At 71.3% G+C, this 229,136-nt stretch carries 210 protein-coding genes, 1 tRNA gene and 1 pseudogene (1 of these 212 running past the window's edge); 131 read left to right on the forward strand and 81 right to left on the reverse strand.

Translation table 11 applies throughout. The features are described 5' to 3' along the window. Window positions 1-65: 65 nt before the first annotated feature. Window positions 66-1,172 (reverse strand): LacI family DNA-binding transcriptional regulator, encoded by a 1,107-nt coding sequence (locus tag J7E22_RS08110; protein WP_308159183.1) that lies wholly within the window; start codon window positions 1,170-1,172, stop codon window positions 66-68. A 171-nt stretch (window positions 1,173-1,343) separates the two neighbouring features. On the opposite strand from J7E22_RS08110, the gene J7E22_RS08115 reads away from it, so the two are divergent. From J7E22_RS08115 to J7E22_RS08130, 4 genes are all read left to right on the forward strand, one after another. Further along, entirely contained in the window at window positions 1,344-2,372 is a 1,029-nt protein-coding gene (locus J7E22_RS08115; protein WP_214980731.1) for a nucleoside hydrolase, read from the forward strand. A 6-nt stretch (window positions 2,373-2,378) separates the two neighbouring features. Then, window positions 2,379-3,806, forward strand: coding sequence for an MFS transporter (locus J7E22_RS08120; protein ID WP_214980733.1), 1,428 nt, complete (start codon window positions 2,379-2,381; stop codon window positions 3,804-3,806). Then, window positions 3,803-4,660: a ribokinase gene (locus J7E22_RS08125; protein WP_214980735.1), complete on the forward strand. Its 858-nt coding sequence runs from the start codon at window positions 3,803-3,805 to the stop codon at window positions 4,658-4,660. The genes J7E22_RS08120 and J7E22_RS08125 overlap by 4 nt, the downstream gene beginning before the upstream one ends. Window positions 4,661-4,780: 120 nt before the next feature. Next, window positions 4,781-5,722 carry a Ppx/GppA phosphatase family protein gene (locus J7E22_RS08130; RefSeq protein WP_214980737.1) on the forward strand — a complete coding sequence of 314 codons (942 nt, stop codon included), beginning with the start codon at window positions 4,781-4,783 and terminating at the stop codon, window positions 5,720-5,722. Between the two features lie 225 nt (window positions 5,723-5,947). Here the strand turns inward: J7E22_RS08130 and J7E22_RS08135 are convergent, their stop codons facing one another. Further along, window positions 5,948-6,550: an antibiotic biosynthesis monooxygenase gene (locus tag J7E22_RS08135; RefSeq protein WP_214980739.1), complete on the reverse strand. Its 603-nt coding sequence runs from the start codon at window positions 6,548-6,550 to the stop codon at window positions 5,948-5,950. 66 nt (window positions 6,551-6,616) lie between these two features. Between J7E22_RS08135 and J7E22_RS18410 the strand changes: the two genes are divergently transcribed. After that, a complete protein-coding gene (locus tag J7E22_RS18410) occupies window positions 6,617-7,060 on the forward strand; it encodes a DUF488 domain-containing protein (protein WP_214980740.1) in 444 nt (147 codons plus the stop codon). A gap of 1 nt (window position 7,061) precedes the next feature. Here the strand turns inward: J7E22_RS18410 and J7E22_RS08145 are convergent, their stop codons facing one another. Next, window positions 7,062-7,880, reverse strand: coding sequence for a hypothetical protein (locus tag J7E22_RS08145; RefSeq protein ID WP_214980742.1), 819 nt, complete (start codon window positions 7,878-7,880; stop codon window positions 7,062-7,064). Between the two features lie 91 nt (window positions 7,881-7,971). Here J7E22_RS08145 and J7E22_RS08150 point away from each other — a divergent pair, with 91 nt between their 5' ends. Next, the gene (locus tag J7E22_RS08150; RefSeq protein WP_214980744.1) at window positions 7,972-8,472 is read left to right on the forward strand and encodes a DUF6328 family protein; all 501 of its coding nucleotides are present in this window, start codon (window positions 7,972-7,974) and stop codon (window positions 8,470-8,472) included. On the opposite strand, the gene J7E22_RS08155 is transcribed toward J7E22_RS08150, so the two are convergent. Further along, window positions 8,469-9,488 (reverse strand): Ku protein, encoded by a 1,020-nt coding sequence (locus J7E22_RS08155; RefSeq protein ID WP_214980751.1) that lies wholly within the window; start codon window positions 9,486-9,488, stop codon window positions 8,469-8,471. The genes J7E22_RS08150 and J7E22_RS08155 overlap by 4 nt on opposite strands. 106 nt (window positions 9,489-9,594) lie before the next feature. Here J7E22_RS08155 and J7E22_RS08160 point away from each other — a divergent pair, with 106 nt between their 5' ends. From J7E22_RS08160 to J7E22_RS08170, 3 genes are all read left to right on the forward strand, one after another. Next, complete coding sequence (locus J7E22_RS08160) at window positions 9,595-10,485, forward strand: SDR family oxidoreductase (protein WP_214980753.1); 891 nt, start codon at window positions 9,595-9,597, stop codon at window positions 10,483-10,485. Beyond that, complete coding sequence (locus J7E22_RS08165; RefSeq protein WP_214980755.1) at window positions 10,482-13,025, forward strand: ATP-dependent DNA ligase; 2,544 nt, start codon at window positions 10,482-10,484, stop codon at window positions 13,023-13,025. The genes J7E22_RS08160 and J7E22_RS08165 overlap by 4 nt, the downstream gene beginning before the upstream one ends. 132 nt (window positions 13,026-13,157) lie before the next feature. Continuing rightward, on the forward strand, window positions 13,158-13,325 hold the full coding sequence (locus J7E22_RS08170) for a hypothetical protein (RefSeq protein ID WP_214980757.1): 168 nt from the start codon (window positions 13,158-13,160) through the stop codon (window positions 13,323-13,325). 120 nt (window positions 13,326-13,445) lie between these two features. On the opposite strand, the gene J7E22_RS08175 is transcribed toward J7E22_RS08170, so the two are convergent. From J7E22_RS08175 to J7E22_RS08200, 6 genes are all read right to left on the reverse strand, one after another. Beyond that, window positions 13,446-13,622 carry a hypothetical protein gene (locus J7E22_RS08175; RefSeq protein ID WP_214980759.1) on the reverse strand — a complete coding sequence of 59 codons (177 nt, stop codon included), beginning with the start codon at window positions 13,620-13,622 and terminating at the stop codon, window positions 13,446-13,448. A gap of 10 nt (window positions 13,623-13,632) precedes the next feature. After that, on the reverse strand, window positions 13,633-14,583 hold the full coding sequence (locus J7E22_RS08180) for a sugar phosphate isomerase/epimerase (RefSeq protein ID WP_214980761.1): 951 nt from the start codon (window positions 14,581-14,583) through the stop codon (window positions 13,633-13,635). A 153-nt stretch (window positions 14,584-14,736) separates the two neighbouring features. Further along, window positions 14,737-15,420, reverse strand: a complete 684-nt coding sequence (locus tag J7E22_RS08185) for a fumarylacetoacetate hydrolase family protein (RefSeq protein WP_214980763.1) — start codon at window positions 15,418-15,420, stop codon at window positions 14,737-14,739. A 33-nt stretch (window positions 15,421-15,453) separates the two neighbouring features. Beyond that, complete coding sequence (locus J7E22_RS08190) at window positions 15,454-15,669, reverse strand: hypothetical protein (RefSeq protein WP_214980765.1); 216 nt, start codon at window positions 15,667-15,669, stop codon at window positions 15,454-15,456. A gap of 162 nt (window positions 15,670-15,831) precedes the next feature. Beyond that, window positions 15,832-15,984 (reverse strand): hypothetical protein, encoded by a 153-nt coding sequence (locus tag J7E22_RS08195; RefSeq protein WP_214980767.1) that lies wholly within the window; start codon window positions 15,982-15,984, stop codon window positions 15,832-15,834. Between the two features lie 101 nt (window positions 15,985-16,085). Then, a complete protein-coding gene (locus tag J7E22_RS08200) occupies window positions 16,086-18,557 on the reverse strand; it encodes a phosphoketolase (protein ID WP_214980769.1) in 2,472 nt (823 codons plus the stop codon). A gap of 201 nt (window positions 18,558-18,758) precedes the next feature. Between J7E22_RS08200 and J7E22_RS08205 the strand changes: the two genes are divergently transcribed. Continuing rightward, the gene (locus J7E22_RS08205; RefSeq protein ID WP_214980770.1) at window positions 18,759-19,436 is read left to right on the forward strand and encodes a hypothetical protein; all 678 of its coding nucleotides are present in this window, start codon (window positions 18,759-18,761) and stop codon (window positions 19,434-19,436) included. A gap of 138 nt (window positions 19,437-19,574) precedes the next feature. On the opposite strand, the gene J7E22_RS08210 is transcribed toward J7E22_RS08205, so the two are convergent. Together J7E22_RS08210 and J7E22_RS08215 are read right to left on the reverse strand one after the other, a co-directional pair. Further along, window positions 19,575-20,180, reverse strand: coding sequence for a DUF1992 domain-containing protein (locus tag J7E22_RS08210; RefSeq protein WP_214980771.1), 606 nt, complete (start codon window positions 20,178-20,180; stop codon window positions 19,575-19,577). Window positions 20,181-20,242: 62 nt separating this feature from the next. Beyond that, window positions 20,243-22,084, reverse strand: a complete 1,842-nt coding sequence (locus tag J7E22_RS08215) for a glycoside hydrolase family 15 protein (RefSeq protein ID WP_214980772.1) — start codon at window positions 22,082-22,084, stop codon at window positions 20,243-20,245. Window positions 22,085-22,548: 464 nt separating this feature from the next. Here J7E22_RS08215 and J7E22_RS08220 point away from each other — a divergent pair, with 464 nt between their 5' ends. From J7E22_RS08220 to J7E22_RS08245, 6 genes are all read left to right on the forward strand, one after another. Beyond that, complete coding sequence (locus J7E22_RS08220; protein ID WP_214980773.1) at window positions 22,549-23,715, forward strand: RtcB family protein; 1,167 nt, start codon at window positions 22,549-22,551, stop codon at window positions 23,713-23,715. Window positions 23,716-23,831: 116 nt separating this feature from the next. After that, window positions 23,832-24,209, forward strand: a complete 378-nt coding sequence (locus J7E22_RS08225) for a hypothetical protein (protein WP_214980774.1) — start codon at window positions 23,832-23,834, stop codon at window positions 24,207-24,209. A 70-nt stretch (window positions 24,210-24,279) separates the two neighbouring features. Beyond that, entirely contained in the window at window positions 24,280-24,867 is a 588-nt protein-coding gene (locus J7E22_RS08230; RefSeq protein ID WP_214980775.1) for a cysteine hydrolase family protein, read from the forward strand. Beyond that, the gene (locus tag J7E22_RS08235) at window positions 24,864-25,694 is read left to right on the forward strand and encodes a DUF1206 domain-containing protein (RefSeq protein WP_214980778.1); all 831 of its coding nucleotides are present in this window, start codon (window positions 24,864-24,866) and stop codon (window positions 25,692-25,694) included. The genes J7E22_RS08230 and J7E22_RS08235 overlap by 4 nt, the downstream gene beginning before the upstream one ends. Before the next feature lie 249 nt (window positions 25,695-25,943). Then, on the forward strand, window positions 25,944-26,819 hold the full coding sequence (locus tag J7E22_RS08240; protein ID WP_214980780.1) for an SMP-30/gluconolactonase/LRE family protein: 876 nt from the start codon (window positions 25,944-25,946) through the stop codon (window positions 26,817-26,819). A 106-nt stretch (window positions 26,820-26,925) separates the two neighbouring features. Next, complete coding sequence (locus J7E22_RS08245; protein ID WP_214980782.1) at window positions 26,926-28,008, forward strand: alpha/beta fold hydrolase; 1,083 nt, start codon at window positions 26,926-26,928, stop codon at window positions 28,006-28,008. A 130-nt stretch (window positions 28,009-28,138) separates the two neighbouring features. Here the strand turns inward: J7E22_RS08245 and J7E22_RS08250 are convergent, their stop codons facing one another. The 5 genes from J7E22_RS08250 to J7E22_RS08270 form a co-directional block, all read right to left on the reverse strand. Next, complete coding sequence (locus J7E22_RS08250; protein WP_251008876.1) at window positions 28,139-29,359, reverse strand: NAD(P)/FAD-dependent oxidoreductase; 1,221 nt, start codon at window positions 29,357-29,359, stop codon at window positions 28,139-28,141. Between the two features lie 2 nt (window positions 29,360-29,361). Further along, on the reverse strand, window positions 29,362-30,162 hold the full coding sequence (locus J7E22_RS08255) for an SDR family NAD(P)-dependent oxidoreductase (protein ID WP_214980784.1): 801 nt from the start codon (window positions 30,160-30,162) through the stop codon (window positions 29,362-29,364). A 13-nt stretch (window positions 30,163-30,175) separates the two neighbouring features. After that, complete coding sequence (locus J7E22_RS08260) at window positions 30,176-30,682, reverse strand: Dps family protein (protein WP_214980786.1); 507 nt, start codon at window positions 30,680-30,682, stop codon at window positions 30,176-30,178. A gap of 153 nt (window positions 30,683-30,835) precedes the next feature. After that, entirely contained in the window at window positions 30,836-31,345 is a 510-nt protein-coding gene (locus tag J7E22_RS08265; protein WP_214980794.1) for a MarR family winged helix-turn-helix transcriptional regulator, read from the reverse strand. 186 nt (window positions 31,346-31,531) lie between these two features. Then, a complete protein-coding gene (locus tag J7E22_RS08270) occupies window positions 31,532-32,089 on the reverse strand; it encodes an NADPH-dependent FMN reductase (RefSeq protein WP_214980796.1) in 558 nt (185 codons plus the stop codon). 100 nt (window positions 32,090-32,189) lie between these two features. Between J7E22_RS08270 and J7E22_RS08275 the strand changes: the two genes are divergently transcribed. Further along, complete coding sequence (locus tag J7E22_RS08275; RefSeq protein ID WP_214980798.1) at window positions 32,190-33,827, forward strand: glycoside hydrolase family 13 protein; 1,638 nt, start codon at window positions 32,190-32,192, stop codon at window positions 33,825-33,827. 292 nt (window positions 33,828-34,119) lie between these two features. Here J7E22_RS08275 and J7E22_RS08280 read toward each other — a convergent pair whose 3' ends face one another. Continuing rightward, complete coding sequence (locus tag J7E22_RS08280) at window positions 34,120-34,302, reverse strand: hypothetical protein (protein WP_214980800.1); 183 nt, start codon at window positions 34,300-34,302, stop codon at window positions 34,120-34,122. A 141-nt stretch (window positions 34,303-34,443) separates the two neighbouring features. Between J7E22_RS08280 and J7E22_RS08285 the strand changes: the two genes are divergently transcribed. The 6 genes from J7E22_RS08285 to J7E22_RS08310 all read left to right on the forward strand — a co-directional run bounded on the left by J7E22_RS08285 (window position 34,444) and on the right by J7E22_RS08310 (window position 39,993). Next, complete coding sequence (locus J7E22_RS08285) at window positions 34,444-36,039, forward strand: DUF11 domain-containing protein (RefSeq protein WP_214980802.1); 1,596 nt, start codon at window positions 34,444-34,446, stop codon at window positions 36,037-36,039. A gap of 115 nt (window positions 36,040-36,154) precedes the next feature. Next, entirely contained in the window at window positions 36,155-36,796 is a 642-nt protein-coding gene (locus J7E22_RS08290; RefSeq protein WP_214980804.1) for a hypothetical protein, read from the forward strand. Then, window positions 36,793-37,056: a hypothetical protein gene (locus J7E22_RS08295; protein ID WP_214980806.1), complete on the forward strand. Its 264-nt coding sequence runs from the start codon at window positions 36,793-36,795 to the stop codon at window positions 37,054-37,056. Before J7E22_RS08290 ends, J7E22_RS08295 begins: the two co-directional genes overlap by 4 nt. After that, complete coding sequence (locus J7E22_RS08300) at window positions 37,028-38,521, forward strand: DHA2 family efflux MFS transporter permease subunit (protein ID WP_308159184.1); 1,494 nt, start codon at window positions 37,028-37,030, stop codon at window positions 38,519-38,521. The genes J7E22_RS08295 and J7E22_RS08300 overlap by 29 nt, the downstream gene beginning before the upstream one ends. 115 nt (window positions 38,522-38,636) lie before the next feature. Beyond that, the gene (locus J7E22_RS08305; protein ID WP_308159185.1) at window positions 38,637-39,179 is read left to right on the forward strand and encodes a sigma-70 family RNA polymerase sigma factor; all 543 of its coding nucleotides are present in this window, start codon (window positions 38,637-38,639) and stop codon (window positions 39,177-39,179) included. Then, the gene (locus tag J7E22_RS08310) at window positions 39,169-39,993 is read left to right on the forward strand and encodes a hypothetical protein (protein WP_214980808.1); all 825 of its coding nucleotides are present in this window, start codon (window positions 39,169-39,171) and stop codon (window positions 39,991-39,993) included. Before J7E22_RS08305 ends, J7E22_RS08310 begins: the two co-directional genes overlap by 11 nt. Window positions 39,994-40,047: 54 nt before the next feature. On the opposite strand, the gene J7E22_RS08315 is transcribed toward J7E22_RS08310, so the two are convergent. Then, entirely contained in the window at window positions 40,048-40,959 is a 912-nt protein-coding gene (locus tag J7E22_RS08315) for a LysR family transcriptional regulator (protein ID WP_214980810.1), read from the reverse strand. Between the two features lie 48 nt (window positions 40,960-41,007). On the opposite strand from J7E22_RS08315, the gene J7E22_RS08320 reads away from it, so the two are divergent. Further along, window positions 41,008-42,291 carry an MFS transporter gene (locus J7E22_RS08320; protein ID WP_251008877.1) on the forward strand — a complete coding sequence of 428 codons (1,284 nt, stop codon included), beginning with the start codon at window positions 41,008-41,010 and terminating at the stop codon, window positions 42,289-42,291. Between the two features lie 268 nt (window positions 42,292-42,559). On the opposite strand, the gene J7E22_RS08325 is transcribed toward J7E22_RS08320, so the two are convergent. Then, window positions 42,560-43,480, reverse strand: a complete 921-nt coding sequence (locus J7E22_RS08325) for a cation diffusion facilitator family transporter (RefSeq protein WP_214980812.1) — start codon at window positions 43,478-43,480, stop codon at window positions 42,560-42,562. A gap of 47 nt (window positions 43,481-43,527) precedes the next feature. Here J7E22_RS08325 and J7E22_RS08330 point away from each other — a divergent pair, with 47 nt between their 5' ends. Beyond that, entirely contained in the window at window positions 43,528-44,166 is a 639-nt protein-coding gene (locus J7E22_RS08330) for a DUF4166 domain-containing protein (protein WP_214980814.1), read from the forward strand. After that, window positions 44,166-45,140 carry an epimerase gene (locus tag J7E22_RS08335; RefSeq protein ID WP_214980816.1) on the forward strand — a complete coding sequence of 325 codons (975 nt, stop codon included), beginning with the start codon at window positions 44,166-44,168 and terminating at the stop codon, window positions 45,138-45,140. The genes J7E22_RS08330 and J7E22_RS08335 overlap by 1 nt, the downstream gene beginning before the upstream one ends. Before the next feature lie 263 nt (window positions 45,141-45,403). On the opposite strand, the gene purB is transcribed toward J7E22_RS08335, so the two are convergent. The 3 genes from purB to J7E22_RS08350 all read right to left on the reverse strand — a co-directional run bounded on the left by purB (window position 45,404) and on the right by J7E22_RS08350 (window position 47,902). Next, window positions 45,404-46,789 (reverse strand): adenylosuccinate lyase, encoded by a 1,386-nt coding sequence (gene purB, locus J7E22_RS08340; protein WP_214980818.1) that lies wholly within the window; start codon window positions 46,787-46,789, stop codon window positions 45,404-45,406. Next, the gene (locus tag J7E22_RS08345; RefSeq protein WP_214980820.1) at window positions 46,786-47,298 is read right to left on the reverse strand and encodes a low molecular weight protein-tyrosine-phosphatase; all 513 of its coding nucleotides are present in this window, start codon (window positions 47,296-47,298) and stop codon (window positions 46,786-46,788) included. Before J7E22_RS08345 ends, purB begins: the two co-directional genes overlap by 4 nt. Window positions 47,299-47,503: 205 nt before the next feature. Further along, a complete protein-coding gene (locus J7E22_RS08350; RefSeq protein WP_214980822.1) occupies window positions 47,504-47,902 on the reverse strand; it encodes a phage holin family protein in 399 nt (132 codons plus the stop codon). Window positions 47,903-47,952: 50 nt separating this feature from the next. Here J7E22_RS08350 and J7E22_RS08355 point away from each other — a divergent pair, with 50 nt between their 5' ends. From J7E22_RS08355 to J7E22_RS08375, 5 genes are all read left to right on the forward strand, one after another. Then, a complete protein-coding gene (locus tag J7E22_RS08355) occupies window positions 47,953-49,032 on the forward strand; it encodes a histidinol-phosphate transaminase (RefSeq protein ID WP_214980824.1) in 1,080 nt (359 codons plus the stop codon). Window positions 49,033-49,055: 23 nt separating this feature from the next. Next, window positions 49,056-50,189 (forward strand): thiamine pyrophosphate-dependent enzyme, encoded by a 1,134-nt coding sequence (locus tag J7E22_RS08360; RefSeq protein ID WP_214980826.1) that lies wholly within the window; start codon window positions 49,056-49,058, stop codon window positions 50,187-50,189. Window positions 50,190-50,278: 89 nt separating this feature from the next. Continuing rightward, a complete protein-coding gene (locus J7E22_RS08365; RefSeq protein WP_214981550.1) occupies window positions 50,279-51,238 on the forward strand; it encodes an alpha-ketoacid dehydrogenase subunit beta in 960 nt (319 codons plus the stop codon). Window positions 51,239-51,269: 31 nt separating this feature from the next. Further along, entirely contained in the window at window positions 51,270-52,907 is a 1,638-nt protein-coding gene (locus tag J7E22_RS08370; RefSeq protein WP_214980828.1) for a dihydrolipoamide acetyltransferase family protein, read from the forward strand. A 188-nt stretch (window positions 52,908-53,095) separates the two neighbouring features. After that, window positions 53,096-53,671, forward strand: coding sequence for a GNAT family N-acetyltransferase (locus tag J7E22_RS08375; RefSeq protein WP_214980830.1), 576 nt, complete (start codon window positions 53,096-53,098; stop codon window positions 53,669-53,671). A gap of 239 nt (window positions 53,672-53,910) precedes the next feature. On the opposite strand, the gene J7E22_RS08380 is transcribed toward J7E22_RS08375, so the two are convergent. The 6 genes from J7E22_RS08380 to J7E22_RS08405 form a co-directional block, all read right to left on the reverse strand. Continuing rightward, window positions 53,911-54,081 (reverse strand): hypothetical protein, encoded by a 171-nt coding sequence (locus tag J7E22_RS08380; RefSeq protein ID WP_214980832.1) that lies wholly within the window; start codon window positions 54,079-54,081, stop codon window positions 53,911-53,913. Next, window positions 54,078-55,421 carry an esterase family protein gene (locus J7E22_RS18180; protein ID WP_214980833.1) on the reverse strand — a complete coding sequence of 448 codons (1,344 nt, stop codon included), beginning with the start codon at window positions 55,419-55,421 and terminating at the stop codon, window positions 54,078-54,080. The genes J7E22_RS08380 and J7E22_RS18180 overlap by 4 nt, the downstream gene beginning before the upstream one ends. Before the next feature lie 117 nt (window positions 55,422-55,538). After that, a complete protein-coding gene (locus J7E22_RS18185) occupies window positions 55,539-56,822 on the reverse strand; it encodes an esterase family protein (protein WP_214980834.1) in 1,284 nt (427 codons plus the stop codon). Next, window positions 56,819-59,005, reverse strand: a complete 2,187-nt coding sequence (locus J7E22_RS08395; protein WP_214980835.1) for a bifunctional lysylphosphatidylglycerol flippase/synthetase MprF — start codon at window positions 59,003-59,005, stop codon at window positions 56,819-56,821. The genes J7E22_RS18185 and J7E22_RS08395 overlap by 4 nt, the downstream gene beginning before the upstream one ends. An 87-nt stretch (window positions 59,006-59,092) precedes the next feature. After that, complete coding sequence (locus J7E22_RS08400; protein ID WP_214980836.1) at window positions 59,093-60,295, reverse strand: sensor histidine kinase; 1,203 nt, start codon at window positions 60,293-60,295, stop codon at window positions 59,093-59,095. Continuing rightward, window positions 60,288-60,920 (reverse strand): response regulator transcription factor, encoded by a 633-nt coding sequence (locus J7E22_RS08405; RefSeq protein WP_251008878.1) that lies wholly within the window; start codon window positions 60,918-60,920, stop codon window positions 60,288-60,290. The genes J7E22_RS08400 and J7E22_RS08405 overlap by 8 nt, the downstream gene beginning before the upstream one ends. A gap of 106 nt (window positions 60,921-61,026) precedes the next feature. On the opposite strand from J7E22_RS08405, the gene J7E22_RS08410 reads away from it, so the two are divergent. Beyond that, complete coding sequence (locus J7E22_RS08410; protein WP_214980837.1) at window positions 61,027-61,761, forward strand: GntR family transcriptional regulator; 735 nt, start codon at window positions 61,027-61,029, stop codon at window positions 61,759-61,761. Window positions 61,762-61,881: 120 nt separating this feature from the next. Here J7E22_RS08410 and J7E22_RS08415 read toward each other — a convergent pair whose 3' ends face one another. Then, a complete protein-coding gene (locus J7E22_RS08415) occupies window positions 61,882-62,334 on the reverse strand; it encodes a PTS glucose transporter subunit IIA (RefSeq protein WP_214980838.1) in 453 nt (150 codons plus the stop codon). Then, window positions 62,331-62,567 carry a PTS transporter subunit EIIB gene (locus tag J7E22_RS08420; protein WP_214980839.1) on the reverse strand — a complete coding sequence of 79 codons (237 nt, stop codon included), beginning with the start codon at window positions 62,565-62,567 and terminating at the stop codon, window positions 62,331-62,333. The genes J7E22_RS08415 and J7E22_RS08420 overlap by 4 nt, the downstream gene beginning before the upstream one ends. A gap of 182 nt (window positions 62,568-62,749) precedes the next feature. On the opposite strand from J7E22_RS08420, the gene J7E22_RS08425 reads away from it, so the two are divergent. From J7E22_RS08425 to J7E22_RS08485, 13 genes are all read left to right on the forward strand, one after another. Then, the gene (locus J7E22_RS08425; protein ID WP_214980841.1) at window positions 62,750-64,015 is read left to right on the forward strand and encodes a PTS transporter subunit EIIC; all 1,266 of its coding nucleotides are present in this window, start codon (window positions 62,750-62,752) and stop codon (window positions 64,013-64,015) included. A gap of 166 nt (window positions 64,016-64,181) precedes the next feature. Beyond that, a complete protein-coding gene (locus tag J7E22_RS08430) occupies window positions 64,182-65,093 on the forward strand; it encodes a metal ABC transporter solute-binding protein, Zn/Mn family (RefSeq protein ID WP_214980849.1) in 912 nt (303 codons plus the stop codon). After that, on the forward strand, window positions 65,090-65,956 hold the full coding sequence (locus tag J7E22_RS08435) for an ABC transporter ATP-binding protein (protein WP_308159186.1): 867 nt from the start codon (window positions 65,090-65,092) through the stop codon (window positions 65,954-65,956). Before J7E22_RS08430 ends, J7E22_RS08435 begins: the two co-directional genes overlap by 4 nt. Continuing rightward, a complete protein-coding gene (locus J7E22_RS08440) occupies window positions 65,956-66,939 on the forward strand; it encodes a metal ABC transporter permease (protein WP_214980853.1) in 984 nt (327 codons plus the stop codon). Before J7E22_RS08435 ends, J7E22_RS08440 begins: the two co-directional genes overlap by 1 nt. Beyond that, window positions 66,936-67,349, forward strand: coding sequence for a Fur family transcriptional regulator (locus J7E22_RS08445; RefSeq protein WP_214980855.1), 414 nt, complete (start codon window positions 66,936-66,938; stop codon window positions 67,347-67,349). Before J7E22_RS08440 ends, J7E22_RS08445 begins: the two co-directional genes overlap by 4 nt. Before the next feature lie 10 nt (window positions 67,350-67,359). Next, window positions 67,360-68,055, forward strand: a complete 696-nt coding sequence (locus J7E22_RS08450; protein WP_214980857.1) for an alpha/beta fold hydrolase — start codon at window positions 67,360-67,362, stop codon at window positions 68,053-68,055. 79 nt (window positions 68,056-68,134) lie between these two features. Then, on the forward strand, window positions 68,135-69,592 hold the full coding sequence (locus tag J7E22_RS08455) for a lipase maturation factor family protein (protein ID WP_374193264.1): 1,458 nt from the start codon (window positions 68,135-68,137) through the stop codon (window positions 69,590-69,592). 302 nt (window positions 69,593-69,894) lie between these two features. Further along, entirely contained in the window at window positions 69,895-70,131 is a 237-nt protein-coding gene (rpmB, locus tag J7E22_RS08460; protein WP_214980861.1) for a 50S ribosomal protein L28, read from the forward strand. After that, window positions 70,131-70,301 (forward strand): 50S ribosomal protein L33, encoded by a 171-nt coding sequence (gene rpmG / locus J7E22_RS08465; RefSeq protein WP_017886456.1) that lies wholly within the window; start codon window positions 70,131-70,133, stop codon window positions 70,299-70,301. The genes rpmB and rpmG overlap by 1 nt, the downstream gene beginning before the upstream one ends. A gap of 2 nt (window positions 70,302-70,303) precedes the next feature. After that, entirely contained in the window at window positions 70,304-70,609 is a 306-nt protein-coding gene (rpsN, locus tag J7E22_RS08470; protein ID WP_214980869.1) for a 30S ribosomal protein S14, read from the forward strand. A gap of 301 nt (window positions 70,610-70,910) precedes the next feature. After that, window positions 70,911-71,198: an HU family DNA-binding protein gene (locus J7E22_RS08475; RefSeq protein ID WP_214980877.1), complete on the forward strand. Its 288-nt coding sequence runs from the start codon at window positions 70,911-70,913 to the stop codon at window positions 71,196-71,198. A gap of 130 nt (window positions 71,199-71,328) precedes the next feature. After that, window positions 71,329-73,329: a cytochrome c oxidase assembly protein gene (locus J7E22_RS08480; RefSeq protein WP_214980879.1), complete on the forward strand. Its 2,001-nt coding sequence runs from the start codon at window positions 71,329-71,331 to the stop codon at window positions 73,327-73,329. Further along, window positions 73,326-74,660 carry an ATP-dependent RecD-like DNA helicase gene (locus J7E22_RS08485; protein ID WP_214980881.1) on the forward strand — a complete coding sequence of 445 codons (1,335 nt, stop codon included), beginning with the start codon at window positions 73,326-73,328 and terminating at the stop codon, window positions 74,658-74,660. Before J7E22_RS08480 ends, J7E22_RS08485 begins: the two co-directional genes overlap by 4 nt. Before the next feature lie 110 nt (window positions 74,661-74,770). Here the strand turns inward: J7E22_RS08485 and J7E22_RS08490 are convergent, their stop codons facing one another. Next, window positions 74,771-75,223 (reverse strand): DUF4383 domain-containing protein, encoded by a 453-nt coding sequence (locus J7E22_RS08490; RefSeq protein WP_214980883.1) that lies wholly within the window; start codon window positions 75,221-75,223, stop codon window positions 74,771-74,773. A 316-nt stretch (window positions 75,224-75,539) separates the two neighbouring features. Here J7E22_RS08490 and J7E22_RS08495 point away from each other — a divergent pair, with 316 nt between their 5' ends. Both J7E22_RS08495 and J7E22_RS08500 read left to right on the forward strand, forming a co-directional pair. Then, window positions 75,540-76,400, forward strand: a complete 861-nt coding sequence (locus J7E22_RS08495; RefSeq protein ID WP_214980885.1) for a phosphatase PAP2 family protein — start codon at window positions 75,540-75,542, stop codon at window positions 76,398-76,400. A 148-nt stretch (window positions 76,401-76,548) separates the two neighbouring features. Next, window positions 76,549-77,688 (forward strand): CE1758 family FMN-dependent luciferase-like monooxygenase, encoded by a 1,140-nt coding sequence (locus J7E22_RS08500; RefSeq protein ID WP_214980886.1) that lies wholly within the window; start codon window positions 76,549-76,551, stop codon window positions 77,686-77,688. A 70-nt stretch (window positions 77,689-77,758) separates the two neighbouring features. Here the strand turns inward: J7E22_RS08500 and J7E22_RS08505 are convergent, their stop codons facing one another. The 4 genes from J7E22_RS08505 to J7E22_RS08520 form a co-directional block, all read right to left on the reverse strand. Next, a complete protein-coding gene (locus tag J7E22_RS08505; protein WP_214980888.1) occupies window positions 77,759-78,721 on the reverse strand; it encodes a helix-turn-helix transcriptional regulator in 963 nt (320 codons plus the stop codon). Between the two features lie 199 nt (window positions 78,722-78,920). Then, the gene (locus J7E22_RS08510; RefSeq protein WP_214980890.1) at window positions 78,921-79,967 is read right to left on the reverse strand and encodes an NAD(P)-dependent alcohol dehydrogenase; all 1,047 of its coding nucleotides are present in this window, start codon (window positions 79,965-79,967) and stop codon (window positions 78,921-78,923) included. Between the two features lie 150 nt (window positions 79,968-80,117). Beyond that, window positions 80,118-81,284, reverse strand: coding sequence for a glycerate kinase (locus tag J7E22_RS08515; RefSeq protein ID WP_214980892.1), 1,167 nt, complete (start codon window positions 81,282-81,284; stop codon window positions 80,118-80,120). Window positions 81,285-81,288: 4 nt separating this feature from the next. Beyond that, window positions 81,289-82,437: an FAD-dependent oxidoreductase gene (locus tag J7E22_RS08520; protein ID WP_214980899.1), complete on the reverse strand. Its 1,149-nt coding sequence runs from the start codon at window positions 82,435-82,437 to the stop codon at window positions 81,289-81,291. Window positions 82,438-82,604: 167 nt separating this feature from the next. Here J7E22_RS08520 and J7E22_RS08525 point away from each other — a divergent pair, with 167 nt between their 5' ends. After that, complete coding sequence (locus J7E22_RS08525; RefSeq protein ID WP_214980901.1) at window positions 82,605-84,182, forward strand: GH25 family lysozyme; 1,578 nt, start codon at window positions 82,605-82,607, stop codon at window positions 84,180-84,182. A 138-nt stretch (window positions 84,183-84,320) separates the two neighbouring features. Here J7E22_RS08525 and J7E22_RS08530 read toward each other — a convergent pair whose 3' ends face one another. Next, window positions 84,321-84,863: a TetR/AcrR family transcriptional regulator gene (locus J7E22_RS08530; RefSeq protein WP_214980903.1), complete on the reverse strand. Its 543-nt coding sequence runs from the start codon at window positions 84,861-84,863 to the stop codon at window positions 84,321-84,323. A 105-nt stretch (window positions 84,864-84,968) separates the two neighbouring features. Between J7E22_RS08530 and J7E22_RS08535 the strand changes: the two genes are divergently transcribed. Further along, window positions 84,969-85,331, forward strand: a complete 363-nt coding sequence (locus J7E22_RS08535; protein WP_214980905.1) for a DUF4267 domain-containing protein — start codon at window positions 84,969-84,971, stop codon at window positions 85,329-85,331. Window positions 85,332-85,441: 110 nt separating this feature from the next. After that, entirely contained in the window at window positions 85,442-85,906 is a 465-nt protein-coding gene (locus tag J7E22_RS08540) for an ester cyclase (RefSeq protein WP_214980907.1), read from the forward strand. Between the two features lie 112 nt (window positions 85,907-86,018). Here J7E22_RS08540 and J7E22_RS08545 read toward each other — a convergent pair. After that, a tRNA-Gly gene (locus J7E22_RS08545) sits at window positions 86,019-86,089 on the reverse strand. 219 nt (window positions 86,090-86,308) lie between these two features. Here J7E22_RS08545 and J7E22_RS08550 point away from each other — a divergent pair. Both J7E22_RS08550 and J7E22_RS08555 read left to right on the forward strand, forming a co-directional pair. Beyond that, window positions 86,309-87,403: a DUF6177 family protein gene (locus J7E22_RS08550; RefSeq protein WP_214980909.1), complete on the forward strand. Its 1,095-nt coding sequence runs from the start codon at window positions 86,309-86,311 to the stop codon at window positions 87,401-87,403. Next, the gene (locus J7E22_RS08555; protein WP_214980911.1) at window positions 87,360-87,740 is read left to right on the forward strand and encodes a hypothetical protein; all 381 of its coding nucleotides are present in this window, start codon (window positions 87,360-87,362) and stop codon (window positions 87,738-87,740) included. Before J7E22_RS08550 ends, J7E22_RS08555 begins: the two co-directional genes overlap by 44 nt. A gap of 45 nt (window positions 87,741-87,785) precedes the next feature. Here J7E22_RS08555 and J7E22_RS08560 read toward each other — a convergent pair whose 3' ends face one another. Continuing rightward, window positions 87,786-89,831: a cytochrome c oxidase assembly protein gene (locus J7E22_RS08560; protein ID WP_214980913.1), complete on the reverse strand. Its 2,046-nt coding sequence runs from the start codon at window positions 89,829-89,831 to the stop codon at window positions 87,786-87,788. Between the two features lie 69 nt (window positions 89,832-89,900). Further along, window positions 89,901-91,007, reverse strand: coding sequence for a GNAT family N-acetyltransferase (locus J7E22_RS08565; protein ID WP_214980915.1), 1,107 nt, complete (start codon window positions 91,005-91,007; stop codon window positions 89,901-89,903). A gap of 85 nt (window positions 91,008-91,092) precedes the next feature. Between J7E22_RS08565 and dcd the strand changes: the two genes are divergently transcribed. The 3 genes from dcd (at window position 91,093) to J7E22_RS08580 (ending at window position 92,641) form a co-directional block, all read left to right on the forward strand. Beyond that, entirely contained in the window at window positions 91,093-91,680 is a 588-nt protein-coding gene (gene dcd, locus J7E22_RS08570; RefSeq protein WP_214980917.1) for a dCTP deaminase, read from the forward strand. Window positions 91,681-91,799: 119 nt separating this feature from the next. Then, window positions 91,800-92,315: an XRE family transcriptional regulator gene (locus J7E22_RS08575; protein ID WP_214980919.1), complete on the forward strand. Its 516-nt coding sequence runs from the start codon at window positions 91,800-91,802 to the stop codon at window positions 92,313-92,315. Then, window positions 92,312-92,641: a HepT-like ribonuclease domain-containing protein gene (locus tag J7E22_RS08580; protein ID WP_214980921.1), complete on the forward strand. Its 330-nt coding sequence runs from the start codon at window positions 92,312-92,314 to the stop codon at window positions 92,639-92,641. Before J7E22_RS08575 ends, J7E22_RS08580 begins: the two co-directional genes overlap by 4 nt. 160 nt (window positions 92,642-92,801) lie before the next feature. Here the strand turns inward: J7E22_RS08580 and J7E22_RS08585 are convergent, their stop codons facing one another. From J7E22_RS08585 to J7E22_RS08600, 4 genes are all read right to left on the reverse strand, one after another. Beyond that, window positions 92,802-93,896: a sugar-binding protein gene (locus J7E22_RS08585; RefSeq protein WP_214980923.1), complete on the reverse strand. Its 1,095-nt coding sequence runs from the start codon at window positions 93,894-93,896 to the stop codon at window positions 92,802-92,804. A 60-nt stretch (window positions 93,897-93,956) separates the two neighbouring features. Further along, entirely contained in the window at window positions 93,957-95,249 is a 1,293-nt protein-coding gene (gene mmsB / locus J7E22_RS08590) for a multiple monosaccharide ABC transporter permease (RefSeq protein WP_214980925.1), read from the reverse strand. After that, window positions 95,246-96,769: a multiple monosaccharide ABC transporter ATP-binding protein gene (gene mmsA / locus J7E22_RS08595; protein ID WP_214981552.1), complete on the reverse strand. Its 1,524-nt coding sequence runs from the start codon at window positions 96,767-96,769 to the stop codon at window positions 95,246-95,248. Before mmsA ends, mmsB begins: the two co-directional genes overlap by 4 nt. Window positions 96,770-97,196: 427 nt before the next feature. Then, window positions 97,197-98,216 (reverse strand): LacI family DNA-binding transcriptional regulator, encoded by a 1,020-nt coding sequence (locus J7E22_RS08600; RefSeq protein WP_214980927.1) that lies wholly within the window; start codon window positions 98,214-98,216, stop codon window positions 97,197-97,199. A 292-nt stretch (window positions 98,217-98,508) separates the two neighbouring features. Between J7E22_RS08600 and J7E22_RS08605 the strand changes: the two genes are divergently transcribed. Then, complete coding sequence (locus J7E22_RS08605) at window positions 98,509-98,805, forward strand: hypothetical protein (RefSeq protein ID WP_214980929.1); 297 nt, start codon at window positions 98,509-98,511, stop codon at window positions 98,803-98,805. A 100-nt stretch (window positions 98,806-98,905) separates the two neighbouring features. Here the strand turns inward: J7E22_RS08605 and idi are convergent, their stop codons facing one another. Continuing rightward, window positions 98,906-99,448 (reverse strand): isopentenyl-diphosphate Delta-isomerase, encoded by a 543-nt coding sequence (idi, locus tag J7E22_RS08610; RefSeq protein ID WP_214980931.1) that lies wholly within the window; start codon window positions 99,446-99,448, stop codon window positions 98,906-98,908. 21 nt (window positions 99,449-99,469) lie between these two features. Between idi and J7E22_RS08615 the strand changes: the two genes are divergently transcribed. From J7E22_RS08615 to J7E22_RS08645, 7 genes are all read left to right on the forward strand, one after another. Next, the gene (locus J7E22_RS08615; protein ID WP_214980933.1) at window positions 99,470-100,528 is read left to right on the forward strand and encodes a polyprenyl synthetase family protein; all 1,059 of its coding nucleotides are present in this window, start codon (window positions 99,470-99,472) and stop codon (window positions 100,526-100,528) included. Further along, complete coding sequence (locus tag J7E22_RS08620) at window positions 100,525-101,463, forward strand: squalene/phytoene synthase family protein (protein WP_214980935.1); 939 nt, start codon at window positions 100,525-100,527, stop codon at window positions 101,461-101,463. The genes J7E22_RS08615 and J7E22_RS08620 overlap by 4 nt, the downstream gene beginning before the upstream one ends. Beyond that, the gene (crtI, locus tag J7E22_RS08625) at window positions 101,460-103,088 is read left to right on the forward strand and encodes a phytoene desaturase family protein (RefSeq protein WP_214980936.1); all 1,629 of its coding nucleotides are present in this window, start codon (window positions 101,460-101,462) and stop codon (window positions 103,086-103,088) included. Before J7E22_RS08620 ends, crtI begins: the two co-directional genes overlap by 4 nt. Beyond that, a complete protein-coding gene (locus tag J7E22_RS08630; protein ID WP_214980944.1) occupies window positions 103,088-103,429 on the forward strand; it encodes a lycopene cyclase domain-containing protein in 342 nt (113 codons plus the stop codon). Before crtI ends, J7E22_RS08630 begins: the two co-directional genes overlap by 1 nt. Then, window positions 103,426-103,824, forward strand: a complete 399-nt coding sequence (locus J7E22_RS08635; RefSeq protein ID WP_214980951.1) for a lycopene cyclase domain-containing protein — start codon at window positions 103,426-103,428, stop codon at window positions 103,822-103,824. Before J7E22_RS08630 ends, J7E22_RS08635 begins: the two co-directional genes overlap by 4 nt. Then, window positions 103,821-104,747, forward strand: coding sequence for a prenyltransferase (locus J7E22_RS08640; RefSeq protein WP_214980953.1), 927 nt, complete (start codon window positions 103,821-103,823; stop codon window positions 104,745-104,747). Before J7E22_RS08635 ends, J7E22_RS08640 begins: the two co-directional genes overlap by 4 nt. Before the next feature lie 131 nt (window positions 104,748-104,878). Continuing rightward, complete coding sequence (locus tag J7E22_RS08645) at window positions 104,879-105,922, forward strand: Gfo/Idh/MocA family protein (RefSeq protein WP_214980955.1); 1,044 nt, start codon at window positions 104,879-104,881, stop codon at window positions 105,920-105,922. 52 nt (window positions 105,923-105,974) lie between these two features. On the opposite strand, the gene J7E22_RS08650 is transcribed toward J7E22_RS08645, so the two are convergent. Continuing rightward, on the reverse strand, window positions 105,975-106,715 hold the full coding sequence (locus J7E22_RS08650) for an MBL fold metallo-hydrolase (protein WP_214980958.1): 741 nt from the start codon (window positions 106,713-106,715) through the stop codon (window positions 105,975-105,977). A gap of 63 nt (window positions 106,716-106,778) precedes the next feature. Between J7E22_RS08650 and J7E22_RS08655 the strand changes: the two genes are divergently transcribed. From J7E22_RS08655 to J7E22_RS18190, 4 genes are all read left to right on the forward strand, one after another. Continuing rightward, window positions 106,779-107,252 (forward strand): hypothetical protein, encoded by a 474-nt coding sequence (locus tag J7E22_RS08655; protein WP_214980960.1) that lies wholly within the window; start codon window positions 106,779-106,781, stop codon window positions 107,250-107,252. A 2-nt stretch (window positions 107,253-107,254) separates the two neighbouring features. Next, window positions 107,255-108,292 carry a YihY/virulence factor BrkB family protein gene (locus J7E22_RS08660; protein ID WP_214980962.1) on the forward strand — a complete coding sequence of 346 codons (1,038 nt, stop codon included), beginning with the start codon at window positions 107,255-107,257 and terminating at the stop codon, window positions 108,290-108,292. Between the two features lie 134 nt (window positions 108,293-108,426). Then, window positions 108,427-109,125 carry an SDR family oxidoreductase gene (locus tag J7E22_RS08665; protein ID WP_214980964.1) on the forward strand — a complete coding sequence of 233 codons (699 nt, stop codon included), beginning with the start codon at window positions 108,427-108,429 and terminating at the stop codon, window positions 109,123-109,125. A gap of 46 nt (window positions 109,126-109,171) precedes the next feature. Beyond that, a complete protein-coding gene (locus J7E22_RS18190) occupies window positions 109,172-111,241 on the forward strand; it encodes an acyltransferase family protein (RefSeq protein WP_214980966.1) in 2,070 nt (689 codons plus the stop codon). On the opposite strand, the gene J7E22_RS08675 is transcribed toward J7E22_RS18190, so the two are convergent. Then, the gene (locus tag J7E22_RS08675; RefSeq protein ID WP_214980968.1) at window positions 111,216-112,850 is read right to left on the reverse strand and encodes an ABC-F family ATP-binding cassette domain-containing protein; all 1,635 of its coding nucleotides are present in this window, start codon (window positions 112,848-112,850) and stop codon (window positions 111,216-111,218) included. The two genes, J7E22_RS18190 and J7E22_RS08675, sit on opposite strands and share 26 nt — an antisense overlap. Before the next feature lie 298 nt (window positions 112,851-113,148). On the opposite strand from J7E22_RS08675, the gene J7E22_RS08680 reads away from it, so the two are divergent. Beyond that, the gene (locus tag J7E22_RS08680) at window positions 113,149-113,571 is read left to right on the forward strand and encodes a DUF3151 domain-containing protein (RefSeq protein ID WP_214980970.1); all 423 of its coding nucleotides are present in this window, start codon (window positions 113,149-113,151) and stop codon (window positions 113,569-113,571) included. 115 nt (window positions 113,572-113,686) lie between these two features. Here the strand turns inward: J7E22_RS08680 and J7E22_RS08685 are convergent, their stop codons facing one another. Then, window positions 113,687-116,710: a glycoside hydrolase family 2 TIM barrel-domain containing protein gene (locus tag J7E22_RS08685; RefSeq protein ID WP_214980972.1), complete on the reverse strand. Its 3,024-nt coding sequence runs from the start codon at window positions 116,708-116,710 to the stop codon at window positions 113,687-113,689. Continuing rightward, window positions 116,707-116,922 (reverse strand): annotated as a pseudogene (locus J7E22_RS08690) (carbohydrate ABC transporter permease); the annotation flags it as partial. The pseudogene J7E22_RS08690 and the gene J7E22_RS08685, both read right to left, overlap by 4 nt. A 246-nt stretch (window positions 116,923-117,168) precedes the next feature. Between J7E22_RS08690 and J7E22_RS08695 the strand changes: the two are divergent. Further along, a complete protein-coding gene (locus J7E22_RS08695; protein ID WP_214980974.1) occupies window positions 117,169-118,332 on the forward strand; it encodes a hypothetical protein in 1,164 nt (387 codons plus the stop codon). A 137-nt stretch (window positions 118,333-118,469) separates the two neighbouring features. Here J7E22_RS08695 and J7E22_RS08700 read toward each other — a convergent pair whose 3' ends face one another. Continuing rightward, window positions 118,470-119,519 (reverse strand): acyltransferase, encoded by a 1,050-nt coding sequence (locus tag J7E22_RS08700; protein ID WP_214980975.1) that lies wholly within the window; start codon window positions 119,517-119,519, stop codon window positions 118,470-118,472. Window positions 119,520-119,557: 38 nt separating this feature from the next. Beyond that, complete coding sequence (locus J7E22_RS08705; RefSeq protein ID WP_214980977.1) at window positions 119,558-120,757, reverse strand: MFS transporter; 1,200 nt, start codon at window positions 120,755-120,757, stop codon at window positions 119,558-119,560. An 81-nt stretch (window positions 120,758-120,838) separates the two neighbouring features. Between J7E22_RS08705 and J7E22_RS08710 the strand changes: the two genes are divergently transcribed. Continuing rightward, the gene (locus J7E22_RS08710) at window positions 120,839-121,540 is read left to right on the forward strand and encodes a GntR family transcriptional regulator (protein ID WP_308159187.1); all 702 of its coding nucleotides are present in this window, start codon (window positions 120,839-120,841) and stop codon (window positions 121,538-121,540) included. Between the two features lie 115 nt (window positions 121,541-121,655). Here J7E22_RS08710 and J7E22_RS08715 read toward each other — a convergent pair whose 3' ends face one another. Continuing rightward, window positions 121,656-121,811, reverse strand: coding sequence for a hypothetical protein (locus tag J7E22_RS08715; protein WP_214980979.1), 156 nt, complete (start codon window positions 121,809-121,811; stop codon window positions 121,656-121,658). 205 nt (window positions 121,812-122,016) lie between these two features. Here J7E22_RS08715 and J7E22_RS08720 point away from each other — a divergent pair, with 205 nt between their 5' ends. From J7E22_RS08720 to J7E22_RS08750, 7 genes are all read left to right on the forward strand, one after another. Then, entirely contained in the window at window positions 122,017-123,120 is a 1,104-nt protein-coding gene (locus J7E22_RS08720) for a LacI family DNA-binding transcriptional regulator (RefSeq protein WP_251008880.1), read from the forward strand. 476 nt (window positions 123,121-123,596) lie between these two features. Next, window positions 123,597-125,360: an ABC transporter substrate-binding protein gene (locus J7E22_RS08725; protein ID WP_251008881.1), complete on the forward strand. Its 1,764-nt coding sequence runs from the start codon at window positions 123,597-123,599 to the stop codon at window positions 125,358-125,360. Further along, on the forward strand, window positions 125,357-126,337 hold the full coding sequence (locus J7E22_RS08730) for an ABC transporter permease (protein WP_214980987.1): 981 nt from the start codon (window positions 125,357-125,359) through the stop codon (window positions 126,335-126,337). Before J7E22_RS08725 ends, J7E22_RS08730 begins: the two co-directional genes overlap by 4 nt. Continuing rightward, on the forward strand, window positions 126,334-127,260 hold the full coding sequence (locus J7E22_RS08735) for an ABC transporter permease (RefSeq protein ID WP_214980988.1): 927 nt from the start codon (window positions 126,334-126,336) through the stop codon (window positions 127,258-127,260). Before J7E22_RS08730 ends, J7E22_RS08735 begins: the two co-directional genes overlap by 4 nt. Beyond that, window positions 127,257-129,023 (forward strand): ABC transporter ATP-binding protein, encoded by a 1,767-nt coding sequence (locus J7E22_RS08740; protein WP_214980990.1) that lies wholly within the window; start codon window positions 127,257-127,259, stop codon window positions 129,021-129,023. The genes J7E22_RS08735 and J7E22_RS08740 overlap by 4 nt, the downstream gene beginning before the upstream one ends. Further along, window positions 129,020-129,889 carry an alpha/beta fold hydrolase gene (locus J7E22_RS08745; protein WP_214980992.1) on the forward strand — a complete coding sequence of 290 codons (870 nt, stop codon included), beginning with the start codon at window positions 129,020-129,022 and terminating at the stop codon, window positions 129,887-129,889. The genes J7E22_RS08740 and J7E22_RS08745 overlap by 4 nt, the downstream gene beginning before the upstream one ends. After that, window positions 129,886-131,109 carry a family 1 glycosylhydrolase gene (locus tag J7E22_RS08750; protein ID WP_251008914.1) on the forward strand — a complete coding sequence of 408 codons (1,224 nt, stop codon included), beginning with the start codon at window positions 129,886-129,888 and terminating at the stop codon, window positions 131,107-131,109. The genes J7E22_RS08745 and J7E22_RS08750 overlap by 4 nt, the downstream gene beginning before the upstream one ends. A 48-nt stretch (window positions 131,110-131,157) precedes the next feature. Here the strand turns inward: J7E22_RS08750 and J7E22_RS08755 are convergent, their stop codons facing one another. Together J7E22_RS08755 and J7E22_RS08760 are read right to left on the reverse strand one after the other, a co-directional pair. Further along, on the reverse strand, window positions 131,158-132,129 hold the full coding sequence (locus tag J7E22_RS08755) for a hypothetical protein (RefSeq protein WP_214980993.1): 972 nt from the start codon (window positions 132,127-132,129) through the stop codon (window positions 131,158-131,160). 66 nt (window positions 132,130-132,195) lie between these two features. Continuing rightward, window positions 132,196-132,627 (reverse strand): DUF3060 domain-containing protein, encoded by a 432-nt coding sequence (locus J7E22_RS08760; RefSeq protein ID WP_214980995.1) that lies wholly within the window; start codon window positions 132,625-132,627, stop codon window positions 132,196-132,198. A gap of 89 nt (window positions 132,628-132,716) precedes the next feature. Here J7E22_RS08760 and J7E22_RS08765 point away from each other — a divergent pair, with 89 nt between their 5' ends. Genes J7E22_RS08765 through J7E22_RS08780 form a run of 4 tightly spaced genes read left to right on the forward strand, consistent with a single transcriptional unit; the run spans window position 132,717 to window position 137,578 of the window. Further along, on the forward strand, window positions 132,717-133,982 hold the full coding sequence (locus J7E22_RS08765; RefSeq protein WP_214981002.1) for a nucleotide sugar dehydrogenase: 1,266 nt from the start codon (window positions 132,717-132,719) through the stop codon (window positions 133,980-133,982). Further along, complete coding sequence (locus J7E22_RS08770; RefSeq protein ID WP_214981005.1) at window positions 133,966-135,048, forward strand: glycosyltransferase; 1,083 nt, start codon at window positions 133,966-133,968, stop codon at window positions 135,046-135,048. Before J7E22_RS08765 ends, J7E22_RS08770 begins: the two co-directional genes overlap by 17 nt. After that, a complete protein-coding gene (locus tag J7E22_RS08775; RefSeq protein ID WP_214981007.1) occupies window positions 135,045-136,277 on the forward strand; it encodes a hypothetical protein in 1,233 nt (410 codons plus the stop codon). Before J7E22_RS08770 ends, J7E22_RS08775 begins: the two co-directional genes overlap by 4 nt. Continuing rightward, window positions 136,271-137,578, forward strand: a complete 1,308-nt coding sequence (locus J7E22_RS08780; protein ID WP_214981010.1) for a hypothetical protein — start codon at window positions 136,271-136,273, stop codon at window positions 137,576-137,578. The genes J7E22_RS08775 and J7E22_RS08780 overlap by 7 nt, the downstream gene beginning before the upstream one ends. A gap of 610 nt (window positions 137,579-138,188) precedes the next feature. Here the strand turns inward: J7E22_RS08780 and J7E22_RS08785 are convergent. From J7E22_RS08785 to J7E22_RS08800, 4 genes are all read right to left on the reverse strand, one after another. Continuing rightward, entirely contained in the window at window positions 138,189-139,616 is a 1,428-nt protein-coding gene (locus tag J7E22_RS08785) for a polysaccharide biosynthesis tyrosine autokinase (protein WP_214981022.1), read from the reverse strand. Next, window positions 139,603-140,694, reverse strand: coding sequence for a glycosyltransferase (locus J7E22_RS08790; RefSeq protein ID WP_214981024.1), 1,092 nt, complete (start codon window positions 140,692-140,694; stop codon window positions 139,603-139,605). Before J7E22_RS08790 ends, J7E22_RS08785 begins: the two co-directional genes overlap by 14 nt. Further along, on the reverse strand, window positions 140,691-141,767 hold the full coding sequence (locus tag J7E22_RS08795; RefSeq protein ID WP_214981027.1) for a glycosyltransferase: 1,077 nt from the start codon (window positions 141,765-141,767) through the stop codon (window positions 140,691-140,693). The genes J7E22_RS08790 and J7E22_RS08795 overlap by 4 nt, the downstream gene beginning before the upstream one ends. 173 nt (window positions 141,768-141,940) lie before the next feature. Continuing rightward, complete coding sequence (locus J7E22_RS08800; protein ID WP_214981029.1) at window positions 141,941-144,637, reverse strand: hypothetical protein; 2,697 nt, start codon at window positions 144,635-144,637, stop codon at window positions 141,941-141,943. A 499-nt stretch (window positions 144,638-145,136) separates the two neighbouring features. On the opposite strand from J7E22_RS08800, the gene dnaK reads away from it, so the two are divergent. The 5 genes from dnaK to J7E22_RS08825 all read left to right on the forward strand — a co-directional run bounded on the left by dnaK (window position 145,137) and on the right by J7E22_RS08825 (window position 151,243). Beyond that, entirely contained in the window at window positions 145,137-147,002 is a 1,866-nt protein-coding gene (gene dnaK / locus J7E22_RS08805) for a molecular chaperone DnaK (protein ID WP_214981032.1), read from the forward strand. A gap of 2 nt (window positions 147,003-147,004) precedes the next feature. Beyond that, the gene (locus J7E22_RS08810) at window positions 147,005-147,664 is read left to right on the forward strand and encodes a nucleotide exchange factor GrpE (RefSeq protein ID WP_214981034.1); all 660 of its coding nucleotides are present in this window, start codon (window positions 147,005-147,007) and stop codon (window positions 147,662-147,664) included. A gap of 43 nt (window positions 147,665-147,707) precedes the next feature. After that, window positions 147,708-148,712, forward strand: a complete 1,005-nt coding sequence (locus tag J7E22_RS08815; protein ID WP_214981045.1) for a DnaJ C-terminal domain-containing protein — start codon at window positions 147,708-147,710, stop codon at window positions 148,710-148,712. 125 nt (window positions 148,713-148,837) lie between these two features. Then, a complete protein-coding gene (locus J7E22_RS08820) occupies window positions 148,838-149,248 on the forward strand; it encodes a heat shock protein transcriptional repressor HspR (RefSeq protein ID WP_214981557.1) in 411 nt (136 codons plus the stop codon). Between the two features lie 216 nt (window positions 149,249-149,464). Continuing rightward, on the forward strand, window positions 149,465-151,243 hold the full coding sequence (locus J7E22_RS08825) for a hypothetical protein (RefSeq protein ID WP_214981048.1): 1,779 nt from the start codon (window positions 149,465-149,467) through the stop codon (window positions 151,241-151,243). A gap of 27 nt (window positions 151,244-151,270) precedes the next feature. Here the strand turns inward: J7E22_RS08825 and J7E22_RS08830 are convergent, their stop codons facing one another. Further along, window positions 151,271-151,927, reverse strand: a complete 657-nt coding sequence (locus J7E22_RS08830) for a GntR family transcriptional regulator (protein WP_214981050.1) — start codon at window positions 151,925-151,927, stop codon at window positions 151,271-151,273. Window positions 151,928-152,065: 138 nt separating this feature from the next. Here J7E22_RS08830 and J7E22_RS18195 point away from each other — a divergent pair, with 138 nt between their 5' ends. Continuing rightward, window positions 152,066-153,214: a class I SAM-dependent methyltransferase gene (locus J7E22_RS18195; RefSeq protein WP_214981052.1), complete on the forward strand. Its 1,149-nt coding sequence runs from the start codon at window positions 152,066-152,068 to the stop codon at window positions 153,212-153,214. Window positions 153,215-153,283: 69 nt separating this feature from the next. On the opposite strand, the gene J7E22_RS08840 is transcribed toward J7E22_RS18195, so the two are convergent. Both J7E22_RS08840 and J7E22_RS08845 read right to left on the reverse strand, forming a co-directional pair. Then, window positions 153,284-154,114, reverse strand: coding sequence for an aldo/keto reductase (locus J7E22_RS08840; RefSeq protein WP_214981054.1), 831 nt, complete (start codon window positions 154,112-154,114; stop codon window positions 153,284-153,286). Between the two features lie 82 nt (window positions 154,115-154,196). Beyond that, window positions 154,197-154,616: a pilus assembly protein CpaE gene (locus J7E22_RS08845; protein WP_214981057.1), complete on the reverse strand. Its 420-nt coding sequence runs from the start codon at window positions 154,614-154,616 to the stop codon at window positions 154,197-154,199. A gap of 309 nt (window positions 154,617-154,925) precedes the next feature. On the opposite strand from J7E22_RS08845, the gene J7E22_RS08850 reads away from it, so the two are divergent. The 18 genes from J7E22_RS08850 (at window position 154,926) to J7E22_RS08935 (ending at window position 177,252) form a co-directional block, all read left to right on the forward strand. After that, entirely contained in the window at window positions 154,926-157,586 is a 2,661-nt protein-coding gene (locus J7E22_RS08850; protein ID WP_214981060.1) for a glycoside hydrolase family 2 protein, read from the forward strand. Between the two features lie 109 nt (window positions 157,587-157,695). After that, window positions 157,696-159,177 carry a sugar transferase gene (locus J7E22_RS08855; protein ID WP_214981062.1) on the forward strand — a complete coding sequence of 494 codons (1,482 nt, stop codon included), beginning with the start codon at window positions 157,696-157,698 and terminating at the stop codon, window positions 159,175-159,177. Window positions 159,178-159,407: 230 nt separating this feature from the next. Continuing rightward, window positions 159,408-159,677, forward strand: coding sequence for a twin-arginine translocase TatA/TatE family subunit (gene tatA, locus J7E22_RS08860; RefSeq protein WP_214981065.1), 270 nt, complete (start codon window positions 159,408-159,410; stop codon window positions 159,675-159,677). 149 nt (window positions 159,678-159,826) lie between these two features. After that, window positions 159,827-161,233, forward strand: a complete 1,407-nt coding sequence (locus tag J7E22_RS08865) for an MFS transporter (protein ID WP_214981069.1) — start codon at window positions 159,827-159,829, stop codon at window positions 161,231-161,233. A gap of 73 nt (window positions 161,234-161,306) precedes the next feature. Beyond that, complete coding sequence (locus tag J7E22_RS08870) at window positions 161,307-163,475, forward strand: ATP-dependent Clp protease ATP-binding subunit (protein ID WP_214981075.1); 2,169 nt, start codon at window positions 161,307-161,309, stop codon at window positions 163,473-163,475. Window positions 163,476-163,560: 85 nt separating this feature from the next. Then, entirely contained in the window at window positions 163,561-164,115 is a 555-nt protein-coding gene (locus J7E22_RS08875; protein WP_214981077.1) for a DUF2231 domain-containing protein, read from the forward strand. 63 nt (window positions 164,116-164,178) lie between these two features. Further along, window positions 164,179-164,832 carry a response regulator transcription factor gene (locus J7E22_RS08880; protein WP_214981079.1) on the forward strand — a complete coding sequence of 218 codons (654 nt, stop codon included), beginning with the start codon at window positions 164,179-164,181 and terminating at the stop codon, window positions 164,830-164,832. Further along, window positions 164,829-166,016, forward strand: coding sequence for a HAMP domain-containing sensor histidine kinase (locus tag J7E22_RS08885; protein ID WP_214981080.1), 1,188 nt, complete (start codon window positions 164,829-164,831; stop codon window positions 166,014-166,016). Before J7E22_RS08880 ends, J7E22_RS08885 begins: the two co-directional genes overlap by 4 nt. Before the next feature lie 29 nt (window positions 166,017-166,045). Further along, on the forward strand, window positions 166,046-166,591 hold the full coding sequence (locus J7E22_RS08890) for a hypothetical protein (RefSeq protein WP_214981083.1): 546 nt from the start codon (window positions 166,046-166,048) through the stop codon (window positions 166,589-166,591). Continuing rightward, on the forward strand, window positions 166,581-167,708 hold the full coding sequence (locus tag J7E22_RS18200) for a peptidoglycan-binding protein (protein ID WP_214981089.1): 1,128 nt from the start codon (window positions 166,581-166,583) through the stop codon (window positions 167,706-167,708). The genes J7E22_RS08890 and J7E22_RS18200 overlap by 11 nt, the downstream gene beginning before the upstream one ends. Continuing rightward, a complete protein-coding gene (locus J7E22_RS08900; RefSeq protein WP_308159188.1) occupies window positions 167,705-168,454 on the forward strand; it encodes an ABC transporter ATP-binding protein in 750 nt (249 codons plus the stop codon). Before J7E22_RS18200 ends, J7E22_RS08900 begins: the two co-directional genes overlap by 4 nt. Beyond that, window positions 168,451-169,653 carry an ABC transporter permease gene (locus tag J7E22_RS08905; RefSeq protein ID WP_214981091.1) on the forward strand — a complete coding sequence of 401 codons (1,203 nt, stop codon included), beginning with the start codon at window positions 168,451-168,453 and terminating at the stop codon, window positions 169,651-169,653. The genes J7E22_RS08900 and J7E22_RS08905 overlap by 4 nt, the downstream gene beginning before the upstream one ends. A 294-nt stretch (window positions 169,654-169,947) precedes the next feature. Further along, window positions 169,948-171,273 carry a sugar ABC transporter substrate-binding protein gene (locus J7E22_RS08910; RefSeq protein ID WP_214981094.1) on the forward strand — a complete coding sequence of 442 codons (1,326 nt, stop codon included), beginning with the start codon at window positions 169,948-169,950 and terminating at the stop codon, window positions 171,271-171,273. Window positions 171,274-171,276: 3 nt separating this feature from the next. Beyond that, a complete protein-coding gene (locus J7E22_RS08915) occupies window positions 171,277-172,326 on the forward strand; it encodes a carbohydrate ABC transporter permease (RefSeq protein ID WP_214981098.1) in 1,050 nt (349 codons plus the stop codon). Next, on the forward strand, window positions 172,323-173,201 hold the full coding sequence (locus J7E22_RS08920; RefSeq protein WP_308159189.1) for a carbohydrate ABC transporter permease: 879 nt from the start codon (window positions 172,323-172,325) through the stop codon (window positions 173,199-173,201). The genes J7E22_RS08915 and J7E22_RS08920 overlap by 4 nt, the downstream gene beginning before the upstream one ends. A gap of 105 nt (window positions 173,202-173,306) precedes the next feature. Next, on the forward strand, window positions 173,307-174,095 hold the full coding sequence (locus tag J7E22_RS08925) for a DeoR/GlpR family DNA-binding transcription regulator (protein ID WP_214981100.1): 789 nt from the start codon (window positions 173,307-173,309) through the stop codon (window positions 174,093-174,095). Then, a complete protein-coding gene (locus J7E22_RS08930) occupies window positions 174,092-175,090 on the forward strand; it encodes a 1-phosphofructokinase family hexose kinase (RefSeq protein WP_214981103.1) in 999 nt (332 codons plus the stop codon). The genes J7E22_RS08925 and J7E22_RS08930 overlap by 4 nt, the downstream gene beginning before the upstream one ends. 71 nt (window positions 175,091-175,161) lie before the next feature. After that, complete coding sequence (locus J7E22_RS08935) at window positions 175,162-177,252, forward strand: fructose-specific PTS transporter subunit EIIC (protein ID WP_214981104.1); 2,091 nt, start codon at window positions 175,162-175,164, stop codon at window positions 177,250-177,252. Window positions 177,253-177,517: 265 nt separating this feature from the next. Here the strand turns inward: J7E22_RS08935 and J7E22_RS08940 are convergent, their stop codons facing one another. Continuing rightward, window positions 177,518-179,209: a beta-N-acetylhexosaminidase gene (locus tag J7E22_RS08940; protein ID WP_214981107.1), complete on the reverse strand. Its 1,692-nt coding sequence runs from the start codon at window positions 179,207-179,209 to the stop codon at window positions 177,518-177,520. 51 nt (window positions 179,210-179,260) lie between these two features. Here J7E22_RS08940 and J7E22_RS08945 point away from each other — a divergent pair, with 51 nt between their 5' ends. Further along, complete coding sequence (locus J7E22_RS08945) at window positions 179,261-180,427, forward strand: ROK family transcriptional regulator (RefSeq protein ID WP_214981109.1); 1,167 nt, start codon at window positions 179,261-179,263, stop codon at window positions 180,425-180,427. A 49-nt stretch (window positions 180,428-180,476) separates the two neighbouring features. Further along, the gene (locus tag J7E22_RS08950) at window positions 180,477-181,187 is read left to right on the forward strand and encodes a DedA family protein (protein WP_214981111.1); all 711 of its coding nucleotides are present in this window, start codon (window positions 180,477-180,479) and stop codon (window positions 181,185-181,187) included. Between the two features lie 19 nt (window positions 181,188-181,206). Here the strand turns inward: J7E22_RS08950 and J7E22_RS08955 are convergent, their stop codons facing one another. Next, a complete protein-coding gene (locus tag J7E22_RS08955) occupies window positions 181,207-181,410 on the reverse strand; it encodes a DUF2945 domain-containing protein (RefSeq protein WP_214981112.1) in 204 nt (67 codons plus the stop codon). 198 nt (window positions 181,411-181,608) lie between these two features. Here J7E22_RS08955 and J7E22_RS08960 point away from each other — a divergent pair, with 198 nt between their 5' ends. Both J7E22_RS08960 and J7E22_RS08965 read left to right on the forward strand, forming a co-directional pair. Beyond that, window positions 181,609-182,661, forward strand: a complete 1,053-nt coding sequence (locus J7E22_RS08960; protein ID WP_214981114.1) for a serine/threonine-protein kinase — start codon at window positions 181,609-181,611, stop codon at window positions 182,659-182,661. 47 nt (window positions 182,662-182,708) lie between these two features. Next, window positions 182,709-183,332 carry a phosphoribosylanthranilate isomerase gene (locus J7E22_RS08965; protein WP_214981117.1) on the forward strand — a complete coding sequence of 208 codons (624 nt, stop codon included), beginning with the start codon at window positions 182,709-182,711 and terminating at the stop codon, window positions 183,330-183,332. A 62-nt stretch (window positions 183,333-183,394) separates the two neighbouring features. On the opposite strand, the gene J7E22_RS08970 is transcribed toward J7E22_RS08965, so the two are convergent. Next, on the reverse strand, window positions 183,395-184,153 hold the full coding sequence (locus tag J7E22_RS08970; RefSeq protein ID WP_214981120.1) for an HAD-IIB family hydrolase: 759 nt from the start codon (window positions 184,151-184,153) through the stop codon (window positions 183,395-183,397). Between the two features lie 200 nt (window positions 184,154-184,353). Here J7E22_RS08970 and J7E22_RS18205 point away from each other — a divergent pair, with 200 nt between their 5' ends. Further along, a complete protein-coding gene (locus J7E22_RS18205) occupies window positions 184,354-187,806 on the forward strand; it encodes an SdrD B-like domain-containing protein (RefSeq protein WP_214981122.1) in 3,453 nt (1,150 codons plus the stop codon). A gap of 66 nt (window positions 187,807-187,872) precedes the next feature. On the opposite strand, the gene J7E22_RS08980 is transcribed toward J7E22_RS18205, so the two are convergent. Beyond that, on the reverse strand, window positions 187,873-188,466 hold the full coding sequence (locus J7E22_RS08980; RefSeq protein ID WP_214981125.1) for a nitroreductase family protein: 594 nt from the start codon (window positions 188,464-188,466) through the stop codon (window positions 187,873-187,875). A 100-nt stretch (window positions 188,467-188,566) separates the two neighbouring features. Between J7E22_RS08980 and J7E22_RS08985 the strand changes: the two genes are divergently transcribed. Further along, entirely contained in the window at window positions 188,567-189,490 is a 924-nt protein-coding gene (locus tag J7E22_RS08985) for an AEC family transporter (RefSeq protein WP_214981127.1), read from the forward strand. Window positions 189,491-189,517: 27 nt separating this feature from the next. Here the strand turns inward: J7E22_RS08985 and J7E22_RS08990 are convergent, their stop codons facing one another. Next, complete coding sequence (locus J7E22_RS08990; RefSeq protein ID WP_214981129.1) at window positions 189,518-190,360, reverse strand: exodeoxyribonuclease III; 843 nt, start codon at window positions 190,358-190,360, stop codon at window positions 189,518-189,520. 79 nt (window positions 190,361-190,439) lie between these two features. On the opposite strand from J7E22_RS08990, the gene J7E22_RS08995 reads away from it, so the two are divergent. From J7E22_RS08995 to J7E22_RS18210, 6 genes are read left to right on the forward strand one after another with little or no spacing between them, the layout of a single operon-like run. Beyond that, a complete protein-coding gene (locus J7E22_RS08995; protein ID WP_214981131.1) occupies window positions 190,440-190,943 on the forward strand; it encodes an Asp23/Gls24 family envelope stress response protein in 504 nt (167 codons plus the stop codon). Next, window positions 190,940-191,131, forward strand: coding sequence for a DUF2273 domain-containing protein (locus J7E22_RS09000; RefSeq protein WP_214981135.1), 192 nt, complete (start codon window positions 190,940-190,942; stop codon window positions 191,129-191,131). Before J7E22_RS08995 ends, J7E22_RS09000 begins: the two co-directional genes overlap by 4 nt. Next, a complete protein-coding gene (locus tag J7E22_RS09005; protein WP_214981137.1) occupies window positions 191,128-191,511 on the forward strand; it encodes a hypothetical protein in 384 nt (127 codons plus the stop codon). Before J7E22_RS09000 ends, J7E22_RS09005 begins: the two co-directional genes overlap by 4 nt. Next, window positions 191,508-192,221, forward strand: coding sequence for a hypothetical protein (locus tag J7E22_RS09010; RefSeq protein ID WP_214981139.1), 714 nt, complete (start codon window positions 191,508-191,510; stop codon window positions 192,219-192,221). The genes J7E22_RS09005 and J7E22_RS09010 overlap by 4 nt, the downstream gene beginning before the upstream one ends. After that, a complete protein-coding gene (locus tag J7E22_RS09015; protein ID WP_214981142.1) occupies window positions 192,218-192,811 on the forward strand; it encodes a hypothetical protein in 594 nt (197 codons plus the stop codon). The genes J7E22_RS09010 and J7E22_RS09015 overlap by 4 nt, the downstream gene beginning before the upstream one ends. 20 nt (window positions 192,812-192,831) lie before the next feature. Then, window positions 192,832-193,650, forward strand: coding sequence for an aminoglycoside 3'-phosphotransferase (locus tag J7E22_RS18210; RefSeq protein ID WP_308159190.1), 819 nt, complete (start codon window positions 192,832-192,834; stop codon window positions 193,648-193,650). Between the two features lie 11 nt (window positions 193,651-193,661). Here the strand turns inward: J7E22_RS18210 and J7E22_RS09025 are convergent, their stop codons facing one another. Both J7E22_RS09025 and J7E22_RS09030 read right to left on the reverse strand, forming a co-directional pair. Next, window positions 193,662-195,011, reverse strand: a complete 1,350-nt coding sequence (locus tag J7E22_RS09025) for a M23 family metallopeptidase (protein WP_214981145.1) — start codon at window positions 195,009-195,011, stop codon at window positions 193,662-193,664. Window positions 195,012-195,084: 73 nt separating this feature from the next. Next, window positions 195,085-196,752 (reverse strand): hypothetical protein, encoded by a 1,668-nt coding sequence (locus J7E22_RS09030; protein WP_214981148.1) that lies wholly within the window; start codon window positions 196,750-196,752, stop codon window positions 195,085-195,087. 104 nt (window positions 196,753-196,856) lie between these two features. Here J7E22_RS09030 and pyrE point away from each other — a divergent pair, with 104 nt between their 5' ends. The 4 genes from pyrE (at window position 196,857) to J7E22_RS09050 (ending at window position 202,234) form a co-directional block, all read left to right on the forward strand. Beyond that, window positions 196,857-197,408: an orotate phosphoribosyltransferase gene (pyrE, locus tag J7E22_RS09035; RefSeq protein WP_214981151.1), complete on the forward strand. Its 552-nt coding sequence runs from the start codon at window positions 196,857-196,859 to the stop codon at window positions 197,406-197,408. Continuing rightward, complete coding sequence (locus J7E22_RS09040; RefSeq protein ID WP_214981153.1) at window positions 197,405-199,777, forward strand: hypothetical protein; 2,373 nt, start codon at window positions 197,405-197,407, stop codon at window positions 199,775-199,777. The genes pyrE and J7E22_RS09040 overlap by 4 nt, the downstream gene beginning before the upstream one ends. Before the next feature lie 178 nt (window positions 199,778-199,955). Then, window positions 199,956-200,600, forward strand: coding sequence for a HEAT repeat domain-containing protein (locus J7E22_RS09045; protein ID WP_214981156.1), 645 nt, complete (start codon window positions 199,956-199,958; stop codon window positions 200,598-200,600). A 356-nt stretch (window positions 200,601-200,956) separates the two neighbouring features. Further along, complete coding sequence (locus tag J7E22_RS09050) at window positions 200,957-202,234, forward strand: sodium:proton exchanger (RefSeq protein ID WP_308159191.1); 1,278 nt, start codon at window positions 200,957-200,959, stop codon at window positions 202,232-202,234. Between the two features lie 31 nt (window positions 202,235-202,265). On the opposite strand, the gene J7E22_RS09055 is transcribed toward J7E22_RS09050, so the two are convergent. After that, window positions 202,266-202,955, reverse strand: a complete 690-nt coding sequence (locus J7E22_RS09055) for a metal-dependent transcriptional regulator (RefSeq protein ID WP_214981159.1) — start codon at window positions 202,953-202,955, stop codon at window positions 202,266-202,268. 22 nt (window positions 202,956-202,977) lie between these two features. Between J7E22_RS09055 and J7E22_RS17930 the strand changes: the two genes are divergently transcribed. Beyond that, window positions 202,978-203,871: a CPBP family intramembrane glutamic endopeptidase gene (locus J7E22_RS17930; RefSeq protein WP_214981162.1), complete on the forward strand. Its 894-nt coding sequence runs from the start codon at window positions 202,978-202,980 to the stop codon at window positions 203,869-203,871. A gap of 229 nt (window positions 203,872-204,100) precedes the next feature. Here the strand turns inward: J7E22_RS17930 and J7E22_RS09065 are convergent, their stop codons facing one another. The 4 genes from J7E22_RS09065 to J7E22_RS09080 all read right to left on the reverse strand — a co-directional run bounded on the left by J7E22_RS09065 (window position 204,101) and on the right by J7E22_RS09080 (window position 209,782). Next, the gene (locus tag J7E22_RS09065) at window positions 204,101-206,023 is read right to left on the reverse strand and encodes a phospholipase C (RefSeq protein ID WP_214981562.1); all 1,923 of its coding nucleotides are present in this window, start codon (window positions 206,021-206,023) and stop codon (window positions 204,101-204,103) included. Between the two features lie 104 nt (window positions 206,024-206,127). Then, window positions 206,128-207,549, reverse strand: a complete 1,422-nt coding sequence (gene efeB / locus J7E22_RS09070; RefSeq protein ID WP_308159192.1) for an iron uptake transporter deferrochelatase/peroxidase subunit — start codon at window positions 207,547-207,549, stop codon at window positions 206,128-206,130. Then, window positions 207,546-208,796 (reverse strand): EfeM/EfeO family lipoprotein, encoded by a 1,251-nt coding sequence (locus tag J7E22_RS09075; protein WP_214981163.1) that lies wholly within the window; start codon window positions 208,794-208,796, stop codon window positions 207,546-207,548. The genes efeB and J7E22_RS09075 overlap by 4 nt, the downstream gene beginning before the upstream one ends. Window positions 208,797-208,984: 188 nt before the next feature. Then, window positions 208,985-209,782: an HAD-IIA family hydrolase gene (locus tag J7E22_RS09080; RefSeq protein WP_214981165.1), complete on the reverse strand. Its 798-nt coding sequence runs from the start codon at window positions 209,780-209,782 to the stop codon at window positions 208,985-208,987. Between the two features lie 47 nt (window positions 209,783-209,829). Here J7E22_RS09080 and J7E22_RS09085 point away from each other — a divergent pair, with 47 nt between their 5' ends. Continuing rightward, entirely contained in the window at window positions 209,830-210,486 is a 657-nt protein-coding gene (locus J7E22_RS09085; RefSeq protein ID WP_214981168.1) for a TrmH family RNA methyltransferase, read from the forward strand. Between the two features lie 114 nt (window positions 210,487-210,600). After that, window positions 210,601-211,389, forward strand: a complete 789-nt coding sequence (locus J7E22_RS09090) for a ZIP family metal transporter (protein WP_214981176.1) — start codon at window positions 210,601-210,603, stop codon at window positions 211,387-211,389. Window positions 211,390-211,495: 106 nt separating this feature from the next. Here the strand turns inward: J7E22_RS09090 and J7E22_RS09095 are convergent, their stop codons facing one another. The 5 genes from J7E22_RS09095 to J7E22_RS09115 form a co-directional block, all read right to left on the reverse strand. Further along, window positions 211,496-212,572: a LacI family DNA-binding transcriptional regulator gene (locus tag J7E22_RS09095; protein ID WP_214981178.1), complete on the reverse strand. Its 1,077-nt coding sequence runs from the start codon at window positions 212,570-212,572 to the stop codon at window positions 211,496-211,498. Window positions 212,573-212,707: 135 nt separating this feature from the next. Next, the gene (locus J7E22_RS09100) at window positions 212,708-213,511 is read right to left on the reverse strand and encodes an NAD(P)-dependent oxidoreductase (protein ID WP_214981181.1); all 804 of its coding nucleotides are present in this window, start codon (window positions 213,509-213,511) and stop codon (window positions 212,708-212,710) included. Between the two features lie 129 nt (window positions 213,512-213,640). Further along, window positions 213,641-215,710 (reverse strand): YhgE/Pip domain-containing protein, encoded by a 2,070-nt coding sequence (locus J7E22_RS09105; protein ID WP_214981183.1) that lies wholly within the window; start codon window positions 215,708-215,710, stop codon window positions 213,641-213,643. After that, entirely contained in the window at window positions 215,707-216,501 is a 795-nt protein-coding gene (locus tag J7E22_RS09110) for a hypothetical protein (protein WP_214981186.1), read from the reverse strand. The genes J7E22_RS09105 and J7E22_RS09110 overlap by 4 nt, the downstream gene beginning before the upstream one ends. After that, window positions 216,498-217,199, reverse strand: coding sequence for a TetR/AcrR family transcriptional regulator (locus J7E22_RS09115; RefSeq protein WP_214981189.1), 702 nt, complete (start codon window positions 217,197-217,199; stop codon window positions 216,498-216,500). Before J7E22_RS09115 ends, J7E22_RS09110 begins: the two co-directional genes overlap by 4 nt. Window positions 217,200-217,358: 159 nt before the next feature. Between J7E22_RS09115 and J7E22_RS09120 the strand changes: the two genes are divergently transcribed. Together J7E22_RS09120 and J7E22_RS09125 are read left to right on the forward strand one after the other, a co-directional pair. After that, window positions 217,359-221,036, forward strand: a complete 3,678-nt coding sequence (locus tag J7E22_RS09120) for a S8 family serine peptidase (protein ID WP_214981191.1) — start codon at window positions 217,359-217,361, stop codon at window positions 221,034-221,036. 118 nt (window positions 221,037-221,154) lie between these two features. Then, window positions 221,155-221,325 carry a hypothetical protein gene (locus tag J7E22_RS09125; protein ID WP_214981193.1) on the forward strand — a complete coding sequence of 57 codons (171 nt, stop codon included), beginning with the start codon at window positions 221,155-221,157 and terminating at the stop codon, window positions 221,323-221,325. 99 nt (window positions 221,326-221,424) lie between these two features. Here J7E22_RS09125 and J7E22_RS09130 read toward each other — a convergent pair whose 3' ends face one another. Further along, window positions 221,425-221,598 (reverse strand): Rv0909 family putative TA system antitoxin, encoded by a 174-nt coding sequence (locus J7E22_RS09130; RefSeq protein WP_214981208.1) that lies wholly within the window; start codon window positions 221,596-221,598, stop codon window positions 221,425-221,427. Between the two features lie 229 nt (window positions 221,599-221,827). Between J7E22_RS09130 and J7E22_RS09135 the strand changes: the two genes are divergently transcribed. Continuing rightward, the gene (locus J7E22_RS09135; RefSeq protein WP_214981211.1) at window positions 221,828-223,126 is read left to right on the forward strand and encodes an adenylosuccinate synthase; all 1,299 of its coding nucleotides are present in this window, start codon (window positions 221,828-221,830) and stop codon (window positions 223,124-223,126) included. After that, window positions 223,126-223,683 (forward strand): low molecular weight phosphatase family protein, encoded by a 558-nt coding sequence (locus J7E22_RS09140; RefSeq protein WP_214981223.1) that lies wholly within the window; start codon window positions 223,126-223,128, stop codon window positions 223,681-223,683. The genes J7E22_RS09135 and J7E22_RS09140 overlap by 1 nt, the downstream gene beginning before the upstream one ends. A 97-nt stretch (window positions 223,684-223,780) precedes the next feature. Here J7E22_RS09140 and J7E22_RS09145 read toward each other — a convergent pair whose 3' ends face one another. Then, the gene (locus J7E22_RS09145; RefSeq protein WP_214981235.1) at window positions 223,781-225,181 is read right to left on the reverse strand and encodes a PP2C family protein-serine/threonine phosphatase; all 1,401 of its coding nucleotides are present in this window, start codon (window positions 225,179-225,181) and stop codon (window positions 223,781-223,783) included. A 62-nt stretch (window positions 225,182-225,243) separates the two neighbouring features. Continuing rightward, window positions 225,244-225,966 (reverse strand): CPBP family intramembrane glutamic endopeptidase, encoded by a 723-nt coding sequence (locus tag J7E22_RS09150; protein WP_214981238.1) that lies wholly within the window; start codon window positions 225,964-225,966, stop codon window positions 225,244-225,246. Between the two features lie 155 nt (window positions 225,967-226,121). Here J7E22_RS09150 and J7E22_RS09155 point away from each other — a divergent pair, with 155 nt between their 5' ends. The 3 genes in view from J7E22_RS09155 to J7E22_RS09165 are tightly spaced (at most 10 nt apart) and all read left to right on the forward strand, a layout consistent with a single transcriptional unit that may run on beyond the window. Further along, entirely contained in the window at window positions 226,122-227,564 is a 1,443-nt protein-coding gene (locus J7E22_RS09155; RefSeq protein WP_214981250.1) for a polysaccharide biosynthesis tyrosine autokinase, read from the forward strand. 10 nt (window positions 227,565-227,574) lie between these two features. Then, window positions 227,575-228,564, forward strand: coding sequence for a hypothetical protein (locus tag J7E22_RS09160; protein WP_214981252.1), 990 nt, complete (start codon window positions 227,575-227,577; stop codon window positions 228,562-228,564). Continuing rightward, window positions 228,564-229,136 carry the beginning of a sugar transferase gene (locus tag J7E22_RS09165; protein ID WP_214981564.1) on the forward strand. Its footprint extends 909 nt past the window's final position, so the window shows 573 of its 1,482 coding nt (coding positions 1-573); its start codon is at window positions 228,564-228,566; its stop codon lies off the right edge, out of view. The genes J7E22_RS09160 and J7E22_RS09165 overlap by 1 nt, the downstream gene beginning before the upstream one ends.

Genomic DNA, 229,136 nt, shown 5'->3' on the forward strand with positions numbered 1-229,136 from the left:
CCCGGGCCCCGCGCAGCCCGCGACCGGGCCGCGGCCCGGTGCCCCCGACCGCGCAGACTGGGCCGTCAGGCGCCGGTACTCGCCCGCCGGACCAGCCTCGCGGGCAGGGCGACCGGCTCCGCCGCCGTCCCGTCGAGCTTCGCGAGCAGGTGCAGCGCCGCAGCCCGGCCGAGATCGGCTCCCGGCAGTGCGACGCTCGTCAGCGCCGGCGCGGTGACGGACGACGACGGCAGGTCGTCGAACCCGGCGACGGCGAGCTCCTCGGGGACCCGGATGCCGAGCGACCCGGCCACCCGCAGCACCCCGTACGCCAGGGTGTCGGCCGCGGCGACGACGGCCGTGACCTCGTCGTCCTGCCAGGCCTCGATGACGTGCTCGGTCGCGGACGCCGCCGCCTCCACGGTGAGGTCAGCGCGGGCCGTGACGTTCGAGACCGCGATCCCGGCGGAGTCGCAGGCCGCTTCGAAGAGCTCCCGGCGGACCCGGAACGTCGTCGCCCGCGAGGTGCCGTCAAGGTACCCGACCCGCCGGTGGCCCTGTTCCGCGAGGTGCGCGACGAGGTCGTCGATCCCGGGCGACAGGTCGTAGTTGACGGCGTCGGAGCCGTCCGGGCCGACGGAGCCAACGGAGTCGGCTGAGCCACCGGAGCCGGCTGAACCACCAGTGCCGTCGGGACCGCGTGTGCCGTCGGGACCATCAGGGCCGGCGGGGCTGTCCGGGGCGTCGAGCAGCACGACCGGCACGCTCGCGCTCATCGGTTCGCCGGCGGCCGGGGCATCGACGAGGATCCCGGCGGGACGCAGCCGCTCGAAGCGCCGGACGTCCGCAGCATCGGGCTGCGCTCCGCGCTCGGTGACCGACAGCACGAGTTGGAACCGGTCGCCCAACGTGTCCCGCACGCCGCGGATGACCTCGGCGAAGAAGGGGTTCGACAGGTCGGGAGCGATGAAGACGACCAGGTCGCCGCTACCGCGGGCGAGCGAGCTCGCGGCGTGGTCGACGACGTACCCGAGCTCCGCCACGGCGTCACGCACCCGTGTGGCGATCGGCACGGACACCCGACCGCGGTCCTTGCCGTTCACGACGAGGGAGACCGTGGCGATGCTGGTGCCGGCGCGCTCGGCCACCATGGCGGCGGTCACGCGGCGGCCGGGAGCAGCGGGGGAAGGCACCTGCCGATGCTATCGACCGAGCCTCCCGAACTTGACGTCAAACGCTTGACGTGGTTCCATGTCAAACGCTTGACGCGCCGCCCGGGACTGATCCTCCGTCGGTGCGGATCCCCACCGCGTCGAGCACTCACGTCCCGCAGAACGATTCCCCGAAGAAGTGGAGCGCCCCCGGTGCCCGATGCAACGAAGCACAAGATCATCCTCGACTGCGACCCCGGTCACGACGACGCCGTGGCCCTCCTGTTGGCGCACGGCAGCCCCGACATCGAACTCCTCGCCGTGACCACCGTCGTCGGTAACCAGACGCTGCCGAAGGTCACCCGGAACGCGCTCGCCGTCGCCCGGATCGCCGGGATCACCGGTGTGCCGTTCGCCGCCGGTGCCGACCGCCCGCTGCTCCGCGAGATCGAGGTGGCCCCCGACATCCACGGCGAGAGCGGCCTCGACGGCCCGATGCTCCCCGAGCCCGCGTTCGCGCTGGACGAGCGGCACGCCGTCGACCTGATCATCGACACCGTGATGGCGCACGAGCCCGGCACCGTCACCCTCGTGCCGACCGGCGGTCTGACGAACATCGCGCTGGCCGCCCGGAAGGAACCGCAGATCATCGAGCGCGTCAAGCAGGTCGTGCTGATGGGCGGTGGTGTCCACGTCGGCAACTGGAGCCCCGTCGCCGAGTTCAACATCGTGATCGACCCCGAGGCCGCCTCGATCGTCTTCAGCGCCGGTTGGGAGGTCGTGATGGTCGGCCTCGACCTCACGCACCAGGCACTCGCCACCCCCGAGGTCGCCGCGCGCATCGCCGCCGTCGGTACCGCTCCTGCTGCCTTCGTCGGCGAGCTGCTCGACTTCTTCGGCCAGACGTACAAGGACGCGCAGGGCTTCGACTCCCCGCCCGTCCACGACCCGTGCGCCGTCGCCTACGTCATCGACCCGACGATCGTGCGTGCCGTGAAGGTGCCGATCTCGATCGAGACGCAGGGCACCCTGACCCTCGGGATGACCGTCGCCGACTTCCGTGCCCCGGCCCCGGAGGACTGCAGGACGAGCGCCGCGATGGAACTCGACCACGCCCGGTTCTGGGACCTGGTCGTCGACGCCCTCGAGCGCATCGGCGAGACCCCCGACACCGGCTGGACCCCGCGTGCCGCAGCGGACGCGGTCGCCATCAACGAACACACCGTCACCCCGGAGGCCTGACCCACCATGACCACCACCTCGACGACGACGTCGACGATGTCCCGCAAGTCGATCGGCGCCCTCACCGCCGCGCTCCTGGCGGCGTGCATCGCGTTCCAGCTGAACGCGAGCATGCTCAGCCCCGCCCTCGTCACGATGGCGCGTGAACTCCACACGGACGACGCGACGATCGGCCTCTCCCAGACGCTGTTCTTCACCCTCGCAGCGCTGTTCTCCCTGTTCCTCCCGCGCCTGTCCGACATCGTCGGACGCAAGCGGGTGCTGCTCGGCATGCTCGCGGTGATGCTCGTCGGCAGCGTCGTGGCGGCCCTCGCGGTGAACGTGCCGATGCTGTTCGCCGGCCGGATCATCCAGGGCGTCACGGGCCCGGTCGTCCCGGTCTGCCTGCTCATCCTGCGCAACGAGATCGCCGACCCAAAGCGGTACGGCGCGGCCCTCGGGCTGCTCACCGCGGTCAACGGCGGCATCGCCGGTGTCGATGCGCTCGCCGGGGGCTGGATCGCGACGAACTTCGGGTTCCGCGGCATCTTCTGGGTGATCGCGCTCGTCACGGTCATCGCCGCGGTGCTCGTCGCCGTGTGGGGTGTGGAGTCGCGGCCGTCCGAGGGCACCCGGATGGACTGGCTCGGCGTCGTCCCGCTCGTCATCAGCGTCGGCGCGCTGCTCACCGCCTGCAACGAAGCCGGCAAGCTCGGCGCCGCCAACCCCGTGGTCGTGATCGGCGGCATCGTCGTCGCGCTGGCGGCCTTCGCGGTGTTCTGGGCCGTCGAGTCGCGGGTCCGAGAGCCCCTGGTCGAGACCCGGTTCCTCAAGCGCCGGGCGACGTGGGCGCTGCTCCTCGCGACGCTGCTGACGATGACCGGCGTGTTCGCGGTCGTCAACGGCCTCGTCACGAGTCTCGCGCAGAACCACGAGGTCGGCTTCGGGATGGAACCCGACCTCGCCTCGCTCGCGTTCCTGACGCCGTACGCGCTGGTCGGCTGGATCGTCGGACCGTTCGCCGGCCGACTCGCCCCGACGCTCGGCTACCGCGCCGTCCTGCGCGTCGGTCTGGTCGGCAGCATCGTCGCCACGCTCGTGATGGCGATCGTGGGTGTCCACTCGCTGCCCGTGCTCATCGCCGCGACCGTCCTGATCGGCATCACCTACGCCGGCATCGCGAACATCATCCTGAACGGCCTGGGCATCGTCCTGTCGCCGGCTTCGAACCCGGGCTTCCTGCCGGGCCTCAACGCGGGCGCGTTCAACCTCGGTGCCGGCATCAGCTTCGCGGTGCTGCCCGCGCTGCAGATCGCGCTCGGCACCGGCGGGTCCGCGGGGACCGGCGGCTACTCCGGTGGCATGCTGCTCGGTGCCGTGATCACCTGTGCGGCCCTGGCCACGTCCTTCCTCATCCCGCGCCCGGCCTCGGCCGAGACAGGAGCCGCCGCATGACCGGCATCGTCGTCGTCGGCAGCCTCAACGCGGACCTGGTGGTCCGCACCGAGCGCTTCCCGAAGCCCGGTGAGACCCTCCAGGGGTCGGACCTCGCCATCCTGCCCGGCGGCAAGTCCGCCAACCAGGCGGTGGCAGCCGGGAGGCTCGGGGGAACCGTCCGAATGATCGGTGCGGTCGGCGACGACGGGAACGGGGCGCTGCTCCGCGACTCCGTCGCGGCCGCCGGGGTCGACACCACGCACGTGGCCGTCCGGCAGGGCACCGCCACCGGCACCGCGGTCATCACGGTGGACGGGGCCGGCGAGAACACCATCGTGATCTCCGCCGGAGCGAACGGCACGCTGACGCCGGACGACGTCCCCGCGGACGCCTTCGACGGTGCCGGGGTGCTCGGGCTCTGCCTCGAGGTCTCGATCGACGTCGTGCTCGCCGCCGCCCGTGCCGCCCGTACGGCCGGCGTGACGGTGCTGACGAACCTGTCGCCGTTCGGGGCCGTGCCGTCGGAGCTGCTCGACCTGACCGACGTGCTGCTGCTGAACGAGCACGAGGCCGCCGCCCTCGGCGAGCACGGGGTGCGGCGCTCCGTCGTGACCCGGGGCGGGGACGGCTGCGTCGTCCACGACGGCGACGCCGACCCGGTGTCGATCGACGCCGTGCCCGTGCAGGCCGTGGACACCACGGGCTGCGGTGACGCGTTCATGGGAGCGGTGGCGCTCCGTCTGGCAGCCGGCGACTCCCTGGTGGAGGCCGCTCGGTTCGCCATCGGTGTCGGGGCGTACGCCGCGACGAAGCCGGGCGCGCAGGCGTCCTACCCGACCCCGTCCGAACTCGAGGCGTTCCTGCGGGCGTGAGCGCGCCTCTCCCACCGGCACGGCCCGCCCGCCGCTGGCGCGACGGTCGGGAACCGGCGGCGTGGGCTCAGGCCGTCGTCCGTTCCGAACCGGCGTGACCCGGGGCGCTAGCGTGGTGCCGTGCGCGTAGGAGTCCTCGACATCGGGTCCAACACCGGCCACCTGCTGGTGGTCGACGCCCACGGCGGCGCGGCACCGCTGCCGGCGTCCTCGTTCAAGCAGGCGCTCCGGTTGGCCGAGCACCTCGACGAGTCCGGCGCCGTGACCGACGAGGGGGTCGACGCACTCACGACGTTCGTCGCGGAGTCGGTCCGCGTCGCCGAGGAGCGCGGGTGCGAGGACATGCTCGGCTTCGCGACCTCGGCCGTCCGCGACGCGGTGAACTCGGACGCCGTCCTCGCACACGTCGAGGCCGCCACCGGGGTCGAGCTCGCCGTCCTCTCCGGCGAGGACGAGGCCCGACTCACCTTCCTGGCGGTACGACGGTGGTTCGGGTGGTCCGCGGGGCGGCTCGCGGTGTTCGACATCGGCGGAGGGTCGCTCGAGATCGCCGGTGGTGCGGACGAAGCGCCGGACGTGGCCTGGTCGATGCCGATCGGGGCGGCGCGGCTCGCCCGGACGTACTTCGCGTCCGGGACCCCGACCGAGGACGACGTCCGCCGGATCCGCCACGAGATCCGGGTCGAGATCGCGCGGGACGCCGGGCTGCTCCTGCGGTCGGGGCGTCCGGACCGTGCGGTCGCGACCTCGAAGACGTTCCGCTCGATCGCTCGGATCTGCGGATCGGCTCCCTCTGCTGCGGGGCCGCTCGTGCCGCGGTCGCTCGACGGGGCGGTGCTCCGTCGGAAGCTTCCGTCGCTGCTGACGATGTCCGTGGAGGAACTCGCCGAGCTGCCCGGGGTGTCCGCGAGCCGCGCGCACCAGGTCGTGCCGGGGGCGCTCGTCGCCGAGGCGTGCCTGGACATCTTCGACCTGCCGTCGCTCGAGATCTGCCCGTGGGCGCTGCGCGAGGGCGTGATCCTCGAGCGGCTCGACCAGTTGTCCGTACTCGGGACGCCGTAGGCAGCGGGGTCGGGCAGGGCGGGCGGGTGCCGGGTGCGAGACGCCCCCGTCTGCCCGAGACACGGCGGGGCCCGTGAGACGCCGCGAAAAGCCGCGGCGTCTCGAGCGGGACGGGGCGCTTCGCGGGCAACGGGGGCGTCTCGCCGGGACCGGGCGGCCACGAGGACGGGGGCGTCTCGTCGAGACGGGGGCGTTTCGCCGAGACGGGGGCGTTCCGGGACCGTGTCAGGGCTTACCGGGCGCGAGGAGCCAGGGGCGGATCAGCCGGGTGACGAACGGGAGCACCCAGAACGTCATGATCGGGGTGAGCACGACGGTCGTGATGAACACCCGCGGCAGCGCTGACAGGTGCCCGAACGACGGGACGAAGATCCCGACGAGGATCGTGAAGACCAGGTTCACCGGGAAGAACCCGAGCCAGATGCTCACCGCCTGCTTCCACCGCGGCGGCGCACTCGACGCGGGGGTGTCGGCCGGGGCGTCGAACCAACCCTCGATCCCCGTCCGCTTCTCGACCCGGGACTCCACGACGAGGTCCCGGCCGACGTCGAGCCACCGGAGCCGGTCGTCCGAGTTCTCCCACGTCGCGAGCGAGTCGTGGTCGGCGAACCGGTAGAGCATGTGCCACTCCCGGCTCGTGGCGTGCGAGCGGACCCACCCCGAACCGAGGAAGCCGGGGTAGCGGTTCGCCAGGTTCACGCCGGACTGCACCCAGCAGGTGGCGTCGGGGATGCGGTCGGGTTCGACCAGGCGGGTGATGGACACGGTGACGGGCGGGCCGCTGAGCGCTCGTGGCGCGGGTGCGGCTCCAGGCTCTTCTGGAGTCATGCGCCCAGTGTCGCCGACGCGTGTTACCGGCTCGTGTCGTTCCTTCGCCCGTGCTTGACTGGTCTGATGACAGCGCAAGGGCCCATCGGGATCGGCTACGAGGGATTAGACCTCCCAGGGTTGATCGACCGGCTGCGGCTCCGTGGGGTCACTCACGTCGTAGACGTCCGGCTCAATCCCATATCGCGCAAGCGAGGCCTCTCCAAGACCGCGTTGCGAGAGGGTCTCGAGGCAGCGGGGATCGACTACAGCCACCTCCGTTCGCTCGGTAACCCGAAGGCGAACAGGGATGGTTTCGCAACAGTTGTCGGACCCGAAGCTCGGTCATGTCGCGACGCGTACCGGACGCTCCTGGAGACGCGCCCCGCGCAAGATGCACTGGACCAGATCCGAGCGCTGAACGAGCACCAACGCGTTGCGCTCCTCTGCTTCGAGGCCGATGAACCCCACTGTCACCGTGAGCTCGTCCTCGAAGCTCTCCGGAGTCCGTCCCTCGCTCTCGTCGGCTGAGTCAGAAGAGTGTCGACCCCCAATCAGAACCGCGGGGGACGTGATGGATGCCGAGGGCTGAAAAGCTCTTGCGCTTCGGGGGATCGGCGATGTTGCCGACGTACAGGGATGTCCGCAGTCCCTCGTGGAACTGCTCGTCACGGAACTTCTTGAGGATCAGCGTCCTGAGCGCTTCGTCCGAAGAGAACCGCCCGCGGTGTTGAAGAGCAGCGAGTTCGAAGTCCAGCAACGTCGGCTGGTGCCCCCTGCAACTCAGCGCTGCGCAGAGGTACCTGATCTTGACGACGAACCGGGGGGCTTCGAGCGGGGCGACCGGCTGCGGTGGCTCTCCGAACAGTGCGGGCTGATGAATCGCGTCCTGGATGGCTTGCTGCTGCGCTGAAGACCATCCGGGGTGTTTCGAGACCATGAAGCCGCGGAGTTCGCGCACCGTGACGATGCCCAGCGACTGGGCGTCCATGTGGGCTCGTACTCCGTCGAGGAGGTCGCACATGGTCACCGCTGGAAGCTCGCTCAGGACGAGATCCCTGGCTGCCTTGGCTCCCACGTGTGCGACGACGTCGAGGCTCTCCCAGATTGGTCGCCTGCTCTCCGATCGTGAATCGTTCTTCGCCGGGAGCGTGTCGACCTCGATGATGTCGTACTTCGCAAACTGCTGCGCGGTCGACAGATGGCGAAAGGGCACGGGATAGAGGCGGACCCACTCGCGCACGTCCCCGTCGACCCTCACCCCGGCGACACACACGGTGTCGATGTACGACCGCGACGGCTCTGGGGCCGCTTTCACCGTGACCATCATCCTCACCCGCTGACTGACCATCGCGATGCCCCCACTCCTGTTCCAGAATCCACAATATCGGTGCCCTCGAGGAATGGAAGCGGGGTGGGGCGGCGCTCGGTAGGTTCGGCGCATGAGCGACACCGACGGCACCGAGCGAGGACGGCACGAGACAGCGACCGAGCGCTCCGACCGCAACTGGACCGACATCCAGCAGGAGCTGCGGATCGTGCAGACCGGGACGCAGATCCTGGCGGGGTTCCTGCTCACGCTGCCGTTCCAACAGCGGTTCACCACGCTCACCGGCGGTCAGAAGGCGCTCTACCTCGTGCTGGTGGTGCTCGCCGTCCTCGTGACCATCACCGCGCTGTCGGCGGTCGCGACGCACCGGCTGGTGTTCCAGCACCGACAGAAGCACGAACTGGTGCGGGTCGGGAACGTGATCCTGCTGGCGGCCCTCACGGCCAGTGCGCTGCTGTTCGCGGGCACGGTCCTGCTCGTGTTCGACGTCGTCATCGGGGACGTGGGCGGGATCGTCGGCGGGGTCGCCGTGTTCGTGGGGACGGCGGCGCTCTGGGTGTCGCTCCCGTCGACGCTCCGCCGACGCCAGCGGAACGAGGAGGAGCCCCGCTAGCTGGCGCGCTTCTTCGCCGCGGGCTTCTTGGCCGGGGCCTTCTGGGCGGGGGTCTTCTTCGCAGGCGCCTTCTTCGCAGGCGTCTTCGCCGGCGTCTCCTCGTCCGTGGTCGTGGCCGCCGCCTGAGACCGACCCGACGCCGCGTCGTCGCCAGCGGAACCCGATGACGACCGCGCGGTGGACGACGAACGCGACCCCGTGCCTCCAGACCGGGAGGAGGACCGCGAGGTCCGGTTCTTGTCCACCGACGCGCGGAGCGCAGCCATCAGGTCGATGACGTCGCCGCCCTGGTCGTCGTCCTCCGCCTCGCGGTCACCGAAGGTCTGCGACGTGTCGACGTCGTCCCCGGCCTCGAGCTTCGCGTCGATGAGCTGCTGCAGTTCCTGCTGGTACGCGTCGGTGTAGCGGTCCGGATCGAAGTCCGTCGACATGCTGTCCACGAGCGACGACGACATCTTCAACTCGGTGGCGCTCACCTTCACGGACGTGTCGAGGGCCGTGAAGTCCGCGGCACGCACCTCGTCGCCCCACAGCAGTCCCTGCAGCAGGATCACGTCGTCGTGGACGCGGAGCACACCGAGCCGTGTCTTCTGCCGGAGGGTGAACTGCACGACGGCGAGCCGGTCCGTCTTCGACAGGGTCTCCCGGAGCAGGACGTAGGCCTTGGGGGAGCGCGAGTCGGGTTCGAGGTAGTAGGTCTTCTCGAACATCATCGGGTCGACCTGCTCGACGGGGACGAACTCCAGGACCTCGATCTCGTGGGACTGCTCCTCGGGGAGCTGCTTGAAGTCGTCGGCGGTCAGGATCACCGTCTTGTCGCCGTCGTCGTACGCGCGCTGGATGTCGCCGTACTCGACCTCGTGCCCGAACTCGCACACGCGCTTGTACCGGATGCGGCCCTTGTCCTCGTCGTGGACCTGGTGCAGGGACACGTCGTGCGTCTCGGTGGCCGCGTAGACCTTGATCGGTACGTTGACCAACCCGAACGCGATGGAACCCTTCCAGATCGACCTCATGCGCTCATGATGCCCGGGTGTGCACAGGAACGTCCGGAGCCGGTGTGTTTTCCACAGATCCCGCAGACCGGGAGCGCTCTGCATCGCGCACGAGCACGATGGGCGCATGAGCCAGCTGGACAAGCAGGACCCCCGCGACCAGTTCGCACGCCCGCCCTTCCCCGCGCAGACGCAGCAGGGGTCGGGGCTGGCCAGCGCCATGGATCCGCAACCGGACCACGGCGAGACGAGCTACCTCGGCACGGGCCGGATGCCCGGGTACCGGGTCCTCGTCACCGGGGCGGACTCGGGCATCGGGCGCGCGGCGGCGATCGCGATGGCGAAGGAGGGCGCGGACGTGGCGCTCAACGCCCTGCCGGAAGAACTCGACGACCTGGAAGCCGTCCGCGACATCATCGGGGACCTCGGCCGGAACGCGGTGCTGCTGCCCGGCGACCTGACCGACGAGGGGTTCTGCGACGAACTCGTCCGCGACGCCGTGAGCAGGCTCGGGGGACTCGACTCGCTCGTCCTCGTCGCCGGCCACCAGCAGGTGCACGAGGACATCACCCAGCAGTCGACCGAGGACTTCGACCGCACGATGAAGGTCAACCTGTACTCCCTGTTCTGGCTGGTCCGGGCCGCGGTGCCGCACATGGCGCCGGGGAGCACGATCGTGACCACCAGCTCGGTGTCGGCGTACCAGCCGCAGGACCGGATGATCGACTACGCGGCGACGAAGTCGGCGATCATCACCTACACGAACGGGCTCGCCCGCCAGCTCGTTGCGAAGGGGATCCGCGCGAACACGGTCGTCCCGGGCCCGGTCTGGACCCCGCTGCAGCCGATCAGCTACCCGGGGGACGAGATCGCCCGCTACGGCCAGGACACCCCGTTCGGCCGGCCGGCCCAGCCCGTCGAACTCGGGAGCGCCTACGTGTACCTGGCCGGGCCGGAGTCGTCGTACACGTCTGGGACCACCCTGACGGTGGCGGGAGCGACCGGGGTGGCGGTGTGAGTCCCGCCGCGCGCAAGACCGTCGTGCTCGTCGGCGACCGACGTCTGGCGCTCACGAACACCGACAAGGTGCTGTACCCGGAGACCGGCACGACCAAGGGCCGGGTCATCGAGTACTACGAGCGAGTCGCGCCGTGGATGATCCCGCACGTCAAGGACCGACCGGTGACGCGGAAGCGCTGGGCGAACGGTGTCGACGGCAAGGTGTTCTTCGAGAAGAACCTGCCCGACTCCGCGCCCGACTGGGTCCGGCACCACACGATCCACCACTCCGAGCACGACAACGAGTACCCGATCGTCGACGACCTGCCGACGCTCGTCTGGATGGCGCAGCAGGCGGCGTTGGAACTGCACGTACCGCAGTGGCGGTTCGGACCACGGGGCGCGCAGCTGAACCCCGACCGGCTCGTCCTCGACCTCGACCCGGGCGACGGCGTGGGTCTGCCGGAGTGCGTCGAGGTGGCGGTGGCCGCGCGGGAGATCCTGCACGGGATGGGGCTCGAGCCGTACCCGGTCACGTCGGGGTCGAAGGGCATCCACCTCTACGCCGCGCTCGACGGGCGCGCGACGACCACCCACGTGTCCGAGGTCGCACACGAGCTCGCGAAGGCGCTCGAGCAGGACCTCCCGGACCTGGTGCTGTCCTCGATGAGCCGTGCCGAACGCACCGGCAAGGTCTTCGTCGACTGGTCGCAGAACAACGGCAACAAGACGACGATCGCGCCGTACTCACTCCGTGGCCGCGAGCGTCCGACCGTGGCAGCGCCCCGCAGCTGGGACGAGTTGCAGGAGCGCGGGCTCGCCCAGCTGACGCTGGACGAGGTGCTGGAACGCCTGGAGGCGCACGGCGACCTCCTGCACCCGGTCGCGTCCGCCTCGTTGTCGGTCGGGAGGGACGACTCCGGTCACTGGGACAGCGACCGGACCGCAGACGCGAACCGCGCCAGCGACGACCGACTGGCGACGTACCGCGCGAAGCGCGATGCCTCGAAGACCCCCGAGCCGGTCCCCGAGGGCCCGCCGAGCGTCCGGAAGGACGGGACACCGACGTTCGTGATCCAGGAGCACCACGCCACCCGGGACCACTACGACTTCCGCCTGGAGCACGAGGGCGTCCTGGTCAGCTGGGCGCTGCCGAAGGGCGAGCCGACGGACCCGGGGAAGAACCACCTGGCGGTGCAGACCGAGGACCACCCGCTCGAGTACGGCTCGTTCGAGGGGATCATCCCGCACGACGAGTACGGCGGCGGGACCGTCACGATCTGGGACGACGGCACCTACCAGCTCGAGAAGTGGCGCGAGGGCGAAGAGGTCATCGTGACCCTGCACGGCCGGACGGGCGGCGCTCGCCGGCTCGCGCTCCTGCACACCAGGGGGCGGGGACGCGGCCGCGACGGGGACGAGAAGAACTGGCTCATCCACCGCACCAAGGAGCAACCGGACCGTCTGGCCGACGGCACGGGCGCGGGCGCGGGAGCGACCAGTTCGCCCGGTTCGGATGCGCACACCGCTCCGCGGGGGACGGGCCATGTGTCGCAGGACGGCCAGCGGCGGATCGACCGAGCGGCCCCGTCCGAGACACCGCCGTCGGAGCGACGAGCGATGCTGGCGAGCCTGCCCAAGGACGATCCGCACCTGGACCCCGCCGAGTGGGCGTTCGAGATGAAGTGGGACGGGATCCGCGCGCTGGCCACGGTGCACGACGGTGCGGTCACGTTGCGCAGCCGGAACGACAACGACCTCACCGACCAGTACCCGGAGCTGCAGGAACTCGGCACGCGTGCCGGGGTCGACGGGGTCTTCGACGGTGAGATCGTGGCCCTCGACGACCGGGGGCGACCGTCCTTCCAGCTCCTGCAGAACCGGATGGGACTCACGCGGAAGCGTGAGGTGGACGCCGCGCGGGGGTCCACGCCGGTCCGTCTCGTGCTGTTCGACGTGCTCGAAGCGGACGGGCACGACCTCACCCACCTGGGCTACGACGCGCGACGTGAAGCGCTGTCGACCGTGATCGACGCCGGCGGTGTGGTCGACGTGCCCGATGCCGTCACCGGTGATCTCGATGCAGCCATGGCGGAGTCGAAGGAGCAGGGCCTCGAAGGCGTCGTCGCGAAGAAGCGGTCCTCGCACTACGTCGAGGGTCGCCGGTCCGAGAACTGGTTGAAGCGCAAGCACCACTCGACCCAGGAGGTCGTGGTCGGCGGCTGGAAGCCCGGGGCCGGTCGACGGGCCGGCGGGATCGGGTCGCTCCTGCTCGGCGTGCCCGGTCCGGACGGGCTCGAGTACGTGGGGAAGGTCGGGACCGGGTTCCGTGACCGTGACCTCGACGAGATCGCCGAGGTGCTCGGCGCGCTGGAGCGGGCGACCTCGCCCTTCGTCGACGTGCCGCGCCCGGACGCGCGCGATGCACGGTGGGTGACGCCGAAGCGTGTCGGTGAAGTGGAGTTCGCCGAGTGGACCGGCGACGGGCGTCTGCGGCAACCGTCCTGGCGTGGATGGCGGGCCGACAAGGACCCGGAGGACGTCGTCCGGGAGGGCTGACCAGACCCGTCGGGCGCCCCCGGTCCCGGCGACCGGACGTCCCCGGTGCTGCCGACGGAGAGGACGTTCACTGGGGACGGCTGCGCGGGACCCCGTGCGCCTGTTACGGTCACCGGGACGAGGGGACCCGGGATGACCGAGAGCACGTACCTGCCGCCGTTCACCGCTCGGGAACGGGCGGCGATCCGGACCAGGCGATCACCGGACGCAGCAGACGCCGCGGCCGCTGTCGCTGTCGCTTCCGTCGCCGAGCACGAGACCACGTACGCGGACTTCCTGGTCGACGCCGCCGACGAGTGACGGGAACCCATCACCGCGCCGGCGGTCCGGACGGGGCCGTCGGCCGGTGGGGCCGTGAGGCTGTCGGTCGGTCGGTCAGTCGGCCCGTCGGTCAGGGTCTCTGACGGAGTCGCTGATCGATCACGGCGCGGGTGCCGGGCCGTCCGCCGCTGCTCCACCGTCGGCCACGGGCAGGTCCTCGTCGATCAGTTCGTCCTCCTCGGGCTGTCGGACCTCGGCGGCCGCGGCCTTCGCCTCGTCGATGGACTCCTGCGACCGTCGGAGGAGCTCGTCGTCGTGTGCTGCGTTGTCGCTCATGCCGGGGACGCTACGCCGGAGCCCCTGTGCCGGCGTCGCGTCGACGTGCGCTGTGGTGCGGCTCGAAGTCGACGGCGGACGTCGGTGCCAGGGTGGTCGGCATCGCGGGCGCCGCCGGGCCGCCGTAGGCATCCGCCGCGTCCAGCACGGCACGGGTCGCGGCCGCGGCCGTCCGGAGGGCGTCGCGGATCGGCCTCGCCCGGTGTGCCGGAGTCCGGACCTCGACACCCCACGGCTCGTCGAAGCCGAGTTCGCGGACGACCCGGATCAACCCGGGCAGGTCCCAGGCTCCGGCCCCCGGCAGGTACCGGGCGGTCCGCGCTTCCTCCGCCAGGGTCATGCCGGCGGGGGTGTGCAGCAGTCCGTCGCTCAGTTCGACCGCCGCGAGCGCGGACGGAACCACACCCTGGCGGACGGACGCGAGGGTGGACCCGCTGCGCAGGACGTGCATCGCGTCGAGGAGGAGGCCGCCGTTCGGGTGGCCCGCGGCGGCGACGAACCGCGCTGCACGCTCGATCGTCGGCAGGTTCGACCACGGTTCCGGTTCGAGGACGAGCCCGGCACCCACCGACGCCGCCTGGGTGGCCAGCCGGTTCCAGTCGTCCACCATCGCCGCGGGAGAGATCCCGGGCAGCGTGCTGTCGGCCCGGACGATGACCTGCCAGGCGCTCAGGCTGGCGGCGGCCTCCAGCACCACGCCGTGATCCGCGAGGTCGTCGGTCGTGTGACTCGTGCACGTCCACCAGTGGTCGAGCGGCCCGACCTGGACCCACACGATGCCTGCGTCGTCGAGCATCCGGCGCAGGACGCTGAACCCGATCGTCGCCCGGACCTCGTGCAGGTCGTCGAGCGACATCGACAGCCCGGCGAACCCCGCGGCACCGACGGCCGCCACGCGCTCCCGGAGGGGCTCGTCGCCCGCCCAGGTCCACGACGTCGCGAGCAGATCGTGTTCCTGCACGGCGTCACCTCCGTTGTCCGGACACGCCTGGCCGTCCCGCCTGACCGACCCGCCGCGCCTGTGGTGACGCCGCAGTCCCCGCCCGACGTCGGTGTCGTTGTACTCCCGGAGTCTGCATCCGTTCACAGCGAGCCCGGATCCCGACAGCGGACCTCAGACGATCCGGGTCGTGACCGTGCCGATCCCCTCGATCGTGCCCTCGACGACGTCCCCGCGCAGGAGGACGCCCACGCCCTCGGGGGTGCCGGTCATCACGAGGTCACCGGGCGCGAGGGCCACCGACTGGGACAACGCAGCGAGGGTCTCGGCGACCGACCAGATCTGGTCCGAGAGGTCGCCCGACTGTCGGACCTGCCCGTCGACGGCGAGGCGGATTGCCCCGGCGGTCGGGTCGACGTCGGCGGCGGGGGTGATGGCGCCGACCGGCGCGGACCCGTCGAAGGCCTTCGCGCCGTCCCACGGCCGCCCGAGCCGCTTGGCCTCGGCCTGCAGGTCCCGGCGGGTGAGGTCGAGACCGACGGCGTAGCCCCACACGTGAGTGAGGGCGTCCGCGGCTGCGATGTTCGAGCCGCCCGTCCCGATGGCGACGACGAGTTCGACCTCGTGCTCGAGGCGTCCGGTCTGCGGCGGGTAGGGCGTGTCGGCGCCGTCGGTGACCACCGCGTCCGCCGGCTTCGTGAAGAAGAACGGCGGTTCGCGGTCGGGGTCGTGTCCCATCTCGCGCGCGTGCGCAGCGTAGTTCCGGCCGACGCAGAAGACGCGGCGGACGGGGAACCGGCCGCCCGTGGTCGTGGGGACGGTCGGGAGGGGCGGGGCCGGGATGACGAGGTCGGTCACCCCCTCAGCGTGGCACCGAGTGCGGCACGGCGTTCACCCCTCGGCGAAGGAGGACTCGTACCGGAGCCGGCGGGCTCGCTGACGTTCCAGTCGTTCCCGCCACTCGCGCCGCATGTCATCGAGTTCCTGGTCGGCGCCGCGAGCGCGCAGGATCGGTCCGTAATGCGGGTCGGCGAGCAGCCGCGGCAGGCAGCGTTCAGCGTCCTCGAGGTCCTGCCGGAAGGCGCGGTCACTCAGCTTCGAGATCATCCTGGGTCCCTTCGTCGTCTGTCCGGTGTGGCAGTTCGCGTCGCAGCATGGTGAACATCCAGTCGTCGTCCACCGTCGCCATGCCCGCGTCGACACTGCTCGGGCCATCAACTCGGCAGCTCGGCGTCGCTCGGCATCGTCGGACGTCGCGCGGTCCGCCACCTAGGACCAACGCTGCCACCAGGGGTCCCGGTGTCCCAAGAACTCTGTATTCCGCCGCCGAGCGCGCCCGTCGACCGCGTTCACGACGAGGGCGCCGACCGCGACGGCGGCGCTCGTCACCGACACCAGCACGCTCACGATCCCGAGGTCCATGCGTTCCACGATGGCGGCACACGACCGGCCACGCGGCGGGCGCGGCCGGTCCTGTGGAAGACGGGCCGCGCCTCCAGGCTGTGGAGGACTGCGCCCCGGCGTCAGTTGCCGGGGGCCGCGCCCTCGGTCTCGCCCTCCCCAGGGTCGCCCCCGGTCCCACCGGAGGTGGGCTCGTCCTGCGGCCACCCCACGAACTCCCACCCGGCCAGGGACGGGTGGTCCTCACCGTGGGTGTACGCGTGAGCCCGGGCGGCGTCCCGCGCGTCGGTCAGTGCGCCGAGCAGGTCGTCGTGGTCGTGGCCGCCCACGCGGGTGAGTGCGTCGTGCGCCAGCGCGAAGCGGTCCATCTCGCTCCGCATGAGCATGTCGAACGGGGTCGTCGTCGTGCCGCGCTCGAGGAACCCGTGCACGTGCAGGTCGTCGTGCCCGTGCCGGCGGTACGTCAGCTGGTGGACCAGCGAGGGGTAGCCGTGGAACGCGAACACGACCGGCGTGCCGGGCAGGAACAGCGCGTCGTAGCGGTCGTCCGACATCGGGTGCGCGTGCTTCCGCGGGTCCCCGATCGCGAGCAGGTCGACCACGTTGACCACCCGCACGCCGATGTCGGGTGCGTGCTTCCGCAGGATGTCGGCTGCTGCGACGGTCTCGACGGTCGGCACGTCCCCGGCGCTGGCGAGCACGACGTCGGTGCGCCCGACGGTCTGCTCGGTCCCGGCCCAGTCCCACACCCCAGCGCCCGCAGCGGCGTGCGCGACGGCGTCCGGCAGGGACTGGAACACCGGCTCCGGGTGCTTCCCGGCGACGATGACCTCGATCCGGTTCGTGGTCTCCAGGGCGTGCGCGGCCACGGCGAGCAGGGAGTTCGCGTCCGCCGGCAGCAGGATCCGGACCAGGTCCTGCTGCTTCGAGGCGACGACGTCCAGGAACCCGGGGTCCTGGTGGGAGAACCCGTTGTGGTCCTGGCGCCAGACGTGCGACGAGAGCAGGATCGTCAGGTTGGACACAGGCGAGCGCCAGTCGATCTCGGTCGCGGACTCCAGCCACTTCGCGTGCTGACCGACCATCGAGTCGATGATGTGCGCGAACGCCTCGTACGTGTTGATGATGCCGTGGCGGCCGGACAGCACGTACCCCTCGAGCATCCCCTCGAGCAGGTGCTCGGACAGGACCTCGGTGACCCGGCCGCGGGCACCGAGGTGCTCGTCGCCGGGCGCCCGTTGCGCGCGCCACACCCGCGACGTCACGTCGAACACCGCGTCGAGCTTGTTCGAGACCGTCTCGTCGGGGCCGAAGAGCCGGAACGTCGATCCGTTCCGACGGATGAGTTCGGCGAGCCACGGGCCGAGCGTGCCCGTGGCCGAGGCGTCCTGGCCGACCTCGGCACCGAAGGATTCGAGGTCGGGCAGGTCGAGCGCCGTCCGGAGCCTGCCGCCGTTCGCGTGCGGCGTCGCGCTCATCCGCGCCTCGCCCTTCGGTCGGATCGTGGTGAGCAGCCCGATCGGCTGGCCGTGCTCGTCGAACAGCTCGTCGGGGCGGTAGGACCGCATCCACTCCTCGAGCTGTTCGCGGTGACCGGCGTTCTCGCGGACCCCGGGCAGCGGGACCTGGTGCGCGCGGAACGTGCCCTCGACGCGCTCGCCGTCGACCTCCTTCGGCCCCGTCCAGCCCTTCGGCGTCCGGAGCACGAGCATCGGCCAGCGCGGCCGGAGGTCGGCGGCACCGGCGGGCTGGCCCGCGGCGGCTCGGGCGGCCTGGGCGCGGGCGGCTGCCTGGATGTCGTCGATCTTCGCGAGGGCGCGTCGGAGCGCCCCGTCGAAGAGCGCGTGCACGGCGTACGGGTCGTCGTCCACGCGGGCGGAGTCGACCACGATCGGTTCGTAGCCGAGGCCCCGGAAGTACGACGTCAGGTCCGACTCGGGGATGCGCGCGAGGATCGTCGGGTTCGCGATCTTCCACCCGTTCAGGTTGAGGATCGGCAGGACCGCGCCGTCCGTCACGGGGTCGAGGAACGTGTGCGCCTGCCAGGAGGCCGACAACGGCCCGGTCTCGGCTTCGCCGTCACCGATCACGCACGCGACGACCAGGTCGGGGTTGTCGAGCGCTGCCCCGTACGCGTGCGCGAGTGAGTAGCCGAGCTCGCCGCCCTCGTTGATCGAGCCGGGGGTCTCCGGTGCGGCGTGCGAGGGGATCCCTCCGGGGAACGAGAACTGGCGGAAGAACCGCTGCAGCCCGTCGACGTCCGGCGTGATCTCCGGGTAGAGCTCGCCCCACGTGCCCTCGAGCCACGCGTTCGCGTTCATGGCGGGTCCGCCGTGTCCGGGCCCGCAGATGTACAGCAGTTGCCGGTCGGTCTCGGCGATCAGCGCGTTGCAGTGCGCGTAGACCAGGTTGAGGGCGGGGGAGGTGCCCCAGTGCCCGAGGAGCCGTGGCTTGATGTCAGCGGGGTCGATGGGCCGGGTCAGCAGCGGGTTGTCGAGCAGGTAGATCTGCCCGACCGTCAGGTAGTTCGCGGCCCGCCACCAGGCGTCGATCGCCCGGATCCGGTCGGTGCTCGTGCTCTGTGCGGGGGACATGCCTCCACGGTACGAAACCGGGGGGTGAGAATTTCCAGGAACGAGTTTCCAAACCGTTTCGCGGGGGGTGCCGAATCACTGGCACAAGGGCAAACGCCCAGGGCGTTCTCCGGTCGTGTTCGGCCGGTATTCGTCGTACGTACAGATACGTACCGACCGGTCATGACCGGATCGCCCCACAGCACAAAGGACGGAAGACCAATGCGCAAGTTCACCAAGACCACGATCACCCTCGCCACCACCGGCGCGCTCGTCATCGGCGGCGCGGCGTTCGGCGTCTCGGCTGCCCAGGCCGACGGCTCGATCCACACGGTCGCCTCGACCTCCTCCAAGATCCCGGCCCCCGTCGCCTCGGTCCCCGACGTGCTCGGCGGCAACACCGCGGTCAAGCTCGACGCCGGCTTCGTCTCCGCGCTGACGTCCCTCAAGCTCACCCCGGGCGTCTCCGGCACCGCGAAGCTCGCCGACGGTTCGGTGTCCTTCCCGATCACCGACGGTTCGGTCACCTACTGGTCGCCGAGCGGCAACTACCGCCCGTACGTCCAGGGCCTGCTGGACCACAACGGCTCCGGCCTGACGCTGACCGCTGGCTCGACCACGGTCACGCTCGAGAACTTCGTCGTCAACCCGGGTTCCTCGAAGCTCTACGGTGACGTCCTCGTCAACGGCAAGCTGGCCGTCGGCAACGCCTACCTGTTCGAGCTCTGGGGTGGTTCGCTCAAGCCGCTGCAGCTGCAGGGCAGCGACGCGATCCTCACGGGCACCACCGTGCACATCTCGCCGGACGCCGCGAAGCTCCTCGACAGCACCTTCAAGACGACCGCCGTCAAGGCCGGTCTGCTCGTCGGCACCGCGACCATCACGGCGCAGATCAAGTAACACCCGCACCACTCGAACGGGCACGGCACCACGCGAACGCGTGGCGCCGTGCCCGTTCTGCGTCTGCGCCGGGACCCGTCACAGGTCGAGGAACGCGCACCCGGTGTCGGCTCCGTCGGCCGGGAGGCATGACACCCCTCACCGACGTCGGTGCCACCAACGACGGGGTCGGTCCGCGTCGGCCCGCGCTGCCGCCGCACGCTCGTCGGCGTCGCGCTGGACGGCGCGACGCTGTCGCCACCGTTCGACCTCCGTGTCGACGTCGCGCATCGGCGTGACGACGGGCGGTCCGCCGAGCAGCTGCCGACGGGCCTCCTTCACGCGGGCGTTGAAGTCGACGAGCACGGACCGGACGTCGTCCTCGACCGAGAGCGCATCGAGGTGGTCGTCGAGCTCGGCGTCCTCGGTGCGGAGCGCCAAGGCCGGTGGGGCGATGCCGGTGATCTCCTCGCGTTCGATCTTCGCCTTGATCCACCAATCCGGATCGTGGTGGCCGTCGTTCCCGGGCAGGGGCTTGCCGTGGTAGGGGTTCCCCTCGAAGACGCCACGTCGTTCGGCGTCCTCGATCAGCGCTCGCGCGTGCCGCCCGACATCGCGGGCCAGGAGCGCCGGGCGTGCTTCGCGTTCCCGACGGACCTCGTCCGGGTCGAGCGTGCCACGCTCGACCTCGCGGTCCTGCAGCTGCTCGTACCGGTACCGGGCGGCACGCCGCAGTCGGTCCATCCGTGCGTCGGCGTCGTTCATCTCACGACCATCTTGCGCGTCCGCGCCGTGAGCGGACTCGGATCCGGCGCCTCGGCTCGGCGTCACGCGGCGGCGGCGTCGTCCGAGTCCTCAGCCGCAGCGGACATCTCCTCGATGGTGAGCGCCGCCTGGATCAGCGCCAGGTGTGACAGCCCCTGCGGGAGGTTCCCCATGAACCGGCCGTCCTCCGCGATCATCTCGCTGAACAGCCCGACGTCGTTCGCCTGGTCGACCATGTCGTCCATCAGCGCCCGCGCGTCGTCGATCCGGCCCGTGCACGCCATGGCGGCCGCGAGCCAGAACGAGCACGCCACGAACGGGGATTCCTCGTCCTCGAGCCCGGAGTACCGGTACACGAGCGGACCGCGCTGCAGCTCCCGCTCGATCGCGCGGATCGTCGAGGCCATGCGCGGGCCGCGGTCGAAGGCGCTCATCGCGTGCAGCAGGATCGAGGTGTCGAGCGCGTCGGTGTCCGGGTGCATGACGTAGTGCCCGAGCTCCTCGTTCCAGGCGTGCTCCGCGACCCAGTCCTCGATCAGCTCCCGGTTCTTCACCCAGAGGTCCCGCGTGCCGTCGATCTGCCCGGCGTCGTGCAGCTCCACGGCGGCGTCGAGGGCCTGCCAGCAGCCGATCTTGCTCGTCGTGTAGTGGTGGGCGTCCTCGAGTTCCCACATGCCCGAGTCCGGCTGTTCCCAGCGACGGCAGGCATCGTCGGCGAGCCCCTCGAGCGTCTTGGCGGTCTTGCGGTCCAGGACGTTGCCGGAGCGGACGTACTGCCGCATGATCGCGAAGACGTCGCCCCACACGCCGAGCTGCAGTTGGTCGGCGGCCCGGTTGCCCTCCGTCACGGGCCCGATGCCGTCCCAGCCCGGGACGTCACGCTCCTCGACCCGCTCGGTCCGTCGGCCGTCGAGCGTGTAGAAGATCGGCATGCCGCCGTCGTCCGCGGCGATCGTGCGGATCATCCACGACACGGCCGCGTGCGTCTCCTCGCGCAACCCGAACCGGGACAGCGCGTGCACCGTGTACGCCAGGTCGCGGACCCAGGCGAACCGGTAGTCCCAGTTCTTCCCACCCCGGCGGTCCTCCGGCAGGCTCGTCGTCGGCGCGGCCGCGATCGCCCCGGTGGGGGAGTAGATCAGGAGCTTCAGGGCCAGGGCGCTCCGCTGCACGGCGTCCGCCCACGGGCCGTCGTAGGAGAACTCCTTCGACCAGGTCGCCCAGTTCTCCAGCGTCCGGTCGATGCCCGCCAGGCTCTGCTCCGGTCGGGGGAGCGAGATCGGTTCGTCGAAGGTGCCGACGATGGTCAGGATGTGCTGGGACCCCTCGGTGGTGGTGAAGCGTCCGGAGAACCGCGGGCCGTCGTCGTGGACGGGGGAGAACCCCTGCTCGACCATCGCGATCGTGATGCCGTCGATGCCGATCACCGCCCCGTTCACGGTGTCCAGCCGCTTCGGTTCGGCGGTGCCGAGCAGCGTGCCGGGGACGATCGCCCACTCGAGCTCGACGCTGCCGCGCACACCCTGCACGCACCGGCCGATCTCCGCCCACGGCAGCCGTCCGGCGACTCCGGTGACCATCGCGTCGGTCACCGTGCAGGTCCCGGAGTCGGTCGTCCACGTCGTGACGAGCACGTTCGTGCCCGGCTCGTAGCGGCGTTCGACGGACGCGTCCCCGGTCGGCCGCAGTGCGACGTGCCCCCCGTGTTCGGCATCGAGGATGCTCGCGAACACCGGCGGCGAGTCCATCGAGGGGATCGGCAACCAGTCGATCCGTCCGTCGAGCGCGATGAGCGCCACGGTCCGGCCGTCACCGATCGCTCCGTAGGACCGGAGCGGCACGTAGCCGCCGCTGCGTTCTTCGTTCTCGGTCGCGTCCGGGGTGTCCCGGGTCCGTTCGGTCATGGGTCCAGCCTGGCCCGATCTGCTTCGCGACCACACGGCGGACGTACCCCTTGTGGACAGCGCGGGTCGCGCCTCCTGGCTGTGGACAGCAGCCGACACGCCAGGCGGGTTGTGCATCCCGGGCGTGTCGCACTACTGTCGCTCTTCTGCCCGACCACGGGCAGGACCGCCCGCCCCGGGTGACCACCGGAAGGACAGCGCATGCGCTCCCAGCAGTACCGCGATCCCCGCGTCGAGCACCAGCTCGCCGCGGTCGCCGTGCTGCCCGTGCGGGAGCGCGAACAGCTGCAGTCCTCCGGCAACCCCGTGTAGGCACGATCGTCGTCCGACGCTCCGTGCCCACCCGGCCCGGGGCGTCCGACCCCCTCGTCTCGTCACGACGCGCCCAGCGCTCGTCGACCGCCGCGGGTCTCGTCCGTCCCGGACCGTCATCACCGACAGTCCCGACGGAAGCGAGACGAACCATGAAGAAGATCAACGACCGATTGCTCAGCTGGGCTTCGATGCTCGAGGACAACACCGAGCAGCAGGCCCGGACGACCGCACGGATGCCCTTCGTGTTCCCGCACCTGGCCCTGATGCCCGACGCGCACCTGGGCCTCGGCGCCACCGTGGGGTCCGTCATCCCGACCCTCGGCGCGATCATGCCCGCAGCCGTCGGCGTGGACATCGGGTGCGGCATGATCGCCGTGCGGACCCAGTTCGCGAAGGGGGACCTGCCCGAGGACCTGCAGGGGCTCCGTGAGCAGATCGAGCGCGCGATCCCGCTGTCGGCCGGCGCGTCGAACCGGAAGATCGTCGCGACGGCAGCTCCTCGGATCGCCGAGCTGGAGACGATGGCCGTAGCTGCCGGCTTCGACCCGTCGGGTGTTCACGGCGGCTGGCGGAACCAGCTCGGCACGCTCGGGTCCGGCAACCACTTCATCGAGGTCTCCCTCGACGAGGAGGACCGGGTCTGGCTGTTCCTGCACTCCGGGTCGCGCGGGGTCGGCAACAAGATCGCACAGCGGCACATCAGGGTCGCCAAGGCCCTGATGCAGCGTTGGTGGATCGAGCTGCCGGACCCCGACCTGGCCTACCTGGTCGAGGGGACCCCGGAATTCGACCGGTACATCGCCGAGCTGCGGTGGGCGCAGCACTTCGCCCTGCTCAACCGCGAGGAGATGATGGACCGCGTCGTCCGGCAGCTCAGCGAGGTCATGGACGCCCCGGTCGACGAGGTCGAGCGCATCAACTGCCACCACAACTTCACACAACGCGAGACGCACTGGGGCAAGAGCGTGTGGGTGTCCCGGAAGGGTGCGATCCAGGCGAAGGCCGGGCAGCCGGGACTGATCCCCGGCTCGATGGGCACGGCGTCCTACGTGGTCGAGGGCCTCGGGAACAAGCCGTCGCTCGAGTCATCGCCCCACGGTGCCGGCCGGCTCTTCTCGCGGTCGGCGGCGCGGCGGACCTTCACGCACGAGCAGCTCCGCGAGGCGATGGTCGGGATCGAGTACCGGGACACCGACGCGTTCCTCGACGAGATCCCCGCGGCGTACAAGCCGATCGACCAGGTGATGGCGGACGCCGCCGACCTGGTCGCGATCCGCCACACGCTGCGGCAGGTCGTCAACGTGAAGGGTGACTGACTGGAGGCGCGGGGCGGGCCCGCCCCGCGCCTCCCGTCCGCGGCGCCGCCGCCCGGCGACGCCCGTCCCGACAGACCACGACCCCGAAACGCACCACGAACCAGGAGAGAGAGCACATGACGAACACATCCGACCGCAGCGTCGTCACGCTGTGGCGCCCCACAGGGCCGGAGGAGTTGGAGCTGGTCCGTGCGTCCGGGTGGCGGGCGTGGCCACCGCGTCTGCCGGACCAGCCGATCTTCTACCCCGTCCTCAACGAGGACTACGCCACCCGGATCGCTCGCGACTGGAACGTCAAGGCGTCGGGGATCGGCCACGTCACGAGGTTCGACGTCCGTCAGGACTTCCTCGCCGAGTTCGAGGTGCAGCAGGTCGGCGGCCGCAGCATCCTCGAGTACTGGATCCCGGCCGAGCGCCTGGGCGACCTGAACGCCGCCATCGTCGGGACGATCGAGCTCGTCCGCACGTTCCGGCCCGGCGACGGCGATCAGTGACCACGCCCGCCTGGCGGGTGCGGCCAGACGGCTCCCCAGGAGCGGCGCTCGCGCGGCACATACTGGTGCCATGACGCGTGCGCTGCTCCTGGTGGACATCCAGCTCGACTACTTCCCGGGCGGGGCGTTCCCCCTCGTCGAACCGGAGGCCGCGGCTCGGGCCGCGCGGCGGGTGGTCGATGCCTTCCGCGCGTCGGGGGAGCACATCGTGCACGTGTTCCACGTCTCGACCGAGGACGACGCCACGTTCTTCCGGCCGGACACCCCCGGCCTCGCCTTCTACCCGCTCGTCGAACCCCTCGCCGGTGAGACCGTGCTCGAGAAGCACGCGCCGAACAGCTTCATCGGCACGGGTCTCGCCGAGCACCTGGCGGACGCCGGCGTGGACGAGGTGGTCCTCGTCGGGATGATGAGCAGCATGTGCATCGACTCCACCGCCCGAGCGGCTGCCGAGGCCGGGTACGACGTGACCGTCGTCGCGGATGCCTGCTCCGCGCCCGACCTGACGTTCGGCGAGACCGTCGTGCCCGGCGCGACGGTGCACGCGGCGTTCATGGCAGCGCTCGGCAGTGCGTTCGCGACGGTGCTGACCGCGGAGCGCGTCCCGGACGGCGAGCCCCGGACAGCGGCCGCGCCGTCGGGCACGCTCGATCTGTGAGTGACAAGGCGGAACAGGCAGCGCGCGAGACCGGACGGCAGGCGAAGCGCGCGGCGGACAGCAAGTGGTTCGAGACGACCGCGCGGGCGGGCTTCGTCGGCAGCGGCATCGTCCACCTGCTCATCGGTTACCTGGCGATCCTGCTCGGCGTCGGGAACGGCTCCGGCGGCGAGACCGACCAGTCCGGTGCCCTGCACCAGATCGCGGACGTGCCGGGCGGGATCGTGCTGCTCTGGCTCGTCGCGGTCGGGACTGCCGCGCTCACCATCCGACTGGTGGTCGAGGCGGTCGTCGGCGGCCGGACCGACAGCGCCAGGGCCTGGCTCGCGCGCGCCAAGAACGCCGGCAAGGCGCTCGTCTACGGCGTGATCGCCTACTCTGCGGCGTCGTTCGCGCTGGGGGCCGGCAAGAGCTCGAGCGGGTCGACGCAGAGCGCGGCGGCGAAGGCGCTCGCGACCCCGGGCGGTGTGTTCGTGCTGCTGCTGGCGGCGGCCATCGCGATCGCGATCGGCGTGGGGCTCGTCGTCATCGGATGCCGTCGGAGCTTCCGGAAGCAGATCGTCCGTCCCCCGGCGTCGGTGGACCGGACGGTAACGGTGCTCGCTGTCGTCGGCTACGTCGGGAAGGGCATCGCCGTCGTGATCGTCGGCGTGCTCATCGCGGTCGCCGCCTTCCGGAGCGACCCGCAGCAGGCGAGCGGACTCGACGGGGCCTTCAAGGCGCTCCACGGGACCCCGGGCGGCGTGTTCATGCTGATCGCGGTCGGCATCGGGTTCCTGGCCTTCGGTGTCTACAGCTTCTTCCGGGCCCGCTACGCCCGCCTCTGATATGTTGGTCCTGCTCGCCTCCTGCTGGGGGATGAGAAGTCGGAGCCGGTGCACCTGAGGCATATCAGGTCCCGGCTCTTGCGCTGTCCGAGCGGTCGGGGCGTCGAGGCCGCGGGCGCGGACACTCTCGTCGCCCCAAGCGTGCAGGGGACAGATCATCGAGCAACGCTGCCACGTGTGACGCGACGACTCCGCGTACTCCGCATGTCGCTGAGGGCGCGCGGAGGGTCGTCCGCCTAGACCGAGGGCATGAGCGACAGCGCCACGACCGGACCCGTGACCGTGTTCTGCGATGCCCGGGCGGTGCTCGCGGAGAGCATCGTGTGGGACCCGGCAACCGCACGACTCCGCTGGACCGACATCGCGCGGGGCATCCTCACCACGGCGACCGCCGACGGCACCGTCGAGACGAGCGCGCCCCTGTCACCGCCGCTCGCGTCGTTCCAGCCCCGCTCCTCCGGGGGCTTCGTCGCCGCCCTCGGCGACACCGTCGTCGTGACCGATGCATCCGGCGTCGTCGAACGGGAGATCGCGCACGTGCAGCACGCCGCCGCGGGGATGCGGTTCAACGAGGGCAAGTGCGACCCCTTCGGCCGCTTCCTCGTCGGCAGCATGGTCCTCGACACCGACGCACCCGACGCGGCGCTGTACGCGATCGAGCCGGACGGGACGGTGCGGGTCCTGCGTGGTGGCTTCGGGGTGACGAACGGCATGGAGTGGTCGGAGGACGGGTCCGTCATGTACGTGACGGACACGAGCACGTCGACGATCTACCGCGGCTCGTACGGTCCGAACGGCGAACTCGGGGAGCTCGAGCCCTTCGTCTCGGGGGCCTCCCACGACGGTCTCGTCCGCGACGACGAGGGGTGCTCCTGGACCGCGATCTACGGCGAGGGCCGCGTCGAACGGTACTCGCCCGACGGGGAGCTGCTGGAGTCGGTGGAGGTGCCGGCACCGGGGGTCACCTCGGTCGCGTTCGGGGGCGCGGACATGTCGACGCTCTTCATCGGGTCCGCCCGCGAGAACCTCACGGAGGAGCAGATCGCCGAGTACCCGCACGCCGGCGGGGTCTTCGCCGTGCCGACTCGCGTCCACGGCTTCCCCGCGAACACCTTCAGCGGCTGAGGGCCGGTTCCGGGCGCGGCTCAGCCGGGGCTCGGACGTCCGCCGGGTAACGTGGGCGGCTGCTCGGCCCGCTGACGGGGTCGTGTCGCGACGCGAGGAGACCCAGGTGCACGACGACGAGAACGCTGCCGCCGCCCCGGACCCGGCCGGAGCGCTCGCCGAGGCGCAGGACGCCGACGTCACGGTGGAGGTCGACCGGATCGCGATCGACGGGACCTACGTCCGGGTCAGCTCGATCGGCGCGCCTGGTGAGCGCGCCTTCGTGCTCGTCGCGGGTCTCGGCATCTCGGCCACGTACTACGAGCGCTTGGCGCCGCACCTCAACGAGAACGGCCCGGTGCACGCCCTCGATCTGCCCGGGTTCGCCGGCGTCCCGCGGTTCTCGGGTCCCGTGTCGATCGAGCGGTACGCGGACGCCGTGGAGCGCGTGATCGACGAACTGGGCCTGCACGACCCGGTGCTGGTCGGGCACTCGATGGGCACGCAGGTCGTGACCGAGGTCGCTGCTCGCCGCCCGGAGCTCTCCGACCTCGTACTGATCAGCCCGGTGATCGACGCGTCGGCGCGGACGATCCGGCAGTCGGCGTTCCGGTTCCTCCGCTCGACCCTGCACGAGCCCGCCGCGGTGCGGTGGCACGGCATCACCGCGTACGCGCTCTGCGGGTGGCACTGGTTCAGCAAGGTGCTGCCGAAGATGATCGCGTTCCCGATCGAGGAACGAGCGGCGTCCGTGCAGGCGAGGACGCTGATCGTGCGCGGAGAACGCGATGCCGTGGTGCCACGGGCCTGGGTCCGGAAGCTCGCACGGGTGTTCCCCTACGCCGTGCTCCGCGAGGTCGTCGACGGCGCGCACTCCGTCATGCACGCGCAGGCGGACGCGGTGGCCCAGCTCGCCGTCGCGCACGTCGCCGGACAGCTGCCGGACCGCGGGGTGTCGTCGCTGCAGCGCGTGCGGGACGACTCGACGGCGTCGGACCTGGCGCGGCTCGCACCGGCGGACGCCTGGCTCATCCTGAAGTCGCGGTTCATCGAGCTGTTCGGGATGGCGCGGAACGACGACGAGGCACTCGAGGACGCGAAGTCGGCGCACGCCCTCGCGATGGCGGACCGCGACGGACTGCCGGTGGACGCTGCGGACCGCAACGCGGTGGTCGACGAGGTCGCTCCGGAGGTCCGCAAGGCCCGTTGACGAGGCCGCGGACAGGCGACCGCCTGGAGGCCCGGTGCCGGTCCGTCGGACCGGCACCGGGCCTCCAGGCGGTTCCGTCGACGGCGGTTCCGTCGACGGCGGTGCCGCCCGCTTGGCAGCGACCGCCCGGTCAGGGGGTGATGCGGCCTCGCAGCATGTCGGGCGTGAGCGCGTGGGCCTCGGCGAGGACCTTCCGGGCCTCGTCGGTCTTGTCCCAGACGTTCCAGAGCAGCACGCCGCGCACCAGCTGGTCGTCGTCCAGGTAGTAGACGACGCCGGTGACGGTCGGTTCCTGCCAGTCCTCGACGGTGTGGAGCGAGGTCGAGAGCTGCCCGACGGCCTCGTAGCCCATGTCGAAGACGTCCGAGTAGTACATCGGCGTGTAGTCGTAGGTCTCGTCCGCGTCGGCGAGGTTGCGCCCGGCCTGGCGGCCCTGGTGCTGCGCGTTGTCGACGTGCTCGACACGGCGGCGGCCGAGGATCCGGTCCGGGTACTCAGCGACGTCGCCCGCGGCGAAGACCGAGTCGTCATCGGTCCGGAGCGTGGACGACACCACGATGCCGTCGGCGACGGTGAGCCCGGCGTCGGACGCGAGCTGCGTCGCCGGTTCGATCCCGAGCCCGACGACGACCGCGTCCGCCTCCACCACGGATCCGTCGTCGAGTGTCAGCGTCACACCGCCCTCGTGCTCGGCCCCCGAGGACACACGTCGGCCGAGCCGGAGCTCCACGTCGTGGTCGACGAACCGCTGCTGGAACGCACGCGCGAGGTCGTCCGGGAAGGTCCGGCCGCCGACGACCTCGTCCGGGTCGACGAGCGTCACCCGGGCACCGTTCAGCACGATGCCCGCGGTGATCTCGGTGCCGATGTAGCCGCCACCGACGACCACGACGTGGGCTCCGGCGTCCGCGAAGGCGCGCAGGTGGCGGTAGTCCGAGGCGCTCCGGTAGTCGAGCACCCGCTCGGAGGACGCGAGCCCCGGCAGGCCGCGCGGCTTGCCGCCGGTCGCGATGAGCAGCCGCTCGTAGCCGTACGACTGACCGTCGGCCGTCGTCACGGTCTTCGCAGCACGGTCGATGGAGGTCACCGCTGTGCCGAGGACGAAGGCCGCCCCGGTCTCCTCGGTGTGCAGGTCGACCTTCTCGTCCCAGTCGAACGCGGGGTCGGTCCAGAGCTTCTTCGACAGCGCCGGTCGGGCGTAGGGGCGGTCGACGTCCTCGCTGATGATGCCGATCGAACCGTCGGGATCGAGTTCCCGGATGCCGCGGGCGGCCGCGTCGGCGACCATCCCGCCGCCGATGATGAGGTAGCGGTGGTCGGTCATCGTGTCTCCTGCTGTCGGTACGGTCATCGTCAGATCGTCGCGACCGACCCGGAGTCCACCCGGAAGTTCGCGCCGTTGACGAAGCTCGCGAGTTCGGAGCAGAGGAACGCGACGACGTTCGCGACCTCTTCCGGCTCCCCGCGTCGGCCGAGCTCCATGTACGGACGCTCTTCGCGCAGGAAGCTCTCGATCGCCTGGTCGAAGGACTGCCCGGTCTGCTTCGCGCGCTTGTCCATCATCGCGTCGGTCATCGGCGTGTGGATGAACGCCGGGCTCACCGTGTTCACGAGCAACCCCTCGGACGCGTACGAGCGCGACAGGCCCTTCGCGAAGGACAGCACCCCGGCCTTCGCCGCGCAGTAGGGCAGCTCGTCGTCGTACGGCTGCGAGGCGTCCTCGGACACCAGGTACACGATCCGACCCCAGCCGCCGTGCCGCAGGTCGCCGATGAACTCACGCGTGATGCGCACGGGGCCCATCAGGTCGACGTCGATCGTCTCGAGCCACCCGGCCTCGTCGACCTCGTGGAACATGCCCTGCGCGCCGGTCACGCCGGAGGACTGCACGAGGATGTCGATCTCGCCGACCGCGTCCCGCACTTGGTCGTGCAGGGACGCCAGGCTCGCGGCGCTCCGGACGTCCGCGGCGAAGGCGTGCAGCTTGCCGAGCGGCGCCTCGAGCTGGTCCGCGCTGTTGTCGAGCCGGGCCTGGTCGATGTCGGTGACGACGACGGTCGCACCTTCGGCGAGGAGGATCCGCGCCGTGTTCCAGCCGATGCCCGAGTCGCCGCCGAAGACGAGGGCGGTCTTGCCCTGGATCCCGAGGTCCACGTGCTGCCCTGGCCTAGGAGTGGTCGGACGCTTCGGCGACCGCGGGGGTGGTCGCGGTGGCGAGGGGCGTCCGCGGGGCGCGGTTCTCGGCGGAGACCATCCAGGCGAGCTGTTCGAGGCGCTCGATGAAGCCGTGGAGCAGGTCGGCGGTCGTCGGGTCCTCCTCGTCGACCTCGTCGTGGACGTCGCGCATGGTGCCGGTCGCCTGGTACAGGCGGAGCGTGATGATGTCGATCGCGTCGTGCGTCAGCACCTCTCCCTCGGGGAAGGGCTCGAGGTGGCTGCCCGCGGCGACCGTGGCGGACCGTCCGTCCGGCACGGCGTAGAGCGCACGCATGCGCTCCGCCATGTCGTCGGCGAACTCACGGGCGGCGTCGACGATCTCGTCGAGCTGCAGGTGCAGGTCGCGGAAGTTGGTGCCGAGGATGTTCCAGTGCGCCTGCTTGCCCTGCAGGTGCAGGTCGATCAGGTCGACGAGGACGGCCTGGAGGTTGGCGGAGAGCTTGTCCGATGCGTGCATGATCGGTTCCTTTCGCGTCGGTGACCAGTCCGGTCTACGCGGTGGGGAGCCGGGCGTTCCCAGTGCACGTTGATCCGACGTGCCCCGCGGCGTCGCCGTGGTCCCGCGCTGCGCCCGTGCCGGGGCCGCGTCGTCAGTCCAGGGGCCGCGTCGTCAGTGCTCGGTGTGGTCGATCTCGTCGACCGCGGCGCGCATCTGCTCGAGGAAGCCCGCGATGACCCGGGCGTCGGCGGCGGACAGCCCCTCGGCGATGTGCATCATGCGTCGGTGCATGATGCCGAGGGTCGCGCGGACCTCGTCGTCGGTCTCGGTCGTCGCGGTGATGACGAGCGCTCGGCGGTCCGTCGGGTGCGGGTCGCGGCGGACGTGGTTGGACCGCACCAGGCGGTCGATGAGGATCGTCGTCGACGCAGACGAGATGTTCAGGTACGCCGCGAGGTCCTTCGGCTTCACCGTTCGGCCGGCACGTTGGGCCTGCAGCAGGAACCGGACCGCCAGCAGGTCGGTCTCGTTCATGCCCATCGCGTCGCGGGTGCGTCGGCGCATCGCGGTCTCGGCAGCGCGGTAGCGGCGCAGTGCGTTCAGCACGGTGACGCCGCGCTGGGCCGCGTCGTCGTCCGGGTACCAGTACCCGGAGGCTTCCGTGATCTCCTGCGTCGGCATGCCGATCAGGCTAGTCCCTCGTGTTGTCAGGGTTCCGAGCGGTTTCCCGCCGATGTGCTCGGTGCGGCGCCGCCCCGGCGAGCGCAGACGGACGGGAGGCGCGGTGCCAGCTGGCACCGCGCCTCCCGTCCGTCTCGTGGAGCGGCGTCTCGTGGAGCGTCGACTCGTGGAGCGTCAGCCGTCGCGCTACGCGGCGACCTGCTCGTCGGAGGCGTCCGCGAGCGCAGCGAGGGCGTCCTGGACGAGCTTCGTGACCTCGGCGTCCTCACGCGGGTGCGTCTCGGCGAAGCGGACGACCGACTGCGGGATCGCGACCTTGACGTCCTGCAGGACCTTCGCGCCGGCGATGCCGGCTGCCTTGCGCGCGTCGTCGTGGGCCCAGACGCCGCCGTACTGGCCGAAGGCCGACCCGATGACCGCGAGCGGCTTGCCGGAGATCGGCGACGCACCGAACGGACGCGACGCCCAGTCCAGCGCGTTCTTCAGGACGGCCGGGATCGTGCCGTTGTACTCGGGCGTGACGAGCAGCAGCGCGTCGGCGGCCTCGATCGCGGCTCGGAAGGCGACCGCAGCGGCCGGCGGGGTGTCCCCGTCGATGTCCTCGTTGTAGAACGGCAGGTCGACGATGCCGTCGTACGTGGTGAGCGTGGTGCCCTCGGGGGCGTGGTGCTCGGCGGCCTCGGCGAGCTTGCGGTTGATGGAGCCGGCGCGGAGGCTGCCGACGAGGACCAGGACGTTCGTCATGGAGTTCCTTCTGGTTGACGGAAAAGGTGTCAGCGACAACCAATTCGATCTGCGCGGTTCCTATTCCCGTGTACATCGCGACCGTGGGTAGGTTGACGACGTGACCACGCTTCGGACCCCGGCCAGCACCCCCCGCACGATCGACCCCGACTGGTGGCGCCAGGCTGTCGTCTACCAGGTCTACCCGCGCAGCTTCGCGGACTCGAACGCCGACGGGCTCGGGGACGTCGCGGGCATCACGAGCCGGATGCCCTACCTGGCGTCGCTCGGGATCGACGCGGTCTGGTTGTCGCCGTTCTACCCGTCGCCGCTCGCCGACGGCGGCTACGACGTCGCCGACTACCGCGACGTCGACCCGCGCCTCGGGTCCCTCGACGACCTGGACGACCTCGTGCACGCGGCGCACGACCACGACATGCGCGTGATCGTCGACATCGTGCCGAACCACACCTCCGACCAGCACGCCTGGTTCCGTGCGGCGCTCGCCGCGGCACCCGGTTCGCCGGAGCGTGCCCGCTACGTGTTCCGCGACGGTGCGGGCGAGGACGGCACGCTGCCACCGAGCGACTGGGTGTCGAACTTCGGCGGCAGCGCCTGGACGCGGGTGCCGGACGGGCAGTGGTACCTGCACCTGTTCGCCCCCGAGCAGCCGGACCTCGACTGGGAGAACCCGGAGGTCCGCGCCGACTTCGAGGACACCCTGCGCTTCTGGTCGGACCGCGGGGTGGACGGCTTCCGGGTCGACGTCGCGCACGGGCTGGCGAAGGACCTGCGCCAGCCGTACCGTCCGTCGAACGAGCAGGCGCTGCCCCTCGACGGTTCGGACCCGCTCTACGACCGCGACGAGGTCCACACGATCTTCGCCACCTGGCGGGACGTCCTGGACGAGTACGACCCGCCCCGGGCCGCGATCGCCGAGGCGTGGACGCCCGCGCCGCGCCGTGTCCTGTACGCCCGCCCGACCGAGCTCGGTCAGGCGTTCAACTTCGACCTGCTCGAGGCGCCGTTCGACCCGTCGGTGTTCCGGACCCTCATCGAGCAGAACCTCGCGATGGCCGAGCAGTCCGGGGCGTCGAGCACGTGGGTGCTCTCGAACCACGACGTCGTCCGGCACGCCTCCCGGTACGGCCTGCCGTCGGGCATCGACCTGGATGCCTGGCTGCTGTCCGAGGGCACGAACCCGCCGCTCGATCGTGCGCAAGGACTCCGCCGTGCGCGCGCCGCCACGCTGCTGCTGCTCGCGCTGCCGGGATCGACCTACGTCTACCAGGGAGAGGAACTCGGCCTGCACGAGGCCGCCGCGATCCCGCTGGACCAGCTGCAGGACCCGAAGTGGATCCGGTCGGGCCACACGGTGAAGGGACGCGACGGGTGCCGTGTGCCGATCCCGTGGACCACCTCCGGACCGTCCTTCGGGTTCGGTGAGTCTGTGCCGCAGATGGCGCAGCCGTCCGACTTCGGAGCCTGCTCCGTGGAGGCGGAGGACGGCGACCCGGCGTCGACGCTCGAGCTGTACCGGGCGGCGCTCGCAGCGCGGCGTGGGTTGCAGCACGGTGAGGAGCTCGCCTGGATCGACGCCGGCGCCGAGGTCGTCGCGTTCCGCCGGCACGACGGCTGGCGGTCGGTCACGAACTTCGGCGTCGACCCGGTGCCGCTGCCGGACGGCCGTGTGCTCGTGGCGTCGGGGCCGGTCGGGGACGGGGTGCTGCCGGGGGAGACCACGGTCTGGTTGGGCTGACGCCAGACCGCCGGGGCGGCGTTGTGGGCTCGGCATCCTCGGTCATCCCTCCACAGCCTGGAGGCCCGTCGTCGCGTTCCACAGATCGCTCCCGTGCCGGCGCGGTGACGTGATGCGGCCGCGACGATCGTGGCATGACAGATACCACCACTCCAACGCATCCACCGCGAGCGGTCCGATCACGATTCCTCCGGCGGTCGACCGCCGTCGGCGCGGTCCTCGTCGCACTCGGCGTGCTCGCCGCGCCCGCGATCGCCCCGTCGACCTCGACCGCGGCCACGCTCGACTTCCCCTACTCGAACGACTTCGCCACCGCGGCCGGCGGCACCCTGAGCGGGACCGCCCGCATCCAGGACGGACGGCTCCGCCTGACCGACGACGTGACGAGGCAGGCGGGGTCGTGGTCCACGAACGACACGTTCCCGTCCACCCTCGGGCTCGAGATCGAGTTCACGTACTCGATGTGGACCGACAAGGCCGATCCGGGCGCGGACGGACTCCTGCTCTACCTGGCCGACGGCGCCGCACAGCCGGTGTCGGCGCGATCGGTGCGGGGCTCGGGTACGCCTGCAAGCCGGAGGCCACGCAGGGTGAAGGGCCGTGCGACCTGCCCGGTGTGCCGTCCGGGTTCGCCGCGGTCGCGTTCGACCAGTACGGCAACTTCTCCCAGCCCATCAACGGCTCGGGCCCTGGTCCGCAGCCCGAGTTCGTCGTCATCCGCGGGTCGGGTGACGGCACGACCGGCTACCGGTACGTCACGGGCGCCCGGGCCCCGGGGTCCGTCGTCACCCAGGGCCGCACCCCACGGAAGGTCCGGGTCACGCTGCTGCCCGGCGACGACGGCCAGCTCGCCCTCACCGTCCGGATGGAAGCCGGGGGAGCGCTCCGCACCGTGCTCGACGCCGTCCCGCTGCACGGCGACGGACAGGCCCCGTTGCCATCCACGCTGCGGCTCGGGTTCGCGGCGGCGACCGGCAGCCACTTCGACGTGCACGAGGTCGACGACCTCCGCGTCTGGAAACCCGCGGACCTCGCCGTGGACCAGCAGCTCCCGCCCGCGGTCGTCGCGGGTGGCCCCCTGGAGTACTCCGTCACCGCTCGGAACAGCGGGATCAACGACTCCGCGCCCAGCCCGCTGACCGTCGACGTCCCCGAGGCCCTGCACGACGTCACCTGGACGTGCGTCGGCGCCGACGGTGCGAGCTGCGCGACCGACGCCGGGACCGGGGACGTCGCGACGGACCTCGGCCTGCCGCGGGGGACGCACGCGACCGTCACGGTGCACGGCACCGTCGACCCGTCGGCCACCGGGGACCTGACGAGCGTGGCGACCATCGAGCCCGAGCCGACCCTGGCGGACACGGACGAGGACGACAACCGATCCGAGGCGACGACGCTCGTGACGACCGCCGCGCAGCTCGAGACCGAGAAGTCGGTGTCGCCGGCGTCGGGGATCAGCCCGGGTGACACCGTCGAGTACCTCGTGACCGCCCGGAACCGCGGACCCGGCACGGCGCAGGACGTCGGAGCGGTCGACGACCTGCCCGCCGCCGTCCACTTCGCGGGGTCCGACGACGGGTGCACGGCCGACGGCCAGCGGGTCACCTGCCGATCGGGAGCCGCGCTCGCACCCGGAGCGTCCGTCGACTTCCACATCCGGGCCGTGCTCGATGCCGGGTACCGGGGGGACGGGTCGGACGTCGTGAACGTGGCGACCGCCACGTCGCCCACCGACCCGGACGGGGGCGATCCCTCGCCGGGGGTGTCCATCGTGGTGACGCCGGGTGACGGTGGGCCGGGCGACGGCGGGCCCGGTGACGGCGGCAACGGCGGCGGTGGCGGTGGAGACGGTGACGGCGGCGGCGGCGGCAACGGGGGCGGTCCTGGTGACGGTGGCGCCGGGAACGGCGGCGGACCCGGCGACGGCGGACCCGACACCGGCGGGCGCGGAGACGGCGGCGCGGCGGACGGTTCCGGTGGTCCGACGAGTGGCGGAGCCGCGGACCGTGACGGCTCGGCCGGCGGAGCCCCCGCCGCAGGCCACCGCGGCGGGGCACTCGCGTACACGGGCGCGGGCGGACTCGGCACCGCCGGGGCGCTCGGTGAGGTCCTCCTCGCTGCGGGCGGGACCTGCTGGTGGGTGGCACGCGCCCGAGGGCGGAGCGCAGTCGACCCCGAGCACGCCCCCGGTCGGCCCACCGCTGGCGAGTGACGTCCACCGACCGCGGGTTCGAGCATCCTCAGCGCGGGTGCCCGGGCCCGCGGTCGGGCGCCCACGTGGCCGGCGGTAGGATCGAGGAACGATCCGATCGCCCGAAAGAGGTCCCGTGTCCGACACCGTGGACGACGCCACCCAGCGCGCGCGGTACTGGCCGGTCCCCATCCTCCGGGCTGTCCCCGCCGCGGTCATCGCGCTCGTCATCACCTTCTCCAGCAACCACGCCGCCGGCTACGGGCTGCTGTTGTTCGGCGTCTTCGCGGTGGTCGAGGGGATCGTGCTGCTCCTGGCCGGCGGCCGGCTCCCGGGCGACGTGCGGTCGCGACGCACCACGACGCTGCAGGCGGTGATCGTCCTGCTCGCGGGTGTCGCCGGGATCGCGTTGAACGGGCACGGACTCCCCGCCTTCATCGCGGTGGTCGTCGCCTTCGCCGTCCTGTCGGGCGCCCTCGAGCTGACGCAGGGCCTCCGCGCTCGTGGTCGTTCACCGTTCGCCCGCGACTGGGTGACCGTCGGGGGGCTCACGCTGCTGCTCGCGGTCGCGTTCCTCGTCACGCCGCCCGACTACTCCAAGCAGCTCGGCGGCGTCGAGCGCGTCTCCGGGGTCCTCGACGCGTCGATCGTCCTCGTCGGCCTGCTCGGCGCCTACCTCGCCATCACCGCGGTCTTCCACGTGATCGCCGGCCTCTCGCACAAGTGGGGCACGGCCGCTCCGGCCGCCACCGCCCCGGACGGAGCTCCACACGCATGACCACCCCCAGTCGTCGCGACCGCCTGCGGCCGGTCGAACTCCTCGGGATCTCCGCGATCGTCGCGGTGTTCACCGGGCTCGTCGTCCTCATGTCAACGCGGGAGTTCCAGCTCGCCGTGATCTTCCTCGGGATCGCGTTCATCGTCGTCGTGGTCGTCCTGGCGATGCTCCAACTGGCATCCACCAGCGACCAGGACGACAACGACATGCTCGGCGGTCACAAGACCCCGGGTGAAGGAGACGGCGACGACTTCCACTGAGCGCAGCGTCCGCACGCTGCCGACCCGCCGACCGTTCCAGGGCGACCCGGACCTGCCGAACCGGTACCGGCACCGCTTCCTGATCCTCGCGATCTGCTGCATGAGCCTGTTCATCGTCTCGATGGACGCGACCGTGGTGAACGTCGCGCTGCCGTCGATCGGACGGGAACTCCACAGCACCATCTCCGGGCTGCAGTGGACGATCGACGCCTACACCCTGGTGCTCGCGAGCCTGCTGCTCCTGTCCGGTTCCACCGCTGACCGCATCGGCCGCCGCACGACGTTCCAGATCGGGTTGGCGCTCTTCACCGTCGGGTCGCTCCTGTGCTCGATCGCGCCGAGCGTCGGCTGGCTCGTCGTGTACCGGATGGTGCAGGCCGTCGGGGGATCGATGATGAACCCGGTCGCGATGTCGATCATCACCGCCACGTTCGACGACGCCAAGGAACGCGCCCGTGCCGTCGGCATCTGGGGGGCGGTCGTCGGTGTCTCGATGGGCCTCGGCCCGCTCGTCGGGGGCGCCCTGACCGACTCGGTGGGCTGGCGCGCGATCTTCTGGATCAACGTGCCGATCGGCCTCGCCGCGATCGTGCTCACGTTCCTGTTCGTCCCGGAGTCGAAGTCGCCCAAGCCGCGGCGCCTGGACCCCGTCGGTCAGGTGCTCGTGATCGTGCTGCTCGCCACGCTGGTGGGTGGACTCATCGAGGGACCCCGACTCGGTTGGACGTCACCGGCGACACTGGGCCTGTTCGTGGTCGCAGCGGCCGCCCTCGTCACCCTGGTGCTCGTCGAGCGTCGTCGGGCAGAGCCCCTCATCGACGTGCGGTTCTTCCGCAGCATCCCGTTCTCGTCCGCGGTCGTCACCGCGATCGCGGCGTTCGGCGCGAACGGCGCGTTCCTGTTCCTCGGTGCGCTCTACCTCCAAGAGGTCCGGGGCATGTCGCCGTTCGAGGCGGGCCTCTGGACGCTCCCCGCGGCCGTCGCGACGATGATCGTGTCGCTGATCTCCGGCCGGCTCGTCGGCTCGATCGGCACGCGCGTCCCCCTCGTGCTGGCGGGCTTCGGGGTCGCTGCAGCGGGCGCGGTCCTGACGACCATCGACGCCCACACCCCGATGTGGGTGCTCGTCATCGCCTTCACGCTGTTCGGCTTCGGGTTCGGGATGGTCAACGCGCCGATCACGAACACCGCCGTCTCGGGGATGCCCCGTGCTCAGTCGGGGTCGGCAGCTGCCGTCGCGTCCACGAGCCGCCAGACCGGGGTCTCGCTCGGCGTCGCCCTCGCCGGAACGGTCACCGGGGCGAGCGCGGTCGCGACGGTCGGTGCCGGGTTCGGTGTGGCCACCCACCCGATGTGGTGGATCGTCGTCGGGATCGGTCTGGGCATCGTGGCGGTCGGGTTCCTGTCCACGTCGAGCGCCGCACGACGCTCCGTCGACGGGATCGCGCACCTGCTGCAGGACTGATCCCGGTCGACTCCACGGCCACGACCGACACGCCCGGGATCACGAATCGGGCACGGTCCTGTCATGATCGCGCGCCCTCCGACACCTCTGGGGTGAAGGGAGGTGGGATGTGGGCGTGGAGACCGACCCCGGCACGGACGACGCAGGCCTGATCCGCCGACTCGCCATGGGCGATCGTGTTGCGTTGGCGTCGGCGTTCGATCGGTTCGCGCCGACGCTGACGCGGTACGCGTGGGCGATCGCGGGGTCGCGGCAGGACGTCGAGGAACTCGTCCAGGACACGATGCTGACCCTGTGGCAGAAAGCCGACGGCCTGCAGCTGCCGACCGGGATGCTGCTGCCGTGGCTGCTGGTCGTGTGCCGCAACCACGCCAAGAACCTCGCCCGCCGCAACACCAAGCACGCCGGCGACGAGCTCCCCGACCAGGTCCCCGCACCCGGCGACCACACCGACGCCGCGGAGCAGTTGCGGTGGGTGCGCGCCGAGATCGCGGCGCTGCCCGACACGGACCGGCGGATCTGCGAACTGTGCCTGCTGCAGGGGTACTCCTACGCGGAGGCCGCGCAGCTGCTCGGGTTGAGCGTCGGCGCGGTCACGCAGCGGGTCTCCCGGTCCCGCCGACGACTCAAGAAGGCGGTGACGCACGATGAACACTGAACCCCCCGAGGGAGACGACCTGCACCGCATGCTCGTCTCGATGAAGCAGAACGTCCTCGAGCGAGCCACCCCACGACCCAAGCGACGCACCCCGCACACCGGCATCGTCATCACGGTCGTCGGGCTCCTCGCGCTCGGCACCGCGACCGGCGCCGTCGCGTTGACGCTCGCGCACCGTGACCAGCCCGTCGCCGCTCCCGCCGTCACGCAGGAGCCGAAGACGCCGCCGTCGGCCACAACGCCGATCTCGGCGCCGATCACCGCGACACCCACCCCGCGTCCGACCCCGACCCCGTCGCCGTCGCCGACGGGAACCCCGACCGCGGCTCCTCGGGCGGACGTCCGGATCCCCGGTGAGTGCTACTTCCTCGTGCCACAACCGGACTACCTCCGGTTCTTCGGAGCGGCCGCGCTGAGCGAACAGATCCTCTCGCCCGGGCTCTCACGCCATCCCGACGGCAACGACCGCATCCAGGGGCTGCGCGGCGAGCACGAATCGCTGTTGTGCACGTGGCAGAACGAGGGCGTCCAGGCCAACCTCGTGCTCCAGGTCGGGCGCACCGCCGACCTCGCGCCCGGCATGGCCCAGGAAACGGACGGCCGCCTCGGCGGCACGTCCCAGGACCCACCTGGCGGCACGTGCCAGGACCGTCTCGGCGGCCGGGTGTGCCAGAGCACCGGCTCGGGCGCCCAGGGCCCCGCGGTCACGGCGACGACCTTCGAGCGCGACGGCGTGACCATCAAGATCTACCAGACCGACTTCCCGACGGACGGGCTCCTGGCTGCGGTCGTCGGGGAGATCTGGGGGGACTGACGGCCTGGAGGCGCGTGGCGGGGACCACCCGCGCCTCCAGTCCGTCGGTGGGACTCAGCCGACGCGAGCCGCGACGATGTCGCGAGCCAGCGCGCGGGTGGCGCGGTTCGGTTCCGGGGACGTTCGCATCGCGAGGCCGATCCGGAGCGGCTCCACCTCGTCCTGCAGCTCGAGCACCGCGCCGTCGTGCCGCACGCCGGAGTCCGGCACAACCCCGACGCCCAACCCGGCGGATGCGAACCGGATCACCGCGGGCATGTCGTTCATCTCCGCGACGATCCGCCGTCGGATGCCGAGACGCTCCAGGACGGCGTCCAGGATGATCCGGTTGCCGAAGCCGTGTGCGGTGTCGATGAACGGTTCGTCCGCGAGTTCGCGGAGCGACACCGACGAGCGTGCGGCGAGCGTGTGGTCGGCCGCGAGGAACACCCGGAACGGCATCACGCGGAGCGGTTCCACGACGATGCCCGCCGGGACCGCCGGCAGGCCAGTGTAGGCGAGGTCGAGCCGACCGCTCGCGAGGTCCTGCACGAGCCCCGTGGTCCCCGATGGCGAGGTCATCAGCTCGACCGCCACCAGCGGGTGTCGCTGCCGGAACCCCCGGAGCACCCCGGTCAGGTCGACGATGTCCATGCTCGTGAAGATCCCGAGCCGGACCCGGCCCCGCAGGTCCGCGTCGTCGGCGGTCGCGAGGTCGCGCATCCGGTCGAGTGACTCCAGGACGGCTCGGGCGTGGGGGAGCAGGTCCTCGCCGGCGGTGGTGAGGACGAGGTGGCGGCCGGTCCGGTCGAACAACCGCACGCCGAACGAGCGCTCGAGACTCGCGATGCCGGCGGACACGGTGGACTGCGCTGCCCAGAGTCGCTCGGCGGCGCGGGTGACGCTGCCCTCCGCCGCGACGGTGACGAATTGTTCCAGCAGCCGGGTCTCCATGCCACCAGTATCGACGCGATCGATGCCCGCCATCAAGAGCATCCGTTGGACTCGATGACGGATCCGAGCCACCATCGGAGCATGTCCACCGTCACCGAATCCCCCGCGGCCGCCGAGTCCGGTCAGGGCCGCGACCGCCGTACCGACCGGGTCCCCGCACCCCGTGGTCGCCGCGCGCACTCCCGCCGTCGGCACAACGCCGGCTTCTGGGCCGTCGCGTTCGCGTTCACCGCGGTGATGGCCTTCGCGACCGTCCCCGCCCCGCTCTACGTCATCTACCAGGCGCGCGACGGGTTCCCGACCTTCACGACGACCGTCATCTTCGCCGCGTACGGCGTGGGCGTCGTCGGGTCGCTGTACCTTGCCGGACACCTGAGCGACGTGCACGGTCGGAAGCCGCTCATCCTCGTGTCCATCGCGCTGGAGCTCGTCGCGGCCGTGCTCTTCCTGCTCTGGAACGACGTCTCCGGGCTGATCGTCGCGCGCCTGGTCACCGGGCTCGGCGTCGGGACCCTCACCGCCACCGCGACCGCGCACCTCGGTGAACTCCGGGTCCGCGCCACGGGTTCGGAGGCGTCGGCCAAGGGTGCCAGCGTCGCGGCCGGCGTCGTGAACCTCGGGGGGCTCTCCCTCGGAGCGCTCGTCGGTGGTGGCCTCGCCGAGTTCGTCGGGCAGCCGCTCATGGTGCCGTACGTCGTCTTCGTGGTGGCGCTGGCGGTGGCCTTCGTGGTCGTGCTCGCCGCGCCCGAGACCGTCGGCCGTCCCGAGACGCCGGTCGCCTACCGACCGCAGCGGATGCAGGCCCCGGAGGGCAAGGGTGCCGCGTTCTGGGCAGCGGGCACCGCGGCGTTCGCTGCCCTCGCCGTGCAGGGGCTCTTCACGTCGGTCGCGCCGAGCTTCCTCGGCACCACGTTCCACGTGACGGACCGACTCGCCGCCGGAGCGACGACGTTCGGTGTCTTCGCCGCGAGCGCGGTCTCGCAGGTCGTCTTCGCCCGCCTGGCTCAGCGGACCCAGATCCGACTCGGCCTGGTGCTGCTCGTCGGAGGCCTGGTGGTCCTGGCCGTCGCGGCGATCGTGCTGCAGGTCGCCGGGTTCATCGGTGGCGGTGTGATCGCCGGCGCGGGGGTCGGGCTGCTGTTCCGGGCGAGCATCGCCAGCGCCGGGGCACTCGTCGGGCCGGAGGAGCGGGGTGGCGTCCTCGCGGCGACGTTCCTGATCGCGTACGCCGGGCTCACCGTGCCGGTCGTCGCGGTCGGCGCAGCGTTGCTCGTGGTGCCGACGCTCCCCGTCCTGCTCGCCTACGTGGTGTTCGTCATCGTCCTGGCCGTCTTCGCCGGGACGCGGTTGGCGGCGCGCGCGTAGTCGCTCCGGGGTGCTGGCGCTGGCGCTGGCGAGCATGCGTGTGCATGCTCCGACAAAGCACGAGTCGTTCGACTCGTGCTTTGTCGGCTGTTGCACACGCATTTGCTGCGTGTGCATGTTCCGACCACGCGCCACGCGATCGACTCGTGTGGCGTCGGAGGATGCGCGGACATGTTGTGCGGGGGCACGCGGGGGCACGCGGGGGCGCGGCGCCACACAGCGTGCGGGGGCACCCCGGGGCACGCCGGGGTGCAGCGCTCGGGTGGCGCTAGGCGTGGACCTCGTGCTCGTGGCGCTGGTGGGACGCGGGCTCGAGCTGGAACGTCGAGTGCTCCACCGGGACGTCGAAGTGCTCCGCGACGCACTGCTGCAGCTCGTCGAGGATCCGCGGAGCGTGCGCCGTCGAGAAGCAGTGGTCGTCCACCACCACGTGCGCGGTCAGGTTCGGCACGCCGGTGGCGACCAGGGTGGCGTGCAGGTCGTGCACCGCGATGACGTGGTCGAGCTCCAGGATGTGACCACGCACCGCGTCGAGGTCGAGTCCCGGGGGCGTCGACTCGAGCAGCACGTTCGCGGTCTCGCGCAGGAGCCGGATCGCCCGCGGCAGGATGAGGAGCCCGATCAGGATCGCCGCGAGCGAGTCCGCCCGCTGCCACCCGGTCAGGTCGAGCACGATCGCAGCGGCGATGACGGCCACCGATCCCAGGGTGTCGTTGAGGACCTCGAGCCGTGCAGCGCGCGACGTGAAGGACTCGCCGGAGGCACGGAACAGCACCGCGTAGGCCACCACGTTGCCGACGAGCCCGATGGCGCCGAACACGAGCAGCGGACCGGCGTGGATCTCGGCCGGGACGAACAGGCGCTGCACGGCGGAGATGATCACGTAGACCCCGACCGCGAGCAGGATCGCCGCCTGCGCCGTCGCGCCGAGGACCTCGGCACGCTGGTAGCCCCAGGTCCGCTGCGCCGTCGGACTGCGGCGTGCGAGCCGCGTCGCGACGAGCCCGATCCCCAGGCCACCGGTGTCCACGACCATGTGTCCGGCGTCGACCAGGAGCGCGAGGGACCCGGTCACGACGGCACCGATCACCTCGGCCAGCAGGATGCCCGCCGAGATGCAGAACGCCACCAGCAGCGCGCGCTCGGACGCGTGCCCGTGCGCGTGTCCACCGCCGTGATCGTGACCCATGGGCAACATCGTAGGGACCCGCACTGACGACGTGCCAGGATCGTCACGTGACCCGGTCGCCGTACGAGCTGAGCACGTCGCCCGAGGGCCTGGCCGGTCTGCACCCGCGGCTCCGCGCCTACTTCGGGCCGATCCCTCCCGGACACGTGGGGCGCGGCGAGGGCGTCTTCGCCGTCGTGGGCACGCCCCGGCGGTGGCTGTGGCCGGTCCTCGCGTGGTTCGCCCGCGATGCCGTGATGTTCCCGGTCTGGGAGCGTGACGTGCCGTTCACGGTCGAGAACCGGCCGAGTCACACCGCCGGGAGGGTCGCGGTCCGGGCCCAGCGCACGTTCCGGTTCCGCACGGGCGACCGCACGATGGTCGACGCGATCACCGCCGAACCCGAGGGGCTCGTGGACCACCTCGGCCACCACGGGCGCGTCAGCGCCCTCCTGCGGATCGAGGTGACCGACGGCGCCCTGCGCCTGGTCTCCACGCGCTTGTGGTTCCGTGCCCTGGGTCGGGGGTGGCGCCTCCCGACTGCCCTGTCCCCGCGGGTGACGCTCGTGGAACGATTCGATGACGAAGCGGACCGGCAGCGCGTGTCACTGGTGCTCACGGCGCCGGTCATCGGCACGCTGTACCGGTACGAGGGAGCGTTCCGGTACGGCATCGTGCCGGAGACCGGTCCGGAGGGGGATCGTTGATGGACGAACAGCAGCGTGTCGTGATCGCGGGAGCGAGCGGCTTCGTCGGGAGGTACCTGCGGGACGCCTTCGCGGACGAGGGGTACCAGGTCGTCACCGTCGGCCGGGCGGGCGACGCGGTGTGGGGCAACACCCTGCGCATCCGCGAGCTCGTCGACGGCGCCGCCATGGTGGTGAACATGGCGGGGAAGAGCGTGGACTGCCGCTACGGGCGACGGAACCGGGCCGAGATCATCCGCTCCCGGGTGGACACCACGCTCGAGCTCGCCGAGGCGATCCGGTCGAGCGAGCACCCGCCGCCGCTGTGGGTGAACGCGTCGACCGCGACGATCTACCGGCACGCCGACGACCGCCCGCAGGACGAGGCGACCGGCGAGCTCGGCGAGGGGTTCTCGGTGTCGGTCGCGAAGGCGTGGGAGGACGCCCTCGACAGCGTCGAGCTGCCGGGGACCCGACGCGTCGCGCTCCGCATGGCGATCGTCTTCGGGGACGGCAGCGCGCTCGTGCCCCTGCTGCGGCTGGCGCAGGCCGGGCTCGGCGGTCCGCAGTACGACGGCCCGTGGTTCCCGACCCGCTCCCGCCTGCGCGCCGGGACCTACCACCACGACCGGCACACGCACGGGCGGCAGAAGTTCAGCTGGGTGCACATCGAGGACGTCCTCGGCTCGATCCGGTTCGTCCGCGACCACCCCGAGCTCGACGGTCCGATCAACGTCTCGAGTCCGAACCCGTCGGACAACCGGACGGTGATGGCCACCCTCCGTGACGCGGTGGGTCGTCGTTTCGGGCTGCCGACGTGGCGCTGGATGCTCGAACTCGGGTCGTTCGTGATCCGCACCGAGACCGAGCTCGTGTTGAAGAGCCGGTGGGTCGTCCCGACGCGCTTGACGGAGGCCGGGTACGAGTTCCGTCACCCGCACCTGCGTGGGGCGCTCGCGGGGATCGTGGCGGAGCGGCGGCAGCGGCGGGGCTGACGGGCCGGTTTGTGGCGCGTCTCCTCGAGACGCCCCGCTGGCCGCGAGACGCGCCGTCCCTGCGAGATGCGCGCGGTGGTGAGACGCGCGCGTCTCCTCGAGACGCCCCTCCAGCCGCGAGACGCCGTCAGAACCCGCGGCGTCTCGAGGATGCGGCGGCGTCACACGCAGACGGCGGCGTCTCGGCCGGGCGGCGCCGGAGCCGGGCGACCTGCGTCCGGGCGACCCGGCGGCCCGGCGGCCGGGCCCCCGCCCCGCCGTCCTCAGACGTCCAGGTGGTCGACCAACTCGTCCGCCAGCCCCGTGTACGTCGCCGGCGTCAGGTTCGTCAGCCGCGCCTTCGCCCCCGACGAGATGTCGAGCCCGTTCACGAAGGCGATCAGGTCCTCCTGACCGATGCGCTTGCCCCGCGTGAGCTCCTTGAGCATCGCGTACGGGTCCTCGATGTCGGACTGCCCGGCGGTGACCTCGGCCCGGATCACCGTCTGGATCGCCTCGGCCAGCACCTCCCAGTTGCGGTCGAGGTCCTCGGCCAGCCGGACCTCGTTCACGGCGATCTCGCTCAGCCCACGCCGGAGGTTGTCGAGCGCGAGCAGCGAGTGCCCGAACGCGACGCCGATGTTCCGCTGCGTGGTGGAGTCGGTGAGGTCCCGCTGCAGACGGGAGGTGACGAGCGTCTCGGACAGCGTGGAGAACAGCGCTGACGAGATCTCGAGGTTCGCCTCGGCGTTCTCGAACCGGATCGGGTTGATCTTGTGCGGCATGGTCGACGACCCGGTGGCACCGGCGACCGGGATCTGCGTGAAGTACCCCATCGAGATGTAGGTCCACACGTCGGTCGCCAGGTTGTGCAGGATCCGGTTGGCGTGCCGGACGCGGTCGTAGAGCTCCGCCTGCCAGTCGTGCGACTCGATCTGGGTGGTCAGCGGGTTCCACGTCAGGCCGAGGCCCTCGACGAACTCGCGCGACAGTGCCGGCCAGTCGGCCTCGGGGTCGGCGGCCAGGTGCGCCGAGAACGTGCCGGTCGCGCCGGAGAACTTGCCGAGGTACTCGCTGCCCTCGATCTGCGCCAGGACGCGCTCGAGCCGGTAGACGACCACGGCGAGCTCCTTGCCGAGCGTCGACGGGGTCGCGGGCTGCCCGTGGGTGTGCGACAGCATCGGCACGGCCCGCAGGTCGAGCGCGAGCTCGCGGAGGCGGGCGACGACGGCGCGGAACGCCGGCAGCCAGACCTGGTCGACGGTGTCCCGCACGGTGAGCGCGTAGGAGAGGTTGTTCACGTCCTCGCTGGTCGCGGCGAAGTGGGTCAGCTCGGCGATCGCGTCGAGTCCCAGCTCGCTCAGCCGACGGCGGACGAAGTACTCGACGGCCTTGACGTCGTGGCGGGTCGTCGCCTCGATCTCGGCGAGTTCGGCGATCTGCTCCTGGCCGAACGTCTCGACGACCCGGCGCAGTGCCGCCTTGTCGTCGACGCTCAGCGGGGAGGTGGTGAACATCGCGTGGTCGGTCAGGAAGACCAGCCACTCGACCTCGACGACGATGCGCGCGCGGTTGAGCCCGGCCTCGGAGAGGTGCTCACCCACCGTGTGCACGATCGGGTAGTAGCGCCCGTCGAGCGGGCTGATCGGCTGCGGGGGAAGGGGGGTCATGGGGCTCCCTGACGGACGGCCGGCTCGAGCTGTCGGAAGAGCGCCCGGCAGGCCCGTTCGACGGTCGAGAGCACTCGGTCGAACTCGTGCCGGTCCGCGTAGTACGGGTCCGGGACGTCGGTCTGCTGGGGCCAGGCGTCGTCGTACCGCAACAGGAGCGTCACCTTGGCGGCGTCGTCCATGGTCGGGGCCCACGAGCGCAGGATGCGTTCGTGGGAGCGGTCGAGTGCGACCACCAGATCGAGGTCCGGGAACCGGTCCGGGTCGAACTGACGGGCGCGATGCCTGCTCCCATCGTATCCGCGTGCTGCGAGGGCTGCGATCGTGCGTTCGTCGGCCGGCTCGCCGACGTGCCAGTCGCCGGTCCCGGCGGACTCGACCTGGAAGCGGTCGGCGAGGCCCGCCTCCGCAGCGATCTGCGCGAAGACGATGCCGGCCATCGGGGACCGGCAGATGTTGCCGCTGCAGACGAACGAGACGCGGAACAGGGCGTCGGCGTCCATGGGCATGTCCTCATCATGTCGCAGCGCGGTCGCGCGCGCGACGGTGGTCGCGGTGGTCTCGTCCCGCCGGGCCGGCCTGGAGGCTCGGAGCGGCGCCCGACGACGCCTCACGGCCAGCAGGTGGTCGCCCTCCAGGGCGCCCCTGCGGCTGCGGCGCGCCGCCGCCCGCGCCTCAGCGGCTCAGGCGCGCTGCCGCCCGCGCCCCAGCGGCTCAGGCGCGCTGCCGCCGCAGGACCGGGCGGGCGAACAGGCCGATCAGCCAGGCGCAGACGGCGAGCACGAAGGCACCGACGATGCCCCAGCCGAAGGAGTCGACCCGCAACCCGAAGCCGAACGCGTCCGAGATCCCGGCGACGATGAGCAGCAAGATCGCGTTGACGATGAACGAGACGAGCCCGAGCGTGAGGATGTAGATCGGGAACGCCACGATCCGGATGACCGTGCCGATCACCGCGTTCACGAGTCCGAACACGAACGCCACCAGCAGGAAGGTGAGGACGGACGCGACGGGCCCGCCATCCCCGAACGGCGTGACGTGCACGCCGCTCACGATGAGCGTGGTGAGCCAGAGCGCGAGGGCGTTGACGACGAGGCGGACGAGGAATCGCATGCCCCCATGATGCCCGTGGCGGGCCGGACCGGTGCCGGTACCCTGGGCGGGTGACTGACGAGCGTGTGCACATCCGGCCCGAGATCGCTGTCCTGCCCGCGTACAAGCAGGGGCGGCAGGCCGCCGCGGACGCCTTCAAGCTCTCCAGCAACGAGAACCCCTTCCCGCCGCTCCCCGGCGTGATCGAGGCCGTGCACGCGCAGACGGCGTTCAACCGGTACCCGGACGCCACCGCGCTGGCCGTGCGCGCCGTCCTGGCGAACCGCTTCGGCACCACCGTCGACGAGGTCCACGTCGCGCCCGGCAGCGTGGCGATCCTGCACGAGCTCGCGAAGGCCACATCCGGCCCCGGGGACGAGATCGTCTACGCCTGGCGCTCCTTCGAGGCCTACCCGGGCGTCGTGACGGTCGCCGGCGCCACGAGCGTGCAGGTGCCGAACCGCCCCGACGGCGGGCACGACCTCGACGCGATGGCCGCCGCCGTCACCGAGCGGACCCGCATGGTCATCGTCTGCACGCCGAACAACCCGACCGGTCCGATCGTCACCGGTCCGGAGTTCGAGCAGTTCATGGCCGCCGTCCCGCAGCACGTCCTGGTGGTGCTCGACGAGGCCTACGCCGAGTTCGTGACCGACCCCGCCGCGGTCCGCGGCCCGGCGCTGCTCGAGCGGTACCCGAACCTCGTCGTGCTCCGTACCTTCTCCAAGGCGTACGGGCTCGCGGGCTTGCGCGTCGGGTACGCCCTCGGTCCGGCGTACGTGCTCGACGCCGTACGTGCCTGCGCCATCCCGCTGTCGGTGACGGCGCAGGGCCAGGCGGCCGCGCTCGCGAGCCTCGAGCGCGAAGGCGAACTGCTCGCCCGCGTCGCCGAGCTCGCCGAGCAGCGCGACCACATCGTGGCCGCCCTGCGGGCACAGGGGTGGGCCGTGCCGGACGCGCAGGGCAACTTCGTGTGGCTCCCGACCGGTGACGGCACGGCGGTCGCGGCCGAGGCGTTCGAGCGTGCGGGCATCATCGTCCGGGCCTTCGCGCCGGAGGGGATCCGTATCTCGATCGGCGAGCACGAGGCTGTGGAAACGCTCCTCGAAACGGCTCGGTCGCTTGTGGGGGACCTCCAGGCGACCGCCTAGCGGCTGCCGCTACGCTGGCCCGCATGTCATTCCGCGCCGCGGCTCCCGCGACGACCACCGTCCGGATCCTCGACCCCGAGGGCCGGTTCGTGGAGACCGACGAGAACGCCGAGTTCGCCGCCGCTGCGCGAGCGATCCCGGACGAGACCCTGCTGGCGATGCACCGCCGCATGGTGCTCACCCGTCGGTTCGACCACGCCGGCCACAACCTCCAGCGCACCGGTCAGCTCGGCCTCTGGGTCCCGAGCCACGGGCAAGAGGCAGCACAGGTCGGATCGGTGTTCGCGCTCCGGGCCCAGGACCACGTGTTCCCCTCGTACCGCGAGCACGCCGTGACCACCCACCGCGGGGTCGAGCCGATGGAGATCATCGCGATGTACCGCGGGCAGACCCACGGTGGCTGGGACCCGGACGAGCGCGGCAACACCCACATCTCGACCCTCGTGATCGGCTCGCAGACGCTGCACGCCACCGGGTACGCGCTCGGCCAGAAGCTCGACGGCGACGTCGGCACGGGCGACCCGGACCGCGATGCCTGCTCGATCGTCTACTTCGGCGACGGTGCCACGAGCCAGGGCGACGTGAACGAGGCCTACGTGTTCGCGGCGTCGACCCAGGCGCCCGTCGTCTTCTTCCTGCAGAACAACCACTGGGCGATCTCGGTCCCGGTGTCGGTGCAGTCGCCGACCCCGCTCGTGGACCGGCCGCGGGGCTTCGGCATCCCGAGCGTGCTGATCGACGGCAACGACATCCTGGCCTCGTACACGGCGTCGGTCGTCGCGACCGACCACGCGCGGAGCGGCAAGGGGCCGGCCTTCATCGAGGCCGACACGTACCGGATCGGCGCGCACACGAGCTCCGACGACCCGAGCCGCTACCGCGGGGACGACGAACTCTCGTCGTGGGTCGACCGCGACCCGATCGCCCGGTCCGCGGCCTACCTGCGGTCGAAGGGCGTCACCGACGAGCAGCTCGCCGAGTTCGACCGTGAAGGCGAGGACATCGCCGCCGACGTCCGACGGCGCACCGTGGCGATGACGCCGCCGTCCATCGACCTGATGTTCGACAACGTGTACCGCGAGCCGCATCCGCTGGTCGCCGAGCAGAAGGCCTGGCTCGAGCAGTACGAGGCCGGATACGAAGGGGGCTCCCACTGATGAGCACCACCGAGCAGCTCTTCGACTACACGCTTCGCTCCCACCCCGGTGCCGGCGAGGTCCCGAGCGACCCCACCCCCACGCTGACGATGGCCAAGGCGCTCAACGCCGGACTCGCCGCGGCGATGCAGGCGGACGACAAGGTCCTGCTCATGGGCGAGGACATCGGGCAGCTCGGCGGCGTCTTCCGCATCACCGAGGGCCTGCAGGACCGCTTCGGTCCCGAGCGCGTCCGGGACACCCCACTCGCGGAGGCCGGCATCATCGGCACCGCGATCGGCCTGGCCCTCCGTGGCTACCGTCCCGTGGTCGAGATCCAGTTCGACGGCTTCGTCTGGCCCGGCTTCGACCAGATCACGTCGCAGCTCGCGAAGATGGCGAACCGTCTGCCGGCGCACATGTCGTTGCCCGTCGTGATCCGGATCCCGTACGGCGGCCACATCGGCGCCGTGGAGCACCACCAGGAGTCCCCGGAGACCTACTTCGCGCACACGCCGGGCCTCCGCGTCGTGAGCCCGAGCACCCCGAACGACGCCTACTGGATGATCCAGGAGGCCATCGCGTCCAAGGACCCGGTCGTCTTCCTCGAGCCGAAGTCCCGCTACTGGCCGAAGGGCCAGGTCGACCTGGTCGACGGCCACGTGCCGATGCACACCACGCGGGTCGCCCGCACCGGCTCCGAGGTCACCCTCGTCGGCCACGGCGCGATGGTGGCGACGCTCATGCAGGCCGCCGACCTCGCCGAGACCGAGGGCACCAGCTGCGAGGTCGTCGACCTCCGCTCGATCTCCCCGATCGACTGGGAGCCGCTGCTCGCCTCGGTGCGGAAGACGGGTCGCCTGGTCATCGCACAGGAGGCATCCGGTTTCGTGAGTGTCGGGAGCGAGATCGCCGCGACCGTGGCGGAGCGCCTGTTCTACACGCTGCAGGCACCCCCGCTCCGGGTCTCCGGGTTCGACATCCCGTTCCCGGTCGCGAAGCTCGAACACCTGCACCTACCGGACGCCGACCGCGTCCTCGAGGCCGTCGACCGCGCCCTCGCCTACTGACCCACCCGTCCAGATCGTCGAAGGAGCCTCCGTGGCCGCCGCCGAATTCCCCCTGCCCGACGTGGGCGAAGGCCTGACCGAGGCCGAGATCGTGCAGTGGCGCGTCGCGATCGGGGACGAGATCGCCGTCGACCAGGTCCTCGTCGAGATCGAGACCGCGAAGTCCCTCGTCGAGCTGCCGTCGCCGTTCTCCGGCACCGTGACCGGGCTGCTCGTGTCCGAGGGCGACACGGTCGAGGTGGGCCGCCCGATCATCCGGGTCGAGTCCGACGCGTCCGTCGCCTCGGGCGCCGCCCTGCCCGAGCCGGTCGCGGGAGGCGCGTCACCGGTCGCGGACGCCGCCCCCGTGTCGCCGGACGTCGCGACCACCGTCCCGGCCCCCGCTGCTCCTGCTGCCGCACAGGCACCGGTGCAGGCGGCACCCGTCCAGGTGGCCGCGCCGGCCGCTCCGGCGCCGGTCGTTGCCCCGACCCCGGCAGCCTCGCCCGCTCCGGTCGCTCGGGCTGCTGCTGCTCCTGCGCCAGCCCCGGCGTCGGCTGCCCCGACCCCGGTCGCCGACGGTGCGTCCGTGCAGGGCACCGACGAGACCTCTGGTGCCGTCCTCGTCGGGTACGGCTCGGCGACCTCGTCGCCGTCCCGTCGCAAGCCGGGTGCCCGCCGGGCCGCCGCGCTCGCGGCCGAGGCGAGCCGTGCCTCCAGTGCGGACACCGCCGCCCTGGCGGAGGCCTCCTCGGACCCGGGCGAGGACTCGACCGCCGACGCGGTCGCCGCGCAGGGTTCCAACATCGCGCGCAAGCACACCGCTGCCGTCACCGTGCTCGCGAAGCCGCCGATCCGGAAGCTCGCGAAGGACCTCGGGGTCGAACTCGTCGACATCGTGGCGACCGGCCTCACCGGCGAGGTCACGCGCGACGACGTCATCCGGCACGCGAAGCAGGCGAGCGTCTTCCAGAACATCGAGACGCCCGAGTGGGGCGACGTCCGCCGCGAGACGATCCCGGTCAAGGGCGTCCGCAAGGCGATCGCGACGGCGATGACCACCTCGGCGTTCACCGCACCGCACGTGTCGCTGTTCGTGGACGTCGACGCGACCCGCTCGATGGAGTTCGTGAAGCGGCTGAAGACCTCGCCGACGTTCGCCGGGGTCAAGGTCTCCCCGCTGCTCATCTTCGCGAAGGCCGTCATCTGGGCGGTCCGCCGCAACCGCTCGGTCAACTCGACGTGGACCGACCGCGAGATCATCGTGCACCACTTCGTGAACCTCGGCATCGCCGCTGCGACGCCCCGCGGGCTCATCGTGCCGAACATCAAAGACGCGCAGGACATGTCGCTGCTCGAGCTCGCGCAGGCACTCGAGGAGCTCACGCTGACGGCCCGTGACGGCAAGACGACCCCGCAGCAGATGGCGGACGGCACCGTGACGATCACGAACATCGGCGTGTTCGGGATGGACACCGGGACACCGATCCTCAACCCGGGCGAGGTCGCCATCGTCGCGATGGGCACGATCAAGCCGAAGCCGTGGGTCGTCGACGGCGAGGTCCGCTCGCGCATGGTGACCACGATCGGTGCGTCGTTCGACCACCGTGTGGTGGACGGCGACGTGGCGTCGCGGTTCGTGCACGATGTGGCCTCGGTGATCGAGGAGCCGGCGCTCCTGCTCGACTGAAGCCCGGACGGTTGCGGGGCCGCCGCTCGGCCGCTTCCCGGGCCGCTGCGGCGTCGGTCTTGTGGCGCTCGTGTGCCGTCGCAGGCGGAGGCTGCCCCGCGTGCGGGATTCCGCACGAAGTGGACACCGTCGCGCGGAAGTCGGGACGCGTTCACCCGGATGTCGGCGGTGCGGGTCAGGATCAGGCCATGGTCCACCAGTTGCTGATGCCCGCGCAGGGGATCCGGACGGATCGCCTCCGGCTCGAACCGCTCACCCCGGCGGACATCGACGCCGTGCACGCCGTGTTCTCGGACGCGCGCACCTGGGGGCACCTGCCGAGCGGACGCCACGTGTCCCGGGCCTCCACGGTCGACCTGGTGCAGCGGAAGATCGGCGGGCGTGCTCGGCACGGCCTCGGGTCGTGGGCCATCCGATCCCTGGCCGACGGGGTGTTCCTCGGGGTCGGCGGTGTCGACATGACCGCGGGCGGGGTGTGGAACCTCGGCTACCGCTTGGCGCCGGCAGCGTGGGGCAACGGCTACGCGACGGAGACCGCGCTGGCTGCCGTGCACGCGGCGCGCGACGTCGCACCCGAGGTCCCGGTCACCGGGCGGGTGCTGACGAACAACCCGGCTTCTTCGGCGGTGCTCCGGCGGGTCGGCCTGACGCTCGCGTGGCAGGGGTCGACCGGGTCTCCGCTGCCGGACGGGGTGGAGCGGCAGGTGTGGGTCGACCGGCAGGTGGCGCCGGCGCAGTTGGACTGGTTGGTCGCGAACGCCTGAGGTTCGCGGCCGCGGTCGCTCCGCGGCGAGACCACCGGCGCCTCGGCTGGCGGATTGTCGAGCGCATGCTCCGACAACGCAGCTGTCGTTCGACAGCCGTTCTGTCGCTTGATGCACGCGCACCGAATGCGCGCGCATGGAGCGACGAAGCGGTTGTCGTTCGACAACTGTTTTGTCGCTTGATGCGCGCGCAACGATGACAGTCGCACCGCCCCGAGCCTGCCGCCCGCCCGACCGGTTCAGCGGCGCCCGTCGTCCGTCCGAGCGAGGAGCAGCACGAGCAGCGCCGTGACGGTGCAGAGCCCCAGCAGCAGCCCTGCGAGCGGGGCGACGGCGGCCGGACCGACGACCAGGACGACGAGGGCAACCACGGCCACCGCGGCGACCAACAGCAGGCGGAACCGCGTCACGGGATCGCCCCGAACAAGAAGTCCGCCTCGCGGGGCAGGTCCCGGTGGAGCGACCACTGCACCGTGTTCCAGTCGTGGCCACTCCCGGGGGCGAGCGCGGACGTCGCCCGGATCCCGGCCTCCGTCGCCGCGCGGGTGATCCGCATCGCGTGGTCGGCGAAGTCGCTGTCGTTCGCCCCCGCCGTCATCCAGAGCGCGTGGTGCGTGTAGGGGCCGTGCGCGTGCATGAGCGCGATCGGTGCCGCGGCCCGCCACGCCGCGAGGGACCCGCCGAAGGCCTCGTCGGCGCTGTTCTCCGGGCCACGGTCGACCGGCTGCAGCTCGCTCGCGATCGCGAGTGCCGCCGAGAAGCCGTCGGGGTGCCCGGTGAGGAACTGCACGGAGCAGGTCGCGCCCTCGGAGAACCCGACGAGACCCCAGGCCCGACGGTCCGGGGCGACGCGGAGGTGCGTGGTGATCCAGTCCGGCACGTCCTGGGTGATGTACGTCGCGGCGTTGCCGAGCCGGGAGTCGACGCACATCGTGTTGTGCCCGGGGACGGCGAGCTGGTCCGCGGACACCACGATCGGTGCGAGCCCGTGGTGTGCCGCTGCGTACCGGTCGAGCGTGTCGCCGAGGCGTCCGACGGAGAACATGTCGCTCGGGCCGCCCGGCTGCCCGGACAGCGAGACGATGACGGGCAGGGCCGGCGGGTCCGCCGTGCGTGCGGCGGGCGGCAGGTAGACGACCGCCGGGCGGGCGGGGAACCCGGAAGCCCGGCCGGGGATCCGCACCGAGCCGATGACGCCGGTCGTCGGCATGTCCGCCGGGGGCGTCCACGTGGCGGCGCTCGGGACGTGGTGCCCCGCGACCGGTCCTTGGTCGCCGAGGTGCAGCGCGGGGTACGGGTCCGTCCGCACCAGGGTGTTCAGCGTCGGGTAGGCGGCGTAGTCCACGTTGATGCCGAGCGCCGGGACGACGAGCGCCAGCGGCACGAGCGCGACGCTCGTCCACCGTCGGGCACGTCCGCCGTGCACCAGCCCGACACCCGCGAGCGCGAGGGCCGCGAACGCGAACGCGACCCACATCCGCGTGACGGCGGTGAGCACCGTGTCGAAGGTGTTCGTGACGTCGCCGACGATCCAGCACACCGCCAGCCCGACCAGCGCGCCGACGAGCGCGACGGCAGCACGCACGGCGGTGAGGCGCCACAGGTCGTGCGTCCGACCGCCCCGCCGGAGCAGGCGCAGACTCGGGAGCAGCACGAGCAGCGCGACGACCACGAACAGCACGTCGGCGGGGACGAGCTTCGTCGGGACCTCGAGCCGGGTCCCCATCAGCCAGTGCAGCGGATCACGCACGGCCGGCCCGCCCCGCTCCGAAGCCGGTGGGCCGAGCACCGGTGAACCGCGCACCGGCGGCCCGCGCACCGGTGATCAGCACGGTGCCCACCCCGGCACCGGCACCCCCCGCGCCGCTCACCGCTGTGCCGCGGACAGGGCGTCCAACTCGGCGGGGAAGACGGTCCGGAGGGACCACTGCACGGTGTTCCAGTCGTGCCCGCTGTGGGGCGCCGATGCCACGGTCGTCCGGATGCCGGCGAGCTCGGCGGCGTGCGCCAGCCGCTCGGCGTTGCGGCTGAACTCTCGATCAGCCGATCCGGCGGTCATCCAGAGCCGGTGCCCCGGGAACGGGCCGTCCGCGCGCATCAGGGAGATCGGGGCCGCGGCCTTCCAGGCGGCGACGGACCCGCCGAACGCCTGGTCCGCGCTGTGCTGGGGACTCTGGTCGATCGGCTGCAGTTCGCTCGAGATGGCCAGGGCGGCGGAGAAGTCCTGCGGGTGACCGGTGAGGAACTGCATTGCGCAGGTCGCCCCCTGCGAGAACCCGACGAGTCCCCATGCGCGCCGGTCCGTGGTGGCCGGCAGGTGCGTGCGGATCCACGCGGGGACGTCCTGGGTGACGTAGGTGTCGGCGTTGCCCAGCTTCGAGTCGACGCACATCGTGTTCCGGCCCGGGGCGGAGAGCTGGTCGACGGACACCACGATCGGGGCACGGCCGTGGTGCGCGGCCGCGTAGGCGTCCAGCGGCTTCGCCATCTGCCCGGCCGTGAACATGTCGCCGGGTGCGCCCGGCTGCCCGGCGAACGCCAGGACCACGGGGAGCGCAGGCGGATCGGCGACGAGTGCGGCCGGGGGCAGGTACACGACCGCCGGACGCGCGTGGAAGTGGGACACCGTGCCGGGGATCACGACCTTGTTCACCCGGCCGGTCGCGGGCATCGTCTCGAGCGGGGCCGCGTGGGCGTCGAACCGCGCGTAGGGGTCGGTCTGCACCACGGTGCCGAGGGTGGGGTACTGCGCGAACTCGACGTTGATCCCGAGCGCGGGGACGAGCAGCGCCAGCGGGAGCAGCACGATCGCCGCGGTGCGACGCCAGCGCCCGCCCTGCACGATCCCGGTGACGGCGAGCGCGAGTCCGGCTCCGGCCAGGGCGATCCACATGTGGTTCACGGGGCTCAGCGCGACCCCGAAGACGTCGGTGGCGTCGATGACCCAGCAGACCACGAGCAGCACCAGGGCGGTGACCGCCGCGATGCCGGCGCGGAGCCCGACCTTCCGCCAGGCCGCCGGGGACCGCCAGCCGCTGCGGAGTGCGGGAAGCAGGACGCCGACGCAGAGCAACGCGAAGACGACGTCGGCCGCGATGAGCTTCCGCGGGTCCTGCAACTGCGTCGCGAGCAGCCACTCGGTGGGGCTCACGCGTCCACCGCCTCTCCGACTGCCGGCGCCGCTCCGACCGCCGGCGCCGCTCCGACCGCCGGCGCCGCTCCGACCGTCGGCGTCGGCGCGACCGCCGGCACCTCGGCGCGCTGCGCGCTGCGGTGTGCCTGGCGGAGCGCCCAGAGGTGCTTCGGCCGGAGCCCCGGCACGTACGCGCCAGCGAGCGCCCGGGCGACCCGCGGCACGTGCAGCGGCGTCGGCACGACGAGCCAGAGCGGCTCGTGGCGGGCGCCGAACTTCTCCTTGAACCGCTGCAGCGACCGGAAGCCGTACACGGGTTCGAGGGCGCGGGCCAGGAGCGCCGACCCGCGGGTGACCAGGATCCCGGCTCCGGCGTGCGCGGCCAACGGGGTGCCGGACAGGCTGATGGTGGTCAGCCCGGCCTCTCGTGCACGGAGTGCGGTCCGGGCGATCAGGAACTCCATGACGCCGGGCATGCCGTGCTCGCCGCGGCGCATCACGTCGAGCGTGTACCCGGTCAGGGTCCCGCGCTCGTGCACCGGCAGCCAGCTCGTGACGCCGGTCACCCGGTCCTCCGCGTCGACGGCGAGCATGAGCCGGACGTTCGGGTCGTCCAGCTCACGGAAGCCGCCGAGCGTGAAGCCCATCTCGGGCAGACGACGGTCGGCAGCCCAACGGGTGCAGATCGCCTCGACCTCGGCGCGGTGGGCAGCGCCGAGCGCGTCGAAGGTCGTCCACTCGTCACGGACCCCCTCGCGGTCGGCTCGGTTCGACGCCGTGCGGAGGTCCTGGCGCTTCTTCCCCCGCAGGTCGAACGTGGTCACGTCGAGCACCGACTCGACGCCGACGGGCAGCGCGGTCCAGCCCTCGGCCGCGAGGAGCTGCCGGACCGGCTCGTGCACGCTGGTGAACGCGGGCGCCCACCCGTTCCGCGTGCAGAAGTCGGTGAACGCCGACAGCACGGCGGCGCGGTGTCCCGCGGTGCACACCGGGTCGGAGACGGTCAGCGCGACATCCCCGCGGACCCGGTAGGCGACGGCGCCGAGGCCGTCCGGGTGCAACCAGACGGCGTTGCCGTGCCAGGTGCCCATGTGGCCGAGGGTCCCGGCGTCGCCGTCGCGGAGCATCCCGACCAGGTCGGCACGGCTCGTGGCGGTGGTGCGGAACCGGCCGCGCACCAACCGCCCGTGCAGCGCGAGGACGGCGGCGAGCACCCCGGCCGGCACGATCCACGCTCCGAGGAGGGTGACCTGCCACTCCACCTCGTCGAGCCCGAGCCCCTGCCAGTGCATGCCGCCGGTGGTCAGCGGTTCGATGAGGAACACGTCGGCGGTCACCGCGGTGAGGACGACGAGCACGCCGACGGCCAGCGCCAGGCCGATCCGGCGCCCGTGCTGCAGGAGCCACGCGGACACGAGCAGCAGGACGCCCACGAGGGCCGTCGAGCCGTCTGTCATCGCGTCGGCGAAGGGGGAGAGGACGCCGTCCGGGTCCGGCACGACCAGGGTGACGAGGGTGCCGGCACCGAGCGCGATGAGCGCCGACACGACGAGCGTCCGCGCGGACGGCGCTGCGGTCGCGCGGGTGGTCCCGGGATCCGGCCGGGAGGCGCGTCCCACGACGAACACGCCGGCGGCGGTCCCGAGCAGGGTCGCCAGGGCACGGGTCAGGTCGGATCCGTGGCCCGCGAACAGGACGAGCGTCAGCACGACCGTCCAGAGGGCGGTGCGCACGCGCCAGCGGACCTGCGGGGGCATCGCGGCCGAGGCCGCACCGAGCAGTGCCGCCGCGATGATCGACGGTGCGAACAGCGGCCGACCGACCGCGAACTCGGCGTGTGCCTCACCGAGGCTCGAGCCGATCGTGACCGCGAGGAGCGTGGTGAGCACGGCGAGCAGGGGAGCGGCGACCCCGATCACGACCGTCCGGACCGATCCGAGCGCGCGCTCGGCGAGGACGGTCGTGACCGCCACGGCGACGAGCGCGGCGCACGCCACCGGCGGGTGGTGCGGGAAGTCCGGCTCGGAGCGGGCCATGCGTGCGGAGACGACGACGACGACCGTGAGGACGGCGACGACGACCGACACGGGGAACCGCCGGAGTCGGGACAGGAGTGTTTCGGGTGGCACGATCACATCGAAGCGGATCGGGCCACCGCCGTCATCGACCCGCGGCGTGATCCCCGATGGCCGGTCGGCCATCGGAGCCGACCGTCCGGGTGAGCGGGATGCTGCCCGGTTCGTCCCGAGGGACGCAACCGGAAGGACCAGGGGGCACACGGCTGCGGGTCAGACCGAGGACGTGGATCGGACGTGCTCGACGGGCAGCCGCAGGTGCAGGGCGAAGCCGTCGTCGGGCTGCGGGCCGGACTCCATGCTGCCGCCGAGCAGCGACGCCCGCTCGGCGAGGCCGATGAGGCCGAGGCCGGACCCGGGGAGCTCCAGGCGCTCGGACCGCGCCGGACCGTTCACGACGTCGACCAGGACCGCGTCGCCGCGGATGCGCCCGCTGACCCGGACGACTGCATCGGGCGCGTGCTTCCGGACGTTCGTCAGGCCCTCCTGCACGAACCGGTACACCGCGCGCTGCAGGGGCTGCGCGAGGGTGTCCGGCAGGTCGACGGACGCGCTGGTGTCCAGGCCGCTCTCGGCGATGAGCCTGGGCAGGTCCCCGAGCACGGGCTGGGGCGCGATCTCGCGGTCGGTGCCGCCGGACGCCCGGAGCACCTGCACCATCTCGCGGAGTTCCTGCAGGGTCACGACGCACAGCTGCCGGATGGTCCGGGCGAACCCGCGCTCGGCCTCGTCCCGGCCCGCCACCTGCATCGCGCCGGCCTGCACGGCGATGAGCGTCACCTGGTGCGACACGACGTCGTGCATCTCACGTGCGAGCAGCGCCCGCTCGCGGGACAGTGCGACGGCCGCGGCCTGTCGGCGTTCGTCCTCGCGGGCACGCTGCAGTTCCGCGAGCTGGTCGGTCAGGCGCACCCGGGTCTGCACGAGCAGCCCGACGGCCAGGGGCCCCAGGGCGAAGATGAGGGCGTAGACGACCGACACGACGATCTCGTCGAGGGTCTGCGGCGGACCGACGAAGCCACCGAAGCCGACGAACTGCACCAGCGCCGCGAGCAGCATCAACCAGCGGCGTCGGGTCCGTGCTCCGAGCGTGAACAGGGCCACGCTCGCCGCCACCACCGCGGACCCGACGAACAGCCCGGGCATGATCAACGCGAACGCGAGCACCGGGAAGCGTCGGCGGATGAGGAGCGCCGCGGCCGCGACGAGCGACAACCACGTCTCGAGCGCTGTGGCCCCGGAGATGTCGAGCACGGCGTCGGCGACCGCGGCCGCGATGAACACCAGGTCCACGAGCCACCACGGGAGGCGGTGGGTGCGCACCCAGCGCAGGCCGACGTCGACCAGGTGGTCGAGCCTCCCGTCCGTCCGGCGCAGCATCTCGCGGACGCGCGCCGACCGGGACGTGTCAGCCATCGAGGAGTCCGGCCTCGGCCGCGCGCAGCGCGAGCTGGACGCGTGTCGGGACCCCGAACGCGGCGAGGAGGGCACGGACGTCCTCCTTCACCGTCCCGGTGCTGACGCCGATCCGCTGCCCGATCTCGGGGTTGCTCGCCCCGTCCGCCAGGAGTCGCAGGACGGCGTGCTCCCGCTCCGAGATCGACGGGGTCTCGACGGGCCGGCGCGCCGCGAACAGGCGGGACCGGTCGACGCCCGGTGCGAGCACGACACCCCCGCGGGCCAGGACGCGGACGTACTCCGCGAGAGCCTCCGGGTCGGTGTCCTTCAGCAGGAAGCCGGCGGCTCCGAGCTCCATGGCGCGGCCGATGTACTCCTCGGCGTCGAACGTCGTGAGCATCGCGACGACCGGGGGCGAGGGCATGTCCTGCAGCTCGCGCAGCACGTCGAGGCCGTTCACCCGGGGCATCCGGACGTCAAGCAGCACGACGTCCGGCTGGTGCTCCGCGATCACCCGGACCGCGTCGACGTCGTTCGTGGTCGCGAGGACGTCGATGTCCGCCGCGGCTCCGAGGATCAGTTCGAAGCCGTAGCGCACGAGCGTCTCGTCGTCGACGATCACCACCGAGGTCACGGGCGTCATCTTGTCATGCGCATTGGTCTTCGGAGATCGACTCGCTACTGTGAGGGGAACTGGTCATGTCCGCCCATGACCACTCGACGAACCAGCAACGGAGCACGAGGGACCGATGACGAGCCGCATCACCGAAGGCGCCGAACCGAAGCACCAGCAGCTCCGACGCATCCTCCTCGACCTCGCCACGACCCGCCTGGCCCCCGGTGCGGCGATCCCGTCGGAACGGCAGCTCATCGCCGAGTACGGGGTCTCCCGGATCACCGTGCGGGAAGCCCTCGGTCAACTCGTCAACGAGGGGTACCTCGAGCGCGTGCGCGGCAAGGGCACGTTCGTGGCGCACCGTCCCGTGCAGTCGACCCTGCACCTGGCGTCGTTCACCGAGGAGATGCGCGCGATGGGGCACGTCCCCACGACGGTCGTGCTCGTGCGCGAGGAACGCGTGCCACCGGCGGACACCGCCGCAGCGCTCCGGCTCGACCCGGACGTCGCGGCCTTCCACGTCAAGCGCCTCCGGATGGCGGACGGCGCACCGGTGTCCATCGACGACGCGTGGCTCGTCGCTGACGCCTTCCCGGGGCTGCTCGAGCACGACCTGTCCGGGTCCGTGTACTCGATCATCGCGACCGAGTACGGCACCCCGATCGACCGGGCGCAGCAGACGGTGGCGGCGAACCCGGCGGCCGACGACGTCGCGACGCTGCTCGGCACGAAGACCGGGGCGCCCGTGCTGGAGTTCGACCGCGTGTCGTACGTGGGGGAGCGCCCCGTGGAGCACACCCGGTCGTGGTACCGCTCGGACCGCTACCGGGTGCAGATGGAGGTCACGGCCTCGCAGTCGGTCGCGTAGGGCGCCGTGGTCGGGTCGGTCGCGCCCCGATGCGGACGTCGCGCCCCGAGGTGACGGGGCGCGATGCGCGGGCGGGGGTGCGGTCCGCCGGGAGGCGCGTGGCACCTCCCGGCGGGCGGCCTACGCCTCGAAGAGGGCTTCGCCGTCGAGGACGGTCGTGCCGACCGCGCCCTGCGGCACCGAGTCCGGCGCGGAGCCGAGCACGACGACCGGGCAGATCGGGGAGTACCCCGCCGCGATGATCGCAGCCGGGCTGAAGCGGACGACGGGGTCCCCGGCGTGCACGGTGTCGCCCTCGGCCGCCAGGAGCTCGAAGCCCTGACCCGCGAGCTTCACGGTGTCGATGCCGACGTGCACCAGGACGTCCGTGCCGGCGGCACCCTGCAGCGCGAAGGCGTGCGGGTGGAGCTTGATGATCGTGCCGTCGACCGGGGCCACCGCGGTGACCGTGCCCTCGAGTGCCGAGGGGTCCACCGCGACACCGGCGCCGACGAGCTGCTCGGCGAACACCGGGTCCGGGACGTCAGCGAGGGCGACGACCGGGCCGGCGAACGGCGTGCGGACCGAGGTCACAGCTCGTCCTGGATGTCCTGCGCGAGGTTGTCCGCGATCGGCCCGACGATGACCTGCCAGCCGGTGCCACCGCCGACGACCGCCTGGGCGCCCGCGGCCTTCAGCGCGTCCTTGTCGACGAGGTCGCCGTCCTCCACCTCGACGCGGAGGCGCGTGATGCAACCCTCGACCTCTTCGATGTTCTCGGGACCACCGAGGGCGGCGATGATGTCGGATGCCTTGATGTCGGCCATGAAGTTTCCTCCTCGTTACAGGGTGCGCGATCTGGTTGACATGCATGTCGTGGTCATCGAGACTACGAACTGGTCATGACCGGACAGGACCGGACCTCGCGGCACTGCCGAGAGTACCTGCGCCGGCTGCACCACTCAACCACCCCACCCGACCGCTCCACCCAACGACGAGAGGAACTCCGATGAGCACTGCTGCTGCCACGGATGTGCCGGAGAAGACCAAGAAGAAGCAGTCGCGCTTCTTCGCGAACGCCCAGCGCCTCGGCCGGAGCCTGCTCCTGCCGATCGCCGTGATGCCCGCCGCCGGCATCCTGCTCCGCCTCGGCCAGTCCGACATGCTCGGCGCGATCCCCGGCTTCGAGAAGGGCGCGACGATCGTCGCCGCCGCCGGCAACGGCGTCTTCACCTGGTTGCCGCTGCTCTTCGCGGTCGGCATCGCGATCGGCTGGGCGAAGAAGTCCGACGGCACCACGGCGCTCGCCGCGGTCGTCGGGTACATGGTGATGTACCAGGTCTTCGCCGCCATGTCGCCGATCGTGCTCGAGGGCGTGAAGGACTCCGCGGGCAACCAGGCGACCATCAACTTCGGCGTCCTCGGTGGCATCGTCATGGGGCTCGTCTCCGCCGGCCTGTGGACCAAGTTCCACCGGACGCGGATGCCCGACTTCCTCGGCTTCTTCTCGGGTCGGCGCCTGGTGCCGATCCTCGCGGCCGTCGCCGGCCTCCTCATCGCCGTCGTGATGTCGTTCGTCTACCGCTACTTCGACCAGGGACTCACCTGGATCGGCGAGCAGGTCACCGCGCAGCCGGTGATCGGTGGCGGCATCTTCGGTACGGCGAACCGTCTGCTCATCCCGGTCGGCCTGCACCAGCTGCTCAACTTCTTCCCGTGGTTCCAGCTCGGCAGCTACACGTCGGGTGGGGTCACCTACCACGGTGACATCGCCCGCTTCCTCGCGGGCGACCGGACCGCCGGCATCTTCCAGACCGGCTTCTTCCCGATCATGATGTTCGCGCTCCCCGCCGGTGCCCTCGCCATCTGGCGCAACGCCCGTCCGTCGCAGCGCAAGCTCGTCGGCGGCATCATGCTCTCCGCCGCGCTGACCTCGTTCGTCACCGGCATCACCGAGCCGCTCGAGTACTCGTTCATGTTCGTCGCATGGCCGCTCTACGTCATCCACGCGGTGCTCACCGGGACCTCGCTGGCCCTGGTCAACGCGCTCGGCATCCACGACGGCTTCTCGTTCTCGGCCGGCGCGATCGACTACGTGCTCAACTTCGGCAAGGCGCAGGGGGCGATCTGGCTCATCCCGATCGGCCTGGCGTACGCCGCGGTCTACTACTTCCTGTTCAGTTTCGTGATCAAGAAGTGGAACCTGCGGACGCCGGGTCGCGAGCCGGAGGACGAGATCGCTGCCGCCTCGGTCGACGACCTGACGAAGGCGTAGCGAGCGGGTCGCCCAGGCGACCATGCGCGGACGGGAGGCGCGGTGCCAGCTGGCACCGCGCCTCCCGTCTTGCCCCAACCCGTTTTGACAATCATTATCAACAAGCGCTAGCGTCTGGTCGTCGGGTGATCGCCCCGACGTCACGACCGACCAGAACCGGACCAGCATGCGCTCCCGTCTCCTCGCCCTCCCGCTCGTCGCCGGCGCCGCCGTCCTCGCCCTCGCCGGGTGCTCGACCGCAGCCGCGCCCGGTGGCGCGACCACCGACCGCACCGTGGACGTCGTCGCCTCGACCAACGTCTACGGCTCCCTCGTCCGCACGGTCGGTGGCGACCACGTCGCGGTCACGAGCATCCTCGAGGACCCGTCGCAGGACCCGCACTCGTTCGAGTCGAGTGCCACGACCCAGCTCGCGGTGTCGAAGGCCGACCTGCTCATCGAGAACGGCGGCGGGTACGACGACTTCATGACGTCGCTGCGGAACGCGTCCCGCACCAAGGCCGCCACGATCGACGTCGTGCGACTGTCCGGCCTCGACACCGGCGGGGACGCCTCGTTCAACGAGCACGTGTTCTACGACTACCCGACGATGGTGCGGCTCGTGTCCGAGATCGAACGACACCTGTCGACGCTCGACCGCGCGGACGCCGACGTCTTCGCCGCGAACGCCAAGTCGCTCACCGCGAAGCTGCAGGGCCTCGAGTCCCAGACCGCCGCACTCAAGCAGCAGGACGGCGGCGAGCAGGTCGCGTACACGGAGCCCGTGCCCGGCTACCTGTTCGACGCGATCGGCCTCCACAACGCGACACCGGAGGCGTTCTCGCACGCGATCGAAGAGGGCGACGACGTCCCGCCGCTGGCACTGCACGACACCCTCGCCCTGTTCACCGGTGGGAAGGTGCGGTTGCTCGCGGTGAACGACCAGGCCACGAGCCCGCAGACCGAACTCGTGCAGAAGGCCGCCGAGCGGGCCGGGGTGCCGGTCATCGGCGTCACCGAGACGCTGCCGGCCGGCAAGGACTACGTGTCGTGGCAGCAGGCGAACATCGACGCGGTCCGGACGGCGTTGGCGAAGTGACGACCGGTCCCGTCCTCGAGCTCCGCGACGCCGGACTGTCCTACGGTGCCCGCGACCTCTGGAGCCACCTCGACCTCGACCTGGCGCCGGGGGAGTTCGTCGCGGTGCTCGGGCCGAACGGGGCCGGCAAGACGTCACTGCTCCGCACGGTCCTCGGCCAGCAGCGCCTCACGAGCGGGTCGATGTCGTTCCTCGGCGAGCCGGTCCGCCGTGGACACCGCCGGATCGGCTACATCCCGCAGCAGCGACTGATGGAGGCCGGGACCCCGCTCCGCGCCCGCGACATGGTCGCCCAGGGCGTCACGGGACACCGGTGGGGCATCCGTCCACCGTCACGGGCCGAGCGTGCCCGGGTGGACCGGATCCTCGACGAGGTCGGGGCGACGGCCTTCGCGGACGCGCCCGTCGCCGAACTCTCCGGCGGCGAACAGCAGCGCACCCGGGTCGGTCAGGCGATCGCCGCCGACCCCGCACTGCTGCTCTGCGACGAACCGCTGATCTCGCTCGACCTCCGGCACCAGCGCGGGGTCACGGAACTCATCGACCGCCAGCGTCGGCAGCGAGACGCGGCGGTGCTCTTCGTCACGCACGACGTGAACCCGATCCTCGACGTCGTCGACCGCGTCCTGTACATCGCCGGGGGCCGGTTCCGCATCGGGGCACCGGACGAGGTCCTGCGCGCCGACGTCCTGTCGGACCTGTACGGCACACCCGTCGACGTCGTCCGTACCATGGGGCGGATCGTCATCGTGGGCGCGTCCGAGCTCTCCGGCGGGATCGGCGCCCACGGCCACTCCGGCGAACACCACCACCACGGCGAGGTCGACCCGCACGCCGCCGTGTCCGACGAAGGGCGGATCTGATGGACGTCTGGTCGACGGTCTTCTCGTTCCAGGACTACGGCGAGCTCCTCGTCCTGGTGCAGAACTCGATCTGGGCCGGCGCCGTGCTCGGGGTCGTCGGCGGGCTCATCGGCCCGTTCGTCGTCGCCCGGAACATGCCCTTCGCGGTGCACGGTATCTCCGAGCTGTCCTTCGCGGGGGCGAGTGCGTCCCTGCTGCTCGGCGTGAACGTCGTGACCGGCTCGCTGGTGGGGTCGGTGATCGCCGCACTGCTCATCGGGTTGCTCGGGTCCCGCGCGCGCGACCGCAACTCGATCATCGCCGTGCTCATGCCGTTCGGGCTGGGGCTCGGCATCCTCTGCCTCGCGCTCTACAAGGGTCGTGCTGCCAACAAGTTCGGCCTGCTCACCGGGCAGATCGTGTCGGTCGACAACCCGCAGCTGACGTTCCTGATCGTGATCGCCGCGATCGTGGTGGTGACGCTGCTCGTGATCTGGCGTCCCCTGATGTTCTCGTCGGTGGACCCGGACGTGGCGGCCGCTGCGGGCATCCCGGTGCGCACCCTGGCGATCGTGTTCATGCTCGTGCTGGGACTCGCGACGGCGGTGTCGGTGCAGATCGTCGGCGCGCTCCTCGTGCTCTCGCTGCTGGTCACCCCCGCGGCGGCCGCACTCCGGCTCACCGCGAACCCCGTCGTCGTGCCGGTCCTGTCCACCCTGTTCGCGGTCGTCTCCGTGGTGGGAGGCATCCTGCTCGCCCTCGGCGGCGGGTTGCCGATCAGCCCGTACGTGACGACCATCTCGTTCACGATCTGGGTCGTCTGCCGGATCATCGGGTGGCGGCGGGACCAGCGCGGACGGAACCGGGTGGCGGGCCGTGGCGGACGCGGCGGACGCGGCGGACGCGCGCCGGGCCTCCCGGCCGGTACGTCCGATACGTCCGGTCCGTCCGGTCAGTCGACTGCCGTTCCGGACACCGCCCGCACGGAAGGAGTGCGCGCGTGAACGACGTGCAGAAACCGAAGCGGAACACCTGGCAGCGCGACGCGGTCCGTGCCGCGCTCACCGGCACCGAGGGCTTCGTCAGCGCACAGGCGCTGCACCAGCACCTGCGCGAGGGGGGCTCCACGATCGGCCTGGCCACCGTGTACCGGGCGCTCGCGGACCTGGCGACGGAGGGTGACGCCGACTCCCTGCAGCAGGACGGCGAGTCCCTCTACCGTGCGTGCACCACGGACAAGCACCACCACCACCTGATCTGCCGGAACTGCGGCCGCACCGTCGAGATCGAGGCCGACCCGGTCGAGGAGTGGGCGCAGCGGGTCGCGGCCCAGCACGGGTTCACGAACGCGAGCCACGTCGTCGACATCTTCGGGGAGTGCGCGGTCTGCACGGCCGAACGGCTCGGCGAGTAGCCTCCGCGGCATGCACGTCATCCTGGTGCCGGGGTTCTGGTTGGACGCGAGTGCGTGGGACGCGGTCGTCCCGGTCCTCCGCGCCGCTGGTCACTCCGTCGAGGCGGTCACCCGCCAGGGCTCGACCCTCGACGAGCAGGTCGCGTCGCTCGTCGCTCGCCTCGATGCCGTCGCGACCCCGGACGAGCCGGTCGTGCTCGCCGGGCACTCCGGCGCAGGGCCCATCGCGTACATGGCCGCCGACCAGCGCCCGACGCTCGTCGGACACCTGCTGTACGTCGACACCTTCCCGGGACCCGAGGGCAGCTGCGTGAACGACGAACTCCCCGTGGTCGACGGCGTGGTCCCGCTGCCGTCCTGGGGCGTCTGGGAAGCGGCGACCCTGCGGGGCATGACCGACGCGATCCGTGCGGACGTCGAGCGCCGGGCGATCCCCGAGCCGGTCGCCGTCACGCGGGACCGCTTCCACTACGCCGACCCTGCGCGGCACGGCATCCCGGCGACGGTGATCTCCTGCGAGATCCCGGCGGGGGAGCTCGCGACGATGGTGGCGGACCACCACGCATGGACCACGGAGCTCGTCGCCACCGAGGAGCTCGCCATCCTCGGGCTGGAGACCGGACACTGGCCGATGTTCACGGCGCCCGACGAGCTCGGCGCGCTCATGGTGCAGGCGTTGGCGCCGCACCCGACCGTCGGGCCGTAGGCCCTGCCGGGGCGCCCGTCCGCGTGCTGCGGACCGACCGCCCGTTGCCCGACCCGCCGTCCCGCAGCCCGCGGGTACGGTGCGATCCGTGGACCTGGCACCGTGGACAACCTGGGCCGGAGCGGCGGACTACGACGTCGCCCGCTTCGTCGTGCAGCGCGGCGTCGCCGCGATCGCCCTGCTGGCGTTCGTGTCCGCGCTCGCGCAGTTCCCCGCGCTCCTCGGTGAGCGGGGCCTCCTGCCCGTCCCGCGCTTCATGCGCTCGCCGTACGCCCGGCAGCTCCCCGTGGTCTGGCGGTGGTGGGCCTACAGCGACCGACGGCTCCGGGTGCTCGCCGGCGGCGGATCGGTGGTCGCCGCCGCACTCGTGCTCGGGCTGCCGCAGGCCGGGCCGTGGTGGGTGCCGGGGGTGTGCTTCCTGCTCCTGTGGTTGGCGTACCTGTCGATCGTCGACGTCGGGCAGGCCTTCTACGCGTTCGGGTGGGAGTCCCTCCTGCTGGAGGCACTCTTCACGGTGGCGTTCCTCGGTGCGGACGACGTCGCGCCCCCGGTCGTCGTGCTCATCGCCCTGCGGTGGCTCGTGTTCCGCCTGGAGTTCGGTGCGGGGATGATCAAGATGCGCGGCGACCGGTCCTGGCGGGACCTCACCGCGCTGTACTACCACCACGAGACGCAGCCGATGCCGAACCCCGTGTCGCGGACGGCGCACCTGCTGCCGCGGCCCGTGCACCGACTCGAGACGCTCGGCAGCCACGTCGTGCAGCTCGTCGTCCCCTTCTTCCTGTTCGCCCCGCAGCCGATCGCCTCGGCCGCAGCGGCCCTGGTGCTCGTCACGCAGCTCTGGCTCGTGGTGACGGGCAACTTCGCGTGGCTCAACTGGATCACGCTCGTGCTGGCCGTCGCGGCGGTCGATGACCGGTCGATCGCGGCGGTGCTGCCGTGGCTGGAGCCCGCGGTGTCGTCCGGACCCACGGCCACACCGGTCGTGTTCGTCGCCGTGACCGTCGCGCTCGGTGTGCTGCTCGCCGTGCTGTCCTGGCCGGCGGCGAGGAACCTGGTCTCGCGGCAGCAGCTGATGAACGCGTCGTTCAACAAGTGGCGGATCGCGAACGCGTACGGGGCGTTCGGCAGCGTCACGCAGCAGCGCGACGAGGTGATCGTCGAGGGCACCACCGCCGACGTCCCCATGGAAGAGGACTGGCGTGCCTACGAGTTCCGCGGGAAGCCGGGCGACCCGCGTCGGCGGCCCGGGCAGTTCGCGCCATACCACCTGCGGCTCGACTGGCTCATGTGGTTCCTGGCGCTCGGCGCTGACGACGGCTGGTTCCGGGTGTTCGTCCTGCGGCTGCTCGAGGCCGATCGTCCGACACTCCGCCTGCTCCGGACCGACCCGTTCGACGGTGAACGGCCGCGGTGGGTGCGGGCGCGGGTGTTCCGGTACCGGTTCGCCACCCGAGCCGAGCGGCGTGAGACGGGGCTGTACTGGATCCGGCAGGAGCTGTTCCTGCTCCTCCCGCCCAGCGGGTTGCACCGCTGACAGCGGTGACGGACTGGAGGCGCGGCTTGCGACACGCCCGGTCCTCGCGTAACGTGGACGGCTGGTCCTCCGCGTCCGCGCGGAGCACCCGTTGTTCCTGCCCTCCGACCGTCGCGTACGCCGCGGTCGCGTGGTGCCGGCACCTCCTCCACGGGGGTGACCGCCCTCTTCACGAGGACGACCGGCCTGGGCGGCGCGCACACCCCCCTCGCAGATCCACTCCGGTGGTCACGCGCGTGCGCGCCAGGCAAGTGACCTTGGGTGCGGCCGTCCGGCCGCACGGTATGCATCAGGAGGAAACCATGGCAGCAGTGTGCCAGGTGACCGGCGCCGTTCCCGGCTTCGGACACAACATCTCGCACTCGCACCGCCGGACGAAGCGTCGCTTCGACCCGAACGTGCAGAAGAAGACCTACTACGTGCCGTCGCTGCGTCGTAACGTCACGCTCAACGTCAGCGCGAAGGGCATCAAGGTCATCGACGCCCGCGGCATCGAGTCCGTCATCGCGTCGATCGTCGCCCGTGGGGAGAAGATCTGATGGCGAAAAAGGGTCAGGACATCCGTCCGATCATCAAGCTCCGCTCGACGGCGGGCACCGGGTTCACCTACGTGACCAAGAAGAACCGTCGGAACAACCCCGACCGACTCGTGCTCAAGAAGTACGACCCGGTGATCCGCAAGCACGTCGACTTCCGTGAGGAGCGCTAAGCATGGCGAAGAAGAGCAAGATCGCGAAGAACAACCAGCGCGCAGTGATCATCGCGCGCTACGCCGAGCGTCGTCTCGAGCTGAAGAAGGCCCTCGTGGACCCGAACGGCACCGACGAGTCGCGTGAGGCCGCCCGCGTCGGCCTGCAGAAGCTGCCCCGCGACGCGTCGCCGGTCCGCTACCGCAAGCGTGACGCCATCGACGGTCGCCCCCGTGGCCACCTCGGTGAGTTCGGCATCAGCCGTGTCCGCTTCCGCGACATGGCCCACCGTGGCGAGCTGCCGGGCATCACGAAGAGCTCCTGGTAAGCACCAGCTTCCGCGAACGCCCCGTCACCTGTTGGTGGCGGGGCGTTCGCCGTATCCGGGGTACATGCGCGTCACTTTCGTCACATGCGCCCCGTTCCGGCCGGAACAACCCCGGAAATCCGGGCGAGTCGACCGAGAACGTCCCACCCTGCTGGTAGGTTCATCAGCGGTTCCACGGGCCCTCGGCCTGATGGTCTGACCGATCCGGTGCACCCGCGCCGGACCGTGCGGACGCTCCGGCGTCCCACACGGGCACCACGGTGTCCGACCCATACCGCAAGTCGTCCGAGGAGGACATTCAATGGCTGACAAGTCCCTGAACCGCACTGAGCTCGTCGCAGCCGTCGCCGCCGAGTCCGGCCAGAGCCAGGCCACCGTGAACGGCGTCGTCGACGCGCTCTTCAGCGTCGTCTCGAGCTCGGTCGCCGACGGCACCAAGGTCACGATCCCGGGCTGGATCGCCTTCGAGAAGACCCACCGCGCCGCGCGCACCGGTCGCAACCCGCAGACGGGTGACGCCATCCAGATCGCCGCGAGCGACTCGGTCAAGGTCAGCGCCGGCTCGAAGCTCAAGGCCGCCGTCAAGTAAGTCCCCCCAGTACCACCCGGAAGGGACGGCTTCGGCCGTCCCTTCCGTCGTTCCCGGTGCACAGCGGGTCGTCGTCCACAGGTGCGCTCGTCGATTCCGTGCCCGCCGGGGCAGCGCCTAGGCTTGACGGGTGAACCGGATCGCGCGCATCGCCGGCCCCGCCGTGCTGCTGCTCGTCGGGTTCGTCTCCCTGCTCGTGGCACTCGTCATCGGTGGCGGCGCCGACCCCGCGCTGATCGCGGACCCCGGTTCCGCCGTGCGGTTCGGGCTCCCGATCGCGCGGATGATCGTGGACCTGTCGGCTGCGGCCACGATCGGTGGTCTCGCGCTGACCACGATCGGGCTCTCCCGTGCCGAGCCGGAGTGGAACCGGGCGATCGACATCGCTGCCGGGGCCGCCGCGCTCTGGACCGTCTCCAGCGCGGTCACGACCTTCTTCACCTTCCTCAGCGTCGCCGGCTCGGGGGTGCGCCTCGACGAGCAGTTCGGCCAGTCGATGGGGGTGTTCCTGACCGGCACCGACCTCGGGCTCGCGTGGCTGGTGAGCGTCCTCGTCGCCGCCGCGGTGACGGTGATGTGCTTCGCCGTGCGGTCCCGCGGAATGGTCGCGCTGACCGCCGGGGTGTCGTTGATCGGTCTCGTCCCGCTCGCCCAGCAGGGGCACGCCGCCGGCACCGCGAGCCACGACGCCGCGGTCACCGCACTCGGGCTGCACCTGGTGGGTGCCGCCCTGTGGATCGGCGGGCTCGTCGTGCTCGTGCTCATCCGTCCGGTCCTGCCGGGCGATCGCCTCGGTGCCGTCGTCGGCCGGTACTCCAGCGTCGCCCTCGGGTGCTTCGTGCTCGTCGCCGTGTCCGGGGTGGCCTCGGCGCAGATCCGCGTCGGGAGCTTCGGCAACCTGCTGACGCCGTACGGGGTGCTCGTCCTCGTCAAGATCGCGGCCATCGTCGCGATGGGGGCCATCGGGGTCGTGCAGCGTCAGCGGACCATCCGCGCACTGACGCAGGCACCCGGGCGGCGCCGGCCCTTCTGGACGCTCGTCGTCGTGGAGCTCGCCGTGATGGGCGTGGCTTCCGGGTTCGCCGTCGCCCTCGGTCGTACCGCCACCCCGATCGGGCAGATCGCGCTGAGCAAGACGGCCGACCCGACCCCCGCCGAGATCCTGACCGACGACCCGCTGCCGCACGCCCCCGGGGCATGGGGGTGGCTGACGGCGTGGAACGTGGACCTGTTCTGGGTGATGGTCGCGGTGCTGCTCGCCGCGACGTACGCCGCGGGTGTGGTCCGGCTCCGTCGCGGTGGCGTGCGCTGGCCCGTGCAGCGCACCACCGCCGCGGTGCTCGCGATCGTCTCGCTGGTGGTGGCGACCTCCGGGGCGCTGCACACCTACGACCGGTTCCTGATCTCGGCGAACGTCGGGGCCCACGTGGTCCTCGGGCTGGTCGTCCCGGCGCTCGCGTGGGCCTCGGCGCCCGTGCAGCTCATCCGGGCGGCGGTCCACCCGCGTGCGGACGACAGCACCGGGGTACGCGAGTGGACCGGTGTCCTCGTCGACAACGGCGTGGTCCGCTACCTGGCTCAACCCTTCCCCGCGTTCGTGTTCCTGGCGGCGCTGTGGTGGGCGTTCTTCGCGACCGATGCGGTGCGGTGGTCCGTCTCCGACCCGATCGGTCGCACCGTGATCGACGCCGTGTTCCTGCTCGTCGGACTCCTGGCGCTCCCGACGCTCCTGACGCCCGTGGCCGCCGGAGCACGTCGGCCGTCGGTCGCCGCCGCACTCGTCCGTGTCGTCGGCGGCGTCGTCGTGGCCGCGGGGCTCGTCTCGCTCGGCATCGCGATGCGGGGCCCGCTCGGGCTGCTGCAGGCGTCCTGGTTCGGGGCGATGGGCCGCGAGTGGGGCGCCGACCCGTTGACCAACCAGGCGGGGGGCGGGCTCGTGCTGGTCGTCGCCGGCGTGCTCCTCGCCGTGACCGTCGTGCTCGTGGTCCTGGTGCGCCTCCGGCACGGTGCGGCGCCGGCCAGCGCCACCTCGGTCGGCGCCGACCCGCTGGCGGGCGTGAGCGACGAGGTCGGGGCGACCCGTGCCTCCCGACCGGCCGTCCGCACCGAACCCGAGGCGGACGCGCGATGAGCATCGAACTGAGCGCCGAGCAGCGCGCCGTCTTCGAGTACATCGAGCACACCCGGGACCACGTCTTCATCACGGGTCGTGCCGGGACCGGCAAGTCCACGCTCCTGAACCACCTGTCGTGGAACACCGGCAAGCAGGTCGTGATCTGTGCGCCGACGGGCGTCGCCGCGCTGAACGTCGGCGGCCAGACCATCCACTCGCTCTTCCGGTTGCCGATCGGGCTCATCGCCGACGCGGACCTGCGCCAGGGCCCGGAGACCCGGAAGCTCCTGAACACCATCGACACCCTCGTGATCGACGAGGTCTCGATGGTGAACGCCGACCTGCTCGACGCCATGGACCGCTCGTTGCGGAAGGCGCGGGGGCGGCAGTTCGAGGCGTTCGGTGGCGTCCAGGTCGTGATGTTCGGCGACCCGTACCAGTTGCCGCCGGTGCCGGGCGACGGCGACGAACGCGCGTACTTCACCGACCACTACCGGTCGATGTGGTTCTTCGACGCGAAGGTGTGGCTCGAAGCGGAGCTGCACATCATCGAGCTCGCCACCGTGCACCGGCAGCGCGACGACGCCTTCGCCGCGATGCTCACCGCCGTCCGGCACGGGCGGGTCACCGCGGACGTGGCGGAGCGGCTCAACGCGGCCGGCGCCCGACCGGCTCCGGACGACGCGATCACCCTCGCGACGCGCAACGACACCGTCGCCCGGATCAACAAGGCAGCGCTCGACCGGCTGCCCGGCACCGTGAAGACCGCCAGGGCCGACGTCAACGGCGACTTCGGCGGCCGGAACTTCCCCGCCGACGAAGCACTCGAACTGAAGCCGGGCGCGCACGTGATGTTCCTGCGCAACGACCAGGACCAACGATGGGTGAACGGGACCCTCGGCATCGTGACGAGCATCCGCGACACCGTGTGGGTCGACGTCGACGGTGAGACGTTCGAGGTCCAGCCGTCGGTGTGGGAAAAGTTCAAGTACTCCTACGACCCGGACAAGAAGGAACTCAAGAAGGACACCGTGGGGGAGTTCCAGCAGTTCCCCCTGCGCCTGGCCTGGGCGGTGACGATCCACAAGTCGCAGGGGAGCACCTACGACCGGGCGGTGGTGGACCTCGGCAACCGGGTGTTCAGCGCGGGTCAGACCTACGTCGCGCTGTCCCGGTTGACTTCGCTCGAGGGGCTGTACCTGACCCGGCCGCTGCGGCCGCAGGACATCATCGTGGACCTCGACGTGCGTCGGTTCATGTCCGAGGCACCGCGCGTCGTCGCGACCGAGCTCGAGGCGCACACGCCCGCGCCCGCCACGCATGACGCGGAGTCGGCACCGGAGGACTGAGACGGCTGGCGGGCCGGGGCCGCACGCGCCTCGACGACGACGCCCCGCCTGCCGGAGCAGACGGGGCGTCGTGGGGTTCGAGCGGGTGATCCGGGGTCAGGAGTCCGGGGTCAGGCCCGGGCGGCCTCGGCCCGCAGCGCGCGGATGTTCTCCTTGTCGGCACCGAGGCCCGTGAGGAGCAGCAGCACACCGACGATCGCGTGGAACACGTTGTCGGTGGTGTTGAGTGCCAGGATGTTCGCCGAGGTGTTCATGAACACGAACCCGTACAGCGCGAGCACGATCAGGACGACCCCGACGAGGCGGTTCATGTTCCGCGAGGCGATCGTGGTGCCGAGCGCGACGATCAGCAGTGCCGCCGCGAGCAGCGTCCAGAGCAGCGCGAGCGGCGGGTTCACCTGGAACGCGTTCCAGAGCATCCCGCCCTTGGGGCCGAAGAAGCCGTACCCGGCGTCGGCGGCGAAGAAGAAGCCGAGGATGCCCCAGAGGGCCAGGATCCCGCCCACGGTCAGCGCGAGCCCGCGGTTCGGTGAAGCGATGATGCTCGGTTCCTTGATGGCCACTTCGGTTTCCTCCTGGTACGCGACCGGCGCGACGGACGCGACGTGCACGGATGCCGGCGCGGTCGCCGACGTGGTCTGTGCCGGCACCACCCCGCTGTTCCCAGCCTTCGACCGGCTCTGCAACGGTATCGTGTCGGACCGCGACCGACCCAATCGGAGTGCCGGCACGAAACGCACGACGAGGCCGATCAGAACGACCCCGAGGAGGACGAGCCCGGTGACCCGAACACCCGAGCGCACGGCACCCGGATCACGGGGGCCGAGTGTGTCTCGTCGCGGGCCGTGGATCGCGCTGGCTGCTCTGGGGTTCGTGATCGTGCCTCTCGTCTACGCGGCCGCCGTGCTGACGCCGATGGGGCAGCGGGTGGAGGACGCCGCGCTCGGCGGTGTCCGCGATTCCGACCTGTTCGGGTCGGACACCGCCCTCAACGTCATCTCGGTGCCGGTGATCCTGTTGCTGGTGGTCGTGATCGTCGCCGTGGCCTTCGCCAGGCGACGGCTCGCGGTGGGGCTCAGTGCGGCCGTGGTGGTGCTGGCGTCGGCGGCGACGTCGACGCTCGTCAAGCGTATCGCCGTGCGCCCGGAGATCGCTCAGTCGACGACGCCGAACTCGTTCCCGTCCGGGCACGCGACCATCGCGTTGGCCGCGCTCTTCGCCGTCCTGATGGTCACGCCGCGGCGCTTCCGACCCGCGATCGCGTTGCTCGGTGCGGCCTACGCGGTCTTCGTGGCGAACCAGACCGTCGTGTACGGGTGGCATCGGGTCAGCGACATCGTCGGCGCGTGCGCGATCGCCCTGTTCTGGGTCGGGGTGGTCCGAGCCGTCGGGCCCCGGGTCGACCAAGGGGAGCGCGGGGACCGCGACGGACTCGTCGGGCCGTGGCGTGTGGTGACCGTCGTGCTCGTCGTCGCCAGTGCGATCGCGCTCGCCGTCGCGGTGGTCGCGCTCGTGGTCGGGATCGTCTCCGCGGGCGGCCACGACCACGGGGCGATGCTCGTCGCGGGCCGGATGGCGTCGAGCGCGAGCGTGCTCGTCGTGGTGGCCACCGTGTGGGTGGTCGACGGGCCGAGCCGGACCGGACGGGCCGAGGCCGACGGCGCGGGCGCGGTCGAGGACGCGTTCGAGCGTGACGCCGAGCTGGACGCCGAGCGCGACACCCAGCGCGACACGGACTGACGAGCCGTCCGCTCGCCCCCTCCGCAACAACCGTCCGGCTGCCCCCGAAGACCCGATCCCGTGGCGGGAATGCCCTGCCCTGCGCTACGTTGTACCCAGCAGTTCGATGCAAACGCATACAAACGCAGCAAGCCAGGAGGCGGGCACCATGCAGTTCGGTATCTTCACCGTCAGCGACGTCACGACGGACCCCACGACCGGCACGACGCCGGACGACACCCAGCGGGTGAAGGACATCCTCACCATCGCCGAGCACGCGGACCAGGCCGGCCTCGACGTCTTCGCGACGGGCGAGCACCACAACCCGCCGTTCGTGGCCTCGAGCCCGACGACGATGCTCGCGTACCTCGCGGCCCGCACGAAGGACATCACGCTCTCGACGAGCACGACGCTCATCACGACGAACGACCCGGTGCGCATCGCCGAGGAGTACGCGATGCTCCAGGTCATCTCGGACGGCCGCATGGACCTGATGATGGGCCGCGGCAACACCGGCCCCGTCTACCCGTGGTTCGGCAAGGACATCCGCGAGGGCGTGAACCTCGCGATCGAGAACTACGCGCTGGTCCGCCAGCTCTGGGAGAACGACGTCGTCAACTGGCAGGGCAAGTACCGCACCCCGCTGCAGGGCTTCACGTCGACCCCGCGTCCGCTCGACGGCGTCGCGCCGTTCGTCTGGCACGGCTCGATCCGCACGCCGGAGATCGCCGAGCAGGCCGCCTACTACGGTGACGGCTTCTTCCACAACAACATCTTCTGGCCGATCCAGCACACCGAGCAGATGGTCGGGCTGTACCGTCAGCGCTTCGAGCACTACGGGCACGGCCGCGCCGACCAGGCGATCGTCGGCCTCGGCGGACAGTTCTTCGCCCGGAAGAACTCGCAGGACGCGTGGAACGAGTTCCGTCCCTACTTCGACAACGCTCCGGTCTACGGTCACGGTCCCTCGATGGAGGACTTCACCGAGCAGACCCCGCTGACCGTCGGCTCCCCGCAGCAGGTGATCGACCGGTACGCCGCGATGAAGGACCACGTCGGGCACTACCAGCGCCAGCTGTTCCTCATCGACCACGCGGGTCTGCCGGTGAAGACGGTGCTCGAGCAGATCGACATCCTGGCCGAGGACATCGTGCCGCAGCTCCGCCGCATCAACGACGAGGGCCGTCCGACCGGTGTTCCGAGCAACCCGCCGTCGCACGCCGACCGTGTCGCCGCCGCGATGGCCGCGGGGACGGCGGGGAGCGACCACGTCGCGGCCGAGGACGAGTGGACGGGCGCGTCGGTCTGACGCCGGACGTGACGCCGTGACGGACGGGAGGCGCGGTGCCAGTCGCACCGTGCCTCCCGTCCATCTGCCGTCAGCGGCGCAACGTCTGCTTGGGGTACTCGCCGAAGCGGCGCAGGTACTCGCCGGAGAACCGGCCCATGTGCCCGAAGCCCCAGCGGGCGGCGACGCAGGCCACCGAGACCTCGGCGGGCGAGGACCGCTGCAGGTCGAGGTGCGCACGGCGGAGACGGACCTCGCGGAGGTACTCCATCGGCGTGCGCTCGAGCGACCGCTGGAACGACTCCTGCAGCCCGCGCACGCTCAGGTCCGCGGCCCGGGCGATCTCGGTCACCGTCAGCGGCTCGTGCGCGTGCTCGTGGATGTGCTCCACCGCCGCGCGCAGCCGGACGTTGCGTCGTTCGCCGTAGCCCTGTGGGAGCGGCTCGGCCTGGAAGCGGTAGAGCCCGAACAGGGACCGTGCGACGTCACGCTGCGCTTCGTGCCAGGCGAGCGACTCGGGGCCCTCGGACCGGAAGGACCGGAGCGCGGTCGCCACGGCCAGACGCCAGTGGTCCGTCGCCTCACGGGTCGGCGGGGTGCGCCGGTCGAACGCGAGCGAGCCGTCCACCAGGAACTGCTCAGCGGCGACGTCGAGCACCAGGTCGCGGCGGAGGTGCACCAGGCGCTGGTCCCAGTCGCGGTACTCCATCTCGAAGCGCTGCTCGACCGGGAAGAGGGTGGGGACGCCGTGCTGCATGCGCACTTCGTCGCGTCCGATGTCGACCGAGGCGCTGCCGGAGTCGATCCACTGGACGACGACCTCGCCCTCGACGGCGACGTCCCCGCGCAGGTAGCCGTGCATCTGCGAGCGTCGAACGCTCATCTGCTCGTCGCCGATGCCGACGTAGCGGTACCAGTAGTCCTCGTCGATGTGCGAGGAGTACCAGGTGCGGCCGGCGTACATGCCGGCGAGGTCGTTGATGGCGGTATCGGTGTCCGCACCCGCCACTGAGACGAGCGGGCTCACCCTGGGAGTGGTTGCCGTGATGCTCATGACCCAAGAATCTCGCCGATCCCGCCACCGCGGGTGGCCGTCGCGGGTAGCGGACGACCGCGTCGCGTTCGACGGACTGGTGCCTGTCGGTCGCGGGCCGGCAGGCCGGGAAGCCAGCAGGCCGGAAGGTCAGCAGGACCAAACGACGGGAGGCGCAGTGCCCGCTGGCACCGCGCCTCCCGTCCTGCGGACTCCCGCGTTACGCGAGCGTGGCCGCGTCGATGACGAAGCGGTAGCGCACGTCCGAGGACAGCACACGCTCGTACGCCTCGTTGATCTGCTCGGCCGAGATCAGCTCGGTCTCGGGCAGGATCCCGTGCTCGGCGCAGAAGTCGAGCATCTCCTGGGTCTCCGCGATGCCGCCGATGGCGGAACCGGCCCAGCTGAGCCGGCGCGGGATCAGCGCGAACGCCGGGACCTCGAGCGGCTCGGACGGAGCGCCGACGTTGACGAGCGTGCCGTCGACCTTGAGCAGGCCGAGGTACGACGCCATCGGGATCTTCGCCGAGACGGTGTTGATGATCAGCTCGAACGAGTTCGCGAGCTGCTCGAACGTCGCCGGGTCCTTCGTCGCGTAGTGGGCCTTCGCGCCGTAGCGGAGCGAGTCCTCCTGCTTCGACGTGGTCTGCGACAGGACGGTCACCTCGGCGCCCAGGGCGACGGCGATCTTGACGGCCATGTGGCCGAGGCCACCCATGCCGATGACCGCGACCTTCGAGCCGGGGCCGACCTTCCAGTGGTGCAGCGGCGAGTAGGTGGTGATGCCGGCGCAGAGCAGCGGCGCGACCTTCTCGATGTCGAGCGACTCCGGCACGCGGAGCACGAAGTCCTCGTTCACGACGACGGCCTGCGAGTAGCCGCCCTGCGTGATGGTGCCGTCGGCCGAGTCGACCGAGGCGTAGGTGCCGATGTTGCCCTTCAGGCAGTACTGCTCCTGGCCGGCGAGGCACTGCTCGCACTCGCCGCAGGAGTTCACCATGCAGCCGACGCCGACACGGTCGCCGACCTGGTGCTTGGTGACGTTCGCGCCGACCTCGGTGACGTGGCCGACGATCTCGTGGCCGACGACCTGCGGGTACTGGATGGGACCCCACTCGCCGCGGACGGTGTGGATGTCGGAGTGGCAGATGCCGGCGTAGGCGATGTCGATCATGACGTCGTTCGGACCGAGGTCACGACGTTCGATCGTGGTCTTGACGAGCGGTTCGGTGGCGGACGGTGCCGCGTACGCGTTGACGGTGCGCAAAGGTCTCCTCGTGGGGGTCGTGCGTGGGGTGCGGGCCGGATGCGGCCCACCCTCGATTCTCGTCCTGCCGGCCGGGGGGAGGGAGGTACAACCAGAGCACCCCTCGCCGGGAACAGCCGTCGCCTCTGGCGCCCCCCGTGCCCCTCTGGCTCAGGCCAGCCGTGCGAGCCGCTGGCCGGCGATCCGCGCGAACCGCACCGGGTCCCGCAGGGCATCGTCGGGTTCACCCGTCGTCTGGGTCGCGATGACCGTCAGCGAGGCCGCGGCGTCCCAGCCGTCGAGCGGAGCGTCGATCGCCCCGGCGACGAGCATCGTCCGCGCCGGACCCGCCAGGCCACGCACCACGGTGGGGACCTTGCCGACCGCGCTCTGCCCGTCGAACCGTCCCTCGCCCGTGACCACGACGTCGGCACCGTCGAGCATCGCCGGCAACCCGAGCACGTCGGCCACGGCCACGGCTCCGCCCGCGAGCGTCGCGCCCCAGGCCAGCAGGCCGAACCCGACCCCGCCAGCAGCCCCGGCCCCGGGTGTCGAGGGGTCGACGTCGGGGAAGCACCGGGCCCACCGGGCGAGCCGGTCGTCGAACGTCTCGATCCGTTCCGGGGTGATCCCCTTCTGCGGGCCGAAGACGGCGGCAGCGCCGGCGGGACCGAGGAGTGGTGAGGTCACGTCGGTGAGCACCACGGCACCGAGCGGTGGCAGGGCACGCAGCCCCGCGGTGTCCAGCCCGGTCACGTCGTCGAGCAACGATGCGCCACTGCGTACGTCCGGGCCGCCGGCTCCATCCGACTCACGCTCGCTCGTCTCCGCACTGAGGACGCCCGCGCCGAGGACACGGGCGCCGATGACGGGGGCGCCGAGGACGCGGGCGCCGAGCCCGGCGAACATCCCGACACCGCCGTCCGTCGAGGCGCTCCCACCGATGCCCAGCACGAGCCCGCTCGCACCGCTGTCGAGCGCTGCGCTGATCGCCTGCCCGAAGCCGAGCGACGACGCCGTGTCCGGACGGAGGTCACCCCCGAGCAACGGGAGCCCGCTCGCGGCGGCGAGCTGGACCACCGCGCGCCCGTCGGGCAGCCGCAGCCAGTGCGTCTCGACCGGAGCGCCAGCGGGACCGGTGACGGTCACCGGGACGCGCTCCGCTTCGGGGAACGCCGTCGCGAAGGCCTCGAGCGTGCCCTCACCGCCGTCGGCCATCGGCGCGAGCAGGACGTGGTCCTCCGGGCGCTCGAGCGCCCATCCCTCGGCGACGGCCGTGGCGACGGCGGCTGCCGTCGCGGTGCCCTTGAACGAGTCCGGAGCCACGACGATCTTCACGGGATCACCGTAGCGGAGCGGCTCCGACCGGACCCGGGGTCGCCGTGACGGTGTTCGGCAGTGCGAACCGGGGATGCGGCTCGCCGCCGCCCACCAGGTCCGCGATCACCTCGCCGAGGAGCGGCGCGAACTTGAAGCCGTGCCCCGAGAACCCGGTGGCGACGGTGATCGGTCCGCGGCGGTCGATCACGAAGTCCTCGTCCGGGGTGGTGTCGTACAGGCAGCTGATGAAGTCCGGGCGGCCGGCGTCGACTCCGGGGACGAACCGCTCGACGTACGCCTGCAGCCGCGCGGCCTCCGCGGGCACCGGGGTAAAGTCGCGTGCGTCCGGGTCGACGACCGGACCGGTGCCGTGGAACCCGACCTTGACGCCCTCCCCGGGCGTCAGGAGTCCGTACACGTCGTCACCGTCGGCCCAGTGCACGAAGCTCGGCCAGGCGTCGTCCGGCAGGTGGCTGGGGAAGTGGGCCGGCTGCTCCTGGGTGACGCGGATGGCCGGGAGGCCCGCCCCGCGTGCCGCGAGCAGGTCACCGACCAGCGTGGGGGCCCAGGAACCGACCGCGGCCACCACCGACGCGGTGGTGATGCGCTCACCGGTGGACAGGCTCACCGTCACCTCGTCGCCGTGGTCCTCCATCGCCGTGACCCGGGTGCCGTACCGGAGCTCGGCGTTCCCGCTCCGCTCGGCGAGGGACAGGAAGGTCTCGATCGCCCGTGCGGACCGGATCCGACCGGCGGTCGCGTGGGCGAGCACGTGCCCCTCGAACCGCAGCCCGGGCCAGCGCTCGGCGGCTGCGGCCGGCGTGAGCGACTCGTGCGGGATGCCGGCATCCGCGAGCGCCTGCGCGATCGCGTCGACGACTTCCGGCCGGCCGTGGTCGACCGCGCCGGTCCGCTCGAGCAGGCGCTCGCCGGAGGCACGTTCGAGGTCGTCCCAGAGCGCGAGCGCCCTGGCGGTCAGCGCGACGTACTCCGGGTCGGCGTAGCCCTGCCGGAAGATCCGCGTCGCCCCGTGCGACGAGCCGCGGTCGTGTCCGCGCTCGTGCTGCTCGACGAGCACGACCCGGGTGCCGCGCGTGGCGAGGGCCCACGCGGTGGCGGCGCCGACGACCCCACCGCCGATGACGACCACGGGGGAGGCTGTGGGGGACATGGAGCGAGCGTACTGGCTGTCGTTCTCCCCGCAGGGGTGGAACGGGCGTCCGGAGCCTGCGGTCAACCCTCCCGTTCGCGGGGTGCCGCCCGGAGCGATGCCGAACTACGGTCAGGTCCTGTCGCTGCCGCACGAGCACCGGCTGCGCACCTCCGGAAGGAACCCCCTTGCACCTCCCCCGTCACACCGCTCGGCTGGCCGTCATCGCGGCCGCCGCGCTGACCGCCGCGACGGTGCTCACCGCGCCGGCCGTGGCCGCGACCACCGGCTTCTCGCCCGCGCCGTCGACCGGCTCGGTCGCGGCGCCCACCGTGGCGCAGCAGAACGCCGCCCACGACCACGTCATGGGCTCGAGCATCACGGCACCCGCCGGCGGCTCCACCACGGCCGCCGCGGACGGATCCGTCCGCGTGCACGCGATGACGGCGACCGCCGGCCCCTCGTCCACCTCCATCCGCGGGTTCGACGTCAGCGCGTGGCAGCCGAACAGCAGCATCAACTGGTCGACCGCCGCCACCAAGGGCGCTCGCTTCGCCTACATCAAGGCGACCGAGGCGACGACCTACACGAGCTCGCAGTTCGCGTCCCAGTGGTCGAGCTCCGCCGCCGCCGGGATCCTGCACGGGGCGTACGTGTTCGCCACCCCGAACACCGCCTCCGGTGCCGCCACCGCCGACTACTTCCTCGCCCACGGCGGCCGGTGGACCGCCGACGGCCAGACCCTGCCGCCGCTGCTCGACATCGAGTCGAACCCGTACGGCGCCGCGTGCTACGGCCTGTCCCCGGCCGCGATGACGTCCTGGATCCAGTCCTTCACGGCCGAGATGGTCAAGCAGGCCGGCCGCGTGCCCGCCGTGTACACGAGCGTGGACTGGTGGAAGACCTGCACCGGGAACAGCGCTGCGTTCGGGAAGAACCCCTACATGCCGGCGTACTGGCCGAGCACCAACTTCTCCGGCCCGGGCACGCTCGGTGCGAGCTGGAAGAGCTGGAACGTCTGGCAGTGGGCCGACTCGGGCACGTTCCCGGGCGACCAGGATGTCTTCAACGGCACGGCAGCCGCGCTCGCCGGGTACGCCTCCAACCGCCCGGTCGTCGGTGCGCCCGTCGGTGGCCTCGACCAGACCGCGCCCGTCCTCGGCGGCGTCACCGTCCGCGGATGGGCGGCGGACACCAGCTCCACCGCGTCGACGAAGGTCACGGTCTCCGTGAACGGCAAGACGGTCGCCACGCTCAGCGCCACCGCGAGCCGCCCCGACGTTGCCATCGCGTACCCGGGCATCGGTGACGCGCACGGCTTCACGGGCACGGTGAACGCCACTCCCGGCAAGGACCGGATCTGCGTCGTCGCCTACACGCTCGACAAGAAGAAGGTGAAGACGCTGGGGTGCTCCACCGTCAGTGTCGGCAACGCGTCCCCGGACGGCTCCTACAACGGACTGTCCGCGACCGCCGGCTCGGTCACGGTCCGCGGATGGGCCTTCGACCCGGAGCAGCCGTCCGTGTCCACCGACGTCCGGGTCACCGTCGGCGGGACCACCGCGGGCACGATCCACGCGGACGGCTACCGGCCCGACGTGAACGCCGCGAAGCACATCACCGGGAACCACGGGTACAACACCGCCGTTCCCACGACGAAGACCGGCACGCAGTCCGTCTGCGTCACCGCGATCAACATCGGCCGTGGCGCTGACTGGACCACCGGCTGCCGCACGGTCACGATCCCGGCGGCCGTCCGCCGCTGAACCCAGCAGTACCGACGAAGGCGACGGGCCCACGGGGTCCGTCGCCTTCGTGCTGTCCCCGTCGTGACACGCGCGCACCTGCCACGTCGGCCGTCGACCGGCGGACGAGCACAGCGGGTCGACGAGGACCCTGGAGTCTCAGTCCGAGCGTCGGGTGAGGGCTCGGTGGGCGACGTCGAGCCGAGCGCGTGATCGTGCTGCCGGGAGGCGCCCGCCGATCTCCAGCGTCGCCAGCCCGTGGAGTGTCGCCCACGCCACCTCGGCCTCGACCGCATCGGGGCCGGGGAACGCGGCGTGGATGCCGGCGAACGCACGCTGGAGGGCGTCCGGCCCGGTGCCGGTGCCGAACTCGAGCTCCGAGGGCATGGAGAACATCGCCTCGTACACGTGCGGCTGGCTGGCGGCGAAGTCGAGGTACGCCCGCATCCTGGCCAGGGGCTCCGCGGGCACGTCCTCGAGGGCGTCAGCGATGGCCTCGAACCCGGCGACCGCGACGGCGTCGACGACCGCCTGTCGGCCGCCAGCGAAGGCAGAGTAGATGACCGGCTGCGACACCCCGAGCTCGGATGCCAGCCGGCGCATCGTGACGGCGTCCCACCCCTCGGCCCCGGCAACGGTCCGAGCCGCTCGGGTGATCTGTTCCCGCCGGTGGTCGAGGTCCGGCGCTGGTCGTGGCGACATGGACCGAGCGTAGCAAACGACGTTAGGTAACCGCGCTAGACAACATCGCCGCCGAGTGCTAGCGTTGTTACCGAACAGCGCTAGACAACCTCGAAAGGGTTCTCCATGGTCATCGCCGCCCTCGTGGTCGCCATCCTCGGCTGCCTCTTCATCCTCTTCATCGGTGCCAGGTTCCTCATCGCTCCGACGATCGCCACCGCCGGGTTCGGTGTCGCCGACGATCGTCGGAGGGCCTTCACCAGCATCAAGGGGGTCCGTGACATCACCTCCGGCATCGTGCCGTTGGTGGTCCTCCTCGTCGCCGGCCCGCACGTGTTCGGGTGGGCCCTGGTCGCCGCGGCGATCACGCCCATCGGCGACGCCGTCATCGTCATCACGAACGGCGGAACGCTCCGGCACGCGCTCAGCGTCCACGGCGCGACGGCACTCGTCCTCGTCATCGCGGGCGGCATCCTCGCCCTCGGCTAGGCGTCGCACCGCACCACAGCGCAGCCCACCGCACCAAGCGCACGCGGCCCCGCCGCCCACGACCGACTCTCCGTCCCACTCCGCTGCCACGACCTGAAAGGTCCGTCCCCATGAGCACCACGAACCAGCACGACGACGCCCACCGCACCACGACCGAGGGCATCGTCCGGGCGTTCTACGAGCCCTTCCGCACCGGCGACACCAGCACCTACGACGAGGTCTTGGCGGCCGACTGGATCGACCTGCCCCTCGCCCCCGGGCAGCAGCAGGGACCTGCCGGCATGGCCGGTCAGATCGCACTCTTCCGGCACGCGATGCCCGACTACGAGGTCGAGCACCAGGACGTCATCGTGCAGGGCGACAAGGTCGCCGTCCGCAACACCGTCTCCGGCACGCACCAGGGCGCCTTCATGGGCCACGAGCCGAGCGGCAAGCGGATCGAGATGCGCACCATGGACGTGCACCAGGTCCGCGACGGGAGGATCGTCGCCACCTGGCACCTCGAGGACTTCGCCGGCCTCATGGCGCAGCTGAACGCCCCTGCGGACGCACCCACCCCTGCGCCGTGGGGCTGAGCCAGACACGACGGGGCTGAGCCAGACACGACGGGGCTGAGCCAGACACGACGGGGCTGAACCCGATGCGACGAGCCTGAGCCCGGCACGACGAGCGGTGATGAACAATCGGAGCGAGTGACGGGAATCGAACCCGCGCTACCAGCTTGGGAAGCTGGAGTTCTACCATTGAACTACACTCGCGCACCCCGTCGGACGGGACGCCGCAAGCCTAGCGGATTCTCCGCTGGACGCCAGCCGAACGCGCCCCGTGCGTCGCCCACCGGGCGCGATCCGCGCCTCCCGTCCGGTGCATCCGCACGACCCGTGTCTGTCCTGTGAGCCCACCTGCCTGACGGACAGGTGTCGTGCTCGTGTGTACCGTCCAGGGGGATCGAGCGACCCCTACCCGAGGAGGACCGGATGGTCAGGCATCCCCTCATCGACGACGTGGTCGGCAGAGCCATCGTGGTCCAGTCGTCTTCACCCGTCGTGTGGTTGACCGACGCGCTCGCGTCGCTCCTGCGCCGTGCGTCCGCCGCCGGTCGGACCGTCGTGCTCCGCACCGGCCGGGAGGCAGCGCTCACCCCCGCCCTGCGGCACGCGTTGGGCGTGTACGGCGCGGCATGGGCCGTGGCCGACTTCGACGGCACCCTGCGGGACGGTCGGACGGGCGTCGCGGCATCGGGCATCGAGGACTTCGTGCACCGCGGACCGGAGCTCGTGGGCACCCCCTCGCCGGAGCACCCGGTGTCGGGCGACTCGGTCCGCCAGATCAGCATCGACCTGACGCTCCGCCACCACGAGGAGCGGACGACCGACATCGGCGCCGCGATCGAGGCCCTCTGCGACGTGGTCGGCACCAGCCCGACGCGCTGGGGCACCTTGGAACCCCTGACCGTGCCGTGGGACCGCTGGGTCGTCACGCAGTACGCGAAGCACGAGGCGCCCGGCGTCTCCACCTCCTACGCGGTGGGTGAGGGGTTCTCGGCGACGATGACCGCCCACCTGCTCGACGGGGTCGTCGTCGAGACGATGTCCGCCGTCCTGACCATCCCCGAAGAGGGCGCCGATCCGGCGCTCGCGGCGAAGCTCCTCGACGCGGTGCACCGTGTCGCCGACGAGGTCGTGCCGGTCTTCGGCGTCGTCATGCAGCGTCGCGGTGACGCCGACCACTTGGTCCGTGCCGTGTCGCACGGTGAGCCCTCACCGCTGGCCGTGCTCGTCGGACCGGAGGCCTCGATGTTCCTGGACCGGGACGGCGTCTGGCCGCCCCCGCGGACGACCACCTCGACGTTCGGGGGTGCCACGCGCGGTGCGCCCGACGCCCCCGGCACCGGACTGGTCGTCCGGTTCGAGGACGGCTGGGAGGCGCTCGAGGCGTTCCTGGACCGGATCGACGAGGACCGTTTCCTGCAGCTCGTCGGCGGCGCCCCGCTCGACCCCGCGCACGACGAAGGCACCCTCGACGGACATGTCAGCGACGTCCGCGTCGGCGGGGGTCCCGGTGCCGCGTGACGTGACCCTGCTCTGCCGGCAGCCCGTGGAGCCACGGGAGGTCGCCGAGGCCCTGCTGCTGCACGACGACGCCTGGGGGGTGCGCGCGCTGGACGACGGCCCGATGGTGCAGGTCTGCCGCGACGCCGACCACCCCGTGATCACCGTGCTGTCGGTCCGCCGCGTCGACTCCTTCGACGAGGTGGAGCGGATCCTGCCGGACGCCCCGACGATCCCGACGCCGCTCTGGTGGGTGGACACCGTCACGCCGAACGGCCCCGACGGGGAGTCCGGGATCTCGGCGGCGCTCGAAGCGGCGATCGACCTGGACGCCGTCTGCATCGTGCACGGCGACTGACGACCAAGCGATCGCGCGTCTGGCGCTCTCACGGGAGTGCTGCGGTCAGTCGCGCTCGTTGATCGCGGCGAGCCGGTCGTTGTACGCCTTCAGGTCGGCGTCACCGTCGCGGTCGGCCTTGCGGTCGAGGCGCTTCGCCTCGCGCTTGTCCGTCCGCATCCAGTTGCGCACCACGAGCAGCGCGACGAAGACCATCGGCAGCTCCGACGCACCCCAGGCGATGCCGCCACCGGTGTGCTGGTCGGCGAGCAGCGCGGCGTTGTTGGTCTGCCCGAGCGCGTGGAACCAGTCGACGGCGAACACCGACTCCGAGGTCATGACCGCGACGCCGAAGAACGCGTGGAAGGCCAGGGTCGCGAGCAGGGCGATGATGAGGATCGGGTACTGCGGACGCTTGGGGCCCGGGTCGACGCCGACGAAGACCCAGAAGAACAGGTAGCCGCTGAAGACGAAGTGCACGATCATCACGACGTGCCACTCGTGCGACTCCATCGCGTACTGGTACGCCGGCGTGAAGTAGAACACAACGAGCGACCCGGCGAAGATCACGCCGGCGACCGCGGGCTTGCCGAGGAACTGCATCCAGCGCGAGTGCACGAACAGCATCAGCCACTCGCGGGCGCCGCGGGAGCCGTCGTTCCGCACCGGCAGGGTCCGGAGGGCCAGGAGCACCGGGCCACCGAGCACGAGTGGCAGCGGCACGAACATCATCAACAGCATGTGCTGGATCATGTGCGACGAGAAGTGGATCATGCCGTAGACCGCGGGACCGGCCGACGTGGTCCAGATGAAGAGCGCGCACCCCAGGAGCCACGCGATCGTCCGCCCGACCGGCCACGAGTCGCCGCGCTTCCGGAGCTTCCGGACGGACAGCAGGTACCAGCCGGCGCCGACCAGGGCGAGGGCTGCCCACATCCAGTCGATGTGCCACTGGGTCAGGTACGTCTGGATGGTCTGCGGGGGCGGGAACGGGAAGCCGATCAGGCCCGAGCGGGCGTCCTCGCCGGTCGCCGGTGTCTGGGGGATCGGCGGCTGCGAGCGGGAGACGGCCACCGAGACGCCGATCGCCACGGACATGAAGACGACCTCGGCGACAGCGAACCGGGTGAACGAGCGACGGTCGAGCGGGGACCGCAGCAGGGCCGGCACGAGACGGCGCCGCTGGACGACGCCCGCGAGGCCGAGCAGCACCAGGATCACGGCCTTGACCGTGATGAGCCAGCCGTACGTCGTCGTGACGAGGTCGAGCGGGCCGGTCAGCCGCAGCGAGGCGTTGACGACCCCGGAGAACGCGACGGCCGCGAACGACCACCCGGCGAGCGTCGAGTACCGCGCCACCACCCGTCCGGTCGCGCCCTTCGTGCTCGTCCGGAGGAGCAGCACGGCGACGAGCCCACCCGCCCACACGCACACCGCGATCAGGTGCACGGCGAGGGAGTTCACGGCGTTGGCGTGCTCGAGGGACCCGGCGGCGTGTCCGGACAGGGCGAGGGGGAGCAGGGCGAACAGCGCGGCGACGGTGGCGACGGCGAGCGTGGTGGCCCGCGTGGCGAAGGCCGCGACGACGGTGGCGATCAGGATCGCGGCGGCGGACACGACGAGCGCCTGCCCGATCTCGATCTGGAACGCGAACAGCAGGAAGTTCCGGGCGAACACCGGGCTGGTGAGCGGGACGCCGAGGGTGTTCGCGCCGGTGAGCACGACGCCGACCACGGCGGCGAGGAACCAGACCCCGCCGGTGATCGCGGCCCACCGGGAGGCCCGGTGCTGCACGCTCGACATCGCGCCGTGGTCCTTCTTCTGCGCCGGCAGGGCGAACGCGGCGACGATGAGCAGTCCGACGGTCAGCGCCGCCATGGTGTCGTGCACCACCCGTGTGACGGGGAGGCCGTACTCGACGAGGTCACCGGCGGACAGCAGCTGCTGGTTCGCGGTGAAGGCGCCCGTGACGGTCATGCCGAGGAGCACCGAGGCGATCGCGAGGGGGATGGCGATGACCAGGACCGTCGCGACGGTGGACGAGCGCGCGGTGACGGGCGCGGAATCCGGCGCTGTGCCTCCGGGCTGGGTGAGGGGTGACGTGACGGTCATGACCGTCCAATCGTAGGTGTCCAGCCTGGGAGGCACGGGGTGCGCGGGGCGCCCTGGCTGCGGCCCGCCTCAGGGCTGCGCTGGGTCCTCGCGGTGCTCCCAGATGCCCTCGCTGCCCACCCCGACGAAACCGACCGCCTCGTTCACGTCGAGCATCGGACGGTTCTCCTCGGCGTTGAACGTGACGATCGACGGGTGACCAGGGTGGTCCCGCTGCACCGTCTCGATACCGACCACCTTGAGCAGCCATCCGAGCCGGTGCCCGCGGTGCTCGCCGAGGACGAGCGTGTCCCACTGCATGACGGCGCCACCGGGGGCGATCGGCACCGCCAGCTGGGTGAAACCAGCCAGGGTGGTCGTGGGCACGTGTTCGACGGCGACGGTGAGCATGGTCCGCGGTGCTCGTGCGAGTTCGTCCTCGTGCGCGCGGAGTCGCTCGGTGGTCCAGACGTCCTCCGGCTCGGTCATGTCGCCGTCCGGGGCATCGGTGCTCATGCGCGTCTCGAGCAGCGCGATACCGTCGAGCCACTGCTCGGGCGTCCGGCCGGTCCAGTGGTGCACGCGGTAGTCGGGCCCCGCAGTAGCGCTCGCCCGGTCGTGCAACGCTGCGATGATCGCGGCGTCGGCGGGCAAGCCGAGTCGGCTGATCCGGTTCACCTGACCGAACCGCCACCCGCGTCGGGTCAGGAACCGCACGCCGGCCTCGTCCGCGGGCACCGCGCCGAAGCCCGTCGGCGCGGCCACGAACCCGTCGCCGATCGCCGGCCCGACCTGCCGTGACACGGCGTGCGTCTTCCACTGCGTCCGCCCCTCGGCACGCGCGAGGGCTTCGAGGTGGTCGGCGAGCAGCGTGCCGATGCCGCGCCGCTGGTGCGACGGGTGGACGCCGAGCGCGAGCCAGCAGTTCGTCGTGCCGGGCTCCTGCTTCGTGTCGTAGGAGCCGGCGGCGACGACCACGCCGTGGTCGTCGCGGACGACGAACAGGCGGCTCGGGGCTCCGGGCTCGTGACACATCGGGAGGTACTCCTCCGGTGTCCAGCGCAGCTCGGGCACCCCGTGCACGGCGTGTTCGGCGGCGTCGGACACCGCCAGCCAGTCGCGGAAGTCGCGGACCTTCCGCTCGTCGTCGTGCATCGTCGCGGGCACGTCGAGTTCCTCGACGGAGTACGCGGTCATCGTTCCCCTCCTGACGCGGCCAGACCCGGCGCTGGGCAGCCTCGCAGCATATCGGCGGCCACCTGCTCCCGCTAGGCTGCTGCGCGTGCTGCTCTCCGACCGCGACATCACCGCCCAGCTCGCCGATGGCCGGATCGGCCTCGACCCGTACGACCCGACGCTGCTCCAGCCATCGAGCATCGACGTCCGACTCGACAAGTTCTTCCGGCTGTTCGACAACCACAAGTACCCGCACATCGACCCGGCCGTCGACCAGCCCGACCTGACCCGTCTGGTGGAGACCGATCCGGACGAAGCCTTCGTGCTGCACCCTGGGGAGTTCGTCCTCGGGTCCACGTTCGAGGTGGTGACCCTGCCCGACGACATCGCCGCGCGGCTCGAGGGCAAGAGCTCGCTCGGACGCCTCGGGCTGCTGACGCACTCGACCGCGGGGTTCATTGACCCGGGCTTCTCCGGGCATGTCACGCTCGAGCTCTCCAACGTGGCCACCCTGCCGATCAAGCTCTGGCCGGGCATGAAGATCGGGCAGCTGTGCTTCTTCCAGCTCTCGAGCCCCGCCGAGCACCCGTACGGTTCGGCCGAGTACAAGTCCCGCTACCAGGGGCAGCGCGGACCGACGGCGTCGCGGTCGGCGCAGAACTTCACGCGGGCGGACGTCTCCGCCGAGCGCTGACGGAAGCCCCAGCGCCCACGGGCGGCAGCCGGGCACCGCGCCGGACAGTCGGTCGGGGCCACCGCGACGAACCGCAGGACATGCGGAGAGAAATGTCGCATTCTGTGTATCGTGGCCGCATGTCTGCAGCCCTCCCTCGTCCCGCGCCACCGGTGTCCGCGGCCGAGCTCATCCGCGACGCCCGCGTCCGGGCCGAACTGACCCAGGTCCAACTCGCCGACCGTGCGGGGGTCACCCAGAGCGTCATCAGCACCTACGAGAACGGTCGGCGCGAGCCCTCCCTCGCCGCCCTGCAACGACTGTTGCTCGCGGCCGGGTTCACGACGGTCGTCGACCTGCAGCCCGTCGAGGACCCTCCGCCCCTCCGTGACCGCGTGGACGCCGTCCGGTCGGAGCTCCGGGCGATCGTCGCGCGCTTCGGCGGACGGAACCCGCGGCTGTTCGGCAGCGTCGCCCGGGGCGAGGACGGCCCGGACAGCGACGTCGACCTCATGGTCGACCTCGCGCCGGGGCTCGGGATCTTCGCGCTCATGCGGATCCAGGACGAGGCCGAGCAGCTCTTGCGGGTGCGCGTCGACGTGGTGGACGCAGCCGGCATGGGCGCCGACGCGCTGCGTGACGCGGTGTCCCTGTGAACCGGGACATCCGGGACCGGTTGGACGACGTGATCCAGGCCTGCGGGGTGATCCGGCGGTACGTCAGCGACGACTCCCTGCCGGAGGACCTGGTCTACGACGCGGTCCGGATGCGCCTCGTCGAGATCGGGGAAGCGGTCCGGATGCTCCCGAGCAGCGTCACCGCAGCGGAACCGGACATCCCGTGGTCCCGGGTGTCACTGCTCGGGGAGCGGATGACCCGGCGGTACTTCGACACGACCCCGTCGGTCGTGTTCTCCACGGCGAGGGCGGACGTACCGCACCTGTGCGACGCGGCGCGTCGGCTGCGGAGCGCACACCGCTGACGGACGGGAGGCGCGTGGCCGGGCCGGCCACGTGCCTCCCGTCCGCCGTCTGCTCGTCGCTCCACGCACTCGTGACCGGCGTGGTCGGGCAGATGCGGAACGGCCCCGCCTCGCGAGTGCGAGACGGGGCCGTTCGAGTGGTGCTGGTGGTGCTGGGAGATCAGCCCTGCTTGGCGAGTGCCTCGAGGGTGTCGTTGCCCTTGTAGGCCTCGACCGCGTTCTCCTTGGTCACGAGGACCGGGGTGAGCTCGACGGCCGGCACGATCTTCTTGCCGTTGTCGTTGTTCTTGTCCTTCGTGGTCGACGGGGTCTTGCCGTCAGCCAGCTTCGAGACGAGGTCGATGGCCGCCTGGGCCTCTTCCGTGGTGTTCTTGTAGATCGTCGAGTACTGCGTGCCGTTCATGATGAGCGGGATCGACGCGGTCTCGGAGTCCTGACCGGTGACGATCGGGTTCGGCTTGCCGGCAGCCTTCGTGGCCTGCAGGATCGCGCGGGCGAGCGTGTCGTTCGGCGAGAGGACCCCGTCGAGCTTCGTGTTGCCCGAGTAGTACTGCGACAGGAGGTCCGACATGCGGGACTGCGCGTTCTGCGCGAGCCAGCCCTGCGTGTTCACCTTGCCGAAGTCGGTCTGCTTGGAGACGACCTTGAGGGTGCCGTCGGCGATCTTCGGCTTGAGGACGCTCATCGCACCGTTGAAGAACACGGTGGCGTTGGCGTCATCCGGCGAACCGGCGAACAGCTCGACGTTGTACGGGCCGTTCCCCTTCGCCTTCAGGCCCTTGAGCAGGGCGTTCGCCTGCAGCTGGCCGACCTTGAAGTTGTTGAACGCGACGTAGTAGTCGACGTTCGTCGTGTTCAGGATGTTGCGGTCCCAGGCGATGACGACGGCGCCGGCGTTCTTGGCCGCCTTGACCTGCGAGCCGAGCTGCGAACCGTCGGCGGCACCGATGATGACCGCCTTGTCGCCCTTGGTGACCATGCTGGAGATCTGGCCCTGCTGGTCCGGGACGGTGTTGGTGGCGGCCGCGTACTGGATGTCGGCCTTGAAGCCGGCGTCCTCGATGGACTTCTTGAACGCCGCACCGGCGAGGACCCAGTTCTGCGAGGTCTTCGCAGGGAGTGCGACACCGATGGTGTCGCCCTTCTTGATGCTGGCGCTGCCGGAGCCGCCAGAGGTGCTCCGGGAGGAGCAGCCGGAGAGGGCGAGGCCCGCGATGAGGGCGATGCCGACGCCGGCGATGATCTGCTTACGCATGTGATTGCTTTCTCTTCGTTGAGGAGATGGGGCCGGAGCCCCGCTGTGGGGAGGTGGAGATTAGGGGAGGGTGACCTTTTCAGGCTGGTCCTCAATCGACCGCGGCTGCTGTGCCGCGACGGTGTTCTGATCGGTGTCCTTGCGCTGGAACTGCCGCATCATGCCGCCGATCAGCGACGGACGGCCCTGCGACTTCGAGTAGACGTCGAAGGCGACGGCGACGAGCAGGACCAGACCGCGGATGATCTGCACCTTGTTGGACTCGATGCCCATCAGCTGCAGGCCGTTCGACAGGAGCGCCATCACGAGACCACCGATGATCGACCCGGAGATCGTGCCGACACCACCGGCGACCGCCGCACCACCGACGAACACGGCGGCGATCGCGTCGAGCTCCCAGCCGGTGCCGTCAGCAGGGCCCGAGGCGCCGGCGTAGCCGACGAAGACCATGCCGGCGACCGCGGCGAGGACGGACATGTTCATCATGACGAAGAAGTTGACCTTCTTCGCGGAGACACCGGACAGGACGGCGGCGTTCGAGTTGCCACCGACGGCGTAGACCTGGCGACCGAAGATCGTGTTGCGGGTCACGAAGCCGTAGATGATGGTGAGGACGCCGAGGATGATCGCGACGATCGGGACCGAGGTGCCCGGTCGGCCGGAGGCGAACAGGTAGGTCGCGATGAGGGTCACGATGACCAGGACGCCGGTGCGGACGACCGACACCCAGACCGGGGAGACCTCAGCCTGCATCTTCTTGCGACGCTGGCGGTTCCGCATCTCGACGACGACGAGCACGATCGCCGTGATGATGCCGAGCAGGACGGTGCCGTTCGAGAACGGGGTCGCCGGGCCGAAGTCCGGGATGAAGCCAGACCCGATCTGCGCGTAGTTGTCCGGGACCGGCAGCGACGTCGAGTTGCCGATGATCTGGTTCGCACCGCGGAAGATCAGCTGACCGGCGAGCGTCACGATGAACGCCGGGACGCGGACGAACGCGACCCAGAAGCCCTGCCAGGCGCCGACGAGCACGCCGACCGCGAGGCCGAGGATGATCGCGAGCCAGGCCGGGAAGTGCCAGACCGACATCGACTGCGCCACGATGATGCCGGTGAACGCCGCCACCGATCCGACCGACAGGTCGATGTGACCGGCGATGATCACCATGACCATGCCGAGCGCGAGGATCAGGATGTAGGAGTACTGCAGGAACAGGTTGATCACGTTGGTGGGCTGCAGGATGAGCCCGTGCGTCGTGATCGAGAAGATGATCAGGATCGCGATGAGCGCGATGATCATCCCGTACTGGCCGATGCTGTTGCCCTTGCCGAAGAGCAGTCTCAAGTTCTTCATTTGGTGAGTGCGCCCTTCCGCGCCGAGGTCATGCTGCGCATGAGCGATTCTGGGTCGGCCTGGTCGGCCGGGAGGTCAGCGGTGATCTGGCCCTCGAAGATGGTGTAGATCCGGTCGGACAGACCGAGGAGCTCGGGGAGCTCCGAGGAGATCAGGATGATGCCCTTCCCCTCGGCTGCGAGCTGCTGGATGATGCCGTAGATCTCGAACTTGGCGCCGACGTCGATGCCGCGGGTGGGCTCGTCCAGGATCAGCAGGTCCGGGTCGGTGAACATCCACTTCGACAGGACGACCTTCTGCTGGTTCCCACCGGAGAGCTTGCCGACGTTGTCCTCGACCGAGGGCACCTTGGTGCGGAGGAGCTTGCGGTACTTCTCGGCGACGTCGTACTCCTGCAGGGAGTCGACGACCCCGGCCTTCGAGATCTTCTGCAGGTCGGCGGAGACCGTGGAGCGCTTGACGGTGTCGAGCAGGTTGAGCCCGAGCGCCTTGCGGTCCTCCGACACGTAGCCGAGCCCGTTCTCGATGGCCTGCTGGACGTTCGTGACCTTGATCTCGCGGCCGTCCTTGATGATCTCGCCGCCGAGCCAGGTGCCGTACGAGCGACCGAAGATGCTCATCGCGAGTTCGGTGCGGCCGGCGCCCATCAGGCCGGCGAAGCCGACGATCTCGCCGCGACGCACGTGGAAGTTGGAACCCTTGCAGACCAGGCGCGACGAGTCGAGCGGGTGCTGCACGGTCCAGTTGCGGACCTCGAAGAAGGTCTCGCCGATGTTCGGCGTGCGGTCCGGGAACCGGGACTCGAGCGAGCGGCCGACCATGCCGCGGATGATGCGGTCCTCGTTGACGCCGTCCGCCTGGACGTTGAGCGTCTCGATGGTCTTGCCGTCGCGGATGATCGTGATCTCGTCCGCGATCTGCTCGATCTCGTTGAGCTTGTGGCTGATGATGATGCTGGAGATGCCCTTGCTCTTCAGACCGACGATCAGGTCGAGCAGGTGCTGCGAGTCGTTCTCGTTCAGCGCCGCGGTCGGCTCGTCGAGGATGAGGAGCTTGACGTCCTTGTGCAGGGCCTTGGCGATCTCGACGAGCTGCTGCTTGCCGACGCCGATGTTCTTCACCTGCGTGTCCGGGTCGTCGTTCAAGCCGACGCGGGCGAGCAGGTCCTGCGCACGCAGCTGCGCGGCGGTCCAGTCGATGACGCCCATGCGGCTCGGCTCGTTGCCCAGGAACAGGTTCTCGGTGATCGAGAGCTGCGGGATGAGCGCGAGCTCCTGGTGGATGATCACGATGCCGGCCTGCTCGGACTGCTTGATGCCCGAGAACCGGACCTCTTCGCCCTCGTAGACGATGTCACCGGTGTAGGTGCCGTACGGGTAGACGCCGGAGAGGACCTTCATCAGGGTCGACTTGCCAGCGCCGTTCTCACCGCAGATCGCGTGGATCTCGCCGGCGCGAACGGTGATCGAGACGTCGGACAGCGCCTTCACACCAGGGAACTCCTTGGTGATCGAGCGCATCTCGAGGATCGTCTCGGCTGCGGTGATCGACCGGGTTTCGAGGCCGGTGTCGATCGGGGTTGACGCCACGGTGCATCTCCTTCTGCCGCTACGACGCGGCAGTTTGTTCGGGTGGTTCTGCTGCGACGGCGGGGGCGCAGGGAGCCTGCGTGGACCTCGTTGTCGCGTCCGGTGTCCTGCTCGTGTGACGGTCATGTGACCGTTCACATCGGCGGAACGGAGGTAATCCTACGCACAGCCCCGCCGCGGGTGTCAATTCGGTTTGGTCGCGTTTTCGTAACGGCCCGCGCGATCCGGCGGAACGGCAGCCCCACGCCCCCCGGGTTGGGGGACCTGCGGTTTTCCGCATCCGTCTCGTCGGCAGACGGGCCGCCAGCAGACGGGAGGCGCGTGGCGGGCCCGCTACGCGCCTCCCGTCCGGACCGGGTCAGCGCGAGCGCGGGGCGCTCGTGGACGCGCGGATGACGAGCTGCGGGACGATGTCGATCGGCCGGAGCTGTTCGTCGCCGCGGGGCAGCAGCAGGTCCACGCATCGCTGCCCGAGCTCGGCGAAGTCGACCTGGACCGTCGTGAGCGGCGGCCAGAAGTGCTTCGCCTCCGGGATGTCGTCGTACCCGACCACCGACAGGTCACCCGGGACGTCGAGGCCGTAGGACCGCGCCGCGTGCATCACGCCCAGGGCCATCTGGTCGTTCGAGCAGAAGACCGCGGTGCAGTCGCGCCAGCGCAGGAGCTCGCGGCCGGCGTGGTAGCCGAAGTCGGCCGTCCAGTCGCCGAGGATGGGCGCCACGACCGGCATGTCCCGGTCCGACATCTCGCGCAGGAACCCCTGCATGCGAGCGTCTGCCTCGATCCAGTCCTTCGGCCCGGCGATGTGCCGCACGTACTCGTGCCCGAGGTCGAGCAGGTGCGCGGTCGCCAACCGGGCGCCCTCCATCTGGTCGACCCAGAGCGCGGTCGGGTCCTCGCCGACGCTCGACCGCATGGTGACGTAGGGGGTGCGGATGCCGAGCTCCGCGATCAGGTCGAAGACGCGCTGCTGGGGGGCGATCACCACGATGCCCTCGACGTCGAGGTCGAGCAGGTGTCCGAGGCCCTCGCGCACGGCGGCGTCGGTCGCCTCGGTGATGTTCGCGGTGGTGACGGAGTACCCGCGCTCCATGGCGGCGTCCTCGATCGCCTGCAGTGCGACGGCCGGGCCGTAGTGCGACCGGCGGGCCGTCAGCACGCCGATCGTGTGGGTACGGCTCGTGACCAGCGTGCGGGCGGCCCGGTTCGGCCGGTACTGCAGCTGTTCCATCGCGGCGACGACACGATCACGGGTCTCGGCCCGGATCGCGTCCGAGTTGTTGAGCACCCGGGAAACCGTCTGGTGTGACACCCCGGCCACCCGCGCGACGTCGCGGATGCTGGGCGACCGCGGTTGTTGTTCCCGCGTCGACGCCATTGCTGCTCTCTCCCGCTCGGGACCACGGCACGCCCATGTGCACGTTCACATTCCGAGCCAGATCATTATGCACGGCTCCGCGATGGGCGCCAGCCGAGTCCCCGAACGGGACGGCACGGGCCGGGCGCGGCGGTCCGTCGCGGGAACGAGCGGGGCGCCCTTCGTCAGCGGCGTTGCGGTGCACTTGGCGTTGCGGTGGACTCGCGAGTCACCCGCGACCTTGACCCGAGGTTGTCCCGCTCGTACGATCCTGATGTCCGGAACATCACGTGTCACACAAAGGAGTGTCGAGATGCAGAAAGCACGCCGGATCACCGTCGGTCTGACCGTCGGCTCCGTCGGGGTCATCGCCATGGCCTTCGCCCCCGTTGCCCGGGAGCTCGCCATCGTCTGGTGGCTCGTCGGCCTGGCCGGTCTCGGTGGCGCGGCCCTCGCCGAGGAGCGGGTTCAGCCGCGACGGCGACGGGCTGAACGGCTCCGTTCGCGCGGGGCGATCGTCGTCGCCTTCGTGGCCGCGATGACTGCCGGCATCGCACTCGTCCAGGTCGCGGACCCCGCGTCCGCGGCGAGCCTCTTCGGACTGACCTGACGCCTGGAGGAACCTGCGGGGCCGACGCGGGCCGCGCCTCCAGTCCGCGCCGCGGGCCGACGGGTCAGCGCGGGTCGACGGGTCGGCGCGGGCCGCCGGGTCAGGGGGAGACGCGGGTGCCGGTGGCCTCGAGCTCGGCGAGCTGCCAGCCGAGCCACGGGCTGAACGCGAAGGGCGCAGCGGCGACGGCATCGCGGAAGGCGTCCTCGGACAGCCATGCCCACTCGGCGACCTCGTCGTCCGCTGGTGCCGGCACGTCGTCGGTCACCGCTCGGAACACCGGGCAGACCTCGTTCTCGACGATCCCCGAGGCATCGACGGCGCGGTAGCGGAAGTCGGGCAGCACGACCTCGACGTCCCGCACGGTGATGCCGAGTTCCCGCGAGGCACGACGGGCGATGGCGTCCTCGAAGGACTCGTCCGGACCCGGGTGTCCGCAGAAGGTGTTCGTCCACACCCCCGGCCAGGTCTTCTTGCTCAGGGCACGACGGGTCACGAGGACCTCGCCGGCGGTGTTGCGCACGTGGCACGAGAACGCCAGGTGCAACGGGGTGTGGTCAGTGTGGACCGTGAACTTGTCGGCGGTACCGATCGGGGTACGGTCGTCGGCCAGCAGTACCACGGTTTCAGGGAAAGCACTCATCTGGATCGATAGGTTAGGCCAATGAGCGAGGAAGCGACCACCGTCGCGCAGATCGACCTCGCGCTCGTCGACGACTGTCTCGAGCGCTTCTTCGCCGTCTCCTCTGCCCGCGCGGAGCGGTTCGGGGCCCAGAACGAGGAACTCTGGCGGGTGCTCCGCAAGGCCAGCATGGGCGGCAAGCGGTTCCGGCCCCGGATGGTCCTGACCGCCTACGCGGGGCTCGGCGGCACCGACCGACACGCCGCGGTGCACGTCGCGGCGGCGTACGAGCTCCTGCACACCGCGCTGGTCGTGCACGACGACGTCATCGACCGCGACTGGTCCAGGCGCGGCCAGCCGAACGTCGCCGGCGCGTTCCGCGACACGGGCACGACGGGCGGACTGCCGCTCCCCATCGCCGAGCACCGCGGCATGAGCGCCGCCGTCATCGCGGGGGACCTGGCACTCGCCGGGGCGCCGCGGTTCATCGAGTCGTCCGGTGTCACCGGGGACGCGCGCGCACGCCTGCTCGACATCTTCGACGAGGCGGTCTTCGCGAGCGCCGCCGGGGAGTGGGCGGACGTCGACCTCTCCCTCGGCGTGATGCCCACCGTCGACGAGGTGCTCGCCATGGAGCGGGCGAAGACGAGCGTGTACTCGTTCGAGGCGCCGCTGCAGTCCGGTGCGGTGCTCGCCGGGGCGTCCGACCAGGTCGTGGCCGCACTCGGCGCCTTCGGGCGCGAGGTCGGCATTGCCTACCAGATCGTCGACGACCTGCTCGGGGTGTTCGGGGACGAGACCGCCACCGGCAAGTCCGTGCTCGGTGACCTGCGCGAGGGCAAGCGCACGATGCTCATCGCGCACGCCGCGACGACCCCGAGCTGGCCCGACATCGCGCCGTACCTGGGAGACCCGTACCTCACCGAGGAACGCGCCGCCGAACTCCGTGCGAGCCTGGTGTCGTGCGGTGCCCGCGCGGCAGCGGAGACCCGGATCGCCGACCACGCCACCCGCGCCTGTGCGGAACTCGAAGCACTGCCGTACGACCTCGCCGTCCAGCTGGAGGGCCTCGTGACCGAACTCGTGGAGCGCGCCCGTTGACCACCAGCACCACCACGGCGACCGGTCGACAACCGGCTCGCCTGCCCCTCTACGACGCCACGGCCGAGGCCGCTTCCGGGGTCGTCATCGCGCGGTACTCGACGTCCTTCGGGCTCGCGTCCCGGCTGCTCGCGCGGGACACCCGTGAGCACATCCGGAACGTCTACGCGCTCGTGCGGGTCGCGGACGAGGTCGTCGACGGCCCCGCGACCGAGGCCGGACTCGACGCCGCGCTCGCACGCATCGTGCTCGACGAACTCGAGGCCGACACCGAGCGCGCCATCGAGCACGGTTTCTCGGTGAACCCCGTGGTCCACGCGTTCGCCCGCACCGCCCGGACCACCGGGTTCGGTGCGGAGCTCACGCGGCCGTTCTTCGCGTCGATGCGCATGGACCTCGAGCGCACCGAGCACGACGACGCGTCGTTCGCCAGGTACGTCTACGGTTCGGCCGAGGTGGTGGGCCTGATGTGCCTGCGTGCCTTCGTGTACCGCGCGGGACGGCCGACCTTCGACGACTCCGTCCTGGTCGACGGGGCCCGCGCGCTCGGGGCCGCGTTCCAGAAGGTCAACTTCCTGCGCGACCTGCACGCGGACTTCGAGGTGCTCGGTCGCTCGTACTTCCCGGGCGTGCAGGTGCAGACGTTCGACGAGGCCACGAAGGACCGACTCGTCGCCGACGTCCAGTCGGACCTCGACCGGGCGGCCGTGACCGTCCGTCTGCTCCCGCCCGACGCCCGGAACGCCGTCGCGCTCGCGCACGGGCTCTTCCAGGAACTCAACGACCGGATCGCCGCGACCCCCGCGTCGCAGCTCGTCACGAGTCGCGTCCGGGTCCCCAACCCCGTCAAGGCCCGGTTGGCCGCGCAGGTGCTCGCCGGTCGCGCGCCGCTCCGGTCCCGAGCCGCAACCCGCCGATCTGGAGGCGCTGCATGACCCCGCCCCGTGCCTCCCGTCCGACGTCGGGCGAGCCGACCGCCACACGGAAGGTCCCCGCTCGTCGCGCGGTGGTCATCGGCGGCGGCATCAGCGGACTCGCGTCCGCCGCGCTGCTCGCACGGGACGGCTTCGCCGTCACGGTGCTCGAGCAGCGCACGCAACTCGGCGGCCGGGCCGGGTCCTGGGAACAGGACGGCTTCCGGTTCGACACCGGCCCGTCGTGGTACCTCATGCCCGAGGTGTTCGACCACTTCTTCCAGCTGCTCGGCACGTCCGCCGCGGAGCAGATGGACCTCGTGAAGCTCGACCCGGGCTACCGCGTCTACAGCGAGGGCCACGACCAGCCCATCGACCTGCGCGCCGACCGCGAGGCCAACATCGCGCTGTTCGAGTCGGTCGAACCGGGGGCAGGCGAGCGCATGCGGAAGTACCTGGCCTCGGCCGAGGACACCTACGCGATGGCCGTGCGCCGCTTCCTGTACACGTCCTTCCAGGACCTCACGAAGCTCGCGGCGCCCGACGTCCTCCGGCGCCTGCCGAAGCTCGCTCGGCTGCTGCTCCAGCCCCTGTCGACCTTCGCGAGCACGGCCGTGCGCGATCGACGCCTCTGGCAGATCCTCGGCTACCCGGCGGTCTTCCTCGGGACGAGCCCGTATGCCGCTCCGAGCATGTACCACCTGATGAGCCACCTCGACCTCGCGGACGGCGTGCTCTACCCGGCCGGCGGCATCACCGAGGTGATCGCGGCCGTCGAGCGGGTGGCGCGCGCCGAGGGCGCCGAGATCGTCCTCGGCGCAGCGGTCGAACGGATCGTCGTCGAGCACGGTCAGGCGGTGGGCGTGGTCCACCGCGACCAGGACGGCGTCGAGCACACGACCCCGGCCGACCTCGTCCTGAGCGCCTCCGACCTGCGGCACACGGAGCTCGAGCTGCTCGAGGCCGAGCACCGGACCTACCCCGCAGCGCACTGGGAGCAGCGCGATCCCGGGCCCAGTGCCGTGCTCGTGTACCTCGGCATCGACGGACCGGTCCCGGGGCTGCTGCACCACACGCTCGTCTTCACCGAGGACTGGGCGGCGAACTTCGGCGCCATCTTCGGCAAGGACCGGCACGTCCCGGACCCGGCGTCGATCTACGTCTGCGCTCCGTCGGAGACCGACGCGACAGTGGCACCCGAGGGGTCGAGCAACCTGTTCGTCCTCGTCCCGATCCCCGCGGACCTGTCGATCGGCAAGGGCGGGATCGACGGTGCCGGCGAGCCCGAGGTCGAGCGCATCGCGGACCGGGCCATCGACGTCGTCGCGGAACGAGCGGGTATCCCCGACCTGCGGGAGCGCATCCGCGTCCGCCGGACCATCGGCCCCCAGGACTTCGCCGACGACTACAACGCGTGGAGCGGCTCGATGCTCGGACCGGCGCACACGCTGCGGCAGAGCGCGTTCTTCCGCGAGAAGAACGCCTCGCGGAAGGTCGGCGGGCTCTACTACGCCGGCGCCTCGACGATCCCGGGCATCGGGCTGCCGATGTGCCTCATCAGCGCCGAGGTCCTGATCAAGCGGATCCACGGCGACACGAGCACCGAACCCCTGCCGACCCCGCTCACACCGAGCGCGACGGCCTGATGCCCGGGCTGTACCTGGCCGGGCTCGTGTTGTCCCTGGTCGGGATGATCGTGCTCGACGGCCGGTTCCGGCTGTTCTTCTGGCGTGCGCCGTGGCGTGCGGCAGCGGTGCTCGCCGTCGGCGTGGTGTTCTTCCTGGTGTGGGACGTCGCCGGGGTGGGACTCGGCATCTTCTTCATCGGGCAGCAGCACCTGCTCACCGGCCTGTTGCTCGCGCCCGAGGTGCCAGTCGAGGAGCTCCTGTTCCTGCTGCTGCTCTGCTACACGACGATGAACCTGGTGGGGTTCGTCGGACCCGTGGTCGCACGGGCGCTGGAACGTCCCGACCGGAGCCGTTCGTGACCGGGCCGGGCGCCTACGCGCTGCTCGCGCTCCCGTTCCTGGCCGTGGTGGTCGTCGTCGCGATCGTCGCCGGCGTCGTGGCGGCAGGGCGGGCGCGCCGTCGAGGCCGTCCGGCGGCGGCCGGCCGTCGGGCCGCGGTCGTGACGGGGCTGGTCACCGGGATCGCACTGCTGGTGATGACGATCGTGTTCGACAACGTCATCGTGACGCTCCGGATCGTCGCCTACGACCCGGCCCTCATCAGCGGTGTGAAGGTCGGCGCGATCCCGGTCGAGGACCTCGCGTACACGATCGGCGCCGTGGTCCTGCTGCCCAGCCTGTGGGTCCTGTTCGACCGGAGCGGGACGCGCACCGCGCCCGAGCCGCAACCCGCACGACCGGAGGAGACCCGATGAACGCGAGCACCGCCTCCAGGCCGTCGACACTGCGCGCCCTGTTCGTGTCGTCCCGCCCGATCAGCTGGGTGAACACGGCCTACCCGTTCGGCGCCGCGTACCTGCTCGGCAGCGGTGTCGGCGTCGACGGCGGCCGCGGGTTCTCGCTCGTCGCGTTCCTGGTCGGGGTCGTCTACTTCCTCGTGCCGTACAACCTGGCCATGTACGGCATCAACGACGTGTTCGACTACGAGTCGGACCTGCGGAACCCGCGGAAGGGCGGGGTCGAGGGCGCCCTGCTCGACCGGAGCGTGCACCGCGCCACACTCTGGGCCGTCGTCGTGACGAACGTGCCGTTCCTGGTCGCGCTCGTCGTGCTCGGCGCCGTGAGCGGCACCGGACCGTGGTCGTGGTTCGTGTTGACGATCAGCGTCTTCGCGGTCGTCGCCTACTCGGCGCCCGGACTCCGGTTCAAGGAGAAGCCGTTCCTGGACTCGCTGACCTCCAGCACGCACTTCGTGTCACCCGCGTTGTACGGGCTCGCGCTCGCCGGACCGCACTGGACGGGACAGCTCGTCGCCGTGTGCGTCGCGTTCTTCCTGTGGGGTGTGGCCTCGCACGCGTTCGGGGCGGTGCAGGACGTCCTGGCCGACCGCGCCGGTGGGATCGGGTCGGTGGCGACCGTCATCGGGGCCCGTGCCACCGTCCGGCTGGCGTTCGTCGCCTACCTGGTGGCGGGGGTCGCGCTGCTGTTCTCCGCGTTCCCGGGGCCGATCGCCGCAGTGGTCGTGATCCCGTACGCGCTCAACGTGCTGCCGTGGTGGAACGTCACCGACGCAGGGGCGGAGTCGGCGAACGCGGGGTGGAAGCGGTTCCTCTGGATCAACTACCTGGCGGGCTTCATCGTGACGATGGCGCTCATCGCCTACGCGTTCACGCACTGAGCGCGGGGGAGCGCGGTCGGGTCCCGCCGCTGCGCGCAGCGCCCGGACCACCTGACCCCGCGTCCTGACAGACTGGACGTCCCGCGTCGCGCACCGCTGCCGACGTGGGTCGACCACGAGGGAGTGCGCGCATGCCGGTCCGGATCATCCACGTCGGTCTCGGAGGGTGGGGCGGCAACTGGGCCCGCACCGCCATCCCCGAGGTGTCGGAGGTCGAGGTGGTCGGGATCGTCGACCCGGTGCCCGCGACGCTCGAGGCCGTGCGGACGGACCTGGGGCTGCCGACCGCGGCCGCGTTCGCTTCCCTGGGGGAGGCGCTCGCCGGGGTCGAGGCCGACGCAGTCGTCATCACCGCTCCGGCGGTCACGCACGTGCCGCTCGCCCTGGAAGCCCTCGACGCGGGCAAGCACGTCCTGGTCGAGAAGCCCTTCGCGAACACCACGGCCGAGGCCGTCACCGCGGTCCGTCGCGCCGAGGAGCTCGGCCTCGTGCTGCAGGTCAGCCAGAACTACCGCTGGTACCCGGCGCCGCGGGTCGTGCAGGACCTGCTCGCCGAGGACGCGGTCGGTGAACTCTCCGCGATCTCGATCGACTTCCGCCAGTGGGACAACGACGCCGACGTGGCGACGTACCCGCACTACCGGTTCCCGCACGCGATGATCAACGACATGGCGATCCACCACTTCGACCTGCTCCGGATGGTCACCGGTCGCGAGGCGGTGCGGGTCTACGCACGGGCGACCTACCCCTCGTACAGCAAGTACCAGGACGAGGCCGTCGCGTCGATGCTCATCGAACTCGAGGGCGGACTCGTCGTCAGCTACCGCGGCAGCTGGCTGAGTCGCGCACCCCGGACCGCGTGGGCGGGGGAGTGGAGCATCCAGGGCGACGAGGGCGAGCTGTGGTTCACGAGTCGTTCGGGTGAGCCGAACGCCGTGGCCGGGGACCGTGTGACGCTCCGGCGGACCCAGGACGACGAGGCCGAGCCGGTCGCGCTGCGGACGCTCCCGCACACGGACCGGCAGGGCGGGCTGCAGGCCTTCGCGCGGTCGGTCACGGGTGGGCCGGCGCCGGAAACGAGCGGGCGCGACAACCTGCGGAGCCTGGCGCTGATGGAGGCGGCGACGCGCTCCGCCGCGTCGGGCCAGCCCGAGGACGTGGTCGTCCCGTCCTGACCGCGTTGCAGGACGGGAGGCACGTGGCGGGTCCGCCACGTGCCTGCGTCTGTCAGGCCGCGCCAGCGGCGCGTCGTGCCTGCGTGACCGCAGCCCGCACGCCACGTGACCACCCGGGACCGTGTCCCGGCAGGACGTGCTGCGCCTCGGTGTCGACCAACCGGTCGAGCGAGGCGACGGCCGTGTCCATGTCCGCCGTGGCGGCCGGTGCGACCATGCGTGGCCCGATCCCGCCCGTGTACGGGTCGAACGTGACCAGCGCGTCGCCGGCGATCAGGGCGTCCCGGTCCGCGAAGAACAGTGCGACGTGCCCGTCGGTGTGCCCGGGCGTCTCGATGAGCCACGGCGACCCGGGCACGTCGGCGCGGGACTCCATGGGCAGCGTCTCCTCGATGCCGTCGACGGTCGCGGCTCCCGCGAGCAGCATCCGACCGAGCGGACGCATCCCGCCCGGGTGCAGCGCCACGAAGCCGAACCGGTTGGTCTGCGGCCGGTACGAGTACGGGTGTGCGGCGAGGTGCCGGTCACCCGGGTGCACGTACACGGGCGTGCCCCACTCCCGGTGCATCCTGGCGGCAGTGCCGACGTGGTCGAAGTGGCCGTGGGTGAGGAGGAGCGCCTCGACCCGGTCGGACGTGTACCCCAGGTCGTGCACCGCGAGCAGCAGGTGCGGCCACGCGGCGGGGAGCCCGGCGTCCACCACGAGGAGCTGGTCTCCCGTCTCGACGAGGTAGGTGTTGGTGTGTGCGATCTCGAGGCGGTGGATCCCCTCGGCGACGTCCCGGAACAACATGTGGGGCACGGTAGACGCCCGCGGCTGAGGGCTGATCCTGCCCCGTCCTGGTAGGCAAGTCCCATGGCCAAGGACAGTCTCCCCGAGCTCGAACTCGCGAACGCGCGAACACGCGAGCGGCTCACGGACAGCGTTCGCGAGATCACTCGCCGCGCCGACCTGCCCGCTCGCACACGCCTCGCGGTCGCCAAGACCCGACAGCGCTGGCACCGCGACCCCACCCCGCTCGTCGCCCTCGCCGCCACCGCGGCCGTGGGCATCGCGTCCATCGCCCTCGGCGTCCGGATGCGGCACTCGCCCGCCGCGCGCATGGAGGCGCTGCGCGTCCCCGCCCCGGTGCCCGTCTTCAAGCCGGTGAAGCCCGGCAAGGACGGCACCACCAAGGGGGTCCCGGTGTTCGCTCGCAAGGAGGACGAGCACAACCCCGCGCTGCAGGAGCGCAAGGCGCGCGAGGCCCGCCTCGCGAAGGCCGAGAAGCAGGCGAAGAGGACGCGACGCCGTGTCGCGCGGAACACGAAGCGACTGAGGAGGGGCTGACCATGGCTCGACAGCAGGACAAGCCCGCGGCCGACGATGACCGGAAGCCGGAGTCCCCGGCCGACCTCAAGAAGCCGACCCTCGTCTACACGCTCAAGAAGACCCTGCGGGAGTTCACGGCCGACCAGTGCACGGACCTCGCGGCCGCGCTGACGTACTACTCCGTGCTCGCGCTGTTCCCCGCGCTGCTGGCGATCGTCTCGATCCTCGGTCTCGTCGGCCAGGCGGACACGACCATCAAGACCGTGCTCAACCTCGTCAGCTCGATCGGGTCGGACAGCATCGTGCAGCTCATCCGCGGTCCGATCGAGAACCTCGTGCGCTCGCCCGCCGCGCCCGTGACGTTCGTCGTCGGTCTCCTCGGTGCCCTGTGGTCCGCCTCCGGCTACGTCGGTGCCTTCGGACGTGCGATGAACCGCATCTACAACGTCCGCGAGGGTCGTCCGATCTGGAAGCTCCGCCCGACGATGCTCGGTGTCACCATCGTCACGGTGGTCCTGCTCGTCATCGGGCTGCTCGCGCTCGTCAGCGGCCCGCTCGCCCGGACCTTCGGCGACCAGATCGGGCTCGGCCAGGCGGCCGCGACGGTCCTCAGCATCGTGCAGTGGCCGATCCTGCTCGTGATCGCCGTCGTCGTGGTGGCGGTCCTGTACTACTGGGCGCCGAACGTGAAGCAGCCGAACTTCAAGTGGGTGAGCGGCGGGTCGATCCTGGCGATCGTCATCTGGATCATCGTCAGCGTCCTGTTCGGGTTCTACCTGGCGAACTTCTCCCACTACAACGCGACGTACGGCTCGCTCGGTGGCGTCATCGCCTTCCTGCTGTGGATCTGGATCACCAACAACGCACTGCTGTTCGGTGCCGAGTTCGACGCCGAGCTGGAGCGCGGCCGGGAACTCCAGGCCGGCATCCGTGCCGAGGAGGACATCCAGCTCCCCGAGCGCGACACCCGGCAGATCGCGAAGCAGGACGAGAAGCGCGCGAAGGACGTCCTCCAGGGGATGAACATCCGCGAGAGCGCCGGCCGCACGAAGGACTGACGGATCGCACTCCCGGTCGGTCTGCAGACCGGCCGGGAGGCGCGGTGCAGCCCGCAGCGTCACCAACGGGACACTCGTCCGCTGATCCGAGCGCGCGTGTGGGCCCGCCATGTGCCGTCCGTAGGCTGGTGGACATGACCGACACCGCGCCTCCCGGAAGCCTGCCCATCGCCCTCGTCACGGGGGCGACCCGTGGGATCGGTCGTGCGATCGCCGTCGACCTCGGCCGGACGCACCACGTGCTCGTGGGTGGTCGCACCGAGGCTGCCGTCGACGCACTGGTGGCGGAACTGCCGAGCGCGGAACCGTTCGTCGGTGACCTCGGGCTGGGTGCGTTCCCGGCCCTCCCGGAACGCCTGGACGTCCTCGTGCACTCCGCCGGGGTGGAGCAGGGCACCACGATCGCCGAGACGCCCCGTGCGGTGTGGGAGTCCGTGTTCGCCACGAACCTGTTCGCCGTCGCCGAGCTGACACGACTGGCGCTGCCCGCCCTCCGAGCGGCGCACGGCATCGTCGTGCCGATCAACAGCGGTTCCGGGTTCCACTCCGGGCCCGGCGGTGGCGTGTACGCGGCGTCGAAGTTCGCGCTCCGGGCGTTCGCCGATGCCCTCCGTGACGAGGAGCGCGCGAACGGCGTGCGGGTGTCGAGCGTGCACCCCGGTCGCACCGACTCCGACATGCAGCGGCAGCTCGTCGAGAAGCTCGGCGAGGACTACGACACCGCCTACTACCTGGCGCCGGAGGACGTCGCCGCGGCCGTCCGGACGGTGGTGGACCTGCCGGAGCGAGGGACCGTCGAGTCGATCGCGATCCGTCCGACGCGGCGGCGCTGACGCCTCACCCTTCTGCAACCAACGGTATCCGTGATGTAATGTATCGGTGCAGACGTTCCGACCCGACATCGAAGGCTTGCGCGCGCTCGCGATCGGAGCCGTCCTCGTCAATCACACGTTCGGAGTTCCGCAGGGCGGTTGGACCGGCGTCGACGTGTTCTTCGTCATCTCGGGGTTCCTCGTCACGCGGGGGTTGCTGACCGAGCGGATCGCGACGGGGCGCTTCGACTACCCATCCTTCATCGCGCGACGCGCTCGCCGCCTGATGCCAACAGCAGTCGTGGTGGTGGTCGTCGTCGTTGCGGCCGCGAACGTCCTCTGGTTCCGGCCGCGGGCCATCGCTGTCGGGCTCGACGGGGTGGCATCGCTCCTGTCGGTCCAGAACTGGCACCTCATCGCGACCGGGACGTCGTACTTCGCTGCCGAGGGTCCGGCGTCACCGCTCCAACACTTCTGGTCGCTCTCCGTCGAGGAGCAGTTCTACGCCGTGTGGCCACTGACCGTGGTCTTCGCCCTGCTGGCGGGTCGCAGATGGTGGTCGCCTCGTCAGTGCGTCATTGCCCTGTCCGTGGCGGTGGTCATCGTGTCAGCGATGTGGGGGGTGTTCCGCTCTGGGTCCTCCGCGACGTACTTCGATCCAGTTGGGCGTGCCTGGGAGTTCGCGATCGGCGGCCTCGTGGCTGCACTCGGCCTCCGGCTCCCGGAGCGGCTGGCGAGCATCGTGTGGAGCGGGGGGTTCGCGCTGCTCGCATGGGGGTTCGTCGGGGCGGCCTCGGCGACGACGAGTCCGTTCCCCGACGCGCTGCCGGCGGTAGCGGGTGCTGCGTGCATCGTCGTGTCCGGCGGCGACGCGGCCGCTCGGCTGACGACCGTCCTGACGAACCAACCGGTTCGCGCCATCGGTCGGATCTCGTACTCCCTCTACCTCTGGCATCTGCCGGTCATCGTGTTCGCCGACGCGGTCCTGCCTGCCTCGTCATGGACGAGCGCAGTCACGTTCACGGTCACGTTCGCCTTGGCAGCAGCCTCGTATCGTTGGGTGGAGCGTCGATTCACTGCTCGACGACCAGGACGACGGCGCGCTCCTGATGCGCGATCTCGTCCGACGATGCGCGGGCGCAAGGCGGGTCGTGCTCCGACCGTCGCGAGGACCGCCGCCCTCGGCTTCCTCCCGCTCCTCGTCCTCGCCGGTTCGGTGCAGATCAACTCGAGCGTGTTCACCGACCCCGCGGACGCCGGGAGCGTCCTGGGACTCGCTGCGCCGACGGCAGCAGCGCCTCCCGTGCCGTACCCGGCGATCCGGGCGGGCCTGCTCGAGCAACCGTCGATCGGAGGAGTCGCTCGTGCGCTCGACGCGGGATTCACGAACCAGTTCGCACCGGAGATGAGCAGCTCGGACGGCTGCCGGAACGAACTGAACCGACCACCCCGAGAGGCTCGCGTCTGCACGTACGGACCATCAGGCGCTGACCGGTCCGCCCTCGTCATCGGTGACTCGATCGCCATGTCGTGGATGCCAGCAGTCCGGACTGCGCTGGTGCCCCGAGGGTGGCGTGTCTCCGCGATCGGATTCGCATCGTGCGCCGCTACCGACGTCGGTCGGACCCCGACTCGATCGGGCGACGCCCTCTGCGCCGCCGCGCGTGAGCGGATGCTCGACGAAGTGCGCGACCTCCAACCTGACGTCGTCATCGTCGCCAATGATGACCAGGCATTCATCCGCACCATCGAATCGAGCCTCGACCGTGCAACTCGTTCGTGGGCAGACAGCACGCAACGGCTCGTCCGTGAACTCGAGGAGTCTGCCGATCGCGTCGTGTTCCTCGGGGCTCCGCCGGCCGGCCTCTCGCCCCAGGCATGTGCGAACCGGGTGACCGGTGTGAGGTCCTGCGCGTCCACACCGACCGCCGAGAACGCGGCGCTCGTCAGCGCGATGGAGCAGGCGGTCGCGCCTGAGCCATCTGCCCGCTACGTCGACGTTCGCAGGTGGTTCTGCGTCGACGGTCAGTGTCCGGTGATGGCCGGGCCCGTCCTCGTCCGCGTCGACGACAAGCACCTCACGAACGCGTACTCGCAGCGGCTCGGAGAAGTCATGGCGGCGGTGCTGATCCGCTGAACTCCAGTGGATCGCCGCGGAGCTCGAGGCGGTGCGTCAGGTCGAGCCGGTCGAGGAACGTCTCGTCGTGGCTCACCACGACGAGTGCCCCGCGGTACGCCAGCAGCGCATCGACGAGCTGGTCGACGCTCGTCAGGTCGAGGTCGTTCGTCGGCTCGTCCAGCACCAGGAGCTGCGGGGGCGGGTCGGCGAGCACCAGGCTGGCGAGGGCGACCCGGAAGCGCTCCCCGCCGGACAGCGTCCCGACGGGCCGGTCGACCGTGTCACCGCGCACCAGGAAGCGGGCCAGTCGGTTCCGGACCTCGGCGGGCGGGACGTGCGGAGCATCGCGGCGGACGTTGTCGAGCACGGTCGCGGTGTCGTCGAGCGTGTCCTTCCGCTGCGGCAGGTACGCGATCCGGTCCACGTGCGGGGTCGCCGAGGTCCCGGGCAACGGGTGCTCGCGGGCAGCCGGCAGGCCGACGAGCTGGTCGAGGAGCGTCGACTTCCCGACCCCGTTGTCCCCGGTCACCGCGATGCGCTCCGGCCCTTGGACGATCGTCTCGCGACCCCGGACCGTGATCGTGGCGATCCGGCGGGACGTGGGCACGGCCGGGTCCGGGAGCGTGACGTGGATGGACTCGTCGTCACGCAGGCGCGTCTCGGCCTCGCGCTTGATCGCCAGCGCGGCGGCCTCGTCGTCGGCCGACCCGGCCCGGAGCCGCCCGGCTGTCTCCTGCGCCTTCTTGCGCTGTTCGTTCGCCAGGATCTTGGGCATCGACCGGCCGGCCTTCTCGCCCGCCCGCGCACGACGGGCGATCTTCGTCTCCGCCTCGACGCGCTGCCGTTTCTCGGTCCGGTGCCGTTGTTCGGCGACCCGGACCTCCCGTTCGACCGCTGCCTGCTGCACGGCGAGGTGCTCCTCGAACGCGCTGAAGCTGCCCCCGAACACGGTCATCGCCCCGGCACGCAGCTCGGCGACCTCGTCCACGTGCTCCAGCAGCTCACGGTCGTGGCTCACCACGACGAGGGTGCCCGACCAGTCGTCGACGATGTCGAGCAGCAGGCTGCGGGCACGTCGATCGAGGTTGTTCGTCGGCTCGTCGAGGAACGCGATCGGACGCCCGCGGAGGCGGATACCGCTGACGGCGACGAGCACCGCCTGCCCGCCGGAGAGCGTCCGGACCGGACGGTCGAGCACGTCGCCGTCGCCGGTGTCCTGCGGGTCGAGACCGAGTCCGATCGCGGACATCGCAGCGGCCGCTCGCTCCTCGAGGTCCCAGTCGTCCCCGACCGCAGCGAAGTGCTCCGGGGTCCCGTCGCCGGCCAGGATCGCCCGGAGCGCGGTGCGGGACGGCCGGATGCCGAGGAGGTCGGCGACCGTGTCGTCCGCGCCGGTGGCCAGTCGTTGCGGCAGGTGGTCGACGGCGCCGGTCGTGGTCACCGATCCGGCGGTGGGGTGGAGCTGCCCGGTGACGAGCCGGACCAACGTCGACTTGCCGGCCCCGTTCCTCCCGACCAGGCCGGTGCGGCCGCGGCCGAAGGCGGCGGTGAGGTGGTCGAGCGCGACGGTGCCGTCGGGCCAGGCGAAGGTGAGGTCGTGCAGGACGACGGACGGACTGCTGGGCATGCGGGTGCCTCCCGGTGATGTGTGCTGGGCGCACGACACCGGAGCCGCCACGAGTGGGCGGCACGCGTCCGACGGGACGCAGCGATCACGGTGTCAGCGCGTGGGCTGGACAGAACCGGTGATGGCGAGCAATGCGTCTCTTCCGTCGGGGACCCCCGTGTCCGTCATCCGTGCCGCTGGTCGGTCGTCCCGCACCGCGGCCTCGTGGTGACGACGAGGTGCTCACCACGCTAGGGCCGTCGGCGATCGGACGCAAGGGGCGTCGGGCGTGACGGGCCGGGCGTGACAGGCTGGGGGCATGCCGCAGAACCTGCTCCCCGACCCGCTGACGCCCGAGACCCTGTTGCCCGAGGAGCCGGAGGTGGTCGCCGCGCTCGCCAGCGACACCCCCGTGTCCGACGTGGTGGCGGCGCACCCGGCGTCCAGTCTCGCCTGGGCGCTCCTGGGCGACGAGGCCTGGGCCCGGGGGGCGACCCTCGAGTCCTACGCGTACGCCCGTGTCGGGTACCACCGCGGGCTCGACGCCCTGCGGAAGGCCGGGTGGCGTGGTGCCGGACCGGTGCCGTGGTCGCACGAGCCGAACCGCGGCGTGCTGCGGGCACTGTTCGCGCTGCGCCGTGCTGCCGAGGCGATCGGCGAGTCCGGCGAGCCCGAGCGCCTGACCGCGTTCCTCGACTCGAGCGACCCTGCCGCGATCCCGGCGCTCGACGGCGGCCGCTGACGAACCAACGCTGACGAACCACGGCTGACAAACCACGAAACCGACATCGAACCGAGCCCGCGGGCTGGTTCGACGTCGGTTTCGTGGTTCGAAACGGGGCGCCCGCCCCGCCCCCCTACGCCAGCACCACGCTCCACGAGAACGCGCGCGGCCACAGCTGGTGCTCCGGCAGCACGTCGAGCCCGCACGCCCGCGACCCGAGACCGTGCTGCGCCGCGTCCAGGTACAGGTGCAGGTGCTCCGACACGGGCAGCTCGTACGGGTGTCCAGCCCGGCCGATCTGCTGCGCGGTCCACGGCGAGAGCGTGAACCCCGCACGGCGCGCCCCCACGGTCCGCACCGTGAACGGTCCGACCGTCAGCTCGCGGAGTTCGGGTCGGTGACCCGTCTCCTGCGGCATCGAGTACCCCGCCGACAGGTCCGACACCGGGGACGTGAACCGCCCGACCCGCGCCGCGTGCGACGAGTCCGCGTACGACTCGAGCGGCCCGGTACCGAACCACTCCGCGGTCTCCGTCGCCAGTGCGGCGGGCAGGTCGAACCGCACCCCGATCCGCGGCCACGTCACGTCCCACGGGCCGAACGGCACCGCGTCGGTCTGCAGCAGCAAGCCGCCGTCGGTCAGGGTCCAGCGGTGTGTGACCTCGACACCGGCGCTGCTGCTCGCTGCGCCGACCCGGACCCGCTGCACGAGTCCCTGTTCCGTCCGCTCGACGGACACCAGACGGTGGGTCAGTCGGTCGAGTCCCCGTGCCTGCCACCGTGAGGCGGACGACGGCGCGTCCGGGTCACCGACACCCGCCGTGAGCTCCGGGTCCGCGGTCTCGTAGCCGCCCTGCGACGCCCCGCGGTCGTTGTCCGTCGGCGCACGCCAGAGTTCCAATCGCGGGCCGGCGACCTCGTGGCCCTTCCAACCGACCAAGTCGCCCCGCGCGGTGAAGGTCCCCGTACCGAGACGGTCGCCGTCCCAGCCCTGCCGGGAGGCCCGGGGCGCGCCCGCAGATCGGCTCGCGACGAGCCGCTGGGTGCGTGCGACGACGTGGCCGGTGTCCGCCCACGCGGTCGGGCCGGCGAGCTCCGCCGTCAGGTCGAACCACAGCTCGTCGCCGGGCTCGAGGGCCGCTGCGGTGGCCGCGACGACCTCGTCCGGGACGGGCACCGTCGCCGACTGCCGCGCGGCGACGACCCCGGGCGCGAACCGGCCCGAGTCCTCGACCACCCCGTTCCGCGACAGGGTCCAGCAGAACCGCAGCCCGGCGGACGACGCCGAGTGGTACCGGTTCTCGATGAGCACGGTGGTGTCCGACGCCGACAACCGGATCGGGGCCACGACGGCCGCGAACTCGGCGAGCCCCGGTGTCGGGGTGTCGTCCGGCAGCACCAGCCCGTCCATCACGAAGTTGCCGTCGTGGACGACCTCGTGGAAGTCGCCGCCGTACGCGTGGTACGGCGTCCCGTCCGGCAGGTGCGCGAGCAGCCCGTGGTCGCGCCACTCCCACACGAAGCCGCCGTGCAGGCGCGGGTAGCGGTCGACGAGGGCCTCGTACTCGGCGATCTGGCCCGGGCCGTTGCCCATCGCATGCACGTACTCGCAGTGGAGGTACGGCTTCGACCGCTGGCGTGCCGCCTCGGCCGGCCCGCAGTGCAGCAGGGGAGTGGGCGCGCCGCCGCCGATCGACTCGGTCTCCTGCAGCGTCGGGTACATCCGCGAGTACACGTCCGTGTACGCGCCGGTGTAGTCGCCCTCGTAGTGCACCGGACGCCCGGGGTCGCGGTCGTGCACCCACTGCGCCATCGCGGCCAGGTTCCGGCCGGTGCCGGACTCGTTCCCGAGCGACCACATCACGATCGACGGGTGGTTCTTGTCCCGCTCGACGGTGCGGGCGATGCGGTCGAGGTACGCCGCTTTCCATGCCGGGTCGTCGGAGGGGCTCCCCGCCCAGTCGTCGACGACGAACCCGTGGGTCTCGAGGTCGCACTCCAGGACCACCCAGAAGCCGAGCTCGTCCGCCAGGTCGAGCACGCGGGGGTGCGGCGGGTAGTGGGACGTGCGGATCGCGTTGACGTTGGACCGCTTCATGAGCGCCATGTCCTCGCGGGCGTGCGCCTCGTCGAACACCCGCCCACGGGTGGGGTGGGTCTCGTGCCGGTTCACCCCGAGGAACACGACGCGCTCGCCGTTCACCAGGAACCGGTCGCCGACGATCGCGATCGTGCGGAACCCCAGCCGGAGCGACACCGTCTCGCCCCGGGTCGTGCCACCTGCTGCGGAGCCGGACGCCAGCGTGGCGTCGTACAGCTTCGGCAACTCGGCGCTCCACGGCTCGACGCCCTCGACCTCGATCGGCACGACGTCGTCCGCGCTCGCCCAGACGACGTCGACTCCGAGGTCCGGGACGGACAGGCGGACGGGGAACACCGCGTCGAGCGTCGCGACGGTGATCGTGCCGGTGCCCGTCGCGGGCCGTCCGGACGCGGCCGTGCCCGCGGACGCGGCATCACCGAGCGCGGCCTGCCACCCGGTGCGGACGAACACGTCGTAGATCGGCGCGACGGGACGGGCGAGCAGGGTGACGTCGCGGAAGATGCCGGGCAGCCACCACTGGTCCTGGTCCTCCAGGTACGAAGCCGCCGACCACTGGTGCACGCGCACGCGGAGTTCGTTGTCCCCGGGCACGAGCAGCTCGCTGACGTCGAACTCGGTCACCAGGCGCGACCCCGTCGACCACCCCACGAGCGTCCCGTTCACCCACACCCGGAAGTGCGACTCGACCCCGTCGAACCGCAGCACGATCCGGTCGGCGGCGTCGAACGAGGACGGCACCGTGAACGTCCGCCGGTGGTCGCCCGTGGGGTTCTCGTCCGGCGGGTGCGGAGCGTCGATCGGGAACGGGTACTGCACGTTCGTGTAGCTCGGGGCCCCGTGCCCGTGCAACACCCAGTGCGACGGGACGGGCAGGGACCCCCACCCGTCCGGGTCCTCGAACGCGGGGGCGTCCGCCACCGGCGACCACCGGAAGTCCCAGTCGCCGTTCAGTGCCAGCGACGGCGCGTCGGTGTGCAGCCACGCCCGTGGAGCGAGCCGTGTGGCCGATCCCGGTGCGGTCGAGTGGAGGTCGTGGAGTGCGGCAGCGGTCAACCCTTGACCGATCCTTCCGTGAGGCCCCCGCGCCAGAAGCGCTGGAGCACTATGATGGCGATCATGAGCGGGATGACCGAGACGAGCACCCCGCCGGTGGTGAGCTGGTAGAACTCCGGCAGGCGGTCGACCTGCGAGCGCCAGTTGTTCAAGCCCAGTGTGATCGGGTACAACTTCTGGTCTGCCAGCATGATGAGCGGCAGGAAGAAGTTTGCTTTCCCGGGATGAGCACACTCCAGTAGGTGTCGGTCAGCCCCCGGCTCAGCCGGCCCGCCGCTGGCGCGTCGGTCCGCTACCGGCGGCATGGGCCCCGACCGGGATCTGGATCCGCGCGCTGCGACGACGAACGCTGACCGTTCGCTCCGGACTGGGAACGCGGGGTGCCGTCGTGGTGGAGTGTGGGCGCACACGACGCCGGAGTCCGTGACAGCCCCGGCGAACCGCCGAGAGGAGCTGCCATGACGTCGACCAACGCGACGAGTGAACTGCACGAGATCCTGGGCCAGCGGCTCGAGGGCGGTGGGACCTGGGCATGGGCGTACGTCGACGTCTCCGGCAACGTCGAGGACCCGAGACGGCAGGCGGCGTTGAAGCTCCGGGCGGTCGAGGGGGCGCTCCGGGACCAGGGCGCGTCCGCGGACGTCGTCGACCTGGTCGCCGGCGAGTTCGAGCAGGAGCCGGGCGTTCCGTCGCCGGTGACCCGGTACGTCCTCCTCCACGACGGCGAGATCGTCCTGAGCGAGGTGCTGCCGGGCGTCCTGCACGGATCCGAGACGGTCGGTGTCGGGGCCGTGCCGGACCTCGTGCCGCTCGTCGCGCACCGCCCGATGGACCTGTCCGTGCTCGTCGTCCAGGTCGGCCGCGAAGGTGGGACGTTCCGCACCTACCGGCTCGGCCACGCGCCGCACGCCGCCTCGCTCGACGAGCAGTCGGTCCTCGGACGCTCGGACACGCTGCACAAGGCGAAGAGCGTCCCGGGGTCGAGACAGCCCCACTGGCAGCAGCACACCGAGGAGATCTGGAAGCAGACCTCCGGCGAGGTGGCCGCGGCCGTCGAGGACGTCGTCCGCCGGATCCGGCCGGGGCTGATCGCCGTCGCCGGGGACCCCCGTGCGCAGGAGCTGTTCGTGCAGACGCTCTCGTCCGAGGCCCGTGCCCTCGTGACCACGGTCCCGGTCGACCCCCGTGCGGACGACGCCTCGAAGCAGGCGTTCGTCGAGCACGTCGAGATCGCCCTGGCGCGCGTGATCGCCACGCGTCGGCACGACCTCGAGGACCTGCTGCGCACCCACGTCGGACGTGGCGACAACCTGGCGGTGACCGGGGTCGGATCCGTCGTCTCCGCCCTGCAGCAGGCGCAGGGAGCGGTCGTCGCACTCGATGCCGTCGCGGTCGGCGACCGGACCCTGCTCGCGCTCGCCGGCGCCCCCTGGGTCGCGACCGCGCCCGAACAGGCCGGCGGAACGCCCGTCATCGGCGCCGTCCCGGCCGTGTGCGCGCTCGTCCGTGCCGCGGTGCTGACGGATGCCGAACTCGTGCTGGTCAACGCCGCCTCGTTGCCGGGCGGTGTCGCCGCGGCGGCACTGCTGCGCTGGCCGGTCGGGCCCGCGGTCCCGGCCTGATCCGTGGCGCGGTAGGGGTACTGGGGATCGGAACCTGACCGCCCCCCCGCAGCTCAGCGGCTGCGGAGCCGCGGTCGGCGGTCTGCGTTGTTGTCGCTCCTCGCGCTCGGACTGCCCGTCGGGGAGGGGGGCAACGATCAGGGACGCGGGACGCGGAACCGTGCCGGCGCTGTGAAGAGCAGCGACGCCCTGGTCGATCGCACCGGCAGGTAAACGACCAGCACCAGGACCGAGGCGGTCGCCATGAGCGTGAATGTCGTGATCGTGGGGTGTGCCGCGGCGACCGGCAGGAGGCCGACAACCCCGGCGATGGCGAGCATGACGACGATCACCGCGGTGTGGGTCAGGTACGGCACGACCGAGTACCGACCGATGGTCCGGAGCGGCGCGATCCATGTTGAGAGGTCGGCCAGACGAGAGAGGAGCAGCACCGCTGCGACTCCGAACAGGTGTTTCACCGGGCCGAGTGGCGCGACCGTGACCGGTGCGACGGACGGAACCCGCCCCGCAGCGAGCCACCCGGCGATGACCAGCACGATCACCGGAAGACCCGCGCGTTCGACCATCGCGATGATCGAGCCAGCAAACCGTGCACCGATCAATGTGAAGAAGGCGAACTGGGGGAGCCCCTGCAACCCCGGGCCCAGCACGTGCCACAAGTGGTCGCCGAGCAATGTGCGCCCCCACCCGTCGAGCACGACGAAGAGCGCGAACGACGGCCCGAGGACGAGGACTGCCGGGACCCTGCGAGTCGCCCAGACCAGGACGAAGTGGATCGCGAGCGCCCAGAGGTACCAGATCTCGCCGTTCGGCCGGAGGGGTGCCGCTGCGAAACGGATCAACTCACCGATGAGGTCGATCCGGTCGTGCAGGACAAGATCACCGAGCATCCGGTACCCGAGGACGGCTGGCTGCCACAGGATGTAGAGGTACAGCAGCGGAGCCACCCTGGCTGCTACGAGCCGAGCTCCTGCCGCCTCTTCCGTCAGGGACCGCGCTCCCACGACCCCGGACGCCACGAAGAACAGCGGCAAGGAGACGACCAGGCGGTCGAGTATCCATTCAGCGGGGACAGAAGGCTGCCCCGGAGCCCACGAAGCGGCGTGGATGAGGACGATCCCGAGGATTGCGAAGCCCTTCGCGGTGTCCAGCCACGTGGTGCGACAGGATCCGTTGCGCCAACTCATATGCAAAGTATCACACGTGCAATGCGACGTTGCAAGATTTAGTCGTGTGAGCGGTCCGCCCGCGGCACCAGGGGGAGCGCGAGCAACGGCAGCACCGCCACGATCCCGAAGGACGCCGCGAACCCGACCACCCCGACCAGGGCGCCGATGCCCGGACCGACGGCGCTCGCCGCGATGAACTGCCCCGTGTTCTGCGCGCCCAGCGCACGGCCGGACCAGAACGGACCGGCTGCCTCGGCGACCGACGTGTAGGCGAGCCCGTTGTCCGCGACCGTCACACTCGTCGCCACCACCAGGAAGACCGCCCCAGCGGCGAGGTGGGTGGCGTCGACCAGCGCGAGCACGGCCATCACCACGGCGGCGCTCACCGCGACGATCCGGAGCGGCCCGACGCGGGAGCCGACGCGGTCACTCCAAACCCCCACGAGGATCCGGCCGATCGCGCCGACGAACTGTGCGACGCCGACCAGCAGACCGGCCGCGGGCGTGGACCACCCGAGACCGACGAGCCACACGAGCCCGTAGGTCGACAGGGTGAACTGCGGCACGACCAGCAGGACCGACACCGCGTGCACCCGCCACAGGAACCCGCTCGTCCGGTACGGGTTCTCGACGTCTCCTGCCAGCGCGTCCGACCGAGCGGGGCGTGGCGGGTTCGCGATGCCGATCGCGCAGCACACGGCGAGCACGGCGCAGAGGACGACCGGCAGCACGAGGGCCGCGCGGATGCCGGCCTGCTCGGCGAGCACCGGGACCGTCAGTGCGGCGAGGGTGACGCCGAGCGGCTGCGACATCTGCCGGATGCCCATCGCCAGCCCCCGCCGCTCCTTGGGGAACCACCCGACGACGACGCGCCCGCTCGCCGCGTTCGTCGACGCGCTCGTCATGCCGGCCGCCAGGAAGGCGAGGCCGAGCAGCAGGGTGTCGCCCGCAGCGAGCCAGGCCGCGGCGACCGCGAGCGTCGTGAGCACCAGTCCGCCCGCGATGACGGCCCGCTCGCCGTGCCGGTCGGTGACGGCACCCCAGGCGATGAGGGTCAGCACCATGCCCGCGGTCGGCGCCGCGGCGAGGAACCCGGCGGTCACGAGGGGCATGCCGTGCGCGTGCAGGGACGGGATGAGCAGCGCGGGGGCGGTCACGACGAGGGTGCCCGCCGCCTGGGCGGCGACCCCGAGCGCGAGCATCACCCAGGCGCGGGTGCTCGCGGTGGGCTTCCGGGGTGCGCTGGTCGCGGTCATGGGCGTCGTCTCGTCGCGGGAGTGATTGGTATACCAAAACGGTATACCATTCCGAGGGCGCCGCCGCTAGGCTCGTACGCCGTGACCGAGACGACCGATGCCGTGCCCGTGTCGCAGACCGCGCAGCTCTACGACAACCTCCGCGCCGCGATCCTGACGCTCGACATCGCCCCGGGGGAGCGGATCTCCGAGCGCGGCCTCGAAGCCCGGTTCCACGCCTCCAGGACCCCGGTCCGTGCAGCGTTGTCACGGCTCGAGCGCGAGGGACTCATCCTGCACGAGGGCCGGTCGTGGACGGTCACCCCGATCGACCTCGACGAGATCGCCGCGCTCGCCGAACTCCGCGGCGTCCTCGAACCCGCGGCGACCCGGCTCGCGGTCGAGCGTGCATCCGAGGAGCAGTTGGCCGCAGTCCGCGCGCACCTCGACGCCCTCCAGCCCACCCCCGACCAGCAGGCCGGCATCCTGATGGGCTCGACGTTCCACCTGGACCTGGCCGCGCTTGGCGGCAACCGGTTCATCACCGACGCGATCACCGATGCACTGCTCCGGCTCGAACGCACACGGTGGATCGAGGTCCGCACGCCCGAGGCCCGGGATGCTGCGTGGGCGGAGCACAGCGCGATCCTGGACGCCGTGCGCTCCGGGGACGGCGATCGCGCGGCCGACCTCGTCGCGGCGCACGTCGCGGGCACGAACGACCGGCTGCTCGCGTTCATCGCGCAGGAGCGTCGGCGGCTCCGCGGTGCGGGCATGGCGATCGTCGGCGCACCCGAGCACTGACGGAGGCGAGCGCTGACGGAGGCGAGCGCTGACGGAGGCGAGCGCTGACGGGCGCGACCCGGCCCCGAGGCGCCGAGTCGTGCCTCCAGGCCGTGGGCTGTGCCCCCGGCGCTGGTCAGGGGCGCTCGGCGCCGTCCTCGGCCGCGTCCAACTGGTCGAAGATCCAGGCGGTACTGCTGTCGGAGTGATCGAGCAGGGCGTCGGTGACCTCGCGCTGATCGTTCGAGGTCTTCTGGGCGAGCTTGCTTCCGGACCGTGTCGACTGTGACATGGGGACGACCTTCCCTGCGTGTGTGGGCATCGGCTGATGCGCTTCCTCACGGGACTGCTGGCGAGTTCGGATCAGTGTGGACCCCTGGGTCCGCCGAGCGCAAGCGTTCTCCGCCGCCTGTGGAGAAGTCACGGCCCTCGCCGTGCCTAGGATGGTGCGGCCGCGCGGGCGCGCCGGCAGCGACGCGTCGGACGGGAGGCACGGCTTGGCTCAGCAGGGCGCCGCACCTCCCACGGTCTACGACGTCGCCTCGGCCGCGGGCGTCTCGATCGCCACCGTCTCGCGCGTGCTGCGCACCCCGGACGCCGTCCGCGAGGGCACGAGGGACCGCGTCCAGGCGGCGATCCGGAGCCTCGGGTACGTGCCCTCGGGCAACGCCAGGGCCCTCGCCGGCAAGCGGACCGGGGTGGTCGGCCTCCTGCTGCCGGGGTTCGACGTCGTGCCCGACGAACGACCGGACCTCGTCACGGACGGGGGTGTCCGCGTCGTCGACGACCGGCGGCACGTGACGCAGCCGTTCTCCTCGAACCTGTACTTCGACGAGGTGCTCCGCGGCGCCGAGGTCGAGGCCTGGCAGCGCGGGCTCGCCCTGATGGTCGCCGCCGGTCGCGGCCCGTCCCGGGACGTCGTCGTGAACGACGTCGCCGGTCGGGTGGACGGGCTCGCGGTCCTGGCGCAGACCGTCCCCGACGAACTCCTCGAGCACGTGGCGCGCCGCATCCCGGTCGTGATCCTCGCCGGAGACCGGCGGTCGCACGGCTTCGACTCGGTGCGCGTCGACAACGCCGGGGGCATGCGGACCCTCGCCTCACACGTCATCGGGCGGCTCGGCATCCGGTCGCTCGCGTACCTCGCCGGGCCGATCGACTCGCCGGACGACCGGGAGCGCGCGAGCGGGTTCCGCGAGGCCCTGGCCGACCACCGCGTCGACCCCGCGTCGGTGCGGACCGTGCACGGGGACTTCGGGCGGGCGCGGGCGCGGGAGCTCGCCGCCGAGTTGCTCGACGGCGTGACGGTGCCGCGAGCGATCGTCTGCTCGAACGACCAGTCCGCGCTCGGGGTGCTCGACGCTGCTGCGGCGCGGGGTGTCCGGGTGCCGGAGGACCTCGTCGTCACGGGCTTCGACGGCATCGACGCCGGGCGGTTCTCCACGCCGCGGCTCACGACGGTGCACCAGCCGATGGGGGAGCTCGGGCGGGCCGCCGTCCGGGCGATCGTCGACCGGCTCGAGCGGCGGGAGGGGCCGCCCCGCGCGGTGCGCCTGCCGGTCGAGGTCCTGTTGCGCGAGAGCTGCCCGCCGTCCCTGTAGCGGCTGAGCCGCGCGGCCCCGTGCCGCCCGGCCCCGCCCGCCCGCCCCGTGCCGCTCGCCCGCGCCGCCCGCCCGCCCGCCCGCCCGCCAGTGCGAGGTTGATCGCTCCGTGCGCCGCAACAACCTCGCACCGAGCGGACAACCTCGCACCGAAGGACCGCGTGTGGCGCCGCCCGCCGGCGCCGCCCGCCGCCGGCACGAGCGGGCACGACACGCCGTCCGCGTCTCGCCCAGGTTGCCTGATTCGTCGTACTCGCCGCCCCGGGCCGACCGATACTGCGCGCTCGGCGAACGCGAGCGGCGTGGTGTGCGACCTCGGCCCCGCCGATGCCCGACCGGTACTGCGCACTCGGCGAACGCGAGCGGCGTGGTGTGCGACCTCGGCCGGTCTGCAATCGCACATCAGTCGCTTGCAGAACGCGATGTAAGCGCATACATTGTCCTCGTACCCACTCGACACGGAGGTCGACCGAGCAATGACGCTTCCCCCACAGCGCACGCGCGGCCCGCGCAGGACCGACGGTCCCGACACCGGCCAGCGCTCCCCGGCCACCCGCCGGGGTCGGCGCGGCCGCCTGACCGCAGCCGTCGCCGGACTCGCGGTCGTGGCCCTGATGGCCACCGGCTGCAGCATCCAGGTCCGCTCTGAGCCGGACCCGAGCATCGGCAAGGACACGATGCTCATCAACGCCGACCACGGCAACCCGCTGTTCGACCGGAACTTCAACCCGTACATCGCGAACGCCCGCACCGCGAGCAAGTGGATGTACGAGCCCCTCATCGAGGTGAACCCCCTCGACGGCAAGCGCAACCCCTGGCTCGCGAGCGCCTGGACGCAGCCGGACGCGAAGACGATCGACATGACGATCCGCTCCGGCGTCGACTGGTCCGACGGTTCCGCGTTCACCGCGAAGGACGTCGTCTTCACCTTCGACCTGCTGAAGCGGTTCCCCGCGATGGACGTCAAGGGCGCCTGGCAGCACATCGACACGATCGAGCGCCGCGGGGACCACGTCGTCTTCCACCTGAAGTCCGAGGACGTCCCGAGCCTGACGATCATCGGGCAGACGTACATCCTCGGCGAGCAGCACTGGCAGAAGATCAAGGACCCGACGACCTACCGCGACCCGAACCCGGTCGGCACCGGTCCGTTCGTCCTCGGCAACTACAGCGACCAGCAGTACTCGATGGACAAGAACCCGCGGTACTGGCAGGCGGACAAGATCGCGATCAAGCACCTGATCCTGCCCGCGACGAACACGCAGCTCGACACCGTCACGCGCGGCTACGACTGGGCGTACGCGTTCATCTCAGACGTCCAGGGCACCTGGGGTGCCGCGTCGTCCACGAACAAGTACTGGTTCCCGCCGGGGGGCGTGATCGGGCTCATGCCGAACCTGACGAAGGCGCCGTACAACGACGTCAACGTCCGGCGCGGGATCTCCCTGGCGCTGAACCGCGACGACATCGCCGAGACCGCCACCGAGGGCAACCTGCAGGCGGCGGCGCAGACCGGCCTGATCCTGCCGAACCAGCAGCAGTACGTGAACACGGACATCCCGGACCAGGGCGTCGTCACGCAGGACACGAAGGCCGCGCTGCAGAGCTTCGCGAAGTCGGGCTACCGGACCCAGGGCGGCAAGCTCGTCAAGGACGGCAAGCAGCTCACGATCACGATCATGACCGCCAACGGCTACTCCGACTGGCTCCGCGCCGCGCAGGAGGTCCAGCGGAACCTGACCGCGATCGGCGTCAAGGTCACCATCCAGGCGCCGCAGCCGGCCGGGTACCAGCAGAACATCAACAACGGCACCTTCGACATGGCGATGGGCGGCATGGGCAACGGCGACGTCTACCAGGCCTTCAACTCGCTGCTGTCGAGCGACTTCTACCAGCCCGTCGGCAAGTCGACGGTGAACAACTACGAGCGCTACCGCAACGCCGACACCCAGAAGCTCCTGGACGAGTACCGCGCGACGACCGACCCCGCGGAGCAGCAGCAGATCCTCGACCAGCTCCAGGTGATCGTGTACGACCAGCTGCCCGTGATCGGGATGTACTACGGCGGTCTCTGGGGTCTGTTCAACACGTCGAAGTTCGTCGGGTGGCCGAGCGCGAAGGACCCCTACATGGCACCGCAGAACTACGACTCCGCGCCGCTGCTCATCTTCTCGAAGCTCCGGCTCCGCGACAGCAAGGCCGGCCAGGCAATCCTCGAGAAGTCGAAGGACCAGAAGTGAAGTACGTCCTCCAGAAACTCGTCCTGTTCGTCCTGACCCTCTGGGCCGCGGTCACGCTGAACTTCGTGCTCCCGCGCCTCATGCCGGGCAGCCCGGCCGACGCGGCCCTGGCGAAGCTCAGCCAGAACGGTCCCGTCACCGACGCCACGAAGAAGGCCATCGAGGCACAGCTCGGGGTCCCGACCGGCAACCTCTGGGACCAGTACGTCAGCTACCTGCACCAGGTCATCACGCTGGACTTCGGGACGAGCTACACGTTCTACCCGCAGCCCGTCGGCGACCTCGTGGCGAAGGCACTGCCGTACACGCTGATCCTCGTCGGCGTCGTGACGATCCTCGCGTTCGTCCTCGGCACGCTGATCGGCGTCGCGGCAGCCTGGAAGCGCGGCACCTGGCTCGACTCGCTCCCGACCCTGTCGGGCAGCTTCATGTCGACGTTCCCGTACTTCTGGACGGCACTCCTGCTGCTGTTCTTCCTCGGCTACGTCCTGCACTGGTTCCCGACGACGGGTGCCTACTCGGCGACGACGACACCCGGTCTGACCGGAGCCTTCGCGGCGGACGCCCTGCAGCACGCCGTCCTGCCGGCCGTGACGATCCTCGTCACGAGCCTCGGCGGGTGGATCATCGGCATGCGCAACGCCATGATCAACACCCTCGGTGACGACTACGTGACCTTCGCCGAGGCGAACGGCCTCCGCGGACGCACCGTGGCCGTCCGGTACGCGGCACGGAACGCGATCCTGCCCAACCTGACCGGCTTCGGGCTGGCACTCGGCGGTGTCGTGGGTGGCTCGGTCCTGGTCGAGCAGGTGTTCGGCTACCCCGGCATCGGCTACCTGCTGTTCAACGCCGTGATCGGGCAGGACTACCCGCTCATGCAGGCACTCTTCCTGATGATCACCGTGTCGGTGCTCATCGCCAACTTCATCGTGGACGTGCTCTACGGCGTCCTGGACCCGAGGACGCGCCGATGACCACGATCGCAGTACGCACGCAACCAGAACAGCAAGCCCCGAGCAAGCTCCGCGCAGCAGCCCGCCAACTCGGCATCGTCTGGTCGAACACCAAGGCCCGGATCGGCATCATCATCCTCGCCGTGTTCGTCGTCGTGGCGATCGCCGCCCCGCTCCTCGCCCCGTACGGCGCCAGCCAGAACGGCTTCCCTCGGAGCGCCGACGCCACCTGGGCACACTGGATGGGCACCACCGCCGCGGGCGAGGACGTCCTGTCCCAGCTCGTCCACGGCGCCCGCGTCTCGGTCCTCGTCGGAGCGGTGGCGGGCTTCCTGTCCACCCTCGTCGCGGTCCTGATCGGCCTCAGCTGGGGCTACGTCCGCGGCTGGGTCGCCGAGGTCATCGGGTTCATCGTGAACCTGTTCCTGGTCATCCCGGGTCTGCCGCTGATGATCGTGATCGCGGCCTACCTGCAGAACGGCGGCATCGCGGTGATCATCGCCGTGATCGTCGTGACCGGCTGGGCCTGGGGTGCACGCGTCCTCCGGAGCCAGACGCAGTCGCTCCGCGGCCGTGACTTCGTGACGGCGGCACAGTTCTCCGGCGAGGGCGCGACCCGCATCGTCTTCCGCGAGATCCTGCCGAACATGACGAGCCTCATCGTCGGGAGCTTCTTCGGCGCCGCGACGAGCGCGATCCTCGCCGAGGCGGGCCTGGAGTTCCTCGGACTCGGCGACTCGTCGGTCGTCAGCTGGGGCACGATCCTCTACTGGGCGCAGAACTCGAACGCACTGCTCACCGGTCAGTGGATCCTGCTGTTCGCCCCCGGCCTCTGCATCGCCCTCCTCGCGATGAGCCTGACCCTGATCAACTTCGGCGTCGACGCCGTGTCCAACCCGCGGCTGCGCGACGGCGCGCGGCCCCGTAAGGAGAAGACCGCATGAGCGGCGTACCCACAGACGGACTGGAGGCCCGTGGCGGCGCCGCCACGCGCCTCCAGGCAGCAGACGGTGACGTCCTGCTCGACGTCCGCGACCTGTCGGTCGTCTACGAGTCCGCCGGCCAGGAGGCCGTCCAGGCCGTCGACCACGTCTCGTTCCAGCTCCGCCGGGGCGAGTTCGTCGGGCTGGTGGGGGAGTCCGGGTCCGGCAAGTCGACCCTCGGCTACGCCCTGACCCGGCTGCAGAAGCCGCCGGCCCGGACGAACGGCGGCAGCATCGTCTTCAACGGGCACGACATCCGCGAGCTCGACACCGAAGCGCTCCGCCAGCAGCGGCAGGGCGGCTTCGCGATGGTCCTGCAGTCCGGCATGAACGCGCTCAACCCGGTGCGGACCGTCCGCAACCACTTCGTCGACGTGTTCGGGGCACACGGCCACGTGCCGCGCGACCGCTGGGACGCCCGGATGCAGGAGCTCATCGGCAAGGTGAAGCTCCCCGCCTCCATGCTCGCGCGGTACCCGGGGGAGCTCTCCGGCGGCATGCGGCAGCGCGTGTCGATCGCGCTCGCCCTGTCCCTCGAACCGCAGCTCATGGTGTTCGACGAGCCGACCACCGCGCTCGACGTGCTCGTGCAGCACGCCGTGATGGACACGATCATCGAGCTGCAGCGGACCGAGGGCTTCACCGCGGTCCTGATCAGCCACGACCTCGGCATCGTCCTCGAGGCGACCGAACGCGTCCTCGTGATGCACGAGGGGCGGATCGTCGAGGACAACAGCGCCGAGGCGATCCTCCGTGCCCCCGAGGACGAGTACACGCAGATGCTGCTCTCGCACTACGCGGACCCGCGTGCCGAGGTCGTGAGCCTGCCCGGGTTCCCGGACCGGTCGCTGCGCGGCTCCGAGGGCGCGACCCGGCAGGAGGCGACGAGCTCGTTCAGCACCGTCGGGTCCCGCGAGCGGTCGGCGGCGAAGCACCCGATCGTGGTGTCCGACCTCGTGAAGACGTACCCGGCACCCCGCCGTGGCGAGCAGCCCGTGCAGGCCGTGCGGAACGTGTCGTTCACGCTGGAGCCCGGGCAGTCCCTCGCCCTCGTCGGCCAGTCCGGGTCCGGGAAGTCGACGATCGCGAAGATGCTCACCGGCGTCGAGAAGCCCACGAGCGGCACGGTCCGCTTCGGCGACCTGGACGTGGCTCGCCTGGGTCGGCGGGGCCTCCGCGACCTCCGCTCCGAGGTCCAGATGGTGTTCCAGGACCCGTACTCGGCGCTCAACCCGCTGCACACCGTCGAGTACACGCTGACCCGCCCGGTCGTGAACTACACGGGACTGCGCGGGAAGGACGCCCGGCGTCGGGTGCTCGAACTCCTCGAGACAGTCGGGCTCGCCCCGGTGGAGCAGTTCGCGCAGAAGCTCCCGCACCAGCTGTCCGGCGGGCAGCGGCAGCGCGTCGTCATCGCCCGCGCACTCGCGAGCGACCCGCAGGTGATCATCGCCGACGAGCCGGTCTCGATGCTCGACGTGACACTCCGCGCGGGCGTCCTCGCGCTCCTCGAGGACCTGCGGGAGCAGTGGGGCGTCTCGCTCCTCTACATCACGCACGACCTGCTGAGTGCCCGGCTCATCACGGACGACATCATGGTGCTGCACGACGGCGCCGTCGTGGAGCGCGGCCGCACGGCCGAGGTCCTGCAGCACCCGCAGGACAGCTACACGATCGACCTGCTCGACGCCGTCCCGAACCCCAGAAGGACACTGCGCGCATGACGACCCTCCACGAATTCCCGACCGTTCCCGCCTTCGGTCACCTCCCCACCCCCGACGGTGTCGACGTCGTCGGCATCGACCTGCCCGTCGGTCGGCTCACCGCCTACCGGGTGGTCCCGTCGGGCCCGTCGAAGGGCACGGTCCTCGTCGTCCCCGGGTACACCGGGTCGAAGGAGGACTGGAGGACCTTCATGCCGTTCCTCCGCGACGCCGGCTGGACCGCGGTGGCGATCAGCCGTCGTGGGCAGGCGGACGCCGCAGCGCCGGACGACGCGGCCGAGTACACGCTCGACGCGGAAGCGGCCGACGTCGTCCGGGTCGCACGCCTGCTCGACGACGGCACCCCGGTGCACCTGGTCGGGCACTCGCTCGGCGGGGTCATCGTCCGCGCCGCCGTGCTCCAGGAGCCGAGCGCCTTCCGCGACGTCGTGCAGTTCTGCTCCGGGCCGCACGGCTGGCCGTACCGGAAGGCCGCCGAGCTCACGATCCTGAACGACACCGGCAGCAACCGGGCGCTCTTCGACGCGCAGAACCCGCTCTGGGCCGGCCGCCCCGACGACGAGCTGCCGGACGACGCCCGGATGGTCCGCGAGCGCTTCGACGCCACGAGTGTCCGGAGCACCATCGCCGGCGCCCACATCCTCGAGGACCACACGGACACCTCGGACGAGCTCCGCGCCACCGGCGTCCCCGTGCTCGTCGCGCACGGCGAGTGGGACGAGGCGTGGCCGATCCCGTGGCAGCGCGCGATGGCCGAGCGGACCGGAGCCGCGTACGAGGTCATCCCGACCAGTTACCACAGCCCGCAGATCGAGAACCCGCAGGGGACGGTCGACGTGCTCGACCGGTACCTCAGCGCCCACTGACCCGGCACCCCGCCGCGAAAGGACCCACCATCACCACGCTCACCTTCCCGAACGGCTTCCTCTGGGGCGCCGCCACCGCTGCCCACCAGATCGAGGGCAACAACGTGAACAGCAACTGGTGGGTGCACGAGCACGAGCCGGACACCACGATCGTCGAACCCTCGGGCGACGCGGCGGACAGCTACCACCGCTACCGCGAGGACATCCGCATCGCGGCCGACCTCGGCCTGAACTCGTACCGCTTCAGCATCGAGTGGGCCCGCATCGAACCCGAGCGCGGGTTCGTGAGCCGCGCCGAGGTCGACCACTACCGCCGCATGGTCGAGGCCTGCCACGAGTTCGGGCTCGAGCCGATCGTCACCCTCATGCACTTCACGGTGCCGCGGTGGTTCGAGCGCGACGGCTTCTGGCGCGCCCCCGACGCCGCCGACCTGTTCGCCCGCTACACCGAGGCCGCGCTCCCCGTCGTGCAGGACGGTGTCCGGTACGTCTGCACGATCAACGAGCCGAACATCGCCGCGATGCTCGCCGGAGGCGAGGACGCCGCGAACCTCGTCGCCTACGGACTGCCGAACCCGGACCTGCAGGTGGCCGACGCCCTGCTGGCCAGCCACGGGCGGTCGCGCGAGGTCCTGTCACAGGTCCCGGGCCTCCAGTCCGGCTGGACCATCGCGACGCAGGCCTTCCGCGCATCGGGCGAGCCGGGCTCCGAGGAGATGCTCCGCACGTACGGCTACCCGCGCGACGACTGGTACCTCGAGCAGGCTGCCGGCGACGACTTCCTCGGCGTGCAGGCGTACACCCGCACGTTCATCGGGCCCGACGGTCCGTTGCCCGTCCGCGAGGACGTCGAGACGACCCTCACCGGTTGGGAGTTCTACCCCGAGGCCTCGGCGGACGGGCTCCGCAGCGCGTGGGAGCTGTCCGGCCACGTGCCGCTCATGATCACCGAGAACGGCATCGCCACGGCCGACGACCCGCGTCGCATCGCGTACACGCAGGGCGCCCTCGAGGGGATCCACCGGTGCATCGACGACGGCATCGAGGTCCTCGGCTACCAGCACTGGTCCCTGCTCGACAACTACGAGTGGGCCTCCGGCTTCCGACCGACCTTCGGCCTGGTCTCGTGGGACCCGGTGACGTTCGCGCGCACGCCGAAGGACTCGGCGCGCTGGTACGGCCGCGTCGCAGCCGCGAACGCGGTCGAGACCGCCTCCTGAGACGGACGGTGGGGCGGACGGGAGGCTCAGCCTCCTCCGCCCCGCCGCTCACGGTTCCGCGTGGTCGCCCTGCAGGGCCCGGCCGGCGTCCCGCTCGACGTCCCGGCTGAGCAGGTGGTCGTCCGGCGCTCCGCCGGCGTGCTGTGTCGTGTCGCCGTCGTACCGGGCGAGCAGGAGTTCCTCGGCCCGACGTGATCCACGTTCACGGGCGAGGTCGAGCGCCGTCCGCCCCTCGGCGTCGACGGTGCCGAGTGCCGCACCGCGTTCCAGGAGCGCCTCGGTCGTCCCGACCCGGTCGAACCAGGCCGCGGCGTGCAACGGCGCGAAGCCCCAGCGGGGGTCGACGTCGTCGATGCCCTCGGGTTCGACCCCGACGCCGTCGAGCACCATCGACAGGCCGCCGACGTCGCCGTGTGCCGCTGCCCGTACCGCGGGCGTGGCCCACTCGACCCAGCCGTCCGGGATCGGGCCGTGCCAGCCGTGGGCGGGACGCGCCTCCAGGCTGGTCCACTCGTCCTCGTCGACCGTCCGGACCTGTACCGAGACGTCGCGGAAGTGGATCGCGAACTCGCCGGTGGGCGACAGCAGCAGCCGGAGTTCCCAGACGTCGGCGTCGACGTGGGCGAGCTCGCCGCGCGCCACCGAGACGTCCCCGGCGAGCATGTCGAGGGGTGTCGTGTCCGTGGGGTCGAGGACCGCGCGGTCGAACCGCACCGTGACCCGCGCGTGGTTCCACCGGCGCCAGAGGCCGTCCGGGGTGTCCAGGACCTCGTCGTTCCGCACGATGAACGCGGCGTGCACGGTGGAGGTCGGCGTCTCGTCGATGCCGGCCGTGCCGTGCCGGCCGGAGGCCTCGACGCGCCACTCGGCCACGCGGGCCTCGCGCCAGGCGATCGACGCGAGGGCGGCCACGGTCGGCGGGGCGTCCGTGAGCAGGCGTGTGAGGTGCTCGGCGTAGCCGTCGAAGTCCTCGAAGGAGACGTACCCGACCCCGGGCCAGCCCACTCGACTCCATCGCACCCGACGACCCTACCGACACCGGTGGGACGCACCGAGCCGGTGGCGGCGCCGTCGAGAGGCCCGACGTCACTTCTTCGTGATGGTGTTCTCCTTGCCTTCGTCCTGCACCTCTGCCTCGCCGCCGTACGTCACGGCGTTCTTCTGCCCGGCGACGACGATCTTCTTCGCGCTGCCGACGGTCGTCGCGACGGAGTCTCCCTCGATGACGAGCGTGTCGACCGCGCCGAGCTCGATCGTCGCCCCGTTGACTCCTGCTCCCACGATGGACACGTTCGCGCAGTCCCCGAGCGTGAGCTTCTTGCCCTTCTCCACGTGTGAGGCGAGGACCGTGGCCTGCCCGCCCTCGCACTTGTCGTACACGGTCTCGACGGGAGCGCTCGTGGCCTTCGCCGAAGGCTTCACCGAGCGCGAGGGGTCAGGGCCGTCGGCGTTCGTGCTGCACCCGGCCAGCGCGACCGTGGCCAGGGCGAGCATCGCGATGAGGTGCTTCTTCTGCAAGGTGACTCCTGATGTGGAAGGGCTGACAGTTGCGATTGCAACATTATGACTATAACATATCAAACCTCAGTGATACAGACAGGGGTCTCATGAACAGCTCGGAAACGTCGGTCGTCGTGATCGGTCAGGGATACGTCGGGCTGCCGCTCGCCATGCACGCGGTCCGCGCGGGCCACACCGTCACCGGCATCGACCTCGACCGTCGGCGCGCAGACGCACTGGCCGTCGGCCGATCCCACGTCGAGGACGTGTCCTCCGATCAGGTGCGCGCTGCGCTCGACAGCGGGCGCTACCAGGTGCTAGGTGGATACGACGGCGTCGGGGCCTGGGACGTCGCCGTGATCACGGTGCCGACGCCACTCCACGAGGGCCGCCCGGACCTCGCCTTCGTCGAGCAGGCCGCTGCCTCGATCGCGTCCTCGCTCCGAGCGGGTGCGATGGTCGTGCTGGAGTCGACCACGTACCCGGGGACCACCGAGCGCGTCCTCGTCCCGATCCTCGAACGCGGATCGGGGTTGGTCGCCGGGCGCGACTTCTCGGTCGGCTACAGCCCCGAGCGCATCGACCCCGGCAATGGACGGTGGTCGTTCGCGAACACTCCGAAGCTCGTGTCCGGCATCGACGGCACCTCACTCCGCCGAACCCAGTCGTTCTACGACGACCTTGTGCAGGAGACGATCCCGGTGAGCGGAACGCGGGAAGCCGAGTTGGCGAAGCTCCTCGAGAACACGTTCCGTCATGTGAACATCGCCCTGGTCAACGAGTTGGCCGCTCACGCGGACGAACTAGGGATCGACGTCTGGGAGGCCATCGACGCAGCGGCGACCAAGCCGTTCGGTTTCATGAAGTTCACTCCTGGACCTGGCGTCGGTGGGCACTGCCTGCCGATCGACCCGAGCTACTTGTCCTGGGAGGTGAAGCGGGCTTCGGGCCGGACCTTCCGGTTCGTCGAACTCGCGAACGACGTCAACGAGCACATGCCCGACCACGTCGTCGCGCGCGCGACGGCGATGCTCAACGCCCGGAGCAAGTCGGTGCGGGGCTCGCGGATAGCGCTCATCGGGTTGTCGTACAAGAAGAACTCTGGTGACATCCGAGAGGCACCCTCAGCGCGGGTCATCGCGTTGCTGCGGGCTCTCGGTGCCGACCTCGTCGGGGTCGACCCGCACGTGGAAGCGCACCGCTGGCCCGTCGGGGTCGAACGTCGAGAGCCGACGAGCGAATCGCTGCGCGACGTCGACCTCGCGGTCCTGCTCACGGACCACGATGACACTGACCTCGAGATCCTCGACGGGGTTCCGACGTTCGACAGTCGGAACGTGATGGAGCGATCGGCCGATGTCGTCGTCCTCTGATCGGCGCCCCCTCCGTGTCGTGCAGTACGGCGTCCACGACGCCGCCTACCCGCGGAACGCGCGACTGCGGAACTTCCTGCGCGGTCGACTCGGTGCGTCCGTGCACGTCGTCCCCCGTTCCCGTGCCGTCCGTCGCGGCCGCCGGTTCGGAGAGGACGTCCGCGGACTCTTCCGGGCATCGGCTGGGGCCGACGTCATCGTGCTCTCCGAGTTCCGCCTGACGCATGCGCCCCTTGCTTGGCTCGTCGCACGTCTGCGCGGTGCCCGCCTCGTAGTCGACCACTTCGTCGGCTTGCACGAGACCGTGGTGGAGGACCACGGAACGGTGCGGGCGACGAGTCCGCGGGCTCGTCTCCTCGCGCTCCAGGACCGTCTCGCTGCCCGGCTCGCAGATGTCTGCATCACGGACACCGAGCCCCGCGCTGGACGCCTGTCTCGAGTTCGGAAGCGCCCCGTGATCGCGCTCCCTGTCGGTGCCCCGGTCTGGGCCCGCCCCGCTCTGGAGCCCAACCGAGCAGCCACCGACGAACTCCGACTGCTGTTCTTCGGCAACTACCTCCCGCTCCACGGCGTCGACTTCATCGTCCGGACGCTCGCCGAACTCGCTGCGCTCCGAGCGTTCACGGTGTCGTTCATAGGGAACGGGCCGACCCGACCGGACATCGAGCGGATGGCCCGGATGCTCGGCATCGGCGGACGATGCACGTTCACCGATCCCGTGCCCGAGGATGCACTCATCGACCACATCCACGGTGCGGACATCGTGCTCGGAGTGTTCGGTCCGTCGCGGAAAGCACGAGAGGTCGTGCCGAACAAGGTTTGGCAAGCGCTCGCCGCGGGCAAGCGGTGCGTCAGCGGGGACGGGCCGGCGGTGCGCGCGCTCGTCGAGGTCGTCGGCGACCAGCTCGTGCTGGTCGACCGCGGCGACCCGCTCGCCGCAGCACGGCGCATCGACGCGATCGCCGACGACCGGGTGTCCGGCGGAGACACGCACGAACGGCTCGAGTCGTACACCGCCGACGGGTACGAGCGCCTCTCCGCGGCCCTCCGGGAACTCGCACCGTGATCCGCCGTGGACTCCGCCTCGGGCGGTCGGTCGCGCTCTACGCCATCACACCGGCGTTGTCCGCGGCTGCTCCCCTGATGGTGATCCCCGCCGTGACGTCCCGATTCGGGGCAGACGGGTGGGCGAGCGTCGCCACGGGATTGTCCCTCGGGCTGGTGGCCGCTGTGGTGGGCGAACTCGGCTGGGCCATCGTGGGTCCACAGGCAGTTGCGCACGACGTCGACGGCGCGGCGCGGCTGTACGACCAGGCGCTCGCTGCGAGGACGTGCGTCGTCCTCCCCCTCGCTGTCGTCGTTGCCGCGTTGTCCGCCTGCGTGGTCCCCGTACACGCGGACGCGGCTGCTTGGGTCGCCGCTGGTGTCGCGCTGGGTGCAGTCAGTCCGTCGTGGTACTTCGTCGGCCTCGCACGACCGGTCCTGATCCTGCTCACGGAGACGCTCCCTCGGATCGTCCTGCTCGCCGCCGCCGCCGCTGGGATCGCTCGTGGAGGACCGCTGGCCCTCTACGGAGCGGCGCTGACGGTCGCGGCGGTGGCCGCCGTGGCCCTGGGCGGTCGCGCCGGCGGGGTCAGGGTGTTCCCGACCCGGTCGGCCTTCCGCCGCGTGCCCCGCACGCTCCGCGAACAATGGGTCATCACCACCGGCCGGGCAATCTCTTCGCTGTACAAGGCCGTCCCCACCACGGTGGTCGCGCTCGTCACGCCAGACCTCATCGCCATCTGGGCGGCTCTCGATCGTCCGCTCCGGATGGGCCTCCAGGTCCTGGCCGCGCTCCCGCAGCGCTTGCAGACCTGGATCGCGCGGGGAGAGCGCTCCGACATGCGACGTCGAGTTGCGCTCACGATCGCCCTGAACAGCGGGCTGGGGATGGTCGCCGGCTGCGCGTTCGCGGTCGTGATGCCGATGGTCGCCCCGTTCCTCTTCAGTGGATCGATCCACCTGCCACCCCGACTCTGCTGGTTGGCGGCCCTGTTGATCTTCGTGATCTGCACCGGCCGAGGATTCGGTCTGGTCATGGTGGCGCGACGACGAGCCGGCGCCACGAGCGCCGCGGCGCTCGTGTCCGCCGGTGTCGGTCTGCCGGGAGTCGCCCTCGCCGTCGGGCCCGTCGGGGTTGACGGAGCGCTCATCGCCCTCGTCCTCGCTGAGGTCGCCGGGATCGCGCTGCAGTGGATCGTTCTCCGACGTGAGTCCGCAACGAGCCTCCGGAAGGGGCGACTGTCATGGTGACCTGGAGCGTCATCGGCTTGGTGGTCGTGTCGACGGTGCTGGTCGCGCTGCTCGTCACCCCTCCCGAGCGCCGACGGGGGCTCTGTGCCGCACTCGCCACCGTTGCGCTCGTCTTCGGCGTCTCGCCAACCGCACCAGACGCGGTGCAGCTGACCACCCAGTTCGGGGCGATCGGTCTGTTCGGCCTCGGCGCGGTGCTCCCGGGCGGACAGCGAGCAGGGCGCCCGGACATGGTGCTCGTCTTCTTGGTCGCCTTCGGTGTCGTTGGTGTCGCCGTCGGTCAGGTCGCCTACCCGGCGGGCACGACGCTGTTGCTCAGACTCATCGCCACGGCAGTCGCCGGGTACGTCTGCTGCCGGCGTCTGGGGCCCGACGACCGAGACGTCTTCCTCACCGGACTCGTGGTGGTCGCCCTCGCCGAGTGCGCGATCGGCGTCATCGAGTTCTTCGTCACGACGGAGCCGGTGCCGTGGGGTGCGAAGCGTCGCGACGACGGCTCGGCGCGAACGCTGGTGAACCCGCTCCTCGGTGGCGGTGCCATCCGGGTGTCGGGGACCGTCGGGCATCCCATCCCGTACGCGGCCGTCCTCGCGGTGGCGCTCATCTCGATCGTCTCCAGGAAACGCCGGCTGCGGCCGTGGGTGCTCTGGGTCTGCGTGCCGGCGCTGGCGCTCGGGCTGCTGCTGAGCGGGAGTCGGAGCGTGTTCCTCGGAGTCGCCGCAGGTCTGCTCCTCCTCCTGTGGAACGCGCAGAGCGGTGTCGTCGTGCGGGTGGCAGCTGTGGGTGTCGCGACGACGATCGCGGTCGTCGTCTTCTCGGATCAGATCCTCACGGCATTCGCGTACTTCTTCGAATCCGGCTCGTACCTCAACCGCGCGGGTTCGATCAGTGCGGTGCCGCTCCTTCTCGAGCGCGTCCCGCTCGAGGTTCTGTTCGGTTCCGGCTTCGGGTCCGACGCGGAGTTGTACCGACGGGGTTTCTTCCCCCAGGCCGACTTCCGGGTCATCGACAACCAGCTCGTCACCACCCTGGGAACGACTGGGGTGACAGGACTCGCGTTGGTCCTTGGAATGCTCATCGTCGCACTGCGCCGAGGAGACGTCCACCGACGCTCGATGCTGGTGCTGTGGTGCGCGATGTCGTTCTCGTTCGACTACCTGAGTTGGTTTGCGATGCTGGCGCTGTTCGCCATGGCTCTCGCCTGGCCGGCCGAGACGACCGGTAACACCGGCCGCCCCTCCCGAACGAGTGTCCTCTCGGCAGCCGGATCACGTCGTCGACAACAGCTCCGAGCTCGCTGACCGGAGGCAGGAGGCGGCTCACGGGCGGTCGCCTGTTCCCGACGGCACTGCTGCGCGGGCAGCCATGGTGTCGGATGCTGTCGCCGGGTGTGCGAACAAGTGCTGGCTGTGGTTCGCCGCCAGCGCGCACGCGGTAGCACTGTCGGCTCGGGTTGGACGCCGTCGGAGCACGCGATGTCGAAGTCGCGTCTCCCCTTGGTCCGCCTCTGCCTTCCGGATCCGGCCGATCACGGACCCGGACAGCGACGCTTCGCCGGCAACCGTGTCCTGTCCACGGAGCGGTGAACCGTTCTCGCTGAGAGCCATGACCCCTCGAGGGCTCCGTGGCCCGGACGATGATGACCCGGGGCGCATGCTTCGGCGCGGCGAGTCCGCGGTCGTCGCCTTCCTTGCGGTCCGCTGCTCGCCGCACACCCGGCAGGCGGAGCGTGCCCCTGCCCGCGTGCCGTGCCGTGACCCTCAGGCAGGAGATCAGGCGCCTTGTCCTCGTGGCGGCGGTCCGGGACTCGGACGCGACCGGTCGGCGCACAACGACAGAGGCCGTGCCGAGCTCAGACTCGACACAGCCCCTGACTGTTGCGTGTTGATGGGGTCGTTCGGTTGCGTCTCGTCAGCTCGATGCCGCCCGACGTCCTCCGGATGTCGGCACCGCAGTATTGTCCACCGCCGACCGGTCGCCGCCGTAGTACGCGTAGTAGGCGCCGTACCCGTACGCTCCCGCGGCATGTCGCGGGATCATCGTCAGGACGATTCCAAGCGTTCGACTCCCGACGCTCGCGAGGGCGTCCAGCGCGACCCGGAACTGGTTGCGCGATGCATGACCGGAGGCGGCGACGACGAGCGCACCGTCCGTGATCCGAGCAAGCAGGGCCGCGTCGGTGACGGGCAGGAGCGGCGGAGTGTCGATGAGGACGTAGTCGAACTCACGGGACAGGTGCTCCACCAGCGCGCGCATCCGAGGGCCGCCGAGGAGCTCCGACGGGTTCGGAGGGATCCGACCGGCCGGCAGGACGTGCAGACCGCGCTTGCCCCACGGGTGTATGACGTCCTCGACTTCGGCTCGTCCGATCAGGACGTCTGTCAGGCCCGCAGCTCCGTCGATGCCGAGGATGTCGCCGAGGCGCGGCCGGCGGAGGTCGGCATCGATGATGACCACCCGGACATCGCTCTCCGCCATGGCGATGGCGAGGTTCGCGGCCGTGGTGGACTTGCCTTCCGAGGGCAGTGCCGACGTGATCGTGAACGTCCTGACCGTGTCGTCCAGGTCGACGAACTGGACGTTGGTCCGGAGCGTCCGGAACGACTCAGCACGCGGATGTCGCGGGTCGTCGTGCACCACGAGGGGCTGCCGAGCAGCAGAAGGGTCGAAGGCGACGCCGCCGAGCACCGGCAGCTCGGTGAGGTCGCTGATGTCCTCCTGTGTCCGGATGCGGTTGTCGAGCGCGTTCCGGAGCAGGACCGCGGCGACCCCGAGACTGATCCCGACCATCACACCCAGCACGACGTTCAGCGTGAGGTTCGGTGAACTGGGGCTCGTCGGGACCCGCGGGGGCTCGACCGTTCCGATCCGGACGAGGGACGGCCCGCCGGAGGTGGGCGTCTCGAGATCCTCTGTGACGACCTTGGCGAAGCTCTTCCCGATCGCCTGCGCGATGCGAGCACTCTGGCTCGGGTTCGGGTCCTCCGCGGTGATCGAGATCACAACGGTGTTGAGCTTCGCTGCGGCCCGCACGCGCGTCGCGAGGCGGGCAGGATCTGTCGGAAGCCCGAGTTCGTCGATCACCGGCTGCAGGACGCTGGCGGTCGTCACGACGTCGAGGTACGACGACACCTTCTGCTGGGCAGCGCTGTTGCCCTGCACGAGTTCGCTCGTCGTGTCACCGGGCGACTGCACTGAGACGAACACTTTCGTGGTGGACGCGTACTCAGGTGTTGCTTGCAACGTGAGGACGGCTGCCGCGGCCGTGCCGAGCAGTGTGCAGGTGACGAGGAGCATCCAGCTCCGTCGCATCAGTCGGAGGAAGTCAGAGATCTGCATGGGTCCTCGGGTTGTTCGGGAGCGGATCGGGGAGCGCCTGGTCCGACGTGAACGTGCGGAGTCGAGCGCGAGCTGCGTCGAATGAGGCTTTGATGGAGAGGTGCTGGGCGTTCGCATGGACGTGGTCTGACACGGCTCGGCGGAGGTCGACATCCGAGACGAGCGACCGGATCGCCCGCTCCCACGCGTCGAGGTCGTGCAGGGGGAGGACGAAGGACGCCGCCAGGTCCGGGTCGGTGAACAGCATCGGCGCGACGCCGGTCTGCTCGCTCACCACGATCGGCATCCCTGCGCTTGCAGCTTCGACAGGGCTTCGGCCGAAGGCGTCGCGATGTGACGTCGTCAGCGCGATCCCCGGTCGGCGCCACACGTCGGCGGGCGAAGCCCACGGCTCGATCGACACAGCGTCGGGTGCTTCCGCCGCGATGCGTTCCGCGAGTGGCCCCGCTCCGAACACGACGGTCGGATGAGCCGTCCGCCGCGCGATCTCCACCAGGACATCAGGCCCCTTCTCGACCGACAGCCGTCCGGCCCAGACGAGGGGTCCTGCCGTCGCTCCATCCTGGGAACGCTCGAGGAGTGGGACGCCGGCCTGGACCACGTGCGCGGCACGTGCTCGTGCCACCTGGTGCGCGAGCAGTGGGGAGGTCGCCCACACGTCGTCCGCGCGACGCAGCGCCCGCGTCTCGAGCAGCAACTGGAGGGCAGTCTTGGTGCGCCCCTGCTCGCTGCGACCGGGCCAGGGCAGTCCACGCACCCAGGCAACGTGAGCGACCGGCAGCGACATCGACGACGCAGCGATGTCGCTCTGGGGGATGAGTGTGATGACCACATCGACCCCGTCGAGATGGCGCCCGATGAGGTCCCGAGTCCGCGTGAGGATGCGTCCGCCGTGTTCGCGGACGACGTACTCGGTCACATCGGGATCCTCGACCGGTACGCCGCTCGCGGTGGGACGCAGCCCGAGGACGCAGCGCCAGCTGTCGCCGGCACGCCGTGCGGCACGCACCAGGTCGATCGCGGAGTGGTACACGCCGCTACGCGCCGTGAGCGGCACGGCGACGAGCAGGACCCTCATGCGCTGAGGAGGTCGAGCATGGTCTGCGCCTTGTGTTCCCAGGTCGATTCGGCCGGGATGACTCCCGGGCGCCGCGCGATCCTGCGATCCGGCTGGATCCAGCTCCGCAAGACAGCGGCGTGGTCGTTCATGTCGGCGACGGTGACTCCGTCCAGTCCACGCGCGCCCGCACCGGCGATCGGGGTCGTGAGCGTCACGAGCCCGGCGGCTCGGTACTCGTAGGTCTTGATGACGTCACCACCGACCTCTCCCACTCCGACGTGGTGCGGGACCCATCCGGCGTCGAAGGAGCGGAGCAACTCGGGGACGTCCCGGTAGTGCACGTCGCCGACCAGCGTGATGTTCGGTGTCGCGGCGAGCGGTGCTCGGTACGCGGAGTCCAAGATCGGTCCGGCGAAGACGAACTCGACACTCGGGAGCGCACGTGCTGTGGCCACGATGCCTTCGAGGTCCAAGCGACGCCCGATCTTCCCCACGTAGCCGACCGTCGTGGCGCCCGAGGCGACCGAGTCGGTCGAGAACCGGAGTGGGTCGCAGCCGTTCGGGAGGAACACGACGTCGTCGCGACCGAAGCGCGAAGCCAGTTCCATCGTGCCCTCGCCGTTGGCCGTGACGTGCGTCGCCGCCCGGAATGCCTGGGCGTACGCGTCCTCGACCTGCGCGCGGATGGGTGCGAATGCGAAGTGGGTCGACCAGTCGTCGAGGAGGTCCAGGACGACCCTCCGCCCGTCGAAGGGGCTTCGTCCGGCGGGCGCCGTCGCGACGAACGGATTCCACACGACGGCGGGCACCCGGTCGGCGGCGGGAGGGATCGGTGGGTACGCACGCGCAGAGGTGTGCCACCACGCCTGACGTGATCGGAGGTCCGGGAGCCGGAACGAGACCGATGACACCGGGTACGTTCCCGGCGCGGCGAGCAACGCGGCGCCGGAGCGCCCTCGGTCGAACCATGGATCGGGGCGGCTCACGACCGCGACGACGCCTTCGGTGGTCAGCGTTCGTCCGAACCACTCGATGAGGTGTCCGTCACGAGTGCGGTACCCCTCGGCCGTCAGCTTCCGCTGGCCATGCATGGGATACGCCAGGAGCCCTGGCACGTAGTGCTGGTCAGAAACAAACATAACAAATAACAGTATATTGGTTTTCGCTGAGTCGTCAAGATCGGGTAGGACGGGAGCGGTGTGTTGTGGGAACAGGCGAGCGGCTCCGCCCGTGTGGGTGGAGCCGCTCGTTGTTGGCAGTGGTGTTAGTTGGAGGGGTTTGGGCTCCAGGTGAGGTTGAGGGAGTCTTCCTTGCCTTGGAGGTTCTTCTGGGTGAGCTGGAGCTGGTAGGTGTTGGTCGGGCCCCATGCTCGGGTGGAGGACCAGTTGCCGTTGCCGTCGGCGGTCGTGGTGAAGAACACGGTGTTGCTCGAGCGGGACTTCACGGTGATCGTTGCGAACGAGCTGGCGGTGCCGCGGAAGGTGTAGGGCGTGCCGGGGGTGTAATGCTCATCCGCGGTCGGTGCGGTCAGGACCAGTGGTGCTGTGGTCGGGCCGTTGAGGTGGATGTCGAAGGTGTTGCTGTCGGTGCCCTTGGTTGCGGTGAAGGTGATGACGTAGTTCGCCGAAGGTCCGAGGTACCGGACGAAGGCCCATTCGCCGTTGTCCTGCACGGTGGCCGTGCCGATGATGCCGCCCCACTGGGTCTTCGCGGTGATCTCGGCGCCCGCGGTGCCGGTACCCCGGAAGGTGTTCTCGCCGGCGCGGTACACGGTGTTGTCGGCGTGGCTCGTGAGGGTCGCGTCGGCCCAGGCGGACTTCGGGTCGAGGTGGAAGTCCTCGATGCGGTCAGACTGGCCATTCGTGGCGGTCTGGGTGATGGTGAAGATGTACTTCGCGCTCGGACCGTACTGGCGTGAGGCGCTCCAGGCGCCCGTGGTGGGGTCAGCACGGGTCTCGAAGACGAGCGAGCCCCACTGGTTCTTCGCCGTGATCGTCGCTCCCGGGGTCGCTGTCCCGGTGAAGGCGTACGACTGCCCCGGGGTGTACTGCGCGGGGTTGGCGTTGTCGATGGTGAGGGGCGTGAGTGCCATCTGTGGGCGCAGGCTGAACGCGGAACCGGTCTGCGTGCGGCCGTCGGCCAGCGTCTGGGTCGGGGTCAGCTCGTAGGCTGCGTTCGGGCCCCACGCTCGGGTGAACGACCAGGCGCCGTCCTTGTTCGCGGTCACGGTGCCGACGGTGACGTTCCACTGGTTCTTCACGACGACGGTGCTGTACGGGGTCGCGATGCCGCTGATGGTGGTCGGCTGCATCGGCGTGTACTGGTGGCTCGACGGCTCCGTGATCGCGGCGTTCACGAGCTGCTGCGCGGCGGATGCCGTGACCTGCTTCTCGGCTGTGGTGGTGAGCGCGCCCTTCGACTGCTGGGTCGCAGTGATCGTGGTCGGCGTGGTTGACGGAGCGATCTCGACGTCGGCTGTCCAAGTGGTGCCACTCACCGTCGCGTTCACGGATCGGCCGCCAACAGTCACCGTCACATTCGCGCCGGGCTGGGAGGTACCGGCGACCGTCGTCACACCCGGCACGATCTGCGATGCGGTCGGGGTGGTGATGGCGACGCCAATGCCGTAGTCGATCTCCGTGGTGGCGGTCTGGGTGCCGTCGATGCCGGTCTGCTCGATGGTCAGGGTGTGCTTGCCCGCACCGATCGGGTCGATCGTGGTCGACCACGTGCCGTTCGTGACCGTTGCCGTGCCGAGGACCTTCGTGCCCTCCTTGACGGTGATCGTCGCGCCGTCCACGCCGGTGCCGGCGACGGTGGCCTTCTTCGCGACGTCAGCGTGGAACGTCGCGGCCGCCGTCGGGTCCGCCACGGTCGACTTGCCCGGGTTGATCGTCATCTCCGCGCGGGTCCGGTTGTATCCCTTGCTGATCGACTCGGCGATCAGGACGTACTCGCGGTCATCGAGCTCGAGGTTCGCAAGGCGCCAAGTGCCGTCGGTAGCGCTCGCAGTCGCCGTTCCGAGGACGGTGCCGGGCTTGCCCTTCTCGTACACCCGGATCGCTGCCGCGTTCTGCGCTTGACCGCGGAGAGTGAGCTTCTCTCCCGGCTGGAGTACGAAACCGTTTCCGGGCGACGTGATGGTGGTGCCGGTGCCGTAGTCGATCGCGAGTGCAGTCGTCCCGTGGTCTGCGCCTCGGATCACCTGGACGGCGTCGAGGTCGTACACGCCGGGCATGTTCGGGGCGTTGACCGTGGTGGCCCAGGTGCCCGATGCATCCACCCGGGCCGTGGTGAGGACCTTCTCGCCGTGTCGGATGTCGACGCGCGAGAGCGGTGTCGCCCGGCCCGAGAGCTGCACGGTTTCCATCACGTCTTCTGCGAAGCCGGCGTTTGCAGTGAGCGCGTCAACGACGAGCTCGGCGTCGAACTTGTACCTGCCGAGACTCGTGCCGCCATTGAATGCTTCGAGCTCGACCGGGTTCGACCCCAACGCAAGGCGGTCGATGCTCGTCGAGAACTCGCCGTTGCGCACGGGGACCGTCCGCGTACGGCCACCCCAGACGACGTCGACTTCGGTCACGGTTGGAATCGCCTGACCAACGACCGTCGCCGTGCCGTTCTCGATGTCGAGGTCAGCGGCCCTGGCGCTGACACGATCCACGGCGATCGACCCGGTTTCATCGTAGTTCACGGCGAAGTTGCCCTGGAATTCTCGCCGCACCTTCAAGTTGATGCCGGCGGAGTTGCCGGTGTAGGAGGTGTCGGTTCGTACTTTGACCGCCGCGCTGAGCGACGTCCAGTGCAGGTCATCGCCATTGTCAGTGTTACTGGTCTCCGAGAAGAAACGTACTGTTCTGCCCCCGTTCTGCACCTCGTACTTGGGGGCGGTGGTTGCCGGGAGGTCGACCACGTCTCCATTTGATTTCTTGCTGCGCAACTGCTGTTCCACGATGCTCATGCCATTGGGCACGGTCACGAAGCCGTTCCCCTGCGCGTCTTCTCCCAGCGGGATGGACAAGTAAATCCAGTCGGAGACATGCCCTGGAACCAGGTTCGCCTGCCCCCCGAACACGACAGGGCCGGTCACCGCACTCGTCGCGCTGTCGCTTTGACTCGAGGGCAGATGGGAGCTCCGGGCGTCGGCAACGGCGGCGGGGCCGAAGCTCAGGCCCGCGGCAAGGGTGGCTGCGGCAACGCCGGTGGCGGCCGTAGCTCGAAGGAATGACTTCATGTGGTGAGGGTCTTTCGCGATCGGGCCGCGTCCGGAGCGCGGCTGTGAACTTGTGTTTCAAATATCACATGCTGATCCTTAAGGGATGCTGGGTGCGAGGAATACCTAAAGTTGCGCCGCGGGGACGCAAGATTTCGGATCTCGCTTGACGTGCCTCCAGTCCTGAGTAGAGTTGAGTCCATCGGACGCAAGTCCAGCAGCTTCGATCTACCAGAGGAGTCATCACATGGGACGTGCAGTAGGCATCGACCTCGGAACCACCAACTCGGTCGTCAGCGTGCTCGAGGGCGGCGAGCCCACCGTCATCGCGAACGCCGAGGGCATGCGCACGACGCCCTCGATCGTCGCCTTCACGAAGGACGGCGAGGTCCTCGTCGGCGAGACCGCGAAGCGTCAGGCGGTCACGAACGTCGACCGCACGATCGCCTCCGTCAAGCGCCACATCGGCACGGACTGGACGACCGACGTCGACGGCAAGAAGTACACGCCGCAGGAGATCTCGGCCCGTATCCTCGGCAAGCTCAAGCGCGACGCCGAGCAGTACCTCGGCGAGGACGTCACCGACGCGGTCATCACCGTGCCGGCGTACTTCAACGACGCCGAGCGCCAGGCCACGAAGGACGCCGGTGAGATCGCCGGCCTCAACGTCCTCCGCATCATCAACGAGCCGACCGCGGCTGCGCTGGCGTACGGCCTCGACAAGGGCAAGGAAGACGAGCTCATCCTGGTCTTCGACCTCGGTGGCGGCACGTTCGACGTCTCGCTGCTCGAGGTGGGCAAGGACGACGACTTCTCCACGATCCAGGTCCGCTCGACCTCGGGCGACAACCGCCTCGGCGGCGACGACTGGGACCAGCGGATCGTCGACCACCTCATCAAGAAGTTCAAGAGCGAGCACGGCGTCGACCTGTCCACGGACAAGATCGCCAAGCAGCGCCTCAAGGAAGCCGCCGAGCAGGCGAAGAAGGAGCTCAGCTCCCAGATGTCGGCGAGCATCCAGCTCCCGTACCTGACGCTGACCGCCGACGGGCCGCTGAACCTCGACGAGACCATCTCGCGCGCCCAGTTCGAGCAGATGACCTCCGACCTGCTCGACCGCACGAAGAAGCCCTTCAACGACGTCATCAAGGAGGCGGGTGTCAGCGTCAACGACATCGCGCACGTGGTGCTCGTCGGTGGTTCGACCCGCATGCCCGCCGTGGCCGAGGTCGTCAAGTCGCTCACGGGCGGCAAGGAGCCGAACAAGGGCGTCAACCCGGACGAGGTCGTCGCCGTCGGCGCTGCACTGCAGGCCGGTGTCCTGAAGGGCGAGCGCAAGGACGTCCTGCTCATCGACGTCACGCCGCTGTCGCTCGGCATCGAGACCAAGGGCGGCCTGATGACGAAGCTCATCGACCGCAACACCGCGATCCCGACCAAGCGGAGCGAGACCTTCACGACCGCTGACGACAACCAGCCGTCCGTCGCGATCCAGGTCTTCCAGGGCGAGCGCGAGTTCACCCGTGACAACAAGGCGCTCGGCACCTTCGAGCTGACCGGCATCGCCCCGGCACCCCGCGGCGTGCCCCAGGTCGAGGTCACGTTCGACATCGACGCCAACGGCATCGTGCACGTGTCCGCGAAGGACAAGGGCACCGGCAAGGAGCAGTCGATGGTCATCTCCGGCGGCTCCTCGCTGCCGAAGGAGGACATCGAGCGCATGGTCCGCGAGGCCGAGGAGCACGCCGCCGAGGACAAGGCCCGCCGCGAGGCCAACGAGCGTCGCAACCAGGCCGAGCAGCTCGTCTACTCGATCGAGAAGCTCATCAAGGAGAACGACGACAAGCTCCCCGCGGACGTCAAGTCCGAGGTGCAGGGTGACGTCGACGGCCTCAAGTCGGCCCTCGCGGGTGAGGATGAGGACGCCGTGAAGGCCGCCTTCGACAAGCTCAACGAGTCGCAGGGCAAGCTCGGTCAGGCGATCTACTCGCAGCAGGACGCCGGTGCGGCCGCTGGTGAGCAGCCCGCGGGTGCCCAGGGCCAGCAGGCGGACGACGAGGACATCGTCGACGCCGAGGTCGTGGACGACGAGGACGACAAGGACAAGAAGTAACGATGACGGATCCCAAGGACAACGTGCCGAACGAGGACGACCCCCAGGTCGAGGGCGACGCCACGAACGCGCAGGAGCCCGAGGACCTCATCGAGGCCGAGGGGCCCGACGTCGAGGTCCCGGCCGACGGCGCCGAGCCGCCGGCCGGGGCGGCGGACGCAGCGAACGACCTCTCCCCGGAGGACGAAGCGCTCCTGGCCGACGCCGCGCGCGGCATCCAGGAGGACAAGCTGTCGACGGATGACCGCGACCTGCTCGCCGAGATGCGTGCGGACATGCTCCGGGCGCAGGCCGAACTGGTGAACTTCCGGAAGCGCGTCGAGCGCGATCGGGAGGCCAACCGCGAGGTCGCCATCGCCGAGGTCGTCCGGGCACTCCTGCCGGCGCTCGACGACCTGACCCGAGCAGAGGCACACGGGGACCTGACCGAGGGCCCCATGCAGGTCATCGGCCAGAAGATCCGCGGCGGCTTCGAGAAGTTCAAGCTCGTGCAGATCGGTGCGAAGGGCGAGACCTTCGACCCCAACATCCACGAGGCCATCGTCCAGCTGCCGACGCCGGGTGCCACCGGCCAGACCGTGGCGGACGTCGTCGAGCCGGGCTACAAGCTCGGTGAGCGCGTCCTCCGTGCGGCCAAGGTCGCGGTGGCGGTCCCGGCCTGAGCCGGGCCCGACCGTGACGACGACAGAAGAAGGTAGGTGAGCTGTGGCGAGTCAGGACTGGTTCGACAAGGACTTCTACAAGACGCTCGGGGTGTCGAAGGACGTCACCGACGCTGAGCTCAAGAAGACCTACCGGAAGCTCGCGCGGCAGTTCCACCCGGACTCCAACCCGGGGGATGCTGCTGCCGAGGCCCGTTTCAAGGAGATCAGCGAGGCGTACTCGGTGCTCTCCGACAAGGAACAGCGCAAGGAGTACGACCAGGTCCGTGCCATGGGATCGGGTGCTCGCTTTACCGCGGGTGGCCCGGGCCAGGGCGGCGGGTTCGAGGACGTCTTCGGCGGCATGTTCGGCCAGCAGGGCGGCGGACAGCGTGTCCGCTTCGGCCAGGGCGGTGCCGGCGGTGCCGGTGGCTTCGAGGACATCCTCGGCGGCATGTTCGGCGGCGGTGGTGGCTTCGGTCAGACCTCCGGCGGCTACCGCGGGTTCGGTGGTCCGACGAAGGGCCGTGACGTCTCGGCGTCGACGACCCTCGACTTCGCGACCGCGATCGCCGGTGACACCGTCAAGCTCTCGCAGGGCAACGGCAGGCCGGTGAACGTCCGCATCCCAGCGGGCGTCGCCGACGGTCAGAAGATCCGGCTCCGCGGTCGTGGCGAACCCTCGCCCGACGGGGGCGAGCCCGGCGACCTGGTCGTCCAGGTGGCGGTCCGAAAGCACCCGGTGTTCGAGCGCGACGGGCTCAACCTCCGCGTGGACGTCCCCGTGACGTTCGCCGAGGCGGCACTCGGCGCGACGATCGAGGTCCCGACGCTGGGCGGTCCCACCGTCAAGCTGCGGGTCGCTCCCGGCACGCCGTCGGGCCGCATCCTGCGCGTCAAGGGGCGCGGTGTCACGACCAAGAACGGGACGGGCGACCTGCTCGCCTCGGTCATGGTCGCGGTGCCGTCGCACCTGAACGACAAGCAGCGCGAGGCCGTCCAGGCGCTCGCGGATGCACTCCCCGACGAGGACCCGCGTGCGGACCTCATCGCCAAGGCGCGTGACTAGCGTCACGCGGCGAACGCTTTGAACCCAGCCTGGAGGAACGGCGCGGCGCCCTGACGGACGCTCACCGGCCCTCCAGGCTGGGTTTCGCACCCCGCGACCAACGGAAGGCACGCGACATGGATGACATGGACGAGAACTCGCCCGTCTTCGCGATCGCGATGGCCGCCGAGCTCGCTGAGATGCACCCGCAGACGCTGCGGCAGTACGACCGGCTGGGCCTCGTCGTGCCGGGGCGCACCCGAGGAGGGTCGCGTCGCTACTCGATGCGGGACATCGCGCAGCTGCGGGAGATCGCTCGGCTCGGATCCGAGGGGGTGTCCCTCGAGGGCATCCGCCGGGTGCTGGACCTCGAGAACGAGAACGCCGCGCTCCGGAAGCGCGTGTCCGAGCTGGAGACGGCCCTCGCCGACCAGCTCATCAACCGCCCGGGGGCTCGCGTCTTCGCCGCGACGACGACCGGCGGCGTCGTGCCGCTGCGTGCCGGGATGCGGCCGCAGCGGAACACGCAGATCGTGCTCTGGCGCCCGCCGCGCTGACTGGTATATCGAGAAGGCGCAGTCCCCCCGGACCGCTCTACGGTGACGGCGACTCGATCGAGTCGAATGTGCACCAACGGAGGATCCATGCGTTTTCGACCCCCTGTTCTCGCTGCCGTTGCAGCCTGTCTGTTCGCTGCCACGACCCTGGTCGCGCCGACCGCGGCATCAGCGGTTCCCGCGGAACCTCGCTTGACGGCGAACACCCCGACCGGCGTGAGCTTGACTCCCATCGATTCCCGGACCTACAGGGTCACAGGGACCCCGCGATGCGGCATCCTGGAGACCACCTGCCAGGTTCACGTCGGCAACATCGGTGGTGATTACCACTGGAACGGCGGCACGTCGACGGCGACGTTCGCGTCGTGGCCCACGGGCACGACGAGGACGCCGCAGTTCTGGACGTACGCGTGCATCGGGACCCTCTGCACGAACTCCGCCCGGGTCAACGGTTCCCCGGTCACGCGGCCGCATCTGATCAGAGCGCTCACCGCGTCGCTCGCGGCGCAGGACGACAAGGCGCGGACGGCTCGCATCACCGGTACCGCATCGGCGGGCGCGGTCATCAAGCGGAATGGGCAGCAGGTCGCTGTGCCCTCTGATTCCGGGTCAGGCGCGGGCTCGTGGGGGACCACGGTGACCGGACTCTCCGTCGGTCAGAACACGCTCACGTTCCAGCAGGTCGTGGGCGGCACCGTGCAGGATCAAGCGTCCGTCTCCGTGAACATCGGGGCACCCCCGGTACCGGACGACCCCGAATCGATCACGGGAGACGACCTGTGGGCCACCGTCGCTCGCGGTGGGACCACCACGGTCTCGGTGACCTACACTGCGAAGCGGGCCTTCACGACACCCACCGGCACGATCGAGTTCACCGCTCCGGAGGGGGCACGCTTCGTGACCGGACAGGACAGCGTGCGCGGGGAGTACCGCGATGGTTCCTCATGGCACTCGTTCGGCGGTGACAGCCTGGTGAACGGCGTCCGATCAGCCAACGGAGCGAAGTACACGTTCGGGCTCGGCAACCGGAACTGGGACGTGGCGAAAGACCAGAAGTTCCGGTTCGGCCTCAAGGTCCGCACTCCTGCGGACATCGCGACGCTCGAGAGCGCGATGACGGGAAAGCTCGTCGGACGGGTCGACGGCGGCACCTTCGACACCACCGCGACCACGGCGACCATCATCCCGGACCAGCAGCTCACCGCAGCGGCGACGGACGTCGACGCGGACAAGCTGACCGCGAAGGTCGGCGGGAGCGCTCCGTTCGCGGCGACCAGCGTCGACGTCACCTGGACCCGCAACGGCGTCTCGACGACGAGGACCGTGCGCCCGAGCGCCGGAACGTGGGGAGTGGACCTCGACGCTCTCGGCGCCGGTGGCAACACCGTGCACGTCGAGGCCTTCACCGGAGAGCGCTCACTCGGCACGGTGGACGTCGTCGTCCGCATCGAGGTGGTCGCACCGGTCTTCGACGCTGTGGCCCAGTTCGACACGGACGTCACCAAGCAGGTGCGGGTCGGGGGAAGGGGCACCACCGGCGCGACGGTCGTCATCCGCGAGGGGGCGACTGAACTCGCCCGGACCACGGTGCTGCCCTCCGGCGAGTGGTCGGTGACGATCGCGGCACCGAACCGGGGCGGAGTCCGCACGGTCGATGCGATCCAGATGGTGTCCGGGCAGACGGACGAGACGGTGCGCGTGCCGATCGACTACGGAGTCGCAGTCCGCGTGACGTCACCAGGTGACGGGTTCGTCGTCTCCCCGGTGTTCCCGGACGTACGGATCGCGGGGGTCGCCGCTGCCGGAGCGGTCGTCCGGCTGAGTGAACAGGGCGTCCCCGGCAGCGACCTCGGGACGGCAACCGCCGACGCCAACGGTCGTTGGTCCGTCACCACGCCGCCGCTGGCACCCCGCGATCAGGTGGTCGTGGCGACTGCGACGTCGCGCGGCGCGAACACGACGACTTCTACGATCGCCCTCGTCACCGGCCCGTGAACCGCGGGTCCGGTCCGGGGCCTCGCCTCACGGACCGGACCCGTCTCGGCCCGGGAGCAGGTGGATGACACGGCTCGCACGTTCGGCGCGCGGACCGTCCCGACCGTCCACAGCGATGCGGAGTTCGACGAGTCCTGCGCGGATCAGTCCCCAGGGCAGCACGGTCTCGAGGTCGTCATGGCGGAGGCGGAACGTCAGCCCGTCGACCGCACCGCGGAGAGCGGTCGTGAGCAATGGATTCCGGCACTCCGCAACGAGGGCCCCGTACAGCACGGAGGCCACGGTGGGCCAGACCCGGGCCGAGGCCGCTGCGGGAGTCTCGAGGACCTTCCCGAGTTCGTGGAAGAGGCGCACCCGACCTTCATCGCTCAGGACCGGCACCGTCGTCCGGATCACGCCTGCGAACAGGAGGCCGAGTGCCTGCATCGTCGGGATGAGCTCGTCGGAGCGCGGCAGGGTCACGCGCGTGTACCGATTGGCCCGCAGTTCGACGAGTCCGAGATGGGCGAGGTCCGACAGTGCCTCTCGCACCGGCGTCCGCGAGCACCGGAGCCGGGCGGCGAGCACCTCGTCGTCGAGGCGCGTGCCCGGCGGGATGGAACCGTCGAGGATCTCCGTGCGCAACCGGTCCCGGGCCTGGTCGCGGAGTCGGGGACGGTCGGGGCCGTCGGTCGGTAGGAACACGAACGCCTCCCGATCGACCGTCCGCCTCCCGGACCGGGCGGTGCACGGACGAGCGTAGAAGCCACGGTGCTCCGAGATCGTGTGTGATATACCGTCGCCTGGGGCATCGCGCGAGTCCGGGATCGGTACCCTGGTCCGGTGAGTGCCTTCGACTTCGCCGACCAGTTCCGGCGTGACCCCGACGGTGGGGAGCCGGACCTCATCACGATCGACGGCACCGACCGCTTCATCCTCGACGAGGCACCGCACGTCCACGGCGACGCGCTCCGGCAGCCCGGTGAGGTCGCCGTCGTCGACGACCGGAACGGCGTCCTGACCCTCGGTGCGCTCACGGTGCACGGTGCCTCTGACGTCCGGGTCGTGCAGGACTCGCTGGTCGCGGAGCGGGCGCTCGAGGCCAACGCCGGGACCTTCGGACGCCGTGGCTTCCACCACCCCGAGACCTTCGAGCAGGCGTTCCGAGACGTCCGGCTCGTGCTGCTCCGGCTGTCGAAGTCGAACGACCGGCTCGACGAGGTCGCTCGCGCGGTCGCCCGCTTCGCCGCATCGGACGTCGTGCTGCTCGCCGGCGGGGTCTCGAAGCACATGAACCTCTCGCAGAACGACGTGCTCCGCCGTTCCTTCGGCGAGGTCACCGCCTCCCGGGGGCGCGGGAAGTCCCGCCTGCTCATCGCGCAGGACCCGCTCCGGGCCCAGGCCAACCGAGCCGCCGTGACCAATCCCTGGCCGCGATCGGTGCACGTCGACGAACTCGGCATGACGCTGGTCGCCCACGGTGGTGTGTTCGCGGGCACCTCGCTGGACATGGGGACCCGCGAGCTCCTCGCAGCCGCGGACGCCGCCGTCCCGGACGCTCGGACCGTCGTCGACATGGGGAGCGGGAGCGGCGTCATCGCCACCGCGGTCGCGCTGCGGCGCCCCGGCGTGCGCGTGGTGGCGACGGACGTCTCGCAGGTCGCGGTGCTGTCCACGCGAGCCACGGCCGAGGCGAACGGTGTCGCCGACCGGGTCAGTGTCGTCCGGGCGGACGCCGGGGACGAGCTCGGCTCGAACTCGGCACAGCTCGTGCTCTGCAACCCGCCGTTCCACGACGACACCACGGTGAGCACGGACGCGGCCGAGGCGATGTTCCGGAACGGGGCCACGATCCTCCAGTCCGGTGGTGAACTGTGGTGCGTGTGGAACTCGCACCTGCGCTACCGGCCGGTGCTCGAACGCCTGGTCGGGCCCACGCGCCAGATCGCGCGGTCGGCGCGGTTCACCGTGACGGCGTCGCGGGTGCGCTGAGGACCACCGCGGTCCTGACGTGACGAAGGGCGGCCGCGCTGTGCGCGACCGCCCTCCGTCCGTTCCGGATCAGGCCGGGACGTAGTCGAACGTGTCCGGGTCCGGGCCGGTGCGGTGGCCCTTGTCGAGCGTGGAGATGTCCGTCATGTCCTCGTCGGAGAGCTCGAAGTCGAAGATCGCGAAGTTCTCCTCGACGCGCGAGCGGGTGACCGACTTCGGGAAGACGATGTCGCCCCGCTGGATGTGCCAGCGGAGGACGACCTGCGCGGGGGTCTTGCCCGTCGTGCGGGCGATGCGGGTGATGGTCTCGTCGTCGAGCACGAGGCCCTGGGCGATCGGGGACCACGCCTCGGTCGCGATGCCGTGCTCGCGGCCGTACGCGCGGAGCTCGTCCTGCACGAGGTACGGGTGCACCTCGATCTGGTTCACCGCGGGGGTGATCGTCGTCTCGGCCGCGAGGCGGTTGAGGTGGTGGACCTGGAAGTTGCTCACGCCGATCGACCGGGCGGTGCCGGCCGCGTAGAGCTCCTCGAGCGCCTTCCACGTCGGGACGAAGTCGCTCACCGTCGGGAGCGGCCAGTGGATGAGGAACAGGTCCGTGTACCCGCCGAGCAGGTCGGCCGACTTCTTGCCGTTCTCGAGCGCGGCCTCGGGGTCGTGGAACCCGTTGTTGAGCTTCGAGGTGACGAAGATCTCCGAGCGGTCGATGCCCGACTCGGCCAGGGCCTCGCCGACCTCTTTCTCATTGCCGTACATCTCGGCGGTGTCGATGTGGCGGTAGCCGACCTCGAGCGCGGTCAGCGTCGCTTCCTTCGTGTTCTCCGGCTCGATCTGGAACACCCCGAAGCCGAGCTGGGGGATGGTCTTGCCGTCGTTGAGCGTGATGTTCGGAACCGTCATGACGTCATGCAATCAAATCGACCCCGGAAAGCGTCCCGGAGACTCCCAGCCGGCTCTGCGGCACTGCTCGATCTCCGTGCCACTACTCCAGCGAGGCGGTGATGTAGGCCACGAGCGCCTCGCCGTACGCGATCGCCGGGTCGTCCGCCGCGAAGGTGCGTTCGGTGCCGGCGATCGTCGCCGTCACCGTGAACACGACACGGTCGCGGGCGGCCGTCCGGGTCAGGCCGATGAACGCCGGCCCGAGGAGGTCGCGCAGCTGGTCCTCACGCGGCAACCACAGTGACTCCGCCGCGGTCACGGAGTCGAGCGCCCACTCGGTGGTGCCGTTGAAGCCGAGCACGGTGCCGGTCGGGTAGTCGTGCCGTTCGACCGTCATCTCGGACACGGTGTAGACGTCCTCGTCGACCTCGGGCTTGTCGATGACGAACCGGTCACCGGTCTCGGGATGCCAGCGGAGACCGGCGTCGCGCAGGGACCGGGCGAGGGAGACGGAGATCATGCCCCCACAGTGCCACGCGCCGGCGACGAGAGGCCGGTCAGCAGTACCACGCGCCTGCGACGGGAGGCTGGTCACCACCGCCACTGTGCGCGGGAACGGCGGTGCCGCATAGGTTGCAGAAAGCATCCCGTACTAGCATCGCCGAGCACCCCACGCGCGCGATCACCTGAAGGTGTCCGCGCGCGCGACGCGACGACGCCCGGGCACCCGGAGTCCCGCCTCCAGGCCGAAGGACCGGCCACGAGACGGGCCGATGGCCGGCGTCCCGACCGAGGCGGCACCGAGCCGCCCGCCCAGAGAAGGACCCGCATGACCCTCGAACGCGAGGAACTCCGCGACGGCTGGACCGTGACGATGTCGAGCGACAACGCTCCCGCAGGCGTCCCGGACGCCGTCGTCGGCCGGTCGATCCCGGCGACGGTCCCCGGGCAGGTGCACACCGACCTCGAGCGGGCGGGACTCCTCGCCGACCCGACGTTCGACCGCAACGAGGACGCGGGCAAGTGGGTCGGGCGCTCCGACTGGACGTACCGACGGAGCGTCGACGTCGACCCGAAGGGCTTCGAGCGCGTCGACCTCGTGTGCGACGGACTCGACACGGTGGCCGAGGTCGGCCTTGACGGCGTGGTGATCGGGACGACGCGGAACATGCACCGTCGCTACCGGTTCGACGCGCGTGACCAGACGGGCGGCAACGGGCGGGGCACGAAGGACCTGGAGATCCTGTTCGAGTCGCCCTACCGCGAAGCGGGCCGGGTCGCCGCCCGCGCGGGGAGCATGCCCGGGCCGTACGACGAGCCGTTCCCGTACGTCCGCAAGATGGCCTCGAACTTCGGCTGGGACTGGGGACTCACGGCCGTGACGAGCGGGCCGTGGCGTCCGGTCGCCATCGAGCGCTGGTCGACCGCGCGACTGCGGGACGTCCGGCCGCTGGTCGACGTGGAGGCGGGGGAGGGCGTGTTGGACGCGCACCTCACCGTCGAACGGTCGGGGATGAACGACCTGGACCAGGACGGCGAGGACGACGACCTCGTGCTGGTCGTCACGGTCGCCGGGCAGACGGAGGACGGCACGACGACCCGGCAGCGGTCGCGCGCACAGCTCACGCCCAAGGACGACGAGACCGTCGTCACGGTCCGCGTCCCGAACGTGCTGCGGTGGTGGCCGCGCGGGTACGGGGCGCAGCCGCTGTACGACGTCGCGGTCGAACTGCAGACCGTCGACGGCGAGGTCCTCGACCGCACGTCGTTCCGCACCGGGTTCCGCTCGACACGTATCGACACCGCCGAGGACGAGATCGGTCGCCCGTTCAACGTCCACGTCAACGGGACCCTCGTCGACGTGCGCGGCGTGAACTGGATCCCCGACGACGTGATCGTCTCGCGCGTCGACCGTGCCCGCTACGAGGACCGCTTGCGCGCCGCCGTCGACCTCGGGGTGAACCTCGTGCGGGTCTGGGGCGGTGGCATCTACGAGTCGAACGACTTCTACGAGATCTGCGACGAACTCGGCCTGCTGGTCTGGCAGGACTTCCCCTTCGCGTGCGCCGCCTACCCGGAGATCGAGCCGATCCGCAGCGAGGTCATCGCCGAGGCGCGGGACAACGTCGCCCGCCTGTCACGCCACCCGTCGCTCGTCGTCTGGAACGGCAACAACGAGAACATCTGGTTGCACGACGCCGACGGCTGGGCCGAGGAGCTCGGCGACCGCGGGTGGGGGCTCGACTACTACCTCGACCTGTTGCCGACGATCGTCGACGCGGTCGATCCCTCGCGCTTCTACACGGTGGCGTCGCCGTGGTCCGGGTCCGAAGCGCTCTTCGCGAACGACGTCGACCACGAGACCCACCACTCGTGGGACGTCTGGAACCGTCTGCCGGACACCGCGTACCGCGCGTCCGTGCCACGTTTCGTCTCCGAGTTCGGTTGGCAGGCACCACCGGCGTGGCGCACGCTCCGCGACGCGGTGGCGGACGAGCCGCTGGCCGTCACGGCGCCGGGCGTCGTCCACCACCAGAAGGCGACGGACGGCATGGCCAAGCTCGACCGAGGGCTCGAGCCCCGGTTCGGCTCCGGTCCGTTCACCTTCGACCAGTGGCACTACCTCACGCAGTTGCAGCAGGCTCGCGCGATCTCGACCGGGGTCGAGCACTGGCGGACGCACTGGCCGCGCAACACTGGCGTCATCGTGTGGCAGCTGAACGACCTGTGGCCCGTGTCCTCGTGGTCGGCCATCGACTCGGCAGGGCGGCTGAAGCCGCTGGCGCACGAGTTGCGCCGACTGTACGACGACGTCCTGCTGGCGATCCGTCCAGTCTCGCGGACGGCCACCACCGGCCGGCCGGGAGGCGCGGATCACCCCGCTCCGTCGGCTCCCGCCGACGACGCGGCCGAGTTGGCCGACACCCTGTCACTCGGGGTCTCGCCCGGCGCGTTCGGGTCGTCCCCGATCGAGGTCGTCGTCCGATCGGCACGTGCCGGACACGACAGCGTGGTGCGGGTGCGGCGGATCGCCCTGAGCGGCGCGGTCCTCGCGGAGGCGACGCTGCCGGTCCGCCTGTCCGCGGCGGGCGTCGCCGTGGTGGCACTGCCGGAGTCGGTCGGTGTGGTCGACGACCCGACGAACGAGCTCGTGGTGGCCGACATGGACTGGCGCCGAGCGGTGTGGACGCCGGGCCCCGACGAGTCGATGCGGTGGGAACCGGCGCGGTACCGCGCGACGTTCACGCCCGCGGCCGAGGGTGGCCTCGACCTGGTCGTCGAGGCGGATTCGCTCGTTCGGGACCTCCTGGTGCAGCCGGACCGGGTGGCCGAGGGCGGGACGGTCGATCGCGGGTTCATGACCCTGCTGCCGGGGGAGCGGGTGGCCTTCCGTCTCGGCGGCGTCACCGTGGACGATGTCGAGCGCCTCAGTGCGGAGCCCGTGCTGTGGACGCTCGATCGGGTCATCGGATCGGTCTCTCGCGGTTGAAATACGAAACATCACGGTGATACGCTGGCGGTTGCGCTGGTCCTCGTGACCCTCGGGTGACCGGCGCCGACCGGGGGCACCGGTCGACGCTCGACCGGAGGATCACTCGATGGCACTCACGCTGCAGCCGAACGCGTCGGTCCGCTCGCCGAGGGTCCGTGATCGGCGTCGCCGGGCACTCCGGATCCGCAGCACGTCCGCGTGGACGATCGCCCTCGTCGACGTCCTCCTGCTCCTCGTGGCCTTCGCCGTCGCGCACCTCGTGCGCTTCCCGGGTGAGGTGCCGGTCCTCGATGCCCGATCCGGTGGCGTCGAGTTCGTCGTCGCCCCCGTCATCGTCCTGCTGTGGATGGTCCTGCTCGGGGTGTTCCGCACCCGTGACCCGCGCATCGCCGGCGTCGGCAGCGACGAGTACCGGCGCCTGCTGACAGCGAGCCTCATCACCGGCGGACTGGTCGGTGTCGTCGCGTACGCCGCGCAGATCGACCTCGCCCGCGGCTACGTCGCGGTGGCCTTCCCGCTCGGGATCCTGCTGCTGGCGCTCGGCCGCCAGCGCCTCAGGCGGTCCCTCGCCCGTCGGCGGGCACGCGGCGAGCACCTCCAGGACGTCCTGCTCGTCGGCGACCTGGACGACGTCGCGTACGTCGGCCGACGCATCACCGCGACGCCGGCCGCCGGGTACCGCGTCCGGGCCGTGGCGTCCGACTGCGCTTCGGTCGGCGGCGACGTGCGCCTCGGATCGGTGACCGTCCCCGTGCTCGGTGGCGCCGCGGACGTCCTCGACCTCGCGGCGGCCGAAGGGGTCTCCGCCGTGGTCGTCGCGGGGGCGATCCCCGGTGGGCACGAGCTGCTCCGCCGGCTCGGGTGGCAGCTCGAGGAACGCGGCGTCGAGCTCGTCGTGTCGTCACCGCTCGCCGACATCGCCACCGGTCGCGTGCACGAGCGGCCCGTGGACGGGTTGCCGCTCATGCACGTCGAGACGCCGGACTACCGTCGTCGCTTCGGCAAGCGCGCGCTCGACGTCGTCGGCGCCGGACTCGGGTTGGCCGTCCTCGCGCCGCTCCTCGGGGTGATCACGCTCGTCATCCGGCTGGACGACGGCGGCCCGGTCTTGTTCCGCCAGACACGGGTCGGTCGCGGCGGCGTCGAGTTCTCGATCCTCAAGTTCCGCACGATGAGCGTCGATGCCGAGGCCCGGGTCGCCGCCCTGCTCGCCGAGAACGAGGGGTCCGGACCGCTCTTCAAGCTGCGGGACGACCCGCGGGTCACTCGCGTCGGCTCGTTCCTCCGTCGGACGTCGCTCGACGAACTCCCGCAGCTGTGGAACGTGCTGACGGGGTCGATGAGCCTCGTCGGACCGCGACCGGCGCTCCCACGAGAGGTCGCCCTGTACGAGGACTTCGCGGATCGACGTCTGCTCGTGACGCCGGGGATCACCGGGCTGTGGCAGGTCAGCGGTCGGTCCGACCTGGACTGGGTCGACGGGGTCCGCCTCGACCTGCACTACGTCGAGAACTGGTCCTTCCTGCACGACGTCGTCATCCTGGCCCGGACGATCCCGTCCGTGCTGCGCTCCCGGGGTGCGTACTGACCGAGAGCACCTCCTGACCCGGGGGGCCGCGCCTTGACCCGCGGCCTCCCGCGGCACCCCCCCCGATCCGCCAGGCGGCTCGGGGGTGCTTGCTGTGCGAACGGTGTCCGTCCGATACCTCGCCTGGGTTTCCCGGAGCGACAGCGGTACGATCAAGGGCGACGGACTTCCGCCGCACGAGTCGACGGTGACCCGGAGACGGCGAACAGATCCAGATTCAAGGAGTCAACATGTGGCAAGGCCTTGGCGGGATTCACCTGCTGATCATCCTCGGGATCATCATCCTGCTGTTCGGAGCGACCAAGCTGCCGGCCCTCGCCAAGGGACTCGGCCAGTCGATCAACATCTTCAAGAAGGAGATGGCGACCGACGACAAGGCAGTCAAGCCCGAGCCCGGCGTGCAGACCACCACCGCGTACACCGCGCCGGTCGAGCCGGCAGCGCAGCCGGTCGTCAACCCCGGTCCGTCGGTGCAGCCGAACACCGACCCGCGCCAGTAGACCTGACCCGCGCCAGGACCCGGACCTCCCAGCCCCGTCCCGTCGGCAGCCCCCGCGACCACCTCGGTCGCGGGGGCTTCGTCGTGCGGTCGCGGGGTGGCCCTCGGTGGGACTCCCGCGAGCGCCCCGGTGCGGAGGATGATGAGCCCATGACCACAGCGCACACCACGGCTCCGCTCCGGGACGACCGCCAGATCGTGCTGGTGGTGGCGATCCTGGCGTCGTTCGTGGTCGGTCTGGACGGGAGCGTCGTCAACGTCGGACTGCCCGCCATCCGCCAGGAACTCGGCGGGGGACTGGTCGTGCAGCAGTGGGTCGTCGACGCCTACATGGTGACGCTCGGATCGCTCATCCTCGTCGCCGGATCGCTGTCGGACGTGTTCGGCCGCGTCCGGATCATCACGTGGGGTCTCGTGGTGTTCGGGCTCGCGTCGATCGCGTGTGCGGTGGCTCCGTCGGGCGCGTTCCTCATCGTGTCCCGCGCGCTGCAGGGGGTCGGCGGTGCCCTCGTGACCCCGAGTTCCCTCGCGCTCATCGTGGCGGCCTTCCGCGGTGCCGCCCAGGCGAAGGCGATCGGGCGGTGGACGGCCTGGTCGAGCGCGGCGATCATCATCGGTCCGGTCGTCGGCGGCCTGATCGTGGACGGCATCGGGTGGCGGTGGATCTTCGTGCTGACGGCGGTGCCGATCGCGATCACGATCCCGCTCGTCCTCCGCATCACCGGGGACGTGCAGCCGTCCGAGCGCCGGCGGGTCGACGTCGTCGGTGCCGTGCTGGCCGTGCTCGGCGTCGGGGGCGTCGTGCTCGGGCTCATCGAGCAGGAGCGCCTGGGGTGGGGGTCCCCGCTCGTGGTGTCCGCGCTCGTGATCGGTGGGGTGGCCCTGGTGCTGTTCGTGCCGTGGGAGCGTCGGTCGGCTGCTCCGCTCGTCCCGCTCGGGCTCTTCCGGGCGCGGAACTTCACCGTCGGGAACCTCGCGACCCTGTCGATCTACGGCGCGCTCGGGATGGTCGGGTTCGTGGTGACGCTGTTCCTGCAGGAGATCTGGCACCTGCCCGCGTGGTTGGCCGGGCTCGCGACGCTCCCGCCGACGGTGCTGCTCCTGCTGCTCTCGACGACCGTCGGGTCGTTCGCCGGGCGGTTCGGGCCGCGGTGGTTCATGGCGGCGGGGCCCGCGGTCGCAGCGGTCGGCTCCCTGCTCATGCTGTCGGCGGCCGACGATTCACGCGCCTACTGGTGGTCGGTCTTCCCGGGTCTCGTGCTCATCGGTGTCGGGATCGCACTGATGGTGACGCCCCTGACGAGCGCCGTCCTCGGATCCGTCCCGCAGAGCGAAGCGGGCGTGGGTTCCGCCGTGAACAACGCGATCGCCCGGATCGCGAGCCTGGTGATGGTCGCGCTCGCCGGGGTCGTGCTCGGTGGCGCGATGAGCACGTCGGGGTTCCACCGCGCGGTGATCGTGATGGCCGTGTTGCTGCTGGCCGGGTCGGTCGTCAGTGCCGTGGGCATCCGGAACGTGACGCGTGCGGACGACGTCCGCGCTCCCCGCGCGGAATAGCACCACATGGCGTAAAGTTGAGTCAAGTAGGCTCAACCAGCCACAGGATCTACCGAACGGAAGGACGGAACGCATGGCGAACCTCCAGGGCGCTCCTGACTCGCAAGAACGACAGAAGACCGCGCTCGAGCAGTACGGCGTCGACCTGACGGCGATCGCTCGCAGCGGCAAGCTGGACCCCGTGATCGGTCGCGACGCGGAGATCCGGCGCGTGTCCCAGGTGCTCACGCGGCGCACCAAGAACAACCCCGTCCTGATCGGCGAACCGGGCGTCGGCAAGACCGCCGTGGTCGAGGGGCTCGCCCAGCGCATCATCGCGGGCGACGTCGCCGACTCCCTGAAGGACAAGCGCCTGGTGTCGCTCGACATGTCCGCCCTGATCGCCGGCGCGAAGTACCGCGGCGAGTTCGAGGAGCGGCTCAAGGCCGTGCTCAAGGAGATCAACGAGTCCGACGGCCAGGTGATCACGTTCATCGACGAGCTGCACACGCTGATGGGCGCGGGCGGAGGCGAGGGATCCGTCGCGGCCTCGAACATGCTCAAGCCGATGCTGGCGCGCGGGGAACTCCGGCTCATCGGTGCGACGACGCTCGACGAGTACCGCGAGTACATCGAGAAGGACGCCGCGCTCGAACGGCGCTTCCAGCAGGTCTACGTCGGGGAGCCGAGTGTCGAGGACACCGTGGCGATCCTCCGCGGGCTGAAGGAGCGGTACGAGGCGCACCACAAGGTCACCATCAACGACTCCGCGCTCGTCGCCGCGGCCGCGCTGTCCAGCCGGTACATCTCCGGCCGCCAGCTGCCGGACAAGGCCATCGACCTGATCGACGAGGCCGCGTCCCGCCTGCGCATGGAGATCGACTCCAGCCCCGTCGAGATCGACGAGCTCAAGCGCTCGGTGGACCGACTCCGCGTCGAGGAGTTCGCGTTGAAGCAGGAGCGGGACGACGCCTCCAAGGCCCGGCTCGAGACCCTCCGGACGGAGCTCGGCACGCGCGAGGAGCGGCTTGCCGAACTCCAGCAGCGGTGGCAGGCGGAGCGTGCCAGCCTCAACCGGATCGGTGAGCTCAAGCAGCAGCTCGACGACCTGAACATGCGCTCGCAGCGTGCGCAGCGCGAGGCGGACTACGAGCTCGTGTCGCGTCTGGAGTACGGCGAGAAGCCGCGGATCGAGGCCGAACTCGCCGCGGCCGAGAGCGCCGAGAGCGCGGACCGCATGGTCAACGACAGCGTCACCGACGAGGACATCGCCGCCGTGATCGCCCAGTGGACCGGGATCCCGCTCGGCCGCCTGCTGCAGGGCGAGACCGAGAAGCTGCTCCACCTGGAGAACGAGCTCGGTCGCCGGATCATCGGGCAGCGCACGGCCGTCACGACCGTCTCCGAGGCCGTCCGACGCACCCGTGCGGGCATCTCCGACCCGGACCGACCGACGGGCTCGTTCCTGTTCCTCGGCCCGACCGGCGTCGGCAAGACCGAGCTGGCCAAGGCGCTCGCCGAGTTCCTGTTCGACGACGAGAAGGCCCTCGTCCGCATCGACATGAGCGAGTACGGCGAGAAGCACTCGGTCGCACGGCTGATCGGTGCCCCTCCGGGGTACATCGGGTACGAGGCCGGTGGACAGCTCACCGAAGCGGTGCGGCGTCGTCCGTACTCGGTGATCCTGCTCGACGAGGTCGAGAAGGCGCACCCCGAGGTCTTCGACGTGCTGCTGCAGGTGCTGGACGACGGTCGTCTGACCGACGGCCAGGGGCGCACGGTCGACTTCCGGAACACGATCATGATCCTGACGTCCAACCTCGGGTCGCAGTTCCTGACCGACCAGTCGCTGACCGCCGTCCAGCGCGAAGAGGCCGTGCGCGAGATGGTGCAGCAGGCGTTCCGGCCCGAGTTCATCAACCGTCTCGACGACATCGTCGTGTTCCAGGCGCTGACCGAGCAGGACCTCGGCCAGATCGTGTCGCTGTACGTCGACCGGCTCGCCAAGCGGCTGTCCGACCGGCGGCTCGAGTTGGCGGTCACGCCGTCCGCCCGGAGCTGGCTCGCCGAACGCGGCTACGACCCGACGTACGGCGCGCGGCCGCTCCGCCGGCTCATGCAGCGGCAGATCGACGACCAGCTCGCGCGGTCGATCCTGGCCGGGGACGTCCGTGACGGCGACACCGTCCGGGTGGACGTCGCCGACGGGGGCGACGCGTTGATCGTCGAGCCGTTCGAGCTGGCGGAGATCGTCGAGGAGTAGCCCCGGCGTCACTCGACCGGACGCACGGGAGGCCCGGTGCCGGTTCCTGGGACCGGCACCGGGCCTCCCGTCTACCGTCCAGGGCATGCCAGAGCTGCCACTGTTGCGTCGCCTCACCGAGTCCATCGAGCACGCGAGCGTGCTCGACAAGGCCGTCGACCTCGACGTGCGTGTCGTGCGTGCGTTCGCCAAGCCGAAGGCCCTGCGGCAGCTGCTGCACGGGGTCCCCTTCGGGCATCCGCTCCACCCGCTCATGGTGCAGGTGCCGCTCGGTGCCTGGATCTCGGCGGCGGTGCTCGACCTGGTCGGCGGCACGGGCAACGCGAAGGCCGCTAAGACCCTGGTGGGCGTCGGCATCCTCTCGGCGGGCGGAGCGTCGACCGCGGGGTACGTCGACTGGTCGGAACTCCACCGCGAGCAGCTCCGCACCGGCTGGGTGCACCAGGCCGTGAACTGGACCGGACTCACCCTCTACGGGCTGTCGTGGATGCAGCGGAAGCGCGGGAACCACGGCGCGGGGAAACTCCTCGGGTTCGCGGGTCTCGGTGTCGTGGGCATCGGTGGGTACCTCGGCGGACACCTGGCGTACCGGCAGCGCGCTGGCGTCGGGACGCCCGAGCACGTGCCGTTCGACGACTGACGCGATCGGGACCCCTGCGCGCCACCGACCGGACACACTGAAACTGGTGTGTAGCATGTTGCGATGCGCGTGCTGGTGGTGGACGACGAGACGGAGCTCGCTGACCTGATCGCCACGGGGCTGACGCGGCAGGGCTTCGCCGTCGACACCGCGTACCGGGGGGACGACGCCGATGAACTCCTCGCCGTCAACGACTACGACGTGGTCGTCCTCGATCGGGACGTCCCCGGTCTGCACGGCGACGAGGTGGCACGCCGGCTGTCGGCGCGGGGCGGGACGACCCGGATCCTGATGCTCACCGCGGCGGGGTCGCTCGCGGACCGGGTGCACGGCCTCGAGCTCGGTGCCGACGACTACCTGACCAAGCCGTTCGAGTACCCGGAGCTCGTCGCCCGGGTGCGCGCCCTCGGTCGGCGGAGCACCACCGCGGTGACCCCGGTCCTGGTCCGCGACGACCTGCTGGTCGACTCCAACCGACGCATCGCGACGCGAGGGGGCCGGCCGCTCGACCTGTCGGCGAAGGAACTCGGGGTGCTCGAGCAACTCCTCCGTGCCGATGGTCGCGTGGTCTCCGCCGAGGAACTCCTCGAGAAGGTGTGGGACATGAACATCGACCCCTTCACGGCGGCGGTCCGGGTGACGATGTCCAAGCTCCGGAGGAAGCTCGGCGACCCCGACCCGATCCGGACGGTGCCGGGCGCGGGCTACGCCCTGTGAGTCGCGGCTGGAGCATCCGCGCCCGGACCGCCGTCGCGTTCGCGGCCGCATCGATGGCCTCGACGACCGCGGTGCTGGTGTTCGTGAACGTCGCGGCACAGGCGTCGATCGCCCGCGAGTTCGGCGCGGAACCGGGGCGGCTGGCGACGAGTGGGTGGGCGGGTTCCGGGGCGACGAGCGGGGTGCTCACGCCGGACCCGACGGCCACGCCGACGGCCGGTTCGACGGTCTCCCTGGTGGCGCAGGTCTCGGTGCTGCAGTGGCAGTGGTCGGCCGTCGGTGTCGCCGCCGCCGGGCTGCTGGCCGGGGTCGTCGGCTGGGTGGTCAGCCGGCGCATGCTCCGCCCGATCGACCGGATCACCCGGACCACGAACCGCATCTCGGCGTCGAACCTGCACGAGCGCATCGGCACGGACGGACCCGACGACGAACTCCATCGCTTGGCCGCGACGATCGACGCGCTCCTCGGGCGGCTCGAGACCGCGTTCCGGAGCCAGCGTCGGTTCGTCGCGCAGGCGTCGCACGAGCTCCGGACGCCGCTCGCAGTGCAGCGGGCGGCGATCCAGATCGGTCTGCCGGACGACGCCCGACCCGAGGAGATCCGCGCCGCCCGGGAGCAACTGCTCGAGCACAACCGCCGGACGGAGCACCTCGTCGAGTGTCTGCTCGTGCTCGCCGAGGCCGAACGCGGGCTCGACGCCCGGCGAGTGCCGCTCGACCTGCCGTCGCTCGGGGACGAGGTGGCGGCGTCCTTCGCGGACGCAGCCCGCCTGGCGGGCGTGACCATCGCCTGTCGGGCGCACACCGCGCCTCCAGGCCGGACCGTCACCGGCGAGCCCACCCTCGTGCGGCAGCTCCTGCTCAACCTGGTCGACAACGCTGTCGAGTACAACGAACCGGGCGGATTCGTCCAGGTGACCGTGGACGAGCGTGGGTTCCTGGTGGAGAACTCGGGTCAGGTCGTGCCCGCCGACGTCGCGGCCACCCTGACCGAGCCGTTCCTGCGGCACGTGGGCGACGGCGTCCGCGGATCCGCCACCCGGCGGCACAGCGGCCTCGGGCTGTCGATCGTCGCGGCGGTGGCACGCGCGCACGGGTGGCGGCTGTCGGTCGGACCCCGGACGACGGGTGGCCTGCGCGTGCGGGTGGACGTTTCGCCGGTGCAACCGACGTCGAACGACTGACGAAACAGGCGGTCCGGTGTGCTGGACGCATGCACATCACGACACGAACCACGTCGCACACCGCGACACGCACCACGACACGGACCAGGGCCGTCCTGGTGACGGCGATCCTGGCGGCGGTCCTGCCGCTGTCCCTGGCCTCCTGCTCGTCGGACTCCTCCGGTACCACCGCGGCCGAGGCGGTCAGCGGCGTCGGCACGAGGTGGGGTGCCTGCATGCGCGACGCGGGCTTCGACGTGCAGGACCCGTCGGACGAGATCGTCGAGCGCGGGGCGTACTCCCGGCCCGAGGGCGTCGACGCAGCGGGCTTCGACACGGCCGCGGCCGGCTGCTCGGAGCAGCTCGGGATCGAGGGCAGCAGCTCCGCCCAGAAGCAGCAGTGGGCCCGTCAGTACGACCAGGTCGCCTCGTGCGTCCGCGAGCACGGGTACGAGGACTACCCCGAGCAGCAGCCCGGCGCCCTCGACTTCAACCCGTCGAACTACCCTCGTGCAGCGGAACCGGGCTTCGAGAAGGTCACCGCGGAGTGCCTGCAGGAGTTCGCGCCCGACACGATCATGCAGGGTGGCAACTGATGGCGTGCTCCCGACGGGCGGAGCGCGCCCGATGAGCGGGATGGGGCGCCGGCGCGCTGTCATCGCGGTGCTCTGCGTCACCGGGGTGGCCGCGGCCGGTGTCGGCACGTGGGCCGTCCTCGACGCTCCGTGGTCGTCAGCCGCTGCAGCGGACACCGAACGGTCCGCGGCCGCTCCCGCCCGCGCGACCGCCCCGGTCACGAAGGGTGCGCTGGCGGACACGAAGGTGTTCGCGGGGGTGCTCGGGTACGGGGCGGCGTCCGGGGTCGCCGGCGTCGCGTCGGGCACACTGACCTGGTTGCCGCAGCCGGGAGACGTGATCCACCGGGACGAGCCGGTCTACGCGGTCGACGAACGGGCCGTCCGCTCGATGCACGGGACCACGCCGATGTGGCGCGACCTCGCGGTCGGGACGACGGGCGCCGACGTGCTGCAGCTCAACGAGAACCTCGCCGCCCTCGGGTACGACGTGTCCGTGGACCGGGTCTTCGGGAAGCGCACGCTCGCGGCCGTCGAACGCTGGCAGCGGGACCGCGACCACACCGTCACCGGGGTGCTCACGAAGGACGACGTCGTGTTCCTCGACGGTGACGTCCGCGTCGAGTCGGCGCCGGGGACCCTCGGGCAACCGGTGGACGGCGACGTTCTGACGGTGACGAGCACGAAGCAGGTCGTCACCGCGACCGTGCCCCAGCGTGACGCCGGACGCCTGGCCGTCGGCACCGCCGTGCGGCTGCTCGTGAACGGGACCGGCGACCCCGTCGACGGCACGGTCACCGATGCCGAGCCGGCGACGACGGAGCAGAACGGTGAGGTCGTGAACGTCACCGTGTCGTTCAACGCGGGTCGGCGGACGCTGCCCACCGCGGCGTCCGTGCGGGTCGAGGCGGTCGGGCAGACCCAGGACGGCATCCTGTCGGTCCCCGTCGCCGCGCTCGTCGCCGCCTCGGCGTCGGCGTCGGCGTCGGGGTCGGGGTCGTCGGGGTTCGCGGTCGACGTCGTCCGGCGTGACGGCACGACCAAGCGCGTCCCGGTCACCGTCGGGCTCGTGGCGGACGGTCGAGCCGCCGTCACCGGCGACGTCCACGCCGGTGACCGGGTGGTGGTGCCGTCGTGACCGCGTCGGCTCCGGACCGCGCGGTGCTCGCGCTGCACGAGGTGGTGAAGACCTACGGCGACGTCGGCGCGCTGCGCGGCGTGACGCTCGAGGTGGCGGCCGGGGAGCTCGTCGCGGTGGTCGGTCCGTCCGGCTCCGGCAAGTCGACGATGCTCAACGTCATCGGCACGCTCGACCGGCCGACCTCGGGCACCGTGACGATCGCGGGCAACGACGTCGGCAGCATGTCCGATGACGCCCTGTCCGCGCTGCGTGCCGAGCACATCGGGTTCGTGTTCCAGCACTTCCACCTGCAGGCCGGCGCGACGGCGGCGGAGAACGTCGCGGACGGGCTGCTCTACGCGGGCGTCGGCCGCCGCGCGCGACGGGAACGCGCCGTCGTGGCGCTCGAGCGGGTCGGCCTCGGCCACCGGGTCGACCACCGACCGCACCAGCTCTCCGGTGGCGAGCGGCAACGGGTGGCCATCGCACGCGCGATCGTCGGCGACCCGACGATCCTGCTCGCCGACGAGCCGACCGGGGCCCTGGACACGGCGTCGGGCGCGACGATCCTCGCGCTCCTGCGTGCCCTCAACGACGCGGGCACCACCGTGCTCGTGATCACGCACGACCTGGAACTAGCCGCGTCGCTGCCCCGGCAGGTCCGGATGCGGGACGGGTTGGTCGCCGAGGACTCCGCGGCACGGGACGGCGCGGTCGGCTCCGGTGCCCGAGCGCTCGCCGATGCGATCGGGTCCGCGGCGTGAGCGCGGGCAGCGGGACCGCCCGTCGCACGCTCGGGAGCGCTGACCTGTTCCGGCTCGGTGTCTTCGGCCTCCGGACCCGGCCCGGTCGGGTGGTGCTGTCCGCACTCGGGATCGCGATCGGCATCGCGGCGATGATCGCCGTGGTCGGGATCTCCACCTCGAACAAGGCGGCGCTCGATCGGGTGCTCGACGCGCTGGGCACGAACGTGCTGACGACGACCGAGGCCCAGGGGTTCAGCGACGTCCCACCCCTGCCGACGACGGCGGTCGACTCGGCGCGGCGGCAGGACGTCGTCGAGGCGGCCGCCGGGGTCGGGACGGTGACGGACGCCCGCGTGTACCGGAACCCGTTCGTCCCGCCGACCGAGACGAAGGGCATCGGGGTGATGGCCGTGCAGGGGGACGTCCCCGGCGTGCTCGGTGGCGAGGTCGTGTCGGGGCGCTGGATCGACGGCGCCACGGACGTGCCCGCCCAGGTCGTCCTCGGCGCGACGGCCGCCAGGAGCCTCGGCGTCGAGGAGATCGGTGCGGACACGAGGGTGTGGATCGGTGGACAGTGGGTGCAGGTCGTCGGGGTGCTCGGATCGCTGGCGCTCGCGGACGACCTGGACAACCAGGTGTTCGTCCCACCGGGCCTCGCCGGGTCGCTCGGGTACGACGGGCACCCGACCGCGGTGTACACCCGGGTGGACCCGGACCGGGTCGCGCCGGCACGGGACGTCCTGGCGCGGGCGATCAGCCCGGCGCACCCGCAGGACGTCGGCGTGACGCGACCCTCCGACGCCCTCGCCGCGAAGAACGCCACCGACGACTCGTTCACCGGGCTCCTGGTGGGGATCGGCGGCGTCGCGCTGCTGGTCGGTGGCATCGGGGTCGCGAACACGATGGTGATCACCGTGCTCGAACGACGTGCAGAGGTCGGTGTCCGGCGCGCGCTCGGTGCCCGGCGGCGGAACATCCGGGACCAGTTCCTCGTGGAGTCCCTGCTGCTGTCGTTCCTCGGTGGTGTCGCGGGCGTCGTGATCGGGTCGGGCGTGACGATCGCGTTCGCACTGGTCCAGGGCTGGCCGGTGGCGATCCCGCTGTGGGCGATCGCCGGCGGACTCGGGTCCACCGTCCTGATCGGTGGCGTCTCGGGGCTGTACCCGGCGGCGCGCGCCGCGCGGATCCCGCCGACGAGCGCGTTGGCGGCGGTCTGACGGGACCGCCCGGACACGACCACCCGGAGGCGACCGCCTGGAGGCGCGGTGCCGGTTCTCGGGACCGGCACCGCGCCTCCAGGCCGACCGCACGGAAACGGGCGCTGATCATGCCTGGTCATGACCAGCGCGTCAAGTGGTCTGCGTGTTCTGTTCCACATCCGTGATCCCGCAGAAACACGCGGATCACACGCCTCCACGAGGTGTCGATTGGTGGTTGACAACCCGGGGTCGAAGGTCTTCACTTGCCAATACGCAACGTCCTTTCATAAAGGTCGGACCAAGGGAGTCAACGTGACACGCACGCGTTTCGCCGCACTCGGTGCGCTCGCCCTCGCAGGCGCGCTCGCCCTCACCGGGTGCTCCGCCGGGAGCAATGCCGCTTCCGGTGGCGGCACGAAGGCCATCGGGACACCCGATGGCAAGGGCAAGACCATCACCGTCTGGATCATGAACGGCGACCTCAGCCCGAAGATCCTCGACGTCGCCGAGAAGCAGTTCACCAAGGCCACCGGCGCCAAGGTGAAGCTGCAGCTCCAGCAGTGGGACGGCATCACCACGAAGCTGACCACCGCGCTCGCCCAGCAGGACGCACCGGACGTCGTCGACCTCGGCAACACGCAGGTGCCGGTGTACGCGGCGACCGGCGGCCTGGCCGACCTCAGCCCCTACAAGAAGGAGCTCGCGGACGGGCAGACCTGGCTCTCCGGGCTCGAGGGCCCGGCGACGGTCGACGGCAAGCTCTACGGAGCCCCGCTGTTCGCCGGCAACCGCGCCGTCATCTACAACAAGAAGACCTGGGCGGACGCCGGGGTCACCGGGACGCCGACGACGTACGACGAACTGCTGCAGGACCTCGACAAGGTCAAGGCGGCGAACCCGCGTCAGGACTTCTCGACCTTCTACATGCCCGGGCAGTACTGGTACGCCGGGCTGCAGTGGGTGTGGGACGCCGGCGGGACGATCGCGACCGAGAAGGGCGGCAAGTGGACCGGGGGGCTCGACTCCGCCGACGCCGTGAAGGGGCTCACCGCCTGGAAGGACTTCCAGAACAAGTACTCGGCGAAGTCCACGCAGGACATCAACACCGACAAGCCGGCCGAGTCCGACATCTTCGCCCAGGGCAACACCTCGGCGATCCTCGGGTCGGCGTGGGAGATCGGTTCGATCACCACGGCCAAGCCCGCGCTGAAGGACCAGATCGGCACGTTCGCGATGCCGTCGCAGACCGCGGGCAAGACGCAGCCGGTGTTCCTCGGCGGCTCGGACCTCGGCATCCCGGCGAAGTCGCAGAACCAGGAGCTCGCGCGGTACTACATGAAGATCCTCACCTCGAAGAAGTTCCAGCAGGAGCAGGTCTTCGGCGTGGACGGGTGGGAGCCGAACTCGACCGGGCTGCTGTCGACCGTCGCCGGTGACGTCGACCCGCTGCACAAGCCGTACTTCGCAGCAGCGTCAACGAGCCGCCCGACGCCGGCGACCCCGGGGTGGGCGACGATCGAGGGGGACTCGTCCTTCCAGTCGATGTTCGCCGACATCGCGACCGGCCGGAAGACGCCGCAGCAATCGGCCGAGGGCTTCTCGAAGCACCTCACGACGGCGCTGAACGCGCAGCAGTAGTCGATGACCTCGACTGCTTCCACGGAGACCGGCTCGGCGGACCTCGCCGGGCCGGTCTCCGGCGGCACGTCCGGCTCCCGCACGCGGAGCCCGCGGGTGGCATCGGGGACGGGCCTGCCCCCGGGTGGGACGGGCGGGCGGGCGCCGCGCCGACGCTCCCCGATGGCGTCCCGCGCGCCGCTCGTGCTGTTCGCGCCGGCCGCCCTGCTCCTGCTCGCGCTGGTCGTCTACCCGCTCGTGCGGCTGATCGTCATCTCGTTCCAGGACTACGGCCTGCGGGCGATCTTCACCGGGCAGGCCGGGTTCGCGGGCTTCACGAACTACACGAACGTGCTGGCCGACGGCAGCTTCTGGCCGGTGATCCTGCGGACGATCGTCGTCACGGGGTCGATGGTCCTCGGCACGATCGTGATCGGCATGGCGGTGTCCCAGCTGCTCACCCGCCTCGGCACGGCCATGCGCACGGTCGTCAGCGTCGTGCTCGTGCTCGCCTGGGCGATGCCGAACGTGGCGTCGAGCCTGGTGTGGCAGTGGCTCTTCCAGCCGTTCTACGGCGTGCTCAACTGGCTCATCACGCAGCTGCGCGCCTTCGGCGACCACACCCAGGACAACTGGGCGTCGCACCCCGGGCAGGCGTACACGATCGTGCTCACGCTCGTGATCTGGCAGGCCGTGCCGTTCGTCGCGCTCACGCTCTACGCGGCGCAGTCGCAGATCGCGCCGGAGTACTACGAGGCCGGGTCGCTCGACGGGGCCACGACGTGGACGATGTACCGGGCGATCACGCTGCCCGCGCTCGCGCCGACGCTGCTGCTCGTCACGATCCTGTCCGTGATCTGGGACTTCAACGTCTTCAACCAGATCTGGCTGCTCACCCGCGGCGGTCCGGTGGACGCGACCCTCACCCTGGGCATCTGGACGTTCGTGAAGTCCTTCGTGTCGAACGCGTACGGGCAGGGCGCCGCCATCGCGGTGATCTCCACCGTCATCCTCGGCGCACTCACCAGCTACTACATCCGACGGCTCGTCCTGAGCGGGGAGGAGGACCTGTGACCCTGTCGACCTCGCGCACGTCGCGTGCACCACGGGCCGGGGGGACGCCGCGGAAGCGGAAGCCCCGCGTGCTCGCGAACACGCTGGCGGTGCTGTTCTGCCTGGTGTGGGTGTTCCCGATCTACTGGATGGTGAACACCGCGTTCAAGCCCGCCGACGAGGTCACGACCCTGTCGCCGATCTGGGCGCCGCTCCACCCGACGTTCGACAACTTCGTGCGGGCGCTCACGCAGCAGGGGTTCCTCGGCTACCTGCGGAACTCGACGATCGTGGTGGTGGCCGCCGTGCTGCTGTCGATCGTGGTGGGGTTCCTGGCCTCGGCGGCGCTCTCGCGCTTCCGGTTCCGCGGGCGGCGAGCGATCCTCGTCGCGATCCTGTTCGTGCAGATGATCCCGTCGGGGGCACTGCTCATCCCGCTGTTCCTGTCCTTCCAGTCCCTCGGGCTGCTGAACAGCTACATCGGGCTGATCCTGGCGTACGTCGCGAGCGTGCTGCCCTTCTCGATCTGGGTGATGCGCGGGTTCTTCGTCGCGGTGCCGATCGAGATCGAGGAAGCCGCCAAGGTGGACGGGGCGGGGACCGTCCGGATCCTGTGGAGCGTCCTGTTCCCGCTGGTGCTGCCCGGCGTGATCGCGACGAGCGTCTTCGCCTTCATCGCGGCGTGGAACGACTACCTGACCGCGTACGTGATGCTCAAGGACCAGGGGATGTACACGCTGCCGGTGTGGCTGGCCGCGTTCTCGACGAACAAGGGCACGGACTACGGCGGGTTGATGGCCGCGAGCGTGCTGTTCTCGTTGCCGGTCGTGGTCTTCTTCCTCATCGTGCAGCGGCGCCTGGTGAGCGGCATGACCGCCGGGGCCGTGAAGGGCTGAACCCGCTCCTCCTTCGTTTCCGTTGGTTTCGGGACGAGACACTTGCGTTCGTGTGGGAACCGGACGTACAGTTCTCGAAACCCACGGGAACGAAGGAGTTCGGGCATGTACGCAACCGAGCGACACGACGCGATCGCCGCCGCACTGCAGGCGGCCGGGCGGGTGTCCGTCGCCGACCTGGCCGAGCACTTCGACGTGACGACCGAGACGGTCCGCCGCGACCTCGGCACGCTCGAGGCCGCCGGGGTGCTCCGCCGCGTGCACGGTGGGGCAGTGCCCGCCGGGCGGTCGAGCGTCGTCGAACTCAGCGTCGCCGAGCGCGAGGGCCAGCACGGCAGCGCCAAGTCCGCGATCGCCCGAGCCGCGATGCAGTTCGTCCCGCCGACCTTCACCGGCTCGATCGCCCTCGACGCCGGCACCACGTGCGCCGCCGTCGCCACCGAACTCGCGGCGTGGGAGCCCGCGACGCCGGGATCGACCCTCACCGTGATCACCAACTCCGTCCCGATCGCGAGCACCCTGCAGCACAGCCCGCACGTGGAACTGCACCTGCTGGGTGGCCGGGTCCGTGGTGTCACGAGCGCGGCGGTGGGGACCGCCACGGTCGAGCAGATCGGAGCGCTGCGCCCCGACATCGCCTTCATCGGCACGAACGGGCTGTCCGCGGGCTTCGGTCTGAGCACCCCCGACGAGTACGAAGCGGCCGTCAAAGCCGCGTACGTCCTCGCCGCCCGCCGGAGCGTCGTGCTCGCGGACGCCGCGAAGCACGGGGTCGAGGCCCTGATGCGCTTCGCCCGACTCGATGAGATCGACACGATCGTCACCGACCAGGAGCCCCCCGCGGACCTCGCCGGTGCGCTCGCCGAGGCGGACGTCGAGGTGGTCGTCGCATGACCGCCGCGTCGTCGTCCCGCATCGTCACGGTGACCCCGAACCCGTCGCTGGACCGGACCATCGAACTCGCCGGTGAGCTCCAGCGCGGGGCGGTGCAGCGCGCGACCCGGTCGACCGCCGAACCCGGCGGCAAGGGTGTCAACGTGTCCCGGGTCATCGTGGCGAGTGGCGGGGACACCATCGCGGTGCTGCCCGGTGACGAGCTCGACCCGGTCCTCGTCGGCCTCGCGACCCGCGGCATCCCGACGGCCGCGCTGCCGATCGGTGCCCCGCTCCGCTCGAACGTGACCGTCACGGAGCCCACCGGGACCACCACGAAGCTCAACGAACCCGGCCCCTCGCTGGCCGGCCGGCTCGAGGACCTCGCCGCACTCGTCGCCGACACCGCGGCGGCGACCGCCACCGGTCCGGCAGCGCGGTGGGTCGTGCTCGCCGGGTCGTTGCCGCCCGGACTGCCGGACGACGCGCTCGCCGTCCTGGTCCGTGCCCTCCGCGCCCGCCACGGTGACGACGTCCGGATCGCGGTCGACTCCTCGGGCGTCCCGTTCACCGCGCTGCTGCAGTCCGGGGAACGGATCGACCTGGTCAAGCCGAACGCCGAGGAACTCGCCGAGGTCGTCGGCGGGGACCCGGACGCGTTCGAGCGGGACGTCGTCGTCGCCGCGCAGGCAGCTCGACGGCTGCGGGACAAGAACGTCGGCACCGTCCTGCTCACCCTCGGGAGCGCCGGCGCCGTGCTCGTGACCGAGACGGGGAGCTACGTCGCCGCGGCACCCCGGATCGTCGCCCGTTCCACCGTCGGCGCGGGCGACTCCGCGCTCGCCGGCTACCTGCTCGCCGAGGTCGCCGGGCGACCACCCGAAGACCGGCTCGCCCAGGCCGTCGCATCGGGAGCGGCCGCCGCCGGTCTCCCCGGCAGCGACGTGCCCGCCCTCGACCAGACCGACCCCGCGTCGATCACGGTCCGCGCACTGCCCGTCCCGGCAGCCGCCTGACCGTCCCTCCCGAACCACCCTTCAGACCCAGCACTGCCCGCGCCTCGGCGCCACTGCAAAGGAGCACCCCCATGTCCGCAGACACGAGTCAGCGCCTCATCAGCGTCCAACTCGTCGGCCTCGACGAGGACCTCGGCGCCACGTCGAGTGACGTCATCCGCGTCCTGGCCGACCGCGTCGCCGCCACCGGTCGCGCCGCCTCCGGCGAGACCCTCGCCGCGGACGCGATCAAGCGGGAGGCGTCGGTCGGCACCGGCGTCCCCGGCGGCATCGCGATCCCGCACGCCCGGTCCGCCTCGGTGACGAGCCCCACGCTCGCGTTCTCCCGACTGGCCCGGAAGGTGCCGTTCGGCGCTCCGGACGGCGATGCGGACATCGTGTTCATGATCGCGGTGCCCGAGGGTGCGGACAAGGACCACCTGACGGTCCTGTCCACCCTCGCCCGAGCGCTCATCCGTGACGATTTCACGGCGGCACTCCGCGCCGCGGTCACCCCGGAGGACATCGTCGACCTGGTCGACCGCGAGGTGAGCGGTGAGGTGTCGGATGCCGGCGTCGGGAACGCGAGCCGAGCCTCCAGTCCGTCGTCCGCGACCGGTGGCACCGCCGCCGGTGCCCCGGGCACCGCGCCGAAGAAGGTCTTCGTGGGTGTGACCGCCTGCCCGACGGGCATCGCCCACACCTACATGGCGGCGGACGCGCTCGTCGCCGCCGCCCAGCGCGCCGGTGCCGAGATGCACATCGAGACGCAGGGGTCCTCGCAGGTGGAGCCCCTCGACCCCGCGCTCATCGCCCGCGCCGACGCCGTCGTGTTCGCAGTCGACGTGGACGTGCGCGACCGCAGCCGGTTCGCCGGGAAGCCGCTCGTGTCCGGACCCGTGAAGCGCGGGGTCGACGAACCCGACAAGATGATCGCCGAGGCCATCCGGGCCGCCGACGACCCGAACGCTGTGCGCGTGCAGGGGGGCGCTCCCACCGGTGGTGAATCGACCGCGGGGAACGAGCACTTCGGTCAGTCGCTCAAGCGCTGGCTGCTCACCGGTGTCTCGTACATGATCCCGTTCGTCGCAGGCGGTGGGCTCCTCATCGCGCTCGGCTTCCTGTTGTCCGGGTACGGCATCGCGCTGACCCACGGGAACGACGGCGTCAACAACGCGGTCTACACGCTGCAGCACTACACGCTCCTGAACCTGCCGCCGCAGGGGCTGCTCTACTACCTCGGCGCTGCCGCCTTCCAGATCGGCGGCATCTCGCTCGGGTTCCTGGTGGCCGCGCTCGCCGGGTACATCGCGTACGCCATGGCCGACCGTCCGGGCATCGCGCCGGGCTTTGTCGCCGGGTCGATCGCCGTGTTCATGAACGCCGGGTTCCTCGGCGGTCTGGTCGGCGGTCTGCTCGCCGGTGCCACCGCGTACTGGATCGGACGCATCCCGGTCTGGCGCTGGCTGCGTGGCCTGATGCCCGTCGTGATCATCCCGCTGCTCGCGTCGATCGTCGCCTCCGGGCTGCTCCTGCTCGTGCTCGGCGGTCCGATCGCCTGGCTCATGACGCAGCTCACCGCGTGGCTGAACTCGCTCAACGGCACCTCGGTGATCCTGCTCGGCATCATCCTCGGCCTGATGATGGCGTTCGACCTCGGTGGGCCCGTGAACAAGGTCGCCTACGCGTTCGCCGTGGCCGGACTCGGAGCGGGCTCGGCGACGAACGTGGTGCCGTTCGAGATCATGGCAGCGGTCATGGGCGCCGGCATGGTCCCGCCGCTGGCCCTCGCGCTCGCCTCGACCGTCCTGTACCGCAAGGGCTTCACGAAGCCGGAGCGGGAGAACGGGAAGGCCGCGTGGTTGCTCGGTGCGTCGTTCATCTCGGAGGGTGCGATCCCGTTCGCTGCCGCTGACCCGCTGCGGGTCATCCCGGCGTCGATGGTCGGGGCTGCCGTGACGGGGGCGATCTCGATGGCCGCGGGGGTGACCTCGCGGGCACCGCACGGCGGGATCTTCGTCTTCTTCGCGATCGACTCGTTCGTGGTCTGGGTGCTCGCGATCCTGGCCGGCACGGTCGTCTCCGCGCTGGTGCTGGTCGGGCTGAAGAAGTGGGTGCGGCGGGCGCCGGCGTCCGAGGACGCCGTGGTGGGTGCCGACGACCGCGTGGCCGTCGCGGTCTAGGACCGACCACCTGACGGACGGGAGGCGCGGTGCCAGCTGGTACCGCGCCTCCCGTCCGTCTGTGGTGTCGGGACGGTCGGCCGGTGCCGGCGGCCGGTGCCGGCGACTGGTCCTGCCCTGGTGCGACGAGTGGGCGGAACACGCCGCGCGTCGGGTGGCGAGCGGGCGGGACACGTCGGCGGGAGCGGCCGAGCGTGACGAAGAGTGCCCGCTCGCGCTGGGGCTCGGGGCGGGTGCGCACCCACCCGCCCCGCCTCGCCTCGGTCTACTCGGCGATGTTCGCCGTGACCGCGTCGATGTAGGCCGCGCGCTCCTCGCGCGAGTGCGGGCGCCCCGGTACCCCCGGACGCTGCTCCCACGGGAACGGACCGGCCTCGTGCCGGTACTGGATGCCCATGGCCTCGAGCCTCGCGGTGTGCTCAGCGAGCCGTCCGCGGAACTCCGCGAGATCGCGCGGCCCGGTGACGTCGGCCGACCAGAGCGCCTCGGCCAGGGCGGCGACGCGGGGGAAGAGCATGTAGTCGAGCCGGCGCGCGGAGTCCACGTGTTCGGTCCACATGTTGCCCTGGCCGCCGATGATGTGGGCCCGTTCGGCCTCGGTGAGCCCGGACGGCACCGGGTCGAACGCGAACACGTCGTCGACGGTCAACACGATCGACACCGGGATCGGTTCGGTGTCGAGGTCGCTCTGCCGGTAGTCGAGGTACGCCTGGTCATCGGGCACCGAGATGACGTCGTGCCCGCGCTTCGCCGCCGTGACCGCGCCACGGAGCCCGCGCCACGACACGATCGTCGCCGACTTCGACAGCGTGCCGCCCTCGAGGATCTCGTCCCACCCGAACGCTCGGCGGCCGTGCGACTCGACGTGCGCCGCGAGCTGGCCGATGATCCAGGCCTGCAGTTGTTCCTCGTCCGCGAGGCCGAGCTCGCGGATGCGGTCCTGGGTGCGCGAGTCCTCGATCCACTGGACCTTCGGGCACTCGTCACCGCCGATGCCGATGTAGTCGCTCGGGAACAGGGCGACCACCTCGTCGAGGACGTCCTTGAAGAACTCGATCGTGGCGTCGTCGGCGTTCAGGACGTCGTCCGCGATGCCCCACTCGGTCCAGACCTCGACCGGACGCTCGGGGTGCACGCCGAGTCGGGGGTAGGCGGCCAGTGCGGCGCGCACGTGCCCCGGCGTCTCGATCTCGGGGACGACGGTGACGAACCGGTCGGCGGCGTACGCGACGATCTCGCGGATGTCGTCCTGCGTGTAGTACCCCCCGTGGGGACGGCCGTCGTACGACTGCACGTGGAGGACCCCGTCGGCGTCCGGCACGTGCGCGCCGACCTGGGACTCCTTCCGCCACGAGCCGATCTCGGTCAGCAGCGGGTACTTGCGGATCTCGATGCGCCACCCCTGGTCCTCGGTGAGGTGGAAGTGCAGGCGGTTGAGCCGGTGCGCGGCGAGCTGGTCGATGACCCGCATGACCTCGTGCTTCGTCCGGAAGTGCCGGGCGACGTCGAGCATCACGCCGCGCCAGGCGAACGCCGGGGCGTCCTCGACCGTGGTCGCCGAGACCGTCCACGGCCCCTCGCCGACGCGGCCGTGCCGGTACACGTCGGCCGGCAGCAGCTGCAGGAGGGCCTGGACGCCGTAGAAGACCCCGGCGGGCGATCCGCCCGTGATCGTCACGCCGTCCGTGGTCACGACGAGCCGGAAGGACTCGGACCGGTCGGCGCCCGGACCGGACGGCAGGGTCTCGTCCTGCTCGACGCGCAGGGCGATCACGTCCGGCCCGGTTCCCGCGCCGTCAGCGGCGTCGCGGACCGGCAGCCCGGTCGATCCCCGGAGCGTCTGCTGCAGGTACAGTCGGACCGACTCGGTCGCCGCATCCGCAGCGATGCGCGTCGACGGAGTGAGCTCGAAGGCGCCGGAACCGGGTTCGGTTCGGCGCGGTCGCGGGATGAGCATGTCGCGGTCCACCATTCCTCAATGACCTTTCGTAATATGGAGGCTATGGCCGTGAGCGAGAACCTGTCAACGCTCCCGTCCGGCGTCGTCGGCAGCACGCCGGGCATGCTCCGGCTCATCAACTCGCGCGCGATCCTCGCCGAGCTCTTCCGCGACGACACCTCGCACACGGTGACCGAGCTGAGCCGCACGGTGGGCCTGTCCCGTCCGACGGTCGAAGCGGCGCTGGCCGACCTGGTCGACGAGGGGTGGGTGACGGAGGCCGAGGTCATCGCGACCCCGAACAAGGCGGGGCGTCGGGCGAAGCGGTTCCGCGCCGACGCGTCCGCCGGGGCGCTGCTCGGCGTGGACCTCGGGCTGCACGGCATCGTCGGCATCCGGTCCGACCTGCGCGGCGAACCGCTCGCCCGGGTGGAGGAGGTCTACACCGACCTCGCGTCCGCCGACCAGGCATGGGACAGCGTGCAGGACGTCGTCCGCCGGCTCACCGAGGGCATCGACCGGTCCCGGTTGCTCGCCGCGACCTTCGGCGTCCCGGCCGTCGTCGACCGCGATGGCGCGATCGACTACACCGTGGCCGTGCCGGAGTGGGTGGAGCGCCGGGTGCCCGGGCGGATCGAGGACCTGTTCCCGGACGCGGCGACCTTCTTCGACAACGACGCGAAGCTCGCCGCCACCGCCGAAGCGATGTGGGGACGCTTCCAGGGCGTCCGCGACGGGCTGTACCTGGTGATGGGTCGCCAGATCGGGGCGGCCTACGTGATCGACGGTGCGCTGGCGCGCGGTGCGCGCGGGGCCGCCGGCGAGATGGGCGGTCTGGATGCGACCGGCTGGCCGGCCGCACCCGCCCGACTGGAGGCGCGACTCCCCGCCGGCACGGACCTCGAGTCCGTCCTCGCCGCGGCCCGGCAGGGGACCGGCGCTGCAGCGGAGGCGGCGGCGGACGTCGTCCGCGCCTTCGCAGCGGACGTCGCACCCGGCGTCGTGCAGCTGATCGCGACGATCGACCCGGAGGTCGTCGTGGTCGGCGGTGAGGTCCTGCCCGCCGCCGAGGTGTTCTGCAGCGCGCTGTCGGAACTCGTCACGCCGCATCTCCGGCACCCGGTCGAGATCGTGCCGTCGACCGTCGGTCGCGACGCCGTCGCCCGCGGCGCCCTGGCGCGGTCGCTCGCGCACGTCCGGGCGTCGCACATGGGGTTGGACGGCCGGCTGGGCTGAGCCGTGCCGCGCGCGCCTTCCTGTCAGGCTGCTCAGGGATAGTGGCGGCATGACGACTGCCATCGCCACGACCACGTCCGCCGCCGCGGGTGACCCCGAGATGGGTGGGCTGTCCGGCCTGGTCCTCCGCCTCATCGACACGATGGGGGAGTGGGGCGTCGCGCTGATGCTCTTCGTCGAGACCGTGTTCCCCCCGATCCCCTCGGAGGTCATCCTGCCGCTCGCGGGATTCCTCGGCGGCGCGGGGCGCATGAACCTGCCGCTCGTCCTCGTGCTCGCGACGCTCGGCTCGACCCTCGGCGCGCTGGTGCTCTACTGGCTCGGCGCCGTCATCGGGTTCGACCGCACCGCCCGCTGGCTCGGCCGGTTGCCGCTCGTCGACGAGGCCGACTTCCGGAAGGCCGCGGCCTGGTTCCACCGGCACGGACGCAGCGCGGTCTTCTTCGGCCGACTCGTCCCGATCGTGCGCAGCCTGATCTCGCTGCCCGCCGGCGCGGACCGGATGAACCTGTGGTCGTTCTCGCTGCTCACGGTGCTCGGGTCCGGTCTCTGGAACAGCGTGCTCGTGCTCGGCGGGGCCGCCCTCGGGACGCAGTACGACCGCGTCGAGTCCTACACGGCGTGGATCGACCGTGCGCTGTACGTCGTCATCGCGGTGCTCCTGGTCGGCTTCGTGGTGCGCCGGGTCCGTCGTGGGCGTCGGGAGCGGGCCGAGCGCGGAGCCCGCGGGCGACGGCGTGCCGAGCCCGCGGGCGACTGAACCGCGCGATGACGGTCGGTCACGCCTTCGTGAGGGCGGATTCCTTGTGCGCCGCGCGCTTGCCCGACTTCGCGGACTCGACGATCCAGAACGGATCGTCGTCGGTCGGCGTGAAGTGCTGCCCGTCGAACTGGAAGTCCTTCGTCTTCTGTTCGATCAGCGTTCCGGTGGTCGTGCCCTGCGAGGTGTTCCAGTGCACCTCGTCACCCTTCGACAGTGCCATCGTCGTCCTCCTTGCGTGATCGCTCACTCTGTGGAGGCCCGACCGTACCCCGATGCATCCGCATGAACACAGGGAACTACGGCCGATCACGATGTCGTAACGCCCCTGCGGGCACGCGAGCGGGCGCGTACCGTACTGCGTGAGTCACCTCGCTGGCAACTGCCGCGGTCATCGACTCTCGACGGAACGACGAACACCATGACCCTGCTCGGCAACGTGCGGACGGAGACGGTCCTCTCCGGTCGGTACCGGCTCGTGAAGCTCATCGGCACGGGCGGCATGGGCACGGTGTACGAAGCGCGGGACGAACACACGTACCGTGCGGTCGCCGTCAAGCTGTTCGCGACGCCCGACGCGATGACCACCGCCGATCGTGTCCGCCAGGAACGCGAGATCCGACTGCTCAGCATGCTGTCCCACCCGGGGCTCGTGCCGCTCTACGACGCCGGCACCCACGAGTTCGACGACGGGCCGCACCGCTTCATCGTGATGGAGCTCATCGCGGACACCACCCTGCTCCGGCGGCTGGCCGGCGGAGCGCTGCACGCCTACGAGGTGGCGGACCTCGGTGCGCAGCTCGCGGACGCGCTCGCCTACGTGCACTCGCGGGGCATCGTGCACCGTGACGTGAAGCCGGCGAACATCCTGATCAACGACGAGGGCGCCTCCGGGTTCGTCCGGACCGTCAAGCTCACCGACTTCGGCGTCGCCCACTTCGTCGACGGCTCCCGGTTGACGAACGACGGCACGATCATCGGCACGGCCGCGTACCTCAGCCCCGAGCAGGTCGCGGGTGAGCCGATCGGCTTCGCGACCGACGTGTACTCACTCGGACTCGTGCTGCTCGAAGCGCTGACCGGCAAGCAGGAGTACTCCGGCACCCTGATCGAGGCCGCGCTCGCCCGGCTGCGCCACGACCCCGAGATCCCGGCGGACATCGCTCCCGAGTGGCGGGACCTGCTCGGTCGGATGACACACCGGAACCCGGACCGCCGTCCGACCGCCGTCGCCGTCGCCAGTGCGCTCCGCGGTGGTGCGACCCAGATCACCGGGCCGGTGCCGCTCGGCCCGGCACGCGCGGACCACAAGCGGGAGCACCGCCTGCACCGTGCCGCACACCGGCACGCGAAGCGCGGCACGTTCTCGCTCGCGACGCGCTGGCGTCGGCGGAACGTCCTGGTCGGGTCCTTCGCGACGTTCGGCGTGCTGGTGGCCTGCAGCGCCGCCTACGTGGCCGGCCTGCTCCACTGACACGAGGACGGACCCGAGCGTCACCGGTTTCGGGCAGGATGGACCGCATGACCGACCAGCGATGGATCAAGATCTGCGGGCTGTCGACGGCCGAGACCGTGGACGCCGCCATCGACGCGGGCGCTGACGCGGTCGGGTTCGTGTTCGCGGCCGGCAGCCCCCGGACGGTGACCGCCGACCTGGCGAAGGAGCTCGTCGAGCGCGTCCCGGACGGCATCGACGCGGTCGGTGTCTTCCGCGACCAGGAGATCGACGAGATCGTCGGCATCGCCTCCGCCGTCGGGCTCACCACCCTGCAGCTCCACGGCGGCGAGTCCGCGACGGACTTCGCCCGGGCGCGCGACGCCGGGTTCTTCACGATCCGTGCGGTCGCGGCCGAGACCTACCTGCGCGAGAGCGCCGAGGAGCGCGCCGCCTACGACCACGACCTGCTGCTGCTCGACGCCGAGGTCCCCGGGAGCGGCCGGCTCATCGACCCCGCGAAGGTCACCGGCACGATCGACGAAGCGTGGATCCTGGCGGGCGGGCTCACCCCCGCGAACGTCGTGGCCGCGGTCGAGGCCATGGACCCGGACGGCGTCGACGTCTCGAGCGGCGTCGAGTCGGAGCGTGGCGTCAAGGACGTCGCGAAGATCCGCGCCTTCGTCGAGGCCGTCCGCAGCATCTCCTGACGCGTCCGTCCGTCTCCTGACGGGGCTGGTGCCAGGCCGCACCGCGCCTCCCGTCCGCCTGCTCAGCGGAGGGTCGGGATGAGCTCCGTCAGGAACACGTCGGTGTCCTCCCAGCCCGTCACCGCGTGGCAGGGGACGCCGAGGGCCTTCACCGGGTAGTCGTTGCCCTCCGGGTCGAGGCGGTCGCCGACGAAGAGCATGTCGTCCAGCGCGATGCCCGTGATCTCGGCGAGCCGCTGCATGCCGTACGCCTTGTCGATGCCCTTGCGCGTGATGTCGATGCTCGTCGAGCCGCCGGAACGGACCTCGAGGTCGGGCAGCTGGGCCTGCACGAGGCGACGGAGCTCGTCCTTCTTCGCACCCGTCGGGTCCCACTGCTTCTTCACGTCCACCGGCGCGGCCTGACCGAGTGCGGAGAACGTGATCTGGGACCCACGGTCCTCGAGGATGGCGCCCCACGTCCGGTCCTCCCAGTACCCGGCGGCCTTCGCCTCGCGCTCGACGACGGCGAGGGCGAGGGACTTCTGCTCGTCGGTCAGGTCCTCGGCGTACTGCAGGGCCCAGTCGTCGCCCGACCAGCGGTAGTAGCGGGTCCCGCAGGTGGGCAGCAGGTGCAGGTCGTCGAGCCGGAGCCCGTCGCGCTGCCGCAGCGGGGTCACGAGCTGCTGCTCGAACTGCTGGAAGTTGCCGCCGGAGATCACCGCGACCGGCACGACCTCGAGCAGGGACGCGAACGTCTCGAGCATCCGGGGGTCGAGCGGGGACTTCGAGGGGGCGAGCGTGTCGTCCAGGTCGAAGGCGACGAGTCGGGGCGTGGTCATGTCCACGATCCTGCCAGACCTCGGCGATCCGGCCCGCACCGCGATGGCGCGGTCGGAACGTGGGACATGGTGAGATATAAATACAGAATGTGAATTCCTGGCGTGGAAGCGGTAATGCGATTTGCATTGTCCTGCCGCTTCGAATTGTCATATTCACAATCCAACGTATTCACGGGCACGTCCATCGCTCCCTGATCGTCGTGCCGATCGTCCTGGAGACCACCATGCGCATCCGCCCCACGACACGCTCCAGCGTGTCGACACTCGCCGTGCTCGGTGTGGTCCTCGGCGTCGCGGGGCCTCCGGCCTCGGCGAACGCCCTGGTCGCCACGCCGGAGCACCGCCCCGCGTCGGGCCGTGTCGGGCTCGCGCTCGAAGTCGTCGAGGACGGCCGCGGACCCTTCACCCCGAACGACGAACCCGGTGGGGACGCCTCGGGGTCGAACGGCGTCGTCCGCACGCTCGACGCGATCACCTACCGGGTGACCATGAACTCCACCGACGGGGCGAGCTCCAACGAGCGGTTCACGCTGACCGCGCCGACGGGCACCCGATGGGCCGGGGTCCCCGCGACCTGCACGGGTCCGGGTTCGACGATCGACGACCGCGACCTCGTCTGCAACCTCGGGACCGTCGCCGAGGGCCAGGCCGTCGCGGTCCCAGCCGTGCTCACGGTCTCCGGCGACCTGCACCACGGCGATCGCATCACGGTCTCCGCGACGGGGACGGCGGATGATGCCGGGGGCGCCGACGTCACCGCGGTGTCGCCGCCGACGGTCGTCTCGGCAGCGGCGCGCTACAACCTCAGCAAGAACATCGTCGGGTCGCAGTTGCGGACGGACGTGACCGGACCCGACGGGGCGACGAAGGGCGTGCAGCTCGTCTACCCGATCGCGGTCGACTGGGAACCCGTGGTCGCGGGTCAGGGACTCCTCGGGTTCGAGCGGAGTTCCGGTCGGATGACGTTCCGAGACGACGTCTCGGAGATCCTCGGCGCCCTGCCCGCCGACGCACGCCTGTGGAACGGGGGTGCTCCGGCCTGCGGGGTCAACGCGCTCACCGACTGGCGGTTCAGCCAGCTGCCGGGCGGCCGTGGGGGAACCGCGAACAGTGTCGTGGACTCCGGGACGATCGACTGCGCGCAGCCGGCTCCCGGTGCGCCGGTGGACGTGACGATCACGGGCGCGGTCACGGACCCGACGCACCTCCCGTCGGAGGGGATCGCCGGCGCGCTCGTCACGAACGACCGCGCGTACGTCGTCTCGGGGTACCTGAGCCTGTGGATGCCGACGCCGCCGGACAACACGAGCGTCGAGTCGAAGAACGTGTACAGCGCACTGCAGACCACGTCGACGGGTGGTGCGCAGAACTTCCCGGGCGGCACCGAGCCGTTGGGTGACAACACCGCCACCCGGAACCTCGTCGAGCTCCTCCCGGGGGGCGTGGGCAAGGTGATCGCCCGCCCGCTGGAAGGGGGCTCCGTCGGTGCAGGATCGGCGAAGGACGGCGATCCCTGGATCACCCCCGGTCAGCAGGTCCGGAGTCATGTGACCGCGACCAACAACGGCCTCGGCGCTTGGTCGAACGCCGTCCTCTGCGACACGTTCGACCGGCACACACAGCGGCTGAGCACGATCAACGGTGTCGCCGCGTGGACGAGTCGGTTCCCGGGTGCGCGGGTCCAGTTCGCGGCGTACGACATGGCCGACCCGGCCGAGGGGCAGCAGCACGAATGCGGGGACGCCGACGGCCCCTGGTTCGACACGCCAGAGGCGGTCCCCGGCGGGGCCGATGCCGTCGGCGCCGTCCGTGCCGTCGGTGACGTCCGTGGCGGCGCGGCCGTCAACCTGTTCGCCGCGATGGAGATCAGGGACGCCCCGAACGGCACCAGAGCCCGCGACTTCGGACACGCGTCGCTCGGCGATCGCGACCCGCGGTGGATCCACGACGACCACGATCCGTCACTCGGCGCTGGACGGCTCGCCGACAGCGTCCTCGTGACCGAGAACCTCGCCCGGGTCACGAAGAAGGTCATCGACCCGGGGCACGACGCGTCGGACACCCCGGACGAGACGAGCGTCGCGGTGGCGGGCAGCACCGTCGACTACGCGCTCTACCCGTCGCTGACGAACGGCAACGCCGCGGGCAAGCCGACCGAGGTGACGGTCCGCGACGTCCTGCCGCTGCACAGCACCTTCGTCGCGGGCAGCGCTTCGACGACGCCGACCGCGGTGGACACCGTCGCCGACGCGGACGGCCAGGAGCACCAGCGACTCGTCTGGCGGCTCACCGACGTCGCGCCGAACACGACCATCGCGCCCCTGACCTACACGGTGGCGGTGTCGGGGATCGCCCCCGCCGGCTCGTTGCGCAACCAGGTCACGATCGAATCGCCGACGGACAAGTCCGACCTCGCGTACCGCAACGCCGTGCGCGCGGTCCAGGTCGTCACCCCCGGCGGCATCGGTGTCGAGAAGACGGCGATCAACCCGGTCGTCGTCGACGGGGACCGGCTCGAGTGGTCGCTCGGGTACACCAACACGGACGGCGAGGCGGCGCACGACGTCGACCTGATCGACGTGCTCCCCCACCAGGGTGACGGGAACGGTTCCGCGTTCCACGGTTCCGTCGGGCTGGCCGAACCCGTCCGGATCGACGCCGGCGCGGACGAGCGCGTGGTGTACACGGCGGCGACGCCCTCGACCATCGCGTTCGACGGCGACGACCCCTCGAACCAGCCGGGTGGGTCGACGACGTGGTGCGCCGAAGCCGAGCTCGGCACGGCTGGCTGTCCCGCGACGCTCGCGGAGGTGACCGCCGTGCGCGTCCTGCGGGGGGCACCGGTCGCACCGGGTGCCGTCGTGATGCACCGGGTGTCGTTGGCCACGACGGGCGCATCCGACCAGGACACGTACACGAACCGCTTCGGGCTCCGCGCGTCCAACCTGGCGCTCCCGGTGCAGTCGAACCCGGCCACCATCCGGGTGGTGTCCGGCTCGATCGGTGACCGCGTGTGGGCGGACGACGATGCAGACGGGCTGCAGGACGACGACGAACCCGGGGTCGGCGGGGTGCCCGTCCACCTCGGTGGGACGGACGACCGTGGAGCGGACGTCGTCCGTGACACCAGGACCGACGCCGACGGCCGCTACCGGTTCGACGGCCTGCGACCCGGGGCCTACGTCGTGACCTTCACCGCCCCGGACGGTCGGGGCTTCACTGCGGAGCACGCGGGGACCGACGGAGCGCTCGACTCCGACGCGGATCCCGCCGGCCGCACCGCGACGGTCGACCTGTCGACCGAGGTGTCCGAGGTCGGGGCGCTCGACGGTGTCCAGCGCCTCACGACCATCGACGCCGGTGTGCTGCCGGGTGCGCCCGTGGATCCCGTCGGTCCCGGTGTCCCCGGGGACGACGGCGCGTCGGGCAGTGGGCACCCGTCGGGGACGGGGGCTGCCGGCGACGCCGGCGCGCACCCGGCACCCGTCTCGGATGGGGACCGCGGTGCCGGTGCTCGTGGGGCGCTCGCGTTCACGGGCACCCAGGGCCTCGAGCTCCTGACGGCCGGGGCCGTGCTCCTGCTCCTGCTCGGGCTGCTGCTGGTCGGCGCGCGCCGACACACCCTGCGAGGGCACGCGCGTCGAGGCCGCTGACCCTCCGGAACGACGGACGGCCGCGCTCTGCTCGGAGCGCGGCCGTCGGTCGTGGGGGAGTCGGGGTCACTCCTTGACGAGCACGACCTCGTCGAGGGGCATGCGCGTGCGCGGCGCGACCTCGCGCTCGGCGATCTTCTCGTCGAGCTGCGACGGGTCCGCGACGGTCCCGATCGCGGTCACGGTGAACGGCAGGAACCGGGCGTCCAGACCGAACGCAGCACGGAGCCCCTCGGCGTCGATGCCGCCCATCTGGTGCACGTGCAGGCCTTCCGCGTGCGCCTGCACCGCGAGTGCCGCCACGGACTGGCCGAGGTCGTACTCGGCGAACCGGAGCTCCGTGCCCTCCTCGTTCACCGTCTCGAGGACGCCGACGACCAGTGCACTCGCGCGGAAGGCCCAGGCCGCGTTGAAGCCGAGCAGGTGCTCGTTGATCGTCCGGAAGGTCTCGGTACCGCGCCGGCCGGCGATGAAGCGCCGGGGCTGCAGGTTGTTCGCCGACGGGGCCCACCGAGCGGCCTCCAGCACCGCGTCGAAGGACGCGTCCGAGATGGTCGCGGTCTCGTCGTAGGAGCGGGGGCTCCACCGCTCCTCGAGGAGCGGGACCAGGGGCTGGCTGGAGTCGGTCGATCGGGTGAGCGTGTTGGTCGTCGAGGTCATGGTTGCCGCAACAACTGTCCATGGCCCGGCATTCCGGATCAAGCGCGCTCTCCGCGCCGTGCCGTTCGGCGACGCGTGTCGCCGTGCCAGGATGGAGGCGATGGGTGGCGTGTTGACGGGCTTCGCGATCATCGGCGCGATCATCGCGGCCGGGTACGTCGTCGGGCGCACCGGGATCCTCGGGCAGCACGCGCAGTTCGTGATGAGCCGGCTGGCGTTCTTCGTGCTCATGCCGTGCCTGCTCTTCCACACCATCGCGACGGCGGACATCCGCTCGCTGCTGTCGCCGATGCTCTGGGTGTCGCTGCTGAGCGCGGTCCTGGTCGCGCTCGTCGCCGCGCTGGTCTTCGGCGTCGTCATGCGTCGCCCGCTCGCCACCACGACGGTCGGAGCGCTCGCCTCGAGCTACGTCAACGCGAACAACATCGGTCTGCCGGTCGCCGTGTACGTGCTGGGGCAGGCGACGGCGGTGGTCCCGGTGATCCTCCTGCAGCTCGTGGTGCTCGCGCCGATCGCGCTGACCGTGCTCGACGTCGCGACCTCGGGGAGCGGGAGCTGGCGGCGCCGCATCGCCGGACCGTTCCGCAACCCGATCATCATCGCGTCCCTCGTCGGACTGGTGTTCTCGGCGACGAGGGTCACCCTGCCGACGCCGGTGCTCGAGCCGTTCGCGCTCGTCGGTGCCGCGGCCGTCCCCGTGGTGCTGCTGTCCTTCGGGATGAGCCTGCACGGCGCGACACCGCTGCGCGACCCGTCGATCCGGACGGACGTCATCGTGGCGTCCGTGACGAAGCTCCTGGTGATGCCCGCGGTCGCCTTCGTCCTGGCGCGGTTCGTGTTCGGACTCGGCGCGCAGGACGTGTTCGTCCTGACGACGCTCGGGGCCCTGCCTGCGGCGCAGAACGTCTTCAACTACGCCCAGCGGTACGGGGCAGCGGTACCGGTCGCGCGAGACGTGGTGCTCATCTCGACGATCGGCGCGGTGCCCGTCCTGGTCGCCATCGCGGCGCTGCTGCACCCCTAGGCGCGGCGGGAGCAGGCGCCCGGCGGGTCAGAAGATCATCGGCCGGTCGTCGTCGAGCGCGGTGTCGAGGTCGAGGTCGAGGTCCACGGTCACGGGCACGTGGTCACTCGGGGCGTCGCCCTTGCGCTCGTTCCGGTGGATGGCGGCATCCGTGACGACGTCGGCGAACGCCTCGGACCCGAGCACGAAGTCGATCCGCATCCCCTCGTTCCGGGGGAACCGGAGCTGCTTGTAGTCCCAGTAGGTGTACCCGTCGGGCACGATCGGGCGGACGACGTCCTGCAGGCCGATGGTCTCGAAGGCGCGGAACGCAGCACGCTCGGGCTCGCTGACGTGGGTCGACCCCTCGAAGACGCGCATGTCCCACACGTCCTGGTCGAGCGGGGCGACGTTCCAGTCGCCCATCAGCGCGAGCGGGGTCTCCGGCGACGCGGCGAGCCACTCCGAGGTGCGGTCGGCCAGCTCGGCGAGCCAGTCGAGCTTGTACGTGTAGTGCGGGTCACCGAGCTCGCGCCCGTTCGGCACGTAGAGGCTCCAGAGGCGGACGCCCTCGACCGTGACCCCGATGGCACGGGCCTCCACCGGGAGGTCCGAGCCCTCGTGGCCCTTGAGGAAGCCGGGCTGGCCGGGGAAGTCGCGGGTGACGTCCTCCATCGGCAGGCGGCTGGCGAAGGCGACGCCGTTCCACTGGTTGAGCCCGTGGGCCTCGACCTGGTAGCCCGCGGCCTCGAACGCCTCGGTCGGGAACTGCTCCGGCTTGCACTTGATCTCCTGCATGCCGAGGACGTCCACGTCCTCGCGCACCAGCCAGTCGACGATCCGCCCGACTCGGGTACGGACGGAGTTCACGTTCCAGGTCGCCACGCGCATGCACCCGAACCTACCGGTCCGTTCCCGGCACGATGGTGTTCGCTGGACGGCAGCAACGATCCGCACCAGGAGGCACCACATGGCATCGACGACGAACCGCCCTGAGGGGACCACGACCGTGGCTGCTGGGACGACCGGCGCCGGGACGTCCGCACGCGTCGACGGGAACACCGCGACCGGGACCACGACCACGCAGGTGACGGCCAGGGGCAAGACCATCATCGACGACGCCGTGGTCGCGAAGGTCGCGGGCATCGCCGCTCGCGACGTGCCCGGGGTGTTCGCCCTCGGGGGCAACACGGCGCGGGCCTTCGGCGCGATCCGGGACGCGATCGGGTCGAGCGCACTCGGCCAGGGCGTCCGTGTCGAGGTCGGCGAGACCCAGGTCGCCGTCGACCTGACGATCGTCGTCGACTACCCGACGCCGATGATGGCGGTCGCGACGGCTGTCCGGACCGCGGTCACCGACGCGATCACCGAACTGGTGGGCCTCGAGGTGACCGAGGTCAACATCGCGATCAACGACGTCAACATCCCCGCGCTCGCCGGCACCGAGCCCGACGTCGAGGGTCGCGTCCGGTGAACGCCACCGTCGTCGGCATGGGCGCCGGTGCCCTGCTCGCCATCGTCGCCGTGACGCTCGGGTTCTGGGCGTTCGTCGTGGTCGCCGTGTTCATGATCGTCGGCGGCCTGGTCGCCCGGATCGTGTCCGGGGACATCGACTCCAGCCGCCTGCTCGACGTGCTCCGCGGGCGCCGGAGCTCCCGGTGACCCCGGCCGCCGTCGCCGTCTCCGGTGACCGCGGCGCTCCAGACGGGCAGCGGGTCCCCGGCTACGACCGGATCGGGGCCGCCGCACTCGTCCACACCGCGCAGGCGGTGGCCGCCGAGGCGCTGCGCGCACCGGTCCGGGAGGTCCGGGCCCACGTCGCCGACGACGGTCGCGGTGCGCTGGCGGTCGAGGTCACGGCTCCGCTCACCGTGCCCGTCCTGGGTCGCCACGCGGTCCCCGACGAACCCGTCCTCGCAACGGCGCACCGCGCCCGTGCCACGATCGCCGAGCGCATCGCGACCATCACCGGCCGGCAGGTGCAGCGCGTGACGATCACGTTCGCGTCGTCGGTCGTCGACGTCCCACGGAGGGTCCGATGACCGGCGAGCGCACCGAGCACGAGCCGCTCCCGGCGGACGGGCCGCTCGCCGCGGTGCTCGGGCAGGACCCCCGACGGTCGGCCGGGGACCGACCGGCCGTGGGGCAGCGGGTCGGATCGACCGCGGCCGAGGAACACGCTCCCGTGTACCGACGGCTGATCCGACGTGAGACGAACGCCTCCCGGTCCGGCACCGTCGTCGTCGCGATGCTCGTGGTGCTGCTCATCGCTGCGGTGGCCGTGTTCGCCGCGGCCCTCGTCCTGCTCGACCAGACCGTCGCCGGCATCGACCCACGCGTGGTCGTCGATCGTGCGGTGCGGGCGCCCGCCGGCCTGGACACCACGATCGTCGTCGGCATCGCCGCCGTGCTCGCCGTGCTCGGACTGGTGTTCCTGCTGCACGGGCTGCTGCCCCAGCGACGGCCCCGGCACACGATGTCCTCCGACCGGCTCGCGGTCGTGGTGGACGACGAGGTCCTCGCGTCAGCCGCTGCGCGTGCCGCCCGGTCCGCGACCCGACTGGGTCCGGACGGCGCCCTCGGGACGGTCGGGCGCCGGACCGTCGACGTGGTGCTCCGCCCCGCGGCGGGCGTGGACGTGCCGGCGGTCGCCGCGACCGAGGCCGTCGAGCGGGAGTTCGCCGCGATCGACGCCCACCCGACCGTGACCGCGCGGGTGCGCGTGCAGCCGACCGGACGGATCGACGGATGAACGCCACGAACCGTGCGCTCGGCCGGACCGCCCTGGTCGTCGTCGGGCTCGTCCTGCTCGTCGCGGGTGTCGCCGTGATCCTCGTCGAACTGCTGCCGTCGGCGGCGACGACCTGGCACGCCGTCGGACACGGCCTCCGCGACCTCGGAGCGGGAGCGGGTCGGGACGCCTCGGTCCTGGCGTGGACGGAGGTGCTCGGGGGCGGTGTCCTGCTCGGCGTCCTGGCGCTCGTGGTGCTGTCCACGCTGGGCGGCGGCCGCGTCGACACCGTGATCGAGGACGACGGTCCCGCTGACGGCCTGCCGGGCGGCGTGCGCATCGACGCCGCCGCCGTGCAGCACGCGCTCTCGTCTGCCATCGGCGACCTGCCCCAGGTCGGGTCGCTCGCCGTCGACGTGTACCGCGTGCGACGCGGTCGTGCGATCCGGATCCGTGTCCGACCTCGGCGGGGTGCGGCCCCGCGGGAGATCACGGAGCGGGTCGAGGAGATCGTCGCGGACCTGGACGCCCTGCTCGGCGAGCGGCTGCCGGTGCTGCTCGAGATCGCTCGTGGCGGCGCGGGGTCCTCCCGGCCGGACCGGGTGCACTGAGGTCGGAGCGGGATGCTGACGTGCGGGTGGTCGTCACGGGCGGAGCGCCGGTGGTGACGGACGGCATCGCCCGTGCGCGGGCCTCGGTCGGTGTGCCGCGCGTGGTCACCGAGGCCGCGCGTGGGCGCCCGGTGCAGGCCGTCTGGGTGAACGAGATCGGCGGACGGACCTTCCGCATCGGGGCCGAGGGTCACGCGGAGGAGTACGTCAAGGTGCTCCCGCACGCGAACACGTCGTGGATCGTCGGCGAGGCCGCTCGGCTGACCTGGGCCGCCCGGTACGCCCGGGTGCCCGAACTGCTCGCGCACGGCGTCGACGACGAGGGCGCGTGGCTCCGGACCCGTGCGCTCCCGGGGTGGAGCGCCGTGGACCCCCGGTGGCGCGACGAGCCCCGGACGGCGGTCATCGCCGTGGGGGAGGGACTCCGTGCCCTGCACGACACCCTGCCCGTCCTGGACTGCCCGTTCGAGTGGTCCACGGCGCACCGGACCGGCCGTGCGCGGTCGGCGGGAGCCGACCCCGACGCGCTCGGACCCGAGCCGCCGTCCGAGCGCACGGTGGTGTGCCACGGCGACCCCTGCACGCCGAACACGCTCGTCGGCGCCGACGGCCGGTGGTCAGGCCACGTGGACCTGGACGGGATGGGGATCGCGGACCGGTGGGCGGACATCGCCGTGGCGACGATGGCGCTCGGGTGGAACCACGGACCGGGGTGGGAGCCGCTCTTCCACGAGGCCTACGGCGTCCCGTTCGACCCCGACCGCACCGACTGGTACCGGGCGCTGTGGAACCTGGGCGACGGTGGCACCGCGACCAGCGGGCCGAGCACGGGCACCTGACGCGGCTCGGTTCAGAACCGGACGCCCCGCGCGGCCATGAACGGCACCGGGTCCGTCGTGGCGCCGCCGACGTGGACCTCGAAGTGCAGGTGGCAGCCGGTGGAGGCGCCGGTCGACCCGACGAGCGCGACGAGCTGCCCGGCGGAGACGCGCTGCCCGGGTGCGACCCGGTACCCGCCGTCCACGATGTGTCCGTAGGCGGTCTGCACGCCGTTGCCGTGGCTGATCCGGACGTAGTTGCCGTACCCGCCGTACCACCCGACGTACTCGACCGTCCCGGCTGCGGCGGCGACGATCGGGGTCGAGCAGCCGCTCGCGAGGTCGGCGCCGTCGTGCTTCGTGGTGACCCCGGTGATCGGGTGCACGCGGTACCCGTACGGGCTGATCACGTACCCGCCGGCGGGACGGACCCACCCGGTCCCGGACCCCGAGCCGACGGCACCACCAGACCCGGCGCCGCCTGATCCCGAGCCACCTGATCCCGCGCCACCCGACCCGGACCCGCTGCTGCCGCTCGCAGGTGCGGGGGCCGCGGCTGCTGCCGCCCGTGCCGCGGCGTCGCGTGCTGCCTTCGCCTCGGCCGCCTTGCGGACGATCTCGCCCTTCGCGAACTCGGCTTCGGTCCGGGCTCGGCCGGACGTCAGCGTGGCGAGTTGGGCGTCGAGCCTGGCCTTGTTCGACTGCTGCTCCTGGTACGCGTCACGGACCTTGTCGGACGCCACCTGCGCTGTCCGCATGCGGTCCTGGGCGACGGCGGCCAGGCGCTCGAGTGCCTCGGCAGCACGGTCCGCCTGCGCGGTGAGCGAACGTGCCACCGCGGCGTCGGCGGTCGCGGCGGACTCGACACGCTCGGCCTGCTCCGAGAGCTTGCTGAGGGCGCCGAGGTTGTAGAGCAGGTCCTGCGCGTCATCGCCCCCGGTGAGGACCGACGTGGTCACGTCGGCGCCGCCCGAGCGCGCCATCTGCGCGGCGAACTGCCCCGCCTGCGCGGCGCTCCGGGCGGCGACGGTGGCGTGCTCGTCCGCATCGGCGCGGAGCCGCTGTTCCTTCTCGGCGGCGTCCTGCGCCGCGGTCTGTGCGGTCGAGAACTCGGTCCCGAGCCGCTCGGCTTCGGCCTGGGCCGCGCGGACGTCGGACGCGAGTCCCGCGATGATCCCCTTGAGCGTGGTGATCTGGGACTGCTTCACCGACTCCTGCCCACGGGCGGCCAGTACCTGGTCCCAGGAGGGGTAGGGCGCCGCGCTCGCCGAGGGCGCGTCGGACAGGGCGGTGCCGAGCAGTCCGGCGATCGCCATCGTGGTGGCGGCGAGTCGGAGGCGCAGCGTGGCACGCGGGGTCCGGTGGCTGGTCGAGCGAGTCATCGCGACAGAGCCTATACATCCGTACAGATTCGGTGGGGTGACAACGCGCCGCTGTGGAGAACTCCCGCCCGGGTCAGAAGCCCCGCTCGCGGAGGATCGCCTCCGCGCTGTCGACGACCGTCGTCCGGAGCGTGGTGGCCCCGGCGGTCCCCGCGTAGTCGTAGACGTCGAAGCTCGTGCAGTGCGTGATCGTCGCCGGCGTCCCGAGCGAGTCCTCGACGGCCCGGGTCCAGACGTCACCGGACCCCACCACCACGAAGGTCGGTGAGGCACCGCGGTAGGCGCCGAGATCGACGAGCCACGGGTACGTCTCGAACGTGTCGCGGACCTGCAGCAGCTGCACGTTCCGGGCCGCGTAGGCGGCGAGCGGGCGGACGGTCCAGAACTGTCCGACCCCGACGACGTCCCGCCCGTGCGCCCAGCGGTCCAGGCAGGTCGCGGGGTCGTAGCGCGCCGTGGCCACCGTGCTCGCGGTCGCGGGTGCCACCGCGACCCCGGCGACGAGGACCGCGGCCGCAGCGACGGCGAGCCCGGTGCGGAGGCCCCGCCGCGGCCGGTGCACCCTGGTGGTGCGCACCGCCGTCCGGGCGAGCTCGGCGACGGCCACCAGGGCGAGGAGCGGTGCGGTCACCACCGGCTCGAGGTAGCGCGCGGTGTCCGACCCGGCGACGACCACCCCGACCGAGACCGCGACGATGGTCACGAGGGGCAGCGCCGTCGCCACGAGCACCGTGCGCGAGGTGCGGACCCGCCAGGCCCACACCGTGCCGCCGACGGCGAGCACCAGGCCGACGAACATCAGGAGCAACCCCGCGTCCCCGGCGGCCGACGCGGCGCGCACGTCGGTGAGCGCGGCGAAGAACCGCAGGGTCTCGGGGGCGCGCGACGGGTCGACGTACGTGGACGGGTCGAGCGAGACGAATGGCCGGAGCGGGATCCGCAGCAGGTACCCGATGACGGATCCGGCGGTGACCGTGGCGGACAGCACGAGCACCGGGCGCCACGGCACCCGTCGCCCGAGCGCGAGGAGCACGAGGGTCACGACCACCGGCGCGGCGGACCACGGCACGTACAGCGGGTTCGACGCGGTCGTGCACACGGCGACGAGTCCGAGCACGACGAGCACCGGCACTGAGACCCGTCCGAGCCGCACGGCGCGGAGCACGAGCACGGCCGTGCCGAGCATCGCCAGCACGACGCCGTAGTAGTACGTCGTCGTGAGCATGAGCGAGGAGAGCTCGAGCGTGTTCGCGATGCTCGACGAATCCGTCAGGACCAGGAGCGTCAGGAACCCGAGTGCGACCGCCGACACCGCGACCCGTGCCGACCGGCGGGCGGCGGGCATGAGCTCGTTCGCCGCCGCACGGACGATCGCGTAGACGGCGAGCAGCACGAGCAGCCCGTTCAGCGCCAGGGCCTGCTGCGGCGTCGCGGTCACCGCCGCGCAGAGCAGGTAGACGGGCAGCTCGGGGAAGAAGAACAGCGCCGGCGACATCGCCCACTCGAACGGCTGCCCGAGCTGCACCGACCGCAGGACGAGCGGCAGCAGGACCGAGTCGCCGTCGTACCACACGAGGGCGGCGCGGGCGGTCGCGAGCACGTGTCGCAGGGCGATGACGGACAGGGCCAGCGCGACCAGCGCGCCCAGTGCCTCCCGTCCGGCCGCAGGCCAGAACCCGCCGGACCGCCGGTCGTCGGACGGAGCCGGGGCCTCGACGGGCGGCGGCGCGGCGGAGGGCATGCCCGGAGCGTACCGAGCCTGGCTCGGCGGCAGCAGGAGCGCTCGCTGTCCATCCGCGCAGGACGGTGCGCGTTGGGCGTGTCCGACCGCTACCCTTGTGGGCTGTGACCGACGCGCGCGAACAGTTGATCCAGCACATCACGGACGAAGCGGTGTTCCACGGCGACTTCACCCTCACCAGCGGGAAGAAGGCGACGTACTACATCGACCTCCGCAAGGTGAGCCTCGACCACCGCGTCGCGCCCCTGATCGGGCAGGTCATGACCGATCTCATCGCCCAGGTGCCGGACGTCGCAGCCGTCGGCGGGCTCACCATGGGCGCCGACCCGATCGCGAGCGCCGTCCTGCACCAGGCGGCGTCGCGCGGGCTCGTCTACGACGCGTTCGTCGTGCGCAAGGAGCCCAAGGACCACGGCCGCGGCCGGCAGGTCGAGGGCCCGGACGTCCGCGGCAAGCGCGTCATCGTGCTCGAGGACACGTCGACCACCGGCGGATCGCCGCTCAAGGCCGCCGAGGCGCTCGAGAAGGAAGGCGCCGTCATCGCCGCCGTCGCGGTCGTCGTGGACCGCGACACCGGGGCGAAGGAGACGATCGAGGCTGCGGGGTACCCCTACTTCGCGGCGATCGGACTCGCCGACCTGGGGCTGACCGCGTGAACGAGGAGCGTCCGGACGACGCGCACGAGCCCGACCGTACCGCCGGACCCGACGACGGGGACGCCGGACTGGAGGCTCAGCGCGCGCCCGACCCGGACGCTCCGTTCCACGGTCTCCGCAGTGCTGCGGACATCTTCGGCGCTCCCCGTGGCGCCGAGGACTGGCCGTCCCGCCGCGAGCGCCGCGAGGCCGAGCGCGCGGCGAAGGAGACCGGTGCGCCGCTGCCGGAGCCGTTCGAGCCGGCGCCCGTGTCCGCACCGGCGCAGGAGTCCGGTCCCGTGACGCCCGGGTCGGACACCGGCGCTGCTGCCCTCGATGCCGGGCCGGCCGACGACCCCGACGCTGCCGTCACCCAGGCCATCGCGATGCCGCCGGAGCTCGCGGCGCCGTCCGAGAACCCGACCGCCGTCGTCGAGCAGGAACGTGCGACGCTGCACGACCGCATCCCGCCGGCCGCCCCCGTGCCACCGCCCGCCGCAGCGCCCCATCCGTCGTCGATCCAGCTGCCGACCGCGCAGTCGCACCGGGACGACCGCGCCTCCGAGGCGCGCGCCATCGACGAGGAGCGCCGCCGGGTCGACCCGTTCGGGCAGGGCCGCGGTGACGTCGACTGGCTGGGACGGGCCACCGGGTCGCACCCGGAGCCCGACGCGTCGCTGCCGTCGCGCGTGCCACCGTCGTCGCAGGTGCCCCCGGCGTTGCCGGTGCCGCCCGCCGTACCGGTGCCGCCGGCCCTGCAGGTGCCGCCGGCGCTCGGCGTCGAGAACACCCTGCCCCCCACCGACCAACCGCCGAGCTTCACGGAACTCCTGCGCATCGACGCGCTGGGCACGGACGCCGGCTCCCCGTTCGGCGAGACCGGCGGGCACGACCGTCCGTTCGACTGGGCGATCCGCGACGACCAGACGCCGGAGGTCCCGACGGCGCTGACGGGCGACCGGTTCGACACCACCACCCTCGTGCCCGGCGCGTGGTCGCTGGCGGACGAGTCGGAGGACGAGGACGTCGTCGTCTCGGGCGAGGTCCCGACGCCGGTGTCGGGCTCGCCCGTCGTGCCGGCCGGTCCGGTGGTCCCGCCGGACGCTGCCGCGACCACCGTCACCCCGGACGTTCCTGCGACCACCGTCACGCCGGACGCCGCGGCGACCACGGCGTTGCCCGCTGCGGACGTGCACCCGGACGACCAGGCGACCACCGCGCTGCCGGCACCGACCTCGGCCCTGCCCGCGGCCCACACGCCGTGGTGGGCGGAGCCCGACGCGACCGTCCCGCCCACGGCCATGCCGCCCCTCGTCGAACCCGCCGGTGGCGGTGCGGGTCAGCCGGCGTACCCGGCGCACCTGCCGCCCGCGGTCGGACAGGGCCTCGACGCGATCACCGGGATCCGCCGACGGGGCGCGGGCGTCCAGGGCGCGGGCGTCCAAGGCGCGGTCGACGACGACCACGCCGACGCCGGTGCGCCGACGCCCGAGCGGCTGCCGAGCACGGCACCCGACGACCTGGACCAGTCCGAGTGGACCGGCCGGGAGACGAGCGACACCAGCGCGATCAAGGACCTCTTCGGCACCGCTGCCGTCGACCAGCTCGGGAGCACCGGGTACGACCCGCACGACACCGGGACGCGGATGATGCCGTCGGTCCCCTCGGCGAACACGCCGAGTGTCCGGTCCGCCGTGCCGCTGCCCCCGGCCGCGTCGGCGCCAGCCCAGCAGGGCATCATCAACGAGCAGTTCGCCCGGCTGCAGGGCGAGGGCAAGCGCGGGAAGCAGCTGCTCATCGGCGGCGCGATCCTGATCATCGTGGTCCTGCTCGTCGCGGTGTTCCTGCTGACCCGGTGGATCCTCGGCAACAGGATCGACGAGCACGCCCCCGTGCCGACGAAGTCGCCGGCGGCGGCAGCGGCACCCAGCAAGCCGAAGGCATCCGCTCCCGCGACGACCCCGGCTACGCCCGCGACCACCCAGCAGGCAGCCGGGCTCCAGTTCGCGAGCACCCCGGCCGCGCCCGGCGAGCACCCGTGGACCGACCTGGCCGGAGGCGAGTGCCTGTCGCCCTTCGCGAACGCGTGGGCGGAGACGTACACGGTGGTCGACTGCGCCTCGCCGCACGTGGCGCAGCTCACCGCCCGGCTGCCGGTGACGGCGAGCCAGTACCCGGGGCCGGACGCCCTGGCAGCGCAGGCGAGCGAGCAGTGCCAGTCCTCGTCGGGGCTGAACGCCTCGGCGGCGGCCGCGTTCGGGGACGTGCAGGTGCAGGGGTCCTACGCACCGGACCAGGCGACGTGGGACCGCGGGGACGTGTTCATCTCGTGCTTCGTCACGCGGTCGTCCGGTGGCACGCTGACGGGGTCGCTCGCGCCGTCGGCGTGAGGGCCGGCGCTGGCACCTGGCGACTGCCAGCGGAGGTCGGTCGCCAGGCGACTCGGCGGACGTCCTGCGACAGCGGGGCTGTCGTTCGAGGGCCGCGCCCGTGTCGCACGCGCTCGACCGGCGCGTGCGATCGTGTCGCACGCTGTCGCCCCTGCGGCCCCGTGTGTTGAGATGGAGCATGCCGACGCTCACCTCGTACCTCGCCGACCCTCGGGCCGTCGTCCGGCTGCGTGCCGTGATGGCCGCCGGCACCGAGCCCGACCCGCAGGACCTCGACCTGCTGCTCGACCAGTGTGCGATCGAGCCCGACCTGCAGGTGCGGGAGATGCTGACCTGGGCGCTCATCCGGCTGCCGCACGAGCTCGTCCTCCCGCGCGTGGTCCGGGAGCTCGAGCGCCCCGAACCGCAGGCCCGCAGCCAGGCACTGCACACGCTCTCGAAGCTCCACGACCGTTCCGTGTACCCCGCGGTCGCCGCCCGACTCGACGACGCGGACCCCGGGGTGGTGCGGACGGCCTGGCGTGCCGCAGCCGTCCTGGCACCCGAGGGGGAACGACCGGCGCTCGCCCGACGTCTCGGCACGCAGCTCGGGCTCGAGGACCCGGAGCGCCGCCTCGCCCTCAGCCGCGCACTGGTCTCGCTGGGTGAGGACGTCATCGCGCCGGTCCTGGCCGCGGCCGACGAGCACCGGAACGCGTCCGTCCGTGACCACGCCGCCGAGACGCGCCGGCTGCTGCAGGACCCCGACGCCGGGTCGGCCCTCGCCCTCGCGCGGGCCCGGCGCGAGGTCGCCCTCGGCCGGACGCGGGACGCCAAGGGGTAGGGAACGGGGTGCGGTGCGCACCCGATGACGGACTGGAGGCGCGTAGCGGCGACGCCACGCGCCTCCAGTCCGGCCAACGCCCGCACTCGTCACGGCGGGGCGGGACGGGGAAGACGCGGATTCGGGCCGCCGAACAGGCCGCGTCGGCTTGCTGTGCGGGATCACGCCACGGCACAGTGGGTGCCGAAGGGGAGTAGCTCCCAGCGCGTGCATCGACACACTGGCCATCACGACGATCGGCCCGGTGCACCACCCGGACCGGCCTGCGGTCCTCCGGGCGAGCGAGACCTTCGGCCGTTCTGCCGTGGCCGAAGCGATCCCCATCGTGCTGTGTCACGGCCCGACCAAGGACCACCGTGACCGACACCACCACCACACGCATCGTCGAGCCCGCGTCGCACCCACCGCGCATGGGCGCCAGCGCCTGGGGGCGCATCGCGATCTGCGTCGTGCTCGCACTGCCCGCCGTCGTCTTCCGGGTCACGGGGTCCGCGCCGAACCCCGTGGTCGACCTGCTCGTGTTCGGCGGGGCGGTCGTGGCCGCCTCGTTCCTGCTCGCCTGGGCGGCGGAGGCTGCGCAGAAGGACATCTCGGGGGCGCTGGCGATCGCGATCCTGGCGCTCATCGCTGTGCTGCCCGAGTACGCCGTCGACCTGTACTACGCGTTCCGGTCCGGCTACGACCCCGCCTACGAGCAGTTCGCCGCCGCGAACATGACCGGCTCGAACCGGCTGCTGCTCGGGTTCGGGTGGCCGCTCGTCGTGGTGATCTCGCTGCTCGTCGCCCGCCGGTTCGTCCGCGAGGGGTCGATGCCGCCCATCGCGACCCGGGTGCTGGAGCTGGAACGGTCGGCGCGGCTCGACATCGGGTTCCTGGCACTGCTCGCCGTCGTCGCGTTCCTGATCCCCCTGATGGGCTCGATCCCGATGTGGTTCGGGTTCGTGCTGCTCGCGGCGTTCGTCGCGTACCTGTGGCGGGCCGCACAGGTGCCGGACGGTGACGACGACGAGGACCTGCCGGGCATGGCCGGGAACCTGGCCGCCCTGCCCCGGGCCGCCCGCCGGTGGACCATCACCGCGCTGTTCGTGGTGGCGGCCGCGGTGATCCTGGCGTCCGCGGAGCCGTTCGCCGACGCCCTGGTGCAGTCCGGGTCGGCGCTCGGCATCGACAGCTACTTCCTGGTGCAGTGGCTGGCGCCGATCGCGACCGAGGCCCCGGAGTTCATCGTCGCCGCGCTGTTCGCGCTGCGGGGGATGGGCGGCGCGGCGATCGGGACGCTCATCGCCTCGAAGGTGAACCAGTGGTCGTTGCTCGTCGGGTCGCTGCCGATCGCGCACGTGCTCGGCGGCGGGACCTCGGGCGGGTTGCCGCTCGACGGGCGGCAGGTCGAGGAGTTCGTGCTCACGGCGTCGCAGACCGTGCTCGGGGTCGCCATCATCATCGCGCTGCGGTTCCACCGGTGGTCGGCGATCGCGCTCGTGGTGCTGTTCGCGCTGCAGTTCGTCGTGACGGACACGAGCGGGCGGTGGATCCTGAGCGTGGTGCACCTGGTCGCGGCGGCCGTGGTGTTCTGGATCAACCGGGGGGATGTCCTGCCGACGCTCGCGGCCCCGTTCCGGAGGCCGGTGGCCTGACGCCGAGTGCGGCTCGGCGGCCGCTCGCCGGTCAGTCGTCGTCGGGGGCGAGCCAGATGGCCGAAGCCGCTGCGGCCGGCAGGTCGACGAGCGACTCCGTCCCCGAGGCGTCCCGCCGGGAGACGGCGATGACCCCCGCGTAGTCCCGCACTCGCTCCACCCGCAGGTGCGTCCCGAGTCCGACCCCGAGTTCGTCGAAGTACCGCAGGAGCGACGCGTCGTCGTCGGAGACGCGGTCGACGGTGCCGCAGGCCCCCGGCTCGACCGACCCGAGCAGGGCCCCGAGCGATGCCGGCACGCTGCCGTCGACCCCCGGGATCGGGTCACCGTGGGGGTCGTGCGTCGGGTGGCCGAGGTCGGCGTCGATCCGCTGCAGGAAGGTCTCGGACACGGCGTGCTCGAGGGCCTCGGCCTCGGCGTGGACCTCGTCCCACCCGTAGCCGAGCCGCTCGACCAGGTACGTCTCGATCAGCCGGTGGCGCCGCACCATCGCGACGGCGACCTGCTGGCCGAGCGGGGTCAGGACGACGCCGTAGTAGGGGGTGTGCTCGATGAGGCCGTCGCGGTCGAGCTTCCGCAGGTTCCCGGACACGGTCGAGGGCGAGACGGTGAGGGTCGCGGCGATGTCCCGGGTCGCCAACCCCGGCCCGCCGCGCTCGCCGGCCTTCCAGATCAGCTTGACGTAGTCCTCCGCCATGGTCGACAAGGAGGGCAAGCGCATGGGCCAATGGTACAAACGGCAGGTGACCTCCGCCGCTGCACCGTCCCGCCGTCGCCGTTGGCCGGTGCCGCCCTCGCTGCTCGTCGGGCTCGCCCCGCTCGTGTTGTTCGCCGCGGTCAGTGCCTGGCGCGCTCGACCGAGCGACGACTACCCGTCCCTCGGGCAGACCGTCGACAGCGTGGTGCGGTCCCTCGTGATCCCGGAGGGCATCGCGGCGGTCGTCCTCTGCCTGATCGTCACGGGGCTCGGGTGGTGGCGGATCGCGACGGTCGACCGCACCAGGTCCACACTCCGCTGGACGACGCTCGCACCGATCCTGATCGCGGTGGTGTGCCTCGTCCGGCTGCCCCTCGTCGACTGGGGTGCGCTGCCGTCGCACTACTTCCTGCTGCTGGCCGTCGGGGTGCTCTTCGTCGGGGTGTTCGAGGAGCTGATGACCCGCGGCGTGCTGCTCGTCGGGCTGCGGCGGCGGCTGCCGGAGTTCGGCGTGTGGGCGGTGTCGTGCGTGCTCTTCGGGCTGCTGCACCTGCTCAACGTGCTCGCCGGGGCGGGGCTCGGGCCGACGCTGATCCAGGTCGTGTTCGCAGCGTCGTTCGGTTCGACCCTGTACGTGGCGCGTCGGGTGACCGGCAACCTGCTCGCCCCGGTGCTCCTGCACGCGTTCTGGGACTTCGGCTCGATCGGGGTCTCGGCCACGGTGGACGTGTCGGACCTGTCGAAGCTCACGCTGGTCGGCGTGGTGGGACTCCTGGCGTTCGCGGTCCTCGCACTGGGCATCGTGGCCGGAGGGGTGATCGCGTGGCGGGACGACCGGCCGCGCCGCCTGGCGCGCCGGTGGCGGACCGTTCCACCCATGGGGGCGTTCGCGGTGCCGGGAAGCGAGCCGCGGCTCGAGGCCGTGACGGCTGACGGCTGACGGCGGAGCCGGACGGGCGGCGGCGCGACACGGGGCCGGCGGGGTCTCGCGTCAGCGAGGGACGACGTGCCGGTCGGACCACGACGATCGACTGCCCGCTGACGCGACGGTGCCCCGGAGCGCGAACGCTCCGGGGCACCGAGTGCCGCGGTGCCCGCCCAGACAGGCGGACGGGCACCGCGGGCCGCGACCCACGCCCGCCCCGGCGGACGGGGGTCGCGGCGGGCGATCAGCGCTGCTGTCGGAGCTGCCGACGGCGGACGATGATCAGCGCGAGCCCGGCGAGCAGGAACACCAGGGCGGCGGCCGCCACGCCGGTGAGCTGCTCACCGCTGAGCGTCGAGCCCGTGAAGGCCAGGCGTCCCGGGCCGGAGGCGCGGGGGTCGCCCACGGTCACCGAGTGGCCCGCTCCGCCGGCTGCCGCACCGGCGCCGGTGTTCGTCCCGGTTCCGGTTCCGGTCCCGCTGCCGGCACCGTTCCCGGCACCCGTCCCGCCACCCGCACCGGGTGCGGTCGACGGGGTCGGGGTGCTCGAGGCCGGAGCGGACGCGGTGGGCGTGGGCGTCGGGGTCGGGGTCGCGGCGGTCGACACGATGCGCGACACGGCACCGGTGGTGGTGTCGAGCAGGACTTCGCGCTGCTGCGGGTGGGTGAAGTCGAGCATCCCCGCGATGGACCCGGCACGGGCGTCGAAGGACTGGTCACCGATGCGTCCGGTGGACCAGTTGTCCTCGATGAACTTCGTGGTCGAGGTCTGCTCGATGGCGGTGTGGTCCACGGCGTTCTGCTTGGCGAACGGCGAGATCACCAGGTAGGGCAGACGCTGGGACGGGCCGCAGCGGTCCAGGTAGCCGCCGGCCACGCCGACCTTGGCCGCCGCGGTGGTGCACACGGTGGTGTCGTTCGACGAGTCGGTCGAGCCGTTCAGGATCGTCGGCGCGACGTGGTCGTACCAACCGTCCGAGTCGTCGTAGTTCACGACGATCGCGGTGCTCGACCACTCCGGGGACTGCTCGATCTGGTTGATCTCGGTCGTCAGGAACTTCTGCTCGTCGATGGGGTCCGAGTAGGCGGCGTGACCGTCACGCGCCTCCGGGGCCTTCAGGAACGAGACGGCCGGCATGTGCCCCTGGGCGAGCGCGGTGTCGAACTTCGTGAGGTCGTACTCGTGGTTCGCCTGGTCGGTGTACCCGATCATGCTGTCGCTGGTGGGCGCGAGGTGGTGCGGGTTCGCCGTGGACTGGTAGTACGCGAACGGGTTGTGGTGCGGCGAGTAGTCGGTGACGCTGGAGCCGCCGACGTTCGTGGTGGTCGCGTCGCACTTGGCGTAGGTCGCGCCTCCGGCGTACGGCGTGGTCGGAGCGAAGCCGCCCTGGAACCAGCCCCACGTGACGCCCTTGGCGTTGAGCAGGTCACCGATGTTCGTGCCGGCCATCTTCACCAGGTTGGACGTCGACGTGTGGTCCTTGTCGGAGCAGTCGTCGAACGCGGGGTCCGGGTCGCCGATGACGGTGCCCTGGCCGGCGCTGTCCTTCGCCACGACCGAGGTCGAGGTCGGGACGGCGGTGCCGGTGACCGAGTCGACGGCCGTGCCGCCGTGCGTGTTGCCGCTGACGAGGTTGAGCGCACCCGGGGTGGACGGGCCGAACGTGGTGTCCCACGCGTTGTCGCTCATCGCGTAGTTCTGGGCGTAGTTCCACAGACCGGTGACGGTGTTGCCGTCGAAGTAGTCCATGGTGAGCCCCGGCGACCCGTAGAGCCCGGTGCAGGTGTCGACCGAGGTGCTCTCGACGAACTTGTCCATCGCGCCGCCGTTGACGGCCTTCTGCTCGGGCAGGTACCCGTGGTTCTGGTCGCACGTCATCGCCTGCTGCGGGGTGAGCCGCTTCGGTGCGTAGGCGTTCGGGTTGGTGGTGAGCGTGCCCGACGAGGCGAGGGTGTTCACGGCCGGGGTGCCCGCTGCCGCCGTGAACGGCGTGCCGTCGGCGTTGGTGGCCTTCGGGTAGGTCCCGAAGTAGTGGTCGAACGAGACGTTCTCGTCGAACAGCACGACGACGTGCTTGATGGGCGTGGTGGTGTTCTGCGAGTTGTCGGCGGCGGACGCGGACTGCGGCAGCGCGATGGCGGTCCCCGCGATGGCGGCGAGCGCCATGATGGCGAGCGCACCCTGTTGGATGCGTCGCTCGGATGGTCGGAACACTGCGGTCCTCTTTCTGGGAGAGCGGATCGTGTCGGTGATGGGCACCCGGGGGAGGGTCATGGTCGGGCGAGGAGCCCGCGCCCCAACCAGTCGTCCGTGTGCCGGACGCCGGGGAGGGCGAAGTAGTAGCCGCCGCCGACGGGCGAGACGTAGTCGACGAGCGGTTCGTCGACGAGGCGCTTCTGCACCGCGACGAACTGTCGGTCGAGGTCGGCCTGGAAGCACGCGAAGAGCAACCCCATGTCGAGGTTCCCGTTCGCGTCCGTGCCGCGGTCGTAGTTGTAGGGCCGACGGAGCATCTGCTCGGAGCGGGACGCCGCGGTGCGCGGGTTCGCCAGTCTGATGTGCGCGTCCATCTGGATGACGTCGCCGGTGGGGTCGTCCTGGTACCGGGGGTCGTCGAACTCGTCCGTGCGCGTCAGCGGCGCACCCGAGTCCCGGTGCCGACCGATCATGGTCTCCTGCTCCTGCAGCGACACCCGGTCCCAGAACTCGACGAACATGCGGATGGTCCGGACCACGTGGTAGCTGCCGCCGGTCACCCAGTCGGGCTCGCCGGCCTGGCCGCCGCGGGTCCACACCAGCTCGTCCATGGCCGCGCGGTCGGTGGTCGAGGGTCCTGCGGTGCCGTCCTTGAAGCCGAGCAGGTTCCGCGGAGTCCCCGAGGGCCGAGGCGGTGACCGGAAGCCGTCCTGCCGCCAGCGCACCTGCATGCCGCCGCGGGTCGCCCTGGTGAGGTCGCGGACGGCGTGCAGCACCGTGTCCGTGTTGTCCGCGCACACCTGGAGCAGCAGGTCGCCGTCGCAGATCGCCCGGTCGAGGTCGTCGTTCGGGAAGTCCTGCATGGTCCGGAGCCGGGCCGGCTTCCGGCTCGCGAGCCCGAAGCGGCCGTCGAACAGGGAGGCCCCGACGCTCGCCGTGACGGTCAGTCCGTCCGCGGGCACGTCCGGTCCGAGCACGCCCGAGTCGGACGGCGGCGCCGAGATGCCGAGTTCGGGCGGGGTGCCGCCGCGGGTGAGGAAACGCGAACGCTCCGTGATCGTGCGGAGCAGGTCCGCGAGTCCGGCGCGGTCGGCGGCCGTCACGTCGAAGGCGAGGAACGCGGACTGCCGCTGCGCGGGCGTCGCGATCCCGGCCTGGTGGGCGCCGTGGAAGGCGAAGGAGGTGGCCGCGGTGGGCGCGCCGGTCGCGGCAGCTGCGGCTTCGGACGGGAGGCTCCCCACGGCTCCGGCAGCCATGGTCGCCGCCGCGGCGGCGCCGGCTCCGGCGCCGACGGCGCCCGTCAGGAACGCGCGCCGGCCGAGACCGCGGGCCGACGTCGGGACGGCGGCGGTGCCTCCAGGCTGGTCCGTCGGCGGGACGGAGGCGACGGATCCCGCGCGGGCGGTGGTCCCGTCCGGGTGCAGTCCGGCGGCGGCGTGCGCCTCGACCATCCGGCGGTACGTCTCGGCGTCCATGGCGCGTGGGCGGCGGGTCACGAGGTCCTCCTCGGGTCGCAGATCGCGGCGACCGGGGCGAGGCGTTCGACCGCGTCGCCGAGGGCCGCGTCGAGGCGCTCCCGGTCCGGCCGGCCGAGGGCGTCGAGTGCGGTCCAGGTGCCGTCGGGTCGGCGGTGGCGCTCGAGCTCGGTGCGGAGCGTCGCCAGTGCCCGGTCGGTGTCGGCGAGCTCTGGGTACCGCGTGCGGAGGATGCCCCGCAGTGGATCGAGGGCGTGCACGGTCCCGGCCACGTTCGCGTCGATGGTGGCGAGGGACGTGTGGCTGCCCGCGTCCGACCGGCCCGTCGCCTCGAACTGCACGGCGTTCTCGAGGATCTCGTGCGCCCGGAGGCCGATCTCGAGCGGGTCGACACGGGCCGTCGGGAAGGTCTGCTGGAGGTGCTGGACCGCCGCGACCAGGGCGTCGGCGGGAGCGGTCGCCGCGCTCGTCCCCGCGGTGTCCGTGCCCGCGCCGCTCGTCGGGGCCCAGAGGAGCGCCTCGATCCGGTGGAAGCCGGTCAGGTGGGGGTCGTCGAGCGCGGTGTGGCCGGAGGCCGGCAGCCCGTTGATCGCGGTGTCCTCGTCCCCGAAGGCGCCGTAGGCCGCGCCGAGCTGTTCGTACTCGACGTGGGCGGTGCGCCAGTCCACCCGCGCGGCAGTGCGGTCGCCGGCGTGCACGTCGTCGTCGAGTCGGCGGACGTCGCCGAGCAGGACGGGCAGCCGGCTCTCGATCCACGTGCCGTACGTCTTCGCGGCCGGGATCAGGTCGTCGCGGGTGACGGGGACGACCCCCGGGGTGGCGTCGGACACGTGGGCTGCACCCGAGACGTGCACGACGGGCCCGTCCACCGGGTCCCCGTCGGCGGGCAGGCAGCGGAAGTGGTAGTCGCCCCGGGCGAGCCGCACCCGGTAGGTGTGGGCCGCACCGGACCCGAGGCCCTCGGCGTCGAGGAACACCGCGCCGCTGGAACGGCCGACGAGCTGGACCTCCACGCCGGCGACCGAGGTGTTGCGGATCCGGAGGGTCTGCGTGCCGGCGGACGGTGCCGTCCCGCCGCCGGGCCACCCGGTGCCGCAGACGTCCGTGCCGGCGCCGACCGTGTACGCGCCCGTGCTGCCCGGGGTCGCCGCGTGCGGGAGCAGCCGCGGCACGACGACGGCCGCGGCGACCGCTCCGGCGACGAGCACGCCGAGGGTGACCGCGACGGCTGTCCGCCGCGGTCGTCCCGCGTCCGAGCGCGCCGACATCGCCTTTGCCACACTGGTCCCAACCTGAAAGTACTTACAGAAAACCCTGGTCAGAGCCGGGTTCTCCCGGCTCGGACAGCGGCAACGATAAGGGGGCTCATGGCCGGGTTGGGCGGTTGTTCACCCCAGGCCGGACTTGTTCACCGAGTGGTCACCTGCGGGCGCAGTGGCCCGCGTGTGGGGGGTGGCTACAGCTCGACTTCGAAGGGCTCGGTGCGGACGAGCTCGTGCACGCCGGAGATGACCTCGCTCGGGCGGAACGGGTACTTGTCGATCTCGGCCTGGTCGCTGATGCCGGTCATCACGAGGACCGTGTGGAGCCCGGCTTCGATGCCGGCCTGCACGTCGGTGTCCATCCGGTCGCCGATCATCCCGGTGTTCTCGGAGTGCGCGCCGATCCGGTTCATCGCGGAACGGAACATCATCGGGTTCGGCTTGCCGACGACGTACGGCTGCTTGCCGGTCGCCTTCTCGATCATCGCGGCGATGGCGCCCGTGGCGGGCAGCACGCCCTCGGCGCTCGGGCCGGTGGCGTCCGGGTTCGTGACGATGAACCGTGCTCCGGCGCGGATGAGCCGGACGGCTTTCGTGATCGCCTCGAACGAGTAGTTGCGCGTCTCGCCGACCACCACGTAGTCGGGGTCCGTTTCCGTCATGATGAAGCCGGCCTCGTGCAGGGCGGTCGTCATGCCGGCCTCACCGATCACGAACGCCGACCCGCCGGGCATCTGGGACGCGCAGAAGTCCGCCGTCGCCAGCGCCGAGGTCCAGATCCGCTCCTCGGGCACGTGCAACCCGGACTGCCGGAGGCGCGCGCTGAGGTCGCGGGGCGTGAAGATCGAGTTGTTCGTCAGGACGAGGAACTCGGTGCCCTGGTCCTGCCACTGCTGGATGAGCTCCGCGGCGCCGGGCAGCGCCTGGTTCTCGTGGACGAGCACGCCGTCCATGTCCGTCAGCCAGCACTCGACCTCGTCGCGGGTTGCCATGGGGTCAGGGTACTGGAGGGCCGCGGGACGGGACCTACGCTGGTGGGGTGACCGAGGGCCTCCCGTCCGGTGCTGCTGCGCCGGAACCGACACACGAGCGCACGACGCACGGCGTCGGCCCGCACCCGGAGCCGTGGCCGGACGACCCGCGGCTCGACCCGGAGCTCCTCGCCGCGGGCGACACCCGGAACGTGGTTGACCGCTACCGGTACTGGTCGATGGAGGCCATCGTGGCCGATCTCGACACCCGGCGGCACGCGTTCGACGTGGCGATCGAGAACTGGCAGCACGACCTCAACATCGGCTCGATCGTCCGGAGCGCCAACGCGTTCCTGGCGGGCACGGTCCACATCATCGGGCGACGGCGGTGGAACAAGCGCGGCGCGATGGTCACCGACCGGTACCAGCACGTCCGCCACCACCCGGACATCGCCGCGTTCCTGCAGGTGATGCGGGAGGAGGGTCGCCCCGTGATCGCGATCGACAACACCCCGGGCGCCGAACGGATCGAGTCGGCGGCGATCCCCGAGCGCTGCGTGTTCCTGTTCGGGCAGGAGGGGCCTGGGCTCACGGACGAAGCGGTCGCCGGTGCGGACGGGCACCTCGAGATCACGCAGTTCGGGTCGACGAGGAGCATCAACGCCTCCGCTGCGGCGGCCATCGTGATGCACAGCTGGGTGGTCCAGCACGCCGACCTCGGCTGAGGCTCGCGCGGCGGGCGCCTCGATCGCAGCGCGGAGCGATGTGCGGGCAGTGTCGCCGACATGCGCCAGTAGGCACTAAGTTGTTAGGGTTGCCTAACCAAAGGAGCACCGCTGATGAACTTCGGTTCGACCCTCGCGCTCGGCGCGATCGCCGGCAGCACCATCGTCCTCGGACTGCCGGTCGGCAGGATCCGCGCGGTCGGGGCGTCGGCACGGGTCCTGCTCAGCTCCGGCGCCGTCGGCGTGCTCGTGTTCCTGGTGTGGGACGTCCTCTCCGCCGCGTGGGAGCCCATCGACGCCGAGCTGACCGGCACGCTGCACGCGGGCAGGCTCACCGGCCTGAGCATCCTGTTCGTCGTGGGGGTCACCACCGGGCTGCTGTCCGTCGTCGGCTACGAGCGCTTCCTGCACCGACGCCGGGCGGCCGCATCCGAAGCCGGCATCACCTCGAACCGCTCGCTCGCGGTGCTGGTCGCCGTGGGCATCGGCGTGCACAACCTCGCCGAGGGCCTGGCCATCGGACAGTCCGCTGCGGCGGGGGCGCTCGGGCTCGCCACCGTCCTGGTCATCGGGTTCGCCCTGCACAACGCGACCGAGGGGTTCGGCATCGTCGCCCCGCTCGCCGGCGACCCGCACCGGCCGACGTGGCGCTTCCTGCTCCTGCTCGGCGCGATCGGTGGCGTGCCGACCTTCGTCGGGACGGCGATCGGGTGGGCCTACTCGAGCAGCGTGCTGAGCGTGCTCTTCCTCTCGCTCGCGGCCGGGTCGATCCTGTACGTGATCATCCAACTCCTGGCCATCGCCGGGCGGGCGCACCGGAACGACCTGGTGGCGTACGGGTTGCTGGTCGGCCTGTTCGCCGGGTTCGCGACGGACGCGATCGTCACCCTCGGCGGCGCCTGACCCCGACCGCCTGAGGCACGAGCCGGCCCCCGCACCGCCTCAGCTCCGAGCCTGACCCCGGGCCAGACCCCCGTCGCCTCACGCGCGAGCCGGCCCCCGCACCGCCTCAGCCCCGCGCCGCGGTCGTCCGCCGCGCCACCAACCGGGGCTCGACCAGGACCTCGGTCGCCGGTAGCCCCGGGTCGGCGATGCGGGCGAGCAGCCGTTCGCCGGCACCGCGACCGATGTCCACGCTCCGGTCGTCGATGCTCGTCAGCGCGACGTACCGGGTCGCTGCGAGCGGGGTGTCGTCGTAGCCCATCACCGACACGTCCTCCGGCACGCGGAGGCCCCGGGCGGCCAGCTCCGACAGCGCCCCGATGGCCATCACGTCGTTCGCGGCGAAGACCGCGGTCACGTGGGGGTGTTCGTCGAGCAGGGCCGCCACACCGCGGGAGCCAGCCTCCTCGGTGGGTTCGCCGGGCAGCACCACGGTCGCGAGCGACGGGTGCGTGCTGCCCGCGCGGGAACCCGGTGCCGCAGCCGACGTGGCGGCGGTGACCCCAGCCTCCAGGCCGGCTGCCGTCGCGAGCGCGGACGCGACCCCGTCCTGCAACCCGGCCAAGCGCTCGGCCGAGGCCGCCGACGCGGCCCCGACGAACCCGATCCGGACGTGCCCCAGCCCGAGCAGGTGGTCCGCGGCCATCCGGCCTCCGGCACGGTCGTCGTTCGCGACGGTGTCCGCGCGGGGGATCGACACCCGGCCGCCCGCGATGACGAGCGGCGTCGACGCGGGGACGGTCAGGTCGGTGTCCGGCTCGCCGACGATCACGATGCCCTCGACACGCATGGACAGGAAGCCCTCGACGGGGGAGGCGTCGAGGCCCGTGTTCAGGAACCGGTCGGCGACCACCAGCCGGTGACCTTGGTCCTGCAGCGCCTCGCGGAGGCCGGTCAGCAGGTCGACGAACCACTGGTTCCGGAAGTCGTCGAGGACCACACCGATCGTGCGGGAGCGCGTCCCGGCGAGCGAGACCGCCGCGGTCGACGGCCGGTAGTCGAGCTCCTGGATCGCCTGCAGCACGGCGGCGCGCCGCTGGTCGCTGACCCGGGGGGAGCGTTGCAGCACCAGGGAGACGAGCGACTTCGAGACGCCGGCGCGTGCGGCGACGTCGTAGATGGTGGCGGGCTTGCCGTCTCCCATGATCCGCATCGACCTCCGTGGCTGGTCCGACGATCGTACCGGCGGGGGAGCGTCGGCCCGGCGTATCCGCCGGGACCGCGGACTGCGCCGGCCTGGAGGCACGACCCGCCTCCGCCACGCAGCGCGCGCGGTCGGTCAGTCGGCCCGGCGACCCAACGGCTGCTGCGCCATGCTCCCGCCGAGGAACGTCATGTCCTCGTCCACCAACGCCGCGCGCTCGTCCGCGTCGAGCACGGCGGAGGCGTCGTCGACGGGCCGGAAGCCGATCCGCTCGCCCGCGGTGAAGTCCGCCGGTGTGTCGGCGTTCCGCGACACCGCCCACACGACGTGGTGCCCTGGCTCGGAGAGCTCGGTCGTCGCGAGCACCAGGCGCACCAGGTCGTCCGGCGACGTCCACATCAGGAGCGCGCGCTTCGACGGTGGGCGCTCGCCGAAGGCTGCGATCCGCGCCGACACGACGGACATCTCGAATCGGTCCGCGAACAGGCTGCCGAGCAGTTCCATCGCGGCCTTGGTGACGCCGTAGTACGTGTCGGGCCGGGGGAGCCGGTCACCGGGGACGCTCGCCGGGGCGTCGTCCTGCTCGGGCACCCGTCCGACGGCGTGGATGGAGCTGGCGAGCAGGACGCGCAGCACACCGTTCGCAGCGGCGGCCTCGAGCAGGTTCTTCGTGCCGGTGACGTTCGCGTCGAGCAGGGCGTCCCACTCGTCCTCGGTGGGGATGCCGGCGAGGTGCACGACGGTGTCGACGCCGGCGAGGGCGTCCTCGAGCGTCGGACGGTCGTTGACCGAGCCCTCGACGAAGCGCTCGCCGGGCTGGACGGGCGCGTCCGGCAGGCGTTCGTCGAGCAGGACGAGGTCGTGTCCGGCGGCCAGGAGTCGTGGCCGCAGTGCGGTGCCGATCCGACCCGAGGCCCCGGTGATGAGCAGTGTCGCCATGCGGGGCACGGTACGCGGGCGTCGCCCGCGGGGTGCTCGGCGTGGCGCGGCGCACCGTGGGACGGACACAGCACCACGCGACGACGCGGTGCTGTGTCCGGAACTTGGTTCCGCCGAGGGCCCCCGCCGCTAGCCGATCAGGCTCGGCCGCAGGTCGCGCAGCGTCCGGGAGCGCGTCTGCCGCGCGGTGACCACGAACGACACGAGCAGCGCGCCGAGCATCCAGCAGAGCAGCACCCCGGCGTCCGACCACGCCGTCCCGAGGTTCCCGCCGTACATCGTCTGCCGGATCGCGTCGACCGAGTAGGTCATCGGCAGCGCGAAGTGCAGCGCCGCCAACGGCCCTGGGAGTGTCTGCCAGGGGAACGTCCCTCCTGCGGTGACGAGCTGCACGAGCATGAGCACCAGGCCGAGGAACTGCCCCACCGAGCCGAGCAGCACGTTGAGCGCCATGATGACCGCCGCGAAGGTGGCCGAGGCGAGCACCATCACCGCGATCGTCCCGCCGGCGTGCACGACGTCCAGGTCGAGGGCGAACCGCACGATGAAGAACAGCGCCACCATCTGCACGAGGCCGAGCAGCACCGGGGTCAGCCAGCCGCCGAACACCACGGCCAGGGGCTTCCGCACCGCCGTGATGGCCCGCTTCGAGATCGGCTTCAGGATGAGGAACAGCGCGTACATGCCGATCCACGCCGCGAGCGAGATGAAGAACGGGGCGAGCCCGGCGCCGTAGTTCGACGCTTTGGCGATGTCGTCGGTCCCGACCTTCACCGGGTCGGAGATGACGGACGCCTGGGCGCTCCTGGTGTCGGCCGTCGACGCCGGGATCTTCGTCCGGCCCTGGTCGAGCTTCGTCGCCAACTCGGACGAGCCGCTCTGGAGCTTGGTGAGCCCCGATGCCAGGGACTTCGCGCCCTGGTCGGCCGAGGCTGCACCGGTGGACAGCTGCGACGCCCCGGAGGACAGGGCGGGCGCGGCGGCGGCGAGCTGCGAGGTACCGCCGGCGACCTGGGAGGCACCGCTCGACAGCGCCGAGGCGCCGGACGCTGCCGATGCGATCCCGGAGGACAGCGTCGGTGCTGCGGACGCCAGTGCGGAGGTGCCGGCGGCGACCTGGGCGGAGCCGTCCCGCAGCTGGTCGACCGAGGACTTCGTCATCTCGTACGTCTGCTTGGCGCTCGCGCCGGCACCGTTCACCTGTGTGACGGCGGCCGTGATCTGGGCGCGCTGCGCGTCGGTCAGGGTCGCGCCCTGGGGGAGGTTCTTCTCGATCCCGGCGATCACTGCATCGGGGTCGATCGGCTGCAGGGCCGCGACGTCCGGGCTGAACGAGTCGACCTTCTCGGCAAGCCGCCGGTTGCCGTCAGCGACCTGCTGTGCGCCGGAGTCGAGCGCCGCCGTCTGCGCCGGCAGCGCCGCCGTCTGCTGCTGCGCCGTCGCGAGCCCGGACGCCAGCGAGGACGCCCCCGATGCGACCTGCTGCGCACCGTCGTTGAGCTTCGCCGTCTGCGCGGGCAGCGCGGCCGTGCCGGACGCGAGCGTCGCCGCACCGGACGCCAGCTTCCCGGTGCCGTCCGCGAGGGCGTTCGCCCCCGAGACCGCCGACGCTGCCCCGGACGCGAGCTGCCCCGCGCCGTCTGCCGCATCACCGAGGCTGTCGCGCACGTCGGCCAGCCCGACGAGGAGCGTCGACGCCGCCTGCTTCCCGACCCGCTCGGCCACGGCCGTGCGCAGGGTCTTCCCCGCCTGCCCGGCGATCGTCGAGGCGAGGTACGAGTTGGTGTCCGCCGTCGTCAGCACGAGTTCGGCGCGCTTCGGGGTGTCGCTCTGCGCGGACACGAGCGACTCGGAGAAGTCGTGCGGGATCGTGACGACGAAGTCGTAGGTGCCGTTGCGGACTCCGGAGCGCGCGTCGGCCGCGGTGGTCTTCGTCCACTTGAAGTCGCCGCCGTCGAGCGCCTGCTTCGCGACGTCCTTGCCGTAGTTCACGTGGTCGCCGTCACGGGTGGCACCCGCGTCCTGGTTGACGATCGCGGCGGGGATCTGGTCGAGCTTGGCGTACGGGTCGCGGTTCGCCCACAGGTAGGCGCCGCCGTACAGCAGCGGCACGATCATGAGCGCGATGAACGCGAGCCGCGCGAGCGGGGTGGCGGTGAGTCGCGCCAGTTCGGCGCGGACGAGCGAGGTGGTGGTCACGCGGTTGCCTCCGTGGGCAGGGTCGCAGGTGCGGAGTGGGTGCTGGTGTCGGACGGGAGGCCGGGGTCGCCTCCGTCGGGTCGGGCCACGTCCTCGGGGTCCTCGGTCTGGGCAGGGTCGCCGGTCTGAGCCGGGTCCGCAGGCTGGGCAGGGTCCGCGTCGCCGGTCGGCAGCGGCGGCTGGTCGGCGACGGTGGCGAGCAGGTGCTCGACGGTCGCGGCGGCCGCCTTCGAGGTCACGAGCACCACGGTGATTCCGCGGCGGGCGACGTCGCGGATCACCGCGAACCAGTCCTCCACCGCGCCGCCGTGCCGCTCGGGTGAGGTGATCACGAGGCCGGTCACGCCCTCCCGGAGCAGGGCCAGCTCGACGAGCAGCCGGACCCGCACACCGGTCGGGACGCGCTGCACGTGGGTGTCTGCGTAGTGCGCCATGCCGAGCGACTCGAGGACCGTGTCGACGTGTTCGCGGGAGGGGCGCTGCCCGGCGAAGGCGAGCTCCTCGCGGACGATCTCCTTGACGCTCATCACGGGGAAGGGTTCGGCGATCCCGGGGGTGTCGACCAGGGCGAATGCCTGGTGGATCGCGGCCGCGTCGTCCTGTCCGTCGAGCAGGACCCGTCCGGTCTCGGGACGCATTCGTCCGCCGGCCACGAGCGAGGCGAGCACGGGCGACTGCTCTGTCTCGACGGCGACGACCCCGGGGCGTCCGGGTGCGGCGACGGCGGAGACGACGGGCAGTGCCGCGCCGGGCTCCTCGCCGATGCCGACGTGGTCGAGTTCGAGGGTCATGCCTGGTCCTCCGGAGAGAGCGGGGTGGTCGGGGAGAGCGGGGTGGTCGGGGAGAGCTGGGTGGTGGGGGAGAGCGTGGTCGTCGGTTCGGAGAGCATCGCGGTGCGCCAGTCGATGCCGGCCATACCGAGCGCCGACAGCACCACCATGCGGCGACCGGCGTCGTCGGGGGTGCCGGACCGGGTGGCTTCGTCGAGGACGGCGATGCAGGCACCCTCGACCAGGCGGCCGAGGGTCACGGGGTCGACGTCGTCGCGCATGGTGCCGTCGGCGATGCCGAGGGCGCAGGCGTCGCGCACCTGGGCCCGCAGCGGGGCGAACACCTGCGCGACGGACTCGCTGAACGGGCTGCGGAGCGCGACCCTGGCCATCGACCGGACGTGCGTGACCTCGCTCCAGAGCGTCACCGCGATGGCCGCCAAGCGCGCTGCCGGCGGGAGTCCGGCGAGGTCCGACGTCGTCGGCATCGCGCTCGCGATGCGCGCGGCACCGGCCGTGACGACCTCGCGCACCAGGTCATCGCGGGACGGGAAGTGCCCGTACACGGCACGGCGGGAGAGCCCGGCGGCGGCGGCGATCGTCTCGAGGGAGGCGTCCGGGTCCTGCTGCAGCGCGGTCTTCGCGGCCTCGAGCAGCGCCGCGCGGTTCTCGGTCGCGTCACGTCGGGGCGCGCGCACCGACTGGTCGGAAGTGGTCATCCCCCCATGCTAATAAACTGCACACACATGTGCAAGTTAATTCCGACACACCCCGAACGAGGGCCGGTCCCCCAAAGAGCCGACTGCGCAACCTGAGCGGAACCACATAACTTCACAGCAAATCCTTGCGAATCACGGCCGGAGCCCAGGAGGCGCCTTTTGCACCGTGCAACACCGATCCACGAACCGAGCACCACTCCGCGCACCACCCCGAACCCGCACCGCCTCGCGCGCGTCGTGACCGCCGGCATCGCCGTCGTCGCCATGACGTGCGGTGGGCTCGCGGTCGGCGGAGCCGCTTCGGCCGCTCCCACCGGCCTGCGGTCGGCCGACCTGAAGCTCGCGCAGCCGCTGCGGGACGCCAAGCCCTCGACGACGATCGCCGCGTTCGTGCGGACGACCGGGCAGGGAGCGCTGGAGGTCGACGCCCAGGCCAAGGGCGGGGACCTGACGAAGTCGCGGAAGCCCTCGTCGGCCGCCGCCCAGCGCGTCCAGGCGATCACGTCGACGGTCCGAGCCGTCCGCGCCGCCGTCACGCGTTCCGACGCGGACGCCACCGAGCTGTACTCGACCGAGTACACCGTGCCCGGGGTCGCGGTCGTCGCCGACGTCGCCGCCCTGCAGGAGATCGCGAAGCGCTCCGATGTCGAGAGCATCATCCCGCTCACGCCGAAGCAGATCGTCACGCCGACGGTGAACCCGGATGCCGCAGCCGCACCGAGCGGTGTCGACCCGAGCACCGTCCGACCCGGTGCGGACGGCGTCACGCCCAAGAACGCGGCGAGCGACGTCTACACGCGGTCGCTCGACGCGTGGCAGCAGACCGGGCGCACCGGCAAGGGCGTCAACGTCGCCGTGCTGGACACCGGCCTCGACTACACGCAGGCCGACTTCGGCGGCCCCGGCACCACTGCCGCGTACGACGCCGCCCTCGCGAGCACGAGCGCGCCGGACCCGAGCTGGTACGACGCCGCCAAGTTCCGCGGCGGGTACGACTTCGCCGGCCCGACCTACAACGCCGACCCCACCAGCAAGGCGTACGACCCGACGCCCGCGCCGGACGCGAACCCGATCGACGGCAAGGGCGGCGACCACGGCACCCACGTCTCCGGCACGATCGCCGGCTACGGGCTGACCGCGGACAAGAAGACCTTCCGCGGTGACTACACGAAGCTCACCACGCAGACCGTCCAGGACATGTGGGTCGGCCCGGGCACCGCGCCCGAGTCGGGTCTCTACGCCCTGAAGGTGTTCGGCGACGGCGGCGGGTCGACCGACCTGACCGGTGCCGCGCTCGACTGGGTCGGCCAGGCGCTGACCGAGGGCAAGGACATCAACGTCCTCAACCTGTCGCTCGGCTCCGACTACGGCGCACCGGACGACCCCGACAACGCCAAGATCGACGCGCTCACCGCGCGCGGCGTGCTGCCCGTGATCGCGTCGGGCAACGCCGGCGACTTCACGGACATCGGTGGATCCCCCGGGAACGCCGAGGGTGCCCTGACCGTCGCCGCGAGCGCCACGGGACAGTCGCTCTACGACGGCGTGCAGGCCACCGCCCCGGCGGACGTCGCCAAGACCTGGCGCGCGCAGTACTCGCAGAACTACCAGGGCACGCTGCCGGTCGAGGGTGACGTCGTCGTCCCGACCACGAACGTCGACGGCTGCGCCGCCTTCAGCGCCGACGAGGCTGCCCGCGTGCAGGGCAAGATCGTCTGGCTCAAGTGGACCGACGGTGCGCTCGAGTGCGGGTCCGGCGCCCGGTTCAACAACGTGCAGGCCGCCGGTGGCGTCGGGGTGCTCCTGGCGGGCACCCTCAACACGTTCGACTCCGGCATCGCGGGGAACGCGACCATCCCGGGTGCCGAGCTGACGAAGGACAGCGTCACGGGCCTCCAGTCCGCCGCCCTGGCCGGGACCCTGCACGTGCGGTTCGCCGACGAGCTCAAGGGCTTCGAACTGGCGACCGACCCCGAGGCCGTGAACACGCTCGCGTCGTTCACGAGCCGGGGCGTGCACGGTTCGTTCGACGACATCGTCAAGCCGGACATCGCCGGCCCCGGGGTCAACGTGATCTCCGCGGCCAACGGCACCGGCGACGGGCGCATGTCGATGAGCGGCACGTCGATGGCGACGCCGGACGTGGCGGGCATCGCCGCGCTGACGTTCGAGTCGCACCCGTCGTGGACGGCACCCGAGGTCAAGGCGGCGCTGATGAACACGGCGACGCACGACGTCAAGCAGGGTGACGGGACGGCGAGCCTGCTCCGGCAGGGCACCGGCCGTGTCGACGCACTCCAGGCGGTCACCGCGGGCACCACCGTCCGCAGCGTCGAGAACGACCAGCTCGTCACCGCGTCCTACGGCGTGGTCGAGGTCGCCTCGCCCACCACCGAGAAGCGCACCCTGCAGATCGCGAACACCGACGGTCAGCCGCACACGTACGACGTGGCCTACCAGCCGCGGGTGGCGGAGCCGGGGGTCGCCTTCGCGCTGAGCACCACGCGGGTCACGGTCCGTGCACACGGCACCGCGACGGTGCAGCTCACCGTGTCGATCCCCGACCCGACGAAGCTCCGCCGGGTGACCGAGCCCGGTCAGGCGCCCGTGCAGAAGGGGTACCAGCGGGAGTTCGTCGCCGCGGCCTCGGGTCTCGTGACCTTCACCCCGACGGACAAGCGGCTGAACCCGCTGCGACTCGGCGCGTACATCGCGCCGAAGCCGGTCAGCCAGGTGCAGGGCTCGGACGTCACCTTCCAGAAGTCGGCGCGCACCGCGGACCTGACGCTGCGGGGCCGGACGGTCGACCAGGGTGACGCCACCACGGGGTACCACGCCGCCGTCGCACCGTTCGTGCTCGGCGGGACCGACCCGCAGGAGGCGTTCCCGGCCGGCTCGGCCAAGCGGTCGCTGCAGGCCGCGGACATCCGTTCCTACGGCGCGAGCTACGACAAGGCCTCGGACACGGTGGCCTTCGGCGTGCAGACCGCCGGTCCGGACGCGAACCCCGGCGCGGTGACCAACGTCGAGGTGCTCATCGACACGAACCGTGACGGCACGCCGGACTACCTGGTGTACGACGCCAAGTCGGCCGCGGTGGACGCCACGTTCGCCACGACGATCGACCTGGCGAAGGCCGCGTTGAACGACCCGAAGATCGATCCGGTCGTCGACTCGCAGCCGCTGAACGGCGGGGCCCCCGGCCAGGACGTCAACACGTTCGACAGTGCCGTCAAGGTCCTCACCGTGAGCGGGTCGGTCATCGGTGCGACGAAGGCGTTCGACTACTCGGTGCTGACCGAGTCGGCGTACGCCCCGGCACACGCGACCACCGGGTCCTCCGTGGTGGACGAGACCGCCTCGGCGGCCTTCGACCCGTCGGCTCCGGCGCTCACCTTCGCGCAGGGCACGACGACCGGGGTCCTGTTCGCGGACCGCGGTGCGCTCCGGGTCACCCGCGCCGCCGGGGTCACCACCGCCCGGGTCCTGCTGCTGCACCTCGGCAACGCGGTCGGCGACCAGGCCCAGACGGTCACGACGACGCTCGCCCAGCCGACGCTGTCGCTCGTCAAGGGCAGCGCGGTGCGGATCTCCGGCTCGACGAAGGTCGGCGCGAAGCTCTTCGCCGAGCACGGTCGGTGGGACGCTCCGCGGGTGACGTACGCGTACCAGTGGCTCCGTGACGGTGTCGCCGTCCGCGGTGCCACCGGCGCGACGTACCGACTCGGCTCCTCCGACGTCGGCCACCGCTTCCAGGTGCAGGTCGTCGCGAAGGCGGCCGGGTTCCAGGACGGGGCGGCCACCTCGAAGCCGACCGGCAAGGTGTCCCGCCGGTAGTCGTCGACGCCGGACGGGCGGGTGTGCGCGTCGCACCCGCCCGTCCCGCGCAGGCCACGAGATGCGGCTGCAGGACAGGTAGTTAGACAAACTAGTAGTTCACTGCCAAGCTGTTCTCATGCCGATCAAGACCACTCTCATGCAGCTCCGGTCGGACCCGGCCGAGTGGTTGCGCCGGGGGCTCACGCCGCCGGACGTGATCCAGGCCATGGTCGAAGAGCGCCTCGCGATCCCCGGCCTGGCCCAGCCGGTGGGGGACCCGTCGTACGCCGACTTCTTCCTGGTGTGACCTCCGCAGGTCCGGTCACCTGACCGGGTGTGGACAGACAGACGGGAGGCGCGGTGCCAGCTGGCACCGCGCCTCCCGTCTGTCCGTACCCGGGTCGGACTACTTGCCGATCTTGTCGTCGGCGGCGTGCTCCGCCTTGTCGATCTGGTCGGTGTGAGCGCCACCGGTGGCCTTGTCGGCCGCGCCGGCTGCCTTGTCGAGGCCGCTGTCGGTGGCCTGCTCGCCCTTGTCGCTGTCCGCGAAGTCCTTCGCCTTGTCGCCGAGTCCGCTCATGTCGTGCTCCTTCGTCGTGGGTCTGGATGGTCGTGCTGGTCGTGCTCGTGTCGGCCCGGCCGGTGCTGCTGACCGGGCACGACCGACGCTGCCCCTGGTCGGGTCCGTGCGCTCCCAGGTGTGGCCGGTTCTCCACAGGCAGGTAGCGCGCAGATGACCACTCGATAGACTCGGGTGGACCACCGGCCCCAGGTCGCGTGCGGTCCTCCGCCAACGTGAGGAGAACCAGATGCCCGCAGCAGTCATCATCGGAGCCCAGTGGGGCGACGAGGGCAAGGGGAAGGCCACCGACCTCCTCGGCCCCCGCATCGACTACGTCGTCAAGTTCAACGGTGGCAACAACGCCGGGCACACGGTCGTCGTCGGCGGCGAGAAGTACGCGCTGCACCTGCTACCGTCCGGCATCCTCACACCCGGGGTCACGCCGATCATCGGCAACGGCGTCGTGGTGGACCTCGAAGTGCTGTTCCAGGAGCTCGACGCGCTCCGGGCCCGTGGCGTCGACGTCTCGCGGCTGCTCGTCTCGGCGAACGCCCACGTCATCACGCACTACCACCGCACCGTCGACAAGGTGACGGAGCGGTTCCTCGGCAAGCGGCAGATCGGCACCACCGGCCGCGGCATCGGCCCGACCTACGCCGACAAGATCAACCGCGTCGGCATCCGCATCCAGGACATCTTCGACGAGAACATCCTGCGGCAGAAGGTCGAAGCCGCCCTCGAGCAGAAGAACCACCTGCTCGTGAAGGTCTTCAACCGTCGCGCCATCGACCCGGAAGAAGTCGTCGAGTCGCTGCTGTCCTTCGCGGACCGCCTGCGCCCGATGGTCGCCGACACCGCGCTCGAGATCCACCGTGCCCTCGAGCGGGGCGACACCGTCCTGTTCGAGGCCGGTCAGGCCACCATGCTCGACGTCGACCACGGCACCTACCCGTTCGTGACGTCATCCTCGGCCACCGCCGGCGGCGCCGCGACCGGCTCCGGCATCGGCCCGGGCAAGCTCGAGCGCATCATCGGCATCGTCAAGGCGTACACGACCCGCGTCGGCGCCGGCCCGTTCCCGACCGAGCTGTTCGACGAGTCCGGCGAGTTCCTGCGCGCCAACGGGTTCGAGTTCGGCACGACGACCGGCCGTCCCCGCCGCTGCGGCTGGTACGACGCCCCGATCGCCCGGTACACGGCGCGCATCAACGGTGTGACCGACTTCGTGCTCACCAAGCTCGACGTCCTGACCGGGCTCGAGACGATCCCGGTCTGCGTCGCGTACGAGGTCGACGGCCAGCGTGTGGACGAGGTCCCGGTCAGCCAGTCGGACTTCCACCACGCGAAGCCGATCTACCAGGAGTTCCCCGGCTGGACCGAGGACATCACCGGCGCCCGTTCCTTCGAGGACCTGCCCGCGAACGCGCAGGCGTACGTCCTGGCGGTCGAGGCGATGTCGGGTGCCCGCATCTCCGCGATCGGTGTCGGCCCCGGCCGTGACGCCATCGTCGTGCGGCACGACCTGCTCGGCGCCGACGAGGCCTGATGCGGATCCTCTTCGTCTGCAGCGGCAACATCTGCCGCTCCCCATTGGGTGCGCAGGTGCTGCAGACGCGTCTCGCCGACGCCGCCCGCGCGCACGTCATCGAGTCGGCCGGCACCATCGCCGACGACGGCGCCGCCATGGACGACGCGGCTGCGGCCCAGTCGCGTCGTCTCGGCGGTGACCCGTCGTCGCACGCCTCCCGGTACCTGACGCCCGAGATCGCCGCAGCGGCCGACCTGGTGCTCACCGCCGAGCGGTCGCACCGCGCGGCCGTGGTGTCCCTGGCACCCCGGACCGCGAAGCGGGCGTTCACGATCAAGCAGTTCGCCCGGGTGCTCGACGGGCTGGAACCCGGGGACCTGGACGGCGTCAGCACGCCCGAGCAGTTGGTCGAGCGGGTCGCCCGGCTGCGGGGGACCGTGCCGCCGCCGGCCGACCCCGCGGACGACGACGTGGACGACCCCTACCGGCGGTCGACGGCGACGCACGAGCGGGTGGCGGACGAGATCGACCGTGCCCTGGCGAAGATCGCGGACGCGGTGCGCGCCGTCTCCTGACCCGAGCGCAGCAGGACCCGAGCGCAGCAGGACCGAGCGCAGCAGGACCGAGTGCAGCAGGACCGAGCGCAGCCGGGCGGTCGGCTCGGCCGGTCGGTCAGCCTGCGCGGTGGAACGAGCCAGCGGTCAGGTCGCTGCCCGCCCGGTCCTCGGTGTCAGCGGTCACCAGGTCACGCCGGACGGCGATGATGGTGACGTCGTCGTCGTGCGGCACCGACGCCGCCCGCTCCGACAGGGCCGCGACGAGCGCCGCCGGGTCGTGGTCCGCCGACACCAGCGCGGCGACCTGGTCCACGGCGTCGTCGTTGCCGTCGAACAGGTCGAGCACGCCGTCGCTGAACGCGATGAGCAGGTCGCCCGGCCCGAGCGTCGTCGCCGACGTGGCCCATTCGTCCCGGATGCCGAGTCCGAGCGGCAGGTCGACGGAGTGCAGGCGTTCGATCGGATCCACGGCGTCACCGGTGCCGGTGCCAGCGCCGGTGCCGCTCCCGCTGCCGGCACGGTCGCGGTCCGTCCGGTCGGCGCGCAGGATGAAGCTGAGACCGTGCCCCGCGTCGGCCCAGCGGACAGAGCCGTCGTCGCCGAACCGTGCGTGGAACAGCGTGGTGAACGTCACGTTCATCGCGGCATTGTCGGCGGTGAGCCCGTCCGATGCTCGTCGGAGCGCCTCCGAGGGGTCATCGACGGTCCGCGCACTCCGCAGGGTCGCACGGACGGCCGCGGCGATCAGCCCGGCGCCGACGCCCTTGCCCATCACGTCCCCGAGGCTCACAGCCAAGCCCTGCGGCGTGCTGTACCAGTCGAAGAAGTCCCCACCGACGGTCTTCGCCGGCATGCAGGCACCCGCCACGCGGAGCCCGTCGAAGACCCGGCTCAGCGCGGCTCCGTCGGCATCGACGCGCGTGGTCGGCAGCAGGGAACGCTGCACCGCGCCGGCACGGCTGATCTCGTCGCGGACGACTGCTTCGCTGGCCTCCGCGGTCTGCACGCTCTGCCGGGCGTGGCGCGACAGCTCCTGGACGATGCCGGCGACCGTCCCGAACACGACCACGGTGATGCCGAGTCGCACGAGCTCGCTCGACCCGATCGGCGTGCCCGGTCGCAGCAGGACGGGGGCGAGGATCACGGCCGTCACACCGACGGCGGCGAACACGACCGTCTGCCGGCCCCGGAGCGACGCGCACCAGACCACGGGCAGGACCACGAGCGACGTGAACACCGAGGTCTCGGCGCCGGTCCCGGTGCGCAACAGTGCGACGGCCAGGAAGTCGAGCACGATCACGATCGACACCAGGGACTGCGCCCCGGGGAACAGGTGCGACGCGACCGCGACGAGCGTTGCGAGCGAGATCACGACGATGCTCGCCACGAAGACGCCGTCGTTGGACACGCCCAGCGTCGGGAGCACGACACTGAGCAGCGCGGCGACCCCGAGCAGGATGCTGATCGGCGCCTGTCGGACGAGCGAGCTGTCGATGATGCTGGTTGGGCGAGACATGCTCGTGGAAGGCTACCGGTCGGGGGTCCTCGCCGTGCCGGGGACGGACCGCGTCAGGTCGCTCAGCGCGGCCAGGTGAGCACGACGGCGACGGTGTTGAACAGCACGTGCGCCAGGATCGCTCCACCGATGCGCCCGGTCATGGCCACGAGCGTGCCGGTGAGCAGGCCGAGCAGGAACGTGGTCACGAACACCTCGAACCCGATGAGCGAACTCGACGGGCTGCCGATCAGCAGGTGCAGGACCGCGAACAGGAACGCGGTGAGCAGGACGGCGAGGAACCGCGTGCGCGGGGTCAGAGCGTCCGCCAAGCGCCGCTGGAAGAGCCCGCGGAACACGATCTCCTCGAGCACCGGGCTGACCAGGCAGACGCCGATCGCCGACACGACCAACAGTCCGACGTCGGGAGCGCCGAGCGTCGGCGCCGGACTGAGACCCGAGGACCCGGTGATGGACAGGGACAGGAACGCGTCCACACCGCGGCAGACGATCACGATGCCGATCGCGAAGACGGCGTCGCCCAGGTCGAGTCGCAGGCGAGGCAGGGCGTCCGGCCGGGAGGCGCGGCGCACCACCCAGCCAGCGCCCACCACGAGGGGTGCCCAGACCGCCACGTCGGCGGCCAGGACCTGCAGGACGGGGGAGGGGATGCCTCCAGACCGGGCGATCGTCCCGACCAGTCGGGACAGCACGACGGCCACGGCCATCGCGATGAGCAGGGCGACGAGGTCGCGCTGACGCGCGGACTCGAGCTCGGTGACGGCCGGTTCCGGAGCGCTGCTCATGCCGCCACCGTAGGGGACGGGAGGCGCAGATCGCGAGATACCGTCAACGTGGCCGCATCCGTGTGGCACTATTTGCATGTTGTGTGCTGGGAGAATCCCGGCCTTCCTGGGCAGGGGCCGCAGGAGCACGACGAGCGTCGGGGAAGGCGGGCCGCGTGGAACTACGCGACTACATCACAGTGCTGCGCAAGGGATGGGTCCTCATCCTGGTGCTCGCACTGGTCGGGGTGGCCGCGGCCGCCGGGTACTCACTGCTGAAGAAGCCGGTGTACTCGGCTTCCGCGCAGGTGTTCGTGTCGACGGAGACGTCGGGCAGCGCCAGCGACCTGGCGCAGGGGAACACGTTCTCGCAGCAGCGGGTGCTGACCTACTCGAACCTGGCATCGACGCCGATCGTGCTGCTGCCCGTGATCGCCACGCTGAAGCTGCCCGTCACCGCGGACCAGCTCGCGTCGCAGATCACCGCGACCGCGCCGACGAGCACAACCCTGATCTCGATCTCGGTCAACGACACCGACCCGGTCCGTGCCGCGGACATCGCGAACGCGACCTCGCAGAGCCTGACGAACGTCGTGCAGAGCATCGAGGCGACGGACGCGAACGGGTCGAGCACCGTCAAGCTCACCCGGGTGAAGCAGGCCGAGGTCCCCGAGAAGCCCGTCAGCCCGAACGTGCCCGTCAACGTGGCGCTCGGACTGCTCGTCGGACTGGCGCTCGGCGTCGGGATCGCCGTGCTGCGTGAGACGCTCGACAACCGGGTCCGCACCGAGGACGACGTCGCGAAGATCAGCGACAAGCCCGTCGTCGGCGGCATCGCCTACGACAGCAAGGCGTCCGAACGGCCCCTCATCGTGCAGGTCGACCCGCGGAGCCCCCGCGCGGAGTCGTTCCGCACGCTCCGCACGAACCTGCAGTTCCTGGACATCGGGACCGGATCCCGCACCTTCGTGATGACCTCGTCGGTGCAGTCCGAGGGCAAGAGCACCACGGTCGCCAACCTTGCGATCGCGCTGGACAGCGCCGGCTTCCGCGTGATCCTGATCGACGCCGACCTGCGCCGCCCGCGGGTCGCCGAGTACATGGAGATCGAGGGGAACTCCGGACTCACGGACGTGCTCATCGGGCGTGCCGAGCTCGAGGACGTCGCGCAGCCCTGGGGCCGCGGCAACCTGGTCGTGCTGCCCGCCGGTCCGATCCCGCCCAACCCGTCGGAACTCCTCGGCTCCCGGGCAATGGAGGAGCTCATCCGCAGGCTCGAGCGCGAGTTCGACTACGTGCTCTTCGATGCCCCGCCGCTACTGCCCGTCACCGACGCCGCGATCCTGGCCAAGAAGGCGTCCGGCGCGATGATCGCCGTCGCTGCGGGCAAGACCCACAAGGGGCAGCTCGCCGGTGCGGTGTCGTCGCTCGAGAACGTCGGCGCCCCGATCGCCGGCTTCGTCATGACGATGATGCCGATCAAGGGCCCGGGCGCGTACGGCTACGGCCGCTACGGGTACGGCTACGGGTACGGCCTCGACACCGAGGAACCCACCAAGGTGGCGTCGCCGAAGCGCAGCGGGAAGAAGGCCGGCGTCCTGCGTCGCGCCGACCGCTGAGGACCGCCCCATGGACGTGCGACGACGGACCCGACGCATCGGGCGGCCTGCGACACGGACGACCCTGACGTGGGTCGCCGTCGTGATCGTGGCGCTCGTCGTCGTCGACGTCGTGCTCGTCGCGCTCGCCCTCGGTCGCACCGGAGCCGAGCACAGCCGACCGGCCGGACCGATCCCGACGTACTCGAGCGCGCCGGTGCCGTCCCGCACGCCGGGCAGCAAGCCGACGTCGACCCCGGCGGCGAACCCGGGCGCGACCCCGACCGCGAACGCCGGTGCGCAGACCGCGACCAGCGGTGCGTCCGGCCGCCGTCTGCTGTCCGCGGTCGACGCGACGGAGGCATGGCGGGCCTCCAGTGGGCGCTGCGGCGGTGACGCACCGGTCCTCGAGCGCAGCACCGACGCCGGAGCGACGTGGAAGGCCGTCCACCTCGGGTCCGACGTGCGGTCGCTCATCGCGATCCGTGCCTCCAGCTCGTCGCTCTCGATCGTCGCCGGCATCGGCGACGGATGTGAGACGACGACGCGCACCAGCACGGACGACGCGGCGTCCTGGACGGCGGGAGCGGCCGGCGCCGCAGGCGCCGGACTCGCCGACGGCGGCGTCGTCCTGTCCACGGGGACCGTCCCGGCGCCCTGCGCCGACCCGGTGCAGGCGTTCCAGGGGCAGCACACGTCCGTCGTCGTCTGCGGCGACGCGCTCGACTGGCGCAGCGGGACCGACGCCTGGGTGCGGGTGCCCATCACCGGCGTCCGCTCTCTCGGGGTCGACGGGAACGCATACACGATCGCGCGCGTCGGGGCGGTGGGCTGCGACGGTGTCGACATCGCCACCATGCCGGCGACCGGCGTGACCGCGTCGTCGACCGTCACGTCGATCGGCTGTTGGTCGGCGGCGGCCACCGACGGGCCCGTGACGATCAACCGGGCCGGGCAGGCCGTGTGGGCCTGGGCCGGTGACGTGGTGCACGTGTCGGGGGACGGCGGGAAGTCGTGGTGATGCCGTCCCAGGCGCGCACCAGCGGCGCTGCGCATGCCGGTCCGAGCACCCCGCCGGCAGATTCGTGGAGTCGGCGGTACTCGCGCGGCGTCGTGTTCACCGATCTGCTCGCGCTCGTCTGGGTCGTGTTCGGGACGCAGATCGCCTGGCTCGGGCTCGACTCCAACCTCGCGACGAACACCGCAGACGTGCGGCTCAGCTACTTCGGCATCTCGATCGTCGTGATCATCGTGTGGATGAGCGCGCTCGCCCTCTACGACACCCGCGGCGACCGGGTCATCGGCGTCGGGAGCACCGAGTACCGCCTGGTCGCCGACTCCAGCATCCGCGTGTTCGGCGCGCTGGCGATCGCCGCGTTCCTGTTGCACGTCGACCTGGCGCGCGGGTACGTGCTCATCGCCTTCCCGATCGGGATCCTGGTGCTGCTGCTGTCCCGGTGGATGTGGCGACAGTGGTTGGTCGCGCAGCGCAAGCACGGCGCGTACTCCGCGAAGGTGTTGCTGGTCGGCTCCACCGCGAGTGTCGTGCACATCGCGCGTGAGCTCGGGCGGTTGCCCGAGGCCGGCTACCGC

This window comes from Curtobacterium sp. ISL-83, from assembly GCF_018613895.1.
GTDB lineage: Bacteria > Actinomycetota > Actinomycetes > Actinomycetales > Microbacteriaceae > Curtobacterium.

Excerpts from the sequence above, each read along its gene's own strand:
- mmsB (WP_214980925.1), bottom strand. The coding sequence starts at position 95,249 with ATGAAGAACTTGAGACTGCTCTTCGGCAAGGGCAACAGCATCGGCCAG.
- J7E22_RS08325 (WP_214980812.1), bottom strand. The coding sequence starts at position 43,480 with ATGGGTCACGATCACGGCGGTGGACACGCGCACGGGCACGCGTCCGAG.
- J7E22_RS08210 (WP_214980771.1), bottom strand. The coding sequence starts at position 20,180 with ATGAACGACGCCGACGCACGGATGGACCGACTGCGGCGTGCCGCCCGG.
- J7E22_RS08915 (WP_214981098.1), top strand. The coding sequence starts at position 171,277 with ATGACCTCGACTGCTTCCACGGAGACCGGCTCGGCGGACCTCGCCGGG.
- J7E22_RS08950 (WP_214981111.1), top strand. The coding sequence starts at position 180,477 with ATGACGACTGCCATCGCCACGACCACGTCCGCCGCCGCGGGTGACCCC.
- J7E22_RS08270 (WP_214980796.1), bottom strand. The coding sequence starts at position 32,089 with ATGACGAACGTCCTGGTCCTCGTCGGCAGCCTCCGCGCCGGCTCCATC.
- J7E22_RS09090 (WP_214981176.1), top strand. The coding sequence starts at position 210,601 with ATGAACTTCGGTTCGACCCTCGCGCTCGGCGCGATCGCCGGCAGCACC.
- J7E22_RS08315 (WP_214980810.1), bottom strand. The coding sequence starts at position 40,959 with ATGGCGGGCATCGATCGCGTCGATACTGGTGGCATGGAGACCCGGCTG.
- J7E22_RS08550 (WP_214980909.1), top strand. The coding sequence starts at position 86,309 with ATGGTCAGGCATCCCCTCATCGACGACGTGGTCGGCAGAGCCATCGTG.
- J7E22_RS08440 (WP_214980853.1), top strand. The coding sequence starts at position 65,956 with ATGGACGTCTGGTCGACGGTCTTCTCGTTCCAGGACTACGGCGAGCTC.
- J7E22_RS08600 (WP_214980927.1), bottom strand. The coding sequence starts at position 98,216 with ATGGCGTCGACGCGGGAACAACAACCGCGGTCGCCCAGCATCCGCGAC.
- J7E22_RS08220 (WP_214980773.1), top strand. The coding sequence starts at position 22,549 with ATGAAGAAGATCAACGACCGATTGCTCAGCTGGGCTTCGATGCTCGAG.
- J7E22_RS08555 (WP_214980911.1), top strand. The coding sequence starts at position 87,360 with ATGTCAGCGACGTCCGCGTCGGCGGGGGTCCCGGTGCCGCGTGACGTG.
- J7E22_RS09025 (WP_214981145.1), bottom strand. The coding sequence starts at position 195,011 with ATGACTCGCTCGACCAGCCACCGGACCCCGCGTGCCACGCTGCGCCTC.
- J7E22_RS08930 (WP_214981103.1), top strand. The coding sequence starts at position 174,092 with ATGACCGCCGCGTCGTCGTCCCGCATCGTCACGGTGACCCCGAACCCG.
- J7E22_RS08150 (WP_214980744.1), top strand. The coding sequence starts at position 7,972 with ATGAGCGACACCGACGGCACCGAGCGAGGACGGCACGAGACAGCGACC.
- J7E22_RS08230 (WP_214980775.1), top strand. The coding sequence starts at position 24,280 with ATGACGCGTGCGCTGCTCCTGGTGGACATCCAGCTCGACTACTTCCCG.
- J7E22_RS08785 (WP_214981022.1), bottom strand. The coding sequence starts at position 139,616 with ATGCAGATCTCTGACTTCCTCCGACTGATGCGACGGAGCTGGATGCTC.
- J7E22_RS09030 (WP_214981148.1), bottom strand. The coding sequence starts at position 196,752 with ATGCCCTCCGCCGCGCCGCCGCCCGTCGAGGCCCCGGCTCCGTCCGAC.
- J7E22_RS08400 (WP_214980836.1), bottom strand. The coding sequence starts at position 60,295 with ATGGCTGACACGTCCCGGTCGGCGCGCGTCCGCGAGATGCTGCGCCGG.
- J7E22_RS08655 (WP_214980960.1), top strand. The coding sequence starts at position 106,779 with ATGGCCAAGGACAGTCTCCCCGAGCTCGAACTCGCGAACGCGCGAACA.
- idi (WP_214980931.1), bottom strand. The coding sequence starts at position 99,448 with ATGAGTGCTTTCCCTGAAACCGTGGTACTGCTGGCCGACGACCGTACC.
- J7E22_RS08410 (WP_214980837.1), top strand. The coding sequence starts at position 61,027 with ATGACGAGCCGCATCACCGAAGGCGCCGAACCGAAGCACCAGCAGCTC.
- J7E22_RS08790 (WP_214981024.1), bottom strand. The coding sequence starts at position 140,694 with ATGAGGGTCCTGCTCGTCGCCGTGCCGCTCACGGCGCGTAGCGGCGTG.
- J7E22_RS08215 (WP_214980772.1), bottom strand. The coding sequence starts at position 22,084 with ATGACCGAACGGACCCGGGACACCCCGGACGCGACCGAGAACGAAGAA.
- J7E22_RS09075 (WP_214981163.1), bottom strand. The coding sequence starts at position 208,796 with ATGTCGGCGCGCTCGGACGCGGGACGACCGCGGCGGACAGCCGTCGCG.
- J7E22_RS08540 (WP_214980907.1), top strand. The coding sequence starts at position 85,442 with ATGAGCACCACGAACCAGCACGACGACGCCCACCGCACCACGACCGAG.
- rpmG (WP_017886456.1), top strand. The coding sequence starts at position 70,131 with ATGGCGAAAAAGGGTCAGGACATCCGTCCGATCATCAAGCTCCGCTCG.
- J7E22_RS08795 (WP_214981027.1), bottom strand. The coding sequence starts at position 141,767 with ATGCATGGCCAGCGGAAGCTGACGGCCGAGGGGTACCGCACTCGTGAC.
- J7E22_RS08855 (WP_214981062.1), top strand. The coding sequence starts at position 157,696 with ATGGCACTCACGCTGCAGCCGAACGCGTCGGTCCGCTCGCCGAGGGTC.
- J7E22_RS08505 (WP_214980888.1), bottom strand. The coding sequence starts at position 78,721 with ATGAGCATCACGGCAACCACTCCCAGGGTGAGCCCGCTCGTCTCAGTG.
- J7E22_RS08500 (WP_214980886.1), top strand. The coding sequence starts at position 76,549 with ATGCAGTTCGGTATCTTCACCGTCAGCGACGTCACGACGGACCCCACG.
- J7E22_RS08645 (WP_214980955.1), top strand. The coding sequence starts at position 104,879 with ATGCCGGTCCGGATCATCCACGTCGGTCTCGGAGGGTGGGGCGGCAAC.
- J7E22_RS09135 (WP_214981211.1), top strand. The coding sequence starts at position 221,828 with ATGCCCGCAGCAGTCATCATCGGAGCCCAGTGGGGCGACGAGGGCAAG.
- J7E22_RS08870 (WP_214981075.1), top strand. The coding sequence starts at position 161,307 with ATGGCGAACCTCCAGGGCGCTCCTGACTCGCAAGAACGACAGAAGACC.
- crtI (WP_214980936.1), top strand. The coding sequence starts at position 101,460 with ATGACCCCGCCCCGTGCCTCCCGTCCGACGTCGGGCGAGCCGACCGCC.
- J7E22_RS08365 (WP_214981550.1), top strand. The coding sequence starts at position 50,279 with ATGGCCAAGGCGCTCAACGCCGGACTCGCCGCGGCGATGCAGGCGGAC.
- purB (WP_214980818.1), bottom strand. The coding sequence starts at position 46,789 with ATGACCCCCCTTCCCCCGCAGCCGATCAGCCCGCTCGACGGGCGCTAC.
- J7E22_RS08430 (WP_214980849.1), top strand. The coding sequence starts at position 64,182 with ATGCGCTCCCGTCTCCTCGCCCTCCCGCTCGTCGCCGGCGCCGCCGTC.
- J7E22_RS08350 (WP_214980822.1), bottom strand. The coding sequence starts at position 47,902 with ATGCGATTCCTCGTCCGCCTCGTCGTCAACGCCCTCGCGCTCTGGCTC.
- J7E22_RS08935 (WP_214981104.1), top strand. The coding sequence starts at position 175,162 with ATGTCCGCAGACACGAGTCAGCGCCTCATCAGCGTCCAACTCGTCGGC.
- J7E22_RS08660 (WP_214980962.1), top strand. The coding sequence starts at position 107,255 with ATGGCTCGACAGCAGGACAAGCCCGCGGCCGACGATGACCGGAAGCCG.
- J7E22_RS08320 (WP_251008877.1), top strand. The coding sequence starts at position 41,008 with ATGTCCACCGTCACCGAATCCCCCGCGGCCGCCGAGTCCGGTCAGGGC.
- J7E22_RS08170 (WP_214980757.1), top strand. The coding sequence starts at position 13,158 with ATGACCGAGAGCACGTACCTGCCGCCGTTCACCGCTCGGGAACGGGCG.
- J7E22_RS08405 (WP_251008878.1), bottom strand. The coding sequence starts at position 60,920 with ATGACGCCCGTGACCTCGGTGGTGATCGTCGACGACGAGACGCTCGTG.
- J7E22_RS08200 (WP_214980769.1), bottom strand. The coding sequence starts at position 18,557 with ATGTCCCCCGCACAGAGCACGAGCACCGACCGGATCCGGGCGATCGAC.
- J7E22_RS08880 (WP_214981079.1), top strand. The coding sequence starts at position 164,179 with ATGCGCGTGCTGGTGGTGGACGACGAGACGGAGCTCGCTGACCTGATC.
- J7E22_RS08240 (WP_214980780.1), top strand. The coding sequence starts at position 25,944 with ATGAGCGACAGCGCCACGACCGGACCCGTGACCGTGTTCTGCGATGCC.
- J7E22_RS08125 (WP_214980735.1), top strand. The coding sequence starts at position 3,803 with ATGACCGGCATCGTCGTCGTCGGCAGCCTCAACGCGGACCTGGTGGTC.
- rpmB (WP_214980861.1), top strand. The coding sequence starts at position 69,895 with ATGGCAGCAGTGTGCCAGGTGACCGGCGCCGTTCCCGGCTTCGGACAC.
- J7E22_RS08585 (WP_214980923.1), bottom strand. The coding sequence starts at position 93,896 with ATGCGTAAGCAGATCATCGCCGGCGTCGGCATCGCCCTCATCGCGGGC.
- J7E22_RS08990 (WP_214981129.1), bottom strand. The coding sequence starts at position 190,360 with ATGCGCGTGGCGACCTGGAACGTGAACTCCGTCCGTACCCGAGTCGGG.
- J7E22_RS08940 (WP_214981107.1), bottom strand. The coding sequence starts at position 179,209 with ATGCTCATCCCGCGACCGCGCCGAACCGAACCCGGTTCCGGCGCCTTC.
- J7E22_RS08260 (WP_214980786.1), bottom strand. The coding sequence starts at position 30,682 with ATGCACGCATCGGACAAGCTCTCCGCCAACCTCCAGGCCGTCCTCGTC.
- J7E22_RS08745 (WP_214980992.1), top strand. The coding sequence starts at position 129,020 with ATGACGACCCTCCACGAATTCCCGACCGTTCCCGCCTTCGGTCACCTC.
- J7E22_RS09110 (WP_214981186.1), bottom strand. The coding sequence starts at position 216,501 with ATGACCCTCGAACTCGACCACGTCGGCATCGGCGAGGAGCCCGGCGCG.
- dnaK (WP_214981032.1), top strand. The coding sequence starts at position 145,137 with ATGGGACGTGCAGTAGGCATCGACCTCGGAACCACCAACTCGGTCGTC.
- J7E22_RS09010 (WP_214981139.1), top strand. The coding sequence starts at position 191,508 with ATGACCGGCGAGCGCACCGAGCACGAGCCGCTCCCGGCGGACGGGCCG.
- J7E22_RS08575 (WP_214980919.1), top strand. The coding sequence starts at position 91,800 with ATGTCTGCAGCCCTCCCTCGTCCCGCGCCACCGGTGTCCGCGGCCGAG.
- J7E22_RS08475 (WP_214980877.1), top strand. The coding sequence starts at position 70,911 with ATGGCTGACAAGTCCCTGAACCGCACTGAGCTCGTCGCAGCCGTCGCC.
- J7E22_RS18410 (WP_214980740.1), top strand. The coding sequence starts at position 6,617 with ATGACAGCGCAAGGGCCCATCGGGATCGGCTACGAGGGATTAGACCTC.
- J7E22_RS08310 (WP_214980808.1), top strand. The coding sequence starts at position 39,169 with ATGAACACTGAACCCCCCGAGGGAGACGACCTGCACCGCATGCTCGTC.
- J7E22_RS08530 (WP_214980903.1), bottom strand. The coding sequence starts at position 84,863 with ATGTCGCCACGACCAGCGCCGGACCTCGACCACCGGCGGGAACAGATC.
- J7E22_RS09160 (WP_214981252.1), top strand. The coding sequence starts at position 227,575 with ATGGACGTGCGACGACGGACCCGACGCATCGGGCGGCCTGCGACACGG.
- J7E22_RS08840 (WP_214981054.1), bottom strand. The coding sequence starts at position 154,114 with ATGACGGTTCCGAACATCACGCTCAACGACGGCAAGACCATCCCCCAG.
- J7E22_RS09045 (WP_214981156.1), top strand. The coding sequence starts at position 199,956 with ATGCCGACGCTCACCTCGTACCTCGCCGACCCTCGGGCCGTCGTCCGG.
- J7E22_RS08205 (WP_214980770.1), top strand. The coding sequence starts at position 18,759 with ATGCGCAAGTTCACCAAGACCACGATCACCCTCGCCACCACCGGCGCG.
- J7E22_RS09015 (WP_214981142.1), top strand. The coding sequence starts at position 192,218 with ATGAACGCCACGAACCGTGCGCTCGGCCGGACCGCCCTGGTCGTCGTC.
- J7E22_RS08765 (WP_214981002.1), top strand. The coding sequence starts at position 132,717 with ATGAACAGCTCGGAAACGTCGGTCGTCGTGATCGGTCAGGGATACGTC.
- J7E22_RS08800 (WP_214981029.1), bottom strand. The coding sequence starts at position 144,637 with ATGAGCATCGTGGAACAGCAGTTGCGCAGCAAGAAATCAAATGGAGAC.
- J7E22_RS08190 (WP_214980765.1), bottom strand. The coding sequence starts at position 15,669 with ATGATCTCGAAGCTGAGTGACCGCGCCTTCCGGCAGGACCTCGAGGAC.
- J7E22_RS08195 (WP_214980767.1), bottom strand. The coding sequence starts at position 15,984 with ATGGACCTCGGGATCGTGAGCGTGCTGGTGTCGGTGACGAGCGCCGCC.
- J7E22_RS08740 (WP_214980990.1), top strand. The coding sequence starts at position 127,257 with ATGAGCGGCGTACCCACAGACGGACTGGAGGCCCGTGGCGGCGCCGCC.
- J7E22_RS08175 (WP_214980759.1), bottom strand. The coding sequence starts at position 13,622 with ATGAGCGACAACGCAGCACACGACGACGAGCTCCTCCGACGGTCGCAG.
- J7E22_RS09125 (WP_214981193.1), top strand. The coding sequence starts at position 221,155 with ATGCCGATCAAGACCACTCTCATGCAGCTCCGGTCGGACCCGGCCGAG.
- J7E22_RS08485 (WP_214980881.1), top strand. The coding sequence starts at position 73,326 with ATGAGCATCGAACTGAGCGCCGAGCAGCGCGCCGTCTTCGAGTACATC.
- J7E22_RS08630 (WP_214980944.1), top strand. The coding sequence starts at position 103,088 with ATGCCCGGGCTGTACCTGGCCGGGCTCGTGTTGTCCCTGGTCGGGATG.
- J7E22_RS08850 (WP_214981060.1), top strand. The coding sequence starts at position 154,926 with ATGACCCTCGAACGCGAGGAACTCCGCGACGGCTGGACCGTGACGATG.
- J7E22_RS08295 (WP_214980806.1), top strand. The coding sequence starts at position 36,793 with ATGACCACCCCCAGTCGTCGCGACCGCCTGCGGCCGGTCGAACTCCTC.
- J7E22_RS08985 (WP_214981127.1), top strand. The coding sequence starts at position 188,567 with ATGGGTGGCGTGTTGACGGGCTTCGCGATCATCGGCGCGATCATCGCG.
- J7E22_RS08450 (WP_214980857.1), top strand. The coding sequence starts at position 67,360 with ATGCACGTCATCCTGGTGCCGGGGTTCTGGTTGGACGCGAGTGCGTGG.
- J7E22_RS09140 (WP_214981223.1), top strand. The coding sequence starts at position 223,126 with ATGCGGATCCTCTTCGTCTGCAGCGGCAACATCTGCCGCTCCCCATTG.
- J7E22_RS08735 (WP_214980988.1), top strand. The coding sequence starts at position 126,334 with ATGACCACGATCGCAGTACGCACGCAACCAGAACAGCAAGCCCCGAGC.
- J7E22_RS08565 (WP_214980915.1), bottom strand. The coding sequence starts at position 91,007 with ATGACCGCGTACTCCGTCGAGGAACTCGACGTGCCCGCGACGATGCAC.
- J7E22_RS08695 (WP_214980974.1), top strand. The coding sequence starts at position 117,169 with ATGACGTCGACCAACGCGACGAGTGAACTGCACGAGATCCTGGGCCAG.
- J7E22_RS08845 (WP_214981057.1), bottom strand. The coding sequence starts at position 154,616 with ATGATCTCCGTCTCCCTCGCCCGGTCCCTGCGCGACGCCGGTCTCCGC.
- J7E22_RS08250 (WP_251008876.1), bottom strand. The coding sequence starts at position 29,359 with ATGACCGTACCGACAGCAGGAGACACGATGACCGACCACCGCTACCTC.
- J7E22_RS09145 (WP_214981235.1), bottom strand. The coding sequence starts at position 225,181 with ATGTCTCGCCCAACCAGCATCATCGACAGCTCGCTCGTCCGACAGGCG.
- J7E22_RS08875 (WP_214981077.1), top strand. The coding sequence starts at position 163,561 with ATGCCAGAGCTGCCACTGTTGCGTCGCCTCACCGAGTCCATCGAGCAC.
- J7E22_RS08360 (WP_214980826.1), top strand. The coding sequence starts at position 49,056 with ATGTCATTCCGCGCCGCGGCTCCCGCGACGACCACCGTCCGGATCCTC.
- J7E22_RS08395 (WP_214980835.1), bottom strand. The coding sequence starts at position 59,005 with ATGGCCGACCGGCCATCGGGGATCACGCCGCGGGTCGATGACGGCGGT.
- J7E22_RS08640 (WP_214980953.1), top strand. The coding sequence starts at position 103,821 with ATGAACGCGAGCACCGCCTCCAGGCCGTCGACACTGCGCGCCCTGTTC.
- J7E22_RS09095 (WP_214981178.1), bottom strand. The coding sequence starts at position 212,572 with ATGGGAGACGGCAAGCCCGCCACCATCTACGACGTCGCCGCACGCGCC.
- J7E22_RS08160 (WP_214980753.1), top strand. The coding sequence starts at position 9,595 with ATGAGCCAGCTGGACAAGCAGGACCCCCGCGACCAGTTCGCACGCCCG.
- J7E22_RS08705 (WP_214980977.1), bottom strand. The coding sequence starts at position 120,757 with ATGACCGCGACCAGCGCACCCCGGAAGCCCACCGCGAGCACCCGCGCC.
- J7E22_RS08615 (WP_214980933.1), top strand. The coding sequence starts at position 99,470 with ATGAGCGAGGAAGCGACCACCGTCGCGCAGATCGACCTCGCGCTCGTC.
- J7E22_RS08225 (WP_214980774.1), top strand. The coding sequence starts at position 23,832 with ATGACGAACACATCCGACCGCAGCGTCGTCACGCTGTGGCGCCCCACA.
- J7E22_RS09065 (WP_214981562.1), bottom strand. The coding sequence starts at position 206,023 with ATGGCGCTCGCCGCCATCGCGGGGACCGCCATCGCGCTGCCGCAGTCC.
- J7E22_RS09080 (WP_214981165.1), bottom strand. The coding sequence starts at position 209,782 with ATGGCAACCCGCGACGAGGTCGAGTGCTGGCTGACGGACATGGACGGC.
- J7E22_RS08375 (WP_214980830.1), top strand. The coding sequence starts at position 53,096 with ATGGTCCACCAGTTGCTGATGCCCGCGCAGGGGATCCGGACGGATCGC.
- J7E22_RS08520 (WP_214980899.1), bottom strand. The coding sequence starts at position 82,437 with ATGTCCCCCACAGCCTCCCCCGTGGTCGTCATCGGCGGTGGGGTCGTC.
- J7E22_RS08265 (WP_214980794.1), bottom strand. The coding sequence starts at position 31,345 with ATGCCGACGCAGGAGATCACGGAAGCCTCCGGGTACTGGTACCCGGAC.
- J7E22_RS08345 (WP_214980820.1), bottom strand. The coding sequence starts at position 47,298 with ATGCCCATGGACGCCGACGCCCTGTTCCGCGTCTCGTTCGTCTGCAGC.
- mmsA (WP_214981552.1), bottom strand. The coding sequence starts at position 96,769 with ATGCGCTCGATCACCAAGGAGTTCCCTGGTGTGAAGGCGCTGTCCGAC.
- J7E22_RS09100 (WP_214981181.1), bottom strand. The coding sequence starts at position 213,511 with ATGGCGACACTGCTCATCACCGGGGCCTCGGGTCGGATCGGCACCGCA.
- J7E22_RS08665 (WP_214980964.1), top strand. The coding sequence starts at position 108,427 with ATGACCGACACCGCGCCTCCCGGAAGCCTGCCCATCGCCCTCGTCACG.
- J7E22_RS08675 (WP_214980968.1), bottom strand. The coding sequence starts at position 112,850 with ATGCCCAGCAGTCCGTCCGTCGTCCTGCACGACCTCACCTTCGCCTGG.
- J7E22_RS09150 (WP_214981238.1), bottom strand. The coding sequence starts at position 225,966 with ATGAGCAGCGCTCCGGAACCGGCCGTCACCGAGCTCGAGTCCGCGCGT.
- J7E22_RS08135 (WP_214980739.1), bottom strand. The coding sequence starts at position 6,550 with ATGACTCCAGAAGAGCCTGGAGCCGCACCCGCGCCACGAGCGCTCAGC.
- J7E22_RS09115 (WP_214981189.1), bottom strand. The coding sequence starts at position 217,199 with ATGACCACTTCCGACCAGTCGGTGCGCGCGCCCCGACGTGACGCGACC.
- J7E22_RS08970 (WP_214981120.1), bottom strand. The coding sequence starts at position 184,153 with ATGACCACGCCCCGACTCGTCGCCTTCGACCTGGACGACACGCTCGCC.
- J7E22_RS08715 (WP_214980979.1), bottom strand. The coding sequence starts at position 121,811 with ATGTCACAGTCGACACGGTCCGGAAGCAAGCTCGCCCAGAAGACCTCG.
- J7E22_RS08420 (WP_214980839.1), bottom strand. The coding sequence starts at position 62,567 with ATGGCCGACATCAAGGCATCCGACATCATCGCCGCCCTCGGTGGTCCC.
- J7E22_RS08980 (WP_214981125.1), bottom strand. The coding sequence starts at position 188,466 with ATGACCTCGACGACCAACACGCTCACCCGATCGACCGACTCCAGCCAG.
- J7E22_RS08425 (WP_214980841.1), top strand. The coding sequence starts at position 62,750 with ATGAGCACTGCTGCTGCCACGGATGTGCCGGAGAAGACCAAGAAGAAG.
- J7E22_RS08120 (WP_214980733.1), top strand. The coding sequence starts at position 2,379 with ATGACCACCACCTCGACGACGACGTCGACGATGTCCCGCAAGTCGATC.
- J7E22_RS08965 (WP_214981117.1), top strand. The coding sequence starts at position 182,709 with ATGACCGACCAGCGATGGATCAAGATCTGCGGGCTGTCGACGGCCGAG.
- rpsN (WP_214980869.1), top strand. The coding sequence starts at position 70,304 with ATGGCGAAGAAGAGCAAGATCGCGAAGAACAACCAGCGCGCAGTGATC.
- J7E22_RS09130 (WP_214981208.1), bottom strand. The coding sequence starts at position 221,598 with ATGAGCGGACTCGGCGACAAGGCGAAGGACTTCGCGGACAGCGACAAG.
- J7E22_RS08820 (WP_214981557.1), top strand. The coding sequence starts at position 148,838 with ATGGACGAGAACTCGCCCGTCTTCGCGATCGCGATGGCCGCCGAGCTC.
- J7E22_RS08810 (WP_214981034.1), top strand. The coding sequence starts at position 147,005 with ATGACGGATCCCAAGGACAACGTGCCGAACGAGGACGACCCCCAGGTC.
- J7E22_RS08335 (WP_214980816.1), top strand. The coding sequence starts at position 44,166 with ATGGACGAACAGCAGCGTGTCGTGATCGCGGGAGCGAGCGGCTTCGTC.
- J7E22_RS08955 (WP_214981112.1), bottom strand. The coding sequence starts at position 181,410 with ATGGCACTGTCGAAGGGTGACGAGGTGCACTGGAACACCTCGCAGGGC.
- J7E22_RS08650 (WP_214980958.1), bottom strand. The coding sequence starts at position 106,715 with ATGTTGTTCCGGGACGTCGCCGAGGGGATCCACCGCCTCGAGATCGCA.
- J7E22_RS08605 (WP_214980929.1), top strand. The coding sequence starts at position 98,509 with ATGCAGAAAGCACGCCGGATCACCGTCGGTCTGACCGTCGGCTCCGTC.
- J7E22_RS08155 (WP_214980751.1), bottom strand. The coding sequence starts at position 9,488 with ATGAGGTCGATCTGGAAGGGTTCCATCGCGTTCGGGTTGGTCAACGTA.
- J7E22_RS08925 (WP_214981100.1), top strand. The coding sequence starts at position 173,307 with ATGTACGCAACCGAGCGACACGACGCGATCGCCGCCGCACTGCAGGCG.
- J7E22_RS08700 (WP_214980975.1), bottom strand. The coding sequence starts at position 119,519 with ATGAGTTGGCGCAACGGATCCTGTCGCACCACGTGGCTGGACACCGCG.
- J7E22_RS08995 (WP_214981131.1), top strand. The coding sequence starts at position 190,440 with ATGGCATCGACGACGAACCGCCCTGAGGGGACCACGACCGTGGCTGCT.
- J7E22_RS08890 (WP_214981083.1), top strand. The coding sequence starts at position 166,046 with ATGCACATCACGACACGAACCACGTCGCACACCGCGACACGCACCACG.
- J7E22_RS08865 (WP_214981069.1), top strand. The coding sequence starts at position 159,827 with ATGACCACAGCGCACACCACGGCTCCGCTCCGGGACGACCGCCAGATC.
- J7E22_RS08780 (WP_214981010.1), top strand. The coding sequence starts at position 136,271 with ATGGTGACCTGGAGCGTCATCGGCTTGGTGGTCGTGTCGACGGTGCTG.
- tatA (WP_214981065.1), top strand. The coding sequence starts at position 159,408 with ATGTGGCAAGGCCTTGGCGGGATTCACCTGCTGATCATCCTCGGGATC.
- J7E22_RS09055 (WP_214981159.1), bottom strand. The coding sequence starts at position 202,955 with ATGCGCTTGCCCTCCTTGTCGACCATGGCGGAGGACTACGTCAAGCTG.
- J7E22_RS08770 (WP_214981005.1), top strand. The coding sequence starts at position 133,966 with ATGTCGTCGTCCTCTGATCGGCGCCCCCTCCGTGTCGTGCAGTACGGC.
- J7E22_RS08560 (WP_214980913.1), bottom strand. The coding sequence starts at position 89,831 with ATGACCGTCACGTCACCCCTCACCCAGCCCGGAGGCACAGCGCCGGAT.
- J7E22_RS08960 (WP_214981114.1), top strand. The coding sequence starts at position 181,609 with ATGACCCTGCTCGGCAACGTGCGGACGGAGACGGTCCTCTCCGGTCGG.
- J7E22_RS08535 (WP_214980905.1), top strand. The coding sequence starts at position 84,969 with ATGGTCATCGCCGCCCTCGTGGTCGCCATCCTCGGCTGCCTCTTCATC.
- J7E22_RS08145 (WP_214980742.1), bottom strand. The coding sequence starts at position 7,880 with ATGGTCAGTCAGCGGGTGAGGATGATGGTCACGGTGAAAGCGGCCCCA.
- J7E22_RS08725 (WP_251008881.1), top strand. The coding sequence starts at position 123,597 with ATGACGCTTCCCCCACAGCGCACGCGCGGCCCGCGCAGGACCGACGGT.
- J7E22_RS08680 (WP_214980970.1), top strand. The coding sequence starts at position 113,149 with ATGCCGCAGAACCTGCTCCCCGACCCGCTGACGCCCGAGACCCTGTTG.